Here is a 226,772-nt window from a genome sequence, read left to right as displayed (position 1 = left end):
CTAAAACTACAAGTCAAAGATAGTAGGGAACTGAGGTGTATTGGGTTGAAATACGATGATGAGTAACTAACTGTAGCTGGATGGTTGGAATTGCAAAACGACAGGTATTTTAATTACGATAGGAATGCGGGCTTGCTAATGAGATAAAAAAAAAGAAGCGCTCCCCCCGGAACGCTTCTTTTAAACTAACTAATAACTACTATAACTAAAACTACAATTCAAAGATAGTAGGGAACCGAGGTGTATGGGGTTTAAATCCGATGATGGGCAATGAACTGTAGCTGGATGGTTGGAATTGTAAAATGACAGGTGTTTTAAATGCGATAGAACTGCAATCTTCTAGATGACGAGATAAAAAAAGAAGTGCTCCCCCCGGAACACTTCTTTTAAACTAACTAATAACTACTATAACTAAAACTACAATTTAAAGATAGTAGGGAACTGAGGTGTATTGGGTTGAAATACGATGATGGGTAGTGAACTGTAGCTGGATGGTTGGAATTGCAAAACGAGAGGCATTTTAAGTACGAAGTGACTTCCGGTCTTGGTGACGAGATAAAAGAAAAGAAGCGCTCCCCCCGGAACGCTTCTTTTAAACTAACTAATAACTACTATAACTAAAACTACAATTCAAAGATAGTAGAGAGCTTAGCTGCGTTTGATTGAAATCCGATGAAGGGTAGTGCACTGTCGATGAATTGTAGTATAGATTAAGTTGTTTTGGAAATTTACGTTGTTGGTAGTTAAATATTAGTTGTTTGGATAAAAAAATTGGAACTACTATAAATAGCAAGTAAGTTTTATCTACCAATTAATATAATATGAATTAAAACATTAGAAATTATGAAACCCCTTCAATTACCCCTGATTGTTTCAAGTTTGAAACAAATAGCAAAGTCTATTGCTTTTATGGCAATTTTTATAGCATTAATAGAGCCAGTTATGGCACATGGTACAGTAATTTGGCCCAAAAGTAGAATCAAGTACTGTCATGAAAATCCCACTGGGAATCACTGTCGTCCTTGTGGCGAATCGGTATATTCATGGAGGTCTATCTTGCAACCTCATACGGATTATGGAAAACATCGAAACTACGTGCCAGACGGTCAATTGGCAAGTGGTGGGAATCCAGAAAAGTACGGTTGTTTAGATGCACTAATAAGTTGGCCAACCCAACAAGATTGGAAAACAACTCGGGTTAACTATGGAGATATTTTTGTAAAATGGCACAACACCGCACCACATCGAACAGAGTATTACAAGGTATACATCACTCCACTTGATTGGGATCCATCAAAACCATTAAAATGGGACGACTTGATAGAGATAGGACATAAAGGGAAAGGACCAGCTGAAGACTATACGGTTATAAAGGCGACAATTCCGGATAGTTACATTGGGAAAAGAGCCGTGATTTTTAGTGTGTGGCAACGTGAGTTTACGCACAGTCACGAGGCTTTTTATTCTGTGAGTGATATAAAAGTAGTTCGTTCTGGCGGAGGTACTAGTGCCGAAAATCCAGGAGATAGCACCGGTGGCGGAGACGGAGATGGCGATGGTGATGGAACAGGTTGCGATAAAGCGAAAGCTTGGGCGGCAGAAGCTACTTATTTAAAAGGTGACCAAGCAACGTATCAAAATAACTTATTTCAGGCAAAATGGTGGACTAAAGGGCATAATCCAATGGAGAACTCTGGTCCTTGGCAAGTTTGGGAACAACTAAAAGCTTGTCCAAAAACTTCTGGTGGCAGTACAGCTAGCTTCGAGTTATTATCCAATCAGCCGAATCCTTTTACCAATCAAAGTCAAATAAGGTTTAAAGTCTCCGCATCCAAAGAAAAACTCTCCTTGACTATAAGTACTTTAAGTAATCAGCTCGTTAAAAAGTTGTTTGTGAGGAAGGTATTCCAAACCGGAACGCACACGGAAGTAATTAAAAGTGTCGGTCTTAAGCCGGGAGTGTATCTATGTGTACTAAAAGGTGAATCAGGTGATGTTCAACGAAGAAAGATATTGATTAAATAGTGAAGTATTAACTTACTGTAAAACATTTGTTAGAAAAAAAAGAAGTAGACTCCCCCGAGTACTACTTCTTTTACTAACTAATAACTACTAATTAATTAAAACCTACATTAAAATTACAACCAAAAAACGGAGTTGTGTAGGAATTTCGTTGAGTGCCAATTGGGTAGAGATGAAATAGTAGTAGCTGCCGGTAAAAAGAGGTGGTTAAACTTTTTTAGGTTGTGAAGGTCTAACTGTAAAAAGAGGATAAATTATTAGAATTGTTAAGATTTGTTAAAAAAAAATGAAGTTTCTAAAAAAAAATAAAAAAAAAGATATAGACTTGAATATATTGTAAATCAACAGAATGTATATTCTTTGTTTGGTTGTAATAGTAAAAGAAATGAAAACAATTTAGAAACTATTTTAACAAAAGGATATTTTTTTATAGTTTTATTGAGATTGTATCAAAAAAACCAAACCAATAATTCGTATTTCTAAAACAAAAGCTTAGGAATTTAATGCAGAAGTATGGACGAAATCAACTACATCGAAAAGGCTAACGAAATGATTGAAAAATTTCCTGATACCAGTGGACAAATTGAATGTCCAAAGTGTAAATCTGAATTAACATATGTTAAAATTAAAAAAAACGGATACACCTGGGGGCAATGTAAATCTGATGATTGTCTAAGTTGGATTGAATAGTATTTCAATCTGACCTTTCTTTCTTCCAATAACAGAGATCGTGTTTCATAACAAGACGATTAAAGCCCCATGGCTGTCTGGTATACCGTGTTTTGCTAGAGCTCTCAGCAAAATGGGAGTGACTTGCTATTTGTATATAGAGTCCAAGTACTAATGCAGGTATTTTTGTCCTGTATTTCCTGTTTATAGTCCACCTTTGTAACCGTATTCACGTTGTAATTTTGTAGTATAATGCAACAGTAGCATTTAGGTCAGTATAGTATATACTGGAGTAGTAATAGTGGCACAATGCTTATTTGAGTTTGCGAAAGCATCATTTTTAAAGTAAAACTTCTCGTTTGAAGTTGTTATGGAAGTGATTGGGTATTTTCTATAGCAACCTCTTGTAAGTATTGAGCGGCTTATGTAACGATAAAATTAATGACTGAGTTATGATTGATTTTTGGAATAAACGGTATGCTCAAGAGGAATGGGCTTATGGTAGCAGTCCGAATGAGTATTTAAAAACTGTGTTATCTGAACTAGACAAAGGACGTATTTTGTTTCCCGCCGAAGGAGAGGGGCGCAATGCGGTGTATGCTGCCTCGCAAGGCTGGGAAGTAGCCGCTTTCGATTTTAGTGAAGAAGGAAAACGCAAAGCGTTGACACTAGCTGAGAAGCGAGGAGTTGATATTGATTATAAGACCTGTGCTTTTTTAGAGGAAGTATATCCGAAGGAATCATTTGATGTGATCGCCAATATTTTTGTGCATTTTGACCCAGCAGTGAAAACATTAATGCATGAGCGTTTATCGTCCTACCTAAAAGTCGGTGGGTACTTTATCATGGAAGTTTTTAGTAAAAATCACAGAGCTTTGAGCAGGCTGAATCCGGCTGTTGGAGGTCCTGAAGATACTGCACGAATGTATGACGAGGAGGAGATCGAGAAGTTTTTTCCAAACTTTGAATTCCTAATGCTTGAAGAATGTAAGGTTTCCTTACAAGAAGGAAGGTATCATAACGGAGAAAGTGCAGTACTGCGGTTTTTAGGAAAGAAAATCGCCTAGGATTTTGTAAATTATGAAGTGAAAAAACTGGAGAAATGCCAAGTAAAAAATCATTTAGAGAACTACCCATACGGCAAATACGAACTGCGGAGGTAAACAAAGATGCTGACCACTTTAGTATAGAGAAAATATCGGGACCTGCGGTGGATGGCAAGCTTATCATTGAAGCACATCGTCACGACTTCTACCATATCATGTATGTAAAGAAGGGAGTGGGTACCAACATCATTGATTTTGAAAGTTACGAGGTGAAAAATGCTACGGTTTTTTTTATTTCTCCAGGACAAGTTCATGAAATTGTGCTCAATGCCGATGTGGACGGATATGTTATATCCTTTGATAAGAGCTTTTTCTTGTTAAATGAAAATATGGACACCTTGGTTCACTTTCCATTTTTTCACACGTTTAGAAACGATCCTGTCGCTTACTTAAACGACGATCTCGCTAAAATTGATTTTTTCTTTGATGAAATTTATACTGAATTTCAAACTGAAGCCGTCACCAGTTTGGCTGTGGTCAAAGCTTTGCTCGACGTGGTACTTTTGCGAATATCCAGAAGTTATGTTCAGGATAAAAAGACGGAAGCTCCGGCTTACTTGACCTTTCAGTTACGAAAATTAGAAGCTTTGATTGAAGCGCATTTCAAAGAATACAAACAGTTAGCAGATTATGCCGGATTGATGCATTTATCACCTAAACACCTGAATAGCTTGGTGAAAAAAGCATTGGGTAAATCCGTAACTAATTTAATTCATCAACGAAGTTTGATTGAAGCTAAGCGATTGCTGCTGTTTACGGACAATACCATTACCGAAATTGCTTTTGAATTAGGATATTCAGACAGTTCATATTTTATGCGTTTTTTTAAAAAGCATACCAATATGACTGCTGAAGCTTACCGTAAAAATAAAATGTAATCGGAAACCATTTACCCCACTTTTAAGGGGGGTAACCTATAGTAAATAGCTAATAAAGTCTACGCCGCCAAATTCATAATCAGGGGGTAAAGTTGAAATGAGAGCTTGTAGACGTTAAACTGATATCCATTGAGAAAAATTCTACTAGAAGTATGCTGTTTCTTCATGGGTCCCATTGTTGATATAGTAGTATGGGGATGTATGGTAGTTAACAGGACTGTAAATTGCAGGTTTAAATGCTAGTGTCTACTAGCAATGTGTTTATGATGAAGTCGGACAGCAGTGTTCGACTTTTTTTGGAGGTAGGGAATAAAAAAAGCGGCACTAAGACCGCCCTAACGTTTAAGGAGAAAACATCTCGTTTCTATAAGTAGAACAGTTAAGTAAGGGATATCCCTACCGAACGAACTTCGAAGTTTATAATAGCTTTAATTTTTTTGTAATGTGCTTTTCAAATCCCAATTCTTTTAAATAATGTGCTCTGGTATTTTGTTGTGAGGTTTTAATAAAATCGAAACCAGGGCCTAGTAACAAAAGGAGAAAAAGGCCAAGGTATAGCACATAAGATTATCAGAAAACCGATACTCCAAAAAATAAGTAATACGTTATAGTATTGTCGATCTGAAGTAGCGCGTTTTGCTTCGAGGTTACCGATAGTAATAATTATGACAGCAATCACCATACTGATAAAATGAATTCCTCCAAAAAAATATATTTCTGAATGGGAGAGCGCCGCTGCTACATCATCCCAGAAATAGTTTGTGATCGGACTAATTCCGTACAGGAGAATCCCGAGTAACAGTTGTATGTGAACTATGCTTAGGGTTGTGTTCTTAATTTGGTTGTGTAGCTTAGTGATAGGTTTTTTTTGACGGTACGATATATAGAAATAGAGTATACTGAAAGGCAAACTGGTAACGACAAACCATTTGGTAGTAGCGTGTAAAAAGAGTAATAGGTCGTGCATGTTATAAGGTGTTTAGGTAGTTTTGTAGTTCGTGTAGATAGCTCTGATATATTGGAGCTCCTTTCAGTTTTCCAATACTTCGAATGCCGTGATATCCTGAAATGATGAAGGTCGCAATCTGATTTGAACGTTCAGGGTCTGTTGTACAATGGTTAAGGTTATTTTGGATGCTTAGCGCAATTTCTCGATGCCAATTATCGTAAAAGTCTGCCATAACTTTTGAGAATTTCGGGTTAAGCGGAGCCATTTCTTCGATGAGATTGACAAGCGGGCAACCATAGCGACTGTCAAAAAATGCTGTGTCTTCTAGGAGTTCAGCAATGCTCTTATAGATGCTTAGTCTAAAATTGGTAGTATGTCGCAGTGAATGGAAGACTCGTTTTTCTAGTGCTGGGCCAATGAATTCTTGTAATAGCGCTAAGCCCATGATTTCTTTGGTTTTGAAATGATAGTAAAAAGCGCCTTTGGTAAGTGTGGTTTGCTTTATGATTTCATCAATACTCGTGGCTTGATACCCTTGCTTGTAAATGAGGTCAAAACAAATTTTTAAAATTCGTTGTCGCGTGGTGCTTCCTTTTGACATACTAACTAGTATTTTTTTCAAAGATAGATAAAAAATACTAGTTAGTATGTTTTTGTTGGTTGTTTGTAATTGAGTCTGTTGTAAGCTTGAGTTACCCAATATTTAGAACATGGAGCGCTTATTGTTCAATTTTCACAAGTATGCGTTCAATTAGGTTTTTGGCAGTGCTGAGGGTCGAAAGATCTTTGTAAATAGTTCCATTTTGTGCCGAATGATGCCCGTGACCTACAAGTTTTAAGAGGTAGTAGTTTGATAGGTCATTTTCATTAATACGCGTCGTGTAAATTACCGAAGGTTGTCCTAGCTGACCAGTTCCATTATGAAAAACATCGTCTTCAGGGAAATCAAAAGCAGAGTAGTATTCATTGTCGTCGAAGGCTACGTTGATTTCCATAAAAATGTGAAAGTTGTTTTTTAATTGAGTGCTCGTTTTTAGGAGGAAATCATGAGAGATAGTTTCACCAGTAATAGCATCCGCCAAAGGCATTTCCCTGCTGGGCACCCAGAGTCCATCAGCGTATCTTATACCGCGTTTATGTGACCAAACGGGAAGTGCATTAACACGTCGGTAAGCGGTTGTGGCCTGTTGGTCGCTATCAAAACTCTTAAAGTTGTCTTTACTGCGACCTCCGTAAAAGATTCCTTTTGCAGTAGCTTTCGTTACAAAGAGGGTTTTGATGTAATTACCGTTATTATCTTCTATCCAGATGGCGATTTGCGGATTCCAATAATGCGGTCCCGTTTTTACATCCAAACTGATTTTCGTACCACTACTAGTATCCATGGTAACCGGAATAATGGGAGTAGTAGCACTCGAAAATCCAGCATTGATTTTCGATGTCACTCCCAGTTTCATTAGACTTCGAATAGGCAAACTGTCAAATACGACGAGCACGGAAAAAAAACTAATAACCATTAAAATTCCCCATACCAGAGGTCCCTTAAAATAGGATTTTAAAGGTCGTAGGTTGTTTTTAATATGTACGCCAATTACCGCTGAGAAGAGGAGACCAAATAAGGTGTGTATACTAGCAACGGTGTAATTGTATTTGAAGAAAAAAGAGAGGAGTCCGGAAATAAGAAGAATTAAAAAGGAAATTCCAATAAACAAGCTAGTTATTTTTCGAGTAGTCATAAGTTGAGAAGTTGGGAGTACTCACAGGTGAGTACTCCTTGAAAATTACATGTATAGGGCTTTAGCAATATTGTTTAGTCGGGCTTTTAAATAGGCTACTTGCTGCGCTTTGTTTTTAGGCAGCTCAAAGGTCCTTACTGTTTGCTTGGTTTTTTGTGCGAGTTCGCGTTCTATTAAGGCGACTTCTCTACTGATGATAGCCAAACTTTCTGTGTCATTTTTTCCAATAATTCCATGGATATCGTAGGATCTTTGGGAGAATTTAGGCTGTTTGGATTGCTCGAGTCTTGTTTTTATTTGCAGGAGTTGGTTGCGCAATTGTGTGATAACTTTTGCTTCGTCAAATTTTGTTTTAGCTCCTCTACAACTAGAGGGCGAACAACCTTTAGTCGTTTCTGTTGCCGTCATAGTAGTTTCTTTGGGCAAGGTTGCACAGCAACTACTTTGTGCATAACTAGTTCCTAATTGTAAAAACGCTCCTAGTACCCAAATAGAGGTAAATTGCATAAGGTGTTTTGTCATAATTGGTAAGTTTTATAATTAAACAGTATTTATGCTTAGGACGCGTTTTTTTATAATTGATGCATATTGGGCAGGTGTTTTTAAAAGATTACCTTCCTTGGAACTTTGGAATGCACTGTTATCAATGGATACTGTGATGATTTTAATTCTCGAGATATGCTTTGATTTCTTTTGCGGTTTGTTTAGCCGTTTTTCCGACACCGTAAATAGTTGCCGAGGCAAAACCTGTCCAGTTTCCATAACCGACTAACCAAAGACTTGGTAGCGCTAACGCTTGTGTACCACGAGTAGAAATTTTTCCATCGATGGTAATTTCTAAGGGATCTAAATGCCTTAGGTTAGGACTGAAACCCGTACACCAAATAACGCTGTCAAAATGTTCTGACGCTCCGTTTTTCCATTCGACTCCATTTTCATAAAAATTTTGAAAAGGACGTTTGGCGTTCAGGACTCCTCTGGTTTTGGCTTCTTTAACACTGCTCACCATGACGATATTGCTAAGCGAATGCTTATTAGGAATGTGGTTAGTACCGTAATAGGTGTCGTTAGCAGCTTCAAACAAATAACGTCCATCTATGTGATCGGGTAAGAATACAGGTTCTTCGAGAGTAACCCACTGGGTATGTGCTGTTGTTGAAACATCAGCGAGTACCTGTGCTCCTGAATTACCTCCGCCCACAATGAGTACTTTTTGCCCGGTAAACTGTTGGGGAGATCGATAGTGCACCGAATGCAATTGCTGTCCCGAAAAGAGCTCTTGGTTTGGGTACGTAGGAATGTATGGAGTTTTGGCAGTACCCGTAGCGCTGACCAAAGTTTTACTGTAGTAAGTACCCTGTGAGCTAATGATTTTAAAATACTCATTTTCTCTATGGACACTGTGTACTATGGTATTTCGTTGAATAGGAAAGTTGTAACGCTTTTCATAGCGCTCTAAATAGGATATAAAATTCGCTTTGCTCGGATATTCTTCGGATGTTTTTGGCAGTTGCCAGCCCGAAAGTGAACTGTAATTTTCGGGTGAAAATAGTTTAAGTGAATCCCAGGTATGTAACCAGGCACCACCGGGCTGCTTCTGATCATCTAGAAGTAAAAAGTTCGAAGTATGCCTCTTTAAAAAATAGGCAACAGACAGCCCAGCTTGCCCAGCTCCAATGATTAAAGTGTCGTAAATTTTTTCCAAAGTATTAGCTGTCGCAGTTGCGTTTATTACAAACACTTCGTTTTTTAAAATCGACAATACTGCCTTTGCCTCCCTGAATTACTTCACAACAGTTTTCAAAGAGTTGTTTCAGCTTTTTACGCCCTCGCTGAATTTTTGATCGTACCGTGACGTAGTTCATTTGGAGTTGTTCCGCAATTTCTTTCTGTGGAATATTTTTGAGTTCTGAAAGTATCAAAAGTTCTCGATATTCTTCAGGGAGCTCCTTGATAAAAGCTGCGACACAGGTAGCCAGTTCTTTAGATCTTTCTGTGTCAGTAGTCAATTCTTCTGGGGGCTCGTTTGCCATACTGTCAACGGCTAGCTTTTTTTTTCTGTAGTAATCTGTAATCGTATTTCTAGCAATGGTATACACCCAGCTTTTCAGGTTGTTAACTTGCTGTTCGTCAGATTTGGCAAGCTTTAAAAATACATCCTGAGTTAAGTCTTCAGCGTCCTCCATATTGCGAACGCGTTTTTTAACGTAATTGAGTAAAGGATTATAAAGTTGAACTACTTGTTGTTGCATAATGTCTATGAAAATTTAAAAAAACAATACCGCTGAGGACTCCTAAAGATACGTAGAGCAGTGGTATTCCCAAATGGTTTAAAAGGTAAATTCCAAGCAGCGCACCAAGTGCAGCTCCTAAGTCCCACCAAGTACTTGTGCTGGAAATTGCTTGGAGGGCATTGCCTGTGGTTTGAATGGCCATTACTGGGCCAAAAGAGACAACTACCGGATTGAGTACAAACGATAGGAGTATTCCTGTTGTGAGGTATCCCAGTCCAATGAATATCAACCCCAAGATACATCCGATAGCTGCGTAGTTAAACAAATGTGTCGCAGAAAAATGCAGACTGATATAGCCACCTACTATTGAAAAGACAATAGTACCTATTTTTTTGAAAAGCAAGTATAGCGCTATAGTACTCAGTAGGTCGATGGAATTTGTAGTATTGGTTTGAAACAGTTGCGCAAGGGTGACCACCAAAACACCGTCCACACTGATGGCCAACATAAATACGAGTAAATTGACTGGGGTACATCGAAAAGTGGCTTTACTAGTTACCACCGTCTGTTTTTTAATCGCTGTTGTAGCGGTATTTGTTGGTATAGTAAGAGCAAATAGTACTCCAAGGCTACTCGTTATTGCTACGAGCGTAAAACTTAGGGAGGTGTCAAAAGTTTCTATGAGTAAAGGACCTAACCACAATACAAGTAGGGGACCTAAGTTTTTGATTCCTTGACTTAAGCCAAAGGCCAGACCGGTGTGCTTACCACTTTTAGAAGCGATGTCAAGGGTTGCGATTTTTAGTCCTGAATAGCATAAACCCCACAGAATTCTGGCGATAAAAAAGAGAAGAAACCCCCATTCAATACCATAGAGATAGGTTGTGATACTCGCTAATAAAGAGGTGGCTAGAAGTATTTTTTTAGCTCCCATGCGACGCACGAGATTGGCAATATACGTATTGGCTAAAATGCGAACAAAACGATTGATAGAAAGGAGCATGCCAATGGCAATGACACTAAAACCGAGGTTTTTCCCATACACCGGAAGTATCGGGTACAGAAGGGCATCTCCCAAACCCGCGAAAGACATGGTAATACTAGCAGTGAAAGCTCCTCGTAATGAGGAGCTTTTTAAAAGCGTGGGGTTGTCCATTAGCAACACGAGTTTTTTACAGTTGTTTTTTTAGCCTGCTCTTTGGAGGCTGACTCGGGATTTACGCTGTTCTTTGAGCAGCTGCCTGAGGTTTTAGTCGGGTTTATAGTAATGGTTACTCTCCTTTTTTTCATCGTTAATAAGGTATTTATTAGATTAACATCCGCAGCTATTGGCAACGGAATTTATAGGTGTTGGACTACTTGGGGGTTCACAGCAGGCAACCGTATTTTCACTAGTACCGATGCCACTACTACATACTCCTGTTTCTGGTAAATTAAGTGCTACTTCTTTAGCTTCTTGTTTGTCACCGGCTAAATATGCGGCAATAGATCGGACTTGTTCATAGCCTGTAGCCATCAAGAAAGTTGGTGCTCTACCGTAGCTCTTTGAACCTACGATGTAAAAATCTTTTTCAGGATGACGTAGCTCTCGTTCTCCGTGAGGCCTAACGGTACCACAACTGTGAATATTTGGATCGATTAACGTTGCTAAGTCGAATACAGATTCCAATGCGGCATCGAGGTCTACTCGAACTTCTCGTAGCATGTTTAAATTGGGTCTAGATCCGGTGTTGCTGATAATTTCATCAATATCTTTTAATACGGTATCCTCTTCACGATGTTTGCCTATCAATTGAATTTTGTGCTGATGGGTTGCTACCTCCAAAATGTGAAATGGGGTGTAAATATGTAAACGACCACTGTCGACAAGGGTTTGTATGCGAATTCCTAGTTTTCCTCGTCCTTCAAGAGCGTCATTTTCCTGTCCACCATATACTTCACGAACCTGTTCTTTGCGCAAAATCCACGATATTTTTGTTTCTGGGTACTGCTCTTGAATTTCGGCTAAATCGAGCAATGCATTAATGGCGGAATGACCACTTCCGACCACTGCGATGCTTTTATTTTTATAGCGTTCGAGGTGAATTCCTTTAATGTCGGGAATTCCGTAAAAGATATGATCTTTGAGCTGTTCTTCACCTTGTGCCCATACACCTCCAGATCCAATAGGATTGGGCTGGTTCCAAGTTCCTGAAGCGTCAATAACGGCACTGGCTTCATAGTATTGATAGTTTCCTTGTACTTCTACTTTTATAGAGAAAGGGCGTTGTTCTCTGCCGTAAGTCTTCATTTTATCAATACCTTTTCGGTTGATAGTGAGTACTTTGGTGTTGAGTCTAAGATACGGCTTTATTTGTGGAAGGTCTGCTAAAGGTTGTAAGTATTGGCTTACAATTTCATTTCCTGTGGCGAGCGCATCTTTGTCGGGAGCTTTCCAATGAGAAGCTTGAAGTAATGCTTTTGCTGCCTCGTCTATATTGTATTTCCAAGGCGAAAATACAGACACGTGTCCCCAAGACCGCAAGTTGTTTCCTACCGAGGTTCCACCCTCAAAAATAATAAAGGGGAGCTTGCGACGATGTAGCTGAGCAGCAGCTGCAAGCCCTACTGGTCCTGCTCCTATAATGGCTATTGGTAAATGTTGTTTTTCCATCACGTAGTGTTTTGTTCACCTTAGAAGACGGAAGGATTTAAAAATGATGCATCGGGACTCTTATTTTGCGTATCTTTGATTAAAATTGTTTGTGATATGAAAAAATACCTCGCTGGTTTTATCCTATGCTACTTTTCGTTTACCGTAATGTTTGGACAACAACTTTTGATTCCCATAGAAGAACAGGGACTAAAAGGGGTAATGGATAGTAAGGGTACCCTTGTTATTAAACCGAAGTTTCGAAACTTAGGGATGTTTGCTAATGGATTAGCACCCGCGCGGATAGCTGGTCATTTTGGGTATATTGACAATACAGGAACATGGGTAATTGCTCCGACTTATGATATGGTTTGGTCTTTTGAAAATGAGGTTGCTGTGGTGTTTAAAAAATCAAAACCTTATTTGATCAATAGCAAAGGTGAGCTACTCTTCGATCACGATTATACTAAGCTTATTCCCATTCCAGATTCTCCTTACTTTAAAGCTTTTGGAACAGATTCGAAAATTAGTATCATAGATAAAGAAGGAGATGTTGTAAACAACATTTCATGGGATAGGGTGAGAGCCTTAGGAGCAAAGTATCTTTTATGCTCTAAAGACAATCAATTAGCTTTGTTAGCAAAGCAAACAGGGAAAGAATTGTTTGGTTTGGGAGAGTTTGAATATATCAGATCATTACAAGGAGGACTCTTTGAAGTGACTCCAATGGATACGGATGAAGATTGGGTTGTCAATGAAAAGGGGGAGCACTTGTTTTCGTTGAAGGATAAACCGTGGGATTTTTTATACGGTAATACAGGACGATTTTCAGAAGGACTTGCAGTGGTAAAACTGAATGGCAATTCGTCTGATGAAAAGGGGATTGGTATTGTTTCATTGGAAGGGAAGCTATTGCTTACAACAACAAAGTTTACGAATGTTTTACCCTTTACCAAAGGAGTTAGTTTTGCTCAATTAAAGGATGGGACTTGGCGTTTGATAAACAAACACGGAAAATATGTAAGTGATCATGGATATGAAGAAATCAGTTATGATAAAAATCGGAATGGGCTTCCCTTTATGAACGACGTAGCTCTGGTGAAAGCAAATGGAATTTGGCAAATGATTCGTCTAGATGGAACGAGAATCAAGGAGTTTAAGAATCTTGATATGGAGGTTTATGATTGTTATCGCTACAGTGATTTGATCTGTTTTGAAGGGATAGAAAAAATGAATAATGTGTTGGTATTGTGGAGTACAAAAACACAAAGCTATACGAAATTAACAAATGTTTTATCTGTTATGTCCCTTATGAATGGACAGTTGTTGATGATAGACCAGAAGGAGAAGCTGAGTTATGTAAATTCACTAGGGAAAATCATCAGAAATGTTCCTGAAAAACGTACTACCAGGGTGAACGCTGTCCTTAATATTGATTATATGAGGAGAGTAAATGCAATAGCTGCTTCGCCCGAATTGCCTAAGTATAGTGGGGCAGGAGGTTGGGCGAGTTCTGAAAATATGTATCGACCTTGGAAAGGAAAACTAGTAAAGAATCAACAAAGACTTCAAGTATTCTTAAATGCGGATACGTTAAACGGTTCTAAAAAAATAGACAAAGGCCTGTCGTTGCAAATAGTGAACGCTGCAAAGGATACCCTGTTTTTTGATGCACAAGATAGTCGCATACCGTTGGTACTTCAAGCGAAAACAACAAAAGGAGAATGGAAGGCAATTGAGTATCAGCCTTCCAGTTGGTGTGGTAATAGTTATCACACTTTGTTTTTACCCTATTTACACTACTGGGAGTTCCGGGTACCACGCTATGAGGGGGGGATCAAAACTGTTGTACGTGCCCGCTTACGTTATAAAGAATCGTTGGGAGGTCCGGTAAAAGAGGTGTATAGTAATGAAGTTCCAGCGAGTATCAATCCGGCTCAATTTTGGTATAAAAAGACCTATTTCCCCACGGGCCTTATGGATAGTTATAATAACTAATAGCCTAGCCTCCCAAACAAGAATGTCCAGTTTCTTTACCGAGGATAAAGGGATAGCGTTCTCTTTGCCACAAGTTGCCAAAGGTCAATCGTAAACGCTTTAGTACATAGCTATTGTAATGTGCTAAGCACTCTTTGAAATGCTTACTTTCGTTATACACGATGAGTTTACAATGGAATTTTTGTTCAAATTCTCGTTGGAGATCACTCAGGGATTTAGTTAAACGGGTACTGTCGATGAAAAGTCGAACTCGTTGTTGTTTCCAGTCATGTTTTGCTCGGGTTGCATTTATTGAACAGCTATCGACTAATACAATGTTTTTGATGTGTTTTCTAGTACAGTATTTACTGCGAAAACGATAGGTTTGTTCAGGGTAGCCATACGAATTTAAGACTAGATTAAAGGAAGCGGAATTTGTTGTAGGAACGAAGTGGAAGTATCCTTCAGAATTGGTTTTGGTAGTGACAGTGTCGTTTTTAAGTTGGATGTCAACTCCTGAAATTGGATTGAAGCTTATCGATGAAATTATCCGACCTTTGATAGTGTCGCATTGACTATGGATACCTTGATGCAGTGCTATTAATACTAGTAAAAGTAGGTTCTTTCTCATGCCTCCAAGTTAGTTATTTTCTGTATGAACTTGGATTGCGTTCACGGTATTTTTGAAATATTTTATTCATATGACTAGCATCAGTAAAACCTACACGTATAGCAATTTCACTTATTGTTAAGCCGCTCTGTAGCAACAAGCGCTCGGCAGTTTTTAAACGCGTTTCTGTAAGAATTTTTTGTAAACCGAGTCCCGTATGTTTTTTTAAGTATTTGCTGAGGTAGTTAGGAGATATATTGAAAGTTGTCCCAATATACTTTTGGGTTACTAAAGCTTTGTCGTTGAGGTGTTTACGGATATGTGCTAAAACCGCCTGAAGCTTCTGTTGTTCTATATATACGGTATTACTCGTAGGAGGATTCTTCTTTTCAAGATTTCTTATGAGGATGATAAGGACGGCTCCAAAAAGTTCTAGTAACAAGTTTCTCGAATAACGTTTAGGAGATTTGAATTCTTGTAGAAGAGCTTTAGATAGTGTAAATAATAAAGTGTTGTCATTAGGGTCGATGACTAAGTTTTCACTAATAGTATTCGGTTTGTAAAGGGCGTTTTCCACTTTTTTAATCCACTGATTATCGTAGGTGCTGAAGTGTTTTTCACGAAACAATTGCTCTGTGAATTTGATATACGTAAAAGTCGTTGGGTCTTGAATTTGGAAGGCGTGATAATCGTCAGGAGTTAATAAAAAAACACTGTTTTCTTCATAAGGAACTGTGCTGTCGTTGAGTATGTGTTGCCCCTTTCCTTGATTGATGAGTATAATTTCGTAAAAATTATGGGTGTGCTTTGGATAAGGCCAAGTTTCGAGCTCTAACTGAAAAGTATTGAAAGTCCTACTGCTAAAGATTCGTTTCATGGGTGTTTTTTTACAATAATAGGCTTTAAAATTACAAATATTTTACGGGTGTTCTACGGTAATTTTGAACTGTGTTTAAAATGTTAATACAATGAATAACAGTGTGAATAGAAGTAGTGTGGTTTTGTTACTCGGAATGTTTTGTGCTAGTTGTACTTTTTCGGGAGGTCTTGCTACAATTACAAAGCCACCAATCCAACATTGGCCCAATGGGGCTCGTTTGGTAATTTCCATGTCGATGCAGTTCGAAACGGGTGGACAACCAGCGGGAGCTGAAAGTCCTTTTTCGGGAAATCCTTTGCCTACTAATCAGGTAGACTTACCTGCTGAGAGTTGGTTTCGCTACGGGGCTCGGGAGGGAATTTATCGCATGCTTCGCTTATGGGATAAGCACCAAATTAAAGTTACGTCACATGTGGTTGGTGAGGCTGCTATTCGGTATCCAGAAGTCGCAAAAGCCATAGCGAATAAAGGACATGAGATTGCTGCCCACGGCATTGCTTGGGATGATCAATGGAATTTGACTTACCAACAGGAATATGATTTTGTGAAAAAAGGTATAGATACCGTCCAAGCCATTACGGGATTCCGAGGAGTTGGATACAATTCTAATTGGCTCCGCAGAAGTCCGAATACCTTAAAAGTACTACAAGACCTAAACTTTTTATATCATATTGATGATGTGAGTAGAGACGAACCTTTTATTGTGCAGGTTAGAAACAGCCCCTTTGTAGTAATTCCTTATACCCTAAGAAATAATGATATCGTAAACATTGCGGGGAAACACTGGAGCCCTGATCAGTTTTTGGCGCAATTAAAGGCAGAGTTTGATCAGCTCTATTCTGAAGGATTAGAACACAGGCGAATGATGTCAGTGAGTTTACATGACAGGATTGGAGGTTCACCAGCGCTAGTCCATATAATGGATGAGTTTATTGAGTATGCAAAAAAACATCGGGGAGTTGTTTTTATGCGTAAAGATGCCATCGCTCGTCTGGTAAAAGATGACCCAAATACACCTGTAGAAAATGCAGAAAATGCATTACACCAAGAAGGAAGTGTCACTGAAAACCATCGTAACGAATGAATGATTCAAGAAATAAATGGGCCTATTTACTACTCCGTGTGGCTGTAGGAATTGGATTAACCCTCAGGGGAGGTGTGCGGTTGTCCAAATTAGCGAAGTTTAGAGATTGGATGTTAGGGATGTTTGAAGAAACGATGCTTCCGAATTGGTTGGTGTTTAGTTGGGGAACGCTGTTGCCGATATTGGAATTTGGGATTGGACTGCTTATAGTGATCGGCTTGTATACGCAAAGAGCTTTGATATGGGGAGGAAGTATGTTGATTGTGTTGATGATTGGGGCTTGTTTTGCTGAACAATGGTCGTGGATACAAGGACAAATGTTGTACTTATTTGCCATTTGTGGTTTGTTGTTTTGTGGCGAGAAGAATGATTTTTCGATTGATTTTTTAATAAAAAACTTTAGCGATGAAAGAATTGAGAACCTGTAGCTATCACGGCGTGTTAGTAGGAGTGATTGCAGCGTTGGTAGTACTGCTCAGTGCAAAAGTGTCACTGATGAGTTCCTTGTTGTTTTTTATGTGGGCCTTGTACTTTATGTATATCGTTACTGTTAAACAGGCAGTGGGAGCTCTACTAGCCATGTTGGTGGGGGCTACGATTAATTATGCTGCAACTCAGTACAAGCTTCGAATACTGGCCGAGCCCGAAAGTATAAAGGTGTTGTTGCCTTATATCGATATGATATTGGTGTTTTTTATAGCCGGTAGTATCATTTTTCTGGAATGGGTTCAGCAATGGAAACCTTTAGTACCCATTGCATTTATAGGAACGGTACTGCATCACTTTTTTAAGGCCGATCTCCACAATGGGGATTTTAGGTATCTCTTTTTTCAAATTGTGATACATGCAGTTGTAGGATTTACAATCGGGTGGTTAACAGTGCGAAGTCGTAATCTATTGAATACTTGGTTAGAGGATAAGAGGAAAAATAAAATAGTTATAGTCAAAGTAGATGGTAATAAAAGAAATAAATAAAGTTCACAACTGGTTTTATCCGTGGACAGAAGATTTGAAAGCATCCTTACGCGAGGCTCGTAATAACAGGAGTTTAGGAGAGTTACTGGTTTATGAAGATTCGAGCATACGGGTTTGGAGTACGCATTTGGAACCACAGCAATCCTTGCCGTTTCACAAACATGCCTTGCCGTATGTATACATTGCACAGAGTAATGGAAGTTCTCGTTCTTTTTACGGTGATGGTAAGGTGCTTGAAACAAATTACAAGCAAGGTGATGTAAAGTGTTTTCCTGATTTGACCGAGGAAAACAGCTTTGTGCACAATTTAGAAAATACGGGGAAAACCCTATTAATATTTACAACAATAGAATTTAAACAATAAGAAGATGAAATTTGAAGCGTTATTTAGCACGTACTGCTTAAAACAGCTCGCCTTAAAAAATCGGTTTGTAATGGCACCGATGACGCGTTCAAGAAGTACGCAACCGGGGGATGTTCCCAATCAGTTAATGGCGAACTATTACGGACAAAGAGCTTCCGCTGGTTTGATCATTTCTGAAGCGACACAAATTAGTTTACAAGGAAAAGGCTATGCGCGCACCCCCGGTATTTATACAGAAGAGCAGGTAGAAGCATGGAAGCTGGTCACACGAGAAGTACATGAAAAGGGTGGGAAGATTTTTTTACAGTTATGGCATGTAGGTAGAGTTTCTTCAGCAAAAGTGACAGGATTACAACCTCTAGGACCTTCCGCAATACCAGCTGCCGATACACAGGTGTACATCTTTGATGGCGCTCCTAATGGTGATGCCACTTTTGTTCCTGTAGACCCTCCTAGGGAAATGACTTTGAAAGATATTGAGGAAGTAGTAAACGCCTTTTCACAGGCTGCGAAAAATGCTGTTTCAGCAGGATTTGACGGTGTAGAAATTCACGGGGCTAACGGTTACTTGCTAGACCAATTTCTTCGCAGTAATTCTAACAAGCGAACAGATGGTTACGGAGGGAGCAAGGAAGCTAGAATTCGCTTGTTGCTGGAGGTTACAAAAGCGGTGGTGAAGGCAATAGGGAGTTCGCGGGTAGGAGTGCGATTATCGCCGTTTATCAAGTTTAAAGACATGGACGACCCTGAAATTTTAGAGACGATTATGGAAGCGGCTGTAGCCTTGGATACTTTAGACCTTGCGTATTTGCATTTGTGTGAAGCAGACTGGGACGATGCTCCTCAGGTACCAATGACATTTAGAAAAAGCTTGCGATCGAAGTTTTCCAATACCATCATCGCAACAGGAAACAAACAACCTAAAGATGCAGCGGAATTACTAGCTACAAAAACAGTCGATCTTATCGGGTTTGGACGCAAGTTTATTAGCAATCCTGATTATCCAAAGCGGGTAGCTGTAAATGCAGCATTAAATGAAATTACAGATACGCATACCTTGTTTGGTGGTGGTACTGCTGTGGGATATACAGATTATCCAGCACTGTCAAATTAAGTAAATAGCATCCCTTTTTTCACTTGTTGTAAGCGGGTCCTCGATACCTTGTTATGTTGAGGACCGCTTATTTTGAACGAAACACTTCGTGAAGAAATACTAAAATTTAGGTGAGGACGGGCTATAACGGGGGAGTCCATCACTTGATCCTCAACACTGCGGTGTTGGGGATCATTTTTGTTGTTTTACTTGGATATTTTTACCAGCGCTCTATCAAAGATTTGGAAAGCGGTACTGATAGTTGATAAGTCGGTATACATCGTGCCGTTTTTTCCCGAAGGGTGACTGTGGCCAATGGGTTCAAGTAAAAAGTTTTTGGAGGTAGAAAAACTTTTGAGGTCGACCGTAACTCCGTAGATGAGGGCGGGTTGACCTACGCGTCCACCACCGCTGTAAATACTGTCGTTCGGGAATCGATTTTTGTGGAAATAAGCATTCCAATCATCGGATTGATTTACTTCTAGTAAGATTCGGAATTTCTGTAGCTTTTGAAGTCTTGTTTGTGTGGTAATGATAAAATCGTCAGTGGGAGTAGCTCCGGATACGGCATCCAAATCGGGAGCATTCCCCATAGGAATCATGAGTCCATCAGCTGCGGGAATTCCTCGTTTATGTGCCCAGTATGGCAGTGATTCAGGACGTCTGACAATTCCAGGTCTCCAAATCCCTTGGGCATCGGGTTTGGCATTGTGATATTCACTCGTAGCCATGGCTTTCGGAACGAACAGCGATTCTAGGTAGTTTCCTTCCAAATCTTCTAACCAAATGACCATCATAGGATAGCGGAAAGCTGGTCCCTTTTTGACGTCAAAGGAAAAGCTGAGGTCGTTTAGTGATTTGTTGATTGCGATACGCTGGGTTCCGTCATCTAAGGTAGTAATTCCTTCCAAGCTATTCCTGAAGGTGTTTCCCCAGTTATAGATCGACTGAAAACCTTGGATATTGAAAAAAAGTCCCATAAAAAGTAGGCATAAAATACTGGCGAGGATACTCGCGTGAAAACTTAGGAATGTTTTTTTAGTGTTTAGGAAATAGTTTTTCAATGGACGTAGGTTGTTTATGATGTGTCCGACTGCTAAGAGCAGAAATACCAAGCCAAAAACCGTATGTATGGAAGCGGTGGTTTTTTGAAAGGGTTGGAAATACATAACAATTCCGGTGCCACTTAACAGGCAAAAGCTAATGGCGATACCAATACTGGTGATTTTTCTTTTTGATGACATAAGTACTGTATTAAGTAGTTCAGTAAAATTTGAAGTTCAAAACTAGGGCCTATCGGAAGGTCTTTTACTAAAAGAGGACAAAGGTGTTTAGTTAGGGGATAGAAGGTAGTTTTGAGTTTTGTACACAGAAAGATTGAGTATGTACCCAAAAACTATAGTTTGGACGCAATAAAGCAGGAAGCAAGGCTAATTATTGTACATTGTGGGCTACAATGAAGTCTATAATTAACACCGTACTTGCCACACCTTTGTATAAGCATCTATTGTTTTGGGTTGCGGTATTTTCTTTTTACACGACATCTGCTCGTGAGCGCTTTACCTCTGTTGAGGAAATAGTTGTGACCTATGGTATGCACTTGTTTTTTCAAATTATCGTAGCCTATACCGTATTGTACTTCATTGTACCCCGATACAAAAAGTACCGAAAGTGGTGGTTAGCAGGAATTGAATTGGTTGGGTTGTTTTTGATAGTGAATTTTATGTATGTGTGGATGCGGATGAATGTTTTAGAACCTAGGTATCCAACTTGTTACTTGAGTTTTATAGAGAGCTTTGGACATTTGACGTTATGGCAGCGAACTTTTGATGTGAAGGCTGTATTCTGGGAGCTTCCGCTGTTTTATATACAGCCATTATTCTTTCTGACGGCCTTACAGTTCTATGAAAAACAGTACGAACTTAGCAAGGCAAAGGAGCACAAGAAAGTGGAGGAGTTAAGACAGTTACGTCAGCAACTAAACCCTCATTTTTTGTTCAATACCTTAAACAATCTGTATGCATTGAGTGTTGAGAAATCTGATAAAACTCCTCAGGTGATAGAACGACTTTCAGATATATTATCGTATATGTTGTACGGAACAGAATCAAAGTTTGTACCGATTCAAAAGGAAATTGACTTGATAGAAAACTACCTGGCTTTAGAACAAATTCGTTATGAAGGAAGAGTTTTGATATCTTTTGAGCAAGAGGTAATCACAGATTTTAAAATAGCGCCTTTATTGTTGCTTACTTTTGTGGAAAATGCTTTTAAGCACGGCGTGAGTCAGGAGCTAAAAATGGCTACAGTTAAGGTGTCGTTGTTTTGTAAAGCAGATAAATTTTTCTTTGTAGTTGAAAATACCAAGCCTATATCAATAGCGGGAGTGTCAATGAAAAAAGGTCTTGGATTAGCGAATGTAAAACAGCAATTGGAATTGTTGTATCCCGGGGAACACGATATTCGTATCGTTGATAAGGAAGATAAATATTTCATTCAGTTAACGTTAAAAAAGAAGTAATGTACCGTTGTATGATTGTAGACGATGAGGTTTTGGCAAGAAAGCTATTGACCAACCACATCGAAAAAATAACCCAATTAGAGATTGTAGCCAGTTGTAGCAGTGCAATTGAAGCCATTAATATTTTGGCGACAAAGGAGGTAGATTTAATATTTTTAGATATCCAAATGCCGGGCTTGTTGGGAACCGATTTTTATAAGCATCTTGTGGTAAAACCAGCGGTAATATTCACTACTGCTTATCGAGATTATGCGGTGGAAGGTTTTGAACTGGCTGCTGTGGATTACTTGGTGAAGCCCATTACTTTTGGACGTTTTTCAAGGGCTGTAGCTCGTTTTAAGTTAACGCAGTCTGGAGGAAAGCAATTCATAGAGTCATCTGAGAACCCTACAGACGCAAAGAAGTATATGTTTGTGACTGAAGATAGAAAGCAGGTAAAGGTAGTTTTTGATCGAATTTTATATGTTGAGAGTGTTAAAAACTACGTTAAGATAGTTACAGATACGCAAACTCATCTCGTGAAGTACAGTTTGTCGGCCATGGAGTTGGCACTTGATAGTAATTTTCTTCGTGTTCATAGGTCGTATATAGTAAACAAGGAAAAGGTAACGGCATTTACTAAAAATGATGTGGAAATAGGCAGTCTTGAAATCCCCATTGGTAAGCAGTATAGAGAAGCTTTAGAGGGGCTGCTATAGCGTTATTGCAGAGCTAGTTTTATCCTAAAAAAGGATGGACTTTCTGTTTGTTGTGACTGATCATAAACGCATGTATCACGAGTATGGTGAAGAAGGATTAAATCTTAGATCCAAACGTCCTAAAGGAAATCGTTCAGCACCCCCATAGAAAACCTACTACAGGTAATGACTGTGATTTACATAAATGATGGAATATGGATTTTGTGTCAGATTAGTTATATAATGGGGCTCGCTTCAGAGCTTTAATTGTAGTGGATAATTTTAGTTGAAAATGTTTGGCAATCTATGCAGGAAAATCTCTTTAAGGGAGTGATGTCACTGATGTGGTGTAGCAAGTAACACAGCCTCTAGATTGTTTTCCTGAAACGAATCAAAGTAGATAGCGGAAGTGAATTCATCAGTAAAATAGTAGACAAATGGGCTTATAGAAATAACATAGAATTAGACTTCTCAAGACCTAGAAACCAACAGATACCCCATATATTGAATCCTTCAATGGAAGTTTTAGAGATGAATGTTTAAATGCAAATTAGTTTTTTTCGAAGGTGCCCAAGAATAGTTCGATATTTGGAGAGTGGACTATATCAGTTTTAGACCACATAGTTCATTGGGAGATATCTCTCCCAATGAGTATATTGCAAAGAGTGTAAGTAACGTTGATTTTCTAATTGCTAACAGTACCTAAATTCGTAAGGAGATCACCTAGTTTAATATATAAAACACGAACGGCAGCAAACCCGAAGGATTTTCGAAAGTGGGCTAGTAGTAGCAATGAATTGTACACTTCTTATGTTAGTATTTTATTTTATGATTTTCAAAATATCTAAAAGCTTTGGAATTTTCTTAACTTGTGTTTCAGTCCAGAAGGTATAATTTGTAGATTTACTATTATCATAACTATTAAGTTTTATAGTTATTCTTTTTGTTTTCTCATAAACGAAATATGATAATGTCATCTCATTTGCTTTAAATATAAATTCTGATGATTTATCTTTAAACTTCAAATCTAAATTTGGAATTACATTTTTTTCAATAAAAGTAATAAACTCATTAATTTCCTCAATTCCGATCCAAGCAGTTTTAAATACATCAGGTTTTTTAATTTTCATATCTAGCTGTAAAGCGTGGGTTTTTTCTCCTGTTTTTAAATTGATTACTTCAATCGGGTAAAACTCTACTGTTTCTCCGATACCAGATTTAAATTTAGCAATAGTTGTCCAATCTTTGTTTATTCTAGTAAACTTAGCTTTATCTATAAATTTCCGAGTTGAAGATTCAGTATTCTGTCCAAAAAACATAGATGATGTTATTAATAATGCTAGTACTAAAATTTGTTTTTTTGCGCTCATTTTTTTATAATTTTATTTTTGTTAACGGTCTCGAATATGAGTAGTTGCGTGGGTTTATACTTAGTTTTACTAGTACACACCAAACTAATAATCTGTGAGGAATTTTCAGAAGTAAGCGATACCAAGCAATTACTTATAGCCTTTGTTATGTACTGGTTTTATTTAATATTTTTAAAAATCTTTCTAATACAATTGTATTGTTCATAAGAACAATACATAGTTGTATTCGTGTTCTTGATACGATTCGAAATACCATTTTGGTTGGATGAGAATATGATTTCACTTTGTAATTCCGAGTAGATGATTTATTGTTTTTATAATAGAAATATTCATATACAACAGCTAGAACATTATCAAAGTCTTACTGTGTTTCGTCCAAATACATAGTAATCAGAATGCTTGTATAGGAAAGTTGGCCGATATGTAGTTGCTTTGGTTTTTTCAAAATTTGTGGTAACTCGATATATAGAGAACAAAGTTCTCGTTTATTGTATTATAGCTCCGGATAAAAGGAACTTTAGGTAAATATATAAAAAGGAGCCAAGGTTACTTTACGGGTTTCCTTAGTTTTTAATTTTTGGTAAGTATATAGCCTAAAAATGTAGATATAACAATGAAGTATTCGTACAATTTTTTTGTGACTCAAATTTATGAAATATTAAGCAAACCTTTGAAAACCCAGCTAAAAGTGGGGGTACTTACTGAGTAGAAAAGCACCGCATCCCATGTTGCAAATTTCAAGGATAAATTTGTACTGGTCTTACGTTTTTATTCTTTGTTGATTATTAGTTTTTTTGAACTGCTTTTTTCTTTTTAGAGAACAAAGAGAATAGTTATTTCACAAATAATATACCTTCTATGTGAAAGTTTTACAAATTAATCGTCTAAATTAAACATATTGTACATCTTGTTTATCTCTCCATTTAATATTGAATCAACTATGTGAACATAAATCATTGTTTCTCGAATTTGGAATGCCTTGAGGTTTTTGTGGTTTTCAATTATTTCTCCATAAATCAGGTAATTAACAGCGAAAGTATGTCTAGCTATATTAAAAGTTAAGTGCTTTTAAAATTGTTAGTTATGTATTTTAATTCTTTATTTTTTTGAAGTTGGGTTAGTTAAATCTTCAATTAGCCTTTCAAAAGTTAAGTAGGTTTGAGATAATCGAAAGCTTACTGCTATTTAGTAAATAGTAGCTTTATTATTATTTATGTATAAGTTGTAGTTTGTTACCGTTTGAGATATTCTTTTACTAGTTGTTTATGCTCTCAAACATTTTTGGTTGTAAAAAAATGTCTAAAGGAATCTTTTTTCTTTTGCCGTCTTTTAAGAGTTGTGTGTATAAAGCACGTCTTCTGTCTTTTTTAACGTAATTCTTTTTCATGGCTATCCTATATGTTAGTGTCCACTCATTTTTATTGGGAATTTTTTTTGGGGATAGGATAACGTTTGTATGGGGCTTTTTTTAAAGTATAATTTGTCGTGAAAATCTAAAAGTGAGGATTTTATATGCTTTAAAATTTAATGTTTTAATTTTTTTTATTCGTGACCTCGGCAAGGGCTGAATGTTCATTAGAGGTCTAGTAGACCTCTAATAATGAAGAGTCAGGTGGTGCGTTGGGGAATCCTGCCGAAAGGTTGGTAATGGGTATGCAGGGTTAACTAGGTTTTTCCTAAGTGAATTTTCTTTTGAAAATAGAAAGCCTCTCACTTCGTTGTTATTTTTCATACTTCTCCATTAGTAAAATAAATTTTCTGCTGTCTTCGTTTGAAAAATGCATCCTGGCGGATGTGCTTTCTGCTTATTGAAAAATCTGTAGGATTGGCTTTGCCTTTCCTGATTGAGCTCTCTCTTGAAAATAGAAAGTCCCTTACGCGTAGCGTAATTTTTTTAAGTTATTACGCTCTATCCAAAACTAAGGTTTTGCATTCGCTTTATAACATAAAAAAATCCATCCTAAAAAGGATGGACTTTCTGCTTGTTGTGACCTCGGCAAGGGCTGAATGTTCATTCGAGGTCTAGTAGACCTCAAATAATGAAGAGCCAGATGGTGCGTTGGGGAATCCTGCCGAAAGGTTGGTAATGGGTATGCAGGATTAACCAGGTTTTTCCTGACAAAGCTCTCTCTTGAAAATAGAAAGTCCCTTACGCGAAGCGTAATTTTTTTAAGTTATTACGCTCTATCCAAAACTAAGGTTTTGCATTCGCTTTATAACATAAAAAAAATCCATCCTAAAAAGGATGGACTTTCTGCTTGTTGTGACCTCGGCAAGGGCTGAATGTTCATTCGAGGTCTAGTAGACCTCTAATAATGAAGAGCCAGGTGGTGCGTTGGAGAGTCCTGCCGAAAGGTTGGTAATGGGTATGCAGGATTAACTAGGTTTTTCCTGACAAAGCTCCGCTTTGAAAATCAACAAAAGAATCTTCGTTTCACTCAAATAAAAAAGCAAGCTCTTTTATTTGAGCTTGCTTCAGATTCAACTTTTTGTTGATTTATTCGTGACCTCGGCAGGATTCAAACCTGCAACCTCTTGAGCCGTAATCAAGTGCACTATTCAGTTATGCTACGAGGCCGTAATTGCGGATGCAAATATATAAAATATTTTCAATTAATTGCAATAAAAAATGAAAAAACTCAAAGGTTTTTTGTAAGTGATTGATAGGTAGTTTTTTAATTTTTTGCTGCTTGGATTGTTCTTCTCAAGACTACCGTAAATAAAGGTCGTGGAACTAGAAATTTTACAGGGGGTTTACTTTAATTCGTTTAAAAGAAGGATGTCGTGGATAGCATAAACAAGGGGGAGGTTTAGGAAATGGCTATTTTTAATCCTAAGACGATCATGACTAAACCACTGAGTTTATTTAACCAATGCAGGTAGTAGGGGTTTTCTAAAAGCTTTTGATTAAAACTTCCGGCAAATAAGGTTAAAATAGAATACCATACGATTCCGATTATTGCATAGGTAAGTCCTAATACTAAAAATGGAGTAGGCTTGTTTAATTCATTCGGAGCGACAAATTGAGGAAAGAACGCTAAAAAGAATAATGCAATTTTCGGATTTAATACATTGGTTATACATCCGCTCCAAAAATCGTTTTTAGTACTGTGTTTTGATGTTAAGGGTACTTTTTTAGTATGGGAGGTTCGATTGTTGTACTTCGTGTAGCCCAAATGTATCAAGTAGGCCGCTCCTAAAATTTTTATACAAGTAAAGATGAAGGTAGAGGCAGCCAAAAGAGTTGATAATCCGATAGCAGTAAATAGTGTATGTGCTATGATTCCAGTGTTTATACCTAGGGTGGCATAGAGTCCCGATTTTATTCCTTGGTTAATTGATTTGTCTAAAACGAAAAAAGTATCGATTCCTGGAGTCATGATAAAGAACAAAGCGGTAATCATAAAAGTAGTCAAGTTATCTATATTCATGGTGTGGTATCATTTAGAATGGATAGAATGTTTTTGACAAAAGAACAGCTTTGTAGGCCTTTTTAAAATACATATTTTTGATAGACTAATGCTAAAATTGCATTAAATATGACAATACAACAGATACGCTATTTTTTAGTACTCAGTGAAGAACTCCATTTTTGGAATACAGCAGATAAGGTTTTTATTTCACAATCTTCCTTGAGTAGACAGATAAAAGCATTGGAAGATGAGCTGCAGATTCAGCTTTTTGAGCGAGATAAACGCAATGTGAAACTGACCAATGCAGGGAAGTTTTTTCAAGAGCATTGGTCAAATGTTTTAAAGGAGTTTGATCAGGTGCTGCAGCAAGGAAAAAAGATTGATGAGGGAAAAGCGGGGACTATTGCAATTACCTATCCTGGATCTATAGCCTATGATTTTTTACCTAGCTTTTTGGAGGTTTTACACAGTGAATTGCCAGAGTTGAAAATAGAACTCATCGAACCAACGGATGAGAGTCATGAAAAGCTACTGATAGATTTTAAAACAGACATCGCTTTGGGGAGGGAGAAGTTTGATAATGCAAATATTGAATCTCGGATATTGTATTCAGAGCCTATGTGCTTGGTGGTACCCAAAAATCATCGATTTAGTACCGGTGATTTCACAGGTATAGAGGATGAGAAGTTTATTATTTCGGGTTTACATCAAGCAACGTTTTTTGCCGCTTCCTTACGATCGTGGTTTTCGAAAAAGGGTTTTGAGCCTAAAACGGTTATTGAGTCAGACTTTGGAGGTATGATTATAAATCTGATTTCTAAAGGGCTTGGTATTTCTGTATTGCCTCTGTCGTTTAAATCCTCTCAGTTAGAGAATGTAGTTTTTATAGAACTTGAAGAAACTATTGATTTGTTTATTAGCTGGCGAAAAAAAGAGTTGAATAATACGGTGAAGAAAGTAATCGAGTTAGCTGATAAAGCCTGTGAGTTAGGAGGCTATAGAAATTCATAAATACAAGAGTTGAGTTCTGTTGATTTATTCGTGACCTCGGCAAGGGCTGAATGTTCATTAGAGGTCTAGTAGACCTCTAATAATGAAGAGCCAGACGGTGCGTTGGAGAATCCTGCCGAAAGGTTAGTAATGGGTATGCAGGATTAACTAGGTTTTTCCTGACAAAGCTCTCTTTTGAAAATAGAAAGCCTCTCACTTCGTTGTTATTTTTCTTACTACTCCATCAGTAAAATAAATTTTCTGCTGCCTTCGTTTGAAAAATGCATCCTAACGGATGAGCTTTCTGCTTATTGAAAATTCTGTCGGATTAACGTTATTTATCCTGACAAAGCTCCGCTTTGAAAATCAACAAAAGAATCTTCGTTTCACTCAAATAAAAAAGCAAGCTCTTTTATTTGAGCTTGCTTCAGATTCAACTTTTTGTTGATTTATTCGTGACCTCGGCAAGGGCTGAATGTTCATTCGAGGTCTAGTAGTCCTCTAATAATGAAGAGCCAGGTGGTGCGTTGGGGAATCCTGCCGAAAGGTTGGTAATGGGTATGCAGGATTGGCTTTGCCTTTCCTGATTGAGCTCTCTCTTGAAAATAGAAAGTCCCTTACGCATAGCGTAATTTTTTTAAGTTATTACACTCTATCCAAAACTAAGGTTTTGCATTCGTTTTATAACATAAAAAAATCCATCCTAAAAGGATGGACTTTCTGCTTGTTGTGACCTCGGCAGGATTCAAACCTGCAACCTCTTGAGCCGTAATCAAGTGCACTATTCAGTTATGCTACGAGGCCGTGCTAATTGCGGGTGCAAATATAGAACTATTTTTTAGTTTGTGAAAATTATTTTGAGATTTCTTCTCTGAAATTTTCAATGATTTCGCTAGATTTCTCAATGTCAGTATGTAACACAAGTAGCTCTACGGAGGGTCCGGTGGTGCCAAATCCTGCTAATCGTCCAGATTCTTTCTCGTCTTTCACCATGGTGGTGATATTTTGATCTTTTAATAAGTGGTTTAATCGGTTTACTAAGATTCCCGATCCAGTGAAAACTTTGATGTACTCTTCCATATTAATAGTTTTATTTTAGTGAATTCATGGTAACATAGGTCCTCCAGCCAATTAATGCTAATTGAATTTTGGTGGCCTTTGCAAGGTCAACTCTTCGTTTACTTAATGAAGGTAACATGAGCTTGTTTAGCTTTGCTAATAGGGTGAATAATTGTTTTTTCATTTTTTAATAGTTGATAAATCAAAAATAGTGAAAATCAATTAAATACTTTTTTTAGCTTTCAGGCAGGATGCTGCAAACATCCTGCCGAGTACTTGCTTTTCTTTTAGTCGTAGTTAAAACGTTGACTTTTCTTTTTTAACAATTTTTATGACTCCTCTTTTTTTGTTGATGTGTTGAGGCTTTTCCTTTTTCTTTTTCTTGCTTTTTCATAGCAGTTTATTAGTTCATAGCGGTTCTTTTTCCTTTTCTAGCTTTTTCATAGCAGTTTATAGTTCATAGCGGTTCTTTTTCCTTTTCTAGCTTTTTCATAGCAGTTTATAGTTCATAGCGGTCCTTTCTCTTCTTCTAGCTTTTTCACAGCAGTTTATTAGTTCATAGCGGTTCTTTTTCTTTTTCATAGCAGTTTATTGGTTCATAGCGGTTCTTTTTCTTTTTCATAGTAGTTTATGGGTTCATAGCGGTTCTTTTTCTAGCTTTTTCATAGCAGTTTATGGGTTCATAGCGGTTCTTTCTCTTCTTCTAGCTTTTTCATAGCAGTTTATTAGTTCATAGCGGTTCTTTTTCCTTTTCTAGCTTTTTAATAGCAGTTTATAGTTCATAGCGGTTCTTTCTCTTCTTCTAGCTTTTTCACAGCAGTTTATTAGTTCATAGCGGTTCTTTTTCTTTTTCTAACTTTTTCATAGCAGTTTAATAGTTCATAGCGGTTCTTTCTCTATTACTAGCTTTTTCATAGCAGTTTATTGGTTCATAGCGGTTCTTTCTCTTCTTCTAGCTTTTTCATAGTAGTTTATTAGTTCATAGCGGTTCTTTCTCTATTACTAGCTTTTTCATAGCAGTTTATTAGTTTATAGCGGTTCTTTCTCTTCTTCTAGTTTTTTCATAGCAGTTTATTAGTTCATAGCGGTTCTTTCTCTTTTTCCAGTAGCTTAACTTTTGTTACTTTTTCTTATCCATCATTTTCTTTGCTAGTTCAGCTCCGATTAATGATTGTAGCAAATTCCCACTGTTTCCTCCTTTACTTCCTTCTATATAGGTTGCTGGTAGTCGTAAATCCTTTAATTGCTTAGCGACTCCTACAGCTGTTTTATATTCCCATTCTGCGCGTTCTTGAGGTGTTAGTCCAGCGCTTACTAGTTTTGCGTTTTCATAGTATTGTGCGTCGGCAGCTACTTTTTTACTTTTTGCTTTAAATTGTTCAACCTCGTATTGTTTCTTTTCTTTTATTAAGTTGAACTCGGCAACCTTAGCCTCAGTTTCTGCAGCAATTGTTTGTTGAATTTGTGCTTTTTCTAATCGAGCACGTTCTTTGGCTTTTTCAGCCTCTCCCTTGGCTTTTTCTTTTTGCGCACGATAAAATTCACGTTCCGCTTGCTGTTTTTCTAACTGTGTTTGTGCTACCTCTTCCTTTTGTAACTGTAAGCGATTGTCAAATGTTTCTTCCCAATCAATTTCCGTAACTACGGCTTGAACAACAGTTAAACCATACGATTTTAGTGAGTTTCCACGTACACGAACAGGCTCGCCATCTTTCATTTTTATTCGAAATCTCTTTTGCCTCGATTCTTTATTAGGAATGGTGCGTACCACAGTACTGTCACCAATAATCTCTGGTTTCTCAGAAGCTTTGAATTCTTCCAAAACATACATTCCGTTTTCAAGCTGATCTTGGAAATACCTATCAAAATCTGCCGCTTGACCTGAAATATAGTCTTGAGCTGCCATGAGCTTACAGGTGTTTTTTATGGATTGATCAATGTTGGGAATAATACGTGAACGTATTAAGTTTTTTTCTGTTTTATTCCTGTCCGCAACCGATAAAAATTGCTTTTCATCAGAGATATCGATACTAATTACAATGGAGGTTGCAATTTCTCCTTTCACCGCATCGTTAAATTCCCATTGTCTAGCTTTGTCTACATAGGCATACCTACTTTGGTCTCCCAGTGCTCCTGATTTGTTGGGAATGACGTACTTGATTGGCATTTCAAACTGAATAGGAATGAGGCGTCCCCACATTTTTGTGTTAATCCCTTGTCTGAATACTCCTTTTTGAGTACCCCAAGGATATTGTACGGCGTAGGCTGTACCAGGTTCTGCGTAAAAGAACATGCCTGAAATAGTACTGAGGATGATTCCTAAGAGAGTTATTTGAAGGCTCTTTGCGGCGGTGAACCACTTTAAGTTTTTGTTGTCAGTGAAAATTCCCTTGAGTATGAGGGTGGCAATCCCTGCAATAATTAATAAAAATCCAATTACTGTTAGCATAGTATAGTGATGTTTAATGTTGATTAATTAAAAAAGTCTAAAATGATTGAGATGACAGACATGATAAATTCAATCAGTTTTAAAGCAATAGTGATCATTGGTTTTTGGTTGTTTTTTGGTTAATTATTTTTGGTTATTCCGGAATTGTTTTTCGAATATATGAGAAAGCAAATTCAGTGTCCAAACCTTTTGATAGGAATTAATTGAATTGGATGAATAGTTTTAGGTAAAAAAGTCGATATTGTTTGTTTTTGTAACTATGTCTCCTTGGGTTTTGTTTTAAATTGTAGTCTTAAAGTTGTTTTAGGGTGTAAAAGTGTAATGAACTAAAGGGGTGAATTTTGCCTGAATTAAAAACTAAAGGAAAATCAAGTGTCAAAAAGTAGTTTTTAGACGGTTTTGATTTTTTTTGTTTTGCTGCGAAGTGATTTTTCTTGCGATTGAAGCTCGCTGAAAAAGTCGTGTTCAGAGGTAGGACCATGAGGTATATTCTGTTCAAAATCCTATCTTCGCAAAAAAAACAAATTTTATGAGTGTTTTATATATCCTACTTGGATTAGTGTTGTTGGTTTTAGGGGGGAATTGGTTGCTGAAAGCAGCAGTTGGGCTTTCTTTAAAATTGAATATACCCAAAATAGTAATAGGAATGACAGTAGTGTCTTTTGCGACCTCTGCTCCCGAATTAATCGTCAGTGTTAAGTCGGCTTTAGATGGAGCAACGGGGTTGGCAGTAGGTAACGTTATTGGATCGAATATTGCAAATATTGCACTTGTATTAGCGGTAACTATCATTTTGTCGCCCATAGATGTGGAAAAGAGTTTTTATAAAACGGATTGGCCCGTGATGATGATTGCTTCGATTTTGTTGTACGTGTTTATCGCTTTTGATAAAACGATACAATCGTATGAAGGGGTGATTTTGTTCAGTACATTACTCGCCTTTCTCGTCTATTTATTGCGTTTTCAAAAGCAGGCTGTCGTTGATGAAATGCCTGAAGATGATGAGGACCTACCTTTGTTTAAAATAGCTTTGTTTTTAATTATTGGAGGACTTGGACTTTGGGGAGGATCTGAATTATTGATTGACGGAGCCAAAACACTTGCTAAAAGTATGGGGGTAAGTGATGCTGTTATTGGAGTAACCGTCGTTTCTGTCGGAACTAGTATTCCTGAATTAGCAGCTTCGATTATTGCCGTAATGAAAAAAGAAAAAGCCATTTCATTGGGGAATCTTATCGGTTCTAATGTATTTAATATTTTAGCAGTGCTGGGAATTACAGCCATGATTACGCCTGTAGAAGTGAAGGCAGATGCAGTAACCTTAATTACAAAAGATATTTTTTGGATGTTGGCAATCTCCTTTGTCATTTTGCCATTGGTGTTTATACCGAAAGGAATGCGTTTAGGGTGGCGAGATGGTGTTTTACTACTTGCAGCTTATGTGTTCTTTGTTTACCAAACTATCGCATAAAAAAATCCTCTGAATTTCTTCAGAGGATTTTTTTTGAGGATTAAAGAGTATTAAATATTAGCACTCTTTACTGTTTCGATAATCCTACCAGCTACCTTGTACGGATCAGCGTTAGAAGCAGGTCTTCTGTCTTCTAACCAACCTTTCCATCCTTGCTCCACTGTAATAATTGGAATACGGATAGAAGCCCCACGGTCAGATATTCCATAACTAAAGTCGTTGATAGAAGCTGTTTCGTGTAGTCCGGTTAATCGTTGGTCGTTAAACTCACCGTAAACGTCGATGTGTTCTTTTGCTACTGGGCGGAAAGCCTCACAAACTTTTTCGTAAGTTTCCTTACTACCGCAAGTTCGTAATAAAGTGTTTGAGAAGTTTGCATGCATCCCTGAACCATTCCAGTCTCCTTTTACTGGTTTTGGGTGGTACTCAATGTAGTAACCGTACTTTTCCGTTAAACGGTCTAATAAGTAACGAGCTACCCAAATTTCATCTCCTGCCTTCTTTGCACCTTTAGCAAACAATTGAAATTCCCATTGTCCTGAAGCTACTTCTTGGTTGATTCCCTCAAAAGTTAAACCAGCCTCGATACACAAGTCAGCGTGCTCTTCTACGAAATCTCTTCCGTGAGTATTTCTACCTCCTACAGAACAGTAGTACAAACCTTGTGGTCCAGGATATCCTCCGATAGGGAAGCCTAAAGGAAGTTGAGTGTGTGTGTCCATGATGAAGTATTCTTGCTCAAATCCGAACCAGAAATCATTGTCATCATCGTCAATAGTTGCGCGTGCATTGGTAGGATGTGCCGTACCATCTGCATTTAAAACTTCAGTCATTACTAAAAAACCGTCTTTACGAGCAGGATCTGGATAAATAGCAACAGGTTTTAATAAACAGTCAGAATCTCCACCTTCTGCTTGCTTCGTTGATGAACCATCAAACGACCATACAGGGCAGTCTTCCAATTTCCCACTAAAGTCTTCTACTACTTTAGTTTTACTTCTCATGTTTTGAGTTGGATAGTAACCGTCTAACCAAATGTACTCTAATTTAGATCTTGTCATGAATTTTATTTTTTAATAATAAGCTATTGTTGTTGTGTTGTGTTGTTGATGCAAAAATGATTATTTTTTTAAATACCCCCAAATTTTTGTGGGGTTATTTTTATAAAAACACTTTTTTGGTTGATTACCCCTCTTTTTTTTGGGGGTGTTGCTAGTTATTTGTTATTTTTGACTGAAATTAAACTCCTTATATATATGTCAGCAGTTCGTTTTGGGGCTTTACAGGAAACTTTGAATAGAAAACCCATTGCAATTATCGAAGAGAAGAGAAGGTCAGCACTTTTTGCTGAAAATGTGTTCGATGAACGAGCCATGTTACAATACATGAGTAAAGAGGCTTATCAAAGTGTTCGTGATGCTATTGAGTTCGGAACGAAAATAGATAGGCGAATTGCTGATCAAATTGCCTTGGGGATGAAAGAATGGGCAGTGTCAAAAGGAGCAACGCACTATACGCATTGGTTTCAACCGTTGACCGGAGCAACCGCCGAAAAACACGATGCCTTTTTTGATACCTTATATAGTGGTGGCGCTATGGAGCGTTTTGACGGTAGTCAATTAGTACAACAAGAGCCAGATGCTTCTTCATTCCCGAATGGGGGAATTCGCAATACTTTTGAAGCACGTGGATATACTGCTTGGGATCCGACATCTCCAGCGTTTCTCTATGGAACCACCCTCTGTATTCCTACAGTATTTGTTGCCTATACAGGGGAGGCTTTGGATAATAAGGCCCCTTTGTTACGCGCTTTGCAGGCTGTTGATGAGGCGGCAACGGCCGTGTGTAAATACTTTGATAAAAATGTAACAAAGGTAAGTGCTACCCTCGGTTGGGAGCAGGAGTATTTTTTAATCGATAAGGCTTTAGCGGCATCACGTCCGGATATCATGTTGACCGGACGTACTTTGTTGGGGCATTCTTCCGCAAAAGGTCAGCAGTTAGACGATCACTATTTTGGGAGCATTCCCTCGCGAGTAATGAATTTTATGCGAGACCTCGAACAAGAGTGTATGTTGCTGGGAATTCCTGTAAAAACTAGGCATAATGAGGTGGCACCCAACCAATTTGAGTTAGCACCCATTTTTGAAGAGGCCAATTTAGCCGTCGATCACAATTCTTTGTTGATGGATTTGATGGAAAAGGTGTCGCAACGTCATCATTTTAAGGTGTTATTTCACGAAAAGCCATTTGCTGGTATCAACGGATCTGGAAAACACAATAATTGGGGCTTGTCTACAAATACAGGGGTTAATTTATTGAGTCCAGGGAAAACTCCCATGAAGAATTTGCAGTTTTTGACCTTCTTTGTGAATACGATTAAGGCGGTACACGATTATGAAGAGCTTATTCGTGCTTCTATCGCTAGTGCGAGTAATGACCACCGTTTAGGGGCCAATGAAGCACCGCCAGCAATTATGTCTGTATTTATTGGAACCCAATTGTCAGAGGTGTTAGACGAGTTGGAAAATGTAACGAAAGGAAAGTTATCACCTCAAGAAAAGACAGACCTTAAACTGAATATCGTTGGGAAAATTCCGGAGATTTTATTAGATAATACAGACAGAAATAGAACCTCTCCCTTTGCTTTTACCGGAAATAAGTTTGAACTGCGAGCCGTGGGGTCCTGGTCTAATTGTGCTGGGCCAATGACAGTATTGAATACCATCATCGCAAAGCAATTAAAAGAGTTTAAAATCGCAGTTGACGGTCTTGTAGAGTCTAAGAGCTTAAAAAAGGATGAGGCCGTTTTTAATGTACTTCGTGAGTACATTAAAGCATCTAAAAAAATTAGATTCGAAGGAGACGGTTATGGGGAAGCTTGGGAAAAGGAGGCCAAAAAACGTGGACTGAGTAATAATAAGACCACTCCAGAGGCGCTAAAAGCTAAAGTTTCCAAGAAGTCGATTGCCTTATTCGAAGAAATGAAGGTGATGAATCAAGTAGAGGTAGAAGCGCGTCATGAAATTGAGTTGGAGGAGTACGTGAAGCGCATCCAAATAGAAAGTAGGGTGTTAGCAGATGTGGCTAGAAATCACGTAATACCCATCGCAATTCAGTACCAGAATACCTTGATAACGAATGTTAAAGGACTCAAAGAAATTTTTGAGGAGCATTACGAAACCTATGCTAGTGAGCAAATCAAGTTGATTAAGAAAATTTCCAGCCATATTGCGGAAATGAATTCAAAAATTGAATTGATGACCGAAGAGCGCAAGAGTGCCAATAAACTTAAAGGACAAAAAAATGCAGATGCGTATTGTTATAAGGTGCGTCCTTACTTTGAGGAAATACGCTATCATGCTGATAAATTAGAGTTATTGGTTGATGACAACCTATGGCCTTTAACTAAATACAGAGAATTATTATTTACTAGATAACTTATGAATACAGTACTTACACTTGTTAGAACAACAGCGACAGATCGAGATTTTATGGAATTGGTAGAAAAGTTAAATGCGTATTTGACTACCATCAACGGCAAGGAAGATGCATTTTTCCAGCAGCATAATACACTCGACGCTATTCAACATGTGGTACTGTGTTACAGTGATGATGAAGTGGTGGGCTGTGGAGCTTTTAAAGTCCTGAACAAAGAGACCATCGAAATTAAAAGGATGTATGTTGAGCGAGAACATCGCGGCCAGAATATCGGGACCTATATCTTGAAAGAATTAGAAAAATGGGCTCGAGAACTTCGCTTCGAACACATTATTTTGGAAACGAGTAAAACCATGGCTTCTGCGGTAAATTTGTATCGAAAAAATGAGTATGGGATTATCCCTAACTACGAGCCTTATAAGGAGGTGATGAGTAGTATTTGTTTTAAAAAAGATATAGGCTTGCAAATTCTCAGCTAATAACAAAACAAAAATGCCTACTCCTTTCGGAGTAGGCTCGCAAGATTTTGTGTAAGCTTATGTTTTCCCCTTAAGTATAAGCTGTCATAAAAGTACTATTTCGTTTTTGTTGAACACTAAGGAAAAACACCCTAAAAAGTCTGTGTTTTTCTTGTAAGTGGTTAAATAGTAGTTGTTTGTGGTGTTTGTTGGAGCTTTGCTTACCATGGGGTTTAGATCGTATTAGACCACTGATTTTCTGTATAATATTCATGCTATGCTTTGATAGTTTGCCCTTTTTAAAGTAATTTCGCAAACAACATAACAACAACACAACGAATGAGTCAAGAAGTTTCAAAGCGCTACGCCCAACGCGGGGTGTCAGCTGCTAAAGAAGATGTACACAACGCAATCAAAAATATAGACAAAGGGCTATTCCCAAAGGCCTTTTGTAAAATTGTACCCGACTATTTAACAGGGGATGATGATTATTGCTTAATCATGCATGCCGACGGCGCAGGAACTAAAAGTTCTCTGGCGTATATGTATTGGAAAGAAACAGGTGATCTATCTGTTTGGAAAGGAATTGCGCAAGATGCCTTAATTATGAATATTGACGATTTGCTGTGTGTAGGTGCAACAGATCAGATTATGTTGTCATCGACCATCGGGCGTAATAAAAATTTAATTCCTGGTGAGGTGATTGCAGCCATTATTAATGGAACGGAAGAATTGATCGCTGAATTGAAAGAGTTCGGTGTAACCATTCATTCTACTGGAGGTGAAACGGCAGATGTCGGTGATCTCGTACGTACCATAATTGTCGATTCGACGGTGACTGCGAGAATGAAGCGTGACGCAGTTATCGATAACGCAAATATTCAAGCAGGTGATGTGATTGTAGGTTTGGAATCTTTCGGACAAGCCACTTACGAGAAAATGTATAATGGTGGTATGGGAAGTAATGGATTGACTTCTGCACGTCACGATGTTTTTCACAAATACTTGGCTGAAAAGTATCCGGAAAGTTTTGATGCTTCCGTACCTTCAGAATTAGTGTATTCAGGAAATACGAAGTTAACGGATGCAGTTGATAATGCGCCGATCGATGCTGGTAAATTGGTATTGTCTCCAACGAGAACCTATGCTCCAATTATCAAGGAGATTCTTTCGAAGTACGGATCTGATGATATTCACGGAATGGTACACTGTTCAGGAGGTGCACAAACGAAGATTTTACATTTTGTCAACGAGTTTCACATTGTAAAAGATAATATGTTTGAGGTTCCGCCATTATTCCAATTAATACAAGAGCAGTCTAAAACGGATTGGAAAGAAATGTATCAGGTATTTAATTGCGGACATCGAATGGAGTTGTATGTAAAGCCCGAAGTCGCTAAAGAACTCATCGCTATTTCAGAGTCTTTTAATGTGGCTGCCAAAATAATTGGTAGAGTAGAGGCTTCTGCAGAGAAAAAACTAACGATTATTAGTGAGTACGGAACTTTTGAGTACCAATAGACGAACTAAGATATAAGGTATAAAACTCCTAAATCACTGTGATTTAGGAGTTTTTTTTATGTTTACAGGAGAAATCTGGAATTAAAATAGGGGTTTTAACTGCTTGTTTTTTAGTGGTTTGCTTAGTTGTTGGGCTGTTGGTTCACAGTAATTTAGCATCACTAACCAATCAAATCAAAGATTATGAAAAAACAAGTATTTTTAGTTTGGATAGCCTTGTGTTCTTTTGGAGCATTACAGGCACAAATATCTTTAGAAGAGGCTTTTAAGCTCCTTCAGGAAAAAGAACTCATTACCAATGAGTATGAACAGTGGGTTTATGCTGCTGAACGACCTCTCAAACAAGGAGAGGAAATCAAAGCATTCAATCAGGTCGTACGCGGGCCTAAGCAAGCTTCCTGGTTTTTCTTCTTAGACGACAATCCGTATGCCAATTGGCAACATCCCTGTCGTTATGTGTTTGTCGGTGTAGAAACAGGAGAGTTACAACTCGTAAAAGGAAGTACACCTCCCGATTGGATACACGAAATGAAGGTCCTTCGCAAAAAGACAAAAACCCCTGAACGCGTGTTGAAATTTATCAAGGAAAACAACATCGCCTGTGGTACCGCATCTAATAAGTACGCAGTGATTATCAGTGGTGGATGGAGTCAAGGAGCAAACCACATACGCTATTGGAATGACTGTTCTTTTGTGTATAGTACGCTTATTAATAAGTACGGATATGACGAGAATAACATATTCGTATTAATGTCAGACGGTTTGAATACGGCTGTAGATATTTCCAATGGAACAAATTCTAACCCCGATTTAGATGGTGATGGAGATAATGATATTCAGTTTTCAGCAACGCATGCAAATATTACTTCTGTGTTTAATACTTTGGGGGCTACTCTAAATGACGAAGATGAATTGTTCATTTTTACTACGGATCACGGTGGTGTTGACAATGCAGGAAGTTCTGCTTGGGATACCTTGTTGTATTTATGGGGAGAAACGATTACAGACGATGAGTTTGCCGTAGAGGTCGACAAGGTGAATGCAGGAAAAATATCTATAGTGATGGAGCAGTGTAATAGTGGTGGATTTATCGACGATCTTTCGGCACCGAACAGGGTAATTGCAACAGCTGCGAAACACACGGAATTGTCGTGGGCGGGACCAACCATCAATACGGACGAATTTGTGTACTATTGGACTTCTGCTGTCAACGAAGCGTTGCCAAATGGTACGGCGGTAGTGTCGGATAGTAACGGTGATACTGTTGTTTCAATGCGTGAAGCGTTTTTGTATGCAGAGACAAATGATTCGCAGAATGAAACACCTCAATACGATGAGAATCCTACAAATTTAGGAGAGCAACTTACGCTTAACGGAACGGGAGATTTGTACATCCGTGACAATGCAACACCTAATCATCCTGTAACTGATACAGGAGTAGAGCCCAATGCCTTTACTGGACCTATGTGGACCAGTCCTGATATTTGGGTACGTCAGAATATGGATAATGGAACCACCCACCAAAATCCAGAATACAAAAATACCAGTCCTAACGGTGTGTATATCCGTGTAAAAAACAGAGGTTGTGCTCCAATTACGGATGCTAAAATACGTTTGTATTATTCAAAGGCGTCAACAGGTTTGTCTTGGCCATTACACTGGGTTAATTTTTATGATTGGGCTAATGGGAATTATATTTTACACGGTGATGAAATTACTTCGGTTCCTGTAGATATTCCCGATGTAATGCCAAATGGAGAGGTAATCGTGGAAATTCCTTGGTACCCACCAAAACCTTCAAATTTTGAATCAGACATCCACCATTTTTGTTTAGTGGCACGAGTTATTTCCCAAATAGACCCTATCGGTACAGAAGGGAGCAGTGTAAATTGGAATACCAAACAAAATAATAATATAGCTTGGAAAAATGTTTCAGTGCACGATACAAATCCGAGTAATAATATCAGTACATCGGTATTTGTTAGAAATATTCACAAGCAGGAGGCGCTGATTAATTTGAGGTTGTTTGACGGCGGATTTGCAAATAAGAAAAGAGCCTTGTTCTTAGAGCACGGAACTATTCAAATGACGATGAGTCCTGAGTTGTTTGAGCGTTGGAAAGGAAATGGGTTTGCAGAAGGTGTAGAGGTTGTTAATGAAAATACTGTGCAGTTTTTAAAGCCAGAAGCGGTATTGGGAAGAATACCTTTAAAACCGGAAGAACGATTTGAGTTGAAATTAGCTTTTAAGTTGAAGAATACCGACATGGCTAAATACCCATTTTTAGTGGATATCATTCAGGAAGGAAAAGAAGGGTTCGAAGGAGGTGAGCGATTTGCACTGACCTATGAAGAAACTAAAAAGCAAGAAACAGATGATCAAGTTCAAATCGGTCAAGGAGTGAAGGGAGTGTACCCTAATCCTGCCAGCGAGTATCTTATTGCGAATTACTATTTGTTGAAGTCAGAGTATGTTCGAGTTACGGCTCAGTCACTGTTTTCGAGAAGAAGCACGACCTTGTACAGTGGGAAATCATCAAAAGGACAGCATCAAAAGCGTTTGGGCTTGAAACACTTGGCTAAAGGACATTATATCGTGACCATTACGGCAGGTGATAGCGTTATCTCAAAACAGCGCATCGTAAAAGAATAGTGTTACCGTTTGAGTATATATGACGGGTGATCTCTGAGGAGATTGCCTGTTCTTTTAAGTGAAAAACGATCACCTTTTGGTGATCGTTTTGTCGTTTATTCCTTGTTTAAAAATTGCTTTAATTCACGGTAATTACTTATGGGAATTGCAGATTTTTCTTTTGGTAAAACCGCTGCAATTTGCGGAGGTATGGCAACTTTGGTAGCCACAGTATGTTCCACAGTTTCCAAAAATTTTACAGGATGTGCCGTTTCAAGAAAAACGCAGTAGTCTTCAGGATATTTTTGAAGGTGATCGACTGCGCCTAAATACCCCACTGCACCGTGAGGGTCACTAAGGTATTGGTGTTGGTTAAACAGTACTTTCATGGCTTCTCTTGTAGCATCGTCGCTGTACGAGTAGGATGAAAACTGCTGTTTTAAACGTTCGAAATTGTTGTCGAACAGTTTTTCAATGCGAATAAAATTACTCGGATTCCCTACATCCATGGCATTTGAAATAGTAGCAATTGATGGTTTAGGAGAATAAGTTCCGTGTTTCAAGTATTCGGTTACCGTGTTGTTGCTGTTTGCCGCCGCAACAAAATGTTTTATAGGAAGACCTAGTTTCTGTGCCATAATACCAGCACAGATATTTCCGTAGTTTCCTGACGGTACAGAGAATACGATATCTTCGTGTTGTTGGTACAGTTCTTTATAGGCAAAGAAAAAGTAAAACATCTGCGGTAGCCAACGCGCTATATTAATAGAGTTTGCAGAGGTTAAGGTCGGTTTAATGGCAGTGTCTAAAAATGCTTGTTTTACCATGTCCTGACAGTCGTCAAAAAAGCCGTCTACCTCTAGTGCTTGGATGTTTTGTCCGAGGGTTGTCAATTGCTTTTCTTGAATGTCACTGACTTTTCCGCTAGGGTATAGTATGACTACCTTGACACCTTTGACTCCTAAAAAACCGTGAGCCACAGCACCACCCGTATCACCAGAAGTAGCTACCAAAACAGTTACTTCATCTTCATTATCACGATTAAAATACCCAAGACAGCGAGCCATAAAACGTGCCCCAACGTCTTTAAAGGCCATAGTTGGACCGTGAAACAGTTCTAGGCTTGCTATAGCATTGGTAACCGGTACTACAGGGAAGTCAAAAGCCAATGTTTCTTTGATGATTTTCTGCAGTTCGTCTTTTGGAATTTCATCTCCAACAAACTGAGCAATGGCTCGGTAAGCGATTTCTTCACGACTATAATCGGCTAAATTGTCGATAAATTCTTTAGGAAGAGGACTAATGTCTTCCGGAAAATAGAGCCCTTTATCGGGGGCCAATCCTCGGATTACAGCTTCTTTAAAGCTGACCGCAGGAGCGTTTTGATGTAAACTGTAATATTTCATTGTTGTGTTGTTGTTATTCGTCTATGATTTGGACTCCTCGAGTGTTGATTTTCGAGCTGTATATTTTGTAGGCGATAGCTTTATTTGCATAGCTGGAATCGATAGCTTCGCGAACAGCTTCGGCCTTTTGCTCTCCTTCAACAAGTGCAAATATGGTTGGACCAGCACCTGAAATTCCCGCGCCTAAAGCACCCGCTTCTAAGGCAGCTGTTTTTACGTCCTCGAAATGTGGAATCAAATGTTTGCGGGCAGGTTCTACTATAATGTCTACGAGCGACTTTTGAATGAGCGAATAATCGTTCATAAACAAGCCACTTACCAGTCCGCCTACATTTGCCCACTGGGTTACGGCGTCTTTTAGTGGTACGGTTTCGGGCAATACTGCTCGAGCGTCTTTTGTTTTTACTTCTATTTGCGGATGTATGGCTACCAGGCGTAGACTTTCTGGTACGGGGAGTCGAACAATATCAAGGGGGCTGTAACTGCGAATTAAAACAAATCCACCGTACAGGGCAGCCGCGACATTATCGGCAATAGGACTCCCACATGCTGCTTGTTCCCCAAGCCTTGCGAATTCTGTAAGTTCGAGAATTGAAAAGGGTGCTTCCAAAAGTTGGTTGACACCGTAAGCAGCACCCGCAGAGCTGGCAGCACTGCTACCGAGACCACTACCTGGAGTGAAGCCTTTATCGATGCTCATCCGAATCCCAAAAGTAGCTTTAGCGGCTTTTAACATTGCGAGCGCTACTACGCCAGCAGCATTTTCTGTCGCTGCAAGAGGAAGGTTTTCGGCACCGGTAATTTCAGTAATTTCAACGCCCAAAGTCTCCGTTTTTTCAAAATACATCGTATCACCTAAATTCTCAATGGCAAAGCCCATTGAGTCAAACCCGCAGGAAACATTGGCTACGGTTGCTGGGGCAAATATTTTTATGCTATCCATGTTGTGTACCTCAATAATTAATTATTTCCTATTCGAATAACATCGGCAAAAATACCCGAAGCTGTTACGTCTGCTCCGGCTCCGGCTCCTTTAATTTGCAGGGGTTGTACCGGATAACGATCTGTGTAAAACAATACGATATTGTCACTTCCTTCCAAATTGTAAAAAGGATGATCAGGGGCTACTGCTTGCAGTCCAACCTTGGCTTTTCCTTCAGCGAACTCAGCGACGTACTTTAGCTTTTTGCCTGCCGTTTGCGCCGACTCGTACAACTTTTGAAAATCAGATTCACATGTTTGTAGGCTTTGGTAAAATGCTTCCAAGTTGCTTGCTTCTAGGGCCTCGCTCGGTAAAAAAGAATCGTTTTCAATAGCTTCTAAATCTAATTTATACCCGCTTTCTCGTGCTAGGATTAGTATTTTTCGAGCAACGTCAATACCGCTAAGGTCTATCGTTGGGTCTGGCTCAGTATATCCTTCTTCTTGTGCTTGTTTTACCACATCGTGAAAACTAGTCTCGCCATTAAAATTGTTGAATACAAAATTTAAACTACCGGAAAGCACAGCCTGAATTTTTCGAACCTTGTCACCTGATGCAATCAAGTTTTTAAGTGTGTCGATAATTGGGAGTCCAGCACCTACGTTCGTTTCAAACAAAAACGGAGCATTGTATTTTTTGGATACGCGTTTAAGGGTTTCGTAGTTCTTGAGCTCTGATGCACAGGCAATCTTGTTACAGGTTACCACTGCGATATTGTTGCGGAGGTAACTTTCGTATATTTGAGATACCGATTCGTTGGCAGTATTGTCTATAAATACGGCATTGCGTAAGTTCAGGTCTTTGGCACGTGAGAAAAAGTCGTGGATGCTCGTTTTTTCTCCTTGTGCAAGCAGCGATTCCCAAACAGATAAATCAATTCCCTCTCGATCGAAAACCATGTGTTTAGAATTGGAGATCCCGATAACTCGCAGGTTCATTTTAAACTCTTCACGGAGGTAATTTTGCTGTTGTTGAAGTTGAGCTAAAAAGCGTTTTCCAACATTTCCTACCCCGGTAACAAACAAGTTGAGTTGTTTCATTCGAGCCTCAAAAAATTGTTCATGCAAGGTGTTGAGTCCTTTTTTGGCATCTTTACTATCAATCACAGCCGAGATGTTTTTTTGAGAGGCTCCTTGTGCAATGGCCCTTATGTTGACATTGTTTTTTCCTAAAGCACTAAACATTTGCCCGCTTAATCCTTGGTGGTTTTTCATTTGGTCTCCTACTAAGGCTAAAATTGCGAGGTCAGATTCTACCGAAACTGGTTGTATTTTATGACGTTCAATCTCCACTTCAAAGGCAGTATTAATAGCGCTTTCAGCTGCGGGGGCATCTTCTTTATAGATCCCGATACATATAGAGTGCTCAGATGATGCTTGAGTGATAAGAACAACATTAATATCGTGGATGGATAAGGTTTCAAAAAGGCGTTTTGAAATGCCTGAAACACCAACCATGCCACTGCCTTCCAAGGTGAGTAGACTGATATTTTCAATGTAGCTAATTCCTTTAACGGGTTGTAGTGCATTGGTGGTTTCACTGATGAGTGTTCCGTGATGGTCCGGTTCAAAAGTATTTTTTATCCAAATAGGAATCTTCCTCTCTAAAACAGGTTGTATGGTTGGAGGGTAGATTACTTTGGCTCCAAAATGAGACAATTCCATGGCTTCTTGGTAGGAAATTTGAGGAATGGGAAATGCCTGCTTAACGATGCTTGGATTAGCGGTAAACATTCCGCTCACATCCGTCCATATCTGTAATTCTTTTGCCTGGACAGCCGCGGCATAGATCGCAGCACTGTAGTCAGACCCTCCTCTTCCTAAGGTGGTAGGAGTTCCTTGGCTAGATTTGGCTATAAAACCTGGAAGTACGGTAACTCTGTTGGGGTGCTTGTCAAAAAAAGCAACGCAATTGGCGTTGGTTTCTTTGAAATTTACCTGAGCTTTTTCAAAACCATTACTGGTAACAATGAGTTCACGACTGTCTTTATAACTCGCATCCATGGTGTTTTTAGCCACTTCAGAAATAATATACGATGATAGTAATTCACCAAATCCACTGATGGTAGCCATGGTTTTTGGAGTGACTTCCCTTAGTAAAAAACAGCCTTCTAGCAAGGTTTTTAATTGCTGGAACAGTTGCGTTACACCTCGGGTAGTTTCCGCTTTTCTGTCGGGCGCAACCAGATAGTCAACAACCTGTAAATGCAGTTGGGAAACGCGATCAAATAGGTCTAAATAATCAGGGTTTTGTGCAGTTGCTAAGCTCGCAGCTGCAATTAAATTGTTGGTCGTTTTTCCAAAAGCTGAAACAACTACAGCTACTTTTTCTTCGGCTGCTACTTTTTGTACGATTTGTACAACTCTTTGGATGTTTTGGCTATTGGCTACTGAAGAACCACCAAACTTTAGAACTTTCATGATAAAAGTGTTTAAGTAAAAAATTGATTTTAAATGTGTTGTAGGTTATTTGTCTGTTTTCGAGTTATTCGAAAATACAAATAGGACGTATGATGATATGTATAAAAAGAACCCCCTAAAGGGTGATACCTGTTGTAGTAGTAATAATGGTGCCAACGAAAGTCACCCCGGTAAGGGTGATATCAATAGAGATGATATTTCTTTCGTTATGTATCATGGCGTCAAATATATAGAATTTATGAATTCATAAGCAAAAATTTTTCTTGAATTATTTTTGCGACCGGTTTATTTTGGATTTTACTCTCCAGCCAAGAGAGGATATCGAGGTATAAAAACGCTCGTTTCTCATACGGGTGGTGCTCAAAAACTTTTAGGCGGTCGTAAATTTTTCGAAACTCATTTTTTATTTGATGTGGGTATACATCGCCAAGAGCTTTAATTGACGAAATAAACTCTTTTTGTACTTCTTGAAGATTTTCCATTTTTAATAAAAAGCGATAGGTGTCTTTGAATTGTACTTCTAAATGATAGTCCAAGCCCGATTCGTAATGGGCTATGAGGCTTAATACGCGAGCAAAACACTGAAGGTCTTCTGCTACGTGCAAATTTTTTGATTTGATAATCTTGTTGAGGTAGCCAATACATTCCTTATTTTTCCCCATCCCAAAATACAAACAGGCAATTTTGTAATACATGACAACGATGTGGTGGTTGTCGAGTAGGTTTCTATAGGAATCTATTTTTTCTTCAATAATGGCCACTAAATATTCCCCTTCTTCAAAACTACCTTGCATATAGTGTTTGTGTAAGAGGTTTGCGTAATAATACTGGAAAATTAAAATTTCCGTATTGCTGTTTTTCGGAATTACCTGCTCGTGAATTTGCTGTTCAAACAGTAAAAATTCTTCTTCGAATTTCTGGTAGTGATTAATGAAAAAAAGGCTTTCTAAGAGGTAGTTGACCCCTTTTAAAAAGAAAACTGGATGTACGTTTATTTTTTTGGGATGGCACTTAAAAAGGTTTATCCATTTTTGGGCGTACTTGTAGCTCTGAAGAAAATCTTGTGTCAAAAAACTGTGCCATAAATTGGCTTTGTACAACCAGAGTTTTTCTCGAAATCCCAACAATTTAAAGTCGTATTTCGGAATTCTTGCATTGAAATAGTCATTGACCATTTTCAGTTCTTGATCATTGCGGACGTAGCCTTTTTTTAGTAGAATTCCATAGAGCTGTAGCGACAGGTTTGACAACTTGCTGGTGATTACGTTTTGCTGACTTAGCTCTTTCGCTTGGATGGTTAGTTGGTCGGCTCGTGTGTTAATACTTCTGGTGATGTATTGACTTTCGATAAGTTTTTCAAATTCAACAATTTCATAAGCCATATTCTTTTCTTCACTCTCTAAGGCCATGTTTTTGGCTTTTTCAAGGAGTTTCAAACTTTGTTTGTACAATCCTTTTTGATACAGTACGGTGGCAAAATCTAATTGTTCACGAATTTGAATGCGAATGTTTTTGTGCGATGGATTTAAACGCAAGCTCGTCAGAATTTGTTTGTAGAGATGGGCTTTTAAATTTGAAAGCTGTTGTTTGCTCACAATACCACTTTTGATAATGGCCTTTTCATCGTAGTTTTTTTGCTTTTCTAACAGCTTAAACAGGGCGAAAAATTTAGCATCTACGTTTCCCTCAAGCCGTCCTATATATAAGTTGAACTGCCTCTTTTCTGATTTAGAAAGCGACTTGATCAAAATGAATAGGGTATCGTTTTGAAGGTTGGTTGATGTAATTGTGTTTCTCATAACTTACTGGTAATCAGTATTTTGTTTTGTTTATTGTTTTGTTAACTTTCGTAAATAGCACTAGCGGATTAGGCTACTTAGAAATTCCAATATATACATTTGATTTTATAATTAAGACAAAAGATTTATAGTTATGTCAAACGATAAAGTCCAAATTTTCGATACGACCTTGCGAGATGGTGAGCAGGTTCCTGGATGCAAATTAGATACGGATCAGAAACTAATTATAGCAGAAAGGTTAGATTTATTAGGAGTGGATGTAATAGAGGCTGGGTTTCCAGTGTCCAGTCCTGGTGATTTTACTTCGGTACATGAAATTGCCAAACTGGTAAAGCATGCGACTGTTTGTGGTTTGACCAGAGCTGTTGAAAACGATATAAATGTAGCAGCTGAAGCTTTAAAAGTAGCGAAAAAACCGCGTATACATACCGGAATTGGTACGAGTGAGTCTCACATCAAATTCAAGTTTAACTCAACACAAGAGGCAGTAATTGAGCGCGCTAAGCGAGCCGTTGCCCATGCGAGAAACTTTGTAGGTGATGTCGAGTTCTATGCTGAAGATGCCGGAAGGACAGACAATGCTTTTTTGGCAAAGGTTTGTGAAGAAGTTATTAAGTCAGGAGCCACAGTTTTGAATATTCCCGATACTACGGGGTACTGTTTGCCGGAAGAGTACGGTGAAAAAATTAAGTATTTAAAAGAGCATGTAGCGGGTATTGATAAGGTTACTATTTCTTGTCATTGTCACAACGATTTAGGGTTAGCAACGGCAAACTCTATCGCAGGTGTCATTAATGGAGCAAGACAAATTGAATGTACCATTAACGGTATAGGTGAACGCGCCGGGAATACTGCCTTAGAGGAAGTTGTGATGATTTTAAAGCAACATCCGTATTTGAATCTTCAAACGGATATTGATACGACCCTATTGTACGATACCAGTATGATGGTACGCGAAAAAATGGGAATGATGGTACAAGCTAATAAGGCAATTGTCGGAGCCAATGCCTTTGCTCACAGTTCTGGAATTCACCAAGATGGAGTGATTAAGAATAGAGAAACCTATGAAATTATCAATCCAGCAGAAGTAGGAGTGACGGAAAGTGCTATCGTGTTGACGGCGCGAAGCGGTAGAGCTGCACTGGCCTACAGAGCAAAGAAAATTGGGTACGAATTGACAAAAGTACAATTAGACGCTGCTTACGGAACCTTCTTGAAGTTTGCGGACAAACAAAAAGAGGTGATCGATGATGATATCCATCGAATCATGAGTCAAGTTAATAAAATTTCAAAAATAGCAATAGCCTAATGGGGAAGACATTATTTGATAAAGTATGGGATGCACATGTGGTAGAAACCATTCCGGATGGACCGCAAATACTATACATTGATAAACACCTTATTCATGAGGTTACCAGTCCTCAGGCCTTTAACGAGTTGGAGGATCGAGGGATTCCGATTGCCCGACCTGATAAAATTGTGGCAACAGCCGATCATAATACACCAACAGTCGATCAGCATTTACCTGTAAAAGACGAGTTGTCGAGGAATCAGCTAGAGCAGTTGACAAAAAACTGTGAAAAAAATGGAATTACATTATATGGTTTAGGACATAAGTACAATGGAATCGTACATGTTATGGCTCCTGAATTAGGAATAACTCAGCCGGGAATGACCATGGTTTGTGGAGATAGTCATACTTCGACCCATGGAGCGTTCGGTACCATTGCATTTGGTATTGGAACCAGTCAGGTAGCACAGGTATTTGCAAGCCAGTGTTTACTGCTAGAAAAACCTAAGAGTTTACGAGTTCACGTGAATGGCACACTCAAAAAAGGAGTACTGCCCAAAGATGTGATACTCTATATTATTGCGCAACTCGGTACCAATTCAGGAACTGGATATTTTTGCGAATATGCCGGTAACGTTTTTGAAGAAATGTCGATGGAGGGTAGGATGACCGTGTGTAATATGAGTATTGAAATGGGGGCACGTGGAGGAATGATTGCTCCAGATCAAACTACTTTTGACTATGTCGAAGGCAAAGAGTTTGCACCAAAAGGAGCTGCGTTTAGTGAAAAAGTAGCCTATTGGAAAACCTTAAAAACAGACGATGATGCTGTTTTTGATAAGGAATATTATTTTGATGCAGCAGATATAGAACCTATGCTTACCTATGGGACCAACCCAGGAATGGGAATCAAAATCTCTGATCGAATTCCTGAGTTGAAAGATACATCTTTTGATAAGGCTTTGAATTATATGAACTTCCGAAAAGGAGAGAGTTTAGTGAATACGCCTATAAACTACGTGTTTATCGGAAGTTGTACCAACTCGAGAATTGAAGATTTTAGAGTCGCAGCCGATTATGTGAAAGGAAAGCAAAAAGCGGCCAACGTCAATGCTTGGTTAGTGCCGGGATCGCAGCAAGTGGTGGCGCAAATTAGAGAGGAAGGCCTACATGAGATTTTTGAAGAAGCTGGTTTTCAAATGCGTCAACCGGGTTGTTCCGCATGTTTGGCAATGAACGATGACAAAATTCCAGAAGGAGAATACTGCGTATCCACCTCGAATAGAAATTTTGAAGGACGTCAAGGGCAGGGAGCGAGAACCATTTTGGCAAGTCCACTTATGGCGGCAGCAACGGCCGTAGAAGGTAAAATTATTAACTTTACAAAACACCTCAATTAATGGAGAAATTTGTGAAACTTATTGACACTGCCATCCCTTTGGCAACAGAGAATATCGATACAGATCAAATTATTCCGGCTCGTTTTTTAAAGGCAACGGATAAAGATGGTTTTGGTGACAATGTATTTAGGGATTGGAGGTATACTAAAGAGGGAGATTTGAATACCAATTTTATTCTGAACAATCCCAAATACCAAGGAAGTATTTTAATTGCTGGTGATAATTTTGGTTGTGGTTCAAGCAGAGAACACGCAGCATGGGCTTTATACGGATATGGTTTTAGAGTAGTTATCAGTAGTTTCTTTGCTGATATTTTTAAAGGAAATGCCTTAAATAATGGAATTTTACCTATTCAAGTAAGTCCTGAATTTTTAGAACAACTGTTGGCTTTGATCACGGCTGATCCAACTTCAAGAATTATTGTGGATTTGGAGGAGCAATTGTTGCGTACCGTTGTTGGAAATGTAAAATTTGAAATAGATAGTTATAAAAAGACCTGTTTGTTAAACGGGTACGATGATATTGATTTTTTAGTGAGTAAGAAAAACGAAATCAAATCTTTTGAAGCAACACTTAGCTAAGGAGGATGTTAAAAAAATAGATAATGAAAGCAAATATAACTGTGATACCTGGTGACGGTATCGGACCAGAAGTTACTGCTCAAGCAAAGAAAGCATTGTTGGCAGTTGCAGATACCTTTGATCATACGTTCTTGTTTAAAGAAGCAGCAATGGGAGCCTGTGCCATCGATGCAACAGGAAACCCATTACCAGAGGAAACACTGAGTTTGTGTAGGGCTGGTGATGCCATTTTATTTGGAGCTATTGGTGATCCTAAGTACGATAATGACCCCAATGCCAAGGTGCGTCCGGAGCAGGGACTTTTAAGATTGCGTAAGGAACTTGGACTCTTTTGTAATGTTCGTCCTGTGAAGGCTTATGATGCGCTAATTGAGAATTCTCCTTTGAAAAGAGAGCGTATTGAAGGAACCGATATTAGCATTTATAGAGAATTGACAGGTGGTATTTATTTTGGGATAAAAGAACTTAGCGATGACGGAAAAATAGCCTTTGATGGATGTTCCTACACCGTAGAAGAAATTGAGCGCATTGCTCATTTAGCCTTTCAGGCAGCACAACAACGAAGAAAAAAGTTGACCTTAGTAGACAAGGCAAATGTTCTAGAGACGTCTAGGTTGTGGCGAAAAACAGTGACTGCGTTAGCAGGAAATTATCCGGATGTAGAAGTTGATTTTTTGTTTGTTGATAACGCAGCCATGCAATTAATTTTACAACCGAACCAGTTTGATGTTATTTTAACGGAAAACCTATTTGGTGATATCATTTCGGATGAGGCCAGCGTGATTGGCGGATCTATTGGTTTATTGGCTTCGGCTTCTGTTGGGAAAGAGAATGCCTTATTTGAGCCTATTCACGGTTCTTTTCCGCAAGCAAAAGGGAAAGATATCGCAAATCCATTGGCATCAATATTGTCGGCTGCCATGCTATTACAACACCTTGGCCTAGAAAAGGAGGCAGCAGTAGTGGAACGCGCTGTTGAAAAATCGATCGAGTTGGGAATAACCACGGAAGACTTAAATAAGGAAAACCCATTTTCAACAAGTAAGGTCGGGGACTTTATTGCAGATTATATCCAAAATCAAGAGGATACGGATTTAAATTTTCAGAACATCCATATGGGACAAAGTACCATTATATAAATACCCTTCTTAAGAATTAGTTTAACTACAAACAGCGTTATTTCTGAATAGCATTCGGAAATAGCGCTGTTGTATTTCGCTTTGTTTGTTAAAATATTAGTGGTCAGTGTTTTAAAATTTGTTTTTCCTGTTTAAAATTAACTTTATGTTGTAGAAATGTTAAAATATTTAAAATTTGTTGAAATCTCATAAAATTAACTTTTTATGTGTTTATAGTTTAAAAAGTTGTGATTTGTTTTCAATTTTATTGTTAAATTCGTTCGATTTTAAACCCATTCTACTAATTTAAAGCTAATATTATGAAAGCTACAAAAATGGCCCTTCTATTGGGCTTATCTGTGAGTGTCCTATTCACAGCGTGTTCAAGTGACAATGAACCAACAAATGAACCAAACGCAGCAAACCAAGCAGAAACCCCATGGGTGAAGCCAATTCCACAAAGTGTGGTAGATGCGGCTGCGAAGTTAGAATTAAACGTGAACCATATACGGTATGACAAGTTCTATTTTCCTGATGGAACGTCAGAAGAGCGTTTGTTTTTAGAGGAAGATATTACCATGACTGAAGATCAGTTAATGAAACTTGCTGAATTGCAAGATGCGAGTCCTGGACGTCAATACGCAACAAATAGCCTAGTGTCGCAAGGACGTAATATCTCTATTATCGGGTACACCGGTGGAGGTGGTTTTGGACTGTCGTCGAAAGAGCAAACAGCTCTTCGTTGGGCAGTGGATAACTACAACCGATTGAGCGGTGTATCAATTAGTTTTACTTTGACTTTCGGAACTGACTACCAGAGTAAAGATATGGTAGTTTACCACAATCCTAATCAAAATGGTGCTGGTGGTTCAGCGGGATTCCCAAGTGGAGGAAAACCTTACAAGTGGGTGCAAATTTACGGGTTGGCAAACTATACGACCAACGTAAATGAGCATGTTATTACCCATGAAATTGGTCACTCAGTAGGTTTTAGACACACAGATTGGTTTAGCCGTCAAAGCTGTGGTCAAAATGTAAACGAAGGATCAGCAGGTGTAGGAGCAAACCACGTGTCGGGTACTCCTACTGGGTACGATTCTACCTCTATAATGCTAGCTTGTTTTAGTTCAGGTGCAGATGGTGAGTTCAATACGAACGACATCAATGCATTGCGAGCAATGTATTAAAAACACAGAAATTGTAAAGAAGGAACCATCGAGTTGTACTCGATGGTTTTTTTATGTAGTCAATTGTTTCATTTTGTCGCGAATAGCGGGCAGGCATAGGTTGTCCTTGCTGCCGATGTGTTGGTGTTTTTTTGTGAGGTCAGGCGAGTAGGTGTCATTGGTGACCTGCGCACCGATACGTTGATAGGCCTCTCTGAAACTGATACCATTTGCTACCAAGGTGTTAATGCTATCTACGGTATACAAGTGTTGGTAGGGTTCCTTTTTTAGGTCCGTCGTTTTAACGTGGATATGTTGTATACTGTAGTTGAAAATTTCAAGGACACTGTGCAAGTCGTCAATAGCTTTAAAAGAATTTTCTTTTAGGAGTTGAAAGTCACGATGGTATCCGCTAGGGAGGTTGTTGGTGATTAACAGTGTTTCTGAGTACTGTGCCTGAATTTTGTTACATTTTCCTCTGATAAGTTCGAATACATCTGGGTTTTTTTTGTGAGGCATAATACTACTTCCCGTAGTGAGCTTGTCTGGAAAGCTTATAAAACCAAAATTTTGACTGGTATAAAGGCAAATATCCATGGCAAATCGCGCTAAGGTATTTGCCATGCTACCGAGAACTAAGGCTAAGGTCCTTTCGTTTTTTCCCCTCCCAAGTTGTGCGGCCACCACGTTGTATTTCAAGGTAGCAAATTGTAGTTCATCGGTGGTGAAATTCCTATCTATCGGGAAGGAACTTCCATAACCAGCGGCAGAGCCTAAGGGATTTTGATCGATTATTTTTTTGCAGGCTTCCAAGAGTATTAAATCGTCGATGAGAATTTCTGCATACGCTGAAAACCACAAACCAAAAGAAGAGGGCATGGCCACCTGTAAGTGGGTGTACCCCGGAAGCGGATGGTCTTTGAACTGCTCGGCAAGTGTGAGTAGGGTGTCGAATAGTGTTTGAGCCTGTTCCTGAAGCAGATTGAGATGTTCTTTGTAATAGAGGTGTAATGCGACGAGCACCTGATCATTACGCGAACGGGCAGTGTGAATTTTTTTTCCAGCTTCACCACAGTGTAAGATAAGTTCGTGTTCTATTTTAGAATGAATATCCTCAAATTCGTCGGTAATGACAAGTGTTCCTTCAGAGAGTTGCTGTGTTAACTTGCCTAAGCCTTGGATCAATGAGTTGAGTTCATCCGTATTAATTAAACCTACTTTAGCGAGCATTTTCGCATGTGCGGCTGAGGCCTGTAAGTCGTATTTTGCAATTGTCAGGTCAATGGTTCTGTCGTTTCCTACAGTAAACTGTTCAATTTTATCATCTATAGTGATGCCTTTTTCCCAGAGTTTCATGAGTAGAATAATTAAATTACGTTGTTTAATAATTGTATGTATTGTTCAATGCCCGCCTCGATTTCACGCAGGTAAATAAATTCGTCAGCAGTATGCGAACGCGTGCTGTCACCAGGACCTAGTTTTAATGAGGGACAGTTCAATACGGCCTGATCTGAAAGGGTCGGTGACCCATAGCTCGGCATTCCGAGTTTTTTTCCAGCGAGCACCAATTCGTGATGAGCTGGAATGGACGAGGCGTTGAGGTGTAGTCCTCTAGCAGTCATAGTACACGGAGCGTATTGTTGGAAATAGCGATCGATTTCTTCATTTTGATATCGGTCATTAACGCGAACGTCAACTACGAGGTTTACTTGTGAGGGAATGGCGTTGTGTTGCTTTCCCGCGTTTATTTGACTTACAGTAACTTTTACAGGGCCTAGTACTTCTGATTCTTTTTCGAATTGTACTTGTTGAAACCAACGCAGTACATCTACGGTTTTGTAAATGGGATTGTCGTCATTGGGATGCGCAGCATGACCTGGAGTTCCGGTCACTACAGCGTCGTATACGATTAACCCTTTTTCGGCGATGGCAAGTTTCATTTCTGTAGGTTCTCCTACGATAGCGACATCTATAGGAGGTAGGTTTTGCAGTAGGCTATTCAATCCGTTTGGTCCACTGCTTTCTTCTTCTGCCGTTCCGGCGAAAACCAAGTTGTATTTTAGGTTGGGTTGGGCGTAGAAATACGTGAAGGTTGCTAGTAATGATACCAAGCAGCCACCAGCATCGTTGCTCCCTAATCCGTAAAGCTTACCGTCTTCTCGGATTGCCTGAAAAGGATTTTTAGTATAGCCGTTGTTGGGCTTTACAGTGTCGTGATGTGAGTTTAACAGTAGTGTAGGCAAACTAGGGTTAAAGAATTTGTTCTTTGCCCAAACATTATTATTGATTCGTGTGTAAGCGATTTCGTGTGTTTTACACCAATGTTCTAATAAACTCGCTGTTGCCGATTCTTCAGATGAAAAAGAAGGGGTTTCGATGAGTTGTTCTAACAAGCCAATGGCTTTCGTAGTAAGTGTTTTTAGTGTCATAATTGAACAGTTGTATGTGGGATGTTAGAAAAAAGCATTGCTGGGATTCCAATTTTTACCGCAGTAACACCATGGGTTAAAGCCTCGAAACAGTTGTGTAGTTTAGGGATCATTCCACTAGCGATAATACCTTCTTGCTGCAGTGAGGTAAAGTCGTCCAAACAGAGTGTTTCTAGCAGGCTTCCCTCGTCGTGAAGATCCTTTAAAACACCTTTTTTTTCGAAACAGTAATAGAGCATTACGTCGAATTCAGCGCTTAAACTACTGGCAATTGCAGCTGCTACGGTGTCGGCATTTGTGTTGAGGAGTTGCCCGTTTTTGTCGTGGGTAACAGCACAAAAGACAGGAGATAACTGCTGTTCTAACAGACTTAGTATTAGTTGAGTGTTTACTTTTGTAATGTCACCTGCAAATCCGTAATCAATATCGGTTACCGGGCGTTTTTGCGCCTCGATACAATTTGCGTCTGCACCGGTGAGTCCGATAGCATTACATTGGGCTCCTTGCAAGGTAGCTACGATATGTTTGTTTAACAGTCCGGCGTATACCATGGTGGTTACTTTGAGCATTTCCTCGTCAGTGATTCTTCTCCCTTGATCCATTTTTACAGGAATGCCGAGGTTCTCCGCGAGCGTACTCGCAGTTTTACCTCCTCCATGGATTAGGATTTTTGGGGCGGCTAGTTGTGCGTACTGTTCTAAAAACTCCGTAAGCAGTTTAGGTGAATCGATGATGTGCCCTCCTATTTTTATGATTTTTAATGTTTTCATGAGTTGAGTAATAGTTCTTTAATGACTGCCTGTGCAGCGTAGGTTCTATTGTTTGCTTGTTGTATAACTAGTGACTTTTTACCGTCTAGCACAGCGTCTTCGGCAATTACATTTCTTCGTATGGGCAAGCAATGCATAAACTGTGCTTGATCAAGTTTTTGCTCAGTAAGCATCCAGGAACTGTCTTGGTGTATAACCTGTCCGTACTGGTTAAAACTGCTCCAGTTTTTTGCGTACACAAAATCCGCTCCTTGAAGTGCTGCTTCCTGATTGTAACTGATAGGCGTGTTTTTAGTTATGTTCGGATCAAGCTCATACCCTTCAGGGTGACAAATGCTAAAGTCAACCGGTTGCTGTTGCATCATCTTGATAAATGAGTTTGCTACAGAGTGCGGAAGGGCTTTAGGGTGGGGTGCCCAAGTGAGTACAACTTTAGGTGTTGATTTTGTCGACATTTCTTTAATAGTGAGCGCATCAGCTAGTGCTTGTAACGGATGAGCTGTGGCACTTTCCATATTGATAATCGGTACTGAGGCGTGTGTTTTGAATCCGTTAATGAGCTGTTCACTGAGGTCTTTTTCCTTGTCAGTAAGACTGGGGAATGCTCGAATCGCTAGAATATCACAGTACTGAGATATTACCTGAGCAGCTTCTTTTACGTGCTCAGCTTTTTCTAGGTTCATGATGCTTCCGTCTTCGAATTCAATAGACCAGGCAGTAGAAATGTTTAAAATGCTCACATGCATTCCCAGTTGTTCGGCGGCCTGTTGAGTGCTTAATCTCGTTCGTAAACTAGCGTTAAAGAACAGCATGATCAGTCTTTTGTTTTTTCCAATGGCAAGATCTTTAAACGGGTCGTTTTTTAGATTCATTGCCGACTTGATAAGTGATTTTGTAACCTCCTTATCAGGAATGTCAATGTAGTTTTTCATGGTGTTAGAGATTTTTTAATTCACTTTTTAGTTTTTGGATAAACAGGTCAATTTCTTCATGCCCAATACAATATGGAGGAAGTATTCTCAGTAGATGAGGGTTTTTTGAACTTCCTGTAAATACTTGCTGATGCTCAATTAATTGTTTCCTTAATTTGCTAATCGGAAAATCAAATTCCAATCCTAACATAAGTCCTCGTCCTTTGATGTGTTTGACCTGAGGGATGGTTTGTACCTGGGCAATGAGGTAGTCCGACATTTTTTGGACCTGTGTTAGTAGGTTTTCAGAGGCCATAATTTCGAGTACGGCTAAACTAGCGGTGCAGGCTAAATGATTCCCTCCAAAGGTGGTTCCTAAGAGTCCATAACTCGCTTTGATTTCAGGACTGATTAGGACGCCGCCAACAGGGAATCCATTTCCCATACCCTTCGCTATGGTAATGATGTCGGGCGTGATGTGGTGTTTTTCAAAGGCAAAGAAATCACCAGTTCTTCCGAAGCCCGATTGCACTTCATCTGCAATGAGTATGCTGTTGTGTTCCTTACACAGCGAGGCGAGGCGCTGATAAAAATCGCTAGTGGCTTCTTCTAAACCGCCTACTCCTTGAATGGTTTCAAAAATTACGGCACATATAGCGTGTTGATTGAAGGCTTCTTCTACTGCTGTTAGGTTGCCAAACTCGCAAAACACAACTTCTTGTTGTTGGTTTAAAGGGGCCGTAATTTTGGGATTGTCGGTTGCTGCAACTGCTGCTGAGGTTCTACCGTGAAATCCATTTTTGAAGGCGAGCACTGTTTTCTTTCCATTGTGGAACGAGGCCAGTTTTAAAGCATTCTCATTTGCTTCGGCTCCGGAATTACAAAGGAATAATTGATGTTCTTTGCAAGGAGAAAACTCCTTGAGCTTATCTGCCAATGCAACTTGCAACGGATTTTGAACGGCATTGCTGTAGAAACTAATTTTGCCGAGTTGGTCTTGTAGTTTTTGAACGTATGTAGGATGGGAATGCCCCACAGAGATAACGGCATGTCCACCGTATAAATCGAGGTATTTCAGCTCGTTTTCATCGTAGATGTAGGCTCCTTTTCCTGAAGTTGGAGTTATGTTGTATAATGGGTAAACGTCGAATAGTTTCATGTTTGTTCTTTTTTAATCGTATTAATTTTGTTGAAGGAGCTGAGCATGCCTTGAATTAGCGCTGCACTAAGTCCATTGTTTTCCATGTCGTTAAGGCCTTCTATAGTACAACCCTTTGGAGTCGTTACTTTATCGATTTCTTGCTCCGGATGATTTCCTGTGTGAATCAATAAATTTGCTGCTCCTTGACAGGTGTGCATGGCTAGCATTTGTGCTTCCTTGGCATCGAACCCGAGTTGTATGCCTGCTTGGGTGGTGGCTCTGATAAGCCGCATCCAAAAAGCGATACCGCTAGCGCAGACTACCGTAGCTGCTTGCATTTGGTGTTCAGGGATGAGTAGCGTTGTTCCGAGATGCTCAAAGATGGATGCTGCTTCCTGAATCCGTTCGTTGCCTGGTAAATTAGCGCACAGACACGTCATAGAGGTATTGACTGCAATGGCGGTGTTAGGCATGGCCCTTACAATAGCTGTTTTTGGAGGGCACAGTGCTTCTAATTGCGCTATGCTTACCCCAGTAATTGTCGATATGACAAGGTGTTTAGGACCTAAATGTTCGGCTATGTTTTGCAGTACTGGTTTTAAGTGTTGCGGTTGTACGGCAAGAATTATGATTGCTGACTGCGCAATGGCCAACGCGTTATTGGTAGTCAGGGTTACTTCAGGATAGTGTTGGAATTCATTCAATTCCTCAAGATTGCGTTTCGTGAGGTATAGTTGCTCTAGTTGTTCGTTTTTAAGCAGGCCTTTGGCTATTGATTTACCTAGGTTTCCGGCTCCGATGATGGCTGTTTTCATAATGAGTGCTGTGATTAAGTGTTAGAAATAGCTCGCTTTTAATTGCAGACCTGTCGTTTCAGGTAAGTCAAATAGTAAATTCATGTTTTGAACTGCTTGTCCTGATGCACCTTTTAAAAGATTGTCAATGGCACTAGTAATGAGTAGTGTATTGTTGTGCTTATGCAGGTGTATCAGACATTTGTTGGTGTTTACCACTTGCTTTAGGTGCACCGGTGTTGAGGTAACGTGGGTAAAAGGTGCGGAATCGTAGTAACTCTGATACAGGTGCTGCAAATTTGCTTCCGAAGCGTTGATTTCTGTATAAAGAGTGGCGTATATTCCTCTAGAAAAGTTACCTCTAAACGGCATGAAAAATAGTTGTTCAGTATTTGTGTGTTGTTGAATTTCAGGTAAATGTTGATGGGTGAAAGGTTTGTAATACGAAAAATTATTATCTCTCCAAGCGTAATGAGAGGTAGGACTCAGAGAGGTACCTGCTCCTGTTGCGCCTGTTGTCGCTTGAATGTGAACGGGTTTGGTCAGTAATTTTTCGGTGCTCAGTGGAAGTAGTGCTAGCTGGATGGCTGTAGCAAAACATCCTGGATTAGCGATGTTTTTGGCATTTTGAATGTCACTTTTTTGATATTCAGGCAGTCCGTAAACGAAATTTCCGAATTCGGAATTAGCCTGCGCAGTCAGTCTGAAATCATTGCTTAAATCAATGATTTTAGTGTGCTTAGAAAACGAGTGTTCAGCTAAGAATTTTGAGGAGTTCCCATGTCCTAGGCATAGAAAAACACAATCCACATTAGCTTGAATAGCACTGCTGAATTTTAGGGAGCAGTCTCCTGTTAAATCCTGGTGAATATCACTGATGGCGTTGCCTGCGTTCGAGGTGCTGTATACGAAGCTCAGATGAGCTTTTGGATGGTTGATAAGGATTCTTATGAGTTCTCCTGCTGTATAGCCAGCTCCTCCGATAATACCTACTTCAATCATGATTTTTATTGTTTAACCTGTTGGTGTATTTTGTGTTGATTTGCATTTATTTTGATGAAGCCTTTAGCTTCTTCGGCAGTCCACAAAGTGTTCATTTCTCCGTAGATTCCGTATTTTGAATTCATAAGGTCGAACGGTGATGAAATACCGTTAACGGTGAATCTGTAAGGGTGTAATTCTAAATATACCTCCCCGGTGACGCGTTGCTGACTGTGGGTTAGAAAGGCTTCCAAATCTCTCATTACTGGATCCAAATAATCACCTTCGTGCAGGTGCATTCCGTAGTAATTGGCCAGTTGATCTTTGTGTTGTAATTGCCATTTGCTGAGCACGTGTTTTTCGAGTTGATGGTGAGCTCTGATAATGAGCACTGCTGCAGGAGCTTCGAATCCAACCCTTCCTTTTAACCCGACGATGGTGTCGCCCACATGAATATCTCTACCAATTCCGTAACTAAGTGCTAAGGAATTGAGCTTTTTAATGTTGTCAATGCTATTCCCACGAACCTGATCAATAGCACTGAGTTCTCCGTTTTCAAAGCTCAGCGTAACGGTTGTTTTTTTGTGCGCGTAGCTGACTGGGGTATAGGCTTCTTCTGGCAAAGGATCACGGGAGTTCAGTGTTTCTTTACCACCAATACTCGTGCCCCAAAGTCCTTTGTTTATTGAATACTGAGCCTTGTTCCATGAGAGGTGAATCCCTTGTTTTTTTAGATAGTTAATCTCTTCTTGTCTCGTGAGTTGGAGGTCTCTAATTGGGGTGATGATAGTCAATTCTGGGGCTAAGGTTTGAAAGATCATGTCAAACCTAACTTGATCATTACCCGCTCCAGTACTTCCGTGAGCAAGATGACTTGCACCTATTTTTTTTGCGAAATTTGCAATTGCTATCGCCTGTACGATACGTTCGCTACTTACGGATAGTGGATAGCAATTGTTTTTGAGTACATTCCCGAATATCAAATACTTAATTACCTGTTGGTAATAGTCTTCAGTGGCTTCGATAGTGGTATAGCTTTTCACTCCTAATTGTTTAGCTGTTTTTTCATTGTGTGCCAGTTCTTGAGCGTCAAAACCACCAGTGTTAACGCAAACAGCATGTACTTCATACTGTTGGTTGCTGAGGTAGGCTGCGCAGTATGAGGTATCTAATCCTCCGCTATAGGCTAGTACTATTTTTTTCATGTGTTGTTTTTTTTAGTAAAATGTTTTGTTTGAGTCTCTTTAATCGTTGAAATACTTTGTCCTTGATTTTGATTTTCTTAGGGGTTTCTTTTGGGTCAAATAACATGCCTGTACACAAACACATTTTTTGTTGAGTACGTTGTAAAATGTCGTAATTGACACAAGTAGCACAGCCCTTCCAAAATTGTGGGTCTTGGGTGAGTTCAGAAAAGGTAACTGGTCTGTATCCGAGCTGGTTATTCATTTTGATAACCGCTAATCCTGTGGTAATACTGAAAATTTTAGCCTTCGGATACTTGGCTCTCGATAAGTCAAAAATGGCTTTTTTGATTTTTTTGGCCAATCCGGTGCCTCGGTAATCAGGATGAACAATAAGACCGGAATTTGCTACGTATTTGCCGTGTTGCCAACTCTCGATATAGCAAAAACCTGCGAAGTTGTTACCGTCTAAAGCAATGACAGCTTCGTTGTTAATCAGTTTTTTTGCAATGTATTCTGGTTGGCGTTTGGCAATTCCGGTACCTCTAATTTGAGCCGCTTCTTCAATGGTGGCACAAATCAATTCACTGTAGCATACATGTGAATTGTTTGCAATAACTATTTGCATACCAATGTATTTGTGTTAAAAAATATCTAATGAAATCGGGTGATGAGAGAGCAGGGCGCACCTGTGCTCTTAGGCTTCAAGTACCTTTACGGACGCGAAGGACTTGAAGGAAAAAAGGGACTCCGGGAACCTTGAAGGGTTCGCGTTGTAAAATAGGTTGTAAATGTGTGTAAGTTGATTGGAGTCAAAACAATGAATTAAAAATTATACAATACGCAGTGGGTATAGAAGGGCTTAGTGACGTCAATTACGACCGCACTAGCATACTGGGTATTACGAAGTATAATTTTTGTGTTTTCATGATGGGGCAAATCTAAAGATTAAATTTTGATATGGACAAATAATTTGTGTTATTTTTTAGCAATGATTAAAAAATAGTCCTTTTAATATATTGTATAAAAGAGGTTTAGAATATTTTTTTTAGAAATTGTTTGTTTTTTACAAAAAATATTTCAAACCTTTGTAGCACATGAGAAACCGAGTTTTAAATATTATTACTGTCATTATTATTGTCGTTGTGATTTGTTCACAAGGATAGGGAGTAAGTATTTAAAAAATAAAAATATATTGAATAGACTTCCTGAGAAATTAGGAAGTCTTTTTTTTTTTGATTAGAATGAATTTAGTAAGCAACATCGTCGTAATTATTATTTGTGTCATTATTAGCTCACCACCGAGTTGATACAGATGGTTATTACCCTATAGAAAAGCCTGTGTCAACCCGTTGATACAGGCTTTTTTTTATTGCTGACTGTCATAAAGTTTTTTAGTTAAATAGTTGATTTTTAGATTGTTGAGTTTATTAAAAACGAGATGGGAATCATTCGGTAAAGCAAAAATTAAATAAATACAAAAACCAATAAAATAATTTCGAATTAAAAAGACAACACCATGTACTACGATGAAAATACAGTGATATTTTACAATGGAGAATTTGTAAAGGCTACTGAAGCAAAGGTGAGCTTATACAGTCAAACCTTGCATTATGGCAACGGAGTTTTTGAAGGGATCAGGTCCTATGAAACTTCTGAAGGAGCTAAGATTTTCAAAGCAAAGGAGCATTATGAGCGCCTAAAGTTTGGTGCGGAAGTCATGAACATAGATTTTGACTATTCCGTGGCTCAATTAACGGAGTTAACCTATGAACTCTTAGAGCGAAATGGCTTAAAAGATGCTTATATCAGGCCCTTGGTGGTAACCGGAGAAAATATGGGAGTGTTCTCGGCAGAGGGCTCTGATCTAATTATCCAGTGTTGGCAGTGGGGTAAATTGATGGGAGAGCGTTTGTTGCGCGTAAAAACTTCTCGTTTTCAGCGTCCTAATCCCAATGCCTGCTTTGTAGAGGCAAAGGTTACTGGACATTATATCAACTCTATTTTGGCGAGTAACGAGGTGAAGCGTGCTGGTTATGATGAAGCTTTGTTGTTAGATATGAACGGTCATGTGGCCGAGTGTTCTGGAGCTAATATTTTTATGGAGAAAGACGGTTGTTTATACACTCCACCCAAAGGTCATATCATGGCAGGTATAACACGGGCAACGGTGTTGGAGTTGTGCGAAGAGCTTGGATTTGAAGTGAAGGAGCAGCACTTTACGTTAGCCGATTTGAAGAGTGCGGATAGTGCGTTTTTTACTGGGACGGCAGCTGAAGTTATTGGATTACAATCGATAGATGAATACGAGTTTCCTATGGAGTGGAAATCCTCAAAGGGAAATCAATTAATGAAATTATACAAACAAGAAGTTCTAGGGCTTCGAAAGAAACAAACGGTACTTTAGAAATGGAATTAAACAAGTTTAGTAAACGAGTTACTCAAGACGATACACAGCCCGCGGCACAGGCAATGTTGCACGCCATTGGGTTGTCAAATGAAGATTTAACCAAGCCTTTTGTCGGGATTGCTAGTACAGGTTATGAAGGAAATCCTTGCAATATGCACCTCAATGATTTAGCGAAATTAGTGAAGCAAGGTACTGAAGATGAGGATTTGGTGGGTCTGATTTTTAATACGATAGGAGTCTCTGATGGTATTTCTATGGGAACTCCTGGGATGCGATTTTCATTACCATCGCGTGATGTTATCGCTGATTCCATGGAAACGGTTGTACAGGCCATGTCCTACGACGGTCTCGTCACAGTGGTAGGCTGTGATAAAAATATGCCTGGAGCATTGATGGCAATGCTGCGATTGAACAGGCCTTCCGTATTAGTTTACGGTGGAACTATAGCCTCAGGGTGTCACGAAGGAAAAAAGCTGGATGTAGTTTCTGCTTTCGAAGCTTGGGGTGAAAAGGTAGCCGGTACCATTAACGAACAGCAATATCAATCTGTTATTGAGAAAGCTTGTCCAGGAGCGGGAGCTTGTGGCGGTATGTATACGGCAAATACGATGGCCTCAGCCATTGAAGCACTGGGGATGAGTTTGCCTTATAATTCATCAAACCCTGCAATCAGTAACGATAAAGAACAGGAGTGTGTCGCTGCGGGGAGAGCCCTGAGGGTGCTGTTGGAAAAGGATATCAAGCCTTCGGATATCGTCACTAAAAAATCATTGGAGAATGCAGTGCGTTTGGTAACTGTTATGGGAGGTTCTACCAATGCGGTATTACACTTTTTAGCGATAGCAAAAGCAGCAAATGTCGACTTTACTTTAGCTGACTTTCAACGCATTTCTGATACAACTCCATTTTTGGCAGATTTAAAACCGAGTGGACAGTACCTCATGGAAGACGTTCACAATGTAGGAGGAACGCCAGCAGTACTAAAGTACTTATTGGAGCAAGGGTTGTTGCATGGCGATTGTATGACCGTTACAGGGAAAACCCTGGCAGAGAACTTGATTGAAGTGCCGAGTTTACAAGCAGGTCAGGAGGTAATTAGACCTTTGGAGAATCCTATTAAAGAAACAGGACACTTACGCATGTTGTACGGTAATCTAGCTAGTGAAGGTTCAGTTGCCAAAATAACGGGTAAAGAGGGAGTTATTTTCAGAGGAAAAGCCAAGGTTTTTGAAGGAGAATACGAAGCAAATGACGGTATTAGAGATGGAAAAGTATCTAAGGGAGATGTGGTAGTAATTCGTTATGAAGGTCCGAAAGGAGGACCGGGAATGCCTGAGATGTTAAAACCAACAGCGGCGATAATGGGAGCGGGCTTAGGAAAAGAAGTCGCATTGATAACCGATGGTCGTTTTTCAGGTGGAACCCACGGGTTTGTCGTTGGGCATATTACCCCCGAAGCACAAGAAGGAGGAGTGATTGCGCTCGTGAAAAACGGCGACATGATTACATTGAACGCAGAGGAAAACACCATCACTTTGGAAGTCAGCGACGAAGAACTCGAACAGAGGAGGAACGATTGGCAAGCTCCACCGTTAAAAGTGAATAGGGGAGTGTTGTATAAGTATGCAAAAACAGTGGCTTCGGCTTCTCGAGGTTGTGTAACAGATGAATTTTAAAAGCAAAAAATAGCAATCAAATCTAGACTGGAAAAAACAACAGTACTATGGCTACAAAAACAAAAGAAAAAACGACAGTAATTAGCGATCAAACAACTCGAATATCGGGAGCAGAAGCTGTAATAAAATGTTTGTTGGCAGAAGGGGTGGATGTATTGTACGGATACCCGGGAGGGGCAATTATGCCTGTATATGATGAGTTTTATAAATACCAACAAGAAATTCATCACGTATTAACACGACACGAGCAAGGAGCAACCCACGCTGCGCAAGGTTATGCTCGCGTGAGTGGAAAGGTAGGGGTGGCTATTGCGACCTCAGGTCCTGGAGCAACCAATTTAATAACCGGAATAGCAGATGCGCAAATTGATTCTACTCCCATGGTTTGTATTACTGGGCAAGTAGCAGAACACTTACTCGGAACTGATGCTTTTCAGGAAACGGATATAATAGGGATTTCGACGCCGGTAACCAAGTGGAACTATCAGATAACCAAGGCGAGTGAAATCCCTGAAATAATGGCCAAAGCATTTTATATCGCAAAATCGGGACGCCCAGGACCAGTATTGATTGATATTACTAAAAATGCGCAGTTTGAAGAGTTTGACTTTGTGTATAAAAAATGTACGTCTATACGCAGTTATACTCCGAAAACGCCTGTGGTAGCCTCAGTGCTACAAGAAGCGGCAAGCCTTATCAATGCCGCCAAAAAGCCAATGGTGGTATTTGGACAAGGGGTTATTCTCGGAAATGCTGAAGAGGAGTTCAAAGCATTTATCGAAAAGAGTGGGATACCAGCTGCATGGACCATTTTAGGCCTGTCAGCATTACCCACCGCACATCCTTTGAATGTTGGAATGGTAGGAATGCATGGAAACTACGGTCCCAATAAATTAACCAACGAATGCGATGTGTTGATCGCCATAGGTATGCGTTTTGATGACAGGGTAACAGGTGACCTTAATCGCTATGCGAAACAAGCAAAGGTGATTCATTTTGAAATAGATCCCGCTGAAATAGACAAGAATGTGAAAACAGATGTTGCCGTTTTAGGAGATGCTAAAGAAAGCTTAGCGCAAATACTTCCCTTGGTAGCTGATAAATCACATCAATCGTGGTTGGAAGAATTTAAAAAGCACGATGCCTTAGAATTTGATAAGGTGATTAAAGATGTACTGTATCCCGAGAAGGAGGGATTGACCATGGGCGAAGTACTTAAGGAAATTAATCAGGCATCAAAAGGAGAAGCAGTAATTGTATCGGACGTAGGACAGCACCAAATGTTTGCTTGTCGTTATGCCGAGTTCACGAAAAGCAAAAGTAATATCACCTCAGGCGGTCTCGGAACTATGGGCTTCGCCTTACCAGCAGCCATTGGAGCAAAAATGGGGGCACCCGAGAGAGAAGTTGTTGCGATCATAGGTGACGGGGGGTATCAGATGACCATACAAGAGTTAGGAACCATCCTGCAAACAGGTGCAGCCGTGAAAATTGTGGTTTTAAATAATGAGTTTTTAGGTATGGTTAGGCAGTGGCAGCAGTTGTTTTTTGACAAGCGTTACGCTTCTACTGAAATGGTAAACCCTGACTTTGTAAGCATTGCAAAAGGTTACCACATCGATGCGAATCGCGTAACGAAAAGAGAAGAACTCTCGGCAGCAGTTCAGGAAATGATGCAGTCTCCAAAGGCGTATTTTTTGGAGGTGTGTGTTGAAAAAGAAGATAATGTATTTCCAATGATACCAACAGGATCGTCAGTATCAGATATAAGACTAGAATAATTATGAGTGCAATAGAAACCTATACCATCTCGATTTACACCGAAAATAATGTGGGATTGTTAAATAGAATATCCTCAATTTTTCAAAGAAGACACTTAAATATAGAAAGTGTTAATGTGTCAAAATCCGAAATTAAAAGCGTGTCCAGATTTACCTTGTTGGTGAAATTGACCCAAGATCAGGTGTCAAAAATTATCGGGCAAATAGAAAAGCAAGTAGAAGTAATTAAGGCTTTTTATCATCGTACTGATGAAACCATTTATCAAGAATCATGTCTTTTTAAGTTAAGTACTGATTTACTCATGGGGAACGATGAGATTCAGACGGTTATAAATAGCAGTAAATCGAAAGTTATCAATATCAATAAAGATTTTTTCGTCTTGGAAAAATCAGGTACTAAAGAGGAGGTCGAAGAACTCTATCATTTATTGGATAAACACGGAATAATGCAATTTGTACGTTCAGGTCGAATTGCCATTACCAAAGAAGAAATGAAAGTTTCTGAATTAATTAAATCATTTGAATAAAACAAACAACGAGATAATATCAGTATGGAAAATTATTTTAATCAATTGTCTCTTAGAGAGCAATTAGAGCAGCTAGGGAAATGTAGATTCATGGAATCTGAGGAGTTTGCAAACGGTATCGAAGCTTTAGCGGGTAAAAAAGTGGTGATCGTAGGTTGCGGTGCTCAAGGACTTAATCAAGGACTCAATATGAGAGATTCTGGCTTGTCAGTATCGTATGCTCTGCGTGAACAGGCAATTCAAGAGCAACGTGCGTCCTTCAAAAATGCGACGGAAAACGGTTTTGAGGTGGGAACTTTTGAAGAATTGATCCCTCAGGCAGATGTAGTGTGTAATTTGACGCCTGATAAACAGCATACCAAAGTGGTTTCAACTGTAATGCCATTGATGAAGCCAGGAGCAACCCTTTCGTATTCTCACGGATTTAATGTCGTGGAGGAGGGGATGCAAATACGTGAAGATATAACTGTAATTATGGTGGCTCCAAAATGTCCAGGAACAGAAGTTCGCGAAGAGTACAAACGCGGGTTTGGAGTGCCTACCCTAATTGCTGTACACCCAGAAAATGATCCTGAAGGAAAAGGTTTGGCTCAGGCTAAAGCCTATGCTTATGCCACAGGAGGACACAGGGCTGGGGTTTTGGAATCGTCATTTGTAGCAGAGGTGAAATCTGACTTGATGGGAGAGCAAACAATTTTATGTGGTGTATTACAAACCGGATCAATCTTGAGTTTTGATAAAATGGTTGCAGAAGGAGTGGATCCTAGTTACGCTGCGCATCTCGTACAATACGGATGGGAAGTGATTACCGAGGCGCTCAAACACGGAGGAATTACCAATATGATGGACAGATTGTCGAACCCTGCAAAGATTAAAGCCTATGAGCTAGCTGAAGAGTTAAAAGGATTGATGCGTCCACTTTTTCACAAGCATATGGACGATATCATGTCAGGGAAGTTTTCTAGAACCATGATGGACGATTGGGCTAAAAATGATGAAGATCTGTTGCGTTGGAGAGCAGAAACAGGGGAGAGTGCTTTTGAGAAAACTACGGCTTTTGAGCAAGCATTAGATGAACAAGAGTATTTTGATCATGCAACGCTATTAGTTGCTTTTGTAAAATCGGGAGTGGAACTCGCTTTTGAAACCATGACAGAAGCCGGAATCATTGAGGAGTCGGCGTATTATGAGTCACTACACGAAACACCATTAATAGCCAATACCATTGCCAGAAAGAAACTGTTTGAAATGAACAGAATTATTTCGGATACGGCAGAATACGGATGTTATTTATTTGACCACGCATGCCGCCCTCTGTTAAAGGAATTTGTAAAAAAACAAGACCTATCCGTAATCGGAAAACCGTATGCACAGTCGAATACCGTCGATAATCAGCAATTAATAGCAGTGAATGCGGCTATACGAAACCATCCTGTAGAAGAGACTGGGAAGAGTTTACGCTTGGCAATGACTGCGATGAAAACAATAAAACCAGAGGTGAAAGAGCCTGTTTTAGTATAGAAATGGAAGTAAAAACAACATTGTATTTTCCTAAATTAAATGCAGTTAAGGAGGCGGCAACTACTTTGAAAGAGGTGGTTGCCCAAACGCCTCTGCTCCAAAATTTTTCGTATTCAAAAAAATACGCTGCTGAAGTTTACTTTAAACGTGAAGATTTGCAGCAAGTACGATCGTATAAAATACGTGGTGCTTACAATAAAATTAGCAGTTTAACACCAGCAGAGCTGGAACGTGGGATTGTATGTGCTAGTGCCGGAAATCACGCCCAGGGCGTGGCTTTTGCCTGTCATAAAAAAAAGATTCAGGGCACTATTTTTATGCCCGCGCCAACACCTAAACAAAAGTTGGAACAAGTAAAGATGTTTGGTGGTGCGTATGTAGATGTTCAACTCATTGGAGATACCTTTGATGATGCGTACAAAGCATCAAAACAGTTTTGTGATACGCATCAAAAAACCTTTGTCCATCCTTTTAACGATAAAAAGATTATCGAAGGACAAGCCACTGTCGGGCTCGAGCTATTAGAGCAGCTATTAGAAGCTCCTGATTACGTCGTGGTTCCAGTAGGTGGTGGCGGACTGGCCTCAGGAGTGTCTACTATGGTTCGCTTACTGTCTCCTTCGACGAAGATAATAGGAGTAGAACCCTTAGGGGCTCCGTCTATGCAGGCAGCGTTTAAGGCTGGGCACAACCGTAAACTGGCCAGTATCGATAAATTTGTCGACGGTGCAGCAGTGCAGCAGGTGGGTGATTTAACCTATCCCATATGCCAAGAGAACCTAGACGAACTTTTGACAGTGCCTGAAGGTTTGGTGTGTCAAACAATTTTAGATATGTACAACAAAGAAGCTATTGTGGTCGAGCCTGCGGGAGCATTGACAATTGCGGCACTAGAATTCTTGAAAACGGAAATTAAGGGCAAACGAGTGGTATGTGTGGTCAGCGGAAGTAATAATGATATAGTTCGTACTGCTGAAATCAAAGAGAGAGCTTTGTTGTATCAGGGATTAAAGCATTATTTTATCATACGCTTTCCTCAGCGTGCAGGAGCGCTTAAAGAGTTTGTAAGAGATGTGTTAGGAGTGCGTGATGACATTACCTATTTCGAGTATTCCAAAAAGACAAACAGAGAAAATGGTCCTGCCGTTGTAGGGGTAGAATTGGCTTCTCCTACAGATTTAGAGCCTTTAGTTGAACGAATGAAAGCACGTAATTTTTACGGTGAATACCTTAATAACAAACCGGATTTATTTGAATTTTTGGTATAAACCCTTCATAAAAAAGTCGCTATTGCGCAGTTTGTTTTTCTTTAATAAAAAAACCCGAACAACTTGTTCGGGTTTTTATGGTGGTGCCTCCAGGAATCGAACCAGGGACACAAGGATTTTCAGTCCTTTGCTCTACCAACTGAGCTAAGGCACCATTGTTGGTTTGCTTAAGTCTTGCAGCTTTTGGAATAAAACTCGCAACCGAGATTGCGAGCTTTATTTGTGGTGCCTCCAGGAATCGAACCAGGGACACAAGGATTTTCAGTCCTTTGCTCTACCAACTGAGCTAAGGCACCAGTCTGCTGCTTTCGCTAAGCGGATGCAAATATACAACCCTTTTTCAATCTGCCAAAATTTTTGATTAAAAATTTTTGTGTTGTACCTTTGGGTTTTCATAAAAAAGAGACATGTTTTTAATATTGGATATCGGAAATACGAGAGCTAAGTTAGCTGTTTTTGAGGAGGGTAGCTTGAAGCGTTTAGAGGTGGTTTTGACCCCGAAAATTTTTGAAAAAATTTTTGATTTTTTTTCTGAATTCAACATCACACATAGCATTGTTTCGTCTGTAGCCGGATTTTCGGCAGATGAAGTTGCTCGACTTAAGGAACTGTTGAACCCCATTTTTTTGGATGCTGAAACACCAGTGCCATTTCATAATGCCTATGGAACTCCAAAAACTTTAGGAGTAGATAGAATAGCACTTGCCGCTGCAGCCGTGCAGCAGTATCCGGGTAAGAATGTATTGGTTATCGATGCCGGTACCTGTATTACTTATGATTTTATAGATGCTAATAAGAACTATTTAGGTGGGGCTATTGCTCCTGGTATTCGTATGAGGTACAGGTCATTATCGGAGTTTACGGCCAAGTTGCCTTTGTTGGAAACCTGTGCTCCGGATGATTTTATAGGTACAGATACGGCCACTTCTATGCATGTCGGAGTGGTAAATGGAGTATATAATGAAATAAAAGGTCTTGTTAATCAATATAAAGCACGCTATCAACATTTAACAGTTGTTTTAACAGGGGGAGACACAAAATTCTTGTCAGAACAATTTAAAAATGGCATATTTGCCCATCCGAATTTTGTTTTGGAGGGATTACACACTATTTTGATATTTAATATAGCGAATGATTAAGAGGTTATTACTAGGAATATTCGTACTTATAAGTACAGCAATTGTAGCACAGAGAAACAGCGCATCTCCTTATTCTTATTTTGGAATTGGTGAGAACTTTGATCCGTTAACAGTGGAACAATCTTCTATGGGAGGAATTGGTGCTGCGATGAAAGATAGCTATCATTTAAATTTTACGAACCCGGCAGCCATGGCTGATTTGAGGTTTGCAAACTACGCCATTGGTGGAAGTCTTACTTTTTTGAACTTAAAAGAAGGCGCGAACAGTCAATCAGGTAACTCTACGAGTTTACGATACATTGCATTGGGTTTCCCAGTAGGGAAAAAAGCGGGGTTTTCTGCAGGAATACAACCGTTCTCTTCCGTGGGATATGCCTTGATGAATAGAGTCTACACTGGATCAGATTTAACAGAGATTACGCGTTTTACCGGATCGGGAGGAACGAACAGATTGTACGCGAGTTTTGGTATGTATGTGTTTGACGGTTTATCATTAGGTGCAGAGGCGAGTTTTATTTTCGGAACGATTGAAAATAGTATCTTAAATCAGAGAAGTCAGGTAAGTTTGGCAACAAAGTACCATGAAAGATTGTCAATTCGAGGAGGACAATTTAAATTTGGGGCTCAGTATAAGACGGATTTGAAGAACAAACTTCAATTGTCTACTGGGGCAGCCATAACGTTACAAAGTGATTTGTCTGCTAAAGGAAATGAGCGTTTGTACTCATTGACGTTCAATACCTCTGGGGCAGAGGCGATACGTGATGAATTGTACAACATAAAGAAAGAAGGAACCTTGAGCATGCCAGTAAAAACTGTTTTTGGTGTAGGTTTAGGAAAGGAAAACAAATGGTACGTTGGAATTAACCAAGAATTTAAAGAAGCGGTAAACGTTACGAATGGTTTGAATAATTCGAATAGCTTCCAGTACGAAAGTGGGAACAAATTTGCGATTGGAGGATACTATATTCCAAAGATGAACTCAATTCAAAGCTACTGGGATCGCGTGACCTATAGAGCAGGTCTTCGCTTCGAAAAGATTGGTATTAAGGCAGATGGAACCGGAACTGGGCAAAATTTAACATCAATAAATGATTTTGGCATAAATATTGGAGTTGGATTACCATTGCCAAAACAAATATCTAATGTAAATTTAGGATTTGAATACGGACAGAGGGGAACACTTACGAATAGTTTAATTAAAGAGAACTACTTTAATGTGAAGTTGAGTTTGTCTTTAAATAGTAATAAGTGGTTTGTCAAGAGAAAAATAGATTAATAAAAAACTGATACATGATGAAAAAAATTACGAATTTACTTACAGGAGTATTTTTGTTTGTAGCCGTAAATGGGGTTAAAGCGCAGGCAAGCGAAGAGTGTAATATCAAGTACAACCTGTTTAAAGGAAATGCACTTACAAAAAAGTATGATGCTGCCAGACCGGATTTAGATTACTTGCTAGCTAACTGTCCTAAGTTATCAGTAAATATCTATAAATACGGGGCAAAGATTGCTAAAAAGACGAAAGATGCTGTTTTAGCAAAGAAAATTTATGAAGGACGTTTAACCTATTTCCCAAATAAGGGAGCTGCTAAAGCGCACAGTGAGTACGCAACGTTCTTAATAGCAAATAAATTAGGTTCAGACGCTGAGATTTTTACAATTTTAGAAAAAGCCTATGCTATTTCTCCTAAGGAGATGAGTGTTAAAAACATTTTTAGATACTTTAAAGCGATCGTAGCGAAGTACAAAGACACAGATCCACAAAAAGTATTTGACACCTATGATGACGTAATGGAGTCTGTAGGAGAAAAATTAGATGACTACAACCAGAAAATTGCCAAGTTACAGGCGAAGGAAGAAGCAGGAACCTTAGATGCTAAAGAAGCAAAGCGCTTAAAAGCATATACAGTAAACTCTACTTCTCTAGGACTAGTAGAAGGAGGATTGGATGCTGAATTAGCTGAAATCGCAACTTGTGAGCGTTTGGTAATGGTGTATTCAAAAGAATACGATGCAAAGAAAACCGATGGAGTTTGGTTAAAAAGAGCGGTTTCGAGAATGTTTAACAAAGAATGTCAAGGAGATCCTTTGTTCGAGAAATTAGCTAAATCATATGCTGATGTAACTCAATCAGCTGATGCATTTAACTTTGTTGCTGCGGTATTAGCTAAAAACGGAGATAACAAAGGTGCTGCTCAAATGAGAAAGAAAGCCTTTGATTTAGAAACAGATCCGTTGAAAAAAGCGAAGCTTAAATTAAGAGAAGCTCAAGGAGCTTCAGGAAGCAGAGCACGTGCATTGGCATTGGAAGCATTGAAGTACAACCCTAATTTAGGTAAAGCGTATTTATACATTGCTAGCTTGTATCAAAAGAGTGCAAACTCTTGTGGTAGCGATGAGTTCGAAAAGAGAATGGTATATGTAGCAGCCCTAAACAAAGCGATGAAAGCGAAACGCGTTGATCCAGGGTGTGGTGCAGGTAGATACATTAAGAGTTATAGAAAGTTTGTTCCTTCTAAGAAGTTAATATTCCAAAAAGGAGTAGCTCCAGGATCATCTCATAAAATTGGATGTTGGATTGGAGAAACGGTAAAAGTACCTGTTAACTAATGACTGTTAGACAACATAATATATTCACGAGCATTGCCATCATTTTGTTGATGGCAATGCTTTTTTCTTGTACCAATTCAAAAAAAGAAGTACAAGACTTTTTAAAAGATAAGAATTTGCCAATTGCGATTGGTAAAGATATTTATCACGTCTATAAAGATTCAGGGCAAATAACCTCTAGGTTAATTACTCCTGTATTGTATGATTTTAGTAATAGAGAACAGCATCCGTACAACGAGTTTCCTAAGGGAATTAAGATAGTAACCTATGAAAATGACGGAAAAGACTCTACCACCATTACAGGGAATTACGCGCTGACCTATAATAAAACCAGAATCTCAGAAATCCGAGATAATGTGGTGATTATCAACCATACGGAAAAATCAAGACTCGAGACCAACCAGTTGTTTTGGGATCAAACCCAACACTATTTTTTTACGGAAGACGGTTTCCGTTTGACCAACCCGACGGATACGATTAATGGATATGGTTTTGAATCTCGTCAAGATTTGTCTAAATTTATCGCCAAGGATATAACGGGTAAAATTTTAACTAAAGAAGAAGATTTATAATGCAAAGCATTTGGAAGTTTTTACAATACGGATACCTGGTAGTGGGAATCATTTTTTTAGTAGAAGGTATTATTGCACTGTCTACTGATGTTACCAGAGCGATGATTATGTTTGGATTATCGGCCTTTATCGTTGTGATATTTTTGTTCAAGCGTCGCTTTAGAAGAAAAATAGAAGCTCGAAATAAACAGCAATAACGATTTTGATTTTATGAGCGTAAATATTGTAATTATTGTAGTGTCTATATTGTTTTCCGCCTTTTTTTCAGGGATGGAAATCGCCTTTGTATCCGCCAATAAATTGCATATTGAGCTCGAAAAGAAACGCGAAGGCCTGTTTGCAAAAATTCTCGCAAAACTCACACGGCGTTCCTCAAAATTTATCGCCACCATGCTTGTCGGTAATAACGTTGCCCTCGTAATTTACAGTTATTTTATGGGCGATTTGTTGATGACTTGGTTTCAGTCGTTTCTACCCTCGCAATACACGCTGTTAAACTACCTGCTTAAAGATTTAAACTTACTGACACAAACCTTGATCTCTACCTTATTGATTTTGGTTACTGCAGAGTTTTTACCAAAGGCAATATTCAGGATTTATGCGAATGAAATGCTGCGTTTTTTCGCAATTCCAGCCTATGTGTTTTATTGGGTTTTTTATTTGGTGACTTGGATCATTACAAAAATTTCTGACTTTTGTTTGAAAGTGTTTTTTAAAGCACAGGAAAATGAAACGCAAACTGAGTTTAGTAAAGAAGAGCTTGGAATGTATATTTCAGAACAGTTAGAAACGGGGGATGATCAGGAAGACATAGATACTGAAATCCAAATTTTCCAAAATGCGTTGGAGTTTCACAAGGTAAAAGCACGTGAAATTATGGTACCGCGTACCGAGATTATCGCTGTCGATATTCACGAATCGGTGACGGTTTTGAAAGAAGAGTTTATTGAAACGGGATTGTCCAAAATTTTAGTGTACAAGAATTCTTTAGACGATATACTGGGCTATGTGAATGCTTTTGAATTGTTTAAGAAACCTAAGAGCATTAAAAGTATACTGCTTCCAGTGGAGTTTGTGCCAGAGTCTATGATTATCAATGATATCCTTAACGTACTGATGAAAAAAAGACGCAGTATCGCTGTAGTTGTAGATGAGTACGGAGGAACCTCGGGAATCATTACTGTGGAAGATATTGTAGAAGAATTATTCGGTGAAATTGAAGATGAACACGACAGTCAAGAACTTTTGGAAGAGTGTATCACCGAAAATGAGTATCATTTTTCAGCGCGTTTGGAAGTGGATTACTTGAATGAAGAATACCAATTAGCGATCCCTAAAGAAGAAGCTTATGAAACTTTAGGTGGATTTATCATCAACCACACAGAGAGCTTACCCACGCAAGGAGAGGTTTTCCTTCTCGATAATTTTGAAATTAAAATACTTCATATGAGCGCTGCTAAAATCGATGCGATTTATATGCGCGTACTTCAGCCAGAAGATTAATCCAAATTTTTAGTCAAACTTACTCTAAAACAGCTAAAAAAACATTGCATTTTTAAATGTGAAATTGTATTTTCGCACACTGTTAATAAAATAAAATGACGTATGGCAATTTTATCGAAAATTAGAGAACGCTCAATGTTCTTGATTCTTGTTGTAGGTTTAGCACTTTTTGCATTCGTGTTAGACCCTTCTACTATTTCAGATTTCTTTAATTCTACAAAAGTAAATGAAATAGGTTCTGTAAACGGAGAAACTATTTCTCGTCAAGAGTTTTCCAATGCTTTGGAAAATTATAAACAACAAGTGGGCTCTAGGGTTTCAGAAATGCAAGCAGCTAAAACTGTTTGGAATGAGTTAGTACGTCAAAAATTGTACAAGAGTCAGTTAGAGGAAGCAGGTATCACCGTTGGTGAGGCTGATATTATGCAAGCAATTTACGATTCTCCTAACATTCAGTCAGATCAGCGTTTCCTTACTTCTGGTATTTTTGATAAAGCAAAGGTAAAAGAGTACTTGGCGACTGTAAAAGAAGCAAATGGACCTGAGTGGAAAGCGTGGCAAAATTATATGGTTTCTCTTCGCGGTACTATTGAAAAAAGAACCTATGACAACTTAGTTGCTGCTGGTTTGGGTGCTTCTTTAAAAGAAGGAGAAACTATGTACATGAACGAAGGAACAAAAGTTTCAGGAAAGTACGTGTATACACCATTCAGTTCAATTTCTGATTCATTAGTGAAAGTAACTTCTGCTGATATTCAAAAATACATTTCGGAAAGAGCTGCTTCTTACCAAGTAGAATCTTCTAGAGATATTAAGTTCGTTAAGTTTGATGTGACACCGACGTCTGATGACGAGGAAGCTATTAAGAAAGAAGTAGCTGGATTTATCAATAATACGACGAACAACGGTCAGGTTTATGAAGGGTTAAAAAATGCAACAGATTACGAGTTGTTTTTAGAAGATGCAAAATCAGATGTTGCATTGAATCCAAACTTCCGCTTTAAAGTAGAAGTACCACAGGTGGTAGCTGAAGAGTTATTTGCAGCTAAGGTTGGTGATGTGGTTGGACCTTATAGACACGCAAACAAATTCAAAATTTCAAAAGTTACTGAGGTAACTCAAATTCCTGATTCAGTTTCAGCGAATCACATATTAATTCCTTATATCGGTGCAGGAACGGCATCGGCAGATACTAAGGATACTGAAGAACAAGCAAAGAGCAAAGCAGATAGCTTGTTGGCAATCATCAAAAAGAGCCCAGCTAAGTTCGCAGAATTTGCAAAGGAGTTTTCATCGGATAAGTCAAATGCTTCAAAAGGAGGAGAATTAGGATGGTTTACCTATACTACTATGGTGCCTGAGTTTAGAGATTTCTGTTTTGAGAATAAGAAAGGTGATTACGGTGTAGTAAAAACTAACTTTGGGATTCACATTATTGAGATCAAAGATCAGAAGAACCCACAAAACGTAATCAAAATGGTTACTTTCGGTAGAGATATCGTACCTTCTGATGCAACTGAAAACGATGTGTATCAAAAGTCTTCAACCTTCACTTTAGCATTAGAGGGAGGTAAGAAATTTGACGAACTTGTAGAAGAAAATAATGTAAAGGCTGTACCAGCTGTTGGTTTAAAGGCTTTAGACGAAAATGTACCAGGATTAGGAAAGCAACGTTCTATCGTTACTTGGGCATTTGATAAAGATGCAAAAGTAGGAGATACGAAAAGATTTGATGTAGAAGGAGGTTATGTAGTTGCTCAGTTAACAGGTAAAACTGCTAAAGGATTAATGCCTGTATCTAAAGTTCCTGCTGATATCCGTACTAAAATTGAAAACCAAAAGAAAGTAGCCTTAATTGAAGGAAAAATGAAAGGGAGTAGTTTAGAGGAAATAGCGAAATCTTCTGGACAGAGTATCAGAACTGCAACCGATGTAAATTTACAATCACCTACGTTATCTGGTGTTGGTTACGAGCCTAAAATTGTTGGAGCGATGATCAATGCAGCACCTAATAAAGTATTTGCTCCAGTAGTAGGAGAAAGAGGAGTGTATGCTTTTGTAATAGACAAAAGAGAATTGCCTACGGCGTTGCCAAACTACAATACATACAGAAAGCGTTTAGCTAACGAGAGAAGAAACAAAACGTATCAAATGTATGAAGCTATTAAGAAGGCTTCTGACATCGATGATAACGTAAGTAGTTTTTACGGAATTACAGAATAAACTGTAACCCGATACCATATAAAAGAAAGCCGAGCATTTGCTCGGCTTTTTTTATTGTTTAACAATTTTAAAACTTTGCTGTCGCCCTGTGGAGCGAACTGTAACGAGGTATATACCACTGCTCAAATGCCCGAGGTCAATAGGTTGATAGTGGCGAGCAGTAAGTGACATGTTATGCTGAATTACTTCTCTACCATTGAGGTCGTACAAGCTAATAGAAATACGTTGTGTTTCATTTGAAGATTTATTCAGTGACTTTATGTGAAGATACTCCTGAATTACGTGATTTTTTAAGCGAAATAATCTTTGTGAATTTATACCGCTCTCGGTATTTGATGAAATGCCGTTGGCTGGTTTTCCAAGGGTAAAGCCCGATAGTAAACTGCGTCTCAGTGTTGCACTGCGATATTCTATATGAATACTGTAAATCCCGTTTTTAAGCTCGTTGGTACGCAGGAGATATCCTTTATTGTGTGCTTTTTTCGAGAAATTAAGAACGATTGGACGCTCGGTAACAGGTACACCGGTAATTGTAGCCTTACGCGTTATAATACCGTAGATAGTACCCGAAGTACTCGAGGGAACGTTACGGTCGAACTGCAGGCTTAATTGCTGCTGTTTCGGGTCAGACTTAAACATCAATGTCGGGCCGTTTGGATCTTTGATGAACGCCAATCCTTTTGTACCCGCAATGGTTAATGTACGTTCCGGAATTCCGGTGCTTTTTGCAGGGAACTCGTGTCTTGAAAACTGTTTGGGACGAAGTTTTTTGTCGTTAACGATGAGTTCAGTTTTTGAACCGTGATATCTCGGAATAAACGCGATTTCATACGCCTGCTGCTGCTTGTCTAAAGTAATTGTTTGTCCTTTCGCTTTTACGTGTACAATTTGATAATTACTAGTATCATAGGTTGGTTGCTGACGATACGTGCTGGAAGTGACCGATTTTGAATTACTCGATTTTTGCAATAAGGGTGCAATGTATTTCCATACGTGCTGTCCTAGGGCAATGTCGACGTGATCTAAGCCGAGTTCATTCTTTTTAAATAGCTGATGTCCGTTAGGACGTAAAGAGCTTGAATAAGGTGTTACACCGTCATTAGCTCCTTGTTTTGCATAAATAATCAGTCCGCTGGCGAGCATGGCAGGAGCGAGTAGGGTATGACCTTTAGCAAAACCAGATCCTCCTAGTAAATAGAACTTCTCAGGTTCGTTATTGGGATGTTTGTCAAAATACGGGCGTACTACTTCGCGACAATAGTAGGTTGTAGAAGTAGCGCTACCTTCATTGAGACCCGTTTTTTTCCAGAGCCAGTTAAACCACCATTGTTGAGAAATGTCGGCTAAGTAGGTACCCCAATAGGGGGTTCCCAAGGCGATTACTCTTGATACCTTGTCGTACTTTCCATATTTGTACATGGCTACTTCAGCGGCTTTACCACCATTGCTATGGGCGATAATTTGAACTTGTTGTACTCCGTATTTTTTTGTGATTTTGTCAAGTGCTTGTGCTAGGAGCTTACCATTTTCCCACATGCCTTTACCACGGGTAGTAGCGACAAAAACTACCTGGTAGCCGGCATCGTATGCCTGTTGGTAAAAATTATTATTAGTGAAAAATAATTGGTTTAAATCAATGTATCCGTGATTGAAAACGATGACATTACCGTCAAAATTTGTGGGTGCAGCGCCGTAATGTATGGTCGATTTAAGCAAAGGACCGATAAATAGTGAACTGAGTCGGGAGGGTTCCGGGAGCTGTTTTTCTGCGAACTGTGCGCTAATACCAAAGGATTGTAATAAGAGAGCTAGTACTAATAATAGTTTTAGATTCATTTTATGAAGGGTTTTATGTTAATAAAGTATATAATATATAAAATATTAACAGTAAAACTTACGAATCTTTATTTTTAGAGCAGGTTCTTATACTAGGTTAATAAAAAAAGCAGCTCAATTTGAGCTGCTTTTTTATCTGTGCTTTAAAAAGCTATTAAGCGTTTAAAGGTTTTCCATCCCAAGCAGCTTTCGCAGCTTCTTTAATGGCTTCTGAATAGGTTGGGTGTCCGTGGCAAATACGAGCAACATCTTCTGCTGAAGCTCTGTACTCCATAGCTACTGCTAATTCCATAATAAGGTCAGCAGCTCTGGCACCAACGATATGAGCACCTAATATTTCATCTGTGTTTTTGTCGGCTAATACCTTTACAAATCCGTCTAAATCTCCACTTGCTCTTGAACGACCAAGGGCACGCATTGAGAATTTACCAGCTTTGTAGGCTACACCAGCATCTTTTAATTCTTGTTCTGTCTTACCAACAGCAGCAACTTCTGGCCACGTATAAACAATACCAGGAATTAAGTTATAATCGATATGAGGTTTTTGTCCTGCTAAATACTCAGCTACCACAACACCTTCTTCTTCAGCTTTATGTGCTAACATAGCTCCGCGAACTACGTCACCAATAGCGTAAATATTACTAACATTCGTTTGTAAATGGTCGTTTACATCAATTTGTCCACGCTCGTTTACCTTAACTCCAGCTTTGTCTAGTGCAAGTCCGTCTGTATAAGGACGACGACCTACAGCAACTAAACAATAGTCACCAGTAAAGCTTACTTCCTCACCTTTTTTGTTGGTAGCGGTAACAACAACTTCCTCACCTTTGCGTTCTACAGCACTAACTCCATGACTAACGTGGAATTTCATACCTTGTTTTTTCAATACTTTGGTAAGTTCTTTTGAAACGTCTTTGTCCATGGTTGGCGTAATAGCTGGAGCGTATTCAACAACGCTTACATCAGCTCCTAAACGTTTGTATACAGAACCTAATTCCAAACCGATAACTCCACCTCCAATTACGATTAGGTGTTTTGGAACTTCTTTTAATTTAAGAGCTTCAGTAGAGGTGATAATACGTTCCTTATCTAAAGAGATAAAAGGTAAGGTAGAGGGTTTAGATCCGGTAGCAATGATGATATTCGTCCCTTCAATAACTTCTGAACTTCCGTCGTTTTTAGTTACTTTTACTTGGGTGTTGCTTTCGAATGAACCTAGACCTTCGTATACGGTAATGTCATTTTTGTCCATTAAGTATTTGATTCCACCTGTGGTTTGCTCTACCACTGAGGCTTTGCGATCAACCATTTTACCAAAATCGAAGCTAGGCTTTTCAACACTGATACCGTGCTCTTCAAAATGATGAACAGCATCGTAGTAGTGGTGAGAAGAGTCTAATAAAGCTTTTGATGGAATACATCCTACATTCAAACAAGTACCTCCTAAGGTAGGATATTTCTCTATGATGGCAACTTTTTTTCCTAATTGAGCAGCTCTGATGGCAGAAATATATCCACCAGGCCCAGAACCTATAACGATTACATCGTATTTCATTGTTATCTGATTTTTAAGGTTTTTAACCTAAATTATTGAGTTCTTCTATGAGGACCACAAAGTTACAATTATTTGTGATATTATAGCTCACTACTTTAGAATTACTATTTTTAAAGCGCAAAATTTTAACGTAATGAAAACAATAAAACGAGTAGGGGGTGTAATTGTCGTGGTTTGGCTGATTAGTCATTTTTTTCAACCCGCCAAGAATACTGGGGATTACAAAGCCTTAGCTCCCTTTTATGCGGAGACAAATCCCTCAAAAGAAGTAAAAGAAATTTTAACAAAAGCCTGTTTGGATTGCCATAGCAATACTACACAATACCCTTGGTACAGCGGTATTGTACCAGTGAACTACTGGATGGCTAATCACATTGAAGAAGGGAAAGAGCATTTGAACTTCTCGAATTGGGGTGCGTATTCTTTAAAGCGCAAAGAGCACAAAATGGAAGAAGTGTACGAAGAAGTGGAAGAGCAGCACATGCCTATAAGTTCCTATACCTGGACACATGGAGATGCGAAGTTGTCAGCGGATGAAGTGAATAGCTTGGTGAGTTGGGCGAAGGAAGTACAGGCAACGTATAAAAAACAATTAACACAGCAGTAGTATTGAAAAAGCACGTCGTTGTTATTGGCTATGTTTGGGTGAGTCCGAAGGCCTCCGCTGCCGGAAGTAGAATGTTACAACTCATAGCTTTCTTTTTGAGGAATGAGTATACAGTAACTTTTGCGACACCGGCGCAAAAAAATAAAGAAGCATTCGATTTGCAATCTTTAGGAGTAAAGGAAGCGAGTATTGAGTTAAATCACGACAGTTTTGATGATTTTATCAAAAAGGAAGCTCCCACAGTGGTCCTTTTCGATCGTTATATGATGGAGGAGCAGTTTGGTTGGAGAGTGGCAGAAGCCTGCCCAGAGGCGTTGCGCATACTCGATACAGAAGATTTGCATTGTTTGCGATTGGCCAGACAGCAGGCCGTTAAAAAAGGAAGTCCCTTTGCGGTTGAAAGTTTACTAGAGTCAGATATGGCAAAACGAGAACTTGCGGCCATTTACCGTTCAGATGTCTCGTTGATTATTTCAAGCTATGAAATGACGCTGTTGACGAGTTTGTTCAAGGTGTCGAAATCCCTGTTGTATCACTTGCCGTTTATGTATCCAAAAATGCCTGAGAATACAGGCAATAGTGATTTTGAATCGCGTAAAAACTTCGTTTTTGTTGGGAATTTTTTACACGCACCGAATGTCGATGCAGTGCTGCAGTTACGATCGTTGTGGAAACTAATAAGGAAGCAGCTTCCGGAAGCAGAGCTACATATTTACGGTGCGTATCCTACACAACAAATACAAGAATGTCACAAGCCCACAATGGGACTTTTTGTAAAGGGCTATGTGGAAGATGCAGAAATCCCCGTTAAAGAGGCAAGAGTGGTGTTGGCACCCATTCGATTTGGTGCTGGAATTAAAGGTAAGTTAACCGAAGCAATGCGCATGTTAACGCCTAGTGTTACTACTAAAATTGGAGCAGAAGGTATGCATGATGGACTACCTTGGAATGGAGTGGTGGCAGATTCTGAACTCGACTTTGTAACCGCGGCAGTTGATTTGTATCGAAATCGAGAAGCATGGGAGCAGGCTAGGGAGCACGGTATTCAATTGATTAATACGCACTACGAACAGGAACTGCTGAGTGCGCGTTTATTGGCGCAGATAGAACAGCGACTCGACAACTTAAGTCAAGATAGACGGGCGAATTTTATCGGGGCCATGTTACAGTACAAAACGCTACAAGCTACTAAGTACATGAGTAAATGGATTACCGAGAAAAATCGGAACTGAGATCAAAATTAAAGAGAATCCCTTTTGAATACGAGTATTCAAAAGGGATTTTTTATTATTCTATTTTAATATCAATAGAGGTTCTGCGTTGCCATCCAGTTACGTCAACGACGGAAATTTGGCAGTGGTAATCACCACTGTCAATGTTGGAGGGTATACTTAGCTCTTGTTGAATTTCATAGCTTTTTGGCGCCCCATTTATGTTGTAGTTTTGCATAAAAATAAAAGGGGTAATCGGAGTCTTTACCGGTGACAAGGTGCATTGAGCGCCTTGGTCATCATGTGTGTGATGATCAAAGTTATGATGAATGTCAATGGCATAGGTAGCGAGACCTATATTGTCAGAGGTCTGTACTTTTACCGTGTATTTTTGTCCTTTTTTAAGTACAGTACACGATTTAGGGAAGCCCTCTTGGTAATTTACCGAGATGGTTGGTTTTTCCTTATCTGGCGCTTCCGATTCGCTGCTACAACTCGCAAGTATCATAAGCAGGAATAGAGCGGAAAGTTTTGAACGTAGTTTCATTGGATACTGAGATTATTCAATTACAAAAGGAACAGAGAGTTTTACCGGACTGTTGCTTCCCGTTTCTTTTACTAAGATGTTTAACCAATAATTTCCTTTTGGAGAATCTTTCAATAGATCCATGTGATAGTGGATATGTGGATTTTTAACCCCGTCGTAAAGGTTCTTTGGAATTACCTTGGTCATGCTATTCCACTTTCCTACAGCAACGCTTTGTCCCGTTCTCCATTCTTTGAAATAGAGTTGTAAGGTGATGTCACTAACGGTAGCAGGATCTGAAAGGTACTCGAATTCTATGTGTAATTCATCAGATCCGAAAGTTACTTTTTGATCTTTACCTACTTCTAATTCTTTGAATTTTTTAACGATGTTTAGGTCTTTAGTAATTACGGCCTTTGTTCCGTCTTCATGCATCACAGTAATTTTAAACTTGTACACTCCGGCAGCAGGCTTAAATTTAGGTTGGTATTTGTTGGTTTCATCAAAGTACACGTGATAGTGAATGTGTGGATTTAATTGACCCGCGTAATTGGCAGTCGGTACTAAGTGATCTTTTAATTCCCAAGCAACTTCTCCACTTCCTACACTCGGTACATTACTAGGCTGCACATTGAAGTAGATTTTGGTTACTTTACTGGTTCCTTCGTATTCAAATTCAGTATGCACGTCTATGTTTGACTGTGGAAGAATAAAGTTGGAGTTACCTAATTCCATGTCTTTAAAACGTTCGCTATGAATGTTTTCTTCAAAGCTAGGGGTAGGTTGCTCATCATCACTACAAGAAACGATAAGCGTACTTATAAAAAGTAAAAAGAGAGGTTTTAAAATGGTTTTCATAATTTAAATATTAAGTTAAAATGATTGAATGATTCGAATGGAGTAATTTCTTCCCGGCTCAGGTACTTCGATGAGTCGGTAAAAACTAGTGTGATTAAAGACTTGGGCGTCAAACACATTGTTGACATTGAGTTGGACCCGAGTGGGGTGCTTTTTTGAAAATATTTTAAGTGCTGCACTGGCTCCTAAATGAACCAGTTGATATCCAGGTGTCGGCTTTTCTGGAGGTACAATTTCGTTCTGATCAGCGGTAAATACAGTGTTGGCAAACAGTGTTAATTGCTGTTGAGTAGCGAAATGCTGAGGTTGATATTGTATTCCCAACCTCGCTGTAAATGGAGGTGTAAACGGCAGTGAAAAGTTCTTCTTAGGGCCGTTGAGCTGTCGTGCTTTTACGTATTCGGCACTGGCGTTTACTGTGAGTGAAGGATGAATGTCATAGCGCACAGTAAACTCTCCTCCATAGCGGAATACACTACTTTGCGTATACTGGTAGCGCTGTAGGGTTTCGTAATAACTCGTTGTAGGCGTCAGATAGATGAAATTGTCAAAATAGTTGAGAAACGGACTTAGTTCCCAACGTAGTTTAGAGGTTTTCCATTGGATGTTAGCGTCCAACTGATACGAACTTTCTGGACGGAGTTGAAGATTTCCTACTTCAAATCGATACATGTGGTAATTCACTCCATTTGAAGCCAATTCATGTGCCAGGGGAATTCTAAAACTCTTTCCTAGTTGCAGGTTAATTTTCCATGAGCGAATGTGGTATTGTGCCCCTAAAGCTGCACTGAAGCTGCTAAAGTTTAGTGTTTTGTTCTCGGAACGCTTTCTGTAACTCACTCCTGAATTTCCGTTTCCTAATGGAGAAGGGAACCATTCTCTGTAGGTTTCCGTTTTAACTCTTCCGTAGTCATAGCGAATTCCACCGTCAAATTGCCAGGTTTTTGAAGGTTTGTAAACGTCAAAAATATAGGCGCCGAGTACCGTTCGTTGGTAATTGGGAATAAGAAAGCCCCAGCCTCCAATTTGATTGTCTTGATATTCACCATCGATTCCATAGGTGATGCGGTGGCCTGCGATGTTGTGAAACTTGTGTTTAAAAGTAGCGTTGTAAGTGGTTTTTTTGAATTTTCGTTCCAGGGAATTAGGAGGTGTAGGCATATACCCATGTGGTACGGGCTCTGAATGTTCTTCCCGATCATTGCGCTGAAAACCAAGATTGATTTCAAGAGTGCTGTTGTCGAAGAAAAAACTATTTTGGTGATTGATTTTAAAGTGATTTACCTTGTGGAAAGGCAGGGATATATCATTGTTGCTCTTGTCGTAGTCAATTTTTGAGGTTCTTACTTCTAGCCCGTGTGCGTTCGCGAAAAAACCATTTTTTTCATTGACGTTACTCAAGGTGGTTATCGAGTTAAAAGAGTCACTGCTATAGCCGAGTACAGCGATTGCATTATGACTAAAGCCCGCGGTATTCCGAAGTTGTTGTCGATACAGGTTAAAGACGTAATTATCGTAGTTAATTTTATCGGTAGGAACGCGATAATCTCTATAGTCCTGATGCGTAATTCTGGTCTTAAAAAACCACTTGGTATAGCGTTGAGTAATTCCTGCTGAGATCCCGAGTAGGTGATTGTTACTCTGGTAGTTTAATTGTAAATCGTTTTTTCGTTCTCCGACAGCCGGGATTTTGTTGTTTTTGACCTGAATTACTCCAGCGATGGCATCAGAGCCAAAAGATAAGGAGGCAGCTCCTTTTACAACTTCAATCTGATCAACAGCGTATTGATCCATTTCTAAACCGTGATCAGCCCCCCACTGTTGCGCTTCGTGTTTGATTCCGTTTTCCGAAACTACCAATCTGTTAAACCCCAGTCCACGAATGCTGGGTTTCGCCTGTGTTGCTCCGATGGTCATCACATTCACGCCAGCGATGGATGCGAGTGACTGTGCCAGTGAATTACCTCTGTTTCGCGCCATAAACGCGCTGTCTACACGGATAGTTGTCGCTCCGATACGCTGTGACAATTTAGAGGTTCTTTTATTGATTTGAACTTCGTCCAAAACGTTCTTAATGGGCGTGAGTAACAGCGTTTGTGTAGCGTGTTTAAACTGATAGGCAGGGTAGTGTAAAGTTTGATAGTTTAGATGGCTAATGCTGATGTTGCATTGGCTGCCTAAGCTCGCGTTAACCTGACAATATCCTCGGTTGTCTGTTGTAGTGAGCTTTGCGTTAATCCGCACGTGTGCGTTGGCAACTGGCTGTTCAGATACCTGATCAAGAATGCGGAGCGCTATGGATGAGTCGCTTTGTGAATACAGGCTAAGTGCGCATATCCAACAAGCAAAGAACAATGCTTTTGAATTCATTGGGGTTTAATTTTAAGTGGTAACAAATGGGTTTGTCCTCAGTTATACGACCGCTCGCTGAGTAGCATACAGTGAAGGCCTTAAACGTTAAGGTGTGGTGTGTTAAATACGAGGAGGAGCTCGTAGACTTTTGTATTCGTTAGAAAAGTGATCCCATTGCGTGTTTGTATAGGTATCAACAGCCGTGGTCATCACATAATCTCGTGGCTCCAAACTGTAATTTGGCAGCGTTAGCTGACTGGGAAAGGTGGCGAAATCACAAAGCTCACAAGGAAGATCTCCATGTTCACTTTTAAAGGAACGCTTTTGTGTTAGCTCTGGGCCTTCCTGATGGCAGTCGGTGTGCAAAACTTTGGTAACTGCAGGAATCGTCCATACAATCAGTAGTAGGATACTGGCAAGTATGGTTCGTTTTTTTATAGCTAAATACATCCTGTAGTTTTGTTAATGCAATCAGGTTGCAAAAGTATAAAGCTAGGATAGAATAGCTATGTTAAAAAGTGTTAACGTTTTCTAAAAAAATGGAGCTTATTAAAAAGCCCCCTCACAACTCAAAGTGCAAGGGGGCGTGTTTTATTATTGGGCTTCGATAAGTCCCGCTCTTTTGAGTAGGGCATCAGAGTTCGGTTCTTGACCTCTGAATCGTTTATAGAGTTCCATAGGTTTTTCCGTACCTCCTTTAGAAAGTACGTTGTCTTTAAACTTGGTGGCGACTTCGCGATTGAAAATTCCGACTTCCTTAAAATATTCAAAGGCATCGGCGTCCAATACTTCCGCCCATTTATACGAGTAGTACCCGGCTGAATAGCCTCCTTGGAAGATATGTGAAAAAGCGGTACTCATACAGTTTTCCGCTACGGATGGGTACAGTTGCGTACTTGAAAAGGCTTGGGTTTCAAAAGCTTTGACGTCCTCAATACTTTCGGGGTTTTGATGACCGTGCCAGTTCATGTCTAATAGTCCAAAACTCAATTGACGCAGTGTTTGCATTCCTTCGTGGAAGTTGGCCGATTTTTTGATCTTCGCAACGTATTCCATTGGGATGGCTTCGCCTGTTTCATAGTGTTTTGCGAATAAGGCAAGTGCCTCCTCTTCATAGCACCAATTTTCGAGTACTTGTGAGGGAAGTTCAACAAAATCCCACGAAACAGAAGTTCCCGATAAGCTTTTGTACGTGGTGTTTGCGAGAATTCCGTGCAGGGCGTGACCGAATTCGTGAAACAGGGTGGTAACCTCATTAAAAGTCAGTAAGGAAGGCTTGGTAGCCGTTGGCTTGGTAAAATTACAAACGATCGATATATGAGGTCTTTCATTGACTCCTGCGATAATTTGTTGTGATTTATACGAAGTCATCCAAGCTCCATTTCTCTTTCCTGGTCTTGGATGAAAATCGGCATACAGATAGGCGACAAAGTTTTCTTGTTCGTCTAATACCTTATAAGCTGTTACTTCTTCGTGGTAGGTGTCGATGTCTTCGGTAACTTCAAAACGTAATTGATACAGTTTCCCAGCGATGTCAAAAGCTCCTTGTAGTACATTTTCTAACTTAAAATAGGGTTTTAATAACTCCTGATCGAGGCTGTACAATTCTTTTTTAAGTTTTTCACCGTAGTAAGCACCGTCCCATTTTTCGAGTTGTGTGATACCGTCTAATTTTTGAGCATAGTCAGAGAGGTGGTCAAATTCACGTTGGGCAGCAGGCTTGGCCTTAACCAAAAGGTCGTTTAGAAAGCTCAAAACTTTTTCTGGAGTTTCGGCCATTCTGTCTTCCAATACAAAATGGGCGTGGGTTTTATAACCTAATAAGTTCGCTCTTTGATGACGTAGTTTAACGATGTTAAGAACGGTTTCCTCATTGTTGTTCTCATTGGACTGGAATCCTTTTCTCCCAAAGGCAAGTGCCATTTTTTTTCGTAAGTCACGGTTGGCTGCGTAGGTCATAAACGGCACGTAGCTCGGGTAGTCAAGTGTAAATACCCAACCGTCTAACTCGCGTTGTTGCGCGAGCATTTTAGCCGCTTCTTTGGTCCCTTCTGGTAAGCCTTCTAAGTCTTTTTCGTCCGTTATGTGTAAGGAGAAAGCATTGGTTTCGGCAAGTACGTGTTCTCCGAATTCTAAACTTAATTTGGCCAACTGTGCATCAATATTTCTGAGGGTTGTTTTTGCCGACTCTTCTAAATTAGCACCGTTTCTCGTAAAGCTTTTGTATTGCTTTTCAAGGAGCATTGCTTGTTCAGTATTGAGGTTTAGTTGCTCTTTTTGATCGTAAACACTGCGTATTCTAGAGAACAAGGCAGCATTTAAGGTGATGTCGTTTTTAAATTCGCTCAACCAAGGAGAAATTTCTCTGGCAATTGACTGAATTTCTTCATTGGTCTCGGCAGAGTTTAGATTGAAGAATATCGATGTAATTCGGTCGAGTTGTTCTCCTGCATTGTCAAGGGCAACCACAGTATTTTCAAAGGTAGGTGTATCACTTGCCTTGCTAATCGCTTCAATTTCCTCGAGTGCTTGGTCAATGGCTTCTTTAATAGCGGGTTTATAGTTAGCTACTTCTATTTTTTGAAAAGGAGCAGCATTAAATTTCTCTAAAAGTGGATTCATAAATCAATCTTATTTTAACTAGATAAACCTCATAAAGTGACTTTATGAGGTTTTATAATATTTTGTGTTCCTAAGGTACTTATTTTTTTACTCTCTCGGAAGCTTTTTCTACCTTGAGTTTTAAGCCTTCTTTGTAGGCGATGATTTTATCGAGTACACATTTGTCAGAAGCACCGATGATTTGCGCTGCCAGGATACCTGCATTTTTAGCACCGTCTAAAGCGACAGTGGCTACAGGGACTCCTCCAGGCATTTGTAGTATAGAGAGTACCGAATCCCAACCGTCAATTGAGTTTCTGCTCTTTACAGGGACGCCAATTACAGGTAGCGGACTCATACTGGCCACCATTCCCGGTAGGTGAGCCGCCCCACCTGCACCAGCTACAATAACTTGGACCCCACGTTGGTGAGCCTGTGTGGCATAGCTTACTAATTTTTCAGGTGTTCTGTGTGCTGATACGATATCTACTTCAACAGGAATGTCAAAGCTTTCTAAAATATCAATTGCGTCTTGCATTACGGGAAGATCAGAGTCGCTTCCCATGATAATTCCAACCATAAGTATATGTTTTGTCTGTACTTGTTCGTTCCGTGCAAAAGGAACAACAGTTACGATTATTTATTTGCTGATTACCTTAATTGTTTCCTTTACTTCCTGTGCTATTTTACGGGCTTCATTCACATCTTCATGAACGATGGTTACATGGCCCATTTTACGAAAGGGCTTGGTGTGTTTTTTACCGTAAATATGCGGGCTTACGCCATCGATTTCAAGTATCGATTCCAGGTTTTCGTAATAGACGTCACCGCTATGTCCTTCAGCGCCTACTAAGTTTACCATGATACCGGCAAGTTTGCTATCGGTTTTCCCCAAAGGAAGATCAAGGATACTTCTCAAATGCTGTTCAAATTGACTCGTATAACTCGCTTCAATAGAATAATGGCCTGAATTGTGCGTGCGTGGTGCTACTTCATTCACCAATATTTCGTCGTTTTCTGTTTGGAACATTTCAACGGCTAAGAGTCCGACAAAGTCAAAGGCATTCGCTACTTGTAAGGCTATGTTACGCGCCTTTTCAGCCACCTTAGTGTCAATGCGAGCCGGACAAATTACGTATTCAACCTGATTGGCTTCTGGGTGAAATTCCATTTCAACGACAGGGTAGGTAGTAAGAGCTCCTGACGCATTGCGTGCTACTATGACCGCGAGTTCGTTTTTAAAAGGAACCAAGTTTTCGGCAATACATGCATCGGGTGTAAGGTTGTTTAAATCATTGGCCTGACGAATTATTTTTACACCATTTCCATCATAGCCAAAACGCGCGGCTTTCCAAACAAAAGGGAAGGTAACTTCAGCGTTTTCAACGGCATTTTGCAACGCCTGTAGGGTGTCAAAACGTTTAAATGGAGCTGTCGGGATGTCGTTTTTTTCGTAAAAGCTCTTTTGATCGGCCTTGCTCTGAATAATGCGAAGATTTTCTGGTTTCGGATAAATAGGCAATCCTTCAGCTGCCAAGGCATCTAAGGCATCGATGTTGACATTTTCTATTTCGATGGTCAGCAAGTCTACCTGTTTTCCAAATTGGTATACCGTGTCGTAGTCTAATAGGTCACCACAGTGAAACTCATTACATATTTTCGCACAGGGTGCTGCTTCATTCGGATCGAGTATGGCGGTATAGATGTCTAGTTTTTTGGTTTCGCTCAATAACATCCTTCCCAATTGTCCGCCGCCAAGTACGCCCAATTTGAAAGATGAAGAAAAATAATTTTTCACGATGTATGTGTTAGTGTGTTGTTGTGCTGCAAAAATAACAATCTAATTAAATACTAAACTGATTTAATTGGTTATTTGTAAAGAACTTCCATTTTGAACAACATTATACACACGTGCACCTCCATCACAGTTTGAGGTTCCAGAGATCAAGCTACCGTTTAACATACTGTATTTACTCTTATCACAACTGCATTCCAATACGGGTGGGCTAATGGTCATTGGTGTATTACAATCTTTGTTAGGACACTGTCGGTCAAGAGCTATATAAGGGCTAAAAGAGCCTCCCGTCCCTTTGTTGAAAAGGACAATACCGTTGAGTCCTCCAGCTACTTGTGCTGTTCCATTGGGGGTGAGTAAGCCGTTAAGTTGTGGTGTGTTCAGGTCAACTTGTATGGGTTGAATGGAGTTTCGAAAACAACTGTTAACAGCTGGACTACTGCTGCATGCAGTGAGTAAAAATAAAATAAATACGTAAAAAATGTTTTTCATTCGTGTAAGGTTCAATAGGAATAGAACGTTACGAATTTACGAAAATTTTGTACATTTGTAAGACAATCTCATCGCTGACCGCATGAGATTTTTAAATTTATTGAAGTTATGAGCAACGTATCTTATTATACAGAAGAAGGATTAAAAAAGCTAAAAGATGAATTGTTTCATTTAGAGCAAGTTGAAAGACCTAGAGTGTCTCAAGAAATTGCTGATGCTCGTGATAAAGGAGATCTTAGTGAAAATGCAGAGTACCATGCTGCTAAAGAAGAACAGTCGCTTTTAGAAACCAAAATAGCAAAATTAAAAAACGTCGTGGCTAGCGCTCGTATCATTGATGAAAGTCAATTAGATACTTCAAAAGTCTTGATCCACTCAATCGTTAAAATAAAGAATACTCAAAACGGGATGGCCTTTACCTATACTTTGGTCGCAGACAGTGAAAGTGATGTTCGAAACGGAAAACTTTCAGTAAACTCGCCTATTGGAAAAGGACTTTTAGGAAAGAAAGTGGGAGAATTGGCAGAAATTAAAGTACCAAATGGGATTATGAATTTCGAAATTGTCGATATCTCTCGTTAAGCAATATTGTGAGTAAAAGTATTCGAATTCCAATGCTGTTGGAGTTCGAATACTTTTTTACCTTTATACCAAAAACTACCAATTATGGCCAGCATATTTTCAAAGATTATCGCAGGAGAATTGCCTTCTTATAAAATTGCAGAAAACGAAGAATTCTTCGCTTTCTTAGATATCAATCCCAACGCGAAAGGACACGCTTTGGTAATCCCTAAACGCGAAGAGAACAAATTATTTGATTTGTCACAATCTGAGTACGACGGGTTGATGCGCTTTTCATACCAAGTGGCCAAAGCACTGGAAAAAACGGTGCCCTGTGAACGTATCGGGATGAGTGTGATCGGGTTAGAAGTACCTCATGTTCACGTGCATTTGATTCCGATAAATACCATGGATGATATGCGTTTTGTAAACAAAGTAAGCTTGACAGCTGATGAGTTTACGTCCTTGGCAGCAGCCGTTGCAGCGAATATGGAATAGTATTCGCAGGCGATTGCCCTTAGCTTTGAGCAGGGGCTTTAAGTTGTCTCGATGTGATTAAATAATCATCTAAAGTTATCGAATCCGAAAAAGAGCGAAGTACCTGTTCCGTGATACGATGTAAGCTGTGTACTTGCTAGTCTGATGAGTTGGCTACTTATGTCAGTGTTTTCGATAGCTGTATTTCAAAAGTAGTGCCTTTGCCAATTTCTGATTTGAGCACGGCAATCTTACCTTTGTGATAATCGTTAATTATGCGCTTTGAGAGCGATAGGCCTAAGCCCCAACCTCTTTTTTTGGTGGTAAATCCCGGTTTAAATACCTGTTTAAATTGCGATTTAGGAATCCCTTTACCAGTATCTGTTACCCGGATTTTAAGGAATTTCGCCTTGTTGTCTATCTCGAGTTTTAGTTCACCTTTACCTTGCATGGCATCGATAGCGTTTTTAAGTAAATTCTCAATCACCCAACCAAAGAGTTCTTTATTCAAAGGTAACTCCGTTGCATCAGTATTTGAGCTAAACTCAAAGTGTAATTGCTTGGAACTTCTCGAAGCTAGGTAGTTGAAAACATTGCGGCTAATAGCCACTACGTCTTGTGGCAATAGTTCGGGCAAGGAACCTATTTTCGAAAATCTGTTTGCAATAATATTTAATCTGTTGACGTCTTTTTCTATTTCATCTACATAACTCGGATCAATATCTTCTGTCCGCAATATCGCAATCCATCCGAGTAAAGAAGATAGCGGTGTTCCAATTTGATGAGCGGTTTCCTTGGCCATCCCCGTCCATAATTTGTTTTGTTCTGCTATTTTTCCAGACTTAAAAACCATATAAATGATACTTAAGAAGAGTCCTAAAATTAGCAATAGGGCAAGAGGGTAGTATTTTAGCTTGTATAGCAAATCAGAATTCCGATAATACACGTATTGTTTAGGAGTATTTTTATAGCTAATTTCAATGGGAGTATTTTGGGCTCTCATGAGCTCTAATTGCTCTTGAAGGTAGCCATTTCGAAGTACTTTAAGGCTGTCGAGATTTTGACTTTCAATGATATTTCCGTCAACATCGGTTAAGATAAGCGGAATGTTTTGGATGCTTTCAATAACTTTACCTTCTACATTAAACTCATCATTCAAATTTTCGTTAGCGTCGAATTCTTTTAGAGCCGTGGCAAACAACTCCATTTTTAATCGTTCTTCTTCTTTAAATTTTTGGAAAAAAATATAGGTATTCCACAGGATAAAGGAAACGATTAGCACGGAAATAAAAATGGCGATACGCTTTAGCCAAAAGGTGTTTTGAAAAAAACTCATAGGTCAAATATAAACTATTCTAAACTATAACAGGTTATGTAATTCTGTAGTATATTTACAGTAAAATAAAATTAGAAATGTTATCTATAAATCCCAATGATATTCCAGTAGGTAAACTACACAGTTACCTCTTAGGTGCCATAGCGCCAAGACCCATCGCTTTTGCGAGTACTATCGATGAGGAGGGGAGACCTAATTTATCGCCATTTAGTTTTTTTAATGTATTTGGAGCCAATCCTCCAATCATGATTTTTTCGCCAGCGAGAAGCGTACGTGCCAATACCACTAAACACACATTGGACAATGCAGAAGCGACCAAAGAAGTAGTCATTAATGTGGTCAACTACGACATAGTGCAGCAGATGTCATTGAGCAGTACGATGTACCCGAAAGGAACAAATGAATTTGAAAAGGCGGGATTAACAATGCTAGCTTCTGAAAAAGTAGCTCCCTTTCGCGTTGCAGAATCGCCAGTACAATTTGAATGTATCGTAAAAGAGGTCATTCATACCGGAACTGAGGGAGGTGCCGGAAACCTAATCGTTTGTGAAGTGGTGAAAATGCATATCAATGAAGAGGTGTTGGCAGCAGATGGAAGTATAGATCAGCATAAAATAGATTTAGTTGCCCGAGCTGGTGGAAGTTATTACACCAGAGCTAAAGATGGTTTTTTTGAAATTCCTAAACCGATAGCAACCTTAGGTATCGGTGTCGATCAAATTCCAGAGCCTATACGGTTTAGTAAGGTGTTGACGGGGAATAACCTCGGGATGTTGGGGAACGTTGAGCAATTACCTTCTGAGGAGGCTGTTGATAACTTTAAGCAAGAACATCCAGAATTTGTGGGGCTCACTGAGGAAAAAAAACATACTTTTGCACAAGAGTATTTAGAAAATAATGATGTAGAAAGTGCTTGGAAAGTACTTTTAATTAAATAGCATAGTAATGGAAGTAATAGGTAAAATTAAATTGATTCACGCAACGCAAACTTTTGGAAGCAACGGATTCCGTAAGCGTGAGATGGTCGTGACTACAGATGAGCAATATCCTCAAATGATTTTGATTGAATTTATTCAAGATAAATGTGATATTTTAGATAGCTACCAAGTAGGACAAGATGTTAAGGTATCTATCAATTTACGTGGAAGAGAGTGGATCAATCCACAAGGGGAAGCAAAGTACTTCAACTCTATCCAAGGTTGGAGAATTGAGAACTTAGCGCAAGCAGCAGCTCAAAATATTCCTCCTGCAGACAGCTTTGCTCCAGCTCCTGATTTATCAGATAATGAGCCAGACGATTTACCTTTCTAATACGTTAGGAAAGAAAAATATAGAGAAAGAGCGGGTTTCCGCTCTTTTTTTTTGCATAATTTATGATTTATAACGGAAAATTGCATTTTTTTTAACGGAAAACCCGTTTTTAAAATCGAGAATGCGTAGTACCTTTGTACCATCATCACTCAGTATGTACTGAGAGAGGAATTTAAGGGGAAAACAAACCTTCTAGCCAGGTCTAGAAGGTTTTTTAAAAAAATCATTATATGAGTATAGTTAGAAGGGTACTGATATAAAAAAACACCTTAATCGCTTGCGTTCGATTAAGGTGTTTACTTTTTATTGAAAGTGTCAGTTTTTTTGTTAGCTAACCATACTAAATATTGCCCATGCATAAATAGCAAATCTCAAAAAGCGGAACAAGCCAAAAACAACGACTCCTTTAAATGGATATTTAATCATTCCCGCCGTCATACAACTTATAGAGAAAGGTAGGGGCAATAAGGCACCTACTAAAATCAAGAAACCACCCCACTTGCTAGTGTTTTTAAGGTGTTTCGCCATTTTTACTTCGAGGTACTGTTTTACAGCATTGATTTTTAAGGCTGCTCGCCCTATAAAATACGATATAATTCCTCCTGAGTAAGAAAGTGTTGCTAAGAGTGATAAATTGAGTATCGGATCGGCAGTTTTCTTTGACCAAGCGATAAAGATCTCTGGCGGTATTAGCCCTAATAAGGTTTCTGAAACAAAAAAGGTTGTCAATACTCCGACGCGAGAAAAGGTCTCGGTCATCGCTTGCAATCCATCGTTGATATTGTACACGTATTTGTTAAAGAGTATAAGTCCTATTACCACACCGGCAATTGGCCAAAAGGCCTTCTTCAAGCTCTCCCAGATAAACATGTAAAAACCAGTTCGCTGGTAGTAAACATGAAGTCTTTTTGCTTTAGGAGTTGGATTTTTTTTCTTTCTTTTTTTAGAATCTTTCATTACTTCGTTTCCTCGTATTTTGAAGCCGCAAAAATACGAGGTAATCTGGCATATATCAAAGAAATATTGTTAATTCTATGCACATTTTCAAAGAAATGGAATAGGAATCCTAAAGCCGTTAAATTTTGAGTCTTTAACTAATTTCAATTGCTTGCTTTTTGGGAGTGTTGTGAATTGATTATTTTAGCAAAAACCGACCTTATTTATGAAGTTGACCAAACTGATAGAACAGATTTTTAAAAAGTACTTACCTTCACCGTTTACCATTGCCGTATTGTTGACTTTGACCACCATGCTGCTTGCACTCCTCTTTACAAAACCGGATGCGGTGTCGACCGTGGCCTATGGCGAGCAAATACTGTTGAGTTGGAAAGACGGAGTTTGGACAAAAGGCTTGATCGAGTTTGCTTTTCAAATGATGCTCATCTTAATATTGGGGCATGTATTGGTGTTGAGCAAGCCCGTGAGTCAAATCATCGTAAAAATTGCACGCTATGCAACGTCGACAGCCACCAGTGCTGCTTTGGTGGCAAGTACTACGATGTTAGTGGCATTTTTTAACTGGGGGCTCGGTTTGATCTTTGGGGCATTGATGGCACGCAAAGTAGCAGAACATGCACAAAAAAGAGGTGTGGATATAAACTATCCGATCATCGGAGCTGCCGGGTATACGGGGTTGATGGTGTGGCACGGAGGAATTTCGGGCTCTGCTCCAATAAAGATTAATGAAAGTGGCCATATTAAAGGACTGATGGAGTCCGTTTCATCACCAGAGCTACTCGACCAAATTCCTGATACCATTAACTACGGAGCCACGGTGTTGAGCTGGTGGAATTTGCTTATATTTTTCGCGGTACTGCTTACCGTGTCTGGACTTTTCTATTTTTTGGGGAAACGATCAAAACCGACAAAATTTCACTTACCCGAGTACGAAATGTACAGGGAAGTAAAAGCGACAGACTTTTCTGAAAAACTCGATCAATCGAGGTGGTTGGCCTATGGCTTTGGAGGAATTATTTTGTTGAGTTTCTGGTTGAGTTACGGTGGGCAAGTAGCACGTTTAAAAATAACTCCCAATCTCATTAATTTCTTTATGTTAGGCTTGGCAATAGTATTGCACGGTAGCTTTAAGAGCTTTACCAAAGCCGTTGGAGATTCTATTGGAGATATCTCGGGGATACTCATTCAATTTCCTTTGTATTTTGGGATTATGGGAATCATGAAGGGAACGGGAATGGTCGCTTTGATTTCTGGATATTTTGCCGCTATTTCCACAGAAGTTACCATGCCAATTTTAACTTTCTTTAGTGCTGGTTTGGTCAATATTTTTGTGCCGAGTGGAGGTGGGCAATGGATTGTTCAAGGCCCTATAGTGGTAGAAAGTGCGTTACAACTCGGAGTTCCTTTACCCAAAGCGATAATGGCGTTGGCCTATGGTGATCAGATTACAAACATGTTGCAACCTTTTTGGGCATTGCCGCTTTTGGGAATTACTAAATTGAAAGCGAAAGAAATTTTACCCTATACCTTACTCGCAATGTTAGTTGGAACCGCCGTATACTTATTGGGATTACTATTGTTATGCTAGTGATTAGTTGTATTTTTGCACCTATAAGTACTACAGATGATTTGGCTCGGAGAAAATATTGAATTTCCACCTTATGAATATACTACTGAAGACGGAATCTTAGCTCTTGGAGGAGATTTGTCTACAGAACGATTGATACACGCATACCAACGTGGTATTTTTCCTTGGTTTAATGAAGGAGAACCCATAGTTTGGTACTGCCCCTTAGAGCGTATGGTATTGTATCCGGAAGAAGTGAAGGTGAGTAAATCTATGAGAAAGATTTTGCGAACTTCTGATTTCACAATCACGGAAAATAAAGCCTTTGCCGAGGTTATCTTTAATTGTAAGTACATTCAAAGAGAAGGACAAGACGGTACGTGGATCACTGATGCCATGCTTTCCGCGTATTTGCAGTTACACAAATTAGGAATTGCAAAGTCCATAGAAGTATGGCGAAACCAAAAATTGGTGGGAGGCTTGTACGGGATTGATTTGGGGAACGGTGTTTTTTGTGGAGAAAGCATGTTCAGCAAAGAATCCAACATGAGCAAGGTGGCTTTTATTCACCTCGCTCAAAATTGTGGATATAAACTTATAGATTGCCAAGTGTACAACGATCACCTAGCGAGTTTGGGGGCCATAGAAATTCCAAGAAAGTTATTTTTAAGCTATTTACTTTCTTAATTAAGACCAAAGGTGTTTTTTAATAAATCTGGACTGATTAGCTGCACTATAAGTGTCACGATAAGTGCAATAATGAATATAAATAAGGCCGCAAGGATACAGCAAATGATTAGCACTACAATAAACCTGAGTAATTTGCCAAGTGTTTGCTTCCACGAGTGTTTTAAAAGTTTTGTGAAGGTATACAAGTAGTACACCACCGTCATGAGTAAGCTGTATGCGTAGATATTGGGAGAAATAAAGTAGCCCAAAAAGAAGGTAAGTATGGTAAAGTACATAACCGTTCCTTGCATATAAGCATTGATGACCAAATGCTCTCCAAAGTTATACGGTTTACGGTAGGTGAGCCAACTGATCAGGGCATAAAAAGGGAGGAATAAAAAAGTCATGATATTGTAGTACTTCAAGAAAAACTGCCACCATGCATTTTGAAATTTAATCTGGGCTTTCGCGCTATTTTGTTGTCTCAATCTCTTTTTGTATTCTTTTTCACTCAAGTTAAGGGCAGACAGGTCTTCCGTCGCTTGCTTTTCGAGTTCCATCATCTGCTCTGAAATCAGACTCTTCTGTATCGTTTGGTATTCGTCGGCGAATAGGTTGAACATAAGTAGTGTTAATGCAGCTCCAAGAGCTAGGTAGCCAAAGGGATTAACATAGCGCTTTCTGACCCCCATCAAATATTCTTTCAGTAATACATGTGGGCGGGTAAACATCGTTTTAAAGGTTCGGAAAAATAGGCTGTCAAAGCCCAACATAGCTAGGAGTTCTCCGATTAAAAAACGAAAGGTAATTCTATTTGTGATTACTTTAGCCCCACAGTGATCACAAAACAAAGCCTCGGCTTCGAGTTTTTCGTGGCAATTTTTACAGTGCATAGTATTTTGTTAGGTTGTTGATTTGAGGGCTAATATAAAAATATTTTAAAAACTGCTACGAATAAAAAAAACCGCTCGAAAGCGGTTTTTGAAATTATTGAAGTACTTTAAATTCGATGGTGGAATCTGTAAATACAGTATGGGTTTGTGTTTTGAAGTCCTTTTCATCGGCCTTGTAAATGTTATCCACATAGGTTTGTGGGTTGAGGTCTATGAGAGGAAACCAGGTACTCTGCACTTGAATTTGCAATTTATGTCCTTTTTTGACGGTGTGAAAAACATCCTGCAGAGTTATCGAAACTTTTGTTTTTTTGTTCGGAACAAAGGGTTCTGGTTTTGAAAAACTATTTCTAAAACGTCCGCGCATTACCTCGCTGCGTACCATCATGTGATAGTTGCTTAATTTTTGATGCGTTTGCATATTTTTGTTATCGTTTTCCATATCGGCTGGATGTACGTCTATTACTTTAACCACCCAATCTGCTGCTGTTCCTGTGGTAGCGACATTGAGCTTTGCTACGATATCCCCAGCCAATTGCAAGTCTTGTTCTAAAACAGGAGTTTCAAATACTAAAACATCTGGACGACGTGCAGCAAAACGCTGATCATCGGTCATGTATTTTCTAGGAGTGAAGACAGTCTTAATATCTTCAGAATAAGGTACAGGGTGTTTGATGTCACTTACGAAATTCACTTTGTCTACCGCCGGAGCTTTACGTGTTAGCGATTGCTCTGGAGCCAAATAAAAAGACTGACTGACAACCTCTTTTGGTGGCCAAGTGTCAAATGATTTCCAATCTCTTTTTCCTGTGTCGTATACATAGGCTTCCGGTAAACCGCTGTTTTTTGAACCGTCACCCTTTAGAAAGTGATTGAAAAATTTACTTTCTATATTTTTTTGAAATTTTAAAGAAATTGAGTCTCCAAAATAGTAATTTCCTACGGCGTTGGTCGCGCTACTACTTGCCCATCCACCGTGATCCCAAGGTCCAAATACCATGGTGTTGTAATTGTTGGGTTGGTGGCGTTCGATACCTTTGTAAGTTTCCAAAGGACCGTAAAGGTCTTCTGCGTCAAACCAACCTCCCACGACCATAGTAGCTACCGTTGAAGGAACTTTGTCTAAGTGTTGGATCAGTCCTTTGCGCTGCCATACTGAATCGTAATTCGGGTGTTCTATGATTTCTTTCCAAAAAAAGTCATCTACTTGTTCGGTGTGTGCTACTTTGGTATCTAAATGATCGTATTTGAAATAGCTATTGAGGTTTTTTAAAGGGCCTTTATCTAAAAAGAACTGGTATTGATCTTTGGTTTTCATATCCGGAAAAGCGTACCAAGCAGAGTCTGTTGGTTGATCTTTATACGTTCCGAAAAGTGAGATTGCTCTGAAATAACTCAACATAAAAGCCCCGTTATGGTGAAAGTCGTCGAAAAAGAAATCGCCAATACAGGCCTGAGGAGAGGCCGCTTTTAATGCTGGGTGGGCATCAATAGTCGAAACCGTAGTATAGTGACCTGGGTAAGAAATTCCCCAAGTTCCCACATTACCATTATTGTTAGCCACGTTGTTTACAAGCCAGTCAATAGTATCGTAAGTATCACTGGTTTCGTCAGTTTGTTTCCCTGTTTTATTAGGAATGTACGCACGCATATTATCGTAAACACCTTCACTCATCCAGCGTCCGCGAACGTCTTGGTAAACAACGATGTTTCCTTCTTTCATTAAGGTACTATTCGGCCCAATGCGCTTTCTAAACGTATCCGCTCCGTAAGGTCTACAGCTATAAGGGGTTCGTTGTAATAATATTGGGTATTTCTTACTCGTGTCTTTTGGACTGTAAATGGTGGTGTGAAGTAGTGTTCCATCACGCATAGGAATTTTTACCTCCTGTTTGCTGTAGTGTTGGGCCACGTAATTTTCTTCAGTGACTTTTTTTGGGGCAGTTTTCGTTTTCGAACAGCTCGATAAGAAAGCAACTGCCATACATAGACTAAGTCTAACCAGTAGTTTCATAAGTAGTATCTTTAAATAAGTTGGTTTGATTGGTATATCACACCACTATGAACAAATATTTAAGGTTGGTTTTAGCGCTCCGAGGAGTGGAAGCAAAACCGTAATTCTGGCACCTAATGTACAGATAAGATTTTGATATCTTCTTAATTAAATGTTAAAGACGTTAATAGTGTGTTAAAGAATTAGAGGAAAGCACGTATCTTGTGAAGCATGAAATGTATTAAAATTTTAGGGTGGATTTTTGTGAGTCTTTTGATAGGCTGTACTCCAAAACCCACCGAAAATAAGTCTGTTAATAGCTCGGTGAAGCGCGAGAAAAAACGAGAAAAACCTCAATTGAATCCGGAATTTTACAATGTCGGATTCGTCATTATGGAGGGAACTTTTAATACTGAACTGACCGCTCCCTTTGATATTTTTCAGCATACGAAGTACCGAAAAGCGATAAAGGGAATGAATGTATTTACCCTAGCGAAAACTACCCAACCCATTCGTACCTTTGAAGGTTTGTTAGTGCAGCCCGATTTTAACTATGTAACCGACAGCTTACCCAAAATTGATATTTTGGTGGTACCCAGCGCCGAACACCATTTGGATTCTGATTTGGAAGATGTTGAACTGATTAACTTTGTTAAAAAAGTGGGCGCGGAGGCTACTTGGGTAACTTCTCATTGTGATGGTGCTTTTGTATTGGCAGAAGCCGGTTTACTGACGGGGAAAGCAGCTACTACGTTTCCTTCAGATATCGAAAAAATGAAAAATCGATATCCAAACATCGATGTGAAACAAGATGTGTTATTTGTGCGTGATGGAAAGTATATTACTTCCGTTGGCGGTGCAAAATCTTTTGAGGCAGCCCTGTATTTGTGTCAGCTTCTTTACGGAGAAGCCATAGCTAAAGACTTGGCCAAAGGTCTAGTTATCGATTGGAACCTCAAGCAACTCCAATTCATTGAAACCAAGTAAAAGGAAGACAAACTTGACAAATTATGTAACAATTGTTACATAAATAAGTAGGATTTTTAACAGAAATAGGTACTTTAATCCTATCATAATTAATAATATTGCATACTTTGAACTCCTAATACGTCAATGTATTGTAAAGATAAGAATTTATGAATATTCGAAAACAAGTTAGATTAAGCATTTGGATGGTTTGTTTGTTCAGTTTTCTCAGCTGGACAGCTCCCGTGAATGCACAGATTTTTGATCCAGTAAAGTGGACGACCGCAGTTGAAAAAGTATCTGATACAGAGTACCATTTGATTGCGACAGCACTCATAGAAAAAGATTGGCATATTTATTCACAAAACGTCGATAAAGGCGGACCTATTCCTACTACTTTTTTCTTTACAGAGAGCGCTGATTTTAAGAGATTAGGAAAGGTCATCGAAGAAAAGGGGCATACAATTCAAGATGCTACTTTTAACATGCAGGTAAAATCGTTTAGTGATAAAGCCAAGTTTGTCCAAATAATAAAATTGGAAAATCCTGTGAAAACGGTGAAAGCCTCCGTAGAATTTATGGTGTGTATGGACACGCGTTGTTTACCTCCGAAAGAAGTGGATTTAGTTTTTGACTTGAACAAAGCAAAACTGACCAAAGGAAACACCGTTGCTGGTGGGAGTGCTAAAAAGGATAAGGGAACCAAAGGATTGTGGTCTATATTTATCATTGCATTTTTATCAGGGTTTACCGCTTTACTAACTCCCTGTGTATTTCCAATGATTCCGATGACAGTGAGTTACTTTACCAAGCAGAGTAAAAATAAGGCGAAAGGAATTAGCAATGCTATTCTTTACGGAGTGTTTATCATTGTTATCTATGTGTTATTAGGAACCGTTGTTACCAAAGTTTTTGGTTCAGAATCATTGAACGAGCTGTCTACAAATGTGTATTTTAACTTGGTGTTTTTTGTGATTTTGGTGGTCTTTGCAGCTTCTTTCTTAGGAGCTTTTGAGTTGAGCTTACCGAGTTCATGGAGTACCAAAGTAGATGCGCAGGCCGATAGAGGTGGGTTTTTAGGTATTTTCTTTATGGCTTTAGCACTTGCTATTGTGTCGTTTTCTTGTACCGGACCTATTGTAGGTACTTTGTTAGTCGAATCGGCAACACAAGGTGGGCTTGCTCCGATGATTGGAATGTTTGGTTTTTCATTAGCCATTGCCTTGCCATTTACCTTATTCGCTATTTTCCCAGGATGGATGAATTCACTTCCAAAATCTGGAGGGTGGCTCAATACAGTGAAAGTGGTATTAGGATTTTTAGAATTGGCCTTTGCATTCAAATTTTTATCGAATGCTGATTTGGTACTGCAGTTACATTGGTTAGAACGCGAGGTGTTCTTGGCAATATGGATCGCTATTTTTGGAGCATTAGCACTGTATTTGTTTGGGAAGATTACCCTTCCACACGATAGCCCACAAGATCGAATTTCTGTAGGAAGGCTCATGTTAGGCTTATTATCATTGACCTTTACCATCTATATGTTACCGGGAATGTGGGGAGCGCCATTGAACCTAATCAGTGCCTTTCCACCAGCGCAACACTACAGTGAATCGCCATATGGAGTAGGCTATCAAAAATTGGCTAAGATTCCAGCACAGCCGTCTTTTGGTGATTTTGGAGTAGGTAGCGAGAAAACCGAACATGAAGCAGGAGTGCCCGAGGGAGCGCACTTGATGCCTCCACATGATATTTTGGCCTTTAACGACTACGATAAAGGACTGGCTTATGCAAGGAAGGTGAACAAACCGGTATTGATTGACTTTACAGGACAGGCTTGCGTAAATTGTAGAAAAATGGAACAGAACGTATGGCCTCAAGACAAAGTGTTGAGCGTCTTAAAAAACGATGTTGTTTTGATCTCTTTATATGTCGATGACAGGAGAATGCTCGCAGAGGAAGATCAGGTGGAATCGAAGTTGCGTCCAGGGAAAAAATTAAAGCGCATCGGTGAAAAATGGACCGAATTTCAAACTATTAAATACAAAACCAACTCCCAACCGTATTACGTACTTATAGATGCTGACGAAAACTCATTGGTAGCTCCTGTTGCGTATACTCCTGATGCTGAGGAATACTACAATTGGCTTCAGTCGGGAATCAAAGAATATAAGTAACAAGTTAATAGCTTGTTTCATAGAGGGTTGCTTTTTTGAGTAGCCCTCTTTTTTTTGAGGTACTTTTTAGTAGGTTCTCCGGTAGTATGTGTAGAATTCAAGGAAAACGTTGTACCTTTGCAGCGGCATGAGAATAAGACAACTTTCAGATTGGTTACCTACTACGAACAAGGAGGTGAAGTTACGAGGATGGGATGAATTAGATGTAATCCTTTTTAGTGGAGATGCGTATGTAGATCATCCGGCATTTGGACCTGCAGTTATTGGACGTATTTTAGAGAGCTATGGTTTAAAGGTAGCGATAGTACCACAACCGAGTGTACATGATAACTTGCAAGATTTTACAAAGCTAGGAACACCTCGTTTGTTCTTTGCCGTGACTGCGGGTTGTATGGACTCTATGGTGAGTAATTATACCGCGAGTAAGCGCAGGAGAGACAAGGATGCCTATACTCCGAATGGAGACAAAGGATTTCGTCCTGATTATGCGACTACCGTATACACCAAAATTTTAAAAGAGAAGTTTCCAGAGGTTCCCGTGCTTATTGGAGGTATTGAAGCTTCGTTGCGAAGAGTAACACATTACGATTATTGGTCAAATAAACTGATGCCTTCTATTTTAGAAAGTTCAGGAGCCGATATGTTGGTATACGGAATGGGAGAACAACCATTACGTGAATTGGTAAGCCTTTTACAGAAAGGAGTTCCTTTTGATAGTTTAAAAACCATCAAACAGACGGCAGTGCTCTTGGAAGCAGGTGATAAAGTTCCTAAAAATAAGAACTGGCAAGATGTAGAAATTGCTTCACACGATACTTGTTTACAGGATAAAAAAGCCTACGCGGCGAATTTTAAAGTAATTGAACAAGAATCGAACAAGCTGTATGCTAGGAGGATTTTTCAAGAAATCGGAAGTAAAAAGTTAATGATCAACCCTCCGTATCCGACTATGACGGAGAAGGAAATTGACGGTTCTTTTGACCTGCCGTATACGCGTATGCCGCATCCGAAATACAACAAGAGAGGTCCAATTCCAGCTTATGAAATGATTAAGTTTTCGGTGAATATTCACCGTGGATGTTTTGGAGGTTGTAGCTTCTGTACCATTTCGGCACACCAAGGAAAATTTATCGCTAGTAGAAGTAAAGAATCTGTTTTAAAGGAAGTTGATGAACTTACCAAAATGGATGATTTTAAAGGCTATTTATCAGATATCGGTGGTCCATCGGCCAATATGTATCAGATGAAAGGAAAAGTACAGGCTATCTGTGATAAATGTGTAGCTCCTTCGTGTATTTCTCCGGTTATTTGTAGTAATCTAGACACTTCTCATAAGCCGTTAACAGAACTCTATCAGGCTGTTGATAAGCATCCGAAAGTAAAAAAGTCGTTTATTGGAAGTGGTATTCGTCACGATATGCTCGTTCCGGAGTTCAATAAAAATGCAGATCCGAAAGAACTCGATGCCTATACGGAAGAGGTGATGACAAAGCACGTTTCAGGACGTTTAAAAGTGGCTCCTGAGCATACTTCTGACCCCGTATTGAAACTCATGCGAAAGCCGTCGTTCCATTACTTTCACAAGTTTAAAGACCGCTTCGATCGCATCAATAAAAAACGAAAACTCAATTTACAATTGATTCCGTACTTTATATCTAGCCACCCAGCCTGTGAACCTGAAGACATGGCTAATTTGGCGGCAGAGACTAAAGATATGGGATTCCAATTAGAACAAGTACAAGATTTTACCCCTACGCCTATGACAGTGGCTACGGTAATCTATTACAGTGGGTATCACCCGTATACACTTAAGGAAGTAAATACTCCGAAAACGAAGCAAGAAAAGTTAGATCAACACAAATTTTTCTTCTGGTATAAGAAGGAGAATAGAAAGTGGATTAAAGACAAACTAACGAAAGTTGGGAGGACTGATTTATTGAAAAAATTACTTCCAGAAGATGCTTCATGGCGAAAAAATAAGCCAGGGAAGGCCAAAAATACTTTTGATGACGCCGTAACTTTTAAAGGAGCGACAAAGTCGCCGCGTAACAAATCGAGAAGATTTAAAAAGAAACGCAGGTGATTTTTGTAGTTAAATAAGTTGATATTAAACTTCTTAGCGATGCTTCTGAGAAGTTGATTAGCGCACTATTATAGATTGTATTCATCTCTTAAAGAGGTGTTTATGCTGCGTTTTATGAATTTATTTGAAGGGTGCTGCACCATTACTTTTGATTATTTGCGACGTGTTGTGTGATCTTGTGATGGTTTTTAGCCACGGTTGCTGCATATACCTTGTGTTGGTCAATTGTTCCTTTGTAAATTGAAGAAGAGAACACGCTTTTTTGTCTGTAATGGCCTCCGATGAAATACCTTGACATATTTTTTTTGAAGTGAATAAGTGATCTTTGTTATAGCTGTTAGAAGCATGATGCAAAGCTTCGAAAGCTCGTATTTATTAACTTAAAAAAGAGGATCATGGAAAATAATACAGACCAACGAATGGTAGAGTTACTCTGTTTTGGCATTGGCTTTTTAACCGTAGCATTTATTACCTTTATCTTCATCTACGCCGGTAGAGTAGGGCTATTTCTGGCACCGCTTTCAGCATTTTTATCCGTACTGATGGGCTACTATCTGTGCAAAGATATCCTAGAGTTTTTTAAACCAAAGGTAAGGTAAAGTAAGCAGCATTCTAAATACAGCCAGGTCTAATATAGTTGATTTAAAGCGCACATTTTTATTAGTGTATCTTCTAGATTTGACGTTTTGTCAATTTTGGGGTTATTTATTCGTAACTATAAAGTCTTATAATATTGTTTTACTCCTTTTTTTTTAGGAGTCAAAATGTTAAAGTTTGACTTTTTTTACTGTTTTTTTTCTTGTTTTTACCAGGCTGTTTTTATCGATTGACTTTATTCATTCATGTAATATTATTCTTGTTAGCTTTTATAGTTTTTTAGTTCCATTAAATAGACGGATATTTTATGGTAATATCTTCTATCTTATTTTTGTCGAATAGCGCTGTATTACTGGGGGCTATGGAGCCTTCACCCCACAAACTTCCTTGCTTTTAGTGTTTTGGTTTTTGAAATTGCTACTACGATTTCTAAATCAATTTTCTATGACACAATTATGTAAAAATATCTCCATCCTTATAACAATGATCCTGTCATGGAGCATGTCAGGACAAAGCAAAGAGGTAACGGGGACAATTACGAATAAGAAAGATCCTTTGATGGGAGTAACTGTTTTAATCAAAGGGACAACAAAAGGTACTACTACAGATGTACAAGGATTCTATAAAATAGAAGTCACGGAGGGTACTGTGTTGACTTTTCATTTTCTCGGGATGAAAACGGTAGAGAAAAAAGTACTATCCACGACAACTGTAATGGATGTGGAAATGGTAGAAAATGCTACCTTGGATGAGGTGGTGATTACTGCGCTGGGGATAAAGAAGCAAAAAAAGAGCTTGGGATATGCCCAGCAATCAATTCGGGCAGAAAAGCTTGTTTCAAGCAAACAAACGGATGTCTCCAATGCCTTGTCAGGAAAAATAGCAGGGGTTCAGGTGGTCGGTGCACCTTCGTCAGGATTTAAAACGTCCACCATTCGACTGCGTGGTGATGTGAATGTCTTGTACGTAGTAGATGGGGTCCGATTACAAAACATCAACGATGTAAATCCCGAAAATATAGTGAACATGTCCGTATTAAAAGGATCTGCGGCGAGTGCCTTATACGGTCCGGAAGGCGCACACGGGGTCGTAATTATCAATACGGTAAATTCCGTCAATCCTGGGGAAACTCAAATCATCTACGATGGAGCTGTTGAATTGGGGAACTCGGATTATTTTATGCCAAAATTACAAACCGAATACGGAGGTGGGTATAGTCAAAAATTTGATGTGTTTCACTTTGATGCGACTAAAGACCCAGCGTCATGGGCAGTTTTTGAAGGAGACCTGATGCCCCAGTACTACGCAGACGAATCGTGGGGACCTAAGCTCGATGGAACCCTTGTAAGACAGTGGTATAGCTGGGTGCCTAGTAATGCGAAGTTCGGACAAAAAACACCTTGGAAATACTATGGAGGATCCGCAGGTTTTTTTCAAACAGCAGTAAGTACCAAACACAATTTGACGTTTAACAAAACTGGCGAAAGCTATAATCTCAAGGTTAATCTATTGAGAAATGATAGAACGCTTACCTTGCCGAATACCAAAAGAGTTACCAATCGTTTAACTGTCAATTTGAACATGAAGGCAACACCGAAGTTCAGTGTTGCAGCGAACATTTCATATAATGATCGCAGTACCTTAAACAATCCTCGAGAAGGCTATGGTTCTCTAGGAGCTAACTTTTATCAGTGGTGGCAGCAACAGTTGGATATTGACAATCTAAAAGACTACACGCAAGGAGGGAACAAGGTGAGTTGGAACATTCGAGGACCTCGAAATCCGCGTCCGAAGTATTGGAACTCTGTATATGCAGAGTTGTATGAGAATCTGAAGCACGATGATTACAAATCGGTTTTTGGAAATGTTGATTTTATCTATACCATTTCGAATGCGTTAAAAGCGAAACTCTCTCTGAAAAAAACCTACAACCAACTTACAGGGGATTCCAGAACTGGATTCGGTTTGTTACAACGTCCTTCCTACAAAGAATACACAATAATGAGGGATAGGAATCTTTTGGTAGGACAGCTGTTTTATAACAAAACGTTGGGCGATTTTAGTTTGGCAGCTATTGGAGGTTTTGAATATAGTGACTACAGTAATAAATTCTTTTCAGGAGCGACTGTTAACGGATTGAGCATTCCTGATTTCTTTAGCGTCGCTTCGTCTGTTGATAGACCTTCTTATACTTCGAGAACAACAATTATTAAAAACAGAGCATTGTACATAACGGGTTCGATAGGTTTTAGGAAAGACCTTTTTTTAGAAGGAAGTTATCGTCGTGACTGGAATTCGTCGGCAAGTGTTCAGCGAAATGCAGTTGATACAAAGCGTTTGTCTTTGAGTTGGATAGCAAGTGAGTTACTACCTAAAAACGATGTGTTGACTTATGTGAAATTTAGAACGAGTTTTGCTCAAGCACCCAATTTTCCGGGGGCCTATGATACTCAAGAAACCTATAGTGTATTGAAGGCTTTTGATGGTCATCCTCTTCTCGATATAAAGTCTAAAAAACCCAATCCATTTTTAAGAGGAGCGGAGCGAACGGAGTTTGAAGTGGGGTCTGAATTTCAGTTGTTTAAAGGGAGAGTTTCTGTAGATGCTACGTACTTCAAAAAAATAGATGAAGGATTGCCTGTAAGTGTAAACATCGACCCGACAAAGGGAGTTTCAGCACTGTTCCAAAATGAAGGAAAGCAAACCTATCAAGGTTTAGAGCTGGGACTGAGTTTTATTCCTGTAAAAAATGAAAACTTTTCGTGGGAATCCAACGTAAATATCGCTCAATTGAAACGGAGGGTAGACAAAGTGAGTAATACAACCACCCGAAGTGACTATCAATTTTTAAGTTCGAGATGGGGCGGGCTCATATTGCGCAATCAGGAAGGTCATCAATGGGGAGAAGTTTACGGAAGAAAGGTAAAAGAAATTGGAGGTAAAAAAGTAATTAATGATTTAGGTACGGGATACGTAACTGAAGATACTAAGTATTTAGGAAATTACTTGCCTTCCTTTACCGGTGGGTTTATCAACTCGTTTAAATACAAAAATTTTTCATTGGCCATTGATATGGATTTTCAGATGGGGGGAAAGTATTTTTCGATCACGCGTATGTTCGTGAATTCATCTGGATTAGGTGCTGATACCGTAGGTAATAATGCACTGGGGAACCCGAAGAGAGATGATTTGACTGGTAGTAGCGGCGCTGTATTGGTCAATAGAAGTGGTGTAGGCTTAAGTGTTCCTTTTGAAAAAGCGAAAAGCAACTCAGGAGGGATTAAAATTAATGGTGTCAACCGAAATGGAGAACCGGTTTCCTATTTGGTGAATCCGCGAACCTGGTGGGGAAATCAGTTTGGGAATATGAGCGAGTTTACTTATGATGCCAGTTATCTGGCTGTCAGAAATATTAAGCTAGGGTATCAATTGCCAAATCAATTAACCCACCAACTGGGGTTTGATCAAATCAATTGCTACGCTTATGTAAACAACGCCTTTCTATTATTCAATGCGATCCCCAATATAGATCCTTCACGACTTGAACAGCCCTATGGTGATAGTGCCGTCGGAACTGTCAGTTTTATGGAAGGTGGGCAACTACCAGGGATAAGGATCTTTGGATTCAATATTCGCTTAAAGTTTTAACCTATCAAAAACGAATTACCATGAGAAAAATAATAAAAATGACGGTGATGTTACTGTCTTTGGCAGCTTGTGAAAACGCAGATTTTGGCGATGCTGTGATCAATCCGAACGAACCTAGTGTGGCCATTGCCTCTGCCTTTTTGGGTTCAGGACAACTGGCTTTAGGTAGCATATATTCTGAGGCCAGACCTTCGTTATACGTTCAATATTTGGCGAATGAACAATACAATTCGATGTCGCTTTACAGAACCCAACGATTTGATTATGTAAACTACTATCACGCTATTACAAATTTACTCAAGGTGATTGCGTTGAATACAAATCCCAAAACAAAGGAGAAAAGTAGTTTGTACGGTTCTAATAATAATCAAATTGCCGTAGCGCGATTGGTAAGGGCTTTCTATTTTCAGTTTATGACGGATAATTGGGGAATGCTTCCTTACAGCACTGCGAATGATTTATCCGTTGAGTTCAATAAGTTTGATACACAAGAGACCATATATCGGTCTTTATTTAAGGAAATTGAGGAGGCAATTTTACAGATTGATCATGGAGCTGGTCCTACAGGGGACATCATCTTTAAGGGCGATATGAGGAAATGGAGGCTATTTGGGTATTCATTGATGATGAATATGGCAGTTCGACTTTCTCATAAAGCACCGAGTTTGGGGAAAATGTATTACCAAAAAGCACTCAATGGCGGCGTGATTTTTTCAAATAATGACAATTTTTATTTCCCGTATTTAGAGGATGAAAATCATGACAATCCATGGCAAGATAGATTTCAAACCCGTTCCGATTATTTGCTCAGTGATACCTTTGTAAACGCCCTGATAGGCAAGGGAACCAATGTAGCACCAGAAGATCCGCGCCTAGAAAAATACGGTGAAAAAGCCGTGAGCACTCATGTGTACAACGGCGCTCCATATGGCGCTATTAATTCAAGAACCAATACTTTTTCATTTATCACGAAATCTGTGATTTATAATCAACGAGCAAAAGGATATCTCCTGACAGCAGCGCAAATGTATTTCAATGCGGCAGAAGCTGCGCATTACGGTTGGGATCAAAGGCATACAGCAGCGTATTATTACGAGCAAGGTATTCGAGCTTCTATGGAACAGTGGGGAGTTTCACAGGCCGATATAGTTCGATATTTGCAAAAGCGACCAGCCTTTATAGGGATGAGGTCTATTGCCTACGAAAAATGGGTAGCCCTGTTTTTACAAGGTTATGAGGCTTGGTTTGATTGGAGAAAGCAAGGAGAATTTCAAGTGCCCTTGAAAAAACCAGTGGCAGCAATTACCAAAGGAATTCCCAACAGACAAGCCTATCCGCTCAGTGCCATAAGTGCCAATGAAGCAAACTACAGAAAAGCACTCGCTTTACAAGGTCCCGACAATTTAGATACCAAAGTGTGGTGGGCTAAGTAATTCATGAAAATTTTAAGATGCCAGTACTAGCTCGTAGCCGTATCAATTAAGAGGAATTTTTTGTGAAAAAAATGTAGCGAATCACAAGGTAATGAGCGTCCCTGAACCTAGGATTTAGTAGTAATAAAGAGTAAAAATTTAAAAATAGATGAAGACATTTCGTAAGATACTGTGCTCCATTGTAAGCTGTTTCTTTACAATGCTAACGGTCTATGCACAACAAATAGAGATTGAGGGTAAAGTGACCGACGGTGTCATGCCCTTATACGGCGTTTCGATATTGAATAAAAGAACCACCCAAGGAACCACTACGGATAGCTCTGGGAAATTTAAAATCCGAGCGTCCATAGGGGCTACATTGCTAATCAGTTATGTAGGATTTCGACCAAAGGAAGTGCAAATTGTCAATCAATCTCTATTAGTAATCCAATTAAAGCCGAATGTTTTGGAAGAGGTAGTAGTTGTCGGGTTTGGTACCCAATCAAAAAGAAGGTTGACTGACAATATTGTCACCATTCAAGGAAAACAACTCCAAGAAATTCCTACGCCTAGTGTCTTTAATAGCTTGACAAGTAAAGCTACCGGAGTTCAGATAAGGAGGATGAACGGGAAAGTAGAAGGAGGTTTGAACGTTCGTATTCGAGGTCAATCGAGTCTAGGTGCAGGGAACCAACCATTGTATGTCATTGATGGTATGCCTTTGATTAACGATAATGAATCGACCAACGGGTCACCATTAAATCCCTTATTAACACTCAATCAAAATGAAATCGAATCGATAGATATTTTAAAAGATGCTTCGTCTGCGGCAATTTATGGTGCCCGAGGAGCCAATGGAGTAGTGCTTATTAGTACTAAAAAAGGGAAGTCGGGAGCAATGCAATACGACTTGAATTTTTCATCCGGCATAAGTAGCCCCAGCCATACTCGAAAATGGCTGAATGCTAAAGAATACGTCACCTTGTTTTTAGAGGCGGGAAGAAATTCTTCCTGGTCGAGTGAAGCTTTTGTGAAAAATCGCTTTGATCGTTATGCAAATCATACGGATTGGGAAAATGGAGCGGTAGATACGGATTGGCAGGGGATGGCTCTTCAACGAGGGAACACTCGGAATTTTGATTTTTCAGCGAAGGGAGGAACTAAGCATACCCAGTATTTTTTTAGTACTAATTTTAATAATACTCAAGGAATTGTTGTGGGAAATGCCATGGAGCGACTTGGAGGTCGGTTACGGGTAAATCACAAGGTTAAAAACAAGTTTGCTTTGGGGGCCAGTTTGAGCTATAGTAGGGTTGGAATTTACCGTGTGGCCAATGACGGTTCTTTTTTAACACCCCTTCAAGCAGTGGCACAGGCACCCATATCTCCTGCATTTGATGCCTCAGGAGAACCCTTTAGAAACACGGTATACGCTAATTTCTTATTAGAAAAGAAATACGCGAGAAACAAAACAACCATAAGGAGAATAATTGCAAATGTGATAGGTGCCTATGAGCTGGGAAATGGACTTGCTTTTAATAGTAATTTCGGATTGGATACCTATGCGCAGGCAACCGATGCATTCCGAGGGAAAAAAACGCCCTTTATGGCCACGAATGGAAGAGCGTATGCGTCAAGTGTAACGACGGAATCGTATAACTGGGCAAATTATTTGGAATTTAAGAAACACGACGATATTCACAGTTTTACAGGGGTGTTGGGGATGGAATACAATGAAAAAAATCGAAGGTTTATCAGTGTTACGGGGATCGAATTTCCAGAAGAAGGCTTTCACAATGTGAGTAGCGCTGCAAAAATTACGAAAGGAGATGGGGCCATTCGTAAAAATTCGTTCCTTTCGTATTTTACTCGGCTGAATTACAGTTATAAGAATAAGCTTTTAGTAAAGGCTTCGTTTCGGCGTGATGGGGCCTCCAGATTTGGTAAACAACATCGATTCGGAAATTTTGCATCCCTATCCGCAGGTTGGGTACTCAGTGAGGAGTCATTTTTTAATTTTTGGAAGGAACTGTCGTTCTTAAAAGTGAGAGGAAGCTATGGATTGTTAGGAAATGCTAATATCGGGGATTTTCGCTTTTTAAATCTTTATACGGCAAACTCATATAATAAGCTGCCGGGAATTGAAAGCTCCCAAGCGGGAAACAAGCATTTGAAATGGGAGTCTTCACGACAGTTAGATATCGGCTTGGAATTTGGGTTATTTGAAAATGATCTCAGTGGTAGTATTGTGTATTACGATAAGAGAACCGATGGCTTACTTTTTGCGAAGGCATTGCCCTATTCATCGGGTGAGTCGCAGATATACGAAAATATAGGAGGGCTTAAATCTTCCGGACTTGAGTTCGAGTTAACGGGGAAATTGTTGGATAGTAAGGATTGGTACTGGAGTATAAGTGCCAATGCAGCTCAAAATAAAAATCAGATTACCTCTTTGCCAAATGACAATGCGGATCAAATCAAAGGTCAAAATATTCTTCGCGTTAATCAGCCTGTGAATTCCTTTTATTTAATCGAGTACGCCGGAGTAGATCCTGCTAATGGAGACGCCTTGTATTATACTAATAACTTGATAAACGGTAAGCGCTCGAAGGTAGTTACCAATGATGTTTCAAAAGCCCAGAGAGTCGTAACTGGAAATCCCAATCCATTGTGGATTGGTGGTTTGACTTCCAATGTTAGGTATAAAAATGTGGACCTTTCCTGTACGATAGGCGGTGAATGGGGCGCTAAAATATACAATGGTGGAGGCCGTTACCAGTCGGCAAATGCCGATTGGTTTGACAATCAAACTCACGACCAATTAAATCGATGGCAAAAACCCGGTGACCAAACGAAAGTACCTCAACCGCGATTAGGCGATGCTAACGGAACAGCCAATTCTACACGTTGGTTAGAAAGTGGTGATTTTATCCGATTGCGGAATGTGATTGTAGGCTATAATTTTTCGCGCCGGTTTACTCAAAAAATACACCTTTCCAAGCTGCGTCTGTATATGTCTGCATTGAACTTATGGACATTGACAAATTATTCTGGTTATGATCCAGAAGCCCGATATGACGGTTCTCTACAGTCACGTGGAACCGCTTTTTATTCAGCACCCGCACCTACGACAATAGCGTTCGGAGTACAAGTTAAATTTTAAGTTGAAACTGATGAAAATAGTACAAAAAATAATTGTGTTAGTCCTGGCAGCTATTGTGATGTCTTGCGTCGATCGTTTAAATATTGCACCGCAGCAGAGTATAAGTCAGGAGCAAGCTGTTTCGAGCGAGGCTAATATTAAAGCTTTGTTGTTAGGTAGTTATACTACGTTAAGCGTAACCGGGAATAGCTTCGTAATGGCTGATTTATTAGGAAGTACCGGTCAAGTATCATGGACAGGGACCTTTGTGGGGCCTCGTCAAATTTTTAATAAAAAGATACTTAGCTATAACGGTATGATAGCGCGAAATTGGCGGTTGAATTACAAGTTAATTAATGCGGTAAACCTCGTTCTGGATAATGCGTATCAGGTCAGTGCAAAAGACAGGAATTCGTTAAAAGGACAAGCTTATTTTTTAAGAGCTTATGCGTATTTTGACTTGGTAAGAAACTTTGCGCCAAGCTACAGCGCTCGGACCGCTCATACTGATTTGGGTGTTCCCTTGCGTTTAAAAGGAATTGTCGATTATACTACTGACCAATCAATTGCTAGAAGTACAGTGAGCGAGGTATACGAGCAGATTATAGAAGATTTAAAAGCAGCGGTACTTGCCCTTCCGGAATACAATGGGGTATTTGCCGATAAATATGCCGCAAAAGGACTGCTCGCGCGCGTGTACTTGCAAAAAGGTGACTTCGAAGCGGCACGAGAGCAAGCAGATGCTGTTATTCGCTACAGTGGACGTCAATTACTTTCGGACTATTCTTTGGTTTTTAATAATGACAACAACACTAATGAAGATATACTCTCTTATCAGGTGACAGATCAAACGGGAGTCAATTTGCTTATTACCTATTACGCTTCTCAAAAACACGGGGGAAGAGGTGGAGATATTTGGATTAATAGCAGTTATTATGCGGGCTTTGATTCTAATCAGGATGTCAGAGCTTCTTTCGTTACTGACGAATACGATTTGATAAAAGATCGAGGGGGCTTGACAGCGAAGTTTATGTCGAAATACGCAAATATTACGTTGATACGTTTGGCTGAAATGTACTTAATACGGGCAGAGACTAACTTTAGACTAGGACAATCAGTAGGGGCGAGTCCAGTGTCGGATATTAATGCAATACGAAATCGAGCTGGGGCGAAAACTTTAAAGATATTGAGTTTGGCGACTATCTTACGAGAGCGTCAGTATGAATTGGCTTTTGAAGGATTTTTGATTCACGATTTAAAACGAACACATCAGTCCGTAGGTCATTTACCTTGGGATGCTGATGCATTAGTTATGCCGATCCCACAATCGGAAATGGATACCAATAAATTAATGGAGCAGAATAAAGGATATTAACAAAGGCCCTGAAAAGGGCCTTGATTTTTTAGGAACATTGATAGTCGTCTAACAGCGTTTTCGAATATTGCTTAGACTGTCATCAATAAGTAACTGACCATCTCTGAATACTTCGCGCAGTTCTCCTTGCTGCTCTTCATCCCATGAAACTTGGTCGTGTAACTGATAGTTACCGTTGTCTAGTGTTATTTTTAACAAGCCTTTTGCCGATTTTTTTGTTCCATCATCGGTGATGGGGTCCTTGTAAATTTCACGTCCCTCTCCTGAAACTTCTCCGTAGGTAGCTTTCATCGCAAATCCGAAGGTGTCTCGAGTATTGTATTGATAGGTAAATGAACCAATACCTAAAACGACATTGGTACTGGCAAAGCCTTTTTGAGCCAAACCTTTGCAAATGCGTTCGGCGCGTTCTAGGGTGATACTATCGCCGTAAATAGCTCCGATATGCGCATCTAGTTCTTTGTATCCTTTGGTATTGGTAGTACCGCCAAAAATATCCCAAAGCAGTTGAACAACTCCTTTCTGTGCAGCTGGATGTTCGGCATCTGGATCGCCACAGATAATTGCTACAGGATCTCCGCTGTCAGGTCGTATTACAACTTTACCATCACGGTTTAGGACCTCCTTTTTTAGCGTAGGAAGGTACTCCGTAAGTACTTTCCATAAATCCCAAGTATCAGAAACTATAGAGACGATTCCGCTCGGATAGATTTCTGTAATCAATCGCTTAAAAGTTGCGAGTTCACCACTATTTGTACCCATGCACATTACAGAGTGTTCTGTGGCTGCTACCGATCCTCCAATTAATTCTTTGTCCTCGTCAGCATTGTAATAGTGCTCTAAAAAGTCAATTGCTGGAATGGTATCTGTTCCGGTAAAGTGTAATAAATGTCCGGCAGCACTTAATACAGCTGCTTCCAATCCTGCCATGCCTCGCATTGAAAAATCATGTCCTTGCCAAGCTACCATTTCAGGGGTAGAAGCTGTTTGTTCAGCATAGGTATCCAATAATTGTCGGTATTGTTTGGCAATAGTTGCCGAATTACAAGGTAGCCATATCGTTGTTGAGAGCAAGGTCTCGAAATAATTGGTCAACCAAAAGAATTCTGGTAAGGTATTATACATGGTAAACATCGGTACGCGAATAGGTACTTCCACTCCTTCAGGGAGGGCTTTAATGACCATGGGTATATACCCCAAATCATGCAAAGCGGCAATGTGTTCGATTCCTACTTGGTTTGCCCCTAAGTAATTGTCGATTCTTTTACTGTAGCTTGCACAAACTTCTTCTTTAGGTCTGTTAAAAAAATGGTGACGAAATTCTTCGAGGATGTATTTTTTGATGAAGTATTGTAGTCCAAAAAATACTACCTTGTCAACTCCTTGAATTCTACTTTTTCTCGGCGTCTAATTAGAATATACCAAGCTGGTGTTTTCTGGGTATTGTCGTCGATGATCTACCTTGTATCCGTCTGTATATAATAATGGGTTCATAGTGTTAATTTTTTAATTTGTGTCAAAAATACGCAAAGTAAAATAATCTCACAATAAAACTCAGGATTTTTTTAAGAGATCACGAACTTCCATCAGTGCATACCCCAGTAGGTTTTCACCTTCCCAATGGTTTGGATTTAATGCCTTCGGATCGTTTTCGGCAAGACCAATCCCCCAGATGGCATCCACAGGACTGGCTTCTACGATAATGCGGTCACCAGTATTTAGTAAATACGTTTTTAGTGCTTTATTTTGTGCAAATTTTTCGAGGTTGGCGGTTTTAACGATGTCAAAGCGATGCTGATTCCAAACAACACTATCAAAATTTTTAACACTCCTTCCGAGCTTTTTTACAGCATGGGGATGTTTTGCTTTGAGCATAGGTTCGATCAAATCTAAATTCTTAAAGAGTCTGGCTTTTTCAACCATCATATAGTGCTCCGCCGTAGGGTAGGAAATACCGGCTATTTCGAAAGAAGCTTCCCACCATTGGCTAAAACAACTTTTGATGATACTACCATCTTTTGAAGGCTGGTGTCCCCAGAAAAAAATGAATTTTTGTTGTGGGTTTTGTTCGTATTGTAATCGGGTGGTTTTATGGGTGTATTTCATGATTTTTTTGTTTTGATGAGTCTGTAGGGGCTTTTGTTTCTTCCCGTTTCAGTGGGGTACAATTGGTATACTGGTTCGCTTTGCCAGAACGATTTATTTTCAATGTCTAGCATGCTTAACCTTCCTTTGAAGGCCGCGCCTGTATCAATATTCCAAACGTTGGTAGCGCGCATAGGTGTCGATTGCTTGTAACGTGTAGTAGGGGTATGGCCTATGTATATTTCCTTGTAATGTCGTAAGCGTTCTGGATAGTAGTCGTCGATTTCATAGATTTGATGAGCAGCCAAAGCGGTCTCCCAAAGCGTTCGATCAAAGTGAAAATTCTTTGTGAAGGTCTCCTTGTGTACACCGTGCATAGAAGTAAATCCAGCATGTATAAACAGTCGTTGTTCGGAATCGATATAGTACGGAAGCATGCTCCTGAAAAAAGCCAGGTGCGCTGTTCGTTCCTTGTCGCTGAGTGCTGCATAGCTTGTTACGGTTGCGCTACCGCCATGTGCAAGCCAAAGTTCATTGTTTGCAGTACCTTCCAGCCATTCTTGGCACCATATATCGTGATTTCCTTTGATAAAGATGCATGTGTATTGTTTGGCTAAGTTGATGAGGTAGTCAATGGTAGTGGCAGCGTCACTCCAGCCGTCTACGTAATCGCCGAGAAAAATTAGCTGATCAGTAGGACGAAGTGTCACTTTTTGTATGAGCTGTTGCAGTGCCTTAAGGCCACCGTGGATGTCTCCGATAACATATGTTTTCATTTTTCTATTTAGTATTGTTTGGGAATTCGATAAATGCTGCCGGAACAAAATCCGTCAGCCAAACGCCGTTGTCTGAAAGGTAAAAATCATAACCTTCTCTTTGCATACGACGGGCATTAACTTTTAAAATGACAGGCTTACCTCGTCTACTACCTACCTGGTTGGCAGTACTGCGTTCGGTACTGAGATGGACGTGATTTCTCGACATTTTACTGAGACCTTCTTTTCGGATAGCGTCCAAAAAGTCGACCACAGTTCCGTGATAAAGAAATTCTGGTGCCTGTGTTTTTTCTAGCTCCAACTCGATGCGACGAATAGAATGTCCTTGATTAGCGCGAATTTTTGTTTGATTAGTTGAAAAGGAAAACCTTTTCTTAGAATTGCTAGCTACAATTTCTTTGAGTTCGTTAAAACTAAGACTAAAGGATGTTCGATTTATTTTTAGTAAGAGCTCTTCAACAGAAGCCCAGCCTTCATTGTCTAAAACCAGCCCGATTGCTTCGGGCTGATGTCTTAGTAAAAGACTTAAATATTTACTTTTTTTAGTGGTATTTTTCATTTTCAATTTAATTAAAATTAATGAGCATGTTATCAGCTGTTAGTACGCTAATGCATGCTCAGGTGCTTAGGAGAATTTTGACTGCAACATGCGGTTAAAATTGGTACAGAGGTTTTGAATGTCGTCAAGTCTGGCCAGTTGTAAGAGCCAGCTTTTAGGAAGGGTATCAATCCCGAAATACAAACCTGCCAATCCACCGGTAACCGCTCCCGTAGTGTCCGTATCATCCCCCAGATTAATGGCTTTTAGTACGGCTTCCTCGTAGCTGGTGCTGGTGAGCAAGCACCACAAACTAGCTTCCAGCGTGTGGATAACATAGCCGCTTGAAGCAATGGCATTCGGTTTGAGTTGCCAAAAATCTTTTTTTAGTATTCTTTCGAATACAGCACGTTCTCTTGAAACGATGCCCTTAACTTCTAAAAGTACTCGTAAGGCCTCTTGTGTTTTGTAAAACGCTTCAAACTTGTCGAGGTCCTGCAATAGAAACTGACTGTACTGTACATAGAACCAGCAGGCAATTGCTGCGCGAATATGTGGATGCGTCAACGAAGAGACTTTCCAAAGATACTCAAATTGAAGGCTGGGGTCCATGTGTTGTGTGGTAAAAACGAAGGGTAAAATGCGCATCAATGAACCGTTACCGTTGGTATATTCATCTTCGTTAGACTTCAAGTAGTTCAGTGCGTCGTAGTCCTCTCGTTCAACCAGTAAATGCAAGTGATCAAGAGCTTTTGTCGTTTGAATACCGATGTCGAAAACCGTACCGTGAGGGGTCCAATGCGCATGGTTTTTCCACAGGCAAAAACTATTCGCTAATCGATGGAGTTCCGTGCCCGAACAGATGCTTTCTGCAGTGCAAAAGGTCATTGAACTATCGTCAGACCAAGTTCCTGGAGGTTGATGATGTGTCCCGAATCCTCTTAGATCTGTTACAGGGTTTCGATGGAGTTCTGACCTGCTTTTGAATTCTACAGGGACCCCAAGAGCATCTCCCATAGCAAAGCCTATAAATGAGGGGTAACAATTAAATGAGTTCTTCATAACAATTTGTTGTTTTAGTTACTGTTTTGCATCGCACTCACGAGTGCTAGTTGTGCCAACTCCCTAGTATTTTTTAAGAGGAGCAGCGCTTTGCATTCCAACGACAGTTCGTATAAGTTCAGAAATTACTAGTGTGCTGAGAAAGCAATTACGACTCCAGTAGTAAAGGCTTTTAGCAACAGCTTTGTAAGCTCTTTCCACAACCTTAGTATTACAATAGTGTATTAAGGCGTATTTGCGTAAGAGATTCAGATTGATAGTTCTGAAAGCTGTCAGTTACGTATATACGTTCGAATGTATTTTCTACGGCAGTGAGCCCTTTACTGAAGATGCCATGGCTGATTGCGAGGTATAGTTTTCCTGCATTTTTGGCCTTCAATTCCTGGGCTAATCCTAAAAAGGTTCCTCCGCCATCACATATATCATCGATAAGCAAGCAGTCTTTTCCTGCCAGATCATCGGTGTATACCTTGAACCCTGAGAGCGCTCCTGTACGTACGTCACGAGTTTTTGAAGCTTCAATAACCGGGTAGTGCTCTAGCTGTTGGGCGAGCTTGTATATTTTTTTTAAAGCACCACCATCGGGAGAAATCAAGCAAAGATCTTTAGGTAACTCACTACATACCTGTTTTATAAATCCGAGGTTAGAAATCACTTTACAACGATTGATTAAGGCCGGACTCACATCGGAATGCGGGTCAAAAATGCGAACTGTCTTATAGTTTTGTGCATTTAAAAGTTCGGCGTAGACTTTTGCGGTCAGCGCTTCGCCATCGGTCATTAAGCGATCTTGTCGAGCCCCAGGGAAATAGGGAAGCACGAGATGAATTTTTTCAACGCCCATATTTCGTAAGGCATTCGTCGCAATGAGTAAAACACCAACATCGTTAAACTCTTTGATGCGATGTGTTATGGTCACCTCTTCAGAAGTGATTTCTGATGCGATGCGAATGTGTGGCTCACCACCTGGAAAGGTGCTGGTTTCGAAAACAAGATCGCATTCACTGGTAAAGGGTATAAAATTGGGATCAAGGTGTAAATACATATTGCGTTTTTTTTACGCAAATGTAAAAAACATTTTGGGTTGAAAAAATATTTTTGTGTTTTTTTTACGCAAACTTAATTTCGAAATGGAATCCCTCGTTTAGGAGTTCGCTGTATTTTTCTGCATTGAATTGATATAATTTAGCGGGACGTCCGCTTGTAGGCTGGTGCATTTTATCGGTTTCCGTAAGGATACCAAAACTCATGATTTTTTTTCGAAAGTTTCTGCGATCGAGACTTTTATTTAGGATTGTTTGGTAGAGTTGTTCTAGATCTGAAAACGGAAACTCGGAGTTCAACAATTCAAATCCAATAGGCTGGTAATTGATTTTGTTTCGAAGTCTATCCAGTGCTGCGTCAATTATTTTTTTGTGGTCAAAGGCGAGTTCAGGCAGTGCATCCATCGGAAACCACTGGACATCAGCAGCGTCTGTACTTGCGTCAATTTTAAAATTTTGTGGACTGACCAAGGCAAAATAAGAAACGCTAATGACTCTGTTTCTCGGATCGCGATTAGGGGTGCCAAAAGTATACAGTTGTTCGAGATAGTCAATAGTCACATTGGTTTCTTCCATCAGCTCCCTGCGAACGGCATTTTCCAAAGATTCTTCGTCGTGTACCAATCCTCCTGGCAATGCCCAAGATCCTAGATACGGAGCTATACCGCGTTTGATGAGTAGTACAGATAGTTTTTTTTGTTCGTAACCAAATACGACGGCATCTACGGCAACTTTGATGTTTTGTGGCATAGGATTATAAGCGTTTATTCAACGCAAAGTTACAAAACATTCTAGCAGTGTAAAAGCCCGCACGGTGGCGGGCTTCTTTTTTTGAGGGTAAATAGCTCGGCAAATTTTCAAAACTAAATCGCTTTTAGGAGCATCGTTTTGTTGCAGATATTTGTATTAATTCTTTTTTTTCCAACTTTTTAAAGCGCGAACAGCCTCATCGGTATAATCGGTAAAAACACCGTCAACTCCTGCGTCAAAAAAGAGGTGGTATTCTTTTTCAGCAGTTCCTGAACTCCATTGGGTATTTTCGTTTCTAAAGGTGTAGGGATGTACTTTTAAACCGTATTGGTGGGCTAGCTTTATAAAATTACTGGGTTTGTTCAATGTAATTTTGCCGTCCTCTGATGTTTTATAGGAAATGATAAAAGGTTTCCAAGGTCCGATGCCGTCTGCGTATTGAGCGGTGTATTTCATTCCTTCAGGCGTGCTGAAATAAGCATAGGTTCTCGTGTCACCGCGCTGATGAAAATCGTAGGGAGCTACGTAGGAGATAAAATCACCTTCGGGAAGGTCAAAGTTTAAACGACCATCTTTTTTAACTCCATAAGTAGATATGAGTTGCACGAGTCGGACATCGATTTGCTGATTGATGTATTGTAGTGGGGCAACTTCGAAGCACTGCACAAAAATAGGAGCGTCGTACTCGTGTAGTTGGTGCTTTTTTAGGACAGAAATAAGTGTCTTTTCCATAAAATAGGCACCGAACTTTTGATTGTGAAAATAGGGGTGTTTAATTTCAGGATAAATACCAATTTCTTTGCTGCGAGTACTCGTGTTTTTTTTAGCGATTTCGATCACTTCTTCAAAAGTGGGTATGTCGAATTGGTTGTCGTAGTTTTTAGGTCGGCCTGGATAGGCTTGTTTAGCTTTCAATTGTTTGATTTCGGCCAAGCTAAAGTCAATGACGAACCAATCGGTAACCATTTTTCCATCGAGGTTTTTGGTGGTTTTTAAGTGAGCGAACTGAGGTAAATCAGCGACATTAGTAGTTCCAGAAAGCATGGGCTCATGACGGACTACTAGGTGCCCATCTTTGGTTAATACAAGATCGGGTTCTATAAAGTCGGCGCCTAGTTCAATGCCCTTGCGATACGCTTCTAGGGTGTGCTCGGGCAATACCGATTGCGCTCCTCTATGGGCGATGATTAGTGGAGTGTTTTTTTGGGGATGATCATCGTTGTCTTGACAAGCGAGGAATGAGGAAAGGGCACAGCAGGCCCACAACGTAATAAGTATTCGTTTCATGAAGGGTACATTTTGATTTTGTGAAAACAAAAAAACAAAATCAAGATGATGGAATGGTAAAGGGAATATTATCTAATAGCTAGTTTATGAAGCGCAAACTTTACAGTCGTCTTTGTCTTTTACCTCACCGATGAGTTTTCCTTTTTCATTGATGGCAAAACCACAGCAATCGATAAAGCCTTGGGCAACCAATTTTCGGGCTCTTTGGATTTGAGATTTGGTCGTGGTCAAATTCTGGTTTAGCGTTTTTGCTACCTCTGTTTGTTTCATTCCTTTGATGTCTGATAAAAACAAAGGAACGCGGTATTTTTCTGGCAGATTTTTGATGATTCCATAAAGACAGTCTTTCTCCGTATGTACTAGGGGATACTCTTCCTCACAAGTATCGAGGATATCGCTGGTAACTTCGATTTTTTGCGATTTAAAGTAATCCATAATCACATTGCGAGTGATGGTGAATACCCATGACTTTAGTTTATCACGGTTCTTTAGGGAATCTAACTTGGTATGTATTTTAATAAAAGCATTGTGGAGCAGATCTTCTGTTATTACAGGATCTTTTACTTTACTGCGTATAAAGTAACGTAAATCATCGGCGTGTTGATTCCAAACAGCTTGTGTATTCATAGTATAAATTTACAAAAAAGAGCGAAATAAGGAGGAGGACTTCAAAAATAGAGATCCTCCTTTTGATTTAACATTGGCAATTGTGACAGGTACAGTTCTCACAAGTACAAGCTTGACAAGAACCTGATTTACATCCTTCACATTGACAGCTACATTGATTTTTATGATTCATGATTATTTAATTTTAATATTTCGTCGTTAAGTAGACGTTGTAAATAGTAAATAGATGCAAAGAATTAAAAAAACTTTTGCAGTTCGCTTCGTATAGGTAAGGGTTGCGTTGCCGAGATGTTGCTCCCACCGGTATTGCCTTTAGGGACCCAAATTGGGGTAATGAGTAGGGCGGCAAGTATGCGTAAGATTTGCCCTTTGATTTCTTTGTAGTTAGCAGTACGAATACCAAAGTGAAGCATGTAGCAATGAGATAGCGTATGGCGGTACCAATGTTTTTGACCTAGGATATGAGCGTTTTCTAAATGATAAAAAGACACTTCGTAAGCTGCGTTACGAAGTGCCTTTTTTGCGAGTTGTAGTTCTTGATAAAAAGCTTTTTTTCGGTACATGGTAGTTTTTTATAAAGTGACTGCCCTACCGAGAAAAAGATGCAGTTTTATACGGTGAATTAATTTACTCTTTCACCATTAACATAGGTGTGATTGACTTTAGTATGTGGAATTTTATTTCCTTCAACGGTCATAATATCGTTTTCTAGTATGATGAAGTCAGCGAGTTTTCCGACTTCAATACTTCCTTTTTCCGTTTCTTCAAAATTGCCATATGCGTTCCATATGGTCATTCCTTTGAGGGCGTTTTCTCGACTGAGTGCATTGTTGGGTTGATACCCTTCTGCAGGATATCCCTTTAAATCTTTACGGATCGTCGCTGCGTAAAACGTATACAATGGACTTACGTTTTCAATAGGGAAGTCCGTCCCAAGGGCCACTTTTCCGTATTCCTTTAGTAAGTCGTTGTACGCATAGGCTCCGTGAATTCTTTCCGATCCAACGCGATCTTCTGCCCAATACATATCAGAGGTGGCATGGGTAGGTTGAATGGATGGCAAAACGTTTTTAAACAGTTTGAAATCTTTTACATCTACAATTTGTGCATGCTCAATTCTCCAGCGTCTGTCATTTTCTGTAGGCAGTACTTGATGGTAGGTTTTTAGCATAACGTAATTCGCAGAGTCGCCAATAGCGTGCGTATTCATTTGGTATTCCGAAGCAGCAATGCGTTTTGCTAAGCTTTGTAAATTGTCATACGAATTAACGAGTGCACCAAAATGTCCTTTTTTATCGGCGTATGCGTCTTTTAAGGCAGCACCTCTTGACCCGAGCGCTCCATCGGCATATACTTTTACCGAACGCACATGCAAGCGGTCTGTTTTGATGATGCCTTTGTTGAGGTAGTAATCGAGATTTTTCTCGGTATTGGAAATCATGGCGTAGATACGCATTTTTAAGCTTCCCGCATGTTGTAAACTGTCTATAAGCTCAATAACTTCTCTGTCTAACCCAGCATCATCAACCGTCGTTAAGCCTAAGTCAAAACATATTTTTTGAGCGTCGAGTAGGGCCTGAATTTGTTCTTTTTTACTCGGTTTGGGTACCTTGATGAAATTCATGGCATTATCGATTAACACTCCGGTAAGTGCACCGTCTTTTATGAGGAATTCTCCTCCGTCAATACGGGTGTTTATATCGATACCGGCAAGATTGATGGCCGCTTGATTGACGAGCATGGCGTGCCCGTCGATGCGTCTGATAGCTACAGGAGTTTCAGGAAACAGTTCGTCTAACTTTGTTTTGGTAGGGAATTCTTTCACTTCCCAATCGTTTTGGTCCCATCCGCGTCCCGTAATAAAGGGAACTTGTTTTTCTTTTTGAAAAGCAACCAAGCGATCTAGGACTTCCTGGTAGCTTTGCGTACCTACTAAATCTACTTTTTGTTGTTGTAATCCGAGTCCGTAAAAATGACAATGTCCATCTATAAACCCTGGATAAACCGCTGCATTTTTTGCGTCGATAACCTCGTTTGCACGGTAACTTTTTTGAAGTTCCTCATTGGTACCTACGGCGATAAATTTACCGTCTTTAACAGCAAAACTCTCTTGGGTACTAAAGGATTTATCTACAGTATAAACTTTAGCATTGATGACCAATAGGTCAGCTTCTTTTTGGGTTTCACAGGCACCGAGGGCTAAAAAGAGGCCTGTACTTAGTAGTGTGTAAAGTGTTTTTTTCATGCTGATTTGCGCAAAATTAGGGTTTTAAAGTATCTGAAGTATACAAGTATTTGTCCATCAAATAAAGGATACTTGCCATGGATGCACTTCCGAGTTCGAGTTCTCTTTTATTGACTTTGTCAAAAGTATCTGTCACTGCGTGGTGATAGTCAAAATAGCGTTGCGAGTCTGGTCGGTAACCTACTAGGGTTACATGCTCGTCTTTAAGCGGTGAAATATCGGCACCACCACCGCCTTTAACCAAGTCGTGCAGACCGTAGGGAGCTAGTAATTTTTTCCAACTCTGCACGAGCTGAAGGTTTTTTGGATTGGCATCGATTGAGAATCCACGTGGGGTATGGCCTCCGGCGTCCGATTCTAACGCACCGATGTGTACTTCGTTGTTTTCTTTGGCTAAGTGATGGTATTCTTTGGCTCCTCGTAAACCGTTTTCTTCATTCATAAAGAATACGACGCGCAAGGTGTTTTTAGGGCGAATACCGTTCTTTTTAAACAAATAGGCCACTTCTAATGATTGGACTATTCCCGTACCGTCGTCATGAGCCCCATCACCGAGATCCCAAGAGTCCAAATGTCCTCCAACAACCATAATTTTATCTGGGTGCTCGCTACCTTTTAGTTCACCGACCACATTAAAAGATGGGGCGTCAGGAAGGGTTTGACAGCTTTGCTTAAAATAGAATTTTAAGTTCGGGTTTTCCTTCAGGTGCGTACTTAGATTTTCAGCAGCTCTTGAGCTAATGGCTGCTGCTGGGATGTAATTTTCTTCGGGGATCTCTCCATAACCCATAGATCCCGTGTGTGGATAATCGTCAATTCCATTGGTCATAGAACGAACAATAACTCCTACAGCTCCAAGCTTTCCTACGGTGGCAGCACCTGCAAAACGCTGTCCAACGCAACCGCCATAAGCTTGGAAAGTATTGATCAGTTTATTATCAAAAGCACCGTTGTAAAAAACGATTTTTCCTTTGGCCTTTTCACCGAGTTGTTTGGCTTCGTCAAGGCTGTTTACTTCTATTACTTCTGCTGTGATTCCTTCCTTTGGAGTGGCAATAGAGAATCCCAGTGCACAAATCGGAACGTCAATTGTACTGCCTTTAAATTCGTAATGAGCAGTTTCTTTTGCTCCGCGAACCCAATGCGGTACCATTACTGGTTGTAGCCACACAGAGTCAAGACCAACCTCTTTCATGAGTTGTTCACCCCATACTACTGCCTTGGCAGCTTCTGGAGACCCTGATAAACGACCTCCGATGTTACTGGTTAAGTCACGTAACCATTCGTAGGATTTTCCTTCGGTAAGTGCAGTATTAAAAAAGTGTTTTATGTTGGTTGAATCTATTTTTTCTTCTGCAGTACTTTTTTTAGCAGTGGCTGCATCCTGCGTTGTGGGACGTTGACAAGCGCCCAAACTTGCTAGCGTAGCAAGGGCTAGTAGTGTTATTTTTTTCATGAATTTGAGTAGTTTTAAGCACCTAAAGCTACGTAAAAATGCTGGGAAATGACGTTAAAATTTCGAATCTGTGAATGCGGTGTAGGTGAAAGAGGGGATGTGCTTATAATTGTACGTGCAGGTGATCGTCATGGCGCACCGCTTTGCAACCGTGAAAGCGCAGTTTCGAATGTTGTATGCCCATGCGCTGTATCAAGTGAGGCTCTAAAAAGATTTCTTTTACAGCGGATTGTCGGAGCAGCAGTTGTACTAGTTTTTTGGTGTGTTTCGATGAATAGCGGAGCTCATCGGTACTCCCAAAGGTGAGGTACTTAGTAAAGCTGTATTGCCAATATCCCTTTTGGTGGCAGTAAGCTGGCTTGTTTTGTTCGCCTGGTTTGGGTACTTGAAAAACACCGTATCCGGAAACAGAAGGACCTTGTGAGGTAGGCTGCCCGGAAGGAAGCAGATACATAAAGTTTAAATCAATTTTTTTACCGTCCTTATGGCTGAGGTGAGGAAGTAATGGAAAGCCATCGAAAAAAGGAAAACAAGCGTCAAGATAACTTATTTTTACTCCGGGATAATACGTTTGTAGTTGTTTTCCCGTTTTTTGCAGTACTTTGTGCAGTGTAGGACGTACGTAATTTCTATTACACAGCACAGTAAATAAGGAATGCTGTGTTAGGTATGGCGTGTTAGCTATTTTGACACGTCCAAATAAGGGGGCTATTTTCGGAACGATAAAGAATGTTGCTAGGAGGTAAAGGCTGGTAAATACCATTAGTTTGATTCGCCTAGTATACTTATAAAACAACAAAATCGACAGTAGATACAGTATACCGCCGATTTGTGTTATTATTGTTAATACCAATATAATACTACTGTGTATTAAGAATTTTATCATTAAAACAAGGTGTCAAATTTCCAAGTTAGCCCCGCCATGGCTTGAAAGCCTTGTACTCTAAAATTAGTATAGCGTTGATAATCGTTGCTCAGTACGTTTTTTAAATTGACAAACAACGAAAAGTCATCATGAAATTGATACCCTCCGTGTAGGTTTACATCTATATAACTCTTCAAGGTAACTGTGCTAAAAGGAGATGGGTTGGTCCCGGCATAAGAAACGCCTTTACGCTCTCCGACAAAGAAGATGTTTGCACCAGCATACCATTTTTCAAGCTTGTATTCCCCAAATACTTCTGCTTTTAAGTTAGGAGTATTCCATGGGTGTAATTGATTGTTTAAGGTATATTGATTGTATTCAACAGAGGTTCCTAAGTTTAAGTTTTGAATACCTTCAAAAGCTACTTCTCCAAATATACTGAGGATTTTTACATCGTTGTACACCACTCTAAAGGAGTTACCGAATTCGTAACCTGATAAGAAGAAACCGTTATTTCCTGTGGTTTTACTACCGTCCGATTTCGAGTAATTTAAGGTGTAGAAAGGTTGGTCTTCCACATCGCTATAGCTCACTTTGGTATTGTAGCTAAATTGCTGCCCTAGCTTTCCTCGGATACCTCCAAAACCACTGTATTTCGTGTTGGTTTGCGTGAGGTATAAAGAAGGAGAAACAAAAGGGTTTTCAGTGGCGAAATTTTGATACGAATTAACGGCTAAATCTCCATCTGCACCTAGGTATACATCGACAAAGTCTTTCACCACCGGATAGGATACTTCAACATCTGGATAGGCTAAGAAATTGTTAACGCTATTTTGTAAGTCCATCGAAAAATAGGCCTTAGCACCGAGTTTAATTTTTAAATCACGGAGCTGAAAATGATAGGTAGGGTGCAGTCCTAGCGTTAAAAAACTGTATTGGATACTCTGTTGACTCTCGTAGGCATTGGCAAATTTACCACCGATAAAATTAATAGAACCGTTGAGTTTTAAATCGTTCAGTTCTCTGTGAATATTATCGAGCGGAAATAAAAAGTCTGCGTCCGTACTGATATCGAATTCGCTGCTGCTGAATGAATCGGCGAAAAGCGATACACTAGCTTTGGCTTTGTCGATATACGAATCATCAAAGTCTATCGATCCGAAAATTTTGTATTTTCCATAAATCTGTTCGGGTTCAATGGCATCAATAACGCGATCTCTAAACGTAATGGCACCGGGTAAACCGTACCAATTGTATTTATTGCGTTCTAAATCCATTCCAGCTTGCCAGGTAAAATAGCGTTCCGTTTGTTGGTAGTACACATCTAAATCCATGTTGTAATAGGTGCTACTCAATCGGGTATTGGCTACGGGGTCGAGAGACATTAAAAAGTTAGCGTGTACTCCTAATTCACTGTCATAGCTCAAATCTCTGCGGAAAAAACCTTCTACGGCAGGAGTCACATTATTTCCGAAACCGATGGATAAATAGTTTGGGTAGAGGCGTTCTCTTTTTCCCAAATCAATTTTTTTCATCGCTCCACTTTTAGGTATAAAGGTAGAGGCAACCGGAACAGAGAAGATTTGATACTCCAGCTTTTTCTTTTCCGTGTCTTTGGTGTGATTCACGGCAGGTTTTTGCTTTATTTTAAAAGCGTCTGTGATTTTAGGTACATAGGAAGTAACAACTTTTACAACCTCTGTTTTTATAATGGTGTCCTTTGCGGTCTCTTTTTTTTCTTGGGCGTGCAAATTGCACGTGGTAAACAAAACCAAGGCCCCTACAAATTTTTTCATTGCTTTCAAATCGTTAACGGTTGTGAGTATTGACATGTTAGTTTTGTTTGGTAATTGATTCATTCGTTTTCGCTTCTTTGTTTTTGATGCTAATAAGTTCATTTTTAGCTTCTTCAACGAGGTCTTTGTACTGACTGAAGTTTTTGACGATATTTTCAAGTATATAGGTCGCTTGGTAGGCATCTTTTAAGGCGTAGTAATTTTTAGCCATGATGATATAACTCTTTACTCCCCAATATTTATAGGTAGAATAGTTGGCAATCAAGTCTTGAATTGCCTCATTGGAACCCTGATAATCTTTGTGGTCGTTCAAGAAAAAGGCATTGTAGTACAGGCACTCTGCTTTCAATTCTCCTGTAGCTTTTGTACTCACTTCGTTGAAGTATTCCTCGGCAGTAGGAAAGTCGTTGTTTTTTAGAGATGCTCTGGCAATGATGATTTCAGCGTCCTCCTGGATGTCTTTGTCTACCTTGACGTTGGCCAATACTTTTTCGGCGTATTTAATCGCTTTGCTATAGTCTTCACTGTCGTAATACCCTTTCATGAGGTTACTTTGAGCAAAAACGATGTTCTGCGGATAATTAGCTTCTTTCTCTAAGGCTAATAATAAAGCGATTCCTTGTTTCCATTCATTGCGATCTAGGTGAATTTGAGCTAATTTGGCAAGAGACTCCTCTGTAAATTCGTTTTTAGCTTGTTCCGTCACGTACTTGTAATGCGGAATGGCCTCTGCGGGTTTCCCGATATTGTTTAACGATTTTGCCAGGTAAAAATTAGCAGCCAATGCATGCAGACCTTCCGGATAGGTTTGTAGGTATTTTCGGAAGCCGTTGATGGCTCTAGCCGTGTTGTTTTCTAAGAATTGGTTTTCTGCTGATTCGTATGCCGCATTGTCTAAATCGGCATTGGAAACATTGACGAATTTTACATTCTTAACCCAAGCAGCATAGGTGTCCACCTGTCCGAGATCGATGTATACATTTTTTACATTGGTTACCGCTTGTCTTGCTTCACTTGATTTTGGGAATCTAGCCACCACTGACTTGTATTTTTCGAGTGCTTTTTTGTTGTTGTTATTGTTGTAATAAAGCAGTCCTTGACGCAATAACACGTTTGGAATATAACTACTTTTAGGATGTTTTTTTAGGATGCGTTCGTAAGCAGCTTGTGCGTGATCAACCGAGTTGTTCGCGGTATAAGTAGATCCCAATTGAAACAAGGCATCGTCTTTGAGCTGAGATCCCTCATACTCGTTCACTACGGCTTGTAAGTTTGAAATTTTCTCATCGCTTTTTCCTAAAAACCCATAACTCATTCCCGTTTGGTATCGTGCGTAATCGGCACCTGTACCTCCTTCGTCAATTACTTTTTTATAGGCATTAATGGCTGACTGATATTTTTTGGTCGCGTAGAAAGCGTCACCCAAACGATTCGAAGCATCGTCGTTGAAATCGTTGTCTTCTAGGTTCTTTTCTAGATAGCGAATAAAGTGTTTCGAGGCTTTGTCGTAATTTTTGAGTTTAAATTCCGTATATCCTAAGTTGTAGTGTAATTGGTTAAACTCAGGTGTGGCTTCGTCTTTAACTTGTGAAAAATGAGTGCGTGCTTTGTCGAAATCACCGAGTAAGTAAGCGGTTTCAGCCAACCAAAAGTTTCCGCGATCACTGGTAATTAAGTTTTCAGCTTTTGTGGCACTTTCAAAAAACGGCAGTGCTTCTTTTAATTTTTCCTGGTTAAACAATTGGATTCCTCTATACAACGAAACTTCGTTGGCCAATTTGATGTTTTCAGGAGTTTTGTTTTTGTTGAGGTATGCCAAAGCTCCCACATAGTCTTGCTGGTGCAGGTACGAAGTGATGAGTAATTGGCGAATTTGATCGGCATCGGGACCTACAGGGTATTTAGATAGATAGGCCTGTAAAACCTCCGGTACACTCTGGTAAGGATTCCCTTGCTCATAACTTAATTTGGCGTAATTGAGCCAGGCTCCTTCGGTGATTTTCGCATCAAAGTCCATTTCACTCGCATTTTTGAAAGCGTTGAGGGCTTCCACTTTTTTATCGAGTTCTAAATAGCATTCACCGAGGTGGTAGTAGGCATTCTGAGCAACTTTATTGGTACCTCCAATAATTTTATTGAAGTTGCTAATAGCGCGTTCATAGTCTTTTTGCTGGTAATAGGCATATCCCAAATAATAATAATCCGTATTGGTCCAACGTCCTTTTTTACCTTTGTAGGCCGTGAGAAATGGAATGGCTTTGTCGTATTTTTTCAGATTGAAGTAACTCTCTCCGATAATTTTTGAGATTTGCGAAGCTTCTTTTTTGTCTTTACTCGTTTCCAATAGTTTTTCACCAATTTGAACTGATTTGTCAAAACGTCCTGCTTTAAAACTAATATCAAGAATGTAGTAATTGGCTTTTGATTGATAGGTAGCATCATCGGCAAGTTGACTCAAGTTATCTTCGGCTTCACCGAAGTTTTCTTGCTTGTACGCTACGTAACCGTAATAGTAACGAGCATCGTTACCGTAAATAGGGTTTCCTAAGAGAGATTTAAATCGCGCTTTGGCATCCTTTAGGTAGTTTGAAACGAGCAAGCAATAGCCCATTTTATAGTTGAGTTCGTCCTTCTCTGCTTGGTTGAGCAGTTTATCGTTTACTTTCTGATACCAACGGAGCGCGTGTGAGGCTTTTCTGTTTGCAAAATAGTAGTTTCCAACATTTAAAAAAGCTTTTTCTTTTTTGTTGTTATAGGGGTAGGTGTTGACAAAGTCAATCACCTTATCATTGGCGTCGTCTTGATTGAGTTTGATAGCACACATGGCATCAAAATATGCCGCATTGGCTTTTCGGGTTTTGTGTGTGCCCGTTTCTTGGCCAACTTCAATAAATAGTTTTTGTGCAGCCGCGTACGATTTGTTGTTGTACAATTCAGTAGCCTTTATGAATGTAGCACTGCTCCCTTCGTTAAAGGATGATTTTTGTGCAACTATTCCCGTGGTGCTCGCTAAAAAAAGTAAGGTATAGAGCTGTTTTTTAAAACAATTAATTCTCATAATTTTTAGTTATCTAGAAACTATAACGTTCGTTTTTGTTTTTTGTTGGAAGGATTGAGATCAAAAGTAATAAATGTTGTAGAAATACCAGATAAAATTTTAGATTTGTAAAAAACATTTTTATTTATGAGTACACCTGTTTTACACCTAGAAAACGCCGATATCTATCAACGTGATAACCTCGTCTTGTCGAAAGTGAATTTTACGTTGGAAAAAGGTGATTTTTATTACCTCATTGGTAAAACAGGGAGTGGAAAAAGTAGTTTGTTAAAAACCCTATACGGTGATTTGCGTTTGCAGCGAGGCCTCGGGTCGATCGTCGGTTTTGACTTGAAGAAGATGAAGGAAAAAGACATCCCTTTCTTAAGGAGGAAATTAGGAATCGTTTTTCAGGATTTCAAGTTGCTAAATGATCGAAATGTTTTTGAAAATCTAGAATTTGTACTGAAAGCTACTGGCTGGAAGAACAAGACAGATATGAAAGACAAAATCTACGAAGTACTCGATAAAGTAGGGATGAAGGAGAAGTACTACAAGCAAACTTTTGAACTTTCAGGAGGAGAGCAACAACGCGTCGCTATTGCACGTGCCTTGCTAAACGATCCTGAATTGATTTTGGCAGATGAGCCTACAGGAAACCTCGACCCTAAAACTTCATTGGAAGTGATGGAACTTTTAAACACCATTCATCAAAGTGGTAAAACGATCTTAATGGCTACCCACGACTACCAATTAATTGTAAAGTTCCGACAAAAGACCGTAAAATGTGAAGGCGGAGAGTTGTTTGAGGTACAGCAGACTATGCCGGAAAAACAATAGCTAACATTTTTTTACAGCTGCTTGCTGGAGAAAATTCTCGAAGTACTTTTTTACGAGCCTCTTGCTGTTCATGATGAAAAGGCTGCGATAGTAATTTTTCCGTAGCACTCAAAAATGCCGCTTTGGTATCAGCGGTAGTAGTGAGTGCCGTTAGGCCAGTGTCAGCTGTCATCATCGTATTGCAAATAAGGTGTTTTCCTTTGTACAAAGTATTCAAAAGTTTGAGTTTAATACCCGTGTGTTGAAATGTCAGTAGGGTATTGATATGTGCACTTTGTAAGAGAGTATCGAGCGCTGCTTGCGTTGGAATGGGATTGTGCTGGATGTTCGGATATTGACCTATAGTTTTTATAAGTTTTTCGTCGGCAGCACTACCGGCAATAACAAGTTGGTAAGGCGTGTTTTTATAGACCTCAATTAAAAAGTAGGCCGCCTTGATATTGTCGGCGATCCTCAGGTCTCCATGGTAGAGTATAAAAGGTTTTTCGGGAGTTTTGAAATCCCTATTGAAGTTTGCTTCGTGAAAAGCGGGAATGTAATGCGCGTTTTTATAGTGGTTTTGAAAATATCGTTGTTCGTGAGGAGCTATGGTAAAAACCCCTGCTGCGTGGGCTAATTTGTTTTCAAAGGTTTTTAGTTTCTTAGCTTCGCGATAGTAGAGTGTTTTTTTTAACCAGTTCGATTCACTTTGTGCCAATTTGTAAAAATACATGTGTTCGATATTGTGTGCCCGAACAAATACCTTGTGATGTTTTAACTTATCTATGGAAGCACAACTCTGCAATCCCTCAAAGAGCACAGGAGCTTCAGTGGCAATCAATCGTTGAGTGAGCAATTTGTGTTTACGGGTGGCAATGCGAAAGGGGTCGCTCGAAAAGAGGCCCCTAAAAAAAGATCCTCTCGGATAGTAATAAATGGCGTCACAGTATTTTTCTAGTTCTTGATGACTGGCTGCTGTACGAGTTCCATAAAGGTGTAGGTCAATAGAAATTCCTTGCTCGTAGAGGGCAATGATTTTATAATAGACATCGATAACACCCCCGTAATTGGCGGGAAAAGGATTGTCGAAGGATACTAATTGTATTTTTTTCTTCATGTGCTCAGACAAAAATAGGTTTTAATAGGAAAATAATATCTTTACTCAGTAAATTAATCTAGAATGACCCGTAAAGATCTCGCTCAATACATCACTGCTCAATTGCAAAAACACCAAGAACGACTCGCCAGTCAATATGCTCAAACGAAATCTGGAATCGGATATTTTGTTTTGGATGATTTATTGCCTGAATCTTTGGTGCTGGAGGTATACAAAGCATTTCCTGTAGAGGGGGAAACAGTGATTAGGAAAAAGAATTTTAGAGAGTTTAAGCACGTGGCGTATCAAATGGACGCCTACGAGAACCTATTAGAAGAATTGATCTATGCTTTTCAAGAGCCAGCTGTGGTACAGTGTATTGGAGCTATTTGTGAAAAGTTAGATTGCTTACCTGATCAGTATTTGTACGCCGGTGGTTTATCGGTGATGAAAGAAGGTAACTACTTACATCCTCATCTCGATAATTCACATGATAAGGATAGGAATCGTTGGCGGGTATTTAATTTATTGTATTATGTAAGTCCAGATTGGGCATTAGAAAATGGAGGAAATTTGGAACTTTGGCCAGCAGGGGTGCAAGGAGATCCGATTACCTTAGTGAGTCGTTTTAATCGGCTCGTTGTCATGGCAACGCACGACACTTCGTGGCATTCGGTGAGTAAAGTAGCGGTACGTGCACCCAGGTGCTGTGTATCGAATTACTATTTCAGCGAAGTTCCTATCCATGCATCCGATCGCTTTCATATCACTACGTTTAGGGCGCGACCTGGAGCCACTGGACTGGATTTTCTAATGCGTTTAGACAATGGATTGCGCAACGGTTTACGCAGTTTGTTTAAGAAAGGAGTCCGAGAAAATCCCCATCAATACAAACGCGATCAGGAAGATTAGAGCTGTTTAAAAATGTCACCTAATACTGCTGCTTCGCGTTGCCAGCTAAACTGTTTTTTTGCGCGTAGTAAATTTGTAGCGTAGTCAGTGTTTACCATCCTTCTTAACTGTAATGCGAGCTGTTCGGGAGTTCGTTGTTGCAGTACTTCGCCGATACCGTGATTGGCTACTACTTTTTTCATCTCTGGTAGGTCAGAGACAATAACGGGAATTTCAGCGTGGAGGTAATCAAAAATCTTATTCGGAAGTGCGTACCTGTAGTTTAAACCTAAATCTTCTTCAAGACTCATCCCAACACAAGCTTGTGGGGTTATACTTCGCAAGATTGCTGGAGCTAGTTTTCCTGTAAAAACAACCTGATGTGTTAACTCGGATGCACGTACGTGTTCCTGCAAATCGGTATAGATATCTCCGGTTCCAACGATAACGAACTTAAATTCTGGTAATAAGGGGAGGGCAGCAAGCATTAATTCTAGTCCCCTTCCTATGTTTACGGCGCCTTGGTATATAATGAATTTCGAAGTGGGCAGTATTCCTGCAGTATAGGGGGCTACTTCGGCTTCTGGAATAGGTATATTTCGGACGAGTTGAAACTTACGATGGTATTTTTCTTGATAGTGATCAACGATGCTTTGACTTACGGTATAACCAAATTGGATTTTAGGAAGCAAAAAGTTTTCTAAAGATTCCCATACAGCTTTCACCTTGGGTCTATGTACTAGCTCCGGAATTTCCGGAAAGAGTTCATGACTGTCAAAAACGAGTTTACTATTGGTCAATTTACAACTCAGATATGCCGGGAGCAGGGTATCCAAATCATTGGCTAGTACGATGTCTTTTTTCTTCGACAAAAGCAAAAGAAATAACCGAATATTATATTCGGCATAAAAGAGAAAACCTCGATTAAAAAAGAGCTGAAATCGCTTTGTTTGGTAGGGACGGTTAAGAGGAGCACTTGCAGGTAGTTCTCTACCAACGAGGAGCAGCTCGTACCCTAACTCAAACAGAGTTTGGCATACTTTGTACACGCGTTGATCTGTTTGAAGATCATTGGTGACGCAAACAATGACTTTTTTCACTCGGGAACATTTTAACGGAGGGAAAGATACTAAAAGAAAACCCACTTCTAGACAGAAGTGGGAAAATTGCTATGAAAAACTATGAAAAAGAAACATAATGGTATGCTTCTCTTCAAAGTAGACGTAGAACTTTCCGCAGGCTTACAAGTGGGTGAGTATTTTAACACATTTTAAGAAAAAAGCCCGCATGTACACATGCGAGCTTTTATTAAAAAAAACTGTATATTTCTTAGAATTCTAAAGAAGCGTTGTTGTTTTTAACTGCTTCCGCTGAACTTTGTAAGTGCGCTTTTTCTTCATCGCTTAAGTTGATTTCAACGATGCTTTCGATACCGTTTTTACCTAATACTACAGGTACTCCGATACATAAGTCAGACAATCCGTACTCTCCTTCTAACAAAGCAGAACAAGGGTAGATTTTTTTCTGATCACAAGCGATTGCTTGAACCAAACCAGATACAGCTGCTCCTGGTGCATACCAAGCAGAAGTTCCTAATAATTTTGTCAAGGTAGCACCTCCAACTTTCGTGTCTTCTTTAACCTGAGTTAAACGCTCTTCTGATAAAAATTCAGATACAGGTACAGAATTACGAGTCGCTAAACGCGTTAATGGAACCATACCTTTGTCAGAGTGTCCTCCGATAACCATACCGTCAACATCAGAAATAGGAGCTTCTAAAGCTTCTGCTAAGCGGTACTTGAAACGAGCTGAATCTAAAGCTCCTCCCATACCGATGATTCTGTTTTTCGGTAATCCAGTTGTTTTGTGCACTAAATAAGTCATTGTATCCATTGGGTTCGATACAACGATGATAATAGTATTTGGTGAATGCTCAATTAAGCTAGCAGATACTGATTTTACAATACCAGCGTTGATTCCTAATAACTCATCACGAGACATTCCTGGTTTACGAGCAATTCCTGAAGTAATAACACAGATGTCTGATCCAGCAGTTTTGCTGTAATCTCCAGTAGTACCAACTACTTTTGTGTCAAAACCATTCAATGAAGCTGTTTGCATTAAATCCATCGCTTTACCTTCAGCGAAACCTTCTTTAATGTCAACTAAAACTACTTCTGAAGCGAAATTTTTAATAGCAATGTACTCAGCACAACTCGCACCTACAGCACCTGCTCCTACAACCGTTACTTTCATGTTATATATTTTTAGTAAATATTAGTAAATTATTAATAAGATGCACAAAAATAGCGATTTGAACAGGGATAAAAAAACAAAACTCCATCGAAATTAACGAGGAGTTTTGATTGTAAATATTTTTGTTGGTTTTTATCTAAAACTGAAAGAAATACCCGCATTAACTGCGTTGTATTCCTGAAGGGTGTAACTACCAAAGAGTTTGAAGAAACCTAGGCTTACGCGAGCTCCAACAGTAGCGGTTACACCTCCTGCGTCTTGTGTTAAAGCCAGGGGGTTGGTGATACTTTCACTGACGGTAGGCACCGTAGGATTATTGGTTTGGTAGGTGAGGGTATAGGTTCCGTCAACACTGAGTTTGGTGCTCCCTCCGGTATATCCAAATCCTCCGTATACGTTAATAATTGGGAAGTTTAAGGATGCAATGGCCTGTATGGTATAGGAGTTGAGCTTAAAATTGGCAGTCCCGTCTTGAGTACTTACCGAGCCTGTAGTATTTCCGAAATCGTGGTTCACCGAAAAGTTTGTATAAGCTCCTAACAAGGACACGTGAAGTGGCGTTTTGTCTAACGGACCAAACCAGTCGGTGATTTCTTTTTTCAATCCTAGGCCAAACAATCCGAGTTTCGTGTCATCCGGACCTAATTTTGGCAGGTAGCGGACCATTACTTCGAACTTTGCAGGAAGGCCTAAACCTACTTGTATGGCAGGGGCAGGAACTGAGTTTAAAGGGAAGTCATCACGCGCTCCATTGGGTAAGGTAAAATCGGCTTGTACCGTTTGTCCTTGTACAGTTGAGGTATAGCGAACCTGAGCTGGAGTCACAGAATTATTGGCAATAATGGTAGGTGAGTTCGCTTGCCCGTTCAGTACCGAAGTGTTGCTCGACAAATTCAAGGCAGGAATATTAAACAACTCATCTTTACTCGGTACAAAAGCGGCATTTAAACCTATAGTAATATCAAAACCTAGGGTTTTGTGAACTTTGGCTGTGTGATACCAACCTACATTCGAAGTATAAATCAGCCCTTTGGTAACAGGACTCAAATAGGCCGAAGAAATTTTCGAGGCGTCAGCTCTTGCTAAAAGAATGGTTTCAAAATTTTGGGCTTGGCTATTGAGGGCAGTCAATACCAAAGCTACTAAAAGTAGGGTAGATTTTATTTTCATATCTGGATAGTTATCAGTACCAGGGTACTACTCGTTAATAGATTAAAGATATGATTTTTTTAATAGATGCGTTGCGATGCGCTTATTCATAAAAAAAACCTTAACGATTTCGTTAAGGTTTTTGAAGTTATGCATCGATATTTGCGTATTTAGCATTTTTCTCGATAAAGTCTCTACGTGGCGGAACGTCGTCACCCATAAGCATGGAGAACACACGGTCGGCCTCTGTTAAGTTTTCGATAGTTACTTGGCGTAAGGTTCTGAATTCAGGATTCATGGTAGTGTCCCAAAGTTGTTCAGCGTTCATCTCTCCAAGACCCTTATAACGTTGGATAGTTGCTCCTCCACCCATTTTTTGAACAATCAAATCGCGTTGGTTATCATCCCAAGCGTATTCCCTTTTTTGTCCTTTCTTTACTAAGTATAAAGGTGGTGTAGCGATATAGATATATCCTTGTTCTACCATCTCACGCATATAACGGAAGAAGAAGGTAAGGATTAAGGTAGCAATGTGTGAACCATCGACATCGGCATCACACATGATTACTACTTTGTGATATCTCAATTTTGATAAGTTTAAGGCTCTTGGGTCTTCTTCAGTACCAACGGTGATCCCTAGTGCAGTAAACATATTTTTGATTTCTTCGTTTTCAAACACTTTGTGCTGCATCGCTTTTTCCACGTTCAAAATCTTACCACGTAAAGGTAAAATAGCTTGGAAATTACGATCGCGTCCTTGTTTTGCAGTTCCACCTGCCGAATCTCCCTCGACTAAGAATATTTCACAAGCTGCCGGATCGGTTTCAGAACAGTCAGATAATTTTCCAGGTAAGCCACCGATGCTCATTACCGTTTTACGCTGTACCATTTCACGAGCCTTTCGAGCTGCATGTCTTGCCTGCGCTGCTAAAATTACCTTCTGAACGATAGATTTGGCATCGTTTGGATTTTCCTCTAAGTAATCACTTAACATTTCAGCCACTGCTTGTGATACAGCTGAAGTTACTTCACGGTTTCCTAACTTTGTTTTTGTCTGTCCTTCGAACTGAGGTTCTGCTACTTTTACAGAAACAATAGCTGTTAATCCTTCGCGGAAGTCATCTCCTGAGATTTCGAACTTTACGTTTTTTAACAGGCCTGATTCATCGGCGTATTTCTTTAAGGTATGCGTTAACCCTCTACGGAAACCAGAGAGGTGTGTTCCCCCTTCGTGCGTGTTAATATTATTTACGTAGGAGTGTAAGTTTTCAGCATAAGAGGTGTTGTAAACCATGGCTACCTCTACAGGAATTCCATTTTTTTCACCTTCCATTGAAATCACACCTGCAGTCAATTGCTCACGTGTACTGTCTAAGTACTTTACAAATTCAGAAAGCCCTTCTGTACTGTGGAATTTTTCACTGATAAAATTACCTTCGTCGTCTTTTTCTCTGAGGTCGGTTAAGGTAATGGTGATACCTTTGTTTAAGTATGCGAGCTCACGCATTCTCGTCGCCAAGGTATCGTAGTTGTATACCACTGTTTGTTGAAAGATACTCGTATCGGGTAAGAAGGTTACTTCTGTTCCCGTTTTATCAGTTTCTCCAATGGTTTTAACAGGGTATAAGGTTTTTCCGCGCTCGTATTCTTGTTGCCAAACTTTACCATCGCGGTGTACAGTTGCAATTAAATGATCTGATAGCGCATTTACACAGGATACACCAACCCCGTGAAGTCCTCCCGAAACCTTATAGGAATCCTTGTCGAATTTTCCTCCGGCTCCAATTTTAGTCATAACAACCTCTAGGGCTGAAACGCCTTCTTTCTTGTGCAGCCCAACAGGAATACCACGTCCGTTGTCACGAACTGTGATCGAGTTGTTCTCATTAATTACAACGGTTATATCATCACAATGTCCCGCTAAAGCTTCATCAATAGAGTTGTCTACTACCTCGTATACTAAGTGGTGCAGACCTCTAACGCCTACATCTCCAATATACATCGATGGACGCATACGTACGTGCTCCATTCCTTCAAGTGCCTGAATACTATCGGCGGAATAATTGTGCTTTTTTTCTTCGCTCATAAATTTGAGTTTAGTTTCACTTTTATTTTACTACAGAGGGTATAAAAAAATATTTTTGGTCTTATTACTCAAAAGACGGTAAGATTTCACACCCCAAAAAAAGAATCGCTCAAGGCGATTCGAATTGTTCAAATTTACAATTTTTTAACTTTTAAATAAAGTTTTTAAAGGGGTTTGTTTCTGAAAACTGCAAAAAAAGGCAACGGGAAAAAGTTGCTTAAATCGGCTAAAAACAAGGTTAAATCAAATTTAACAATTCTTATTAATTGAGTGAACGGTGCTATATTGTAAACGTCGCTTAAAACGCTTCTCAGTACTTTGAGTTGTACGGCCGTTTCTATAAAAATCACCAAAATTCTTCTTGAATAGCTAGATTTCTGTTAATTTAATATTTGTTGTGTTTGTGTTAAAAAACGAAGAATAAATCTTCAAAAAATCGTTTTTAGATATTTTAATTTAAGTTTTTAACTTTTTTAACAAAAAATTATGATTTTTTTGTATGTTTGCCGTCAGTATTAATAATTTAAAACCTTTCACAAATGAGAATCCCCCAATTTCTATTGAAATCGCTTGCGGTTTCTTTAATTATGGTAGGATGCAACAACACAGATGAATTACAAACATCAGGAGTTGCACAGGACGCGTCAACCAACCAAGTAAACAAGAGCGAAGTAGCTCTGAAGTTGATTGACTTAATGAAGAACAACGAGTTTAAAAACTCTACGTTTCGTTTACTAGAAAAGCAAGCACCAAGTGTTAGTATGACTAAAATTTTGGATGCTGCTCCAACGAGTTTGGAACAAACTGCAAATTTTAAAGCGCTCGAAGCTCAGGCTACTGATTTAGAGCAAAAAGCAAATTTGGAAGAAGCTCCAGACAAAATTGAAATTTTAGAGGTTTGGATGCACAATCCTAAAGGAAACCAAGACTTTTCAAATTTATTATTCTCGTTTGCTCCAGAAGGAGATGAGAATAAGTGGTCGGCTGTTAAGGCGTACAACATGAAAAAAGAAGTGGTGTACTTAGACCCTAAAAAAGCACCGAGCCAACCGGTAATCGTTATCGAAACTAATGGTTTCGAAACCTTAAAAAAAGAGGTAGAGCACATGAACAAGTACTTGCGTGAAGAAGGAGTACAAAACATGCGTTTTGCGAACGGAAAGCCTAATTTAGATGCAAGAGCTGCAGAAAATGCTGGTTTAGAAACTACTAAGTTGGATAAGATTAGACTTAACAACGACGAAGAGCCATGGATTAGTGGTGCAGCTGAGGTATACGCAATTACTTCGGGAATTAAGGATGCTGGTAACAAGCCTGAAATTAAGGTAATTCCAATGTATTATTTAGATTACGATGGTACTGATTACTATCCAAATCAAATTTTATTGTTCTGGAATGATTATAAGTATCAAGCTGCCAACATTCAATTGTTTGAAAAAGATGATAACGTGAATTACAAAAGCTTAGTATCAACTATTGTAAGCGGTGTTTTCCAAATTATCGGAACTGTATCTACACAACCTTGGGTAAATGTATTAGGTCAAGTAGCAGGAGCGATCATTCAGGCAATGCCAGACCAATGGTATACTAATAATGATGATTATGTGGATTCTTTTTATACTATCGAAAAGAATAAGCGCTACACAAATCATTACGGAGCTAGAGGGAATGCTAAAGTTAATTTATCGCCTTTCTTCGTAGCTGCAAATTAATAGTAATAGTTAGTTAAAATAAAAACCTCTCCTCGCGAGAGGTTTTTTTGTTGGTGAAAAGTATTGCCGTATCTTTAAGAGACTAAATGAGTAACGGTGATAAAATCAACTTTTTCTATTCCTTTGATGGATTGTCCTTCCGAGGAAAGTATGATTCGATTGAAATTACAAGGTATGCGACAAATTAACAGTCTCCAATTTGAACTTGCCGAAAGAAAGCTAGTCGTATTTCATACCGGAGAGGTGACTCTGATAGAAGAGGAATTAAGGGGGCTAAAACTGGGAGCAACCCTCATCAATTCAGTAGAATCCGACGCACCAAAGAATACTGCATTTGATCAAAGGGGCTTACTTTGGACCGTGTTAATTATCAATGCGCTCTTTTTTTTAGTGGAGTTTTGTTATGGTATACTCGCTAATTCAATGGGCTTAGTAGCGGATAGTTTTGACATGTTGGCGGATAGTTTCGTTTACGGGTTAAGCTTGTTGGCTGTTTCGAAATCGGAGCTACGACAAAAGGTAGTAGCGAAGTTGGCAGGGTATTTCCAAGTAGCGATTGCTGTATTGGGGTTTGCGGAAGTGCTGAGGAGGTTCTTTTTTTTATCGAGTATTCCCGAGTTCAAAACGATGATTGTAATTTCCATTATTGCCTTGCTAGCAAATGTTAGCTGTTTGCTGTTGTTACAACGATCTAAAGGGAAAGAACAAGCACATATGCGAGCGAGTATGATTTTTACTTCCAATGACATTCTCATTAATACGGGAGTAATCTTTTCAGGAATACTCGTGTATTTTACGAACTCAAAACTTCCTGATTTACTCATAGGTACACTCGTTTTTATACTCGTCCTCATCGGAGCTCGAAGAATTTTATTGTTAAGTCGCTAGAGATTTCTGTTCGGAGCATGACGGTTTTGAGATTGAACCATATCGAAATACAGATAGTCACTACAGGGTTAAAAATTCCAATTGATAAATGGTAACGAACGCTTGTTGTTTTTATTCCACAAGCCAATTTGAATGCCTTTCAAGTTGGCTGTTTTGTTAAGCAGGCCTAATTGAAGTCCTTGAAGGTGCGTAGCGTTAATTTTGAAATTGTTTAGAACACCAACCTGCACTCCGTGCATATGCACAGCTCCGTTCATGATTCCTACTTGTAAACCGTTGGCAACGGTGCTAAAATTGCCCAAAGCAGCAATTTGCATTCCGTTACAAACAAAACTCTCATTCCCTAAAATACTCATGGAAATGCCGTTTGTTTTTTCTGAAAGCGTTGCGAAGGTGGAGCAACTTAACCCGTGAGTTTTGAGATTGTATTGACCTATAATGGCGAGATTGAGTCCGTAAACTTCCACATTACCTACCGCTCCTGTGGAGAGGTTGAGCCCGTAAATGAACTCCGAAGGAGTAGCTCGAATTTTTTTGGAGTATGAATCCACCGTTTCGGAAACCATAGATTTAGGAACCAATGGGAGTAAAACGCCGAGCCCTGGCGCCTCTAAGCGCAGGCCAAAGGTTCGTGTAAGAGTGCTGTCTTTAAAAATCTCTTTGGGCAGTATTCCTACAGATATCCCTAAGATATCGGTGTTTTTCGAATGAAAGGACCATAGTGGTCCTCTCAAAATTCGTTGTTGTCCATAGCTAATGTTCCCAATTGCGATACTAATAATTAATAAACTTAGATGTTTCATGTTTTTTTGATAAAATTATTGTGTTTAATGCGATTTGAATGGTGGTTTTAACGAAGTAATCGTTTAATTTTGCGATTTTCACAAAAAAGAGCTAAGTTTAACGGATGTATCAACAGGCGCTTTTGACCAAATTATCAGAGAAATTTCCTAGAGCTTCGCTTAATGAATTGTTAGCAGAAGCTTTGGAGATTAGCTATGATGCTGCGCACAGACGAACGAGTTTAAAAAGTAAAATGAGTTTTGATGAAGCAGTCGCTGTAGCAGTGTATTACAAACTGTCGCTTGATGAACTGATCGGGAATGTTGCCGGTAATTTTGTGGCAGTGGAGAAGACCTCGGCAATAGTCAATGAAGCGGGGTTGTGCCAATACTTACAAACGTCCTATCAAATGCTCAGGCAGGTAGTCAAATCCAAAGAGTACAGTCTTTGGTATTCAGCCAAAGACATCCCTTTGTTTTACCTACTCCACAACAATTTACTGGGGCGGTTTAAGTTGTTTGTTTGGTTAAAGCTATTGGATACGAAGTATGCCCCCATCACATTTTCAAAGTTCAGTCCGTCCTTGTCTACAGTTCAGGCAGGATTGCAATTGGCGGATTTTTACAGAGGCGTCCGAAGTTGTGAAATATGGAATACCACCACCATCAACAGTACTTTAAAACAGATTCACTTTTATTACGAGGCAGGCGATATCACAACGGAAACAGCTTTAGAACTCTGCGAAGAGCTGTCGAAATTTTTGAAGAAAATTGCCAGGCAAGTGCATCCAGAGAGTGAATTTACCTTGTACTACAACGAATTGTTGTTGATGAATAACAACGTATTAATATCGGACGGTCAGCAACAGTCACTGTTTGTGCCCAAAAGTATGTTGTCGTATTTTAAAACCACTGATCGAGCAACCTGTAAGGAAGCAGTTGACTATTTTGCAAAACAGGTAAATCATTCCAAGTTGTTAAATACGGCAGGAGCTAAAGAGCGGCATAAGTTTTTTGCAAAAATGGAGCAGAAAGTAAATGCGTTGCGAGCGATGATCAATGCAGCTGATTTGTTAGATTTTGAATAAAGAACCCCGCTATATAGCGGGGTTTACACAACTAAATATATAAGTAGAATGCCTTGTTAATAGGCGTCTGCATGTACAGCTTTGATAGCGCGTCCGCTAGGCTCGTTGACGTTTTGAAAGCTCGCATCCCAAGCTAGTGCTGTAGGTGAACTACAGGCAATAGACGGTACTGACGGAACGGTTAATGCAGCAGTATCACTTGAAAAGTGTTCTTCGAAAATACTGCGATAGTAATATTCTTCTTTTGCTCTAGGGGTTTGTATAGGGAATCTGTGTTGAGCATTCGCCATCATTTCGTCTGTTACGGCTTGTTCAACTACTTCTTTTAGTGTGTCAATCCAGTTGTAGCCAACACCGTCAGAAAATTGTTCCTTTTGACGCCAAGCAACACTTTCAGGTAAATAGCTCTCAAAAGCTTTACGAAGTACCCATTTTTCCATGCGTTCCCCGTTAATCATCTTGTCTTCAGGGTTGATGCGCATAGCAACATCCATAAATTCCTTGTCGAGGAAAGGGACACGCCCTTCAATTCCCCATGCCATTAAACTCTTATTGGCTCTCAAACAGTCGTACTGGTATAGTTTGTCGAGTTTTCGTACGGTTTCTTTGTGGAACTCCTCAGCGGTAGGTGCTTTGTGGAAGTATAAATACCCTCCAAATATTTCATCAGCTCCTTCTCCCGAAAGGACCATTTTTATCCCCATAGATTTGATAACTCTTGCCATGAGGTACATCGGAGTAGAGGCTCTGATGGTGGTGATGTCGTAAGTTTCTAAGTTGTAGATTACGTCTTTAATAGCATCCAATCCTTCTTGAATAGTAAAGGTAATTTCGTGATGGATGGTCCCGATGTGTTCGGAAACCTTTTTGGCGGCTACCAAATCAGGAGATCCTTCCAGTCCTATAGAAAAAGAGTGTAACTGAGGGTACCAAGCTTCGTCTTTGTCATTTGATTCGATGCGCTTTGAAGCGTATTTTTTCGCAATTGCCGAGGTGATAGACGAATCCAATCCACCTGATAATAAGACACCGTAAGGTACGTCGCTCATCAGCTGTCTGTGTACGGCAGCTTCCAGTGCATCTCGAACTTCATCGATGCTCGTTTGGTTGTCACGTACGGCTTCGTATTCCATCCAATCGCGGTTGTACCAGCGTTGCAGACCGCCTTCTCGAGTGTAGTAATGTCCTGGAGGAAATACTTCAATTTTGTTGCAGTATCCTTCTAGTGCCTTGAGTTCAGAAGCGACGTAAAAAGTTCCTTTTTTATCCCAGCCCATATACAACGGGATGATTCCCATATGATCTCTGGCTACTAGGTACTCGTCCGTTGCAGTATCGTAGACCGCAAATCCAAAAATACCGTTGAGGTCATCTAAAAAGTGCTCTCCTTTTTCTTTGTATAAAGCCAAGATAACTTCACAATCGGATTGGGTCAAGAACTCGTGTTCTTCTTTGAGCTCCTTGCGTATTTCTTTGTGGTTGTATATTTCTCCATTTGCTGCAAGTACAAACCTACGGTCTTTACTAAACAGGGGTTGTTGCCCTGAGGTTGGATCGACTATGGCGAGGCGTTCATGGGCTAGAATGGCTTTGTTATCGCTGTAAATTCCGCTCCAGTCCGGACCTCTGTGTCTTACTTTTTTTGCCATCTCTAATAGTTGAGGGCGCAGTTTTTCTGTTTTTTCTTTTAAATCAAAGGCACATACAATTCCACACATATCTTTATTATTTAAGTCTTTTATGCTATTTTAGTTGGTATTACTAAGTAAAAACCTAGTGTTTTGTTTTAAATACATTGCAAACAACCGAATAATGTTTTGATTATTAAACGGAATTAGTGTTTTTGGTTTTTATTTGTTTGTTTTTTTGTGTTTTTTGTTTATTTATGAAAGTATTTGGTGGTTAGGATCCCGTTTTTGCTAACTATTCGAAGGCTTAGAAAAAAATAGTTAGTGAACAGTTTGATTTATAAAAAATGTGTTATACATTTGTGAACTCATGACAATGCAAAACAACATATGGTGGTGGAACTCTCTTAACTCAAATTAAGTGAGCAGATCCTCTATATATAACATATAAACGAAAAAAGGCTTATCTCACGATAAGCCTTTTTTGTTTTTAAGCCAGAATCAAAATGAAAACATTTACGTTTAAAACCAAATTTAAAAAGCGCCTCGCAGACACGGTAACACCGGTAGGTTTGTATTTGAGATTTAGAGATGTATATCCCAATACCTTATTGTTGGAAAGTTCTGATTATCACAGTAAAGAGGAAAGCTGCTCTTTTGTTTGTGTACAACCCTTAGTGAGCATGATTGCTGATAAGGATCGCTTTGTGACCTTAGAGAATGGCAAGGAGTTAGCATCAGTACCCATTGGACGAAATTTTAATGAACTCTTTACGCAATTTACAGAGGCAATCAACTTGGATTGCGATCCAGCCATCAAGGCGTACAACGGTTTGTACGGATATACAACCTATGACAGTGTTCAGTATTTTGAGACTGTAAAACTCGAGGTTCCCGATGCGCCATCAGCTATTCCGATGATGCAGTATAGCTTTTATAAGTACATTATCGCAATTAATCATTTTAATGATGAAATGACGCTTATCGAAAATATTGCTGCTGGTGAAGACGGTGACTTGAGTGCTATAGAAGCCATTATAGATGCGCAGGTTTTTAACACTCAAGAATTTAGTTTGGTAGGCGACGAGCGTTCTAATTGTACCGATGAAGACTTTGTTAATTATGTGAAAAAAGCCAAGGAACACTGTAAGCGTGGTGATGTTTTTCAGTTGGTATTGTCAAGGCAGTTTCAGCAAAAGTTTTCTGGGGATGAGTTTAATGTATACCGTGCCTTACGCTCAATCAATCCGTCTCCTTATTTGTTTTATTTTGATTATGGTAGCTTTAAATTAATGGGGTCGTCACCGGAAGCTCAAATAAAAATTCAAGAGGGGAAAGCAATTATCAATCCGATTGCCGGAACCTTCAGAAGAACGGGAGATATGGCTCAGGATATCAAGTTGGGAAAACAACTTTCAGAAGATAAAAAAGAAACCGCAGAGCATGTAATGTTGGTTGATTTGGCCAGAAACGATTTGAGTAAACACGCTGAAGATGTAAAAGTAGAGGTGTTCAAGGAGGTGCAGTACTTTAGTCACGTAATCCACCTGGTTTCAACGGTGCAAGGAGAGATTAAAGATCAGTCTATAAAAATTGTGGGGGATACCTTTCCAGCAGGAACGCTAAGTGGAGCACCAAAGTACAAAGCGATGCAGTTGATTGATAGGTATGAAAATCAATCGAGAGGTTTTTACGGAGGAGCCGTGGGAATTATAGGATTGGATGGTTCCGTGAATTTGGCCATTGCAATTCGATCGTTTGTGAGTAAACAAAATGTATTGTATTACCAGGCTGGAGCAGGTATTGTTATCCATTCTGATGAAGCCAGTGAATTACAAGAAGTAAATAACAAATTAGCTGCCCTCAAAAAAGCATTATTGTTGGCAGATTCCATTTAAACCATAACTGATTATGAAGATATTAATTTTAGATAACTACGATTCATTTACCTATAATTTGGTGCATATGGTTGAGAAAATAACTGATGAGTATCCAGATGTATATCGCAATGATGAAATAAGTATAGAAGCCGTCGGGGAATACGATGTGTTAATTTTATCACCGGGTCCTGGGATTCCGGATGAGGCAGGCATCTTAAAAGAAGTAATACGTACCTATGCCGGCAAACTTCCGATTTTTGGAGTCTGTTTAGGTTTACAGGCCATAACAGAAGTTTTTGGGGGTACCATAGAGAATATGAATGAAGTGTTTCACGGTGTTGCTACCGAGATGAGCGTTACAGCAAAGGATGCTGTTATCTTTAAGGACGTACCTCCTGTTTTTGAAGCAGCTCGCTACCACTCGTGGATAGCGTCAAAGGAGCATTTTCCGGCAGCATTAGAAATCACAGCGATTGATGAAACTGGAGGTATCATGGCATTGCGTCACAGAGAGCACTTTATCAGTGCCGTACAATTTCATCCAGAGAGCATTTTGACAGTCGTTGGAGAGCAATTGGTTCGTAACTTCTTGGAGCAGGCAGCGCAAACAGTAACCCAAAAATTATAAGGATGAGAGTTATTTTAGAAAAATTATTTCAACAATACCGCTTGTCTAAAGAGGAAGCAAAATCATTGTTATTAGACATTGCAAAAGATACTTATAACGAAGCGCATTTAGCTTCTTTTTTAACGGTGTTTCGCATGCGACCTATTACGGTTGCCGAGTTGGCAGGATTTAGAGAAGCCTTGTTGGAGTTGGCGGTCAGAGTAGATTTATCAGGGTACAATGCCATTGATATTGTCGGAACCGGAGGAGATGGAAAAGATACGTTTAACATCTCAACCTTGACCTCGTTTGTCGTTGCAGGAACAGGACAAAAAGTGACCAAACACGGTAATTATTCAGTTTCTTCGAAGTCGGGGTCGTCAGACATGCTTGAGCGTATGGGCTACGAATTTACCAATGATGAAGGTATACTTCGCCGTCAGCTGGAGAAGGCTAATATTTGTTTTCTTCACGCTCCTAAATTTCACCCAGCAATGAAAGCTGTTGGGCCTGTTCGAAAAGCGCTGAAATTGAAGACCTTTTTCAATATGTTGGGGCCTTTGGTGAATCCGTCGAGTCCGAAAAACCAGTTATTGGGGACCTATAACTTGGAAGTAGCCCGTTTGTACTATTACATCTTACAAGAAGAAGGAAGTAATTTTGGGATCGTACACGCGCTCGATGGTTACGATGAAATTTCATTGACAGGAAGTTTTAAGTTGTTTACCAAACGAGGAGAACAGCTGATCAGTCCAGAACAATTACAGCAAGAACGCGTTGCCAAAGAGGATATTTTTGGTGGTAATTCTGTGGAAGAAGCCGCTCGAGTATTTAAAAGCATCCTGAATGGAGAAGGAACAAAAGCACAAAACAGCGTAGTACTGACCAACGCAGCAATAGCATTAAAGATTGTAGATGAGCAGTTGGACTTTGAAACTGCCTATGACAAAGCAAAAGATTCCTTGTTTGGACTACAAGCAAAAAAATGTTTAAGTACTTTAGTGAATAGTTAGCATAAAGAATAATAGTAAGATGACCATATTAGAGAAGATAATAGCCTTTAAAAAGAAGGAAGTAGCAAAATTTAAGTCGGAAATTCCGGTAAAGAAATTGGTGGAGAGCCCTAGTTTTAAAAAGTCGTGCTTTTCGTTGAAAGAATCGTTAACGGCACCCTATTCAACAGGAATCATTGCCGAGTTTAAAAGGCAATCTCCATCAAAGGGAATTATCAACGACAAAGCGACCATTGAGGAGGTTACCACTGGCTATATGGATGCAAATGTAGCAGCGCAGTCTATCCTGACAGACACTTCTTTTTTCGGAGGTTCGTTGGCAGATTTGATGGAAGCTAGAACGATTAACCAACAAAAGCCAATTTTGAGAAAGGATTTTGTAGTTGACGGATTTCAAATTGTGGAGGCAAAGGCTATTGGAGCGGATGTTATTTTGTTGATCGCTGCGTGTTTGACAGCTCAAGAATTAAAGAATTACGGGCAGTTGGCAACCGATCTCGGTATGGAGGTACTGTACGAAGTGCATACTCAAGAAGACCTGGATAAAATCAATGATTTGGACAACAAAATTATTGGAGTTAACAACCGTAACCTTAAAACGTTTGAAGTTGATTTGGAGCATTCTATCGCCCTCGCAAATCAAATACCGTCATCTGCCGTCAAAGTTTCGGAAAGTGGAATTTCTGATCCTCGTATCATTACAGGATTAAAAGAGTACGGTTTTCAAGGCTTTTTAATCGGTGAGAATTTTATGAAAGAAGCACATCCGGGACAAGCTTGTAAAGATTTTATCGGACAAATAAAGTAAGGCGATGATCGAATTGAAAGTTTGCGGCATGAAACAGGTGCCAAATATCAAAGAGGTGGCGGCGTTGCAACCTGATTACCTCGGGTTTATTTTCTACGATAAATCTGAGCGAAATTTTGAGGGGATTATTCCTGAGCTACCTAAAAAGATTAAAAAAGTCGGTGTTTTTGTAGATGAATACCTCGAAATCGTGGTGTCATTAGCAGAGGAATACAAGCTACAATACCTACAATTACACGGAAAGGAAAGTCCTGAATACTTAAAACAGTTAAAAGAACACCTTCCGAAGGTACAATTGGTAAAAGCATTTTCAGTAGGTGCTAGCTTTGATTTTGACCTATTGAAGGCGTATGAACAGGAAGCAGATATGTTTTTGTTTGATACCAAAGGGAAGCACCCAGGAGGAAATGGAGTACAATTTGATTGGACCCTACTAGAAGGATATCCGAGTGAAAAGCCGTTTTTCTTAAGTGGCGGTATCGGTGTCAAAGACCTTGCTGCATTGAAAGAATTCTTAAAGAGTCCGGCAGCGCGTTACTGTCGCGCTTTGGATGTGAACAGCAAGTTTGAAAAAGAACCCGGTCTGAAACGAGTACCGGAATTACAAAAGTTTATAAAATTATTAAAATAACAGCGCGTTCACGACGTGCAGAACCATCACAACTATGAGCAAATTTCAACCCGATCAGCACGGATATTACGGTCAGTTTGGAGGAGCCTTTATTCCCGAATTATTGTATCCGAATGTAAAAGAATTGGAAGATAATTACGTGACGATTATTCAATCGGAAGCATTTCAGCAAGAGTATAAAAACTTGCTTCAACACTATGTAGGTCGTCCGAGTCCCTTGTATTTAGCCGAGCGGCTGTCAGAAAAATACGGGGCTACTATTTATTTAAAACGAGAGGATTTAAATCATACAGGAGCACATAAGGTAAACAATACTATTGGGCAAATATTAATAGCAAAACACCTAGGAAAAACTAAAATATTAGCCGAAACGGGAGCAGGGCAACACGGAGTGGCGACCGCTACGGTTTGTGCCTTGATGGGCTTAGAGTGTATTGTTTTTATGGGAGAGACGGACATTGAACGTCAAGCACCCAACGTAGCACGAATGAAGATGTTAGGAGCTAAGGTAGTTCCGGCGACCAGTGGAAGTAAAACCCTAAAAGACGCGACTAACGAGGCTATTCGTTACTGGATTCAGCATCCAGAAACCTATTATCTTATCGGTTCGGTGGTAGGGCCACACCCTTATCCGGATATGGTAGCACGATTGCAAGCGGTGATTTCTGAGGAAATGAAAATTCAGTTAAAAGAGCAAACAGGTAGTGAAAATCCCGATGCTATTATCGCCTGTGTTGGCGGAGGAAGTAATGCTGCTGGAGCTTTTTACCATTATATGGAGGATGAAGACGTAGCATTGATCGCGGTGGAAGCTGCTGGATTGGGAGTGCATTCCGGCGAGAGTGCTGCAACGTCTCAATTGGGTGAGGTTGGAGTGATCCACGGTAGTAAAACCATCCTAATGCAAGATGACTACGGGCAGATTGTAGAGCCGTATTCGATATCTGCAGGATTGGATTATCCAGGGGTAGGACCGTTACACGCTTTTTTGTTTGATAGTAAAAGAGCAGCATTTATGAATGCTACTGATGAGGAAGCGCTGGAAGCTGCTTTTGAACTTACGAGGTTAGAAGGAATCATACCTGCCTTGGAAACAGCCCATGCTTTGGCTGTGCTACCCAAGTTAAAAGGATATGAAGGAAAAACTTTGGTAATCAATTTGTCGGGGAGAGGAGATAAAGACTTGGCTACCTACAGCAAGCACATGAATAAAATTATAGAGTAATCACCTGAAAAGAAAAGTATGCAAACGTTAAAACAAGTATTTGAAAAAAAACAACGCGATGTTTTGTCGATATTTTTTACGGCAGGATTTCCTCAATTGACTAGTACGGCGGCTATCATTGACGAGTTGGCAAAAAGCGATGTCGATTTTATTGAGGTTGGACTTCCGTACTCAGACCCTCTAGCTGACGGACCTACGATACAACACAGCAGTGCGGTAGCCCTTAAGAATGGAATGAATTTGGACGTTGTTTTTGAACAGTTAAAAGACGTCCAAGCAACGAATACAGTCCCTTTAGTATTGATGGGCTACTTAAATCAAATTATTAAATACGGGGAACACGAATTTTGCAAGCAGGTAAAAGCTTGTGGTATTAGCACCATTATAATTCCCGATTTGCCAATGGTTGAATACGAAACTCATTACAGAGCCTTGTTCGCCAAGTATGGAATTCAAAATGTCTTTCTGATTACTCCTCATACATCCGACGAGCGCATTTGTAAAATTGATGCCATGAGTGAAGATTTTATCTATGTAGTTGCTTCGGCGTCTATCACAGGAGCAAAAGGGGAAGTTACGGCAGAACAGATGGCTTATTTCGAGCGTATTAAAAATATGCAATTGAAAAATAAGTTGATTGTTGGATTCGGAATTTCGGATGCCAAAACCTTTAACAGTGCTTGTAATTATGCCAACGGAGCTATAATAGGTTCGGCTTTTATCAAGGCACTTGAAGCAAATGGTACCGAAGGTATTGCCGATTTTATTGCCGGAGTTAAGAACTAAAGGTAAAACCGGCTGGCCAGTCAAAGATTTCGAACTTGCTATTCTTTTAATAAAATGATAAAAAACACTACAGTTTTTGTGTAGATGTTAAGATTTGTTAAGAGAATGCTAAATTTTATTAAATATTTGACCTAAAGATATACCTTAGTATTATAAAATAACAATTCATGCTAACTAGAAAATTACTTGCAGTGGCCATGCTGTTTTGCTCAGGCCTCCTAACTGCACAAACAACTTTTATACGAAAGCCTAGTTTAAGCCCAGATGGTTCGAAACTAGCGTTTAGCTACCACGGTGATATTTGGGTATATACCTTGGCTACAAAAGACGCGAGAAGATTAACTATCCACGAAGCTTATGAGTCTGATCCTGTGTGGAATGACGATGGTTCAGAAATAGCTTTCTCTTCTAATAGAACAGGGAATACCAATGTGTTTACAGTAGCTGTAAACGGAGGTCGTCCTAAGCAATTAACATATTACCCAACTTCAAACGTGCCTTCTGATTGGTATAAAGACGAAGTGGTATTTACGACCAACAGAGTGTTGAAAGGGCCTGAATGGGATGCACAAATGTATCAAGTTGAGGAAAAAGGAGGAACTCCAACTCGCTTGTTAACAGCCTTAGGTTCGCAAGCAACCATATCGCCCGATGGGAAATTCATCGCTTATGTGAAAGGAGCTTGTCGAATTGCACGTGAAGATTATACCGGGTCAGCGCAGCGCGATATTTGGATTTTTAATACCCAAACCAAGCAGTACCACCAAATTACTACAAGCGTAAAGAACGATCATACGCCGCGTTGGGATGCAGCTGGAAATTTGTATTATATCGGAGCGGAAAGTGGACGTTACAACATTTATAAACAAGCAATTTCTAGTCAAGGTACCAAAAGTGGTGTTGCGAAGCAGTTAACGAAGCAACGCGTAGACGGTGTTCGTACTTTTGGTATAGCCAATGATGGTAAAATTGTATACGCATCTGGAGCAACAACCTATGTGTTCACCCAAGGTTCTTCAAAGAAATTGCAGTTAAACCTAGGGTCTGATGCACATTTTGACGAAGAAGATGCTCGTGTTACTTCAGGAGGAATTCGCAATTACAGCATCTCACCAGACGCCAAATTAGTAGCGATGGAGATCGAGGGAGATGTATTTGTAAAGCTGAACAATAAAGAAAAGAAGCGTTCCAATCCAATAGGCCAAGGACCTTCAAGAGATAAAAATCCTCAGTGGATTTCGAACAAAAAATTATTCTTTATTTCAGATAGAGATGGGCAGTTCGAAATTTACAGTGCAACATCAAGTGACTCTTTAGTAGGGTTAAACCGCAGTTTGAAAGTTGCGATAGCGAAAGAAACAAAAAGCAAACAAGATGTAGAGCGCATGTATGTTTCTCCTGACCAAAAGAAGATTGCCTACCAGGTAGGAAGAGGAACTTTGTACATCGCAGATATCAAAGACGGCGCGATTAATAACCCTAAAATTTATTCAGATACTTGGGCGGCACCAGAAGATCTTAGCTGGAGTCCGGATAGCAAGTATATCGCATATTCTCAGGAGGATTTAAACTTCGATAGTGAAATTTTTATCCAATCAGTAGCCGATCCTAAAGTAAAGATGAATGTAAGTATGCACCCTCGTAGTGATTCGTCACCAGTATGGAGTGCAGACGGAAAAAAATTAGCCTTCTTATCGAACCGCAGTGGGATCAATTACGATGTTTGGATGTTGTGGTTGCAGAAGGAAGATTGGGAGAAATCGAGAATTGACCACGAAGAAGGAGACTATTACGCTTCGAAAGAAGCGACGAGTAAGAAGTCAAAAAAAGCTAAGAAAGGAAAGAAAGGGAAGAAGAAAAAGACAGTGAAAGTAAAAATCGATGCAGATAAAATCTACGATCGTTTGGTACAAGTAACGCGTTTGCAAGACAATGAATACAGTGTGTTATTCAGTCCAGATAGCAAGTATATCTACTTTTCTGCTACGAATCCGGCAACGCAAAAAAGAAACCTTTACAAGGTAAAATGGGATGGAAGCAAGCCTAAGGCAGTTCGCGGTTCATCTCGTGTAGGAAACTTCTCGGTAGCTAAAGGTAAAATTTACCTCACAGCTTCAGGTAGGTTAAAGCAAATGAATCCGAAATCAGATAAATTAACCTCATTGCCACACAGTGCTCGCATCGTAAGAGATTTGAATGGAATGAGAGCGCAGGTATTTGACGAAGGTATTCGCGCACTTACTGACGGTTTCTACGACCCTGAATTCCATGGATATAACTGGAAGTCATTGGTGAAGAAATACCGACCTTGGGTATTGTCAACAAGTACACAACAAGATTTCTCATACGTGTTTAACTTGTTATTAGGACAGTTAAATGCGAGTCACATGGGCTACGCTTCAAGAAATCCAGAGAAGGTTGCGAGCAGCAATATCGGATTGATCGGATTAGAAGTAGTACCTGTAAAAGACGGAGTAAAAGTAACCTATGTATTACCTAATTCTGCTGCTGATAAAACAAAGAGCAAATTAAAAGCTGGTGATGTTATTGTAGCAGTAAATGGTAAACCTATCAAGAAGCATAGTAATTTTTACAGCTACTTAAAAAACACGCGTAACAGCGAAGTATTGTTACAGCTAAAAGGCGGAAAAGACGTGGTATTGAGAACGTTGAGGTCTTTGAGAGGATTACAGTACGATGCTTGGGTAGAATCGCGTAAAGAGCTCGTAGCTAAGTATTCAAACGGACAATTAGGATACATTCATATTCAAGGAATGAACATGCCGAGTTTTGAACGTTTTGAAAGAGAGTTAAAAGCTAGTGGGTACGGTAAAAAAGGAATAGTTATCGACGTTCGTTACAACGGAGGAGGTTGGACTACTGATCGTTTGATGGCTGTATTAAACGTACAACAACACGCCTATACAATTCCACGAGGTGCTACAAAGAGCTTAAAAAATCACAAGAGTTTTACTAAAAACTATCCGTTTAACGAACGTGCAATTTTATCGGTGAATACCAAACCTGTGGTTGCACTTTGTAACGAAAACAGTTATTCGAATGCGGAAATCTTTTCACATGCCTTTAAAAATTTAGGTTTGGGTAAACTGGTAGGACAACCTACTTTTGGAGCCGTGATTTCGACAGGAGGAAGATCTTTACAAAATGGATTTATCCGCATGCCATTCCGTGCATGGTACGTGAAGAAGTCTGGTAAAAACATGGAGAATGAAGCGCCAGCAACACCTGATTACCTAGTAAAGAACGCTCCAGGATCTAAAGATCGAGGAGAGGATGCACAATTGAAAAAGGCCGTTGAGGTACTATTACAAGAATTGTAGTCGCTTACTAAAAATATAAAGAAGATTGAAGCGAAGACCTCAGGTCTTCGCTTTTTTTATGTTTATTTTTGCCAGATGGAACAGATTTTGGAAGCGGATATACTCAAGAAATTAAAGGCGAATTTTGGTTATGAAAGTTTTCGCCTGCAACAAGGGCAGATTATTGAAAACGTATTGGCAAAGAAAGATACCTTGGTTATCATGCCAACGGGTGGAGGTAAGTCTATTTGTTACCAACTACCGGCCTTGTTTTTTAATGGCATTACCTTGGTAATTTCTCCGTTGATTGCGCTAATGAAAGATCAGGTAGATAGTTTGAAGGCCAATGGTATCAAAGCTACTTATATCAATAGTAGTCAAAGCGCTGAAGAACAGGCGAAGGTATTCGAAGACGTGGCTACCAAAGCCATTACATTGTTGTACGTAGCTCCTGAAAGTTTACCCATGTTGCAAAATGTGTTGAATCAGAGTTACATCAGTTGTGTAGCTATTGATGAGGCGCACTGTATTTCTGCTTGGGGACACGATTTTAGACCCTCGTACAAACAATTGTCTTTCTTAAAAAAATCACTTCCTGAAGTTCCAATCATCGCATTGACTGCAACGGCTGATAAAGCCACGCAAGAAGACATTGTAACCCAGCTAGCCATTCCTCACGCAGATCGTTTTATCAGTTCGTTTAACCGAGAAAACATCGCACTGGAGGTGCGACCTGCTAACGAACGAGTACAACAGATCATTGAGTTTGTGACCAAACGTCCTAATGAGGCCGGAATTGTGTATTGTTTGAGTCGAAAGGCAACGGAACAGCTTGCCTCAAAATTACAGCAAAAAGGGATCGATGCCTTGGCGTACCATGCCGGTATGAGTTTTGACGAACGATCAGCTACCCAAGAAGCCTTTATTAAAGACGATTGTACAGTGGTTTGTGCCACTATTGCTTTTGGTATGGGAATTGATAAATCGAATGTTCGTTGGGTAATTCACTATAATTTGCCCAAAAATATTGAAGGTTACTATCAGGAAATTGGGCGTGCAGGTCGTGATGGTCTGCCTTCGGATGCACTACTTTTTCACAGTTATGCCGATGTTATTCAACTCCGTCAGTTTATTGAAAATACAGGCAATAAAGAAGTACAGGAAGCGAAACTCGACAGGATGAAACAGTTTGCGGAAGCTACTGTATGTCGACGTAGAATTCTGTTGAGCTATTTTGGTGAGTTCATCGAAGAGAACTGTGGAAATTGTGATGTATGTAACAATCCACCAACCTTTTTTGACGGTACGATTATTGCCCAGAAAGCGCTTTCAGCTATTTATAGACTTCAAGGAAAAGAAGCTATGGGGATGGTGATTGACGTTTTAAGAGGAGCCCAAAATGCCGCTGTGTTGGACAAGCAGTACCACCAACTAAAAACCTATGGAGCAGGGAAGGATATTGCTTGGCGCGATTGGCAGCACTACCTGATACAATTGGTGAATCAAGGATTTTGTCAAATAGCTTTTCACCAGCGTAATGCCTTACAACTTTCTAACCTAGCAAAGAAAGTGCTCTTCGAGGGAGAACGTGTAGAATTGACCAAACCACAGGTTGTTGAAGAGACAAAAGTAACGAAGAAAGCAAAGAAAAAAACGGCAAATACCACGTTATTTGACCGTTTGCGAGCCCTGCGTTATCGCATTGCTAAGGAAGAAGATATTGCGGCCTACTTGGTTTTTAACGACGCTACACTCCGCGAAATTGAACGGGAACGACCACAATCAGCTGCTGAGTTTTTAGCAATCAGCGGTGTTGGACAACGAAAACTAGCGGTGTATGGTGATGAGTTTATGGAAGAAATTAAGTCCTTTCTAAACGAAAAGCGCAAAACGAAAAAAGATACTACCTTAGAAACGTTTAAGCTGTATCAACAAGGTCATTCTGTTCAGGAAATCGGTGAATTACGAGGCCTGAAGACAACGACTATTTTTTCGCACCTGTCGAAGTTGTATTTGGAAGGTAAGGATGTTAGCTTGGATGAATTTGTGACGCCCGCTATTTTGAAACGCGTGGCAAATGCCAAGAAGGTATTGAAAAATGAAACAGCCTTAAAACCGTATTTTGAGTTCCTCGGTGAAAAAGTACCCTACGAACAAATTAGGGTGGCGCTGACGATTCTGCAAAAGAAATAAACTCTGATTGAAATTTATTTTCAGAAATTTTTGAAAGTTTTAAAACTAATCCTATATTTGTCACATGCAATTAGAAGAAGCCAAATTAAAATACATACAAACCTGGGGAAGTTTAGCCACACATTGGGGGATAAATAAAACCATGGCTCAGGTACATGCGTTGTTATTGGTTTCAGTAAAACCTTTGTCGTCCGATGAAATTATGGAAATTCTTAAGATTTCGAGAGGCAATGTGAACATGAATGTACGCGCGCTTATCGACTGGGGAATTGTAACCAAAGTATTGGTACCCGGGGAGCGCAAAGAGTATTTTGAATCTGGGAAAGATATTTGGGAACTGTTTAAGCAAGTGACAAAAGAGCGCAAAAAGCGTGAAATAGAACCTGTAATAAAAGTGCTAAAGGAGTTAAAAGGCGAAGTAGCCGAGGATTCAGAAGAAGCAGAAAGTTTTCGTGTTTTGATGGGCGATTTGGTCCACGTAACAGAAACGGTAAATGGGTTGCTAGACAAAGCCATTAGAGCAGATGAGCACTGGCTTTTGTCTAATGTTACCAAACTCTTGAAAAAGTAAAAAAATTTATCAATAAAGTTTCAATAATTTTTGAAAATAAAATAAGTTATGAAAGAAAATGATCAAATTCGCTATGGAAAAATTGTGCTAGCCCCACTTAAAATTCTTACACTTTACCTCTTTATCTTGGGAAGTTTGACTATTGACTTTACTGAATTGAGTAGCGAAGTACTGGGGTTAAATGGAGTATTGGTACTTCTTACTGTTTGTTTGGGGCATTCTGTAGGATTGCACCGCGGAATTATTCATAAGTCGTATCAGACTTCGAGGTGGTTTAGAAATTTATTGGCCTATGCCTTTGTGTTTACCGGACTGGGAGGACCATTAAATTGGTTAAAGTTTCATTATTACAGAGATTATTGGCAAAACCAATCGGAATGCTTGCCTTATTTTGGATACAAACACAGTTTACTAAAAGATTATTGGTGGAATTTGCACTTGAGTTTTCGTCCTACAAATATCGACCGATACAATATTCCTAAGGACGATTTAGAAGATACCTGGCTGCGCTTTTTAAATGGTACGTGGCTCGCTCATATACTCGGAATGGCGCTACTTTTCTATCTGCTTTACGGTTGGAATGCCATGCTGTTTCTGGTTGCATTTCGCGCCGCTGTAACAATCTTAGCCCATTGGTTTATAGGCTATGCATCGCATACCCATGGTTATGTTCGTTACGAGGTATCCGGTGCTAGTGAAAGTGGTTATAACGATGTACTCTTAGGAGTGTGTTCTTTTGGAGAGGGTTTTCACAACAACCATCATGCCTATCCAAAATCTGCAAAGTTTTCAAAAAGCTGGTTTGAACTAGACCTGGGTTGGTGGGCCATTGTTATTTTAAAGTACATTGGCTTGATTTGGGAGGTACAAACCCATCGTGATGCTGAAGCGCGAGCTAAGGCATTGAAGGTATATCCGATAACTACTACAGATATACTGCATTAGGGAGAATTGCTATCATCCCGTGAAAAAGAGAAAAAACCTCAAAGTACTAGGATACTTATGAGGTTTTTGAGTGTTTCTATATAAGGAACAAGAGTTTACATAATTTGTAGTTGTGCAGTTTAAAAAGTGTCCACAACAATAACACCATTGGCTCCACGTGATCCGTAAATGGCAGAATCCGTACCTTTTAATACTTTAATAGCTTTGATGGTATTAGGTTCTATCCTCGCAAACAAAGCTTCACTGATGGCGTTACCGTTCAAGATAAACAACGGTGTCGTACTTCCGTTAACAGTGTTGTAACCCCTAATCGTAATGCGATTTGATGAATCGATGTTTACGCCTGGAATGCGTCCGCGCATATAGTCGTAAATATTCCAAAATTGTGCGGTACTGGCCACTTTGTTGTTAGCATCATTGACAGTATAACTATCGTTTCTTTTTTCGATAATTATCACAATAGATTTTTTACCGTTGTACTTGACTTTTTGGATACCTACTTTAGGTGAAAATGCAGCAATAATCTTGGGTACTTTCTGTAGTTTTGTTTTGAAAATACCTTTAGAATTTGTCCATCTTTTTTGACGTACATCGTCGAAGAGTATAATAGCTCCAGGAACAGGCCTCTTTTTTTCATCTTTTACTTGAATGGATAGATAGTTATCCTTGTCTTGAGCCGTGGCTTTAAACCCCATTGTTACAACGAACAAAAAGAGTAAGATTTTGAAGTAGTTATTTTTCATCCTTTCAGTATTTAAGTAGGACAATATACTAAATATTCTTTAGAGTTTTGGGTGGAATTCAATGGTTTTGCTGTTTAAAGTGTTAAAATTTAGTGTTTTGTGTTATTTTTGGGTGCTTTTACTAGCGAAAATAATGCTATGGAGTTATTTTCTTGTAATCGCTTAGGCATCCATTCTAAACCTTTATTCCTGAGGTGTTTTAAGACTGGGGATTTCCAATGTGCCACCGTTCCTATGCGATAACTCTGCTGAATAACACGTCGTACCTTATCGGTTCTCAATTTTTGAAAGGTGTTGAATACGGAGGCATGTGGTTGTTCAGAAATTAAAGTAGAGAGCAAGTAGGCGTCTTCAATGGCTTGACAAGCTCCCTGTCCCATATTGGGTGTCGTGGCATGCGCGGCATCACCAATACAACATACTCGGCCTTGGTACCACGGAGTGCCTTGTGGTAAATCGGTTATAGCAGCCCCGTGAATTTTCGATTTTGGAGTATGTGTGATAAGTTCAGTGACTAACGGATGAAAGTTAGCATACGCAGTGAGCAAACTCGTTGGATGTAGCGTATTTTGTACACGCTGAGCCTCTGAGGTAACTGCAAACCAATACACCTGATTTTCATCGATGGGAACGAATCCGAAACGATAGGTGCCTCCCCAGCATTCATGAAGTTTATGTACGTAGTTCGAAGGGATATCGAAATTTGCAATACCTCGCCAGCAATACTGTGATGTCGTACGTATGGTGGCGTTGGGAGCTATGAGTGATCGAGTGATTGAACGTATGCCATCAGCTGCGATAACCATTGATGTCGACACTTCGAATCCATTGTCGAAACTAAGGTGAACCTGTTCACTGTTTTGGTGGAGCTTTTGAAGCTGATATCCGAGATGTATCGATGTTTTTTCAAGGCTGTTTAGTAAGGTGTTTTGAAGACGAGCGCGAGCGATGGCTAAGGTTGAGGTCTGAAAGAGTTCATCGTAACGCTGAGTTTGTATCGATTGAATGGTATCGAGCTTTTCCGTGGCTATGGTGAACTGTTCAATCAGATGCCCTTCTTTTTTTAGTTGATGGGCAATCCCTAGGTTTTCAAATACTTGCATTGCGTTGTGAGCGAGGGTTATACCTGCTCCCACAGCTTCTAGTTTTGTCGCCCGTTCGTAAATGTTGACGGTGTATCCCTGTCGTTCTAAAAAGAGTGCCGTTGTTAAACCGGCAATTCCTGCTCCTATAATTGAAATCTCCATAGTATTGGTTTTAGGTTAAAGTTACTAAAAATATTTTTATTTAGGTCGTATGTACTAATTTGTATATTTGTGCTATGAATACGACAAAAAAAAGGATACGTGATAAGGCACTGGCATTGTTTAACAGTCAGGGATTGTCACAAGTAACGCTCCGAACGATTGCAAAGGAATTAGGAATGAGCCAGGGGAATTTAAATTACCACTACAAAAAGCGAGCAGACATCATCGAGGTTCTGTACGAAGACTTGGTAACAGCCTTATCCGCTGAGTTTGTAAAATTTGAGACTGCCGAGCTTTCTATGAATTTGCTTTTTGAGGTGAATACGGCGGTTATGAAAGTATTTTTTAATTATCGTTTTATGATGCTCGACTTTGTTCAAGTAATGAGAACACATCCCAAAATTAGTGCACATTACCAAACCTTGACAGTTCATCGGAAAGAGCAGTTCATGAGTTTGGTACAGCGATTAATAGCTGCGGGCTATCTAAGGCAGGCAGATTTTAAAGGAGAATATGAAGAGGTGTGGGAGCGCGTTCAAATGCTCGGTGATTTCTGGTTATCATCGGCCTACATCAATTCCAAGTTAGAAGAAAGTCAAGTAGCGCATTATGCCAGGTTGATGGGAGGAGTTTGGTATCCGTATTTTACCCCGAAGGCAAAAAAGAGCTATCTACAGTATCAAAAATCCTAAAAAAACTCCCCGTTACCAAGGTAGCGGGGAGTTTAAAGTAATTTGCAATGAGTAGGTTACATATTACGACGGTACTGACCACCTACTTCGAAAAGAGCGGCAGTAATTTGTCCTAGTGTACACACTTTACTCGCTTCCATTAGTTTTTCAAAAATATTTTCGTTTTGAACAGCAGCATTCTGAATAATATCGAGTTCTTCACTCGCTTTGGCAGCATGTGCTTGGTTCAAGTTTTCTTTTGTTTTAATTTGGAATAACTTTTCTTCCTCCGTTGCACGGATGACTTCTTGAGGAGTCACTGTTGGTGAACCTTTAGAACTCAAAAAGGTATTCACTCCAATAATAGGAAACTCACCAGTGTGTTTTAAAGTTTCATAGTACAAGCTCTCTTCTTGAATTTTAGAACGTTGGTACATGGTTTCCATGGCTCCTAATACACCTCCGCGTTCTGTAATTCTGTCAAATTCAGTCAATACAGCTTCTTCCACCAAATCGGTCAGTTCCTCAATAATGAACGATCCTTGAATTGGGTTTTCATTCTTTGCGAGTCCTAATTCCTTATTGATAATCAACTGAATGGCCATAGCTCTACGTACACTTTCTTCTGTAGGTGTCGTAATGGCTTCGTCATAGGCATTCGTGTGCAATGAATTACAGTTGTCGTAAATTGCATACAGGGCCTGTAGAGTAGTTCTAATATCGTTAAAATCAATCTCTTGAGCGTGTAAAGAACGTCCCGAAGTTTGAATGTGATACTTGAGCATCTGAGCTCGTGGATTGGCTCCGTATTTAAATTTGAGTGCTTTGGCCCAAATTTTACGTGCCACTCTACCGATAACAGCGTATTCCGGATCAATTCCATTTGAAAAGAAGAACGATAAGTTCGGTCCAAACTTGTTGATGTCCATACCTCTTGATAAGTAGTATTCTACGTAGGTAAATCCGTTGGCTAAGGTAAGTGCTAATTGCGTAATAGGATTGGCTCCTGCTTCGGCAATGTGATATCCAGAAATGGATACCGAATAAAAATTACGAACGTTTTTCTCGATAAAGTACTCTTGGACATCTCCCATTAAGCGCAGGGCAAATTCCGTTGAGAAAATACAGGTATTTTGCGCTTGATCTTCTTTTAAAATATCGGCTTGCACAGTACCGCGAACTTGCGAAAGTGTAGCCGTTTTAATTTCAGCGTATACTTCTGCGGGTAAAATTTGATCACCGGTAACCCCTAAGAGCATTAATCCCAATCCGTCGTTTCCTTCAGGAAGATCACCGTTGTATCTCGGTCTTTCCAATCCTTTCGCGTCGTATAGAGACGCTAATTTTTCTTCAACGAGGTGTTCAAGTTGCTGTTCTTTGATGTATTTTTCACAGTTTTGATCAATAGCGGCATTCATAAAGAAACCTAACAACATAGGAGCAGGCCCGTTGATTGTCATAGAAACTGAAGTCATGGCATGACTTAAATCGAAGCCTGAATACAATTTCTTAGCGTCGTCAAGACAACAAATAGAAACTCCGGCATTACCAATTTTTCCGTAGATATCTGGACGGTGACCAGGGTCATTTCCGTAGAGCGTTACCGAGTCAAATGCCGTCGATAAACGTTTTGCTGGCATTCCTAAACTAACGTAGTGGAAACGTCTGTTAGTTCTTTCCGGTCCTCCTTCACCTGCAAACATTCGAGTAGGGTCTTCTCCAGTTCTTTTAAATGGATACAGTCCTGAAGCATAAGGGAACTCTCCTGGTACGTTCTCTTGCAGGTTCCAACGGAGTAGATCACCCCAAGCTTGGTACTTTGGTAAGGCTACTTTCGGAATCTGAGAATGTGATAAGGATTCTGTATGCGTTTGAATATTGATTTCCTTATCGCGTACTTTAAACGTGTACACTGGAGCTTTGTATTTGGCCACTTTGTCTTGCCAATTCATAATGATTTCCCAGTTATAAGGATCGAGATTCATTTTAACGCGATCAAATTCTGCTAATAACAGCTTTACAAAATCGCGTTGCTCCTCGTTGATGGTTAGTTGTTCCGCATCAATTCCTGCCTTGTCAAGTACAACCTTTGAATCCGTAACACTTTCTATGGTTTGACTAATTCCGTATAGCTTTTGAGCCACAACCTCCTGCTGTGAAACCTTTTTATCGTAAGCGCGATTAGATTCGGCGATTTCTGACAAATAACGCGTGCGTGCCGGTGGAATGACAAAAATCTTTTCTGACATTTCTTTAGTGATTTCAAAGGTAGAAGCTAAGTCAGCTCCTGTTTTTTCCACTAATTTATCCATGATGGCCTTGTACAACGAATTCATTCCTGGATCGTTGAATTGCGAGGCTATAGTTCCGTATACCGGAAGGTCTTCTTGAGGAATGTCCCAGAGGTTGTTGTTGCGCATATACTGCTTTTTAACATCTCTCAGGGCATCTAAGGCTCCTCGCTTGTCAAACTTATTGATAGCAACTAAATCGGCAAAATCTAACATGTCAATTTTTTCCAATTGAGTAGCAGCACCAAATTCTGGAGTCATTACGTACAATGAGGTATCCGAATGTTCAATAATCTCCGTATCTGACTGTCCAATTCCCGAAGTTTCTAGGATAATTAAATCAAAGGCTGCGGCTTTGAGTACCTCAACAGCTTCGTTGACGTATTTAGACAGCGCTAGGTTAGATTGACGCGTAGCAAGTGAACGCATGTATACGCGTTCGTTATTGATAGCGTTCATGCGGATACGGTCACCTAATAAGGCACCTCCTGTTTTTCTTTTCGATGGATCGACAGAAATGAGTCCGATGGTCTTTTCTGGAAAGTCGATTAAAAAACGGCGAACCAGCTCGTCAACCAAACTCGATTTTCCAGCCCCACCAGTACCTGTAATTCCGAGTACAGGAGTACTTGCATTTTTATTTTTTTCGTGAATTTTTGCTAAGGTATCCTTAGCCACTTCCGGGAAGTTTTCTGCCGATGATATAATACGGGCAATACTTCCGATCTCTTTTTCTTCTAATTTGTTGATTTCTCCATTCAACTGATCACCAATAGCAAAATCAGCGCGTTGAACCAAATCGTTAATCATACCTTGTAGGCCTAATTCACGACCGTCATCCGGCGAGTAGATTCTCGTGATACCGTAATCCATGAGTTCCTTGATTTCTTCAGGAAGGATTACTCCACCACCACCTCCGAAAATCTTAATATGCCCGGCTCCTTTTTCCTGGAGTAAATCGTACATGTATTTAAAATACTCATTGTGTCCCCCCTGATAAGAGGTCATTGCAATGGCATTCGCATCTTCTTGAATAGCACAATTCACCACTTCTTCAACACTTCTATCGTGTCCGAGGTGAATAACTTCAACACCTGTTGATTGGATGATTCTACGCATGATGTTGATGGCAGCATCGTGTCCGTCAAATAGGGAAGCCGCTGTTACGATTCTTACTTTATATTTAGGTTTATAAGGAGTTGTTTGTTCCATTCGTAAATTATCTTGTATTTATCGCATGCAATTTACGGAAATATTAAAAAATAGAAGACTTTATTGAAAGGGTAAAAATCCCATTTGCAATTTTTTTATGTTTGCGACGTTGAGCATTGGGCAAAAAAGAATTCTAAATTCAAGGAAATTAGGAATTTTATAAAAATATTAAGAATGTATACAGTAGGGAAGTGTTGTAACGTTCTTGTTTAAATAACAACTAATACACACAAACTAGAAGACTATGTACACGTATACCTTTGAAAAAATATCCGCGATATTTTATCTTCTCACAGCTTTTTCCGCAGCCATGCTGGGGTTTCTGTTTTTGACTCACAGGCTAAAGGCGCATAAAGCAAACGTGTTTTTAGTAGTTTTTATATGGAGTTTGGCCTACAGCCTTCTAAATGAGTTTTTGGCAGACGAAGAAGTTGTTGAGCTCATAGGGGAAAAGTTTTTTTCGTTTAATTCCTTTTTATTCATTGTGCCCTCCTTGTTTTTGTACATCGTGTCTCACAGTAATAAGAACGAAATTAAGTATTGGATCTGGTTGTATGCTCCAGGGGTATTGGTCAATATCATACCATTTCAAGATCCTGAGTTGGCGGAGGTCTTTAACGGGTTGCTCTACATGCTCATCAGTTTTCCTTTGATGGTGTTGAGCATGCGCTACATAAAAAAATACCGCAAAGACTTACAGAGTTTCTATTCAACAATTGACAATAGAACCTTGCATTGGATACGAGTTTTGATGCTTATGGTCATAAGCCTACACGTATTTATGTTTGTCGTCGAACTGATTATTGACGAAAACTCAGCACTGGATGCTATTATGGATTTTATAGAAAGTTTGGTAACGTTTAGCATCGTGTATTGGGTAGGAGTCAAAGGATTTCAGCAGTACGAATTGGATACACCGAATACAAACGCTGTAGACCCCCCAATTATCGAAGTAGAAAAAAAGTGTGTGGAGGAAAATTGTTCGTTGGAGGTTGAAGAAGATAATCTGGATACAGAATTACACAACAAGTTCGAATGTTTGTGTACGCTAATCGAAGAACATAAAATTTATACCAATCCAAATTTAACCATCAAGAGCTTATCCGAACAATTGACAGTTCGTGAACGCGAACTTTCTAACTTGATCAATAACTGTACAAAAAAGAATTTTCACCAGTTTATCAATCAATTTAGAGTGTTGGAGTTCAAAAGGCTCATCGCTTCTGATAAAGCAGTACAATATTCTATATTAGGACTCGCTCGAGATGCTGGATTCTCTTCTAAATCAACATTTTACAAGGTTTTTAAAGAGCTCGAAGGACTCACGCCAAGTGAGTACAAAAACCGGATAAATAGTCCGAATACGCGTTCTGGGACTCCTTAATCTGCATTTTTTTTCTAGTTTGACGTTTCTTTGTCGAGTGCCATTCACAAGCGGTAGTACTCCGTTTGTGAACAGTGCGTATTAGGTTAGTTTAAAATAGAAAATTAGTATAGAGATGAAGAAAGCAATTGTTATTTTAATGATGGTGGGAGTCGGACATTTTTCTGCCCAAGGACAAGATATCGCCAAAGAAATTTTTGGGAAATGGAAACTTGATGTCGTTGAAATGATGGGACAGAAAGGAACACCTCAAGAAGTGTTTGGGGTAGCAGAAGCGTATCAGGAATACAGTAAACCCAATAAATTTAAAGGATTTCTCGGTGAGGAAGTACACGGTGATTTTACGATTGACAGTGCAACTAGTAAAATCGTAGTTACTGTTGGAAACGATAGTACAGAATTTAAGGTCATTTCATTTACGAAAACCGGAATGATTTTGTCTATTCAAACCGATGAAGGCGCACTACAACTTCATTATAAAAAGAGTTAATTCAACGGCTTTTTCAAGTTAACCGTTTAGTTTTTTAGTAATCCTCCATACACATCCTCACAAGGGGTGTGCAGGGGATGACTGTACTTATACTAACCAAACCGTAAGTAATAGTCATCAAAACAAAGTTATATGTCATATTTATTAGAGAATCCTCTTATTTTACAATTAATAGTCTTTGCTTCCATCATTATCTTTTTTTGGAGTTTAGAATTGGTCATCTTCTCTCAAGATATCAAGTCAAAGGCCTCGCATTCCTTGTTAAATGCAAAGTTTATCAGTTTGGTACTGCCCGTGCAAATGCTGCTGTCAACAGTGGTGTTTATGGTCGCAAATTGGACGGTCGACCAAAGTTGGGGACTGCTGCATTTACTTCCGATTACCGAAAATAAAGTAGTGTATTTTATTACGGCGTTTATCGCCATTGATTTTTTTGATTACTGGTATCACGTGATGATGCACAGGGTGCCTTGGTTTTGGCGTTTTCATCAAATTCACCACAGTGATATGGAAGTTGATATCTCTACTACAGTCAGAGAACACCCAGGAGAAACCGCAATTCGAGTAAGTTATTTGGCCTTAATAGTGTTTATTTTAGGTGTCCCTGCCTCATTTTTATTGCTCAAACAGTTTATTCAGAGCTTTATCAATTTAACATCACATTCTAAAGTGAAATTGAATCCAAAAGTTGATAGAATTGTCTCTTGGGTGTTTGTAACACCGAGCACGCATCACATTCACCATCACTATGTGTTACCGTATACAGATAGTAATTACGGAGACATACTCGGAATTTGGGATCGCTTGTTTGGTACCTATACCAGTATGGAACAAAGTAGCATAGTGCACGGTATCGATACCAATATGGATGCTGAGGAAAATAGTGACTTTAAAAATTTGGTCACCCGACCCTTTGACGGAGAACGCATTCATTCAACCAATCCAGTTTACGCTAACAAAACGAGCTTAAAGTCAGTAAAATAGGGACGAGTTTATGAGGGGAGTTTTGTTTGGACTCTTGATCTTATTGGTGAGTAATGCAATAGGTCAAGTAAAGGTTAGTGGAGTGGTTGTAGATGAACAAGGAATGCCAATACCATTTGTTAATGTGGTATTTGTAGGTACGACTATCGGTACAACAACCAATGATCAGGGAGAATTTCAGTTGAAAAAAAATGGAGGGAAAGCAGATGTTTCCCTGAGTTTAATGGGGTTTGAAGAAACGATTATTCCATACGCTAAATTGAAAGGTAAGCGCTTAGAGATTGTACTCAAAGAAAATGCGACCAGTTTAGATGAGGTGGTTATCGTAAGGAAGCCCAAGAAGAGGTTAAAGAAAAAAGAGAATCCGGCATATAGAATTTTAAAGGAAATATGGAAGCGCAAAAAGAAAAACGGTGTAGCGCTTGTTAAAAGCTACCAATTTCAACGATTCTCTTCGAGAGAGTTGGGATTTGGAAATATGGATAGCGCTTTTGTTCGTAAAGTATTGCGAAAAAAATACGGAGAACTCAAAGGGCATTTACGACAGAATTACGATAATGACAGTTACTACATGCCCGTTGAGTTTATTGAAAAGGTAGAAAATGTATACGGAAGTAACGAACTGAACTTGGAACGAGTTGATGTTGAAGCACTGCGCGAGACGGGAATTCATCAGTTGGGGAAATACGTTGCCAGAGCTACCAATGTATTTAAAGAAATTAATGTATACGAAGACGGCATCCCTATTTTAGACAAGACTTTTGTTAGCCCAATTGCGACTTCTGGTTTTGGTAGTTATGATTACGTATTGTCTGACAGTACAGAAGTAGCAGGTGCTAAAGAGTATACGATTCATTTTTTCCCGAGACAAAATGGTGATTTGGTGTTTAAAGGCCATTTTAAAGTGAGTGCGAAAAGTTATGCCTTAAGTGCCATTGAAATGGAAATCTTAAAGGAGGTAAATTTAAATTTTGTAAGAGATTTGAGCATCCATAAGACCTTTGAGCTTAAAAATGACAGTATTTATTTACCCAAGTCAAATGAGTACAAAGGAGAGTTTACTTTTTTGACGAAAAACAAGACTGAAAAGAGTATTTACTTAGTAAAACGTGAACGCTACTCGAAGTATTTGTTCAACCGTGCAAAATCGCGCGCTTTCTATGAAAATCCTTTGGTGCAGTCGAGTAAGAATCAATTTAAAAAAGAAGCTGCCTATTGGGATGATCAGTTAGTTGAGGAAGAAAAGGGAACCTTGAAATTAGTAGCTAAAGCTAAGACAAGTACCAAAGTAAAGAGAGCAACAGGAACCATTTTTACCCTATCGGATGGATATTTTACCCCCATTACTGGGTTGCAGTTGGGGAATTTGTTTACGACAACGGCGAGAAATGACATTGAAGGGGTACGACTGCGATTAGGGTTTCGTACGTTTAAATCGAACGATGACCGTTTTCGTCTTTTAGGTTTTGGTGCTTTTGGTTTTAAAGACAACAAGTTTAAATACGGTTTGGAAGCGAGGTACTTGCTCAGTACAAAGCCCCGAATTACTATCGGAGCAGCGTATTTAAACGACATAGAACAGATGGGGTTCACTCGGTTTAACGAACGTGATTTAAATCCACAACCCGATAAAGGTCCGAAGGCAGTTTTTGTGCGAGGACAAAACTTTTTCTTATCACGTGTTCGTAAATCGATGTTTCGCTTTGATGTGGAAGTATTTAAAAATTTTAATGTCGGAGTAAAATTGGCGAAAGAACGCATAGTTTCGGCAGATCCTAAGAGATTTTCTTTGGCGTTTTTAAATGAGAGAACAGGGCAAGTACAACACAGAACAACGGATGTATACAGTGATATTTACCTGAGTTACCAACCGGGTAGACAGGTAGAAGGTTTTGGTGTCGATAGGGTAATAGGACCTAAGTTACACCCAAAAGTATTGTTGAATTTCAAAAGAGCCTATCGCGGCGTGCTTGGAGGGAATGTAGAGTACAGTAAGCTCGCTTTGTTGTATAATCACCCTATTCCTTTCGGTAAGTTTGGCGTGTTAGACGCCACTTTGATTGCGAGCAAAACCTTTGGTAAAACACCGCTGTCCGTTATTACTGCAGTACCGTCTAATCAAACGTATTTTTTAACACCGAATACTTTTGCGTTGTTAGATTACTACGATTTCGTAGCCGACAGTTCTGTCGAAACTCACTTTGAACATCATTTTAATGGGCTACTCATGAATAGAGTACCCTTGGTGAAACAGTTAGGCCTTCGAAGCTTGTTAACTTTTAGAGCTGTTTACGGAACAATCTCAGAGAAAAATAAACGCATTAACAGATCGACAATTCGCTATGTAGCTCCTGACAAAAAGCCCTATTTCGAATACGGTGTAGGAATAGAAAACATAGGATACGGAAATTTACGTCCACTGCGAGTCGATTTTATTTGGAGAAGTGACTTTACCAATGTAAACGGACCAGTGAGTCCGAAGTTTGGAGTACGAGTTGGATTTAAAACATCATTTTAGGTATGCAAAGATTAATTATCAAAATATTTTTATGGGGGCTGCTGATGCTCGCTGCCAATGTACAGGCACAGAGTTATCAGTATGATGTTATAGTTTTCGGGAAGAAAATCGGAACTGTAACTACGAAAAAGGAGCGAAAGCTAGAAGGGGTTATTTACACTTCTGATTCCAAATCAGAAGTGTCCTTTTTCGGAAAGAAACGCATTGTGACCACCATGAAAACAGTGTATAAAAACGATACGTTAATGACGAGTTTCTACGAGGTCAGAAAGAACGGAAAGGTACGCGAGTTGTCGGAGGTAACTCCTCTTAATAACGGAGGCTATCAAATTGTGACTGATGGCGAGAAAACAACGCACAGCACGCCGGTGACCATGAGTACCATATTGTTGACCTACAGAAAACCGAAAGACGGTGAAAAAATCTTTGAAGAAGTGGGAGGCTATTATAAAACTATGAAGAAAGTGTCGGAATTTCAGTTTGATTTAATCAACCCAAAAAGCAGGCACAAAGACAGTTATTTTTATAACGAAGCCGGGGTGTTGACTAAGTGTATCGTTCGGAAAACACTCTTTAATTTTCAAATGATTTTAAAACCTCAGGAAAAGCTTACAAGTAAGCTATAAAAGCCCATGGTTTTCTGGTTTCGAGGTAGTAGAGGTCGTGTTCATGGGCATAGGCCTCTCGCTCGAAACTTAAGTTCTTATAAGCTAGTGAAGTACTGCGATACCAGCATACTTTTACCATCCATTCAGCGATATAGAGTAAATAAAACAGTACGAGTAAGAGCTCTAATTGTTGCCTGAGATGAATTTTCTCGTGATTGATAAGCACGACATCTGTTTTTAATTCCTTTCGTTTCAAAACGATAAATGGAAAAAATGCCAAGCCGACAAAACCTTTCGGTATGATGTATTTGAGGATGAGTATCACAGTCCAAAAATAGTCAAAAATAACTACAATCCCCTTGTTATCTAGGTATAATCCCCATTCCGTACAGCTTTTTTTGTTCAGATTTGTTAATTATTAGTTAGCTTTTTTTTAATAAAAAAAAAGATAAATGTTAATTTTTTTAACATTTAGTTAAGTGTTATGCGTGCATAATATCACGTTGTTAAAAACGCTAGTTTCGGCAAAATTTTTAACACCATGACCCTTCAAAGACTACTTTTAATTTCATTAGTACTGGTAGGCTTCAAGGCGATGGCAGGCAATGATCGCTATCGTCTTATTCTTACCGATGACCCCGCAACCACCGTAATGATCGGTTGGAATCAAACTTCAGGAGACGACCCTGTTGTCTATTATGGAACCACCGATTTTGGAAAGGCCTGGGAGCAGTATCCCAACCAGCAAACCGTAACCCGTAAAGTGTATTACAAGTTTATGAGTAATCACTTCGTAAAGCTCAGCAATTTGCAACCCAATACGGCGTATTATTTTGTGATTCGCGATTCGAAAGACGTGAGCCGTAGATTTTGGTTTAAAACAGCACCGAATACCAAAGAACGCTTGTCTTTTATCGCAGGAGGTGATTCTCGAAATAACAGAGATGTCCGACAATTCGCTAATCGAATGGTAGCAAAGTTAAAGCCTCATGCCGTATTTTTTGGTGGCGATATGACAAATTTAGATACGCTATTCGAGTGGAGAAATTGGTTTAGTGATTGGCAATTAACCATTGCTGAGGACGGCCGTATGTTTCCTATAGTTCCTGCGAGAGGGAATCACGAGCAATCGAACAAGGTAATTTACAATTTGTTTAATACCCCTTCTACAGCTGTTTATTACGCCCTTACTTTTGGCGATCAACTGATTCGTAGCTATACGTTAAATTCTGAAATTACCGCAGGTGGAAATCAACGAAATTGGTTAGAACAAGATTTAAAAGCACATCCAGCAATTGATTGGAAAATGGCGCAATACCACAAGCCAATGCGTCCTCATGTAGCTTCAAAGTCAGAAGGTAATGACGAGTATACCAATTGGTCGTCATTGTTTTATAATTACGGAGTACGCTTAGTTTGCGAAAGTGATTCTCACAGTGTGAAATCGACTTGGCCTATCAAGCCTTGCGCAGGAAACAGTAATTGTAAGGAAGGTTTTGAACGCGATGATAAGAGAGGAACGGTTTATGTAGGAGAAGGATGTTGGGGAGCGCCTTTGCGTACCAGTGATGATCCTAAGCCGTGGACCAGAGATACTGGCTCTTTCAATCAGTTTAAGTTAGTATTCGTTGATCAATTTAAAATAGAAGTGCGTACAGTGATAGTCAAAGATCCGTCAGCAATGAAGGCAGTTTCTAATCAGAATCCATTTGAATTGCCAGCTGATCTTAGCTTATGGAAACCCCAAAATGGAGAAAAGGTGGTTATTCACAATGAGAAATACGCTGCACAGCGCCCAGAAATAGCCTTTAAAAATCTCGTTAATGAGCAGGCTGTGAGTGCTACGAGTCCGACTGAGATTCAAGTTGCCGTAAAAAATCCGGGTATTGGGATTGCCGCCGTCGAATTTAAGGTTGACGGACAAGCCATCGGAGTGGATACTTCTGAACCTTTTGAAACTAGTTACCAGCTGAGCAATGGGCGACATAAAATTGAGGCTACTGCCTACAATAGTGATTATTCAGCCTACGACCGTAAGGAAGTATTTGTAAATGCAGGAAGTTTTGTCCGAACGGTACGTAGCCAAATAGCAACGAGTAAAGACGATGTAGAGGAAGGGATCGATGCCCGTGGTAAGTTGTATTATAACAGTTCAGATTTGGAAATGGGATTCGATTACGGATGGACTTTTTTCGGTACTAATCAATACATCGGATTGCGTTTTCAAAATGTAGCATTGCCCAAAGGAGCAGTTATCACGCATGCTCACATTCAATTTGTGGCCGAAGATTCACAAAGCAATGGTGTGCATTTAAAAATTGCGGCACACGATGTGTCAAATGCGACGGAATTTAGTGCCCCATATGCGGTATCTGGCCGACCAAGGCTGCCTAAAACAGTCTCTTGGCGCCCCAGCGGTTGGTCTAAAGGAGCACTTAGTGCTGCTACAAGAACGCCGGAACTTAGCGCTTTGTTGCAGGCACTGGTAAACAAAAAGGATTGGAAGTATGGTAACAGTATGAGTTTTGTGCTTTGGGATGCCGATAATTCTAGAAATCGAAGAAAAGCCTTTAGCTATGACAAAGATCCTTCAAAGGCAGCACAGTTAGTGGTAACCTATAAAATAGGATCAACAGAACGCAGCTTGAAAGCAAAGTTACAGGTTGAACTTGAAAATAATTCATGGGATGCCTTAGTATATCCAAACCCATTTAAAGAAGAGTTACAAGTGCGTTTACAGTCGTCCTTAAATACTCGTTTTTACCTGCAGCTTTTTAATGTGTTGGGAGCAGTGCAGTGGCAGGGCTATGCAGAGAGTCATGCTGGAGTTGTAAAGATTCCTACACAGACACTGGCAAGCGGGGCGTATATCCTCTTTATCAAAGAAGAAAAATCTGGAAAAATAATCACTAAAAAAATAACTAAATAACCCTTTTTATCATGTCAAAATTTTTTCAACATGTACTATGTTGTGTATTGCTATGCCTTTTAGCGAACGTGACTAGTGCTCAGGAGCGTACAGTAATTACAAAAATAGGTCGTGGACAGGCACGGAGCATAGAAAACTACTTCGATGCTTCTCTGGCGCCATTTTATCACGGTGTAGCCTCAGGAGATCCCTTGCAAGATGCCGTTATTATTTGGACGAGAGTTACGGCAAATCAGAAAGCTGTTCCAGTAAAATGGTCGGTCTCTTTACAGCCTAATATGAGTCAGGTGATAAGTAGTGGAACAACGATTACGAATGAAGAAGCGGATTATACTGTTAAAATTGATGTTCGTAATTTAGCCGCTAACCAAACTTATTACTATCAGTTTGAAGCCTTGGGAAGAAAATCAATAATCGGAAAGACCAGGACTGCGCCTGCTGGAAATGTGTCGAACGTACGTTTTGGAGTTGTATCTTGTTCAAACTATCAAAATGGGTATTTTAACGCCTATAATGAACTGGCTAAAAGAACCGATATCGATGCCGTGATTCACCTAGGAGATTATATTTATGAATATGAGAGTGGTGGATATGGCTACAGTAAGAGTTTGGGAAGAGGGCATGTGCCAGCCAATGAAATTGTTACGCTAAACGATTATCGAATTCGCTATTCTTATTATCGTTTAGATCCTATGTTGCGTAACTTGCATCAACAGCATCCTTTTATTCTTGTTTGGGATGATCACGAATTTGCGAACGATGCAAACAAGTACGGAGCGGAAAATCACTCACCTTCTAAGGAGGGGAGTTGGGAAGCTCGTAAGAGAAATGCTCACAAGGCCTACTTTGAATGGTTGCCTGTACGTGCCAATTCTATTGAAGAGTACCGATTGTACAGAGATTTTTCATATGGGAATTTAGCTGATTTATTAATGTTAGATACGCGTATAGAGGGCCGTGGAGAGAGTGTTGCCTCAGGAGAACGTTTTCAGTCTATTTCTGAAAAAGACCTAAAGGCAAAGGTAAAAGCCTATATAGAAACACATCCCTTAAATACGAAAGCTGAAATCAAAACAGCCTTGGAGTTTGTAATGCCTTATTTTATAGAAAAATCGATGCTGTCTAAGGAAGAGGAAGAGTTTTTACTAACTAGTTTTACAGAGGTAGCCTTTAATTTTAAGAACGAGGGGGTGCGCAGGCCAGCCAGTGATATCGACACTCAAAAATTAGAAGCACTATTGCAAAAATCAGTGAAAACAAACTTTTTAGCCAAGCGAGTAAATAATAAAGGTACCTATACTTCAATTCTCGGTAAGCCACAATTCGATTGGCTTTTGAATAAATTGTCTCAGTCAAAAGCTACCTGGAAATTATTGGGAAATCAGGTAATGATGATGTATTACAGAGGAGTCCCTACCAAGGATGCTTGGGATGGATATAAAGAAGAAAGAGCGAAAATCCACGAGTTTGTTTTAAACAATAACATTGATAATGTAGTGGTCTTGACCGGGGATATTCACAGTACATTTGCAGGAAATATAGAGCATAACGGAAAATGTGTTGCTTCGGAATTTGTTGTACCGAGTGTTACTTCACAAAATGTAGATGTCGTTGGTAGCTGGGCAGCGAAAATTGCGGAGTGGTATACCAAATCGTTGAATCGTCATATGAAAGAAGTCGATTTAGATCCTCATGGATATTATGTGTTAGACGTAAGGGAACAACGTGTACAGGCAGATTGGTACTATATAAATGATATTAAACGCCCTAATTCTGGACAGTATTTCCATAAAGGATTCTATGTAAATAAAGGACGTTGTGGAATCCGTCAGGCCAGCACCCCTGCCAGAGCTACGAGTGCATCTAATTACGGAGCAGCACCGGTGGAGGTTACACAAATAAAAGAAGCGCTATCGCAGAATTTTGTGTTTTTAGGCTTGTATCCAAATCCAATGGAATGGGAGGGGAACTTACATTACATAATCCAAAAGCCAACCGATATGAGTGCGGCATTGTACGACTTACAAGGTAAAAAGGTTAAATCATTAGTATTGGATAAACATCACGAAGCCGGAATATACAACATTAGTTTCGAGGTAACAGGGCTATCTAAAGGTCATTATCTTATGAAGATTACTGTGGGAACACAGGTAGTAACAAGGCAGATGGTAGTGCGCTAAAGAAATAAATAGCTGAAAAAAAGGCACTTAGTATTTCGATATTAGGTGCCTTTTTTTTATGGCTATATCTTTTGTTTTTTGGCACGTTTATTGATGTTTTAAGAATAACGGTTTTTTAAATAAAATCGGGAATGAAAAACGTGAAATCAATCATTAAGAAAAGATTTCTTAGTGGGGCATTGAAAGTATAATCTAGTTGTCTGACATATTGCAATTTGCGATGGGTTAGCACTTAAAATTTTAAGAATATGATGAGAGTATCAAAATTGTTTTTAATACCGGTTTGGATGTTATTAATGGTTTCATGTAGCAGTGTGCGAGTAACGACGGATTACGACACTCAGGTAGATTTTGCAAAGTATAGAACCTTTGCCTTTTACAAAACAGGAATTGACAAAGCACCAATTTCAGATTTGGACAAAAAAAGAATCATGAGGGCCGTTGAATCTGAACTGCTAGCCAAAGGAATGCGTAAATCGAGTAACCCAGATGTTTTGGTGAGTTTATTTACCAAATCTAGAGAACGTATCAATGTCAATGACAACCGTTTTGGAGGATTTTGGTACCCTTGGTACTACGGACCGAATCAAATGAATGTCTCGCAATATACAGAAGGAACTTTGTTTATTGATTTGCTGGATGCAAAGAAGAAAGAGCTTGTTTGGCAAGGTGTTGGAACTGGAGCGTTACGTATGACTGATGTTCGACGCAAGGAGCGAAGAATCAAAGAATTTGTTAAAGAAATAATGGCAAAGTACCCTCCGGGGAGCCGAAACAAATAATGTGTTTTTTATATAAGGGGATGAAAGAGGAGTTTTGAGCAATCAAACTCCTCTTTCTGTGTTAAATAAATCAATAATTTTGAAAAGGAGTAGCCAACCTCCATTCACTAACTCTCGAACACTATCGCCTACCTTATGAAATATAGAAAAATAGTATCGCTCTCTTTATGACGCATTACTAAAAGAAACAAAAGTCCAACAGAAGTTTCAGAAAAATAAAGCATCTATAGAGAATATTCTTTAAAGAAATTTTCTCAATGGATAGAATTCCTCAAAGGAAAGGCGTCCAAAAAGGAAGCAGACAAATCAACACACGCAATTGCTCTTGATTCCTCAAATAATCTGTATATACCCCCTATAGATATACCATAGATTAGTTGGCGCTAGATGTTGTTCTGCAGTTTTGTGATACCAAGGAAATCATCCCAATGTTCCCAGTATCCTTCAATCATTTAGGTAGTAATGAATTTTTTTAAACTGTTGCAGATGAAGTTCTCGTTGTTAACGAATCCAATTCCTACTAATTTTTCAAAAAGACAAGGACGTACCTATGCTAAGTATCGCAAAGTAAAAGCTAGCTTTTACCCAATTGAAACACGCAAAACCTACATTAAACTACATCGTTTAACAAGAGCATCACGGTAATAACCCTTTTAAAAGACGATGTTTTTGATATGATCACTATTGCGAAAAGTTAGTCTACAAGTAACCTGCAATGGAATATACTATCAAAGACATCCCTACCCAATTTTTCAATGAACCATGTTGTTAAGTCTGAAATTTAGCTCTTGGAGTGTTGGCAACCCACAAGCAAAATGTGTAATAAAAGTAGAAAAAGAGGACCTTGAGAGCAAAACCAATTGTTTGAATGCTTGTTATGATGGTATAAGTGGAATAAATATTGAAAAAATTGTAACAAATCGCATAGATGGTCTTCTAATCATAAAACTAGTAAAATCAAACAATTATGAGATTAGTAATTAAGAACTTAACCAAAACCTATAAAAATGGTGTAAAAGCTATTGATAACCTCAGTTTAGAGATAGGGACCGGTATGTTTGGACTTTTAGGGCCTAATGGGGCAGGAAAATCATCTTTAATGAGAACCATTGCAACCCTTCAGTCTCCTGACACAGGAAGCATATCATTTGACGGAATTAACATCCTTGAAAATCAAATAGAGTTCCGTAAAGTTCTTGGGTATTTACCGCAATCATTTGGTGTTTATCCCAAAATGTCTGCTGAAGATTTACTAGATTATTTTGCAACCTTAAAAGGGATTAGCAAGGCTTCAGAACGCGCAGCAATAGTGAAAGAAGTTCTGGAAATTACCAACCTCTATGAGGTGAGAAAGAAATATGTCGCAGGCTATTCAGGAGGAATGAAACAACGTTTTGGAATTGCACAGCTCTTACTAAATAATCCAAAGTTAATAATTGTCGATGAACCGACGGCGGGATTAGATCCGGCGGAACGTCATCGTTTTTTGAACGTTTTACGCGAAGTCGGAACCAACGCAACGGTTATTTTTTCTACTCATATCGTAGAAGATGTAAAAGAACTGTGTAATGAAATGGCCATCTTAAACGGAGGGCGAATTTTACAGCATACGACCCCTGAAAAAGCTCGAGAGGCCCTACGAGGAAAAGTATGGACCAAGCAGATTGAAAGGGAAGCACTGGAAAGCCATCAGGCGACATTTGATGTACTTTCTTCAAATTATAATCCAGATAATTCATTAAACATACGTGTATATAGCGATTCGGAACCAGATGCGAGTTTTACCAGAGCCGAAGCACAATTAGATGATGTGTATTTCAGAGTGTTGAAATCTGAAGAGCCTATCACTATTTAATTCATCCTTCTAAAAAATCACTTATGTTTAGTACTATTTTAAAATTTGAGTTAAAATATTGGTTGCGAAAACCTGCAACCTACGTTTTTGCAAGCATCTTTTTTCTTTTTGGGCTTTTTATAGCAGCCAGTACCGCAGGTATATTTGATAGCTTTTCAGTGAGTACGGGAAGTTCAAAATTAGCGAATTCTCCCATAGCCATCACCGGTATGTTTAATACACTGGCTATCTTTTTGTTTTTCTTGTTCCCATCCATAATAGGACTGAGTGTTTACAGGGATTACAAGAGTAATATGCATTCCATTTTTTATTCGTATCCTTTTACAAAACTCAATTATTTATCGGCAAAATTAATCAGTTCCATGCTCGTGGTATTAGGAATTGTCCTGCTCACCGGAATAGGAATGTTTTTAGGGTTTAGATTGCCGGGGACTAACCCAGAGTTAGTCGGAGCTTTTCAGTGGCAGGCCTATGCGCATGCGTATTTCGTGTATATTATACCCAATGTATTGTTGTTCGGTGCCATCGTTTTCGGAGTCGTGACCTTTACCAGAAATATTGCTGCTGGATTTATAACCATCGTTTTGTTAATATTTATTCAATCGGTTGCTGAGAGTTTTTTAAGCAATCCGGACAATCGTTTTTGGACCGCCTTGTTTGATCCATTTGGAGGTGGGGCAGCCAACTATTACACGCGTTATTGGACTTTGGCAGAGCAGAATGAGCTAATGCCTCCAGTAAAAGGCGTGGTAATTTATAACAGATTACTTTGGTTGGGAATTGCAAGTGCGTTCTTAGTCTTGATATATAAGCTATTTTCATTCAGTCAGAATGCTTTTAGTTTCCGTTTCGGAAACAAAGAAGGAAAACGTATCATAAAACATAATTTTGGTAATATTACGAGAATTACACTTCCGAAGGTATCCTATGATTTTTCATTTGGGAATGCGTTAAAGATTACGTGGAAACTAGCTAAAATTGATTTGAAATACATTTTAAAGAGTTGGCCATTTATTGCAATTCTTCTTGTGGGACTTATTTCGTTATTGTTGTTTGCCCTTAGTGCTGGGGAACTTTTCGGAACTAAAACCTACCCAACAACCTGGCAAATGCTATTGTTACCAGGATCGGCTTTTACGTTCTTTATAAATTTATTGACTTTTTTATATGCCGGAATGTTGATCAGAAGAGGGGAAATCGCAAAAATGAATCACCTCGTTGATGTAACTCCAGTAAAAGATTGGACCTTGCTACTTTCAAAGTTTTTGGCCTTGGTAAAAATGCAGTTATTACTACTGACAATTATTATCGTAGGTGGGGTGTTATTCCAAACGTATAAAGGATATTACAATTATGAATTAGGACATTACTTCTACGAAGTATATGTGTTGATGCCAATACATTTTATTATTTGGGCCCTGTTGGCCATGCTGATACAAACGTTAATCAAGAATCAGTACCTAGGCTTATTTGTACTCTTAGTCATTATGATTGGATTGCGATTTTTATCCTTGGTAGGTATTGAACAAATTATTTTCAAATACAATCAAAGCCCTGATTATCAGTATTCTGATATGAATGGTTATGGAGCGTCACTCTCAAAGTACTTTATATATAAATTGTATTGGGGTCTCGGAGGAATCGTACTACTTATTAGTGCAAAGTTACTTTGGATGAGAGGCATAACCTTTTCTTTTGGAGAACGCTTGCGTTTGGCTATCAAGCGATTTAAAGGAGGTTGGGCCATTGCGATGATTGGATTTGTCCTATTGTTTTTAGGACTAGGAACTCGTATTTATTACGAGAATAATATCCTGAACAAACGCTATTCTTCAAAAGAATACGAGGAGCTACGAGTAGCGTCTGAGAAGAAGTATAAAAAGTACGAAGGTAGAAAGCAACCACGTATCCAAGCAGTATCGGTGAAGTTAAACCTATTCCCAAAACAACGCGATTTCACTGCAGAAGGTACCTACACCATGGTCAATAAAAGTGATGAGGTTATCGATAGTTTGTTTTTAAACTACAATTCATATCCAAGTACCTTTCATTTTGATAAGGAGGTCGCTTTAGTGTCAAAAGATTCGGTGCATAACTTTGATATCTATCAATTGCAATCCGGTCTAAAACCAGGTGACTCTTTGACGTTGAATTTTACAGTTAAAAATAAGCCTAATACGATATTGAGAAACAATTCACCTGTGCGATTTAATGGTACTTTTGTGAATAATTTTCAGTTGTTTCCATCGTTTGGTTACAGTGCTAACGGCGAGTTGACAGACGATAAAACTCGTAAGAAGTTTGGTTTGCCTAAAAACGATTTACGTCCCCACCCATCAGATTCTACCGCGCTGGGAGATACTTATATTTCGAAGGATGCAGATTGGATTGATTTTGAAGCTGTCGTATCCACGTCCGCCGATCAAATAGCCATCGCACCAGGGTACCTTCAAAAAGAATGGGAAGAAAATGGTAGAAAGTATTTCCATTATAAAATGGATAGTAAAATTTTAAATTTTTATGCCTTTAATTCAGCCAAGTACGAAATTGCAAAAGATACTTGGAACGATGTTGCCTTAGAAATTTATTATCAAAAGGGACATGAGTATAACTTAGACAGAATGTTTAAGGGAATAAAAGCTTCGCTGGCGTACAATACTAAATATTTTAGCCCGTACCAACATCGACAAGTACGCATTGTAGAGTTTCCGAGAACTGGAGGGAGTTTTGCCCAATCATTTCCGAATACCATACCGTATTCTGAACAAGTTGGATTCATAGCGGATGTAGATGATTCTGATGAGGGAGGAGTCGATTATCCGTTTGCAATTACAGTGCATGAGTTGGCGCACCAGTGGTGGGCACATCAGGTAATTGGAGCCGATGTTTTAGGAGCGACCATGTTGTCTGAAAGTTTGTCTGAATACGTTTCATTGAAGGTGCTAGAGCACACTTATGGTAAAAAGAAAATGCGAAAGTTTTTGAAGAAGTCATTAGACGGGTATTTACAGCAACGAACTTTTGAGCGCAAAAGAGAAAAACCATTGATGTTTAACGATGGACAGGGATACATACGTTATCAAAAAGGATCTTTAGTGTTTTATGCATTGAGTGATTATATTGGTGAGGACGTTTTAAACAACGCTTTGAAAGCTTATGTTGAGAAGGTGAAGTTCCAAGAAGCACCATATACAACTTCTATAGAAATGGTAGATTATATTAAGAAGGTAGTTCCCGATAGTTTGCAATACACGATCAAAGATATGTTCGAGACCATTACTTTGTATCGTAATAGAGTTACTGACGTTACATCTAAGAAATTAGAAAATGGCAAATATCAAGTCGATATAACGTTTAATGTCAGTAAATATCGCAACAGTGATTTAGGGAAAATTGTGTACGGAGAACAACAGGGTGATACGCTGCGCTATCAATCGGAAAGTATGAAAAAACCAATTTTATCGGTTCCATTGAACGATTATATAGATATTGGAATTTTTGGAGAAAAAGAGGTAGACGGGAAAAAGCAAGAAGTGGCCTTGTATTTGAAGAAACATAAAATAACTAAAATACATAATACTCTTCAAATTGTTGTTGATGAAAAACCAATTGAGGTTGGTGTAGATCCTTACAATAAGCTCATCGATACACAATCTGATGACAATAGGAGGAAGTTGTAACCAAGGAGATTTTAAAAAAAAAGAGGTGACTTTACATATGTAAGGTCACCTTTTTTTTTGCTATTTGGGTGCTTATAATTGTATCCATTCTTTAAGTTCGTGTAAGTTTTCAAATACGAGATTTACGCTGAAGTCCATTGAGTCTATTTCTACTTTTGAGTACTTGTCAGGCATGGTTGCCGTAAATTTTCCTTTGGTAGGGTGTGTAAAGTTGTAGTGGATTGCACTTATTAAATTGTCATATCCCGCGTATTGGAAAGCTAGTTTTTGTAGGGTTAAATCAGTAATCATATCTAAGTCTTTTTTAAGTTGGTAATTTTTTTTGATTCAAAACTCGTACCAAAGTTTGGCAACCGTTGAATTACATTAACAAAGATAGAATACAAGAGCTGTTAAGTTCTGGGGTTTTCGGTGTAACTAGTTGATGTGTAGGTGTTTGGTTGGTTTTAGTCGTTGAATGGTATAAAAAAAGCGTACACTAGGTACGCTCTTTTTTTAAAATCCATCCCCGGGGTCTTCAGGGCTTTGTGCTTGCGCTTTTTTTGGATGGAGTAACAGGTAGGTTCCAAAAGCAGTTAATGCTGTGTATTTACCGTAATCTCCTATCTTTTTTAGCGCTTCTTTTCTTGATATATCTGTAGTTGAATGCTTAGAATTCTTCATATGCCGTCCTTTAAATTATTGAATAACTATTTTTCGTTGAACTGTTCCTTCTGCTGTTTCCAGTACTACCATATAAATGGCACTACTCAGCGTAGGTATTGATAATTCACGAACCCCATTTGAAGAAAATGAAGTAGTATTCACTTTTTTACCTAACATGTTGTACATCGTCATCGTAGCCTGATTACTTTGTAATCCAGTGATGGTCAAACTGTTTTTAGAAGACTGATAAATACTAATTTGATGAAGGTCTTTAGTAATCGGTGCTGTAGACAGTGTTTTAGAACTTAGGTGTATATAAAATTGCCCAATTCCTTCATGATCTTTAGTCAATTTGATTTGGGTGGCATTTTCTGATAGTTCAACAAATTCCTTCGTTTCCCTGTTTTCTAGATAGACTTTGGTTCCCTGTGGAAGGTTGGTGCTGCTTATGGATAGGTCAATGAGTTCTCCATTTTTGGCTCTTAATGACACAGGTACAACTTGACGGTTTAGGTTGTCAAGTGGTAATGATTGGATAGCGTAGTCTTTACCAATGTTGTTAGTAACGAGTTGTGTTGCAATCTGAAAGGTGCTTTTTAAACCACCAAAAACAGACCCGTCATAACCGTTGTCAAAACCAGTTGTTACACCGTCTATAAAGAATAGTTGAGTACTGCTCTTTCCTTTAGTTCCCGTGGCAACAAGTGTAAGTTCAGGTCTAGCGTTACGTTGAAAACTATCGGATTGATGACTTTGATTTGCCGTTGTAAAGCTAATATTGGTCGATGCAGCGCCGGCACTTACAAAGAAGGCTTGAGCTGGAGCGATTTCAAATGCAGCGTGAGTACCTGACATTTTCGTTTCATAGCTATTGGTTGCTTGGTTCCACATCCAGATGGTTTGCTCTGAGAGCTGCCCCGCATTATTTCCAGCGAAAAACGTTCCCAAATTGATAAAAGCAGCAAAGGGATTTCCTACTAGATTGAAATTATTAGTCGCTTGCGTAATAGGATAGGTAACATTAGTAGACTGTAAACTACCTGAAAAACTCAGCGTCCCTGAAGAAGCTAGTTTAACAGACAATCCTTGACCAGAAGTAATGGTTCCAGTAGTACTATTTGTTTTATAATCCCACGCGGTTCCGTCATTTTTGTAGGGAGCAATACCAATATTGCTTCCTGTACCAGTAGCAAAAGTATTGCGTTGAATTACTGCTTGAAAAGTATCACCACTAACTGGAGGACTCACAAGGTACCAATTGCTGGTGCTTAAACTGCGATTATAGGTGAAATTTCCTGTTACTGTAGCATTCGCTATAACGGTCGCTCCTGATGCAATAACTCCTGCATTGATGGTCGTATTTGCTGAAATCACTGGATAGTTCGTGAGTCCACTAGGTATAGAAACATCAGAAGTGGCTACAGGTACTCCTACGGTCCAGTTACTTGCTGTGGTCCAAGAGTTACTCGTAGCTCCTGTCCAAGTAGAACCACTGATTCTTCCGGGTGAACCACCGTTGATTACACTCGCTTGCCAATTGGAGCTCGTTGAGGCGTTGTCCGTTGCCGTGGCTACAATTTCATAGGTTGTACCATTACCGTCTGTTGAACTGACGTGTCCATCGTCATAGGTGACTACGTCTACGGTTACACCACTGCTATTTTTCAAGGTAATAGTTCCTGAAGTGTTTCCTAATTTATTGGTGCTATTCGTGTCTTTTACCGCTGAGTTCGCAACAGAAAGATTATTAAAATCTGGCGTAAAACTATTGTCGTTATTATAGGTTCCATCACCGTTACTTCCTACGGCAATGGTAAAATAGCTTCCGTTACTGAAGTTGGTGGTCGCAGGAAATGTAAAAGTGTTACCGTTGTATTCTAAAGTCCAATTCGAGATATCGAGCGTACCACCGCTTTCGTTGAATATTTCAATCCATTCATCATCAGTACTCGGACTATTGTACATGAATTCTGAGATGCGTACCTCTGGGAGGTCGTCATCTTGTATCGTTATGGTATGTGTAGAAATGCCGAGGTCAGCAGTTCCAGAGGTCACAGCGATGTCGAGGACTACGGTTTCGTTGTCCATGTCTGCATCGTCATTGATATCGATAGAGATGTTTTGGGTACCGTTGGACGTAAAATTAAGTGAGTTGGTATTGAGCGTATAGTCTCCTCCCTCTGCTGTACTCGAACCGTTAACTGTAACACTTACGGTTACATTGGCCGCAAAATTACTTAAGGTTACGGGGATGGTGGTATTGAAATTACTGTCTGTTTCAGTTTCGTTGCTCGTAGCACTATCGAACGTTACCGCAGGATTAGGGGAAGGAGCAGCACCTTGAACTAAAATATCGTCGAGCCAAAGAAACCCTGCTCTAGTAGAGGTATATTTGAAATATACACCGAAAAAATCTTTAAAAGTATAATCGGTGTTGTTTGCTGTTCCTTGACTTACTAAATTGTCAAATCCACCGTCTGCGTCAGCGAAAATTTCCCAATTCCCAGCAGTGCTTCTCGTTACACGAATTCCTCGTAGTTGACTGCTGTTCCAATTGATGGAAGTAGTGATAAGGGCAGTTTCTGCCGCTCCATTGGTGACTTTCCACAAGGTTAGTGCATCAGTTGAACCGCTCAAATTAACACCGATGGCATATCCATCAACTGTTGCTGAGCCTAAATCACTTTCATTGGCAGTTAAATACACCCAAAATTTGTTGGCACTGGAAGGATCCCAGGCTCCATTTTTAATATTAAATTGCCAGGTAACGTCTTGAGCTGCTAAATCAAGGCCAGAGATACTTTGGCTGATGTAACTGTTGCCAGTCGTACTGCTGACATTGTGTTTGAGTGAATTACTTCCGGTGATAGGGGAGTCGGTTGAGCTTATCCAGTGACCTACCGTTCCTTCTGTCCATCCAGTAATATTGCCGTCCTCAAAGGTATCATTGATCTCTTGAGAGTAGGAACACAAACTAGTGAACAAGCCGATAGCCAAAAGATAAATCTTAGTAGCGTAAGTGTGTCTCATATATAATTAATTTAAGTAGATTTCTAAAATAAGAAAAAGATTTGTTTTAGTGGTTTGCAATTCAATACTTTACTTTAAAATAACGTTGGGGGAGAATTTCAAAGAAAAACCCCAAGAAAACTTGGGGCGTATGGGTTAAAATCCATCTCCTGGATCTTCAGGGCTCTGCGCTTGTGCTTTTTTAGGGTTTAAAAGTAAATAGGTTCCTAAGGCAGTTAATGCTGTGTATTTACCGTAATTTCCAATCTTTTTTAAGGCTTCTTTACGGGTAATTTCTTCAGGGGTGTTTTTATCTTTAGTATTCATATAAGTCACAATTTAATTAGTTGATGATAACTTTTCTGGTAGTACTTCCAAGTGCTGTTTGCACTTTTACTAGGTATACTCCTGTGTTTAATGTAGGGAGTGAAACTACTGACTGCCCTTTGGCTTCAAAAGGAATTTGAGCTAGTCGTTTTCCGAGTAATGAGAAAATAGTAGCCTCGGCCTTGCCACTTTTCAATCCTGTAATCATTAAGGAATTCGTATCGGTTTGATAAACACTGATGGCAGCTAGGTCGTTTTGAATGTTATCAAGGTTTAAAACGCCTCTTTTAGCGTGTAAATAGTAGGTTCCGGCACCGTTTAAGTCAGCTTTGAGAACAGTGTTGAAGTCCTTCTCACTAAGGTTGTGATAGTCTCCAGTTTCTCGGTTTTCAAGGTAAACGTTGAGGCCAGTAGGGACGTTCTTGGTGTCGATTGCAAAACTGATTTTTTGGCCGTTTTTAGCCTTTAAGCTAATTGGTACCGCAGTCGTTTCCATACCTGTTACAGGTAACGATTGGATGGCGTAATCTTTTCCATTATCACCTTGAACAAGGCGTGTTGCAAGTTCAAAAGTACTGCTGTTTCCTCCAAAGACAGTTCCGTCGTAACCGTTGTCAAATCCGTTAGTAGTACCTGCGATATAGAATATTTTTGTCGTTTTACTCTTTGAGTCACTGGTAGCCATTAAGTGAATTTCAGGACGATCAGCGCGTTGAAAGCTCTCCGTTGATTGATGACTTTGGTTACTCGTATTGAATGTTACGTTGGTAGAAGCAGCACCTGCTTTTACGAAAAATCCTTGCCCTGGAGCCACTTGAAAACCAGCGTGAGTTCCCGACATACGAACATCGTAACTGCTTGTAGCTTGGTTCCACATCCAAACAGATTGTTCTGCTAATTGTCCGCCGTTATTGGTGGTAAAAAAGCTTCCTAAGTTCACGAATGAGGTAAATGGATTTCCTACCAAATTTAAATTGTTCGTACTCTGAGTTATTGTTCTTGAAACATTACTCGTAGTAGCGTTCCCTGAGAAACTGATGGTTCCTGCAGAACTTAGTTTAATCGAATACCCTTGTCCGTTGGTCCAATTTCCTGAAGCAGCGTTTGTCAAGTAATTCCAGGCCGTACCGTTGTTGTTATAAGGAGCAAGACCGAGATTACTTCCCGTTCCAGAAGCCAAACTATGCGCACCGATGAAAGTAGCGATATTAACATTTGATAGCGGAGCAGAAATTAAGTACCAATTGTTTGTCCCAAGGCTTCTACTATAGGTGATTGATCCTGTAACTGTTCCCTGAGCAATGAATGTAGCACCACTGGCAATGGTCATTGTATTAAAGGTGATATTAGAGGCCGCAGTAGGATAATTGGTTAATCCGTTAGGTATAGTGATGTTTGCTGTAGCATGAGGTACACTTGACGTATTCCAGTTCGAAGCAGTAGCCCAATCATTATTGGTTGCTCCAGTCCAGGTAAAATCGTTGGTGGTTACGTTAAACGCTGTTCCAGAAGGCGCAAAAGGTGTAGTATTATCAAAATCCCAGTTGGCTGCGTCTGTGATTGCCGCTAATAAATCAGCTTTAGTTCCGTTGTGCAGGGCTGAAGTTTTATAACGGGCATTGTCAACTTCACTGCGAACACCATTGGTATACAAGCCAACGGCATTGGTCGCATTTACTAAACTCGATGGAAGAAAAGTACTTGACGTAGTTGCAGACAGTTGCCATGAGTTATCAGGACTTCCTATGGTACCTGTATTGGCACTGATACCTGTGATTATTTGGTTGACAGTAGGATTTCGAGAGTTTCCTTGATGAATAAATAAATTATCACCTCCCGATCCTAGCCAGTTGTTACCGATAGGATTGGTTCCGCCTGAGTGGGTTAAGGTACCGAGGGTACTACCACCAGAGAAACTCAGGGTGTTGGTCGACGCATTGAAAGAGATTTCTTCTCCTGCAGGAATTGCTGAAGTTGCAGTAAACAAAAATTCAGATTCATTGGTGTTGAGAGCAGTTCCATTCCAGGCCTCATCGGTAATATAAAAAGTGGTGTTGTTTTCTAGAGGAACGAGACAAACAAAGGAAAAGGAATCATCGTCCATTTGAATACGAGTGAAAGCTAGGTCTCCCGTAGTCAGAGTTGTTTGGGCGAAGGTAAAGGTGATACTTAACAAGGTTAGTAAGTTGAGCCCCCCTTTCTTCAATAATTGTATAGGGTAAAAATGTTTCATAGAGGTTAATTTTTATATGATTGGTGTTTTTAAGTTATGTCTTAAATTCTGGAAAACAATGAGTTGTTTGTTTTTGTTAACATAGGTTAATTTCTTGAAGGAAAAACACCTTGTATACAGATGATAAAATGAATTCCGGTATATGGGTTCCTATTGTCAAAAGCTTGAGAGCCTCCGTTCAAACCTACGGCTACGTTTCCTGTGACAGTAGCAGTTCCGTTGGCTAATTGAGCGTCTGGCGATGCATTGCTATATACTTTGTTTGTTCCAATTATATTTGGAATCGCTAGATAGTTCCCTGTAGGGTCATCTAGGTTAGCATCGTCAGCTACCGCAAACATTGTAGCGATTCCGGCTGTTTGTGTAAAACTGGCTAAGTGGTTGTGAGAGGGTAGGTTTAGTATTGATAAGGTGATAAGTTCTCTTCCTTGCATTTGTCCCCTGGTGACGGTTGCTAATCCTGGAAAAGTCCCGACCCCTTTTGGAAGCCTACTTCTAAAGTCAGGAAGTCCAAAAGTGACACGCCCATCTCCACCATAAGCGGTGCCTAAAATGGAAAACAATGCTTGATTTTGGGATATGGCCATCAGTTGACCGTTGCAAAAGGCCCAACCTCGTGGAGGGAAATTTCCGGCGAACATTTTAACTTCACCAAGAAATCCTTCTTGTTGTGCCTGAGTCGTTTTCATGGAAAGGATAAAAAATCCTGTAAGTAGTAAAAAACTGAATTTTCTTAACATTTTCAAAAGTTTTTATAGTGTTTGGGTTATTAGCTTCTCGATGGGAATAGTCCTACCAGTGCAATAATGTAGTTCGTTGCTAAAAAGGGCTGCATATTGTTTAAGGGTTGACTACCACCAGTATTGAATACAGTAACATTTCCGCCAACTTGAACTTCACCACTGTCGGGTCCTAACTGTGTGTCAGGTGCCGCAGTGCTATAAATTTGATTACCACCGCCAATATTGGGGATTGCCAAAGCATTGTTTGTGGGTTCATCTGAATTAGCATCGTCCTCCACGGCGGGTATAGCTATTGGAAAACTGTAGGGTTTAAAGGTGGCGGTATGCGTATGTGAGGGCAGGTTTAAAACGCTTAATACGTTGTATTCCGTTCCCGTTCGTTGTCCCAATCTTCGTGTCGACAATCCAGGTCCTGTTCCGGGATGTACGGCTACTCGCCCTCGTAAATCTGGAAGGGCAAAAGTAGTTCTTCCGTCACCTCCATACGTGGTTCCTAAAATTGAAAAGAGCGCTGTATTTGAAGCAATGCTGAGTAGTTGGCCATCGCAAAACGCCCAACCTCTAGGGGCGAAATTGCCTCCAAACATCATGATTTGTCCGATAAATGGTTCCATAATAAAATGTAGTTTTTGTGGTTATGAGCGCGAAGGATATTCTCCTACTAACGCGATGATATAGTTAATGCATAAAATTGGTTGCATATTGTTGAATGCTCTGCCGCTTCCCGTATTTTCAAGTGTTATAGTATCACTAGGAGCTGTTGCCTCTGGTATGACAGGAGCAAAGGTCTTCATAGCAGATTCAGCTGGGTTAGAACTGTAAATTTGGTTGGTTCCTTCGATGTTAGGAATGGCGAGATAATGGTCAGTAGGCTCATCAGAATTGGCATCATCTTCAACGGCGTTGACTTGTACTTTTCCGTGGAGTAGTTGTGTTGTCATGTGAAAATGGTTAGGCATCGTAAGAGTGTTAAGAGCACTGGTCTCGGTTCCTGATCGATTTCCAGGTCTTCTTGTTGTAAGGCCAGGGCCGGTACCGGAATGTATAGGGGCTCTTCCTCGTAAATCTGGTAAGGCAAAGGTGGTTCTGCCATCTCCACCGTAGGTCGTTCCCAAGAGTGAAAACAAGGCGTCATTTTGAGAAATGGCTAACAGTTGTCCATTGCAATAAGCCCAGCCTCTGGGGGCAAAATTACCCGCGAACAACAGTATTTGTCCTAAGTATTGATCCATAATGTGGTAGGTTTAGTTAGTAGTTACATTTGAAATTTGACTTTCGTGATTAACAAAATTCAAATTCAAATCAAATGTACTTTGAATAGACTACCGTATAGGATTTAGATACCTGAGTGTATAATAATAAGGTGTGACTGTGATGATAAAAGGAATGTATGTAAAAGAAAAAGTCACCTTCGTAGGAAAAGGTGACTTAAGTGTTGTATGTATATCGTTGACGAGTACTAATTTTTTCTCCAGAAGAAAGGAGTGAGTAATATCAGTACTGTAAATAATTCCAGTCGTCCTATAAGCATGAGAAAAGAACAAAACCATTTTGCACTATTTGACAAATGGGCAAAATTATCTACCGGACTCACACTACCGATAGCAGGACCTATGTTTCCTAATGAGGAAGCACAAGCACCCAGAGCCGATTGAATATCTAAGCCCATAAAAGCTAAGGTTACTGTTCCTAAAATGAAGATCAACATATACAAAATAAAAAATGACAATATGTTGAAAACAATCGTTTGAGAAACGGCCTTACCGTCGTAACGCACAGGTATGATTGCATTGGGATGCAACGACTTTTTGAATTCTAAAAAGCTGTTTTTTAGCATGATTATATGACGTACAATTTTCACTCCTCCCGAAGTAGACCCTGCCGATCCACCTAAAAAGAACAATGCGAAGAAAACACCAGTGATAAAAAAGTTCCACATGGTAAAGTCTGCGGTGACAAATCCGGTGGTGGTCATAACCGAAATTACAGAAAATAGACTGTGACGAAACGCACTTTCCGTCGCTCCTAAAACTTTAGGGTGGGCAATAGACGTTTGTAAGTGAGGGTCTTGGAAAAAGAGAATTCCCAAGGCGACAATCACACTGATTCCGATCACACTAAACAAATAGTATTTAAACTCTTCATTCTGAAAAACGCGCTGAATCTTACCTTTTAAAGCAAAGTAGGTCAATACAAAATTGGTCCCTGCAATAAACATAAAGGCAATAATGATATATTGGATCGCCGGCATGTGATTCCAGTGGGCTACACTCGCATTTTTAGTAGAGAATCCTCCTGTACTCACTGTAGCCATGGCATGGTTAATAGCGTCAAACCAAGTCATCCCTGCAATTTTCAACAAAAAGAACTCTACAAAGGTCAAGAGCACGTATATTAACCACAAACGCTTGGCGGTATCCGTGATCCTCGGGTGTAATTTATCTGCCGATGGTCCTGGAGCTTCTGCCATAAATAACTGCATTCCTCCAATACCCAGTAAAGGGAGTATGGCGATGGTCAGGACTATAATTCCCATTCCACCAATCCAGTGCGTGGCACTACGCCAGAATAAAATTCCTTTCGGCATCGATTCAATATCGGCCAAAATTGAAGAACCTGTGGTCGAATATCCACTGATGGTTTCGAAAAAGGCATCGGCAACACTCGGTATAGAACCCGTGAGTAAATAGGGGAGCATACCTGTGATTGTAAGCATTAACCACCCGAAAGTTACAATGACATAACCTTCTTTCTTTTGAATGTTTTTTGAGATTGGCTTGTTAAAAAAATACAGCAACAAACCAATTGAAATGGTAATAATTCCCGCATTTAAAATACCGAATACTGCGCTGTCATCAAAATACCAACTAAATGGGACGGCAGTCCACATAAACAAACCGTTTAGGACGGCAGTGACCCCTAAAAATCGGTAGATGAGCTTAAAATTTAAGTTTTCCATTAGTTAAACAAATCTTCTACAGTTGAAATTGCTTCGGGTAAGCAAAATACGATGGCTTTGTCTCCACTTTGTAGTTGGAAATCACCGAAAGACATTAAGGCTTTCTCATCTCTGATAACCCCACCAATAACGGCTTCGCGAGGGAAACGCAATTCTTTAATTACTTTTTTGGTTACTCTAGCACCAGGCTGTACCTCAAATTCGAATACCTCAGCATCAATGTTGTGCAAATTGGCAAGTGCTAAAATTTCCCCCTTACGTATATGTCGGAAAATATTACTGGCGGCTATTAGTTTCTTATTGACCAATGTATCAATACCTATGGTTTGAGAAATATTGATATAGTCCATATTCTCCACCAAAGCAATGGTTTTCTTTACGCCTTTTGATTTGGCTACAAGACAAGACATGATGTTTGTTTCTGAATCTCCGGTTACGGCAACAAAAGCATCCATTTCGCGGATGTTTTCTTCTTCGAGGAGTTCCAATTCACGACCGTCACCAAATATAACTAAGGTGTCTCTCAAGTCTTCAGCCAATTGAAGTGCTTTGGTTTTGTTTCGCTCAATTAATTTTACTTTGAAATCGTCTCTACAGAGGTTGCGTGCGGTTTTCTTCCCAATACTACTTCCTCCTAAGATCATGACATTTTTAATGTCTATATGTTCTTTACCGATAATGGGGTAGAGTTTGTTAATACTGTATTTGGGAACTGAAAAGTACACCTGATCATTGAGCTTGTACACCGTATCTCCTCGAGGAATAATGGTTTGACTAACGCCCTCACGCTTGATGGCAATGGTAATAAAGTCGACCAAACAAAACTTGTCTTTGGCTTCCTTAACGGTCAAATCCAGAATTGGAGATTTGTAGCCTAAAGTGGTTCCCATGATATTGAAAACACCATTTTCAAAAGCAACAGTGTCGTTGAACGAAGATTGATACAACAGTTGTTTTATTTCTTCCGCAGCGAGTTCTTCGGGCGAAATCATAAAATCAACACCGTAATCTTTAAAATTGATCACATCGTTCTTTAAAAATTCAGGATTGTTAATACGCGCAATCGTCTTCTTGACTCCTAAGGCCTTCCCAACTACCGATATGGTAAAATTGGTGTTCTGGCTTTCCGTTACTGCCAGCAATAAGTCGGCACTTTCTATCCCAATTTCTTTGAGTAGTTGGATAGAGGTTGCATCTCCTTTTTTGGTTATTACATCTAAATGGTTATTGATGTAATTTAATTTTTCCCCGTTAAAATCGATAACGTAGGTGTCTTGCGATTCGTATGATAGCAATTTAGCCAAATGGAAGCCAACGTCTCCGGCTCCGGCTATGATAATCTTCATAAGTAAAAATAAAAAAGATAGGGTACAAAGATACTGTGCTCGTTTGGGTTGTGCAAAAATTGAAGTATATTTATGAGACTTATAAGTATTTGGCTATGGAAAAATTATCGATTAAAGATTGGTATGAAGACGATCGTCCTCGTGAGAAATTGTTGTTGAAAGGAAAAGAACACTTGTCTAACGCTGAATTGTTAGCCATAGTACTGCGGATTGGAGGAAAGAATGAAAGTGCCTTGGAATTGGCCAAGCGTTTGCTGGCTACCGTAGATAACGATCTACAAAAGTTGGCACAGCGCACAGTTGTGGAACTCATGCAACTCAAAGGAATTGGAGAAGCCAAAGCCATTAGCTTAATTAGTGCTTTGGAATTGGGTAAACGACGAATTCACGAAGAAGTAGGCTTGCCGATGTACATCAAAAGCGCCAGTGACGTGATGCGTGTAATGGCCCCTAAAATAAGTGATTTGAACGTTGAAGAATTTTGGGTGCTCTACGTAAATAATTCAAATAAAATCCTGATGGAATACCTCGTAAGTAGAGGTGGATTAACAGCTACCTTAGTGGATATCCGTTTAATTATCAAGCATGCAGTGGCTTTGAATGCTATCGGAATTGTGCTGTGTCATAACCATCCCTCCGGAAGAGTCTCTCCCAGTACAGCAGACAAACAATTCACCGCCAAAGTTAAAGAGGCTTGCAAATTGTTAGATTTAAGATTACTGGACCACGTTATAGTTGCGGAAAAACTGTATTTTAGCTTTGCCGATGAAGGTTTGTTATAGCCTTGTTATTTTAATTGAAATGGAATGCTGCTAGTTTATTCGCACACGATTACTCCGAGAGTTCGTTATATTTTTAAACATTTACTGACACGTATACTTCAAATTCCGATTGACTTTACCAGTAGAGTAGAGGACTTTGTGGCACACAATGGTCCGAAGTTTTCCTATACGAAAGTTGCGCTGGGAAAAGAATTTTTCGTGAAAAGTCATGATTTATTGTTTCAACAAGGTGTACGCGATGTAGAGATTCATGTACAACGTTGGGATCGAGTGCCCTGTTTCTTTTTACAAGGGGCGAAATCGGACATTCCTTTTGATATTTTTGCAGCGAGCTTTTATCTGATTTCTCGGTACGAAGAATATTTACCTCATATCAAAGACCACTATGGCCGTTTTGAGGCAGCAGAGAGCATTGCGTTTAAAGAGGGGTTTTTAGAAAAACCAGTGGTAGATATTTGGGCTTTCAAGTTCTTAGCGGAGTTGCAAAAACGATTTCCAGACTACCAGTATACAAAACGTCAATATCAGTTTATTTCTACGATTGATGTAGACAATGCCTTTGCGTATAAGCACAAAAGTTTTATCCGTACTCTTGGTGGATTTCTAAAGGATACGTACGAATTGAAAATATTTAATTTGTGGGATCGCTTTGCAGTTCGATTTAATATAAAAAAGGATCCTTTTGATACCTTTGATCGCATAATTCGCCTAAAAGCTGAGCACGACGTTCGAACGGTTTTTTTCTTTTTGATTGGCGATTATACTACGTACGACACCAATGTATCGGCTTCGAAAACAAAGTTTAAGTTATTGATTAAAGATATGGTTGATTATGCTAGGGTTGGATTACACCCTTCTTTTTATACCATGCACGATCTCGATTTACTTAAGATGGAAAAGGAACGTTTAGAGCAAATTACAAATTTGCCAATTAAACGATCAAGACAGCATTACCTGCGTTTTTCACTACCCGATACCTATCAAAAACTCATTGATTTGGAAATTACTGAAGACTATTCAATGGGGTATGCCAGTCATGCTGGATTTCGAGCGAGTACTTGTACACCTTTCTATTTTTACGATTTGGATTTTGAAATACAAACGCCATTGAAAGTATTTCCTTTTGCCGTGATGGATACTACTTTGAATGATTATATGAAGCTTACACCTAAGCAGGCCCTCGGTAAAATACGAGATTTAAAAAATGAAGTAAAGCAAGTACAAGGTGTTTTTATAACCTTATTTCACAATGAGAGTTTGAGTGGTTACCTGCGCTGGCGAGGTTGGTCAAGGTTATACGGTTCTATGTTAAAAATAGCGAAAAGAGGATGATTCGAAAAGTACAAAGAGCAGCGTTGGATGAGGCAAAATACAATGCCTGTGTAGAAGAGGCCATGCAATCATCAATTTTTGGCTTTTCTTGGTATTTAGACCAGGTAGTGGAGCAGTGGGAAGTATTGGTACTTGATGATTATGAGGCAGTGATGCCCATTCCGAAACGCCGTAAGTGGTTTATTTCTTACGTGTATCCGCCCTTGTGGTTAATTCAATTAGGAATCTTTAGTAAAGTTGCTGTTGATGAGAACGAGTTTTTGATTGCTTTGTTCGACGATTATCGCTTTGTGGAGCTCCGATTAAATGCAGGGAATCATCCCAGTTTTTTTAAAGAGTACCAAAAAGACAAGACGTTGCAAATATTGTCGTTGTCTCCTTCTTATGAAGCGTTGTTGGCGAAATACAATAGAAATCGAAAGCGAGAACTACAAAAAGCAGTAAAACACGATCTGACCGAAAAGTGGTCCGATTCTCCACATGCCTTAATACAACTTTTTGAAAAAAACGTCGGCAAAAGAGTTCGCCACATAAAAGCGGAAGATTATCAGCGTTTATTGAGGTTGATGCAGCATTGTTTGGCAGAGAAGAAAGGTGAATTGTTAACCGTGTACGACAAGGATAATGAGTTGGTTGCAGGAGCGTTTTTCCTTAAACACAAAAAGCGCGTTACTGAACTTGTCTGTTCTTCTGATTTTTCAAATAGAAAAAACGGAGCGAACACGTTTATGAATGATCGCGCTATTTTTAGGTATCAAAAGCATTTTGATGTTTTTGACTTTGGAGGTTCTTCAATGCCAGGTATTGCTAAGTACTACAAGAGCTTTGGTGCTAAAGATGAGCATTATTATCAATTGCACTACAACGAACTTCCTAAGCTTTTGAAGTTAGTGAAGTCCTAATTTGCTTGTTGTAATTATAGTAAAAAAGCCAAGCACTGGCAATTCCAGTAAACCACATAATGCTCGCGGTGGTAATAGCGGCACCTAGTATATGATAGCGAGGAATTAAATAGTAGTTAGAAAGAAGATTGAGACTAATAGCGATAAGCGTAAGGTAGTAATTGGTTCGTGCCAGTCCAATCGATGACAGCAAGTTACCAAAAAGACCTCTCAAAAGCAATATTCCGCAAATTCCAAACATTAGAATAGTAAAGCTCGTTGCGTATTGATGGAATTGAGGATCGAACAACCTCAAAAGGGGAATTCTGAATAGATAGGTTCCAAAGAAAAGCACTGTACTTATGATAGTAAAGAGTTTTAGGTAAGAGTAAATGTAGTTTTTAGTTGCTTTATGATTGTAAATGTTCTCGGTAATACTCACAAAATCGGTGGTCATAAATACCCTAGGTAAAAACAATAAACTAAAGGGGATTAACGAGAGGTATCTGTACAGTGTTACCATTTCTGGATCGTGTAGTAATTCCCCTAAGAGTAACATGTCTATAGAAAAGAGAAGCATGGTGGCAACGTTGGAGAGTGCTGCGTATATTCCGAACGACCAAAAGCCTTTGGTAGGCACGTATTGAGCAGTTTTGAATACATTGTTAAAGTCACGCGTATAGAAGCCTAGGGTAAGGCTGGGTGCTATAACAAATGCTAATAGGTATCCTTGAATCGACCAAAATACACTGAACACAGCAATGCACAGCAGTAGTAACAATTGATACGTTCCTTCAATAAAGGCAACGCGTTTATTGTCGTGCGCTAGTCGTGCTTTAATTTTAAGTATTTCTATAAGGAATAGCAAAGGCAAACTCAATAAAAAAAAGAGCAAGTGCTTTGCAACAGAATCCAATGAAAACGGGATAAAAAAAGCGATTAAGCCCACGAAAAAAGCCAAAACAACAGATGCTTGTACGCCCTTTTTAACGACGTAGTGCAGCAGTGCTGAACGTTGCGAAGCATCGCTTTCTAAGGCGCCATAGCGTATGTATCCTTGGTGTAGCCCGAGACCAATTAGGGGCGTAATAAAACTGAAAATGGTCCAGGAAAACAAGACGGTTCCCAAAGCTTTGTTGGGTAAGAGTTGTAGCGCCAACCAAGAGCCCACAAACGAAAAAATCCTAGCGAGCACAGTAATCCCAAAGATATAGGCTCCTGCTCTTTGAAGAAAGTTAGTTAGATAGGTTCGCAGCATGAGACAAAGATGAATAATAGAGTTCGGTAAACTGATTCGCAATACTTTGATAACTAAAAAGGCGTTGGGCATAAGCGTGCATAGCACGCTGCTGTTGCGAACTGACAGGTTTGAAATGACGTAAGAAATCTAACAGCGCAGTTTCGTCATTTACTGGAATCAACTGACCGAAGTTTTCCGGGAAAAATTCAGAGATACCGCCTACATCAGTGCTGATTACTGGAGTACCACAAGAAAAACTTTCCAAGATAACACAAGGAAGGTTTTCGTAGTTGCTAAACAAAACGAATACATCTGACGATTGTAGAAATTCTATAACGCGCTCGTGTGTTACGTGATCGTGAAACTCTATATAAGGAGTCAACTGTAAGGAGGCGGCTAAAGATTGGTAACGAGTGGAATTTTCGCCTACCAAAAGGAGTTTGAAATCAGTCCTGTAAGAGCTGAGTTTATCAAGTGTTCGCAGTATTCCTGATACGTTTTTGTGTGCATCTAGCATGCTTGAAATATGCACGAGTGTCAATTTGGAATTCACTGATTGCTTTGGAATAAAACGATCGGTATCAACCACATTGGGGACCGGACAATAACGTCCTTGTAAGCCCAATGCGCGCATACTATTTTCCAAATCCTTGGAAACTGGACAAAGGTAGCTGGCCTTTTTTGCGATGTGTTTTGAGAGTAGTAGTTCTGGTAACTTCAAAGCTTTTGAAAGGGGGGCATGGTAGCCTGTCCAATGCTCTGAGATGATAAATGGAATTTTATATTTAAACTTAAGATACAGGGCTAATAGGCCGAAAGGGTATAGTTTATTGACGTGAACTAGGTCAAAGCTTCCTATTGTAGTCAATAATTGTTTAAATGCTTTAAAAAATAACTGTCCTTTTTGAATGCGAGAAGGTGTTTTTTTTAGATATGCGATATAGCTGGTTACATTATTGCTAACATTTCGTTCAATGCTAATGTCTTTCTTCGCATCGGGGTCGGTAATAATGTGGAGCACACTAACGCGATGGCGCAAACTAACAGCCTGTGCGTGACGTTCTATAAAATCACCGTTGTTGGGTAGGACCTTTGACGGATACCAACCACATAAAAATAAGATATGTAATCGTTCAGGATGCACGCAGTTATTTTTAAAGGAGCTAAGATAGTAGAATATATTAAGAATAGTAGCGATTTTCAATTTGGAACAAGTCCTAACTATAAGGCTATGAGGTGATCGTGAATAATTAAAAACGATATCCAATAGCCAAGCCCCCTCGTTGTATTAAATCTGGGGAGTTGGTGTTGTAGACCAGCGGTCTGCCAACGCCTAATGAGATGGTCACTGTGTATTTGTTAAAGGGATTCCACTTGTAACCCAACCCCAAACCTAAACCGACATCAAAATAGTCAGAGGTATTTTCTCTGATTTTAGATGTATCATAAAATGTTCCCGAAACGGCTTTAATAAAGAGCTCTGTATAGAACCCGTAGCCTTTGAAGCGCGGTGGATTCAATAGGTATAGCCTCAAGAAAGGCGTCCAAGCAAATACTTGATGATAGTCGACCGTTGTATGAAAATTTACCAATACAGAACATCCGTAACCAATGTTCTTAGGACTTATTCGCTCGTAAGAGAGTTCAATGGCGCTGTACAGAGCCAAGTCAAAGGCGTCGATGTTAAATTCGTTGTATTTTGTGGATTGCGAAGAAAATTCATCTGTGAGTTTTTGTGGGGTAGTACCCTTTAAAGCCTCTTGAGCCAGTAAGCTGCTCACCTGAAAATAAAGTAAAATATGTAAGAGTCTGAATACCGAGTTCATGATAAAAATAGTGTAATAATTTGATTGAAAATGTTTAGAAGCGTGGAGGAGTTGTTTCCTAGAAATTGCCTGTAAGTAAAAAGAAGGGAAGAGAAGTAATGCAGGTGAGTCTCCTCCCTTCCGATAGTGTTCGTTAAAAGCGATAACCCATTGAAATTCCTCCTCGATACAGTTGTTGAGGTGAGTTTTCACTAAAACCGAGGCTTCTACCGCCTCCTAAGGAGAGTTCTACAGTAAACCCGTTGTCATGTACCCATTTATGCCCGACAACAATACCTAGTCCTGCTTCAAAGTAGTGCTGTTTTGGATCCATGGTGTCAAATAGGATTTTGAATTTGCGTTGATTTCCAAAAGCAAACTTTCCGAACAATTCGGCAAAGAATCCTTTAGCACCATAACTTTCATCTGAAAAAAAGTACATCCTAAAAAAAGGAGTAAAAGCAAAGTCTTCGTTGTAAGCTAGGGTATTGTCAAAATTCACGAGTACGGACAATCCATAACTAAATTCATTCCTGGTGATTCGTTCGTACGACAAATCCAAGGCACTTCGAAATGACAAATCGAAAGCGTCTATTTTAAGTTCGTTTTTTCGCTGCTTAATAGGTTTGCGTTGTTGTTTTTCGGGCGCTTCACTTTTGGTGAGTTTTGCTTCTTGTGATTGAACAGTGATTACCGAGATTAGTAATAGGACTGACAGTGCAATTTTGAATAGTGTTTTCATGAGTATTGTTTTGAGGCAATGTTACTCGTGAAAATTGAGTTCCTTGTCTGAAATATGTCGGTTTAGAGATTTCCGGATAGGTTTGCTGGATTTGGGACTTCCGTATTTTTGACGTGTTCCCTGTATTCAGTGGGGGTTTGCCCGGAATGTTTTTTAAATGCAGTATAGAAGGTAGATTTGGAATTAAAGCCGGATTCTAAGGCAATAGAGGTAATGGTATAAGCACTGTAAGTTGGATCTAAAAGTAATTTTTGAGCGTAGGCAACTCGGTAACTGTTGATGAGGTAATTGAAATTTGACGGACTGTGCTCATTAATCAACTTAGACAAAGAACTCGTACTCATCACTAAATCATTTGCGAGGTTTTCGAGGGTCAACTGGGTATCTAAATACCTTTTGTTATCCAGTATGAAGTGTTCTACCTGTTGAAATTTATCCGATTTTTGATCTTTTGAACTCCCTAAGGTGACGGTAGAATTCCTCAAATGCTTGCGTTCTTCGGTCTGACGGATAACGAAGAGCGCTTGGTAACCGAGCCAATAGATGAGTAAAGTAGTCATCAATCGTAAAGGAAAGTGAAACTCGAGTACTTGCTTAAAATTGAATACGTATTCAAAAGAGAGGGCAACAGCCCATAAAATATAGGAAACTCCAGCGATTAGAATAAAGGTTTTTAGCCAGTTGAGGTTGTCGTAGGAGAGGACCTGTTTTTTGAGAATTTCTTTGGTATATATGAGTTTGCTAGCATAGCCAAAAATGCTAATGGATACTAAAAAACTAACCGTTTCTTCGATGGTTGTGTATCGTTCGTAGTGAAAAGCGTAGTTTGCAATTCCCAGTTCGCGAATTTGGAATAAGTATATCCCCTGAAATATTACTGAGATGATAAAAGCGACAACAGAAGCTTTAAGGATGAGCAACCTGTTATTGAGTTCCAAATAAATACAAAGAAAACTGATAAATAAAGGAGCAATCAAAAAATGCCATGGAAATTGAAAGTACTCTAAATAGCTAATTTGTAAGCTGTCTTGTTTGGCAAGTAACCACGATTGTAAGTTGTTAAGAGACAAACAGACAATCATTAAGTTTAAAAAAAGTAAACTTTTACTCGTAGTTTTTTTCTTCTGATAAAACAAAAAACTACTGAATATGAAGCCATGAATGGCACTAACAATCAAAAATAAGTTAAAAAGGGTATCCACAATTGTTAATCATTTTCAGCACACAAGATACTATTCGTATGTAAAATGTGAAAATATTAGTTAAAATAGTTTTTTTACGCTAAAAACCCTTTAAATTTGGAACATGATGATTAAACACCTTTTTTTTGATTTAGATCATACGCTATGGGATTTTGAAAAGAACTCTGAACTGACGTTTAAACAAATATTTAAAGAACGTGACTTTCCATTGGACTTCAACTTGTTTATGGACACTTATCGTCCTATTAATTTGGAGTATTGGAGGCTGTTTAGAGATGATAAGATTTCTAAAGAGGCGTTGAGATACAGGCGCTTGAAGGATAGTTTTGACCGTTTGAACTATGAGGTTTCAGATGAGGATATCCAACAAATTGCTATTGATTATATAGATTATTTACCAAACTATAATCACCTTTTTGATGCTGCTATTGAAGTATTAGAATACTTGAAAAAGTCCTATGAATTGCACATCATTACCAACGGATTTGATGAAGTTCAGAAGCGGAAACTGGAGTCTTCTGGAATTGCTGAGTTTTTCACCGTAGTGGTGACTTCTGAGAGTGTGGGGGTGAAAAAACCCAATCCGAAGGTTTTCGAGTTTGCCTTGGAACAAGCAAATTGTGAGCCGTCAGAAGCGATTATGATTGGAGATAGTTATGAAGCTGATGTGTTAGGAGCCTTGAATGTGGGCATCAAAGCCATTCATTTTTCAGATGAAGAACCGGCAGATACCTCGGTGATTGCGGTGAACTCCTTACCGCAATTAAAGCAATATCTTTAAAGTTAAATCGTTCCCTATATAACCCTATTACAGAATTATGACAAAACCATTTTTACGAGTTCTAGTGCTGATTATTATGGCTATAAGTACAGTTTCTTGTGTACAAGAGCTCGATTTTGATCAGGCCGATAGCATCGTGTTGAAGCCAACTTTTACAGCCTCTTTGGCGTTTACCAAGTTAGACCAAACTTCCTTTGTCAATGCGGCAGGAGTAGAGGTGAGAACTATTACAGACAAAACCAGATTCGAATTGTTCGAAAATTCTGCTGCCGATGAAATGGAAAAAATCGATATCGATTTTGAAATTACCAATCCATTTAATCGACGTTTTACCTTGGATTTTCGATTTTTAGATGATGCTGATAATGAAACGTACCGATTAAATCAGTTAGCAATAGCCGAAAATGTAAAGGATTTTAAGCATAGAGAAGAAATTTTACTCACTCCAGGTGCTAGTATTTTCGGGTCTCGAAAAATTGAGGTGACACTTACTTTAATCCCGAGTACAGACGGATCAATCATAAATATTAACGAACGTAAAATATTTACGTTTAAATCAGCAGGAACTTTTTATTTCAACATTGACTAATGAAAAATAAATTAATAGCTCTTTTTTTTGGTGCTATGGGGCTTGTTAGTGCCTATGGACAAAATAAACAAGTACTCTACGGATTTGATGAGTTACCACAAACATTATTGTTGAATCCAGGAGCAAACGTAAGTTACAAGTATCACGTGGGAATACCGTTACTATCGGGGATTTCGTTGCAAACAGGGATGACGGGGATTACGCTTTCTGATTTGTTTTTGAAAGACGGAGTAGATTTTAATGTCAAGTACCGCAATGCTTTGAATAACATTACTACGAACGATTATATTCAAATGAATGTTCAAACAGAAATCCTCTCAGGAGGATATCGTTTGGATGATAGGCATTATTTAACAGCCGGTTTTTATACTGAGTTGGATGTTTTTGCGAACATTCCTAAGGATATACTTACATTGATAAATGAAGGGAATGCTTCGAATTTAAATAAGAGTTTTTTACTTTCTCAAGCCAATGTGAAAGCAGAAGCCTTAAGTGTTTTGCATTTCGGAATTAGCAGAAAAATTAACCGCAAACTTACTGCAGGAGCTCGATTAAAGATTTATTCGGGAATTATGAATGCTATGAGTACGAACAATTCAGGATCTTTTTCAACGCGTCGAGGACAAAATAATATTTACACCCACTATCTCAACAACGTGGATATCCGAGCGTATAGTTCTGGATTGTATAACGAGAATGATGAAGGAGTTGGTACTAGTGCCGTTTTAGGAAGGTTGTTTTTCGGAGGGAATTTAGGACTGGGACTTGATTTAGGGATCACCTATAAATTGGATGCCCAAACCGAATTTTCTGCAAGCATACTCGATTTAGGGTTTGTTAATTACAGCAAAGATGTTAGGAATGGTCAAATAAAAGGAAGTTATTCCTTTTCAGGAATTGAGTTTCAATACGATTCTTCGTCAACAGATTACTGGGAGAACCTAAACAACGATTTTAAAGCGAAGGTTCCAAGTGAAGAAAATAGAGAGTCGTATACGGTAGCCCGTCCTGTAAAGTTTAACGGATCAGTTAAGCACAGTTGGGGGAGGACGCGACGTGAGGAAACTTGTTATGATATGAGCTACGAAGACTATTTTGACAATGCGATAGGAGGACAGGTATTTGTAGTAACACGACCTACTGGGCCTAAATTCGCCTTGACTGGATTTTACGAGAAGCGCTTGTTGAAAGGACTCGCGGGGAAAGTAACCTACACCGTAGATGATTTTTCGTATTCTAATGTAGGACTAGGAGTTTCTGCAAAAATAGGAAAAGTGAACATGTATACAGCCATTGATAATATTTTCCAATTACCTAATTTGGCATCGGCAAACAACGTGGCTTTTCAGTTAGGATTTAACTTACTATTTAATTAATGAGAATAAAATTTATACCTGTACTCATGGGACTTCTGTGTTCCTTAAGTACGTTGGCTCAAGAAGAAGTGACGAGTTATAAGTATGTTATTGTACCCAAGCAACTCGATTTTGTTAAAAAACCAGATCAGTATCAAACGAGCTCCCTCACAAAATTTTTCTTTGAAAAATTGGGGTATACCGTTTTTTTTGATACCGATAAATTGCCAGATGAAATTTCTAATAACCGATGTAAATCGCTCGTAGCGAATATCAAGGATAATTCTGGTTTGTTTAAAACCAGAAGTGTTGTCGAGCTTCGTGATTGTCAAAATAGAGTACTTTACAAGTCTGCAGAAGGAATGAGTAGGCAGAAGGATTATAAAATGGCCTATAATGAAGCGATACGCAAAGCGTTTCGCAGTATGAAGGAAGTGAAATACAATCCGAATTCAACAGCAGCAGTTGCTAAGCCTGCTGAATCCGTAACCGTAGCTGTTGCCAAAGAGGTGATGCCGGAGACTAAGGAGAAGGAGCAAGTAAATAAAGCGAAACCCGTGAATAGTTATGAGCTAAATCAAACCGATTTTGGCTATGTGGTAAAGGATGCACAAGGAAACGTAGTATACCGCTTACTAAAAACGAGTCGTGCAGATTTGTTTTTGTTGAACTCAAAAAAGGGAATGGTGTATAAAGAAGGAGTTTTATGGTTTGTCGAGTACTACGACAGTACTGGTAAGCTAAAGAAAAGTCATCTTCCGATAAAACTATAAAAAAAAGCAGTGAGCGTCCGTTCACTGCTTTTTTTCTTAATAATTGTATTTCGTTTTCCAGCGATCTTTCAGTTGGTTTCTAAACTGTTGCTCTCTGCTGTTCTGTCCAGGTTCGTAGAGTTTGGTGTTGCTCAGTTCATCAGGCATAAATTCTTGAACTACAAAATTGTTAGGGTAATTGTGAGAGTATTTGTATTCCTTACCGTAATTTAAGTCTTTCATAAGCTTGGTAGGAGCATTGCGGAGGTGTAGTGGAACCGGAAGGTCTCCGGTGGCTTTAACTAAGCGCTGTGCCTCTCCTATAGCCATGTACGAAGCATTGCTTTTAGGTGAATTGGCTAGGTATATTGCACATTGACTCAAAATGATACGAGATTCAGGATAACCGATGACAGCAACCGATTGAAAAGTGTTATTTGCGAGTATCAAAGCGGTCGGATTGGCATTCCCGATATCTTCAGAAGCCAAAATAAGCATGCGACGAGCGATAAATTTTACGTCTTCACCTCCTTCGATCATACGGGCTAACCAATACACGGCTGCGTTGGGGTCACTACCTCGTATTGATTTGATAAACGCGGAAACGATATCGTAGTGTTGTTCTCCTGTTTTATCGTATTTAACCGTGTTTTTTTGAATTTTTTTAAGTACCAACTCATTGGTGATGACAATTTCGTCTTCCGGGGCAACGAGTAAGTCAAATATGTTCAAAAGTTTTCGGGCATCCCCTCCAGATACTTGGAGTAGGGCGTCTGTTTCTTGTAAGGTAATTTTTTTGGTAGCCAGTATTTCATCTTTTTCCATAGCTCTATGGATGAGTGCAATCATGTCATCTTTGTCAAAAGAGTTGAGTATGTACACCTGACAGCGTGAAAGTAGGGCTGGAATTACTTCAAAACTCGGGTTTTCTGTCGTAGCACCTACCAAGGTTACCCATCCTTTTTCAACAGCTCCTAAAAGAGAATCCTGTTGTGATTTGCTAAACCTGTGAATTTCATCGATAAAGAGAATCGGGTTTTTGGCTGTAAACAAGCCATTGTGTTTTTTTGCCCTGTCAATAACTTCCCTTACGTCTTTAACCCCTGAAGAAATCGCACTGAGCGTATAGAACGGACGCGCTGATTCTTTAGCTATAATATTGGCCAAGGTCGTTTTTCCAATGCCAGGAGGTCCCCATAAAATGAGTGATGGTATAATTCCGTGTTTGATGTGATTGGTAAGGATACCATCTTTCCCAACAAGGTGTTGTTGGCTAATATAATCGTCTAAAGATTGAGGTCGAATTCTTTCGGCTAATGGTTGTGACATGATGTGTAACGTTGGTAGTTCAAAATTACTAAAATCTCGTCGTACCTGAAATGTTCGACTGCAGATTCTGCCATTTTTGCGCTTCTTGTGTTTTGGACTTGTTTTTGTATATTACTAATTATGGAAAAGCATAAGACAGAAACTATTGCAAAACGAGTATATACTATCCCGTTAATACTAGTACTGAGTATCTGGTTTATTTACTGGGTTGAAATTCGTTTTGGACTAAATTTTAATAAGTACGGAGTACTTCCAAGGACATTTAAAGGTTTAAGAGGCGTTGTGTTTAGTCCTTTTATTCACAGTGGTCCTAGTCACTTATTTAACAATTCTGTGCCCTTATTTGTACTCTCGTCCATAGTCTTGTTGTTTTACAGATCTCTGGCGATGAAAGTATTTCTTTTAGGAGGGTTGTTTACAGGATTGCTCACTTGGATAATTGCGAGTGAAGCCTATCACATAGGGGCCAGTGGTTTGGTATACCTACTATTTAGCTTTAGTTTTTTTAGCGGTTTGATACGCCAACACTTCCGATTGATGGCGGTTTCATTTGTGATAATATTCCTGTACGGAAGTATGGTGTGGTATGTATTTCCCATCAAAGAGGGCATGTCGTGGGAAGGACATTTATCCGGTTTTATCGTGGGTGCTGTGTTCGCTATGCTGTATCGTAAAAAGGGAATGGTACGTGAAAAATTTGAATTTTCAAGAAATGAATTTGACGACATGTTTGATGAAGAAGGCAATTTTGTACCTCCACCAATACCGACCAACGAGGAACCAGAAGCTAACTTAGAAGCTGAAGAATCACCTACAGAAGAAAAGAAGGTGTCAAATACAACGAACGACATTGCGTATCGTTATGTCTATAAAGAAAATAAAAAGCCAAAGGATTTGTAATTCTTTGGCTTTTTTTAAGGTTATAATCGTTGTCTTACTGCTTCGTATAAAAAGGCTCCACAAGCTACGGACACATTTAAAGAAGAAATATCTCCCTGTAGCGGTAATTTGGCCTTATGGTCAACCATTTTTAATACTGAATTACTGACTCCTTTGTGTTCAGATCCCATAATAATAGCTGAACCTTTGGTGAAATTGACATCGTAAACAGAGGCTTCTGTCTTTTCTGTTGCTGCTACCAGTTGTATTCCGGCTGCTTGAAACTGGAACATGGCGTCTTTAATGTGATCTACCTTACAAATGGGTACTCGAAAAGCCGCTCCGGCTGATGTTTTAATCGTCTCTGCATTTACGGGAGCGCTACCGCTTTTTTGGATCACGATACCACTAACTCCGGTACATTCAGCAGTACGAATGATAGCTCCAAAATTTCGCACATCAGAAACTTGATCCAGTAACAAGAAAATAGGTGTATCCGTTTTCTCGAGCGTAGTTTCAAGTAGACTGTCTAATTCGTGAAATGCTACTGGAGAAATTTTGGCAACTGCGCCTTGATGGTTGTTGTGTTTCGAAAGTCGATCTAACTTTTCAGTGGGCACCATACTCACGGAAATTTTGTGTTTTTTCAAAAGTTTTTCTAATTGAAAAAACAATTCCCCTCTCAATCCTTTTTGAAGGTATACTTTACTGATGGCCGAACCACTTTCAATAGCCTCAATGATGGCTCTAATCCCAAATATTACTGTATTTTCTTGCATGGGACAAAGGTAGCACTTTTCTCATAAAAAAAGCCACTCCAAATAGGAGTGGCTCTAATTTATACACTAAGTAATTCTTAGTTGATGAATGGGTTGTTTTGGATTTCCGATAAAGGAATTACCCAAGTTAATCTATCATCGTTATAAGGAATCGGAGTACCAACATGAGTTAAGTGGTTCGACCCTCTAGTAACCGTAGCTTTGAAACGCTTCATTGCTAAGTAACTCTTACCTTCACCGAATAACTCGATTCTAGTTTGTAAGTAGATCTCGTCTAATAAAGCTTGTCCTGATAATGCATCGATATAAGTAGCACTTGGTACACGTTGGCTAACAACTGCCTTTAAGCTAGTTTTAGCAGTAGCTTCATCTCCAGTTTTTGCAGAGAATTCAGCATTTAACAAGTACATTTCAGCAACTCTCATGAATACGTAATCAGTTACAACGTTACGTTGTCCTCCAATAGTTCTTGCTGGTGCATAGAACTTTCTCCAAGGAATTAAGTGATATCCAGAAGCTGAGTTGTTGAAGAACTGTGCTTTTCTTGCATCATTCGCAGGAATTGCGTTGAACAAGTTAGCATCGATAGCTTTTCTATCTCCAGCCCACTGGTAACTATAAGTAAATACGTCCATTTGACCCCACCAAGAGATTAAGTCAAATCCCATATCAGTAGTTAAGTCAAATCCCCACATCCAACCTGGAGTGTTGATATCGTTAAATCCACCTACTACTTCAGCTCCACTCATTAAAGTGTAAGAACCTCCTGCGATGATTTCGCTAGTTAAGGTTTTAGCTTTAGCATTTGAATCAGCAGTATTCATAGATCCGTATACATAAGCTAATAAAGCTTTAGCAACATCTTGGTTGATTTGGTTTTTAGAAACTCTATTGAATCCATTTAAGTATCCGATAGCCTCTGTTAAATCCTTAATCATTAAGTTATACACTTCTTGAGTAGTACTTTGAGGTACAGCCGACTGAGTAGCTTCTGTTAATAAAGGTAATACTTTAGAAGTAGGAGTGTACTCATTGATATAGAATTGCGTTAAGTAAAAATATGCATAGGCTCTAATCGCTTTCGCTTGTCCCATACCGTATTTACCTTCTGCAGATGCAGGAACTGCATCGTTACCACCTAAACTAGAGATAAATGCGTTACATCCTCTAATTAAACGGTAGTAGTATCTCCAAGGAATATAGTTTTCGTTTCTTGTATTATCAACGGTTGTTTGATAATCTGTAAAACGTCTGTACCATCCGTAAGTACTTACTGATAATGCCATATCACTAGATAAGAAATCACTAAAGATATCGTATCCTTTTTGACCAAAATCATCGTGACCAGTAGTTCCACCTGTACCAGTGTTAATCATGGTAGAGTATAAACCTGTAAGTGTCGCGTCTAATAATTTTGGGTTTTTAATAGCAGATTGTCCGTACTGCTCAAAGTCAATTGTTTGAGTAGCGTGTGTATCTAAAAAGTCTGACGAACAACCATAACCTAGAGCTAATAAACCTCCTAGGGCTATTGCTTTTAACTTGATGTTTAATTTCATTTCTTTAATTTTTTAATTAAAATTTAACTCTTACCCCCATAGATATGGTTGTTAAAGGTGTGTATCTATAAGTGTTAGAAGATCCTGTTTCTGATGTAGCAGGGTTGAATCCGTCTCTTGCACTTAATAAGAATAAGTTGTCACCTGATAACCATAAGTTTACATTAGATACTCCAGAGTTCTCTAAGAATCTAGAAGGTATGCTATAACCAATTCTCAAGTTATTCAAAGCTAAAAAGTCAGTAGATGTTAAGAATCTTGTAGAAGCACTGTTTACGTTAGTTTGTTGGTTACTAAACAATCTTGGTACGTCTGTTACATCTCCTGGGTTGCGCCATCTATTTCTGATGTCAGTACTATAGTTATTACCACCAACTTGGGTGTTTGACATTAATCCGGCATATACACCGTCATATGCATATCCACCTAAGCTATAAGCGAACTGTGTACTGATATCAAAATTATGGATTTTTGCAGAAATTCTGAAGGCACCTCTTACGGTTGGAATTGCAGATTTACCTACGTATCTCTGTGTTGCATTTTGGTAAGTTTTGGTAGTAGTTTGGCTAATAGCATTGTTAGGATTAGCGTTTGTGTACTCTGTTAAGTTACCAATTGCTTCTCCAGCATCCATAGTACCATTACCGTTAGCATCGTGGTAGTTTACATACCACATACCTAATCCGTCAGCAGGGTCAACTCCAGCCCACTCTCTCATGTAGTAGTCGAAAATTGAGTATCCAACAGATCTACCAAAATTTCCAGCTTGATCTAATACCTTTTGTTGTCCAGTTGCAGGATCGATAGGCATTGCAATCATTTCGTTATCTAACATTTCACCGTTTACAGTGAAATCTAACTTATAGTTTTCTTTGTTAACAATGTGAGTTGTTAAATCAAATTCAAAACCTTTGTTTCTTAATAAACCGTCATTTACAGTGATTAAAGCATCACCTGATGATGGTGGTAATCTTCTTTGGAAGATTTGATCGTCAGTGTTCTTGATATAGTAATCTAAACTACCTTCAAAAATGTTGTTGAACATAGAGAATTCAAGACCTGCTTGGAACATTTTCGAAGTTTCCCAAGTTAAATCAACATTTTGAATAGGTCTTAATGATAAAGAAGGCTCATCATTTAATACCCCAATAGTATATCCACCACGTCCAGAGTAGAAGTTTACACCTTCTTTATCTCCGATTAAACCGTAACTTACTTTTGCTTTTAAGTTGTTAAGGAATCCAACATTACGCATGAAGTTTTCTTTAGTAACAATCCAAGCTAAACCAACAGATCCGAAAGTACCCCATTTGTTCTTAGCAAATCTAGATGATCCATCACGTCTAAGTGATCCAGAGAAATAGTACTTTTCTAAGTAGTTGTAGTTCACTTGAGCAAAGTAAGACTCTAAGTTTTCCTCTTCTGTGTATCCAGCAGGTAAACCTCCTGATTTAACATAGTTTCCTGGATCGTCTAATCCACCTTGTAAGTTAACTACTTTGTTAACGCTTAATGTACTTCTTTGTCTTCTGTATTTGTTAGCTTCCGTTGCTAATAATACTTTTAAGTTGTGATCTCCAAAAGACTTAGTATACGTTAACATATTTAAAATGTTTTGTGTAACTAAGTTTCTGTTTTGCTTAAATAAGCTTCCTCCTTGTGCTTGTGCCGATCCGTAGAAAGGGTTGTTAATGTTGTCATTAACTAAGCTGTATAATTGAGCTCCATATCTCGTTTGGAAGTTCAAGTTATCAGTAAAGTCTAATTTGAATGAGAAGTTACCGTTAAAAGAGTGTCTTCTTGATCTACTTAAATCGTAATGAGCATCAGCGATAGAGTTTGTTAAAGCTCCAAATCCACGACCTACACCATAATCGTATACATTACCTCCGAAGATAGCATCAGGAATAAGGTTTCCGTTAGTATCTCTTTCGAATAATGGATAGATTGATGGAATGTTATCAACGAACCAGAAGATACTTCCTGAATCCGAAGTTTGTCCGTTGTTGATCGTTTGACCGTAAGAGTATCCTAAGTTAGCCGTTGCAGTTAACCAATCTTTAGGCTTGTGCTCTAAGTTTAAACGCGTAGCATAACGCTTATAGTTCGAGTTGATGATGTATCCTTTATCATCTAAGTAACCGAATGAAGAGAAGTAACGAGTTTTATCGTTTCCACCCATCATCTTTAAGTTAGCCTCCGTTCTGATCGAAGTTTGGAATCCGAAGTCTTCCCAGTTTTCTGGATCGTACTTTCTCGTAACTCCTGAGTTTACTCTACCCGTTGCTGGGTTGATTAAAGTAGCAGCAGTGGCATTCCACAAGTTGTATTTTGCGTTGATACCTGCTCCTGAGAATAAGTTTGCGTTTGCAGCAGCGATAGCAGCAGCATTGTTAGCTCCACCAGCAGCAGCGTTGTTGTATAATGCTTCCCATGATAACTCGATGTACTCTTCTGGTGAGCTAATCTTGTTATAACGAGGTAAAGCACTAAAGTTAACCCCTGTTTTGATATCTACTTCGATAGAAGAAGTACCACTCTTACCTGCTTTAGTTGTAATTAATACAACCCCGTTCGCACCACGTGATCCATAAATTGCCGTTGCAGTTGCATCTTTAAGGATAGTAGTCGATTCGATGTCAGATGGGTTAATAGAGTTAATACTACCCGCAAAAGGTACACCGTCAATTACGTATAAAGGATCTCTGTTTCCGTTTACAGATCCAAAACCACGAATACGAATAGTCGCAGCAGTACCTGGCTGACCAGAAACATTGATTACGTTAACCCCGGCAACCTCACCAGCTAAAGCCTGAGAAATGTTGGCTACTGACTTCGCTTCTAATTGCTCAGCTTTTACCACTTTCGCAGTACCCGTATAGGCTTGCTTGGTAGACGTTCCATATCCAACAACAATTACCTCTTCAAGTAAGTTGTCGTTTTCTAGAAGAACATTGATTTGATTTGAAGCACCAACTGTTCTCTCAACAGATTTCATACCCACAAAACTAAATACAAGAACATCTCCTGTACTCGCTTTTACTGAGTAGTTTCCGTCAAAGTCGGTCTCAGTACCTTGGGTGGTACCTTTTTTCAAAACTGTAACCCCAGGTAATGGACCTGATTCATCAGAAACAGTACCTGAAATCGTTCTGTCTTGTGCAAACGAGACGTGCACAACCAACGCTAACAAAAGCGTTAAAATTCCATTAAACTTTGTTCTCATTATATAATTATTTGAATTAATTAGTTGCTAAAATCTTAAATAAATCTTAAAGAAACAATTTTTTAACAAAAAAAATCTCTTTAAAGTCCTTTATTGATAAAGGATTTAAAGAAACATTTAGAAAAAAATAAAAGAAAAAAAACAATTTTAATAAACTGCTTTTTTTCTTTTATCTGGTTGTTTTTTAATTAATTAGCATTTTGTTTGAATGCTGTATTAAATAAATGTTAACTATTCGTTAAAAGGAATATAAAAAATTAAAAGTCGGAATGTTGATAGGCACCCAAATCTATGGTCGGTGTTCTCGGTTTTTCCAAAATATCTGTAGTAACACTTGTAGGAATACCTTTGTTAATCGCAGCACTATTTTTACCAATAGTAAAGTCACTTTTTGACGGATCTTTAAATTGAGCGTCTTTATTGAGTACGATATTGCTGTAGTGAACCGTATTGTTGAAATTGAGTTCGTTGTTGTTTTTAAAGGTACCGTTGAGGTCGTTGAATTGGATGAGATTGCTGTTTATTTGGTAATTAAACTGCGTTCCAGCAAGACGATCCAAGATGAATTCTATATTGTTGTTCCCCGTCATAATACAATTGGTAAACGAAGCTTTTATCAAGTCCCTAGTTTCAGTGATTTCTTTGCCGCTGTTGTCTTTGTATGTGATGTGATTGTTTACAATTACAGCAGGGAGTTGTCGTAAGCTGTTGTTCCAAAAGTTGGCAAATGTGGCGTGGGTAAATTCGTAACGCCCACCAAAGGTACACGCTAATGAGGACTGCCCAGTATTTCCAATTACCAGGTTTTCCCCTTGGATACTGGTATGTCTACCCAGAATACCATAACTGGAGTTATTGTATATTTCTGCATTTTTGATTTGTAAAGATGTCTTCGTAGCATCTAAACCATCGACTAAAAGGCCTACAATACCATTCTTGATTACGATATGCTCAAATTCGTTGGCTGTACTTCCTTCACGTAACCAAATAGTTCCCCATTGTCCAGGTACGCGATCGAATCGATGTTCCAACCGATCGCCTACAAATTGAATTTTTTTGTCTTTAGTTCCCTTGGCCACTATGCTCCCTTGCTTGTCGGCAATGAGTCCTGAGTTTCTGTGGAAATGTAGAGTCGCTCCTGGAGCAATGTTTAATGTCTTATTGGCTGGCACAGCAGCATATCCGTAGATGACATAGGGCTTGTCTGCGGTAAAATTAAGTTCACTATCTTTTAAAAAGCGTCCTTGAATGGCTGTTTTTTTTCCATCAATAGTAAGTGTTTCAATACCGGCAGCGGTTTTTGATGGAAAAATAAAATGGGCATCCTTTACCAAGGTGACGAGGTCTACATCTTGCTGGTTGTTACCGTTGTCAAAGAGTAATTTATCGGTGTATAGGGGATCGGTAACACTGCTAAAATCGATGGTGGTTTCAATGAAAACATATATGCTATCATTAGGTAAAATAACAACGTTTTTAAATTCTTTATCTGGAACTCCGTCTACATTGAGTCGGTAGTTAGAACTGTTACCGTTTTGAAGTTTGATTTCTGGGATGGTAATGGCCGATTTCCCCCGATTATAGACTTTTAAATTGTAAGTCGCCGAACCGATATTACTAAAAATGGTATCCAAAAATACAGTGTCTTTAGAGAACTCTAAAGAACCGTAACTAGGAATGGTATCGAAGTCTTTTCGACAGGCACTGTTGATAAAAACGCTTATCAGAAGTAAAAGGACTAAAACATATCGCATAGAAGGGTGCTGGTATTAGTTGAACTATATGTATAATATAACCTGACTAGGGTCGGATTATTGTTCGTTAATTTTAATTTCGAACAATTTCCCCCAGTGTTTTCCAGTCACGTACAGATGATTGTTTTCAGGGTTGTAGGCAATTCCGTTAAGTACTTCATCTTCATCTACGAGACGTTGCTCTGCCTGTACCAGTTTGCTCAATTCACTGAGATCTAGTATTCCTTCAACAATTCCAGTAGCAGGATCGATAATCACTATAGAATTCTGTTTCCATTTATTGGCGAATAATTTACCGTTGATGAGCTCCAATTCGTTGAGTTCATTAACAGGTGATTTGTGTGTATACGCCTGGATGCTCTTTTTTTCTTTTAAGTTGTTGGGATCTAAAAACCATATTTTGTTAGATCCATCAGATTTGAGAATTTCATTATTATTATGAGTAAGTCCCCAACCTTCATTACTCTTGTTATAATCGAATTTTCCGAGCTTCTCAAAGCTTTCTAGATCGTAAATAAATCCTTTTCTCGCTTGCCAAGTCAACCAATAGATTTTATTATTGTGGATGGTTAACCCCTCTCCGAAGTAACGCTTATCAAGGTCAAGTTTTTGTAACACTTTTCCGGTGGGAATCTCAACTTTGCGCAAGGTCGATTTTCCTCGTTTCCCCGTAGTTTCATAAAGAAAACCATTGTGGTATTCTAAGCCTTGAGTATAGGCCTTTTTATCGTGCGGGTAGGTGTTAACTAAAGTGTAGGTATAGATTTTCGGTGCTTTAGGAGCCGTAATCTCAACTGTGCGGTATAATTTCTTACTTTTGTTTGGGTAAAAGGCAATAGCTGTGACCACGTGTTTTCCTACACCGTAATCGTCTGTGTTAAATTCCATACTAGTCTCTGACGTATTGATACGTTTACCATCGACGTACAAGAGCACCGAATCAATTGCTTCTCCTTTGAGTTGTTCAAATTTAACTGCGGCTTTTTTACCTAAGGTAGTTTTTGCTGTGGCTTGAAGCTTAAATTTGTAGTTGCTTTCACTACAGGAAGTTAAGATTAAAAAAGTTAAAGCCCCTAGAGATAGTATATTTTTTAAGCGCATGATGTTTAGTTTGAATTCAATTTTTATTTTTGTACTACAAATTAAAGCAATTTATTTATTGGAATTTAAAAAAAAGGGTTAAATTTGCACCCTCAAATAGCCATTGCAGGTTTTTGATTTTTACTGAAGGCGTTTAAAACTTTACCAATTTTAAATAAATTCAACTAAAATATAAAGTTATTACAAGATGAAAAAAGGTATACACCCAGAAAATTATAGAATGGTTGCATTTAAAGATATGTCTAACGGAGATGTGTTTTTAACTCGTTCAACTGCAAATACTAAAGAAACTTTAGAAGTGGAAGGAGTAGAGTATCCATTAGTGAAGTTGGAAATTTCTAGAACTTCTCACCCTTTCTATACAGGTAAGTCTAAGTTAGTAGATACTGCTGGACGTATTGACAAGTTCAAAAACAAATACGCTAAATTCAAAAAGTAATTTAGTTAGTACAGTATATATGAAAGCTCTGATTTTAATCAGAGCTTTTTTTATGCCGTAAATCTTGTATTTTAGCTAGGCGTAAAAAAAATAACAATGAGAGATACTATATTATTTGTGGTCACTGCAGTGACTGTTCTTTGTGGTGTATTGGTATATTTTATTCCTGATACCGGTACCTATTTAATGCTGTGTTTGGCATCCCTGACTACGCTGCTTGCTTATTACGATGCATTTTTTCAAAAGAAACATTCATTGATGCGTGCCTTTCCTGTGGTTGCAAGGCTTCGTTGGGTGTTTGAGGAGGAGCGAGAGAAAATTCAACAGTATTTTATAGAAGACGACTTAAATGGTACTCCCATTAACCGCGAAAAACGCAGTATTGTTTATCAGCGATCAAAAAGAGAATTAGAAACGATTCCTTTTGGAACGCAGCACAATGTATACAGTAAAGGATATGAGTTTTTAAAGCATTCATTGTTTCCTACGGATCATCGTGATATTCAGGGAGAACGCGTTTTAATTGGTTCCGATCAATGTAAACAACCGTATTCGGCATCACTTATCAATATTTCAGCAATGTCTTTTGGCTCCCTGAGTAAGAATGCCATAAAGGCATTAAATCAAGGTGCTAAAATGGCAAATTTCGCACACAATACTGGAGAGGGAGGTATTTCACCTTATCATCTCCAAGGAGGAGATTTGATATTCCAAATAGGAACGGGTTATTTTGGTGCAGGAAAAACGGTAGAAGGAAAACGTGTATTTGATAGAGAAATTTTTCAGGAGAATGCGCTACGCCCTGAAGTGAAAATGATAGAAATTAAATTTTCGCAAGGGGCAAAGCCAGGACATGGAGGTATTTTACCTGCTAAGAAAAACACAGAAGAGATTGCGGCAATTCGTTCGGTAGCACCCTTTACACGCGTAGATTCTCCTCCAAAGCACGCTGCTTTTAGTAATTTCAAAGAAATGCTGGGGTTTATCCAACAAGTTCGAGAATTGTCAGGAGGGAAACCTGTGGGAATAAAATTCTGCGTAGGAGATCAGCAAGAACTAGAAGAGATGATACAATATTTTGCTTCAGAGAACAATTATCCTGATTTCATTGCCGTCGATGGAGGTGAAGGAGGTACTGGTTCAGCACCTTTAGAATTTACCAATTACATAGGGAGTCCCTTAATTGAAGGATTGATTTTTACAGATAAAACACTAAAAAAATACGGTATTCGATCTCAAGTAAGAATTATAGCCAGTGGTAAGGCTGTGGATGCTTTTGATGTTGTTAAATATTTAGCGCTTGGAGCCGACGCTATCGGTATGGCTAGAAGTTTTATGCTGAGCTTGGGATGTATTCAAGCTAGGGAATGTAATTTGGATTCTTGCCCTGTTGGAGTTGCTACTCAAAATGAAGACCTGGTGGCGGCTTTAGTCGTGGAAGACAAGAATGTCCGTGTTAGAAACTACCATCAAAAAACGATTGCTGCGGTAAAGGAAGTGGTGGCAGCAATGGGGAAAAATAATGTCGGTGAGCTCTCAGCAAATCACGTGTATCGTCGTATGGAAGACAATACCATCAAGAGTTTGCAAGAGTACTATAATTTGTAATGCTATCAACTATGCAAACTGCGATCACAAAACTTACTGCTTTTTTTCAAAAGAGAGCTAATTGGAATTTTTTATTGCTCGCTCTAGTGGTAGGAGGACTCCCATTTGTTTTAAGGCTTCACATCGAGAAAAGACCTCCTGAATCTTGGGAATTTAAAGCTTTTCCGTATCCAAAAGGAAACTTTGATATATTTCATTATTACAAAGGAATTGTCCTAATAATTTTAAGTTTTTTTATGGTTGTTTTGTTACCAAAAAAGAAACTTCGTTTAGTATTGAAGTACCGGGTATTGTTGGTTGCTTTTGCCTTTTTAATACTAATTTCTTCGATTTTTTCACCTTTTAGAGGGTATAGTCTTCTCGGTGGGGCGGAATCATATCAAGGAATGTTAGTGTGGTTAAGCTATGTTATACTTGTTACTAGTGCTGCAATGTTGTATTCGGTAAAAGCAATGATTCGGTTATTCTATGTAGTTTTTATGGCCGCAATAATTATGAGTGTTATCGGAGTACTTCAGTATTTTGATTTGGATATACGACCTTACCTTGAAAAAGTGATTTTTCATTCAGGTTTGAAAATGATCATTGAGAAACTTGAAACTGGAACTGTATATGCATTGGCATACAATACAAATTATTACGGTGTTTTTATGTTGTGTAATAGTCTTGTGGCGTATTTTTTGTTTTTGCTTAATTCAAAAAAGCAATTAGGCTATCTGTTGTTTCTAGGATATTCATTGGTGTATTTCAATCTAGTGGCTTCTGGTTCACTAGCAGCTAATATGACTTATATTGTTTTACTAGTTTTAATTAATGCTATTTTTTTTATTCGAAACAATAAGTACAATAAGAAAAATATTATCATTTCGGGGTGTTCAGTATTGTTATTTGTTGTAATTGGAAGGCTAAATGGCCCTGATGATGGTTTCAATAATATTGCATTGAATTTTACAAAGCCTTCGAATTTGAACTTCATGGAACAAAAAGACAACACTTTGCGTTTAGTATCTTTTAATCGTCCAGAATTACGAGTAGCATTGACGGATAAAAATAAGGTGATGTTTACCAATGCTATGGGAGAACAGCAAGGAGTTGTAAAAGTCAAGAAAGACACCTTCGGTTTTTCAAACAGTGAGTACAGCTTTGTTAGATTTTACTTTTCAAATAATAAAAAGTATAAATTGTTGAATCTGGTCTACGATACGATTTCGGAATTTCCGATGGTCGTTGATAAAAAAGGTTTTTTTATTCATGAAAAAGGGAAGTTGTTACCGATAAAGAACGCACCTAAAGTAGATTTTTTGAACAGAAGAAATTCGTTAGTCTCAGGAAGAGGAATGCTTTGGGCTCAAAGTTTACCTCTCTTTAAAAATGTACTTATGTTTGGATACGGAGCCGATTGTTTCCCATTGGCATACCCTAATGATGATTATATTAGTAGAATAAAGACTTTTGGAATCATTAGTACATCTTTTTGTACGAGTGCACATTCCTTGTATACCCAAATCGGAATTGAGTTTGGAGTGTTGGCCTTAGTCTTGTTTATCCTACTATTGTCATGGTATTTATTTGATAGTTTAAAGTTGCTTTTTAAGTTGTCATTGATGCGACCGGTGGAGTTGATTTGCCTTTGCTGTTTCGTCGTTGTGCTCGGTTATGCTGTAACGGGAATAACGAATGCTGCGATGCTTTCTTCAATCATTAATTTTTGGGTATTTTTGGGGATTGGAATCGGTGTGAATGCAAAGATCAAACACCAGAGCATTAATCAGAAAACGAATTAGACCCATTGAATATTCAACCTATAGAACAAGTTCAGTTAGAACGCTACCCGAAAACTAATGATAGATCCTTGCAGGCGTGGAGTAATGCAGAACTATTGGCATTGTCGTATATAGAAAATCGCGAAGCGAATCACATCCACCTTTTTAATGACCGTTTTGGAGTATGGAATTGTTGCATACGCAACAGCGAGCTAACAACTATTTGGACCTATGCCAGTCAGCAAAGAGCTATCCGCGAGAATTTGAAGAACAATGGAATCAGTCCGGATATCGTATTAAAAACTCCTTTGGACAGGCTTGAAAATGTTGATTTGGCTTTGATAAAAGTACCAAAATCATTAGAGTTGTTCGAACTTTTTTTAGCACAAATTCACCGAGGTTCAACAGCGAATACGGAAGCAGTTTGCTGTTTTATGACAAAGTATTTTTCAAAGTCGATGCTCCGCATAGCTGAGAAGTACTTTAGCGATGTGAGCCAATCGAAAGCTTGGAAAAAAGCGCGTTTGTTAGTCTTAAAATCTCCTAAAGTAGCCAGCGATAAACAAATTACAGCGTTCGTGAAACCTGTAAGTGATATATTGGGAGGTTTACAGCAGTATTACGGGGTGTTTTCGTCAGGAGGTGTTGATATAGGTACTCAATTTTTAATGGATGAATTTTCGTTAAATACTTCTGAAATAGACCAACCGTTGAGAGCGCTAGATTTAGCCTGTGGTAATGGAATTTTAGGGAAATTTTTACGAGCGAAATCTGATAGTATCGCTGTTACCTATGTCGATGACTTCAACTTGGCAACTGCTTCAGCGGCACTTAATGATAGCGGAGAATCATCCGAATTTATCTGTGCAAATACCCTAGAAGACCTTCCGGATAATCAATTCGATTTGGTGATTTCAAATCCTCCTTTTCACTTTGAACACGAAAATAATATAGAAGTGAGCATTTCCTTATTTAGGGGAGTTGAACGCTGCCTGAAACCGACAGGAAGATTCGTTTTAGTGGCAAATAAACACCTGAATTATCAAACGCATTTGACCACAATATTTAGTAAGGTCCGAAATATAGCTCAGAATCACAAGTTTGAAATTTACGAGTGTTCGTAGATAGCGGTAATAAAATCCACTTAACATTCAGGATGCTAAATGGATTTTATGTTTACCAGTAATAGGTGATTCCCCAGTAGAAATTTGACATATTGAGGTTAAAAACAAAATTGTCACGAGACCCTTTTGCATTGGATGCTGTGTAGGTATTACTTGTATGGCTATATGCAATAGATCCAAATTCGGCTTGTAAAGCTAAGTTATCATTGATAAAGTAGTTGATACTGGGGGTAATGCGAAGCTGGATTGTATGTGCTTTAATGTTGTTATTGGACGGAGTTATTCGTTCATCTCCATAGGTGTAGACAAAGCTACCTTGTGCACTGAATGCAAATTTTGGTAAAATAAATAAGTATTTTTTTAGGTAGGTATTGATCGTATATGACGATTTTTTTCTTCCTTGTGCATTGAGCCCTGTGTATTCAGAATTTTGATAATTATAGCCAACTCCCAATCCGACCTCTGTGTTTTTTGAAACAAAATATCCTGTACTGAGTTGAGCACCATAATGATTGTTTTTTGAGGTCAGTGCTGGTTGTTTGTCAGTGTCCGAAAAGATATTGATAGCTAATGAGGTGTTCCAGACCCCAGCATTAATGAACTTTCCACTTTGATCAGATTGTTGGGTGAATGCCTGTAATGTTAAAAGGAACAGGACGATGCTTGTAAATTTTTTCATAGTTTAAAGTATTAGAATGAACTTAAAACTACAATTTGTAGAGGTAACTGTTCTCGAAAATTTCCCAAACGACCATTTTAGTTGCTTAATCCATGTTTTAAGTATGAGCTTCGGATGAGCTGTGTTCGTCCCATAAAAAATCCCTGCGCTCATACGAGGCAGGGAATGATGTTGTTTCACGGAGCATGCTACCAATAATAAGCGATGCCTAAAGTGATGTTTGACATGTTTAGATTGACACCGAAATCATCTCTTTTCACAGGTTCTGGAATGTTTTGAAATTCTGTCTTGGTATGTCTGTAAGAGATGTTACCAATTTGCGCAGTAATGGCTAAATGTTCAGTAGCGAAATAGCTAAGCCCAGGTACCAATTGAATGGCATAGGTAGTTAGGTCGTCTTGGGTCGTGTCGTTGTTGTACTCCATAACACCACCGCCGTAACTGATCGTTCCTTGTGCTGTAAATGCGAGATTGGGAATGA

At 39.3% G+C, this 226,772-nt stretch carries 183 protein-coding genes, 4 tRNA genes and 2 pseudogenes (1 of these 189 only partly in view); 91 read left to right on the top strand and 98 right to left on the bottom strand.

The window, feature by feature from the left end; genetic code table 11:
• Window positions 1-843 precede the first annotated feature (843 nt).
• The 3 genes from ACXAG7_RS13360 (at window position 844) to ACXAG7_RS13350 (ending at window position 4,675) form a co-directional block, all read left to right on the top strand.
• Complete coding sequence (locus ACXAG7_RS13360) at window positions 844-2,025, top strand: lytic polysaccharide monooxygenase (protein WP_476667092.1); 1,182 nt, start codon at window positions 844-846, stop codon at window positions 2,023-2,025.
• 1,118 nt (window positions 2,026-3,143) lie between these two features.
• Window positions 3,144-3,758 (top strand): class I SAM-dependent methyltransferase, encoded by a 615-nt coding sequence (locus ACXAG7_RS13355; protein WP_476667091.1) that lies wholly within the window; start codon window positions 3,144-3,146, stop codon window positions 3,756-3,758.
• A gap of 35 nt (window positions 3,759-3,793) precedes the next feature.
• A complete protein-coding gene (locus ACXAG7_RS13350) occupies window positions 3,794-4,675 on the top strand; it encodes an AraC family transcriptional regulator (RefSeq protein WP_476667090.1) in 882 nt (293 codons plus the stop codon).
• A 502-nt stretch (window positions 4,676-5,177) separates the two neighbouring features.
• On the opposite strand, the gene ACXAG7_RS13345 is transcribed toward ACXAG7_RS13350, so the two are convergent.
• The 8 genes from ACXAG7_RS13345 to ACXAG7_RS13310 form a co-directional block, all read right to left on the bottom strand.
• A complete protein-coding gene (locus tag ACXAG7_RS13345; protein ID WP_476667089.1) occupies window positions 5,178-5,642 on the bottom strand; it encodes a hypothetical protein in 465 nt (154 codons plus the stop codon).
• A gap of 1 nt (window position 5,643) precedes the next feature.
• Complete coding sequence (locus tag ACXAG7_RS13340) at window positions 5,644-6,225, bottom strand: TetR/AcrR family transcriptional regulator (protein WP_408042844.1); 582 nt, start codon at window positions 6,223-6,225, stop codon at window positions 5,644-5,646.
• 118 nt (window positions 6,226-6,343) lie between these two features.
• The gene (locus tag ACXAG7_RS13335; RefSeq protein WP_476667088.1) at window positions 6,344-7,360 is read right to left on the bottom strand and encodes a hypothetical protein; all 1,017 of its coding nucleotides are present in this window, start codon (window positions 7,358-7,360) and stop codon (window positions 6,344-6,346) included.
• Between the two features lie 45 nt (window positions 7,361-7,405).
• A complete protein-coding gene (locus ACXAG7_RS13330; RefSeq protein WP_476667087.1) occupies window positions 7,406-7,882 on the bottom strand; it encodes a hypothetical protein in 477 nt (158 codons plus the stop codon).
• Window positions 7,883-8,024: 142 nt separating this feature from the next.
• Complete coding sequence (locus tag ACXAG7_RS13325) at window positions 8,025-9,101, bottom strand: ArsO family NAD(P)H-dependent flavin-containing monooxygenase (protein ID WP_476667086.1); 1,077 nt, start codon at window positions 9,099-9,101, stop codon at window positions 8,025-8,027.
• Window positions 9,070-9,612, bottom strand: a complete 543-nt coding sequence (locus ACXAG7_RS13320) for a sigma-70 family RNA polymerase sigma factor (protein WP_476667085.1) — start codon at window positions 9,610-9,612, stop codon at window positions 9,070-9,072. The genes ACXAG7_RS13325 and ACXAG7_RS13320 overlap by 32 nt, the downstream gene beginning before the upstream one ends.
• Window positions 9,584-10,750: an MFS transporter gene (locus tag ACXAG7_RS13315; protein WP_476667084.1), complete on the bottom strand. Its 1,167-nt coding sequence runs from the start codon at window positions 10,748-10,750 to the stop codon at window positions 9,584-9,586. Before ACXAG7_RS13315 ends, ACXAG7_RS13320 begins: the two co-directional genes overlap by 29 nt.
• 156 nt (window positions 10,751-10,906) lie before the next feature.
• Complete coding sequence (locus ACXAG7_RS13310) at window positions 10,907-12,247, bottom strand: NAD(P)-binding domain-containing protein (RefSeq protein ID WP_476667083.1); 1,341 nt, start codon at window positions 12,245-12,247, stop codon at window positions 10,907-10,909.
• A gap of 96 nt (window positions 12,248-12,343) precedes the next feature.
• Between ACXAG7_RS13310 and ACXAG7_RS13305 the strand changes: the two genes are divergently transcribed.
• On the top strand, window positions 12,344-14,224 hold the full coding sequence (locus ACXAG7_RS13305; RefSeq protein ID WP_476667082.1) for a WG repeat-containing protein: 1,881 nt from the start codon (window positions 12,344-12,346) through the stop codon (window positions 14,222-14,224).
• 4 nt (window positions 14,225-14,228) lie between these two features.
• Here ACXAG7_RS13305 and ACXAG7_RS13300 read toward each other — a convergent pair whose 3' ends face one another.
• Entirely contained in the window at window positions 14,229-14,834 is a 606-nt protein-coding gene (locus ACXAG7_RS13300; RefSeq protein WP_476667081.1) for a carboxypeptidase-like regulatory domain-containing protein, read from the bottom strand.
• Window positions 14,835-14,847: 13 nt separating this feature from the next.
• Window positions 14,848-15,690 (bottom strand): AraC family transcriptional regulator, encoded by an 843-nt coding sequence (locus ACXAG7_RS13295; protein ID WP_476667080.1) that lies wholly within the window; start codon window positions 15,688-15,690, stop codon window positions 14,848-14,850.
• 91 nt (window positions 15,691-15,781) lie between these two features.
• Here ACXAG7_RS13295 and ACXAG7_RS13290 point away from each other — a divergent pair, with 91 nt between their 5' ends.
• From ACXAG7_RS13290 to ACXAG7_RS13270, 5 genes are read left to right on the top strand one after another with little or no spacing between them, the layout of a single operon-like run.
• Window positions 15,782-16,777: a polysaccharide deacetylase family protein gene (locus tag ACXAG7_RS13290; protein ID WP_476667079.1), complete on the top strand. Its 996-nt coding sequence runs from the start codon at window positions 15,782-15,784 to the stop codon at window positions 16,775-16,777.
• Complete coding sequence (locus ACXAG7_RS13285; protein WP_408042855.1) at window positions 16,774-17,205, top strand: DoxX family protein; 432 nt, start codon at window positions 16,774-16,776, stop codon at window positions 17,203-17,205. The genes ACXAG7_RS13290 and ACXAG7_RS13285 overlap by 4 nt, the downstream gene beginning before the upstream one ends.
• Window positions 17,183-17,752, top strand: coding sequence for a hypothetical protein (locus ACXAG7_RS13280; RefSeq protein ID WP_476667078.1), 570 nt, complete (start codon window positions 17,183-17,185; stop codon window positions 17,750-17,752). The genes ACXAG7_RS13285 and ACXAG7_RS13280 overlap by 23 nt, the downstream gene beginning before the upstream one ends.
• Window positions 17,730-18,116, top strand: a complete 387-nt coding sequence (locus ACXAG7_RS13275) for a cupin domain-containing protein (RefSeq protein ID WP_408042857.1) — start codon at window positions 17,730-17,732, stop codon at window positions 18,114-18,116. Before ACXAG7_RS13280 ends, ACXAG7_RS13275 begins: the two co-directional genes overlap by 23 nt.
• Window positions 18,117-18,120: 4 nt before the next feature.
• The gene (locus tag ACXAG7_RS13270) at window positions 18,121-19,230 is read left to right on the top strand and encodes an alkene reductase (protein WP_476667077.1); all 1,110 of its coding nucleotides are present in this window, start codon (window positions 18,121-18,123) and stop codon (window positions 19,228-19,230) included.
• Window positions 19,231-19,415: 185 nt separating this feature from the next.
• Here ACXAG7_RS13270 and ACXAG7_RS13265 read toward each other — a convergent pair whose 3' ends face one another.
• Window positions 19,416-20,453 (bottom strand): DUF4405 domain-containing protein, encoded by a 1,038-nt coding sequence (locus ACXAG7_RS13265; protein ID WP_476667076.1) that lies wholly within the window; start codon window positions 20,451-20,453, stop codon window positions 19,416-19,418.
• Between the two features lie 212 nt (window positions 20,454-20,665).
• Between ACXAG7_RS13265 and ACXAG7_RS13260 the strand changes: the two genes are divergently transcribed.
• The 3 genes and pseudogenes from ACXAG7_RS13260 to ACXAG7_RS13250 form a co-directional block, all read left to right on the top strand.
• On the top strand, window positions 20,666-21,730 hold the full coding sequence (locus ACXAG7_RS13260) for a sensor histidine kinase (RefSeq protein ID WP_476667075.1): 1,065 nt from the start codon (window positions 20,666-20,668) through the stop codon (window positions 21,728-21,730).
• On the top strand, window positions 21,730-22,428 hold the full coding sequence (locus tag ACXAG7_RS13255; protein ID WP_476667074.1) for a LytR/AlgR family response regulator transcription factor: 699 nt from the start codon (window positions 21,730-21,732) through the stop codon (window positions 22,426-22,428). The genes ACXAG7_RS13260 and ACXAG7_RS13255 overlap by 1 nt, the downstream gene beginning before the upstream one ends.
• Before the next feature lie 363 nt (window positions 22,429-22,791).
• Window positions 22,792-22,958 (top strand): annotated as a pseudogene (locus tag ACXAG7_RS13250) (integrase core domain-containing protein); the annotation flags it as partial.
• A gap of 270 nt (window positions 22,959-23,228) precedes the next feature.
• Here ACXAG7_RS13250 and ACXAG7_RS13245 read toward each other — a convergent pair.
• The 3 genes from ACXAG7_RS13245 to ACXAG7_RS13235 all read right to left on the bottom strand — a co-directional run bounded on the left by ACXAG7_RS13245 (window position 23,229) and on the right by ACXAG7_RS13235 (window position 27,208).
• A complete protein-coding gene (locus tag ACXAG7_RS13245; protein ID WP_476667073.1) occupies window positions 23,229-23,777 on the bottom strand; it encodes a hypothetical protein in 549 nt (182 codons plus the stop codon).
• A 2,504-nt stretch (window positions 23,778-26,281) separates the two neighbouring features.
• Window positions 26,282-26,355, bottom strand: a tRNA-Arg gene (locus ACXAG7_RS13240).
• Window positions 26,356-26,587: 232 nt separating this feature from the next.
• The gene (locus tag ACXAG7_RS13235) at window positions 26,588-27,208 is read right to left on the bottom strand and encodes a LysE family translocator (protein ID WP_476667072.1); all 621 of its coding nucleotides are present in this window, start codon (window positions 27,206-27,208) and stop codon (window positions 26,588-26,590) included.
• Between the two features lie 108 nt (window positions 27,209-27,316).
• Here ACXAG7_RS13235 and ACXAG7_RS13230 point away from each other — a divergent pair, with 108 nt between their 5' ends.
• Entirely contained in the window at window positions 27,317-28,201 is an 885-nt protein-coding gene (locus ACXAG7_RS13230; RefSeq protein ID WP_476667071.1) for a LysR family transcriptional regulator, read from the top strand.
• 709 nt (window positions 28,202-28,910) lie between these two features.
• Here ACXAG7_RS13230 and ACXAG7_RS13225 read toward each other — a convergent pair.
• From ACXAG7_RS13225 to ACXAG7_RS13210, 4 genes are all read right to left on the bottom strand, one after another.
• Window positions 28,911-28,984: transfer RNA gene (locus tag ACXAG7_RS13225), tRNA-Arg, on the bottom strand.
• 48 nt (window positions 28,985-29,032) lie between these two features.
• Window positions 29,033-29,260 (bottom strand): putative signal transducing protein, encoded by a 228-nt coding sequence (locus ACXAG7_RS13220; RefSeq protein WP_476667070.1) that lies wholly within the window; start codon window positions 29,258-29,260, stop codon window positions 29,033-29,035.
• 10 nt (window positions 29,261-29,270) lie between these two features.
• A complete protein-coding gene (locus ACXAG7_RS13215) occupies window positions 29,271-29,423 on the bottom strand; it encodes an SsrA-binding protein (RefSeq protein WP_408042865.1) in 153 nt (50 codons plus the stop codon).
• 936 nt (window positions 29,424-30,359) lie between these two features.
• Window positions 30,360-31,688: an SPFH domain-containing protein gene (locus ACXAG7_RS13210; RefSeq protein WP_408042866.1), complete on the bottom strand. Its 1,329-nt coding sequence runs from the start codon at window positions 31,686-31,688 to the stop codon at window positions 30,360-30,362.
• Between the two features lie 529 nt (window positions 31,689-32,217).
• Here ACXAG7_RS13210 and ACXAG7_RS13205 point away from each other — a divergent pair.
• Window positions 32,218-33,159 carry a calcium/sodium antiporter gene (locus ACXAG7_RS13205; RefSeq protein ID WP_408042867.1) on the top strand — a complete coding sequence of 314 codons (942 nt, stop codon included), beginning with the start codon at window positions 32,218-32,220 and terminating at the stop codon, window positions 33,157-33,159.
• A gap of 50 nt (window positions 33,160-33,209) precedes the next feature.
• Here the strand turns inward: ACXAG7_RS13205 and ACXAG7_RS13200 are convergent, their stop codons facing one another.
• Window positions 33,210-34,220, bottom strand: coding sequence for a glutamine synthetase beta-grasp domain-containing protein (locus tag ACXAG7_RS13200; RefSeq protein ID WP_476667069.1), 1,011 nt, complete (start codon window positions 34,218-34,220; stop codon window positions 33,210-33,212).
• 195 nt (window positions 34,221-34,415) lie between these two features.
• On the opposite strand from ACXAG7_RS13200, the gene ACXAG7_RS13195 reads away from it, so the two are divergent.
• The 4 genes from ACXAG7_RS13195 to ACXAG7_RS13180 all read left to right on the top strand — a co-directional run bounded on the left by ACXAG7_RS13195 (window position 34,416) and on the right by ACXAG7_RS13180 (window position 41,231).
• Window positions 34,416-36,599, top strand: a complete 2,184-nt coding sequence (locus ACXAG7_RS13195; RefSeq protein ID WP_408042869.1) for a glutamine synthetase III family protein — start codon at window positions 34,416-34,418, stop codon at window positions 36,597-36,599.
• 3 nt (window positions 36,600-36,602) lie between these two features.
• On the top strand, window positions 36,603-37,079 hold the full coding sequence (locus ACXAG7_RS13190; RefSeq protein WP_408042870.1) for a GNAT family N-acetyltransferase: 477 nt from the start codon (window positions 36,603-36,605) through the stop codon (window positions 37,077-37,079).
• A 318-nt stretch (window positions 37,080-37,397) separates the two neighbouring features.
• Complete coding sequence (locus ACXAG7_RS13185) at window positions 37,398-38,579, top strand: AIR synthase related protein (protein ID WP_476667068.1); 1,182 nt, start codon at window positions 37,398-37,400, stop codon at window positions 38,577-38,579.
• A gap of 183 nt (window positions 38,580-38,762) precedes the next feature.
• Window positions 38,763-41,231, top strand: a complete 2,469-nt coding sequence (locus ACXAG7_RS13180) for a C13 family peptidase (protein WP_408042872.1) — start codon at window positions 38,763-38,765, stop codon at window positions 41,229-41,231.
• A gap of 95 nt (window positions 41,232-41,326) precedes the next feature.
• On the opposite strand, the gene thrC is transcribed toward ACXAG7_RS13180, so the two are convergent.
• The 4 genes from thrC to ACXAG7_RS13160 all read right to left on the bottom strand — a co-directional run bounded on the left by thrC (window position 41,327) and on the right by ACXAG7_RS13160 (window position 47,817).
• Window positions 41,327-42,616 (bottom strand): threonine synthase, encoded by a 1,290-nt coding sequence (thrC, locus tag ACXAG7_RS13175; RefSeq protein WP_476667067.1) that lies wholly within the window; start codon window positions 42,614-42,616, stop codon window positions 41,327-41,329.
• Between the two features lie 13 nt (window positions 42,617-42,629).
• Window positions 42,630-43,559 (bottom strand): homoserine kinase, encoded by a 930-nt coding sequence (locus ACXAG7_RS13170; RefSeq protein ID WP_476667066.1) that lies wholly within the window; start codon window positions 43,557-43,559, stop codon window positions 42,630-42,632.
• A gap of 17 nt (window positions 43,560-43,576) precedes the next feature.
• Window positions 43,577-46,018 carry a bifunctional aspartate kinase/homoserine dehydrogenase I gene (gene thrA / locus ACXAG7_RS13165; protein WP_476667065.1) on the bottom strand — a complete coding sequence of 814 codons (2,442 nt, stop codon included), beginning with the start codon at window positions 46,016-46,018 and terminating at the stop codon, window positions 43,577-43,579.
• A gap of 236 nt (window positions 46,019-46,254) precedes the next feature.
• Window positions 46,255-47,817 (bottom strand): hypothetical protein, encoded by a 1,563-nt coding sequence (locus tag ACXAG7_RS13160; RefSeq protein ID WP_408042876.1) that lies wholly within the window; start codon window positions 47,815-47,817, stop codon window positions 46,255-46,257.
• A gap of 133 nt (window positions 47,818-47,950) precedes the next feature.
• Here ACXAG7_RS13160 and ACXAG7_RS13155 point away from each other — a divergent pair, with 133 nt between their 5' ends.
• The 5 genes from ACXAG7_RS13155 to ACXAG7_RS13135 all read left to right on the top strand — a co-directional run bounded on the left by ACXAG7_RS13155 (window position 47,951) and on the right by ACXAG7_RS13135 (window position 53,394).
• Window positions 47,951-49,126: a 2-isopropylmalate synthase gene (locus tag ACXAG7_RS13155; protein WP_476667064.1), complete on the top strand. Its 1,176-nt coding sequence runs from the start codon at window positions 47,951-47,953 to the stop codon at window positions 49,124-49,126.
• Window positions 49,126-50,508, top strand: coding sequence for a 3-isopropylmalate dehydratase large subunit (leuC, locus tag ACXAG7_RS13150; protein ID WP_408042878.1), 1,383 nt, complete (start codon window positions 49,126-49,128; stop codon window positions 50,506-50,508). The genes ACXAG7_RS13155 and leuC overlap by 1 nt, the downstream gene beginning before the upstream one ends.
• Window positions 50,508-51,089 (top strand): 3-isopropylmalate dehydratase small subunit, encoded by a 582-nt coding sequence (leuD, locus tag ACXAG7_RS13145; protein WP_476667063.1) that lies wholly within the window; start codon window positions 50,508-50,510, stop codon window positions 51,087-51,089. The genes leuC and leuD overlap by 1 nt, the downstream gene beginning before the upstream one ends.
• Before the next feature lie 23 nt (window positions 51,090-51,112).
• Window positions 51,113-52,228 (top strand): 3-isopropylmalate dehydrogenase, encoded by a 1,116-nt coding sequence (gene leuB / locus ACXAG7_RS13140; protein ID WP_476667062.1) that lies wholly within the window; start codon window positions 51,113-51,115, stop codon window positions 52,226-52,228.
• A 299-nt stretch (window positions 52,229-52,527) separates the two neighbouring features.
• Window positions 52,528-53,394 (top strand): M57 family metalloprotease, encoded by an 867-nt coding sequence (locus ACXAG7_RS13135; RefSeq protein WP_476667061.1) that lies wholly within the window; start codon window positions 52,528-52,530, stop codon window positions 53,392-53,394.
• A gap of 51 nt (window positions 53,395-53,445) precedes the next feature.
• Here the strand turns inward: ACXAG7_RS13135 and argH are convergent, their stop codons facing one another.
• The 9 genes from argH to ACXAG7_RS13090 are packed head-to-tail and all read right to left on the bottom strand — an operon-like array spanning window position 53,446 to window position 62,211.
• Window positions 53,446-54,729, bottom strand: coding sequence for an argininosuccinate lyase (gene argH / locus ACXAG7_RS13130; protein WP_476667060.1), 1,284 nt, complete (start codon window positions 54,727-54,729; stop codon window positions 53,446-53,448).
• Between the two features lie 11 nt (window positions 54,730-54,740).
• Complete coding sequence (locus ACXAG7_RS13125) at window positions 54,741-55,802, bottom strand: M20 family metallo-hydrolase (protein ID WP_476667059.1); 1,062 nt, start codon at window positions 55,800-55,802, stop codon at window positions 54,741-54,743.
• Complete coding sequence (gene argB, locus ACXAG7_RS13120; protein WP_408042884.1) at window positions 55,799-56,572, bottom strand: acetylglutamate kinase; 774 nt, start codon at window positions 56,570-56,572, stop codon at window positions 55,799-55,801. Before argB ends, ACXAG7_RS13125 begins: the two co-directional genes overlap by 4 nt.
• Window positions 56,569-57,504, bottom strand: coding sequence for a Rossmann-fold NAD(P)-binding domain-containing protein (locus tag ACXAG7_RS13115; RefSeq protein WP_476667058.1), 936 nt, complete (start codon window positions 57,502-57,504; stop codon window positions 56,569-56,571). The genes argB and ACXAG7_RS13115 overlap by 4 nt, the downstream gene beginning before the upstream one ends.
• A 4-nt stretch (window positions 57,505-57,508) precedes the next feature.
• Window positions 57,509-58,642 (bottom strand): aspartate aminotransferase family protein, encoded by a 1,134-nt coding sequence (locus tag ACXAG7_RS13110; protein WP_476667057.1) that lies wholly within the window; start codon window positions 58,640-58,642, stop codon window positions 57,509-57,511.
• Window positions 58,639-59,439, bottom strand: a complete 801-nt coding sequence (gene proC, locus ACXAG7_RS13105) for a pyrroline-5-carboxylate reductase (RefSeq protein WP_408042887.1) — start codon at window positions 59,437-59,439, stop codon at window positions 58,639-58,641. The genes ACXAG7_RS13110 and proC overlap by 4 nt, the downstream gene beginning before the upstream one ends.
• Window positions 59,440-59,460: 21 nt before the next feature.
• Window positions 59,461-60,420, bottom strand: coding sequence for an N-acetyl-gamma-glutamyl-phosphate reductase (gene argC, locus ACXAG7_RS13100; RefSeq protein ID WP_476667056.1), 960 nt, complete (start codon window positions 60,418-60,420; stop codon window positions 59,461-59,463).
• A 5-nt stretch (window positions 60,421-60,425) separates the two neighbouring features.
• Entirely contained in the window at window positions 60,426-61,604 is a 1,179-nt protein-coding gene (gene argG / locus ACXAG7_RS13095; protein WP_476667055.1) for an argininosuccinate synthase, read from the bottom strand.
• Complete coding sequence (locus tag ACXAG7_RS13090) at window positions 61,579-62,211, bottom strand: GNAT family N-acetyltransferase (protein ID WP_408042890.1); 633 nt, start codon at window positions 62,209-62,211, stop codon at window positions 61,579-61,581. The genes argG and ACXAG7_RS13090 overlap by 26 nt, the downstream gene beginning before the upstream one ends.
• An 891-nt stretch (window positions 62,212-63,102) precedes the next feature.
• On the opposite strand from ACXAG7_RS13090, the gene ACXAG7_RS13085 reads away from it, so the two are divergent.
• From ACXAG7_RS13085 to ilvA, 6 genes are read left to right on the top strand one after another with little or no spacing between them, the layout of a single operon-like run.
• Window positions 63,103-63,990 carry a branched-chain amino acid transaminase gene (locus tag ACXAG7_RS13085; protein WP_408042891.1) on the top strand — a complete coding sequence of 296 codons (888 nt, stop codon included), beginning with the start codon at window positions 63,103-63,105 and terminating at the stop codon, window positions 63,988-63,990.
• A gap of 2 nt (window positions 63,991-63,992) precedes the next feature.
• Window positions 63,993-65,669 (top strand): dihydroxy-acid dehydratase, encoded by a 1,677-nt coding sequence (ilvD, locus tag ACXAG7_RS13080; RefSeq protein WP_476667054.1) that lies wholly within the window; start codon window positions 63,993-63,995, stop codon window positions 65,667-65,669.
• Between the two features lie 47 nt (window positions 65,670-65,716).
• Window positions 65,717-67,450 (top strand): biosynthetic-type acetolactate synthase large subunit, encoded by a 1,734-nt coding sequence (gene ilvB / locus ACXAG7_RS13075; RefSeq protein ID WP_476667053.1) that lies wholly within the window; start codon window positions 65,717-65,719, stop codon window positions 67,448-67,450.
• A gap of 2 nt (window positions 67,451-67,452) precedes the next feature.
• Window positions 67,453-67,977: an acetolactate synthase small subunit gene (gene ilvN / locus ACXAG7_RS13070; RefSeq protein WP_408042894.1), complete on the top strand. Its 525-nt coding sequence runs from the start codon at window positions 67,453-67,455 to the stop codon at window positions 67,975-67,977.
• A gap of 24 nt (window positions 67,978-68,001) precedes the next feature.
• Window positions 68,002-69,498, top strand: coding sequence for a ketol-acid reductoisomerase (ilvC, locus tag ACXAG7_RS13065; RefSeq protein WP_408042895.1), 1,497 nt, complete (start codon window positions 68,002-68,004; stop codon window positions 69,496-69,498).
• A 2-nt stretch (window positions 69,499-69,500) separates the two neighbouring features.
• Complete coding sequence (gene ilvA, locus ACXAG7_RS13060) at window positions 69,501-70,766, top strand: threonine ammonia-lyase IlvA (RefSeq protein ID WP_476667052.1); 1,266 nt, start codon at window positions 69,501-69,503, stop codon at window positions 70,764-70,766.
• Between the two features lie 78 nt (window positions 70,767-70,844).
• Here ilvA and ACXAG7_RS13055 read toward each other — a convergent pair.
• A tRNA-Phe gene (locus ACXAG7_RS13055) sits at window positions 70,845-70,920 on the bottom strand.
• A 69-nt stretch (window positions 70,921-70,989) separates the two neighbouring features.
• Window positions 70,990-71,062 (bottom strand) — tRNA-Phe (locus ACXAG7_RS13050).
• Window positions 71,063-71,173: 111 nt separating this feature from the next.
• Here ACXAG7_RS13050 and ACXAG7_RS13045 point away from each other — a divergent pair.
• The 7 genes from ACXAG7_RS13045 to ACXAG7_RS13015 all read left to right on the top strand — a co-directional run bounded on the left by ACXAG7_RS13045 (window position 71,174) and on the right by ACXAG7_RS13015 (window position 78,816).
• Window positions 71,174-71,905: a type III pantothenate kinase gene (locus ACXAG7_RS13045; RefSeq protein WP_476667051.1), complete on the top strand. Its 732-nt coding sequence runs from the start codon at window positions 71,174-71,176 to the stop codon at window positions 71,903-71,905.
• Window positions 71,898-73,184, top strand: coding sequence for a BamG family beta-barrel-assembly machinery protein (gene bamG / locus ACXAG7_RS13040; RefSeq protein ID WP_476667050.1), 1,287 nt, complete (start codon window positions 71,898-71,900; stop codon window positions 73,182-73,184). The genes ACXAG7_RS13045 and bamG overlap by 8 nt, the downstream gene beginning before the upstream one ends.
• Window positions 73,185-73,198: 14 nt before the next feature.
• On the top strand, window positions 73,199-74,518 hold the full coding sequence (locus ACXAG7_RS13035; protein WP_408042899.1) for a hypothetical protein: 1,320 nt from the start codon (window positions 73,199-73,201) through the stop codon (window positions 74,516-74,518).
• On the top strand, window positions 74,518-75,090 hold the full coding sequence (lptC, locus tag ACXAG7_RS13030; RefSeq protein WP_408042900.1) for an LPS export ABC transporter periplasmic protein LptC: 573 nt from the start codon (window positions 74,518-74,520) through the stop codon (window positions 75,088-75,090). The genes ACXAG7_RS13035 and lptC overlap by 1 nt, the downstream gene beginning before the upstream one ends.
• A complete protein-coding gene (locus ACXAG7_RS13025; RefSeq protein ID WP_476667049.1) occupies window positions 75,090-75,287 on the top strand; it encodes a hypothetical protein in 198 nt (65 codons plus the stop codon). Before lptC ends, ACXAG7_RS13025 begins: the two co-directional genes overlap by 1 nt.
• A 13-nt stretch (window positions 75,288-75,300) precedes the next feature.
• Window positions 75,301-76,593, top strand: a complete 1,293-nt coding sequence (locus tag ACXAG7_RS13020) for a hemolysin family protein (protein ID WP_476667048.1) — start codon at window positions 75,301-75,303, stop codon at window positions 76,591-76,593.
• A 102-nt stretch (window positions 76,594-76,695) separates the two neighbouring features.
• Window positions 76,696-78,816 (top strand): peptidylprolyl isomerase, encoded by a 2,121-nt coding sequence (locus ACXAG7_RS13015; protein ID WP_408042903.1) that lies wholly within the window; start codon window positions 76,696-76,698, stop codon window positions 78,814-78,816.
• Window positions 78,817-78,867: 51 nt separating this feature from the next.
• On the opposite strand, the gene ACXAG7_RS13010 is transcribed toward ACXAG7_RS13015, so the two are convergent.
• The gene (locus ACXAG7_RS13010; protein WP_476667047.1) at window positions 78,868-80,652 is read right to left on the bottom strand and encodes a T9SS type A sorting domain-containing protein; all 1,785 of its coding nucleotides are present in this window, start codon (window positions 80,650-80,652) and stop codon (window positions 78,868-78,870) included.
• Window positions 80,653-80,806: 154 nt separating this feature from the next.
• Entirely contained in the window at window positions 80,807-82,207 is a 1,401-nt protein-coding gene (gene lpdA, locus ACXAG7_RS13005; RefSeq protein WP_408042905.1) for a dihydrolipoyl dehydrogenase, read from the bottom strand.
• A gap of 133 nt (window positions 82,208-82,340) precedes the next feature.
• On the opposite strand from lpdA, the gene ACXAG7_RS13000 reads away from it, so the two are divergent.
• Window positions 82,341-82,814 (top strand): heme-binding domain-containing protein, encoded by a 474-nt coding sequence (locus ACXAG7_RS13000; RefSeq protein ID WP_408042906.1) that lies wholly within the window; start codon window positions 82,341-82,343, stop codon window positions 82,812-82,814.
• A 2-nt stretch (window positions 82,815-82,816) separates the two neighbouring features.
• Window positions 82,817-84,046 carry a glycosyltransferase gene (locus ACXAG7_RS12995; protein WP_476667046.1) on the top strand — a complete coding sequence of 410 codons (1,230 nt, stop codon included), beginning with the start codon at window positions 82,817-82,819 and terminating at the stop codon, window positions 84,044-84,046.
• A gap of 55 nt (window positions 84,047-84,101) precedes the next feature.
• Here the strand turns inward: ACXAG7_RS12995 and ACXAG7_RS12990 are convergent, their stop codons facing one another.
• The 8 genes from ACXAG7_RS12990 to ACXAG7_RS12955 form a co-directional block, all read right to left on the bottom strand.
• Window positions 84,102-84,572, bottom strand: coding sequence for a DUF4625 domain-containing protein (locus tag ACXAG7_RS12990; protein ID WP_476667045.1), 471 nt, complete (start codon window positions 84,570-84,572; stop codon window positions 84,102-84,104).
• Window positions 84,573-84,584: 12 nt separating this feature from the next.
• Complete coding sequence (locus tag ACXAG7_RS12985) at window positions 84,585-85,409, bottom strand: hypothetical protein (protein ID WP_476667044.1); 825 nt, start codon at window positions 85,407-85,409, stop codon at window positions 84,585-84,587.
• Window positions 85,410-85,424: 15 nt separating this feature from the next.
• Window positions 85,425-87,779: a TonB-dependent receptor gene (locus ACXAG7_RS12980; RefSeq protein ID WP_476667043.1), complete on the bottom strand. Its 2,355-nt coding sequence runs from the start codon at window positions 87,777-87,779 to the stop codon at window positions 85,425-85,427.
• A gap of 102 nt (window positions 87,780-87,881) precedes the next feature.
• Window positions 87,882-88,211: a hypothetical protein gene (locus ACXAG7_RS12975; RefSeq protein WP_408042911.1), complete on the bottom strand. Its 330-nt coding sequence runs from the start codon at window positions 88,209-88,211 to the stop codon at window positions 87,882-87,884.
• A 144-nt stretch (window positions 88,212-88,355) separates the two neighbouring features.
• Window positions 88,356-90,383: a M3 family metallopeptidase gene (locus ACXAG7_RS12970; RefSeq protein WP_408042912.1), complete on the bottom strand. Its 2,028-nt coding sequence runs from the start codon at window positions 90,381-90,383 to the stop codon at window positions 88,356-88,358.
• A gap of 79 nt (window positions 90,384-90,462) precedes the next feature.
• Entirely contained in the window at window positions 90,463-90,942 is a 480-nt protein-coding gene (purE, locus tag ACXAG7_RS12965) for a 5-(carboxyamino)imidazole ribonucleotide mutase (protein WP_408042913.1), read from the bottom strand.
• Between the two features lie 60 nt (window positions 90,943-91,002).
• Window positions 91,003-92,160, bottom strand: a complete 1,158-nt coding sequence (locus tag ACXAG7_RS12960) for a 5-(carboxyamino)imidazole ribonucleotide synthase (protein ID WP_476667042.1) — start codon at window positions 92,158-92,160, stop codon at window positions 91,003-91,005.
• Window positions 92,161-92,223: 63 nt separating this feature from the next.
• Entirely contained in the window at window positions 92,224-92,649 is a 426-nt protein-coding gene (locus ACXAG7_RS12955) for a putative periplasmic lipoprotein (RefSeq protein WP_408042915.1), read from the bottom strand.
• Between the two features lie 108 nt (window positions 92,650-92,757).
• On the opposite strand from ACXAG7_RS12955, the gene greA reads away from it, so the two are divergent.
• Together greA and ACXAG7_RS12945 are read left to right on the top strand one after the other, a co-directional pair.
• Window positions 92,758-93,231, top strand: coding sequence for a transcription elongation factor GreA (greA, locus tag ACXAG7_RS12950; RefSeq protein WP_408042916.1), 474 nt, complete (start codon window positions 92,758-92,760; stop codon window positions 93,229-93,231).
• Window positions 93,232-93,315: 84 nt separating this feature from the next.
• Window positions 93,316-93,708 (top strand): HIT family protein, encoded by a 393-nt coding sequence (locus tag ACXAG7_RS12945; RefSeq protein ID WP_476667041.1) that lies wholly within the window; start codon window positions 93,316-93,318, stop codon window positions 93,706-93,708.
• 157 nt (window positions 93,709-93,865) lie between these two features.
• Here the strand turns inward: ACXAG7_RS12945 and ACXAG7_RS12940 are convergent, their stop codons facing one another.
• A complete protein-coding gene (locus ACXAG7_RS12940; protein ID WP_476667040.1) occupies window positions 93,866-95,023 on the bottom strand; it encodes a sensor histidine kinase in 1,158 nt (385 codons plus the stop codon).
• A 77-nt stretch (window positions 95,024-95,100) separates the two neighbouring features.
• On the opposite strand from ACXAG7_RS12940, the gene ACXAG7_RS12935 reads away from it, so the two are divergent.
• On the top strand, window positions 95,101-95,961 hold the full coding sequence (locus ACXAG7_RS12935; RefSeq protein WP_476667039.1) for a flavin reductase family protein: 861 nt from the start codon (window positions 95,101-95,103) through the stop codon (window positions 95,959-95,961).
• Window positions 95,962-95,968: 7 nt separating this feature from the next.
• Window positions 95,969-96,334 carry a DUF3127 domain-containing protein gene (locus tag ACXAG7_RS12930; protein WP_408042920.1) on the top strand — a complete coding sequence of 122 codons (366 nt, stop codon included), beginning with the start codon at window positions 95,969-95,971 and terminating at the stop codon, window positions 96,332-96,334.
• A 327-nt stretch (window positions 96,335-96,661) separates the two neighbouring features.
• Here ACXAG7_RS12930 and ACXAG7_RS12925 read toward each other — a convergent pair whose 3' ends face one another.
• Entirely contained in the window at window positions 96,662-97,291 is a 630-nt protein-coding gene (locus tag ACXAG7_RS12925; RefSeq protein WP_408042921.1) for a YqaA family protein, read from the bottom strand.
• Window positions 97,292-97,496: 205 nt separating this feature from the next.
• On the opposite strand from ACXAG7_RS12925, the gene ACXAG7_RS12920 reads away from it, so the two are divergent.
• Together ACXAG7_RS12920 and aat are read left to right on the top strand one after the other, a co-directional pair.
• A complete protein-coding gene (locus ACXAG7_RS12920; RefSeq protein ID WP_476667038.1) occupies window positions 97,497-98,879 on the top strand; it encodes a short-chain fatty acid transporter in 1,383 nt (460 codons plus the stop codon).
• Between the two features lie 36 nt (window positions 98,880-98,915).
• Window positions 98,916-99,545: a leucyl/phenylalanyl-tRNA--protein transferase gene (gene aat, locus ACXAG7_RS12915; protein ID WP_408042923.1), complete on the top strand. Its 630-nt coding sequence runs from the start codon at window positions 98,916-98,918 to the stop codon at window positions 99,543-99,545.
• Here the strand turns inward: aat and ACXAG7_RS12910 are convergent.
• Both ACXAG7_RS12910 and ACXAG7_RS12905 read right to left on the bottom strand, forming a co-directional pair.
• The gene (locus ACXAG7_RS12910) at window positions 99,542-100,420 is read right to left on the bottom strand and encodes a DUF3667 domain-containing protein (protein ID WP_476667037.1); all 879 of its coding nucleotides are present in this window, start codon (window positions 100,418-100,420) and stop codon (window positions 99,542-99,544) included. The two genes, aat and ACXAG7_RS12910, sit on opposite strands and share 4 nt — an antisense overlap.
• A 94-nt stretch (window positions 100,421-100,514) precedes the next feature.
• Entirely contained in the window at window positions 100,515-102,404 is a 1,890-nt protein-coding gene (locus tag ACXAG7_RS12905) for a CocE/NonD family hydrolase (protein ID WP_408042925.1), read from the bottom strand.
• Between the two features lie 240 nt (window positions 102,405-102,644).
• Between ACXAG7_RS12905 and ACXAG7_RS12900 the strand changes: the two genes are divergently transcribed.
• The 3 genes from ACXAG7_RS12900 (at window position 102,645) to ACXAG7_RS12890 (ending at window position 107,639) form a co-directional block, all read left to right on the top strand.
• A complete protein-coding gene (locus tag ACXAG7_RS12900) occupies window positions 102,645-103,400 on the top strand; it encodes a DJ-1/PfpI family protein (protein WP_476667036.1) in 756 nt (251 codons plus the stop codon).
• A gap of 185 nt (window positions 103,401-103,585) precedes the next feature.
• Window positions 103,586-105,556, top strand: a complete 1,971-nt coding sequence (locus ACXAG7_RS12895; RefSeq protein WP_476667094.1) for a protein-disulfide reductase DsbD family protein — start codon at window positions 103,586-103,588, stop codon at window positions 105,554-105,556.
• A 127-nt stretch (window positions 105,557-105,683) separates the two neighbouring features.
• On the top strand, window positions 105,684-107,639 hold the full coding sequence (locus ACXAG7_RS12890; RefSeq protein WP_408042927.1) for a YgiQ family radical SAM protein: 1,956 nt from the start codon (window positions 105,684-105,686) through the stop codon (window positions 107,637-107,639).
• A 142-nt stretch (window positions 107,640-107,781) separates the two neighbouring features.
• On the opposite strand, the gene ACXAG7_RS12885 is transcribed toward ACXAG7_RS12890, so the two are convergent.
• Window positions 107,782-107,937, bottom strand: a complete 156-nt coding sequence (locus ACXAG7_RS12885) for a hypothetical protein (RefSeq protein ID WP_408042928.1) — start codon at window positions 107,935-107,937, stop codon at window positions 107,782-107,784.
• A gap of 97 nt (window positions 107,938-108,034) precedes the next feature.
• On the opposite strand from ACXAG7_RS12885, the gene ACXAG7_RS12880 reads away from it, so the two are divergent.
• From ACXAG7_RS12880 to ACXAG7_RS12860, 5 genes are all read left to right on the top strand, one after another.
• A complete protein-coding gene (locus tag ACXAG7_RS12880) occupies window positions 108,035-108,238 on the top strand; it encodes a hypothetical protein (RefSeq protein ID WP_408042929.1) in 204 nt (67 codons plus the stop codon).
• Window positions 108,239-108,680: 442 nt separating this feature from the next.
• Window positions 108,681-111,884: a SusC/RagA family TonB-linked outer membrane protein gene (locus tag ACXAG7_RS12875; RefSeq protein WP_476667035.1), complete on the top strand. Its 3,204-nt coding sequence runs from the start codon at window positions 108,681-108,683 to the stop codon at window positions 111,882-111,884.
• A 20-nt stretch (window positions 111,885-111,904) separates the two neighbouring features.
• Window positions 111,905-113,317: a SusD/RagB family nutrient-binding outer membrane lipoprotein gene (locus tag ACXAG7_RS12870; protein WP_476667034.1), complete on the top strand. Its 1,413-nt coding sequence runs from the start codon at window positions 111,905-111,907 to the stop codon at window positions 113,315-113,317.
• Window positions 113,318-113,465: 148 nt separating this feature from the next.
• Complete coding sequence (locus tag ACXAG7_RS12865) at window positions 113,466-116,459, top strand: SusC/RagA family TonB-linked outer membrane protein (protein ID WP_476667033.1); 2,994 nt, start codon at window positions 113,466-113,468, stop codon at window positions 116,457-116,459.
• A gap of 10 nt (window positions 116,460-116,469) precedes the next feature.
• Window positions 116,470-117,813, top strand: coding sequence for a RagB/SusD family nutrient uptake outer membrane protein (locus ACXAG7_RS12860; RefSeq protein ID WP_476667032.1), 1,344 nt, complete (start codon window positions 116,470-116,472; stop codon window positions 117,811-117,813).
• A gap of 48 nt (window positions 117,814-117,861) precedes the next feature.
• On the opposite strand, the pseudogene ACXAG7_RS12855 reads toward ACXAG7_RS12860, so the two are convergent.
• The 15 genes and pseudogenes from ACXAG7_RS12855 to ACXAG7_RS12785 all read right to left on the bottom strand — a co-directional run bounded on the left by ACXAG7_RS12855 (window position 117,862) and on the right by ACXAG7_RS12785 (window position 135,401).
• A pseudogene (locus tag ACXAG7_RS12855) lies at window positions 117,862-119,307 on the bottom strand (nicotinate phosphoribosyltransferase).
• A 60-nt stretch (window positions 119,308-119,367) separates the two neighbouring features.
• Window positions 119,368-119,919 carry an NADAR family protein gene (locus ACXAG7_RS12850; protein WP_476667031.1) on the bottom strand — a complete coding sequence of 184 codons (552 nt, stop codon included), beginning with the start codon at window positions 119,917-119,919 and terminating at the stop codon, window positions 119,368-119,370.
• Window positions 119,916-120,674 carry a metallophosphoesterase family protein gene (locus tag ACXAG7_RS12845; protein WP_476667030.1) on the bottom strand — a complete coding sequence of 253 codons (759 nt, stop codon included), beginning with the start codon at window positions 120,672-120,674 and terminating at the stop codon, window positions 119,916-119,918. The genes ACXAG7_RS12850 and ACXAG7_RS12845 overlap by 4 nt, the downstream gene beginning before the upstream one ends.
• Window positions 120,675-120,678: 4 nt before the next feature.
• Window positions 120,679-121,233 (bottom strand): RNA 2'-phosphotransferase, encoded by a 555-nt coding sequence (locus tag ACXAG7_RS12840; RefSeq protein ID WP_476667029.1) that lies wholly within the window; start codon window positions 121,231-121,233, stop codon window positions 120,679-120,681.
• A gap of 66 nt (window positions 121,234-121,299) precedes the next feature.
• On the bottom strand, window positions 121,300-122,274 hold the full coding sequence (locus ACXAG7_RS12835) for an ADP-ribosylglycohydrolase family protein (protein WP_476667028.1): 975 nt from the start codon (window positions 122,272-122,274) through the stop codon (window positions 121,300-121,302).
• 211 nt (window positions 122,275-122,485) lie between these two features.
• Entirely contained in the window at window positions 122,486-123,319 is an 834-nt protein-coding gene (gene prs, locus ACXAG7_RS12830; RefSeq protein WP_476667027.1) for a ribose-phosphate diphosphokinase, read from the bottom strand.
• Between the two features lie 64 nt (window positions 123,320-123,383).
• Window positions 123,384-124,067 carry an NUDIX hydrolase gene (locus ACXAG7_RS12825; RefSeq protein ID WP_408042940.1) on the bottom strand — a complete coding sequence of 228 codons (684 nt, stop codon included), beginning with the start codon at window positions 124,065-124,067 and terminating at the stop codon, window positions 123,384-123,386.
• A gap of 156 nt (window positions 124,068-124,223) precedes the next feature.
• The gene (locus tag ACXAG7_RS12820) at window positions 124,224-125,354 is read right to left on the bottom strand and encodes a glycerophosphodiester phosphodiesterase (protein WP_476667026.1); all 1,131 of its coding nucleotides are present in this window, start codon (window positions 125,352-125,354) and stop codon (window positions 124,224-124,226) included.
• A gap of 84 nt (window positions 125,355-125,438) precedes the next feature.
• The gene (locus tag ACXAG7_RS12815; protein ID WP_476667025.1) at window positions 125,439-125,981 is read right to left on the bottom strand and encodes a sigma-70 family RNA polymerase sigma factor; all 543 of its coding nucleotides are present in this window, start codon (window positions 125,979-125,981) and stop codon (window positions 125,439-125,441) included.
• Window positions 125,982-126,217: 236 nt separating this feature from the next.
• Complete coding sequence (locus ACXAG7_RS12810) at window positions 126,218-126,544, bottom strand: DUF3703 domain-containing protein (RefSeq protein WP_408042943.1); 327 nt, start codon at window positions 126,542-126,544, stop codon at window positions 126,218-126,220.
• A 59-nt stretch (window positions 126,545-126,603) separates the two neighbouring features.
• Window positions 126,604-128,226 carry an amidohydrolase gene (locus tag ACXAG7_RS12805; protein WP_476667024.1) on the bottom strand — a complete coding sequence of 541 codons (1,623 nt, stop codon included), beginning with the start codon at window positions 128,224-128,226 and terminating at the stop codon, window positions 126,604-126,606.
• A 16-nt stretch (window positions 128,227-128,242) separates the two neighbouring features.
• A complete protein-coding gene (locus tag ACXAG7_RS12800; protein ID WP_476667023.1) occupies window positions 128,243-129,682 on the bottom strand; it encodes a M20/M25/M40 family metallo-hydrolase in 1,440 nt (479 codons plus the stop codon).
• Between the two features lie 103 nt (window positions 129,683-129,785).
• Window positions 129,786-130,445 (bottom strand): hypothetical protein, encoded by a 660-nt coding sequence (locus tag ACXAG7_RS12795; RefSeq protein ID WP_476667022.1) that lies wholly within the window; start codon window positions 130,443-130,445, stop codon window positions 129,786-129,788.
• A gap of 122 nt (window positions 130,446-130,567) precedes the next feature.
• Complete coding sequence (locus ACXAG7_RS12790) at window positions 130,568-132,379, bottom strand: TonB-dependent receptor (RefSeq protein ID WP_476667021.1); 1,812 nt, start codon at window positions 132,377-132,379, stop codon at window positions 130,568-130,570.
• Between the two features lies 1 nt (window position 132,380).
• On the bottom strand, window positions 132,381-135,401 hold the full coding sequence (locus tag ACXAG7_RS12785) for a tetratricopeptide repeat protein (protein ID WP_476667020.1): 3,021 nt from the start codon (window positions 135,399-135,401) through the stop codon (window positions 132,381-132,383).
• A 126-nt stretch (window positions 135,402-135,527) separates the two neighbouring features.
• Between ACXAG7_RS12785 and ACXAG7_RS12780 the strand changes: the two genes are divergently transcribed.
• Window positions 135,528-136,220, top strand: a complete 693-nt coding sequence (locus ACXAG7_RS12780) for a cell division ATP-binding protein FtsE (protein ID WP_408042949.1) — start codon at window positions 135,528-135,530, stop codon at window positions 136,218-136,220.
• On the opposite strand, the gene ACXAG7_RS12775 is transcribed toward ACXAG7_RS12780, so the two are convergent.
• Window positions 136,201-137,316, bottom strand: a complete 1,116-nt coding sequence (locus ACXAG7_RS12775; RefSeq protein WP_476667019.1) for a hypothetical protein — start codon at window positions 137,314-137,316, stop codon at window positions 136,201-136,203. The two genes, ACXAG7_RS12780 and ACXAG7_RS12775, sit on opposite strands and share 20 nt — an antisense overlap.
• Window positions 137,317-137,379: 63 nt before the next feature.
• Here ACXAG7_RS12775 and ACXAG7_RS12770 point away from each other — a divergent pair, with 63 nt between their 5' ends.
• Window positions 137,380-138,207, top strand: a complete 828-nt coding sequence (locus ACXAG7_RS12770; protein WP_408042951.1) for a 2OG-Fe(II) oxygenase — start codon at window positions 137,380-137,382, stop codon at window positions 138,205-138,207.
• Here the strand turns inward: ACXAG7_RS12770 and ACXAG7_RS12765 are convergent.
• The 4 genes from ACXAG7_RS12765 to gyrB all read right to left on the bottom strand — a co-directional run bounded on the left by ACXAG7_RS12765 (window position 138,204) and on the right by gyrB (window position 143,677).
• Complete coding sequence (locus ACXAG7_RS12765) at window positions 138,204-139,286, bottom strand: glycosyltransferase (protein ID WP_476667018.1); 1,083 nt, start codon at window positions 139,284-139,286, stop codon at window positions 138,204-138,206. The genes ACXAG7_RS12770 and ACXAG7_RS12765 overlap by 4 nt on opposite strands.
• Before the next feature lie 229 nt (window positions 139,287-139,515).
• Entirely contained in the window at window positions 139,516-140,442 is a 927-nt protein-coding gene (gene mdh, locus ACXAG7_RS12760) for a malate dehydrogenase (protein WP_408042953.1), read from the bottom strand.
• Between the two features lie 132 nt (window positions 140,443-140,574).
• Window positions 140,575-141,612: a DUF6588 family protein gene (locus tag ACXAG7_RS12755; RefSeq protein WP_476667017.1), complete on the bottom strand. Its 1,038-nt coding sequence runs from the start codon at window positions 141,610-141,612 to the stop codon at window positions 140,575-140,577.
• Window positions 141,613-141,739: 127 nt separating this feature from the next.
• Entirely contained in the window at window positions 141,740-143,677 is a 1,938-nt protein-coding gene (gene gyrB, locus ACXAG7_RS12750; RefSeq protein ID WP_408042955.1) for a DNA topoisomerase (ATP-hydrolyzing) subunit B, read from the bottom strand.
• A gap of 539 nt (window positions 143,678-144,216) precedes the next feature.
• Here gyrB and ACXAG7_RS12745 point away from each other — a divergent pair.
• The gene (locus tag ACXAG7_RS12745; RefSeq protein WP_408042956.1) at window positions 144,217-145,389 is read left to right on the top strand and encodes a DUF3103 family protein; all 1,173 of its coding nucleotides are present in this window, start codon (window positions 144,217-144,219) and stop codon (window positions 145,387-145,389) included.
• Window positions 145,390-145,485: 96 nt separating this feature from the next.
• Complete coding sequence (locus ACXAG7_RS12740; protein WP_476667016.1) at window positions 145,486-146,277, top strand: cation efflux transmembrane domain-containing protein; 792 nt, start codon at window positions 145,486-145,488, stop codon at window positions 146,275-146,277.
• A 68-nt stretch (window positions 146,278-146,345) separates the two neighbouring features.
• Here the strand turns inward: ACXAG7_RS12740 and ACXAG7_RS12735 are convergent, their stop codons facing one another.
• Window positions 146,346-147,080 (bottom strand): LA_2272 family surface repeat-containing protein, encoded by a 735-nt coding sequence (locus ACXAG7_RS12735; RefSeq protein ID WP_476667015.1) that lies wholly within the window; start codon window positions 147,078-147,080, stop codon window positions 146,346-146,348.
• A 122-nt stretch (window positions 147,081-147,202) separates the two neighbouring features.
• Between ACXAG7_RS12735 and ACXAG7_RS12730 the strand changes: the two genes are divergently transcribed.
• A complete protein-coding gene (locus tag ACXAG7_RS12730; RefSeq protein ID WP_476667014.1) occupies window positions 147,203-148,147 on the top strand; it encodes a hypothetical protein in 945 nt (314 codons plus the stop codon).
• A 56-nt stretch (window positions 148,148-148,203) separates the two neighbouring features.
• On the opposite strand, the gene asnB is transcribed toward ACXAG7_RS12730, so the two are convergent.
• Window positions 148,204-149,865 carry an asparagine synthase B gene (asnB, locus tag ACXAG7_RS12725; RefSeq protein WP_408042960.1) on the bottom strand — a complete coding sequence of 554 codons (1,662 nt, stop codon included), beginning with the start codon at window positions 149,863-149,865 and terminating at the stop codon, window positions 148,204-148,206.
• 416 nt (window positions 149,866-150,281) lie between these two features.
• Here asnB and ACXAG7_RS12720 point away from each other — a divergent pair, with 416 nt between their 5' ends.
• The 11 genes from ACXAG7_RS12720 (at window position 150,282) to ACXAG7_RS12670 (ending at window position 163,754) form a co-directional block, all read left to right on the top strand.
• Window positions 150,282-151,673, top strand: a complete 1,392-nt coding sequence (locus ACXAG7_RS12720) for an anthranilate synthase component I family protein (protein WP_476667013.1) — start codon at window positions 150,282-150,284, stop codon at window positions 151,671-151,673.
• Between the two features lie 13 nt (window positions 151,674-151,686).
• A complete protein-coding gene (locus ACXAG7_RS12715; protein ID WP_476667012.1) occupies window positions 151,687-152,283 on the top strand; it encodes an anthranilate synthase component II in 597 nt (198 codons plus the stop codon).
• Between the two features lie 2 nt (window positions 152,284-152,285).
• Window positions 152,286-153,275, top strand: coding sequence for an anthranilate phosphoribosyltransferase (gene trpD / locus ACXAG7_RS12710; RefSeq protein ID WP_476667011.1), 990 nt, complete (start codon window positions 152,286-152,288; stop codon window positions 153,273-153,275).
• 19 nt (window positions 153,276-153,294) lie between these two features.
• Window positions 153,295-154,083 carry an indole-3-glycerol phosphate synthase TrpC gene (gene trpC, locus ACXAG7_RS12705; protein WP_476667010.1) on the top strand — a complete coding sequence of 263 codons (789 nt, stop codon included), beginning with the start codon at window positions 153,295-153,297 and terminating at the stop codon, window positions 154,081-154,083.
• Window positions 154,084-154,087: 4 nt separating this feature from the next.
• Entirely contained in the window at window positions 154,088-154,714 is a 627-nt protein-coding gene (locus ACXAG7_RS12700; protein ID WP_476667009.1) for a phosphoribosylanthranilate isomerase, read from the top strand.
• Window positions 154,715-154,748: 34 nt separating this feature from the next.
• On the top strand, window positions 154,749-155,939 hold the full coding sequence (trpB, locus tag ACXAG7_RS12695; RefSeq protein WP_408042966.1) for a tryptophan synthase subunit beta: 1,191 nt from the start codon (window positions 154,749-154,751) through the stop codon (window positions 155,937-155,939).
• A gap of 18 nt (window positions 155,940-155,957) precedes the next feature.
• Window positions 155,958-156,725 (top strand): tryptophan synthase subunit alpha, encoded by a 768-nt coding sequence (gene trpA / locus ACXAG7_RS12690; protein ID WP_476667008.1) that lies wholly within the window; start codon window positions 155,958-155,960, stop codon window positions 156,723-156,725.
• 167 nt (window positions 156,726-156,892) lie between these two features.
• Window positions 156,893-160,066, top strand: a complete 3,174-nt coding sequence (locus tag ACXAG7_RS12685; protein WP_476667007.1) for a S41 family peptidase — start codon at window positions 156,893-156,895, stop codon at window positions 160,064-160,066.
• 75 nt (window positions 160,067-160,141) lie between these two features.
• Window positions 160,142-162,238, top strand: a complete 2,097-nt coding sequence (gene recQ, locus ACXAG7_RS12680) for a DNA helicase RecQ (protein WP_476667006.1) — start codon at window positions 160,142-160,144, stop codon at window positions 162,236-162,238.
• 64 nt (window positions 162,239-162,302) lie between these two features.
• Window positions 162,303-162,809: a GbsR/MarR family transcriptional regulator gene (locus ACXAG7_RS12675; protein ID WP_408042970.1), complete on the top strand. Its 507-nt coding sequence runs from the start codon at window positions 162,303-162,305 to the stop codon at window positions 162,807-162,809.
• A 48-nt stretch (window positions 162,810-162,857) separates the two neighbouring features.
• Complete coding sequence (locus tag ACXAG7_RS12670; protein WP_476667005.1) at window positions 162,858-163,754, top strand: fatty acid desaturase; 897 nt, start codon at window positions 162,858-162,860, stop codon at window positions 163,752-163,754.
• Between the two features lie 119 nt (window positions 163,755-163,873).
• Here the strand turns inward: ACXAG7_RS12670 and ACXAG7_RS12665 are convergent, their stop codons facing one another.
• Entirely contained in the window at window positions 163,874-164,497 is a 624-nt protein-coding gene (locus ACXAG7_RS12665; RefSeq protein ID WP_408042972.1) for a TonB-dependent receptor plug domain-containing protein, read from the bottom strand.
• Window positions 164,498-164,586: 89 nt separating this feature from the next.
• Window positions 164,587-165,744 carry an FAD-dependent monooxygenase gene (locus ACXAG7_RS12660; RefSeq protein WP_476667004.1) on the bottom strand — a complete coding sequence of 386 codons (1,158 nt, stop codon included), beginning with the start codon at window positions 165,742-165,744 and terminating at the stop codon, window positions 164,587-164,589.
• A 74-nt stretch (window positions 165,745-165,818) separates the two neighbouring features.
• Between ACXAG7_RS12660 and ACXAG7_RS12655 the strand changes: the two genes are divergently transcribed.
• On the top strand, window positions 165,819-166,436 hold the full coding sequence (locus ACXAG7_RS12655) for a TetR/AcrR family transcriptional regulator (protein ID WP_476667003.1): 618 nt from the start codon (window positions 165,819-165,821) through the stop codon (window positions 166,434-166,436).
• A gap of 56 nt (window positions 166,437-166,492) precedes the next feature.
• On the opposite strand, the gene ACXAG7_RS12650 is transcribed toward ACXAG7_RS12655, so the two are convergent.
• The gene (locus ACXAG7_RS12650) at window positions 166,493-169,918 is read right to left on the bottom strand and encodes a methylmalonyl-CoA mutase family protein (protein ID WP_408042975.1); all 3,426 of its coding nucleotides are present in this window, start codon (window positions 169,916-169,918) and stop codon (window positions 166,493-166,495) included.
• 244 nt (window positions 169,919-170,162) lie between these two features.
• Here ACXAG7_RS12650 and ACXAG7_RS12645 point away from each other — a divergent pair, with 244 nt between their 5' ends.
• The 5 genes from ACXAG7_RS12645 to ACXAG7_RS12625 all read left to right on the top strand — a co-directional run bounded on the left by ACXAG7_RS12645 (window position 170,163) and on the right by ACXAG7_RS12625 (window position 175,920).
• A complete protein-coding gene (locus tag ACXAG7_RS12645; protein WP_476667002.1) occupies window positions 170,163-171,302 on the top strand; it encodes a helix-turn-helix domain-containing protein in 1,140 nt (379 codons plus the stop codon).
• Window positions 171,303-171,417: 115 nt separating this feature from the next.
• Window positions 171,418-171,792, top strand: coding sequence for a hypothetical protein (locus ACXAG7_RS12640; RefSeq protein WP_408042977.1), 375 nt, complete (start codon window positions 171,418-171,420; stop codon window positions 171,790-171,792).
• Between the two features lie 132 nt (window positions 171,793-171,924).
• Entirely contained in the window at window positions 171,925-172,776 is an 852-nt protein-coding gene (locus ACXAG7_RS12635; protein ID WP_476667001.1) for a sterol desaturase family protein, read from the top strand.
• A 10-nt stretch (window positions 172,777-172,786) separates the two neighbouring features.
• Window positions 172,787-175,294 (top strand): DUF5686 and carboxypeptidase-like regulatory domain-containing protein, encoded by a 2,508-nt coding sequence (locus ACXAG7_RS12630; RefSeq protein WP_476667000.1) that lies wholly within the window; start codon window positions 172,787-172,789, stop codon window positions 175,292-175,294.
• Between the two features lie 2 nt (window positions 175,295-175,296).
• Entirely contained in the window at window positions 175,297-175,920 is a 624-nt protein-coding gene (locus ACXAG7_RS12625) for a DUF6134 family protein (protein ID WP_476666999.1), read from the top strand.
• On the opposite strand, the gene ACXAG7_RS12620 is transcribed toward ACXAG7_RS12625, so the two are convergent.
• Window positions 175,904-176,227 carry a hypothetical protein gene (locus ACXAG7_RS12620; RefSeq protein WP_408042981.1) on the bottom strand — a complete coding sequence of 108 codons (324 nt, stop codon included), beginning with the start codon at window positions 176,225-176,227 and terminating at the stop codon, window positions 175,904-175,906. The genes ACXAG7_RS12625 and ACXAG7_RS12620 overlap by 17 nt on opposite strands.
• 216 nt (window positions 176,228-176,443) lie before the next feature.
• On the opposite strand from ACXAG7_RS12620, the gene ACXAG7_RS12615 reads away from it, so the two are divergent.
• The 5 genes from ACXAG7_RS12615 to ACXAG7_RS12595 all read left to right on the top strand — a co-directional run bounded on the left by ACXAG7_RS12615 (window position 176,444) and on the right by ACXAG7_RS12595 (window position 187,328).
• Complete coding sequence (locus tag ACXAG7_RS12615; RefSeq protein ID WP_476666998.1) at window positions 176,444-178,831, top strand: fibronectin type III domain-containing protein; 2,388 nt, start codon at window positions 176,444-176,446, stop codon at window positions 178,829-178,831.
• Between the two features lie 11 nt (window positions 178,832-178,842).
• Window positions 178,843-181,011, top strand: a complete 2,169-nt coding sequence (locus tag ACXAG7_RS12610; protein ID WP_476666997.1) for an alkaline phosphatase D family protein — start codon at window positions 178,843-178,845, stop codon at window positions 181,009-181,011.
• 248 nt (window positions 181,012-181,259) lie between these two features.
• Window positions 181,260-181,793: a DUF4136 domain-containing protein gene (locus ACXAG7_RS12605; RefSeq protein WP_408042984.1), complete on the top strand. Its 534-nt coding sequence runs from the start codon at window positions 181,260-181,262 to the stop codon at window positions 181,791-181,793.
• 967 nt (window positions 181,794-182,760) lie between these two features.
• Window positions 182,761-183,648: an ABC transporter ATP-binding protein gene (locus ACXAG7_RS12600; RefSeq protein ID WP_408042985.1), complete on the top strand. Its 888-nt coding sequence runs from the start codon at window positions 182,761-182,763 to the stop codon at window positions 183,646-183,648.
• A gap of 23 nt (window positions 183,649-183,671) precedes the next feature.
• A complete protein-coding gene (locus ACXAG7_RS12595; RefSeq protein WP_476666996.1) occupies window positions 183,672-187,328 on the top strand; it encodes an ABC transporter permease/M1 family aminopeptidase in 3,657 nt (1,218 codons plus the stop codon).
• Between the two features lie 72 nt (window positions 187,329-187,400).
• Here ACXAG7_RS12595 and ACXAG7_RS12590 read toward each other — a convergent pair whose 3' ends face one another.
• The 10 genes from ACXAG7_RS12590 to trkA form a co-directional block, all read right to left on the bottom strand.
• On the bottom strand, window positions 187,401-187,619 hold the full coding sequence (locus ACXAG7_RS12590) for a hypothetical protein (RefSeq protein ID WP_408042987.1): 219 nt from the start codon (window positions 187,617-187,619) through the stop codon (window positions 187,401-187,403).
• Between the two features lie 204 nt (window positions 187,620-187,823).
• Entirely contained in the window at window positions 187,824-187,991 is a 168-nt protein-coding gene (locus tag ACXAG7_RS12585) for a hypothetical protein (RefSeq protein ID WP_476666995.1), read from the bottom strand.
• A 15-nt stretch (window positions 187,992-188,006) separates the two neighbouring features.
• Window positions 188,007-191,003, bottom strand: coding sequence for a lamin tail domain-containing protein (locus ACXAG7_RS12580; RefSeq protein WP_476666994.1), 2,997 nt, complete (start codon window positions 191,001-191,003; stop codon window positions 188,007-188,009).
• Window positions 191,004-191,138: 135 nt separating this feature from the next.
• Window positions 191,139-191,309 (bottom strand): hypothetical protein, encoded by a 171-nt coding sequence (locus ACXAG7_RS12575; protein WP_408042990.1) that lies wholly within the window; start codon window positions 191,307-191,309, stop codon window positions 191,139-191,141.
• Between the two features lie 16 nt (window positions 191,310-191,325).
• On the bottom strand, window positions 191,326-193,542 hold the full coding sequence (locus ACXAG7_RS12570) for a T9SS type A sorting domain-containing protein (RefSeq protein WP_476666993.1): 2,217 nt from the start codon (window positions 193,540-193,542) through the stop codon (window positions 191,326-191,328).
• An 86-nt stretch (window positions 193,543-193,628) separates the two neighbouring features.
• Entirely contained in the window at window positions 193,629-194,282 is a 654-nt protein-coding gene (locus ACXAG7_RS12565; RefSeq protein WP_476666992.1) for a phage tail protein, read from the bottom strand.
• 29 nt (window positions 194,283-194,311) lie between these two features.
• Window positions 194,312-194,899 carry a phage tail protein gene (locus ACXAG7_RS12560; RefSeq protein WP_476666991.1) on the bottom strand — a complete coding sequence of 196 codons (588 nt, stop codon included), beginning with the start codon at window positions 194,897-194,899 and terminating at the stop codon, window positions 194,312-194,314.
• A 21-nt stretch (window positions 194,900-194,920) separates the two neighbouring features.
• Window positions 194,921-195,517 carry a phage tail protein gene (locus ACXAG7_RS12555; RefSeq protein ID WP_476666990.1) on the bottom strand — a complete coding sequence of 199 codons (597 nt, stop codon included), beginning with the start codon at window positions 195,515-195,517 and terminating at the stop codon, window positions 194,921-194,923.
• 227 nt (window positions 195,518-195,744) lie between these two features.
• Complete coding sequence (locus tag ACXAG7_RS12550; protein ID WP_408042995.1) at window positions 195,745-197,244, bottom strand: TrkH family potassium uptake protein; 1,500 nt, start codon at window positions 197,242-197,244, stop codon at window positions 195,745-195,747.
• A complete protein-coding gene (trkA, locus tag ACXAG7_RS12545; protein ID WP_476666989.1) occupies window positions 197,244-198,590 on the bottom strand; it encodes a Trk system potassium transporter TrkA in 1,347 nt (448 codons plus the stop codon). The genes ACXAG7_RS12550 and trkA overlap by 1 nt, the downstream gene beginning before the upstream one ends.
• 95 nt (window positions 198,591-198,685) lie before the next feature.
• Here trkA and radC point away from each other — a divergent pair, with 95 nt between their 5' ends.
• From radC to ACXAG7_RS12530, 3 genes are read left to right on the top strand one after another with little or no spacing between them, the layout of a single operon-like run.
• Window positions 198,686-199,372 (top strand): RadC family protein, encoded by a 687-nt coding sequence (radC, locus tag ACXAG7_RS12540; RefSeq protein ID WP_476666988.1) that lies wholly within the window; start codon window positions 198,686-198,688, stop codon window positions 199,370-199,372.
• A 24-nt stretch (window positions 199,373-199,396) separates the two neighbouring features.
• Window positions 199,397-200,704 carry a polysaccharide deacetylase family protein gene (locus ACXAG7_RS12535; RefSeq protein ID WP_408042998.1) on the top strand — a complete coding sequence of 436 codons (1,308 nt, stop codon included), beginning with the start codon at window positions 199,397-199,399 and terminating at the stop codon, window positions 200,702-200,704.
• On the top strand, window positions 200,701-201,606 hold the full coding sequence (locus tag ACXAG7_RS12530) for a GNAT family N-acetyltransferase (protein WP_476666987.1): 906 nt from the start codon (window positions 200,701-200,703) through the stop codon (window positions 201,604-201,606). Before ACXAG7_RS12535 ends, ACXAG7_RS12530 begins: the two co-directional genes overlap by 4 nt.
• Here ACXAG7_RS12530 and ACXAG7_RS12525 read toward each other — a convergent pair.
• From ACXAG7_RS12525 to ACXAG7_RS12505, 5 genes are all read right to left on the bottom strand, one after another.
• Entirely contained in the window at window positions 201,578-202,843 is a 1,266-nt protein-coding gene (locus ACXAG7_RS12525) for an MATE family efflux transporter (protein ID WP_476666986.1), read from the bottom strand. The two genes, ACXAG7_RS12530 and ACXAG7_RS12525, sit on opposite strands and share 29 nt — an antisense overlap.
• Complete coding sequence (locus ACXAG7_RS12520; RefSeq protein WP_476666985.1) at window positions 202,821-203,969, bottom strand: glycosyltransferase; 1,149 nt, start codon at window positions 203,967-203,969, stop codon at window positions 202,821-202,823. Before ACXAG7_RS12520 ends, ACXAG7_RS12525 begins: the two co-directional genes overlap by 23 nt.
• 106 nt (window positions 203,970-204,075) lie before the next feature.
• A complete protein-coding gene (locus ACXAG7_RS12515) occupies window positions 204,076-204,843 on the bottom strand; it encodes a hypothetical protein (protein ID WP_476666984.1) in 768 nt (255 codons plus the stop codon).
• Complete coding sequence (locus ACXAG7_RS12510; protein WP_476666983.1) at window positions 204,785-205,372, bottom strand: hypothetical protein; 588 nt, start codon at window positions 205,370-205,372, stop codon at window positions 204,785-204,787. Before ACXAG7_RS12510 ends, ACXAG7_RS12515 begins: the two co-directional genes overlap by 59 nt.
• Window positions 205,373-205,434: 62 nt before the next feature.
• The gene (locus ACXAG7_RS12505) at window positions 205,435-206,454 is read right to left on the bottom strand and encodes a helix-turn-helix domain-containing protein (RefSeq protein WP_476666982.1); all 1,020 of its coding nucleotides are present in this window, start codon (window positions 206,452-206,454) and stop codon (window positions 205,435-205,437) included.
• Between the two features lie 223 nt (window positions 206,455-206,677).
• On the opposite strand from ACXAG7_RS12505, the gene ACXAG7_RS12500 reads away from it, so the two are divergent.
• Genes ACXAG7_RS12500 through ACXAG7_RS12485 form a run of 4 tightly spaced genes read left to right on the top strand, consistent with a single transcriptional unit; the run spans window position 206,678 to window position 210,072 of the window.
• Entirely contained in the window at window positions 206,678-207,355 is a 678-nt protein-coding gene (locus ACXAG7_RS12500) for a YjjG family noncanonical pyrimidine nucleotidase (protein ID WP_408043005.1), read from the top strand.
• Between the two features lie 37 nt (window positions 207,356-207,392).
• The gene (locus ACXAG7_RS12495; RefSeq protein WP_408043006.1) at window positions 207,393-207,944 is read left to right on the top strand and encodes a hypothetical protein; all 552 of its coding nucleotides are present in this window, start codon (window positions 207,393-207,395) and stop codon (window positions 207,942-207,944) included.
• Window positions 207,944-209,320: a DUF5723 family protein gene (locus tag ACXAG7_RS12490; protein ID WP_476666981.1), complete on the top strand. Its 1,377-nt coding sequence runs from the start codon at window positions 207,944-207,946 to the stop codon at window positions 209,318-209,320. The genes ACXAG7_RS12495 and ACXAG7_RS12490 overlap by 1 nt, the downstream gene beginning before the upstream one ends.
• Window positions 209,320-210,072, top strand: coding sequence for a hypothetical protein (locus tag ACXAG7_RS12485; protein WP_476666980.1), 753 nt, complete (start codon window positions 209,320-209,322; stop codon window positions 210,070-210,072). Before ACXAG7_RS12490 ends, ACXAG7_RS12485 begins: the two co-directional genes overlap by 1 nt.
• Window positions 210,073-210,108: 36 nt before the next feature.
• Here ACXAG7_RS12485 and ACXAG7_RS12480 read toward each other — a convergent pair whose 3' ends face one another.
• Entirely contained in the window at window positions 210,109-211,380 is a 1,272-nt protein-coding gene (locus ACXAG7_RS12480; protein ID WP_476666979.1) for a replication-associated recombination protein A, read from the bottom strand.
• A gap of 120 nt (window positions 211,381-211,500) precedes the next feature.
• Here ACXAG7_RS12480 and ACXAG7_RS12475 point away from each other — a divergent pair, with 120 nt between their 5' ends.
• Window positions 211,501-212,280 (top strand): rhomboid family intramembrane serine protease, encoded by a 780-nt coding sequence (locus tag ACXAG7_RS12475; protein WP_476666978.1) that lies wholly within the window; start codon window positions 211,501-211,503, stop codon window positions 212,278-212,280.
• A gap of 20 nt (window positions 212,281-212,300) precedes the next feature.
• Here ACXAG7_RS12475 and rlmB read toward each other — a convergent pair whose 3' ends face one another.
• The 5 genes from rlmB to ACXAG7_RS12450 form a co-directional block, all read right to left on the bottom strand.
• Window positions 212,301-213,038: a 23S rRNA (guanosine(2251)-2'-O)-methyltransferase RlmB gene (gene rlmB, locus ACXAG7_RS12470; protein WP_476666977.1), complete on the bottom strand. Its 738-nt coding sequence runs from the start codon at window positions 213,036-213,038 to the stop codon at window positions 212,301-212,303.
• A 77-nt stretch (window positions 213,039-213,115) separates the two neighbouring features.
• Window positions 213,116-214,597, bottom strand: a complete 1,482-nt coding sequence (locus tag ACXAG7_RS12465) for a RagB/SusD family nutrient uptake outer membrane protein (protein ID WP_476666976.1) — start codon at window positions 214,595-214,597, stop codon at window positions 213,116-213,118.
• A 16-nt stretch (window positions 214,598-214,613) separates the two neighbouring features.
• A complete protein-coding gene (locus tag ACXAG7_RS12460; protein WP_476666975.1) occupies window positions 214,614-217,823 on the bottom strand; it encodes a SusC/RagA family TonB-linked outer membrane protein in 3,210 nt (1,069 codons plus the stop codon).
• A gap of 257 nt (window positions 217,824-218,080) precedes the next feature.
• Window positions 218,081-219,577, bottom strand: coding sequence for a hypothetical protein (locus ACXAG7_RS12455; RefSeq protein WP_476666974.1), 1,497 nt, complete (start codon window positions 219,575-219,577; stop codon window positions 218,081-218,083).
• A gap of 57 nt (window positions 219,578-219,634) precedes the next feature.
• A complete protein-coding gene (locus ACXAG7_RS12450; protein ID WP_476666973.1) occupies window positions 219,635-220,678 on the bottom strand; it encodes a glutaminyl-peptide cyclotransferase in 1,044 nt (347 codons plus the stop codon).
• A 187-nt stretch (window positions 220,679-220,865) separates the two neighbouring features.
• Between ACXAG7_RS12450 and ACXAG7_RS12445 the strand changes: the two genes are divergently transcribed.
• The 4 genes from ACXAG7_RS12445 to ACXAG7_RS12430 all read left to right on the top strand — a co-directional run bounded on the left by ACXAG7_RS12445 (window position 220,866) and on the right by ACXAG7_RS12430 (window position 225,612).
• Window positions 220,866-221,117, top strand: coding sequence for a type B 50S ribosomal protein L31 (locus ACXAG7_RS12445; RefSeq protein ID WP_100925256.1), 252 nt, complete (start codon window positions 220,866-220,868; stop codon window positions 221,115-221,117).
• Window positions 221,118-221,213: 96 nt separating this feature from the next.
• A complete protein-coding gene (locus tag ACXAG7_RS12440) occupies window positions 221,214-222,725 on the top strand; it encodes an FMN-binding glutamate synthase family protein (RefSeq protein WP_476666972.1) in 1,512 nt (503 codons plus the stop codon).
• An 11-nt stretch (window positions 222,726-222,736) separates the two neighbouring features.
• Window positions 222,737-224,509, top strand: a complete 1,773-nt coding sequence (locus ACXAG7_RS12435; protein WP_476666971.1) for an O-antigen ligase family protein — start codon at window positions 222,737-222,739, stop codon at window positions 224,507-224,509.
• Between the two features lie 5 nt (window positions 224,510-224,514).
• Window positions 224,515-225,612: a methyltransferase gene (locus tag ACXAG7_RS12430; protein ID WP_476666970.1), complete on the top strand. Its 1,098-nt coding sequence runs from the start codon at window positions 224,515-224,517 to the stop codon at window positions 225,610-225,612.
• Window positions 225,613-225,664: 52 nt separating this feature from the next.
• Here the strand turns inward: ACXAG7_RS12430 and ACXAG7_RS12425 are convergent, their stop codons facing one another.
• Together ACXAG7_RS12425 and ACXAG7_RS12420 are read right to left on the bottom strand one after the other, a co-directional pair.
• Window positions 225,665-226,291, bottom strand: coding sequence for an outer membrane beta-barrel protein (locus ACXAG7_RS12425; protein WP_476666969.1), 627 nt, complete (start codon window positions 226,289-226,291; stop codon window positions 225,665-225,667).
• A 188-nt stretch (window positions 226,292-226,479) separates the two neighbouring features.
• On the bottom strand, window positions 226,480-226,772 hold the final stretch of the coding sequence (locus ACXAG7_RS12420) for an outer membrane beta-barrel protein (protein ID WP_476666968.1). The gene runs 337 nt beyond the window's last position; the window shows 293 of its 630 coding nt (coding positions 338-630); its start codon lies off the right edge, out of view; it ends in the stop codon at window positions 226,480-226,482.

Source organism: Tenacibaculum sp. AWR4_210, assembly GCF_056160945.1.
This window is presented reverse-complemented; position numbering and strand designations above follow the sequence as displayed.

Coding starts and splice junctions, on each gene's coding strand:
- ACXAG7_RS13360 (WP_476667092.1), top strand. CDS start 844: ATGAAACCCCTTCAATTACCCCTGATTGTTTCAAGTTTGAAACAAATA.
- ACXAG7_RS13355 (WP_476667091.1), top strand. CDS start 3,144: ATGATTGATTTTTGGAATAAACGGTATGCTCAAGAGGAATGGGCTTAT.
- ACXAG7_RS13350 (WP_476667090.1), top strand. CDS start 3,794: ATGCCAAGTAAAAAATCATTTAGAGAACTACCCATACGGCAAATACGA.
- ACXAG7_RS13345 (WP_476667089.1), bottom strand. CDS start 5,642: ATGCACGACCTATTACTCTTTTTACACGCTACTACCAAATGGTTTGTC.
- ACXAG7_RS13340 (WP_408042844.1), bottom strand. CDS start 6,225: ATGTCAAAAGGAAGCACCACGCGACAACGAATTTTAAAAATTTGTTTT.
- ACXAG7_RS13335 (WP_476667088.1), bottom strand. CDS start 7,360: ATGACTACTCGAAAAATAACTAGCTTGTTTATTGGAATTTCCTTTTTA.
- ACXAG7_RS13330 (WP_476667087.1), bottom strand. CDS start 7,882: ATGACAAAACACCTTATGCAATTTACCTCTATTTGGGTACTAGGAGCG.
- ACXAG7_RS13320 (WP_476667085.1), bottom strand. CDS start 9,612: ATGCAACAACAAGTAGTTCAACTTTATAATCCTTTACTCAATTACGTT.
- ACXAG7_RS13315 (WP_476667084.1), bottom strand. CDS start 10,750: ATGGACAACCCCACGCTTTTAAAAAGCTCCTCATTACGAGGAGCTTTC.
- ACXAG7_RS13310 (WP_476667083.1), bottom strand. CDS start 12,247: ATGGAAAAACAACATTTACCAATAGCCATTATAGGAGCAGGACCAGTA.
- ACXAG7_RS13305 (WP_476667082.1), top strand. CDS start 12,344: ATGAAAAAATACCTCGCTGGTTTTATCCTATGCTACTTTTCGTTTACC.
- ACXAG7_RS13300 (WP_476667081.1), bottom strand. CDS start 14,834: ATGAGAAAGAACCTACTTTTACTAGTATTAATAGCACTGCATCAAGGT.
- ACXAG7_RS13295 (WP_476667080.1), bottom strand. CDS start 15,690: ATGAAACGAATCTTTAGCAGTAGGACTTTCAATACTTTTCAGTTAGAG.
- ACXAG7_RS13290 (WP_476667079.1), top strand. CDS start 15,782: ATGAATAACAGTGTGAATAGAAGTAGTGTGGTTTTGTTACTCGGAATG.
- ACXAG7_RS13285 (WP_408042855.1), top strand. CDS start 16,774: ATGAATGATTCAAGAAATAAATGGGCCTATTTACTACTCCGTGTGGCT.
- ACXAG7_RS13280 (WP_476667078.1), top strand. CDS start 17,183: ATGAAAGAATTGAGAACCTGTAGCTATCACGGCGTGTTAGTAGGAGTG.
- ACXAG7_RS13275 (WP_408042857.1), top strand. CDS start 17,730: ATGGTAATAAAAGAAATAAATAAAGTTCACAACTGGTTTTATCCGTGG.
- ACXAG7_RS13270 (WP_476667077.1), top strand. CDS start 18,121: ATGAAATTTGAAGCGTTATTTAGCACGTACTGCTTAAAACAGCTCGCC.
- ACXAG7_RS13265 (WP_476667076.1), bottom strand. CDS start 20,453: ATGTCATCAAAAAGAAAAATCACCAGTATTGGTATCGCCATTAGCTTT.
- ACXAG7_RS13260 (WP_476667075.1), top strand. CDS start 20,666: ATGAAGTCTATAATTAACACCGTACTTGCCACACCTTTGTATAAGCAT.
- ACXAG7_RS13255 (WP_476667074.1), top strand. CDS start 21,730: ATGTACCGTTGTATGATTGTAGACGATGAGGTTTTGGCAAGAAAGCTA.
- ACXAG7_RS13245 (WP_476667073.1), bottom strand. CDS start 23,777: ATGAGCGCAAAAAAACAAATTTTAGTACTAGCATTATTAATAACATCA.
- ACXAG7_RS13235 (WP_476667072.1), bottom strand. CDS start 27,208: ATGAATATAGATAACTTGACTACTTTTATGATTACCGCTTTGTTCTTT.
- ACXAG7_RS13230 (WP_476667071.1), top strand. CDS start 27,317: ATGACAATACAACAGATACGCTATTTTTTAGTACTCAGTGAAGAACTC.
- ACXAG7_RS13220 (WP_476667070.1), bottom strand. CDS start 29,260: ATGGAAGAGTACATCAAAGTTTTCACTGGATCGGGAATCTTAGTAAAC.
- ACXAG7_RS13215 (WP_408042865.1), bottom strand. CDS start 29,423: ATGAAAAAACAATTATTCACCCTATTAGCAAAGCTAAACAAGCTCATG.
- ACXAG7_RS13210 (WP_408042866.1), bottom strand. CDS start 31,688: ATGCTAACAGTAATTGGATTTTTATTAATTATTGCAGGGATTGCCACC.
- ACXAG7_RS13205 (WP_408042867.1), top strand. CDS start 32,218: ATGAGTGTTTTATATATCCTACTTGGATTAGTGTTGTTGGTTTTAGGG.
- ACXAG7_RS13200 (WP_476667069.1), bottom strand. CDS start 34,220: ATGACAAGATCTAAATTAGAGTACATTTGGTTAGACGGTTACTATCCA.
- ACXAG7_RS13195 (WP_408042869.1), top strand. CDS start 34,416: ATGTCAGCAGTTCGTTTTGGGGCTTTACAGGAAACTTTGAATAGAAAA.
- ACXAG7_RS13190 (WP_408042870.1), top strand. CDS start 36,603: ATGAATACAGTACTTACACTTGTTAGAACAACAGCGACAGATCGAGAT.
- ACXAG7_RS13185 (WP_476667068.1), top strand. CDS start 37,398: ATGAGTCAAGAAGTTTCAAAGCGCTACGCCCAACGCGGGGTGTCAGCT.
- ACXAG7_RS13180 (WP_408042872.1), top strand. CDS start 38,763: ATGAAAAAACAAGTATTTTTAGTTTGGATAGCCTTGTGTTCTTTTGGA.
- thrC (WP_476667067.1), bottom strand. CDS start 42,616: ATGAAATATTACAGTTTACATCAAAACGCTCCTGCGGTCAGCTTTAAA.
- ACXAG7_RS13170 (WP_476667066.1), bottom strand. CDS start 43,559: ATGGATAGCATAAAAATATTTGCCCCAGCAACCGTAGCCAATGTTTCC.
- thrA (WP_476667065.1), bottom strand. CDS start 46,018: ATGAAAGTTCTAAAGTTTGGTGGTTCTTCAGTAGCCAATAGCCAAAAC.
- ACXAG7_RS13160 (WP_408042876.1), bottom strand. CDS start 47,817: ATGAGAAACACAATTACATCAACCAACCTTCAAAACGATACCCTATTC.
- ACXAG7_RS13155 (WP_476667064.1), top strand. CDS start 47,951: ATGTCAAACGATAAAGTCCAAATTTTCGATACGACCTTGCGAGATGGT.
- leuC (WP_408042878.1), top strand. CDS start 49,126: ATGGGGAAGACATTATTTGATAAAGTATGGGATGCACATGTGGTAGAA.
- leuD (WP_476667063.1), top strand. CDS start 50,508: ATGGAGAAATTTGTGAAACTTATTGACACTGCCATCCCTTTGGCAACA.
- leuB (WP_476667062.1), top strand. CDS start 51,113: ATGAAAGCAAATATAACTGTGATACCTGGTGACGGTATCGGACCAGAA.
- ACXAG7_RS13135 (WP_476667061.1), top strand. CDS start 52,528: ATGAAAGCTACAAAAATGGCCCTTCTATTGGGCTTATCTGTGAGTGTC.
- argH (WP_476667060.1), bottom strand. CDS start 54,729: ATGAAACTCTGGGAAAAAGGCATCACTATAGATGATAAAATTGAACAG.
- ACXAG7_RS13125 (WP_476667059.1), bottom strand. CDS start 55,802: ATGACACTAAAAACACTTACTACGAAAGCCATTGGCTTGTTAGAACAA.
- argB (WP_408042884.1), bottom strand. CDS start 56,572: ATGAAAACATTAAAAATCATAAAAATAGGAGGGCACATCATCGATTCA.
- ACXAG7_RS13115 (WP_476667058.1), bottom strand. CDS start 57,504: ATGAAAAACTACATTGACATTCCTGATAAGGAGGTTACAAAATCACTT.
- ACXAG7_RS13110 (WP_476667057.1), bottom strand. CDS start 58,642: ATGAAACTATTCGACGTTTACCCATTATACAACATAACTCCAACTTCA.
- proC (WP_408042887.1), bottom strand. CDS start 59,439: ATGAAAACAGCCATCATCGGAGCCGGAAACCTAGGTAAATCAATAGCC.
- argC (WP_476667056.1), bottom strand. CDS start 60,420: ATGATTGAAGTAGGTATTATCGGAGGAGCTGGCTATACAGCAGGAGAA.
- argG (WP_476667055.1), bottom strand. CDS start 61,604: ATGAAAAAAATAGTACTAGCCTATAGCGGAGGATTAGATACCTCATAC.
- ACXAG7_RS13090 (WP_408042890.1), bottom strand. CDS start 62,211: ATGCAAATAGTTATTGCAAACAATTCACATGTATGCTACAGTGAATTG.
- ACXAG7_RS13085 (WP_408042891.1), top strand. CDS start 63,103: ATGTACTACGATGAAAATACAGTGATATTTTACAATGGAGAATTTGTA.
- ilvD (WP_476667054.1), top strand. CDS start 63,993: ATGGAATTAAACAAGTTTAGTAAACGAGTTACTCAAGACGATACACAG.
- ilvB (WP_476667053.1), top strand. CDS start 65,717: ATGGCTACAAAAACAAAAGAAAAAACGACAGTAATTAGCGATCAAACA.
- ilvN (WP_408042894.1), top strand. CDS start 67,453: ATGAGTGCAATAGAAACCTATACCATCTCGATTTACACCGAAAATAAT.
- ilvC (WP_408042895.1), top strand. CDS start 68,002: ATGGAAAATTATTTTAATCAATTGTCTCTTAGAGAGCAATTAGAGCAG.
- ilvA (WP_476667052.1), top strand. CDS start 69,501: ATGGAAGTAAAAACAACATTGTATTTTCCTAAATTAAATGCAGTTAAG.
- ACXAG7_RS13045 (WP_476667051.1), top strand. CDS start 71,174: ATGTTTTTAATATTGGATATCGGAAATACGAGAGCTAAGTTAGCTGTT.
- bamG (WP_476667050.1), top strand. CDS start 71,898: ATGATTAAGAGGTTATTACTAGGAATATTCGTACTTATAAGTACAGCA.
- ACXAG7_RS13035 (WP_408042899.1), top strand. CDS start 73,199: ATGATGAAAAAAATTACGAATTTACTTACAGGAGTATTTTTGTTTGTA.
- lptC (WP_408042900.1), top strand. CDS start 74,518: ATGACTGTTAGACAACATAATATATTCACGAGCATTGCCATCATTTTG.
- ACXAG7_RS13025 (WP_476667049.1), top strand. CDS start 75,090: ATGCAAAGCATTTGGAAGTTTTTACAATACGGATACCTGGTAGTGGGA.
- ACXAG7_RS13020 (WP_476667048.1), top strand. CDS start 75,301: ATGAGCGTAAATATTGTAATTATTGTAGTGTCTATATTGTTTTCCGCC.
- ACXAG7_RS13015 (WP_408042903.1), top strand. CDS start 76,696: ATGGCAATTTTATCGAAAATTAGAGAACGCTCAATGTTCTTGATTCTT.
- ACXAG7_RS13010 (WP_476667047.1), bottom strand. CDS start 80,652: ATGAATCTAAAACTATTATTAGTACTAGCTCTCTTATTACAATCCTTT.
- lpdA (WP_408042905.1), bottom strand. CDS start 82,207: ATGAAATACGATGTAATCGTTATAGGTTCTGGGCCTGGTGGATATATT.
- ACXAG7_RS13000 (WP_408042906.1), top strand. CDS start 82,341: ATGAAAACAATAAAACGAGTAGGGGGTGTAATTGTCGTGGTTTGGCTG.
- ACXAG7_RS12990 (WP_476667045.1), bottom strand. CDS start 84,572: ATGAAACTACGTTCAAAACTTTCCGCTCTATTCCTGCTTATGATACTT.
- ACXAG7_RS12985 (WP_476667044.1), bottom strand. CDS start 85,409: ATGAAAACCATTTTAAAACCTCTCTTTTTACTTTTTATAAGTACGCTT.
- ACXAG7_RS12980 (WP_476667043.1), bottom strand. CDS start 87,779: ATGAATTCAAAAGCATTGTTCTTTGCTTGTTGGATATGCGCACTTAGC.
- ACXAG7_RS12975 (WP_408042911.1), bottom strand. CDS start 88,211: ATGTATTTAGCTATAAAAAAACGAACCATACTTGCCAGTATCCTACTA.
- ACXAG7_RS12970 (WP_408042912.1), bottom strand. CDS start 90,383: ATGAATCCACTTTTAGAGAAATTTAATGCTGCTCCTTTTCAAAAAATA.
- purE (WP_408042913.1), bottom strand. CDS start 90,942: ATGGTTGGAATTATCATGGGAAGCGACTCTGATCTTCCCGTAATGCAA.
- ACXAG7_RS12955 (WP_408042915.1), bottom strand. CDS start 92,649: ATGAAAAACATTTTTTACGTATTTATTTTATTTTTACTCACTGCATGC.
- greA (WP_408042916.1), top strand. CDS start 92,758: ATGAGCAACGTATCTTATTATACAGAAGAAGGATTAAAAAAGCTAAAA.
- ACXAG7_RS12945 (WP_476667041.1), top strand. CDS start 93,316: ATGGCCAGCATATTTTCAAAGATTATCGCAGGAGAATTGCCTTCTTAT.
- ACXAG7_RS12940 (WP_476667040.1), bottom strand. CDS start 95,023: ATGAGTTTTTTTCAAAACACCTTTTGGCTAAAGCGTATCGCCATTTTT.
- ACXAG7_RS12935 (WP_476667039.1), top strand. CDS start 95,101: ATGTTATCTATAAATCCCAATGATATTCCAGTAGGTAAACTACACAGT.
- ACXAG7_RS12930 (WP_408042920.1), top strand. CDS start 95,969: ATGGAAGTAATAGGTAAAATTAAATTGATTCACGCAACGCAAACTTTT.
- ACXAG7_RS12925 (WP_408042921.1), bottom strand. CDS start 97,291: ATGAAAGATTCTAAAAAAAGAAAGAAAAAAAATCCAACTCCTAAAGCA.
- ACXAG7_RS12920 (WP_476667038.1), top strand. CDS start 97,497: ATGAAGTTGACCAAACTGATAGAACAGATTTTTAAAAAGTACTTACCT.
- aat (WP_408042923.1), top strand. CDS start 98,916: ATGATTTGGCTCGGAGAAAATATTGAATTTCCACCTTATGAATATACT.
- ACXAG7_RS12910 (WP_476667037.1), bottom strand. CDS start 100,420: ATGCACTGTAAAAATTGCCACGAAAAACTCGAAGCCGAGGCTTTGTTT.
- ACXAG7_RS12905 (WP_408042925.1), bottom strand. CDS start 102,404: ATGGCAGTTGCTTTCTTATCGAGCTGTTCGAAAACGAAAACTGCCCCA.
- ACXAG7_RS12900 (WP_476667036.1), top strand. CDS start 102,645: ATGAAATGTATTAAAATTTTAGGGTGGATTTTTGTGAGTCTTTTGATA.
- ACXAG7_RS12895 (WP_476667094.1), top strand. CDS start 103,586: ATGGTTTGTTTGTTCAGTTTTCTCAGCTGGACAGCTCCCGTGAATGCA.
- ACXAG7_RS12890 (WP_408042927.1), top strand. CDS start 105,684: ATGAGAATAAGACAACTTTCAGATTGGTTACCTACTACGAACAAGGAG.
- ACXAG7_RS12885 (WP_408042928.1), bottom strand. CDS start 107,937: ATGTCAAGGTATTTCATCGGAGGCCATTACAGACAAAAAAGCGTGTTC.
- ACXAG7_RS12880 (WP_408042929.1), top strand. CDS start 108,035: ATGGAAAATAATACAGACCAACGAATGGTAGAGTTACTCTGTTTTGGC.
- ACXAG7_RS12875 (WP_476667035.1), top strand. CDS start 108,681: ATGACACAATTATGTAAAAATATCTCCATCCTTATAACAATGATCCTG.
- ACXAG7_RS12870 (WP_476667034.1), top strand. CDS start 111,905: ATGAGAAAAATAATAAAAATGACGGTGATGTTACTGTCTTTGGCAGCT.
- ACXAG7_RS12865 (WP_476667033.1), top strand. CDS start 113,466: ATGAAGACATTTCGTAAGATACTGTGCTCCATTGTAAGCTGTTTCTTT.
- ACXAG7_RS12860 (WP_476667032.1), top strand. CDS start 116,470: ATGAAAATAGTACAAAAAATAATTGTGTTAGTCCTGGCAGCTATTGTG.
- ACXAG7_RS12850 (WP_476667031.1), bottom strand. CDS start 119,919: ATGAAATACACCCATAAAACCACCCGATTACAATACGAACAAAACCCA.
- ACXAG7_RS12845 (WP_476667030.1), bottom strand. CDS start 120,674: ATGAAAACATATGTTATCGGAGACATCCACGGTGGCCTTAAGGCACTG.
- ACXAG7_RS12840 (WP_476667029.1), bottom strand. CDS start 121,233: ATGAAAAATACCACTAAAAAAAGTAAATATTTAAGTCTTTTACTAAGA.
- ACXAG7_RS12835 (WP_476667028.1), bottom strand. CDS start 122,274: ATGAAGAACTCATTTAATTGTTACCCCTCATTTATAGGCTTTGCTATG.
- prs (WP_476667027.1), bottom strand. CDS start 123,319: ATGTATTTACACCTTGATCCCAATTTTATACCCTTTACCAGTGAATGC.
- ACXAG7_RS12825 (WP_408042940.1), bottom strand. CDS start 124,067: ATGCCACAAAACATCAAAGTTGCCGTAGATGCCGTCGTATTTGGTTAC.
- ACXAG7_RS12820 (WP_476667026.1), bottom strand. CDS start 125,354: ATGAAACGAATACTTATTACGTTGTGGGCCTGCTGTGCCCTTTCCTCA.
- ACXAG7_RS12815 (WP_476667025.1), bottom strand. CDS start 125,981: ATGAATACACAAGCTGTTTGGAATCAACACGCCGATGATTTACGTTAC.
- ACXAG7_RS12810 (WP_408042943.1), bottom strand. CDS start 126,544: ATGTACCGAAAAAAAGCTTTTTATCAAGAACTACAACTCGCAAAAAAG.
- ACXAG7_RS12805 (WP_476667024.1), bottom strand. CDS start 128,226: ATGAAAAAAACACTTTACACACTACTAAGTACAGGCCTCTTTTTAGCC.
- ACXAG7_RS12800 (WP_476667023.1), bottom strand. CDS start 129,682: ATGAAAAAAATAACACTACTAGCCCTTGCTACGCTAGCAAGTTTGGGC.
- ACXAG7_RS12795 (WP_476667022.1), bottom strand. CDS start 130,445: ATGGTATTTACCAGCCTTTACCTCCTAGCAACATTCTTTATCGTTCCG.
- ACXAG7_RS12790 (WP_476667021.1), bottom strand. CDS start 132,379: ATGTCAATACTCACAACCGTTAACGATTTGAAAGCAATGAAAAAATTT.
- ACXAG7_RS12785 (WP_476667020.1), bottom strand. CDS start 135,401: ATGAGAATTAATTGTTTTAAAAAACAGCTCTATACCTTACTTTTTTTA.
- ACXAG7_RS12780 (WP_408042949.1), top strand. CDS start 135,528: ATGAGTACACCTGTTTTACACCTAGAAAACGCCGATATCTATCAACGT.
- ACXAG7_RS12775 (WP_476667019.1), bottom strand. CDS start 137,316: ATGAAGAAAAAAATACAATTAGTATCCTTCGACAATCCTTTTCCCGCC.
- ACXAG7_RS12770 (WP_408042951.1), top strand. CDS start 137,380: ATGACCCGTAAAGATCTCGCTCAATACATCACTGCTCAATTGCAAAAA.
- mdh (WP_408042953.1), bottom strand. CDS start 140,442: ATGAAAGTAACGGTTGTAGGAGCAGGTGCTGTAGGTGCGAGTTGTGCT.
- ACXAG7_RS12755 (WP_476667017.1), bottom strand. CDS start 141,612: ATGAAAATAAAATCTACCCTACTTTTAGTAGCTTTGGTATTGACTGCC.
- gyrB (WP_408042955.1), bottom strand. CDS start 143,677: ATGAGCGAAGAAAAAAAGCACAATTATTCCGCCGATAGTATTCAGGCA.
- ACXAG7_RS12745 (WP_408042956.1), top strand. CDS start 144,217: ATGAGAATCCCCCAATTTCTATTGAAATCGCTTGCGGTTTCTTTAATT.
- ACXAG7_RS12735 (WP_476667015.1), bottom strand. CDS start 147,080: ATGAAACATCTAAGTTTATTAATTATTAGTATCGCAATTGGGAACATT.
- asnB (WP_408042960.1), bottom strand. CDS start 149,865: ATGTGTGGAATTGTATGTGCCTTTGATTTAAAAGAAAAAACAGAAAAA.
- ACXAG7_RS12720 (WP_476667013.1), top strand. CDS start 150,282: ATGAAAACATTTACGTTTAAAACCAAATTTAAAAAGCGCCTCGCAGAC.
- ACXAG7_RS12715 (WP_476667012.1), top strand. CDS start 151,687: ATGAAGATATTAATTTTAGATAACTACGATTCATTTACCTATAATTTG.
- trpD (WP_476667011.1), top strand. CDS start 152,286: ATGAGAGTTATTTTAGAAAAATTATTTCAACAATACCGCTTGTCTAAA.
- trpC (WP_476667010.1), top strand. CDS start 153,295: ATGACCATATTAGAGAAGATAATAGCCTTTAAAAAGAAGGAAGTAGCA.
- ACXAG7_RS12700 (WP_476667009.1), top strand. CDS start 154,088: ATGATCGAATTGAAAGTTTGCGGCATGAAACAGGTGCCAAATATCAAA.
- trpB (WP_408042966.1), top strand. CDS start 154,749: ATGAGCAAATTTCAACCCGATCAGCACGGATATTACGGTCAGTTTGGA.
- trpA (WP_476667008.1), top strand. CDS start 155,958: ATGCAAACGTTAAAACAAGTATTTGAAAAAAAACAACGCGATGTTTTG.
- ACXAG7_RS12685 (WP_476667007.1), top strand. CDS start 156,893: ATGCTAACTAGAAAATTACTTGCAGTGGCCATGCTGTTTTGCTCAGGC.
- recQ (WP_476667006.1), top strand. CDS start 160,142: ATGGAACAGATTTTGGAAGCGGATATACTCAAGAAATTAAAGGCGAAT.
- ACXAG7_RS12675 (WP_408042970.1), top strand. CDS start 162,303: ATGCAATTAGAAGAAGCCAAATTAAAATACATACAAACCTGGGGAAGT.
- ACXAG7_RS12670 (WP_476667005.1), top strand. CDS start 162,858: ATGAAAGAAAATGATCAAATTCGCTATGGAAAAATTGTGCTAGCCCCA.
- ACXAG7_RS12665 (WP_408042972.1), bottom strand. CDS start 164,497: ATGAAAAATAACTACTTCAAAATCTTACTCTTTTTGTTCGTTGTAACA.
- ACXAG7_RS12660 (WP_476667004.1), bottom strand. CDS start 165,744: ATGGAGATTTCAATTATAGGAGCAGGAATTGCCGGTTTAACAACGGCA.
- ACXAG7_RS12655 (WP_476667003.1), top strand. CDS start 165,819: ATGAATACGACAAAAAAAAGGATACGTGATAAGGCACTGGCATTGTTT.
- ACXAG7_RS12650 (WP_408042975.1), bottom strand. CDS start 169,918: ATGGAACAAACAACTCCTTATAAACCTAAATATAAAGTAAGAATCGTA.
- ACXAG7_RS12645 (WP_476667002.1), top strand. CDS start 170,163: ATGTACACGTATACCTTTGAAAAAATATCCGCGATATTTTATCTTCTC.
- ACXAG7_RS12640 (WP_408042977.1), top strand. CDS start 171,418: ATGAAGAAAGCAATTGTTATTTTAATGATGGTGGGAGTCGGACATTTT.
- ACXAG7_RS12635 (WP_476667001.1), top strand. CDS start 171,925: ATGTCATATTTATTAGAGAATCCTCTTATTTTACAATTAATAGTCTTT.
- ACXAG7_RS12630 (WP_476667000.1), top strand. CDS start 172,787: ATGAGGGGAGTTTTGTTTGGACTCTTGATCTTATTGGTGAGTAATGCA.
- ACXAG7_RS12625 (WP_476666999.1), top strand. CDS start 175,297: ATGCAAAGATTAATTATCAAAATATTTTTATGGGGGCTGCTGATGCTC.
- ACXAG7_RS12615 (WP_476666998.1), top strand. CDS start 176,444: ATGACCCTTCAAAGACTACTTTTAATTTCATTAGTACTGGTAGGCTTC.
- ACXAG7_RS12610 (WP_476666997.1), top strand. CDS start 178,843: ATGTCAAAATTTTTTCAACATGTACTATGTTGTGTATTGCTATGCCTT.
- ACXAG7_RS12605 (WP_408042984.1), top strand. CDS start 181,260: ATGATGAGAGTATCAAAATTGTTTTTAATACCGGTTTGGATGTTATTA.
- ACXAG7_RS12600 (WP_408042985.1), top strand. CDS start 182,761: ATGAGATTAGTAATTAAGAACTTAACCAAAACCTATAAAAATGGTGTA.
- ACXAG7_RS12595 (WP_476666996.1), top strand. CDS start 183,672: ATGTTTAGTACTATTTTAAAATTTGAGTTAAAATATTGGTTGCGAAAA.
- ACXAG7_RS12590 (WP_408042987.1), bottom strand. CDS start 187,619: ATGATTACTGATTTAACCCTACAAAAACTAGCTTTCCAATACGCGGGA.
- ACXAG7_RS12585 (WP_476666995.1), bottom strand. CDS start 187,991: ATGAAGAATTCTAAGCATTCAACTACAGATATATCAAGAAAAGAAGCG.
- ACXAG7_RS12580 (WP_476666994.1), bottom strand. CDS start 191,003: ATGAGACACACTTACGCTACTAAGATTTATCTTTTGGCTATCGGCTTG.
- ACXAG7_RS12575 (WP_408042990.1), bottom strand. CDS start 191,309: ATGAATACTAAAGATAAAAACACCCCTGAAGAAATTACCCGTAAAGAA.
- ACXAG7_RS12570 (WP_476666993.1), bottom strand. CDS start 193,542: ATGAAACATTTTTACCCTATACAATTATTGAAGAAAGGGGGGCTCAAC.
- ACXAG7_RS12565 (WP_476666992.1), bottom strand. CDS start 194,282: ATGTTAAGAAAATTCAGTTTTTTACTACTTACAGGATTTTTTATCCTT.
- ACXAG7_RS12560 (WP_476666991.1), bottom strand. CDS start 194,899: ATGGAACCATTTATCGGACAAATCATGATGTTTGGAGGCAATTTCGCC.
- ACXAG7_RS12555 (WP_476666990.1), bottom strand. CDS start 195,517: ATGGATCAATACTTAGGACAAATACTGTTGTTCGCGGGTAATTTTGCC.
- ACXAG7_RS12550 (WP_408042995.1), bottom strand. CDS start 197,244: ATGGAAAACTTAAATTTTAAGCTCATCTACCGATTTTTAGGGGTCACT.
- trkA (WP_476666989.1), bottom strand. CDS start 198,590: ATGAAGATTATCATAGCCGGAGCCGGAGACGTTGGCTTCCATTTGGCT.
- radC (WP_476666988.1), top strand. CDS start 198,686: ATGGAAAAATTATCGATTAAAGATTGGTATGAAGACGATCGTCCTCGT.
- ACXAG7_RS12535 (WP_408042998.1), top strand. CDS start 199,397: ATGCTGCTAGTTTATTCGCACACGATTACTCCGAGAGTTCGTTATATT.
- ACXAG7_RS12530 (WP_476666987.1), top strand. CDS start 200,701: ATGATTCGAAAAGTACAAAGAGCAGCGTTGGATGAGGCAAAATACAAT.
- ACXAG7_RS12525 (WP_476666986.1), bottom strand. CDS start 202,843: ATGCTGCGAACCTATCTAACTAACTTTCTTCAAAGAGCAGGAGCCTAT.
- ACXAG7_RS12510 (WP_476666983.1), bottom strand. CDS start 205,372: ATGAAAACACTATTCAAAATTGCACTGTCAGTCCTATTACTAATCTCG.
- ACXAG7_RS12505 (WP_476666982.1), bottom strand. CDS start 206,454: ATGATTGTCTGTTTGTCTCTTAACAACTTACAATCGTGGTTACTTGCC.
- ACXAG7_RS12500 (WP_408043005.1), top strand. CDS start 206,678: ATGATGATTAAACACCTTTTTTTTGATTTAGATCATACGCTATGGGAT.
- ACXAG7_RS12495 (WP_408043006.1), top strand. CDS start 207,393: ATGACAAAACCATTTTTACGAGTTCTAGTGCTGATTATTATGGCTATA.
- ACXAG7_RS12490 (WP_476666981.1), top strand. CDS start 207,944: ATGAAAAATAAATTAATAGCTCTTTTTTTTGGTGCTATGGGGCTTGTT.
- ACXAG7_RS12485 (WP_476666980.1), top strand. CDS start 209,320: ATGAGAATAAAATTTATACCTGTACTCATGGGACTTCTGTGTTCCTTA.
- ACXAG7_RS12480 (WP_476666979.1), bottom strand. CDS start 211,380: ATGTCACAACCATTAGCCGAAAGAATTCGACCTCAATCTTTAGACGAT.
- ACXAG7_RS12475 (WP_476666978.1), top strand. CDS start 211,501: ATGGAAAAGCATAAGACAGAAACTATTGCAAAACGAGTATATACTATC.
- rlmB (WP_476666977.1), bottom strand. CDS start 213,038: ATGCAAGAAAATACAGTAATATTTGGGATTAGAGCCATCATTGAGGCT.
- ACXAG7_RS12465 (WP_476666976.1), bottom strand. CDS start 214,597: ATGAAATTAAACATCAAGTTAAAAGCAATAGCCCTAGGAGGTTTATTA.
- ACXAG7_RS12460 (WP_476666975.1), bottom strand. CDS start 217,823: ATGAGAACAAAGTTTAATGGAATTTTAACGCTTTTGTTAGCGTTGGTT.
- ACXAG7_RS12455 (WP_476666974.1), bottom strand. CDS start 219,577: ATGCGATATGTTTTAGTCCTTTTACTTCTGATAAGCGTTTTTATCAAC.
- ACXAG7_RS12450 (WP_476666973.1), bottom strand. CDS start 220,678: ATGCGCTTAAAAAATATACTATCTCTAGGGGCTTTAACTTTTTTAATC.
- ACXAG7_RS12445 (WP_100925256.1), top strand. CDS start 220,866: ATGAAAAAAGGTATACACCCAGAAAATTATAGAATGGTTGCATTTAAA.
- ACXAG7_RS12440 (WP_476666972.1), top strand. CDS start 221,214: ATGAGAGATACTATATTATTTGTGGTCACTGCAGTGACTGTTCTTTGT.
- ACXAG7_RS12435 (WP_476666971.1), top strand. CDS start 222,737: ATGCAAACTGCGATCACAAAACTTACTGCTTTTTTTCAAAAGAGAGCT.
- ACXAG7_RS12425 (WP_476666969.1), bottom strand. CDS start 226,291: ATGAAAAAATTTACAAGCATCGTCCTGTTCCTTTTAACATTACAGGCA.